Here is a 227,345-nt window from a genome sequence, read left to right on the forward strand (position 1 = left end):
TCAGCCCCGAGATGCGCACGGCGATCGAGGGCGGCATGGCCGACGCCTGGGCCGAGCTCGACGCGCTGAAGAAGAACGACATCGACACCGGCAAAGTGGGGTCGGCCCAGTTCTTCGGCACCCGCCAGGACCTCAAGGGCAACTACCTGTACCGGATGGCCGGAGCGGTGTTCGGCATCTACGGCAACACCGCCGCCGAAGCGCTCTACCCGAGCTTCACCAACGACTCCACCGGCGTCCCGCTGACCGGGGCCAACAACTACACGTTCCGGTTCCCGAAGGGGCAGCTGCCGCCGGTCAACGCTTTCTGGTCACTGACCGTCTACGAGCTGCCGCAGAGCATGCTGGTGGCCAACCCGATCAACCGCTACCTGATCAACTCGCCGATGCTGCCGAGCCTGGTCGCCGATCCCGACGGCGGATACACGTTCTACATCCAGAACAGTTCACCGGGGCTGGACCGGGAAGCGAACTGGCTGCCCGCGCCGAAGGGGCCGTTCTCGCTGGTGCTGCGCCTGTACTGGCCGAAGCCCGACGCACTGAACGGCACATGGAAGCCGCCGCAGCCGCAAAAGGTCTAACCTGGCGCCGGTGAAGCAGGCCGACCTGGTGCTCTCCGGTGGCGGCGTCAAGGGCATCGCCCTGGTCGGCGCCGTCTCGGCACTCGTCGACGCGGGCTATGTGCCGCAGCGCATCTCCGGCACGTCCGCAGGCGCCCTGGTCGGCGCGGTGCTCGCGGGTGCCGCGCAGCGCGGCGACCTGACGTCGCGACAGCTCGAGGACCTGGCGCTGCGCATCGACTACCGCGCCTTCCTCGACCCGGGGCCGATCGAACGGGTGCCGGTGCTGGGCCCGGCGTGGGGAGTGCTCAGCGGCGGCGGCATCTACCGGGGCGAGGCGTTGCGGCGCTGGGTGGCCGAGCAACTCGCCGGCTTCGGGGTGACGACGTTCGCCGACCTGGCCATCGACGATCCGCAGCTGCCGCCGGAGCAGCGCTACCGGCTGGTGGTGACGGTCGCCGACGTCACCCGCGGCGAGCTGGTCCGGCTGCCGTGGGACTACGAGCGCGTCTACGGCCTCGACCCCGACGAACAGAACGTCGCCGACGCGGTCCGCGCGTCGACCGCGATCCCGTTCTTCTTCCATCCCGAGACGCTGACCAGCGCCGACGGCACCACCTCCACGCTCGTCGACGGCGGGCTGCTGTCCAACTTCCCGATCGACTCGCTGGACCGCACCGACGGGGCGAAGCCTCGCTGGCCGACGTTCGGCGTGACGCTGCTGCCCACGCTGCCGGCCGAGTCCGACCAGGTGATCCCGGCGCTGCGGCCGCTGCATCTGCTCGGCTCCCCGACGCTGCTCGAGCAGGTGCTGACCACGATCCTGGTCGGGCGGGACCAGGCCTACCTGAACCAGCCGTGGGTCAGCGTCCGCACGATCCGGATCGACACCCGCGAGGTCGGGGTCCTCGACTTCGGCCTCACCGTCGCCGAGAAACGCACCCTCTACCTCAAGGGTCTGCGGGCGGGGGAGGACTTCCTGACCACGTGGGACTGGGCGGACTACGTCGACCGGTACCGGTGAAGGCGCGCAGCTACCGCCCGCGCCTGCGCAGGTAGCGCTCGAACTCGGCCGCCAGCGCGTCGCCGTCGATCTTGCCCAGCGCCTCGTTCATGTCGACCTCCGCGTCGCCGCGCTCCTCGAGCGACTGCACGTACTCGGCGATCTCGTCGTCCTCTGAGGTCATCTCGGTGACCGCCTGCTCCCACTCCTCGGCCTGGGCCGGCAGATCGGCCAGCGGCACCTCGATGTCGAGAACGTCCTCGACGCGGCGCAGCAGTGCGACGGTCGCCTTGGGGTTCGGCGGCTGCGACACGTAGTGCGGTACGGCGGCCCAGAACGTCACCGCGGGGATGCCCGCCTGCACACAGGCGTCCTGGAACACGCCCGCAATGCCGGTCGGCCCCTCGTACCGGGTCTCCTCGAGGCCGAACGTCTTGGCCGAATCCGGCGAGTAGGCCGCTCCCGACACCGGCACCGGGCGCGTGTGCGGCGTGTCGGCCAGCAGCGCGCCCAGGATCACCACGGTCTGCACGTTGAGCTTGTCGGCGATGGCCAGCAGTTCCGCGCAGAAGGTCCGCCACCGCATGTTGGGCTCCACGCCGTGCATCAGCACGATGTCACGGTCGGCGCCCGGCGGGCGGCAGTGCGAGATCCGCATCGACGGCCACACCAACTCCCGGGTCACCCCGTCCACCTGGCGGATCACCGGGCGGTTGACCTGATAGTCGTAGTAGGCCTCGTCGTCGATCTCGACGATCGTCTCCGCCTCCCAGATGGCATCCAGATGCTCCAGGGCATCGCTGGCCGCGTCTCCGGCGTCGTTCCAGCCCTCGAACGCGGCGACGACGATGGTGTCGCGCAGGTCAGGGAGGTCGGGTCGCTTCGGACCGCCGAAATCCGAGGGGGTCACCAATCCAGCGTAAGCCCTGCGTGGGTCAGATGACGGGCATCGACCCGCGCCCCGGCGCGCGGTCGGCGAAATAGCCCCAGCGGGCTCCTGGTTACCCTTGGAGACGGCGACTGGGCCGACACCGTCGAGTGGGCCGGCGCGCACGACGCCGTGAACGCCGAGCGGGGGTGTCGGTGCCGGTCGCAGCGACGAGGTGGGCGTCCAGACGTCGATCGGGAGACGACGTTAGACTTTTCTCCGTCGAGAGGCGTTGCAACGGGTTCCGGTGATGAGCCGGTATCCGCCACGCTCGGCAGAGTCAAGGACGCCTTCCGTAATGGAAGGAACGCTTGTGGACATCCCTGAGACGGACGCCTTCGCGCCGAACATCCGTCCCGACTGCACCGACGCGCTGACGGCCGCTCTGCGCCGGCGGATCATGGTGATCGACGGCGCGATGGGCACCGCGATCCAGCGGGACCGGCCCGACGAGGCCGGCTACCGCGGCGAGCGGTTCAAGGACTGGCCGAGCGATCTGGTCGGCAACAACGATCTGCTCACGCTGACGCAGCCGCACATCATCGCCGCGATCCACCGCGAATATCTCGAGGCGGGTGCCGACATCCTCGAGACCAACACGTTCAATGCGAACGCGGTCTCGCTGTCCGACTACGGCATGGAGGAGTTCGCCTACGAGCTGAACTACGCCGGCGCGGCCCTGGCCCGGGCCGCCTGCGACGAGTTCGGCACCGAGGACAAGCCCCGCTACGTCGCCGGCGCGCTCGGGCCCACGACGCGCACCGCGTCGATCTCGCCGGACGTCAACGATCCCGGCGCGCGCAACGTCTCCTACGACCAACTGGTCGCCGCCTACCTCGATGCCGCCCGAGGCCTGGTCGACGGCGGCGCGGACCTGCTGATCGTCGAGACGATCTTCGACACGCTCAACGCCAAGGCGGCGATCTTCGCGATCGAGACGTTGTTCGAGGACCGCGGGCGCCGCTGGCCGGTGATCGTCTCGGGCACCATCACCGACGCCTCAGGACGGACGCTGTCGGGCCAGGTCACCGAGGCGTTCTGGAACTCGGTCCGGCATGCCAAGCCGCTCGCGGTCGGCCTCAACTGCGCCCTGGGCGCGCCGGAGATGCGGCCCTACCTCGCCGAGATGTCGCGGATCGCGGACACCTTCGTGTCCTGCTACCCGAACGCCGGGCTGCCCAACGCCTTCGGCGAATACGACGAGTCGCCGAAGCGTCAGGCCGGTTACGTCGCCGATTTCGCCGAGGCGGGCCTGGTCAACATGGTCGGCGGCTGCTGCGGGACGACGCCGGCGCACATCGCCGAGATCGCCGAGGTCGTCGAGGGCCAGGCCCCCCGCGACGTGCCGGAGATCCCGGTGGCGACCCGGCTCTCGGGCCTGGAGCCGCTGAACATCACCGAGGACTCGCTGTTCGTCAACATCGGTGAGCGCACCAACATCACGGGCTCGGCGCGGTTCCGCAACCTCATCAAGGCCGAGGACTACGACACCGCGCTGTCGGTGGCGCTGCAGCAGGTCGAGGTCGGCGCGCAGGTCATCGACATCAACATGGACGAGGGGATGATCGACGGCGTCGCCGCGATGGACCGCTTCACCAAGCTGATCGCCGCCGAGCCCGACATCAGCCGTGTGCCGGTGATGATCGACTCCTCCAAGTGGGAGGTCATCGAGGCCGGCCTGAAGAACGTGCAGGGCAAGCCGATCGTCAACTCCATCTCCATGAAGGAGGGCGAGGAGAAGTTCGTCCGCGAGGCACGGCTGTGCCGCAAGTACGGCGCCGCCGTCGTCGTGATGGCCTTCGACGAGCAGGGGCAGGCCGACAACCTGGAGCGGCGCAAGGAGATCTGCGGACGCGCCTACCGCATCCTCACCGAGGAGGTCGGCTTCCCGGCCGAGGACATCGTCTTCGACCCGAACTGCTTCGCGCTGGCGACGGGCATCGAGGAGCACGCCAGTTACGGGATCGACTTCATCGACGCCTGCGCGTGGATCAAGGAGAACCTTCCGGCGGTACACATCTCCGGCGGTATCTCGAACGTGTCGTTCTCGTTCCGCGGCAACAACCCCGTCCGCGAGGCGATCCACGCGGTGTTCCTGTTCCACGCCATCAAGGCCGGCCTGGACATGGGCATCGTCAACGCCGGCGCGCTGATGCCCTACGACTCGATCGACCCCGAGTTGAAGGAGCGCATCGAGGACGTGGTGCTGAACCGTCGCGAGGACGCGGCCGAGAGGCTGCTGGAGATCGCCGAGCGGTTCAACAAGTCGGAGAAGGGCGAGGACCCCGCCGCGGCGGAGTGGCGCTCGCTCCCGGTCCGCGAGCGGATCACCCACGCCCTGGTCAAGGGCATCGACGCCCATGTCGACGACGACACCGAGGAACTGCGCGCCGAGATCGCCGCGGCCGGTGGCCGGCCGATCGAGGTGATCGAGGGCCCGCTGATGGACGGGATGAACGTCGTGGGCGACCTCTTCGGCTCGGGCAAGATGTTCCTGCCCCAGGTCGTGAAGTCGGCGCGGGTGATGAAGAAGGCCGTGGCGTACCTGCTGCCCTACATCGAGGCGGAGAAGGCGGAGAATGGCGCGACGGCCGCCAAGGACACCAACGGCACGATCATCATGGCGACCGTCAAGGGCGACGTCCACGACATCGGCAAGAACATCGTCGGAGTCGTGTTGCAGTGCAACAACTTCGAGGTGATCGACCTCGGTGTGATGGTGCCCGCCCGCAAGATCCTGGACGCGGCCAAGGAGCACGACGCCGATATCATCGGCCTGTCCGGACTTATCACGCCGTCCCTGGACGAAATGGTCAACTTCGCCGTCGAGATGGAACGCGAGGGGCTGGAGATCCCGCTGCTGATCGGCGGGGCGACGACGTCGCGCGCGCACACGGCGGTCAAGGTGGCGCCGCGCCGCAGCGGACCGGTGGTCTGGGTGAAGGACGCGTCGCGCTCGGTTCCGGTCGCGGCGGCGCTTCTGGACGACAGGCAGCGCCCCGCTCTGCTCGAGGCCACCGAGAAGGACTACGCGTCGCTGCGTGAACGGCACGCGCAGAAGACCGAGCGGCCGATGCTGACGCTGGAGAAGGCGCGGGCGAACCGCACGCCGATCGACTGGGACGGCTATACGCCGCCGGTACCGGCGCAGGGCCTCGGCGTGCGGGAGTTCCTGGACTACGACGTGGCCGAGCTCCGCGAGTACATCGACTGGCAGCCGTTCTTCAACGCCTGGGAGATGAAGGGCCGGTTCCCCGACATCCTCAACAACCCGGCGTCCGGCGAGACCGCCCGCAAGCTGTACGAGGACGCCCAGGAGATGCTCGACACCCTGATCAAGGAGAAGTGGCTGACCGCCAACGGGGTGATCGGCTTCTTTCCGGCGAACGCGGTCGGTGACGACATCGAGGTCTACACCGACGACAGCCGTACCGAGGTGCTGACGACGCTGCACAACCTGCGTCAGCAGGGCCAGCATCGCGACGGCATCCCGAACCGCAGCCTCGGCGACTTCATCGCCCCCAGGCAGACCGGTCTGGCCGACTACGTCGGCGCCTTCGCGGTCACCGCGGGTCTGGGCAGCGCGGACAAGATCGTCGAGTTCAAGGCGGCCCACGACGACTACAACGCGATCCTGCTGGAGTCGCTCGCCGACCGGCTGGCCGAGGCGTTCGCCGAACGGATGCATCAGCGGGTCCGTACGGAGTTCTGGGGATACCAGCCCGAGGAGCACCTCGACAACGAGGATCTCATCGGGGAGAAGTACCGCGGGATCCGTCCGGCCCCCGGCTACCCGGCCTGCCCCGAGCACACCGAGAAGGCCACGCTGTGGGAGTTGATGGACGTCAAGACGCGCACCGGCATAGAGCTGACCGAGTCGATGGCGATGTGGCCCGGCGCCGCGGTCAGCGGCTGGTACTTCTCGCACCCGCAGTCGCAGTACTTCGTCGTCGGCCGGCTGGCTCAGGACCAGGTCGCCGACTACGCGAAGCGCAAGGGCTGGACCCTGGTCGAGGCGGAGCGCTGGCTCGCCCCCAACCTCGGCTACAACCCGGAGGACTGAGCCGCGCGCGTCAGTCCCGGTAGACGACGACGTTGTCGGTGACGGCGTTGCGCGGGATGTCGAGGAAGTTCGCCGCGAAGGTGGGGTCGGCGTAGCCGATGCAGATGCCGCACAACACCGTCAGTTCGGCGGGGATGTCGAGCTGTTCGCGGACGACCTCCGGATAGAGCGCGGTGGAGACCTGCACACAGGTGTCCAGGCCGCGGTCGGTGAGCGCGAGCAGCAGCGTCTGCAGGAACATGCCGACGCCGATCGCGTCGGCGAACCCCAGGTCCTGGTGCATGCACACGATGCCGGCGACCGGCGCGTGGAAGAAGTCCCAGTTGCGCAGCTGGGCGTTCCACCGGCCCGCGGTGTCCTCGCGGGCGACGCCCATCGCGCCGTAGACCAGCGCCCCCAGCTGACGGCGCAGGTGGATGTGGGACTGCGGGATACCCATCGCGGGCGGCGGGGTGGCGCGCACCGCGGCGGCGAGCGCGCCGCCGAGGCGGTCGCGCCGGGCGCCGGTTGCCAGGAACAGCCGCCACGGTTGAATGTTGGAATTCGAGGGCGCCCGCATCGCCAGCGTCAACGCCTCGTCGAGAAGTTCCCGGGGTACCGGCTTGTCGGGCAGGAACATTCGCGTGGAGTGCCTGCGCCTGATCACACCGTCGAGATCGGGCATGGTGCCTCCTATCGGGCCGCGGGCACGCGGCGGTCCTTGCGCGCCTCGAGTTCGGCATCGTCGACCAGGACGAACATCTCGACGCCGGGGCGGCAGAGCATGGTGACCAGGAACCGCAGCGGTACGTCGTCGCGGTTGTTGCCGTCGGAGTAGTGGATGACGTCGCCGCCCGGCTCCCAGAACGCCTCGCCGGCGGTGATGACGCGGGGCGCCTCCCCTTCGAGTTCGAACAGCATCTCGCCCTCGAGGACGTAGCCGAAACACGGTCCGCCGGGGTGCCGGTGCGGGGGTGCGCCGGCGTCACCGGGACCCCACTCGATGACCGCGGTCATCGCCTCGGCGCCGGCGGGAATGTGGGGCGGCGTGACGGATTGCAGCACGGTCATCGCCTTCATCACTCGTTGCATCTGGTCGGACATGGCGGGCCTTCCGGTCGTCGGCGGATCTTCTCCTTCGACCGTGGCACCGCGGCGAGCCCGGGGGACCCTTGACAGTCCGTAGTCTGACCGCGGCCCCGGGTGCGCGGTTCGCGCCGCGGGGCCGATTCATGACACAATCGCCGAGTGCGAGCGGTGTTGTGGGACATGGACGGCACGCTCGTCGATTCCGAAAAGCTGTGGGACATATCACTGTCCGCGCTCTACCAGTCGCTGGGCGGCTCGATGAGCCGCGAGACGAGGACCGCACTGGTCGGCGCTTCCGCCGACGAGACGATGGCCACGGTGTACACCGAGCTGGGTCTCGAACTCGACCCGCACGCGATGGCCGAGTCGATTCGCTGGCTGCACGAGCACACCGCCGGGTTGTTCGACGGCGGACTGCCGTGGTGTGACGGTGCCCGCGAAATGCTGGAAGCGCTTGCGGCCGACGGCACCCCGATGGCGCTGGTGACCAACACCCAGCGCGCGCTGACCGAGCGGGCTCTCAACAGCATTGGCCGCCACTATTTTTCGGTGACCGTGTGCGCCGACGAAGTACCCAGCGGCAAACCCGCGCCCGATCCCTACCTGCGCGCGGCCGATCTGCTCGGGCTCTCCGCGTCGGAGTGCCTGGCCGTCGAGGACTCGGTCACCGGTACCGCGGCGGCGGAGAAGGCCGGTTGCGCCGTGCTGGTGGTGCCCAACGACGTGCCGGTGCCCCGGGGTATCCGGCGAAGGCACGCCGATTCGCTGGCCGGCCTGGACGCCGACGCGCTACGCCGCATCTACCGCGAGATCGACCGGGAACTGCGCAGCGCGTAAAGACGCGCACTTATGGGAATGCCCTCCCCTGTCGATCGCGAGTGATTGAATGTGACGCGTATCACGCAACGGCGCGGGAAGGGTGTGTGATGGCCGGTCAAGGTGGTCCTGCAGCAGATGGACCGGAGATCTTCTCCGGGGACGAGCAGTTCTCGTCGGGCAAGACGGCGATCCGGATCGCGTCGGTCGCGGCGCTCGGCGGCCTGCTGTTCGGTTACGACAGCGCGGTGATCAACGGCGCGGTCGACTCCATTCAGGAGGATTTCGGCATCGGCAACGCCGAACTCGGCTTCGCGGTCGCCTCGGCCCTGCTGGGCGCCGCCGCGGGTGCGATGACCGCGGGACGGATCGCCGACCGGATCGGCCGGATCGCGGTGATGAAGATCGCCGCGGTGCTGTTCCTCATCAGTGCCTTCGGCACCGGTTTCGCCCACGAGGTGTGGACCGTGGTGCTGTTCCGGATCGTCGGCGGTATCGGGGTCGGCGTCGCGTCGGTGATCGCGCCCGCCTACATCGCCGAGACGTCACCCCCGGGCATCCGTGGCCGACTCGGCTCGCTGCAGCAGCTGGCCATCGTGTCGGGCATCTTCGCGTCCTTTGCGATCAACTATCTGCTGCAGTGGCTCGCCGGCGGACCCAACGAGCCGCTGTGGTTCGGCCTCGACGCGTGGCGGTGGATGTTCCTGGCCATGGCGCTGCCTGCGGTCCTGTACGGCGTGCTGGCCTTCACCATCCCCGAGTCGCCGCGCTATCTCGTTGCCAGTCACAAGATCCCCGAGGCCCGCCGGGTGCTGACGATGTTGCTGGGGCAGAAGAACCTGGAGATCACGATCTCCCGCATCCAGGAGACGCTGGAACGCGAGGACAAGCCGTCCTGGCGCGACCTCAAGAAGCCGACCGGCGGCATCTACGGCATCGTCTGGGTGGGCCTGGGTCTGTCGATCTTCCAGCAGTTCGTCGGCATCAATGTGATCTTCTACTACAGCAACGTGCTGTGGCAGGCCGTCGGCTTCAGCGCCGATGACTCCGCGATCTTCACGGTGATCACCTCGGTCATCAACGTGCTCACGACGCTGATCGCGATCGCCCTGATCGACAAGATCGGGCGCAAGCCGCTGCTGCTGATCGGCTCGACGGGCATGGCGATCACGCTCATCACGATGGCCGTGATCTTCGGCAACGCGACGCTCAACCCGGACGGCACCCCCAGCCTGTCCGGCGCCTCGGGGACGATTGCGCTGATCGCGGCCAATCTGTTCGTCGTCGCGTTCGGCATGTCGTGGGGTCCGGTGGTGTGGGTGCTGCTCGGCGAGATGTTCCCGAACCGGATCCGTGCCGCGGCGCTGGGCCTGGCCGCCGCCGGCCAGTGGGCGGCCAACTGGCTCATCACCGTCACGTTCCCCGGCCTGCGCGAGCACCTCGGCCTGGCCTACGGCTTCTACGGGCTGTGCGCGGTGCTGTCCGGACTGTTCGTCTGGCGCTGGGTGATGGAGACCAAGGGCGTGTCGCTGGAGGACATGCACGGCGAAATCCTCCACGAGAACAAGACCGCGGCCTCCTGAGACCGCGGCCCGTCGCGGGCCACACCGCCGCGGCGTGACACAATCGGCCAACGTGAAGACCTTCGATGACCTGTTCGCAGAGTTGAGCGAGCGGGCCCGCACCCGGCCGGCAGGCAGCGGCACCGTCGCCGCTCTGGACGCGGGCGTGCACGGCATCGGCAAGAAGATCCTCGAGGAGGCCGGCGAGGTGTGGCTGGCCGCCGAGCACGAGAGCGACGAGGCGCTGGCCGAAGAGGTCAGTCAGCTTCTCTACTGGACCCAGGTGCTGCTGCTCGCGCGCGGTCTCACCCTCGACGACGTGTATCGGACGTTGTGACGTGGCCCAGAACCTGCGTGTCGCCGTCCCCAACAAGGGCACCCTCAGCGAACCGGCCGCCGCGATCCTCTCCGAGGCCGGCTACCGGCGCCGCACCGACGCCAAGGATCTGACCGTCGTCGATCCGGTCAACCAGGTCGAGTTCTTCTTCCTGCGGCCCAAGGACATTGCGATCTACGTCGGGTCGGGCCAGCTCGACCTGGGCATCACCGGCCGCGATCTGGCGCTGGAGTCCGACGCACCCGTGCGGGAGCGCCTCGCGCTGGGCTTCGGATCATCGACGTTCCGCTACGCCGCCCCGGCCGGGCGGACGTGGCGGGTGGAGGACCTCGCCGGTAGACGCATCGCCACCTCGTTCCCGAACCTGGTGCGAAAAGATCTGGCGGCCCGCGGAATCGAAGCCACCGTGATCCGCCTCGACGGCGCGGTGGAGATCTCGGTGCAACTCGGCGTGGCCGACGCGATCGCCGACGTGGTCGGCTCCGGCCGCACCCTGGGCCTGCACGACCTCGCCGCGTTCGGTGACTCGCTGTGCGACTCCGAGGCGGTGCTGATCGAGCGCGCCGACGACAGCGGTGACGCCGAGAAGGGCACCGCGCGCGATCAGCTGGTGGCCCGGGTGCAGGGAGTGGTGTTCGGTCAGCAGTACCTGATGCTCGATTACGACTGTCCCCGTTCGGTTCTCGAGCGCGCCGCCGAGGTCACACCGGGGCTCGAGTCGCCGACGATCGCGCCGCTGGCCGATCCCGACTGGGTCGCCGTGCGCGCGCTGGTGCCACGCCGGGACGTCAACGCGATCATGGACGAACTCGCCGCGATCGGCGCCAAAGCAATCCTCGCCTCGGACATCAGGTTCTGCCGCTTCTAGATCATCGACGCCGCTCACGCGCGGGGCGGCCGTGTTAGCGTCGCCGTGTCCAACCACGGGGAGGTCCGATGACGCAGGTCCTTGTTCTTGTGTTCGCACTCCTGATCGGCGTGATCGCCGGCCTGCGCGCCATGACCGCCCCTGCCGCCGTGGCGTGGGGAGCCTTCCTCGGCTGGATCGACGTCGACGGCAAGTGGTCGGAATGGATGGCGCACCCCATCACGGTGACGGTGCTGACCATTCTCCTCGTCGGTGAACTGATCACCGACCAGCTGCCCAAGACGCCGAGCCGCAAGGTGCCGCCGCAGTTCATCGCCCGGGTCGTCACGGGCGGCTTCGCCGGCGCCGTCATCGGAAGCGCCTCCTTCCACACCTTCATCGGGACCGGTGCGGGCATGATCGGCGCCGTGCTCGGCACCCTGGCCGGCGCCGAACTGCGCAGCAGGGTCGCCGCGGTCCGCGGCGGCAACGACCGTCCCGGCGCGTTCATCGAGGACGCGCTCGCCGTGGTCGGGGGCTTTCTCGTCGCCTTCCTCGTCAGCCTGGTGTAGCGGATGGCTCAGCGATTCGACGCGATCATCGTCGGCGCCGGGCAGGCCGGACCGCCGCTGGCCGGCCGGCTCACCGAAGCGGGCCAGACCGTGGCGGTGATCGAACGCAAACTCGTCGGCGGCACCTGCGTCAACTACGGCTGCATCCCGACAAAGACGCTCGTCGCCAGCGCGCACGCCGCGCACATCGCGCGACGGGGCGCCGACTTCGGGATCGGCACCGGGACCGTGACCGTCGACATGACCGCGGTCAAAGCACGCAAGGACCGCATCAGCACCGGCGACCGCGAGGGCGTCGAGTCGTGGCTCGAGGGCATGCCCGGCTGCACGCTGATCCGCGGCCACGCCCGCTTCGAGGATCCGCACACCCTGCGGGTCGGCGATCAGGTCCTCGAGGCCGACCGCATCTTCCTCAACGTCGGCGGCCGCGCCGTGGCGCCCGAGCTGCCCGGCCTGGCCGACATCGACTATCTGACGAACGTGGGAATCCTCGACCTCGACGTGGTGCCCGAGCACCTGGTGATCATCGGCGGCAGTTACATCGCGCTGGAGTTCGCCCAGATGTACCGCCGGTTCGGTGCCGAGGTCACGGTCATCGAGAAGGGGCCGAGGCTGACCTCACGGGAGGACGAGGACGTCTCGGCGGCGATCAGGGAGATCCTGGAAGCCGAGGGCATTCACGTCGTCGTCGGTGCCGACGCGATGTCGTTCGCCAAGCAGTCAGGAGGATTCACCGTCACGCCTCGGAACGGGGCGGCTCCGATCAGCGGTTCGCACCTGCTCGTCGCGGTGGGGCGCCGGCCCAACACCGACGATCTCGGGCTCGAGGCGGCGGGCGTCGAGACCGACGGGCGTGGCTACATCGTGGTCGACGACCAGTTGCGCACCAGCGTCGGGCACATCTGGGCGATGGGGGACTGCAACGGTCGCGGTGCGTTCACCCACACGTCCTACAACGACTTCGAGATCGTGGCGGCCAATCTGCTCGACGACGACCCGCGCCGGGTCAGCGACCGGGTCACCACGTACGCGCTCTACATCGATCCGCCGCTCGGTCGCGCCGGCATGAGTGCCGACGAGGTGCGCCGCTCCGGGCGAAAAGCGTTGGTGGGCAAGCGGCCGATGACCCGGGTCGGGCGCGCGGTGGAGAAGGGGGAGACGCAGGGCTTCATGAAGGTCGTCGTCGACGCCGATACCGAGCAGATCCTCGGCGCGGCGATCCTCGGGGTGGGCGGCGACGAGGTGATCCAGGACATCCTCGACGTCATGACCGCCAAGCTGCCGTACACGGCGATCTCACGCACGATGCACATCCACCCCACGGTCAGCGAGTTGGTGCCCACGATGCTGCAGGAGCTGAAACCGCTGAACTGATCCGCGGCCTTGACTGTGGCTTGAGTCACAGTAATATGACCACTGGTCATATTAAGCCTGGGAGGCGCGATGCCCACGGTCACCTGGTCTCGTCTCGGCGGAGAACGCCGCGCCGCGGTGGTGGCCGCCGCAGAGGCGGAGTTCGCCGAGCACGGCTTCTCGCGCGGCAGCCTCAACGTCATCGCGCGGCGCGCGGGCGTGGCCAAGGGCAGCCTCTTCCAATACTTCGCGGACAAACGCGACCTGTACGCCCACATCACCGACGTGGGCAGCCAGCGAGTGCGGTCCTACATGGAAGACCAGATCCGCGTGCTCGACCCAGGCCGGCCCTTCTTCGAGTTCCTCACGGACCTGCTCGACGTGTGGGTCGCCTACTTCGCCGAGCATCCCCGTGAGCGGGCACTGCATGCGGCGTCGAGCTTCGAGGTCGACACCGACGCCAGGGTCAGCGTGCGGGCCGTGGTGCACCGGCACTACCTCGAGGTGCTTCGGCCGCTGGTGCACGACGCGCGTGAGCGGGGCGATCTGCGGGCGGACGCCGACGTCGACGCCCTGCTGTCGCTGCTGCTGATGCTGCTGCCGCACCTCGCGCTGGCGCCCTATGTGCGCGGCATGGACCCGGTGCTCGGTCTCGACGAGATGTCCGCCGAGCAGCCCGCGCTGGTCGTGCGGCGGTATGTGGCCGTGCTCGCCGCGGCGTTCGGGCGTTCCGCGCTCAGCGCACCCCAGACCCTGCCAACCGGAAACCTCGGAGGAGAACACGCATATGACTAGGACACGTTCGGACTCGCTGGCCGCAGGCGGCCTCAACTGGGACAGCCTGCCGCTCAAGCTCTTCGCCGGCGGCAACGCGAAGTTCTGGAATCCCGCCGACATCGACTTCTCCCGGGACCGCGCCGACTGGGAGGCGCTGACGGACCTCGAACGCGAATGGGCCACCCGGCTGTGCGCCCAGTTCATCGCCGGGGAGGAGGCGGTCACCCAGGACATCCAGCCGTTCATGGCGGCGATGCGCGCCGAGGGCCGCCTCGGCGACGAGATGTATCTGACGCAGTTCGCCTTCGAGGAGGCCAAGCACACCCAGGTGTTCCGGCTGTGGCTGGACGCGGTCGGGGTCACCGAGGACCTGCAGGTCCTCCTCGACGACCTGCCGACCTACCGGACGATCTTCTACGAGGAGCTGCCCGCGTCGCTGGACGCGCTGGCCACCGATCCGTCCCCTGCGGCTCAGGTGCGTGCGTCGGCGACCTACAACCACGTGATCGAAGGCATGATGGCGTTGACGGGATACTATGCGTGGCACCGGATCTGCGTGGACAACAACATCCTTCCCGGCATGCAGGAACTGGTCCGCAGGATCGGCGACGACGAACGTCGTCACATGGCGTGGGGCACGTTCACCTGCCGGCGGCACGTCGCGGCCGACGACGGCAACTGGGCGGTGTTCGAGAACCGGATGAACGAGCTCATCCCGTTGGCGCTGCAGAACACCGACGACGCCTACGACCTCTACGACGAGGTGCCGTTCGGCCTCCAGAAGGAGGAGTTCCAGGAGTACGCCGCCGACAAGGGTATGCGCCGATTCGGCACCATCAGCAGCGCCCGCGGGCGTCCGCTGGCCGAGATCGACATCGACTACACGCCGCTGCAGCTCGAGGACACCTTCGCCGACGAGGACCGCAAGGCGCTGGCCGCCTCTGCGTGAGGCTCACGCCGCTGTGGTGACCGCCCGGCCGGCGATGAGCTGCGCGGTCACCTCAGCGACCCGCGCGCCGAGGTGGCGACACGTCGCCACATCGGCGGGATGGACGCCGTCGGCGTCGGCGTCCACGTCGGTGGACGCACCTGCTCCTAGCCAGAAACCGAGCCGGTTCGGATCGAGCTCGCTGCCCGCCGAACTGTTCCAGCCCGGGCCCAGCCCCAGATTCACCCAGTGCATGTGGTGCTGCGCGGCGAAGACGGCCAGTGAGATCAGCGTGTGCATCTTGTCGCCGCTCTTGGCGCCGGAGTTGGTGAATCCCGCGCCGATCTTGTCGCGCCAGGCCCCGGTGACGCACCGCCTACCGGTCTTCTCGGCGAAGGCCTGGAATCCCGACGACACATTGCCCATGTAGGTGGCGCTACCGAACACGATCGCATCGGCGGTGTCGAGGGTGTGCCAGTCGGCGTCGGTCATGTCGGTCACCACGACCGGGGTGACCGCCGCACCCGTCGAAACGGCGCCTGCGACAACGGAACCGGCCAGCACCGCGGTGTGTCCGAAGCCGGACTGGTAGGCGACGGCGACGAGCGGAGCGCGCATCACGACCGACCTTCGGAGTTCAGGACGTCGAGCCGGCGGGCCGTCCAGTCGGGCAGTGCCTCGCCTGCGAGGTGGGCTTCGAGACGGTCGAGGTAGGCGTGGGTGCCGCCGCGGAAGCCGCCGGCGCTGCGTACGCCCAGGCCTCGGTGGCTGAACCGCAGCAGCGTCCCGTCCTGACCGTCGGGGACGAGTTCGTAACGGACGGTACCGTCTTCGACGATCGGCTGCCGCCATTCGTGCTCCAACACGTGCGGCGGATCCCACACCAGGATGCGGCCGGTCATCCGCTTGCGTTCTGGCGGCAGGGGCGGCCCGTCGGCAACCATGTCGATCAGCCCGCCCTCGAAAGGTTCGATCGTGGTGTCTCCGAACCACTCTCGTCGCTGCACGGGATCGGTGATGGCGGCCCAGACGACCTCGACGGGAAAGGGGAGTCGCCGTTCGAACCGCAGGACCGCGCGGTCCCCGTCGATGGTGATGCGGCCCTCCCGCTCAGTCATCGGATGTCCCGTGGCTGCGGTGGAGGTGGCTTTCCAACGCGTCGAGGTGACCGGTCCAGTAGCGCCGGTACTGCTCGATCCAGGCGTCGATGGCCACCAGCCCGTCGGGCCGTAATGCATAGATGCGTCGCTGTGCCTCGGGCCGGACCTCGACCAACCCGACCTCGCGCAGCACGCGCAGATGGCGGGAGACAGTGGGTTGCGTCAGTCCGGGAAGGGCTGCGACGAGCTCGCCCGCCGTGCGTTCCCCGTCGGCCAGGCTATCCAGGAGTACCCGCCGACTCGGCTCGGCGACCGCCTCGAACACGTCCATGGCGATAGTATTGCATCTGATCTATATAGATGCAAGCGAATGCAGGTGATGGTCATTGATGGAAATTCCACTGGCCGCAGTCGCGCGCCATCACATCGTTGACGTCGACCCGCATCCCCCCGACCAGCGGGCCCGGATTCGATGCGGTGTCCACCACCCGCTGATAGAGCACGGCGGCGGGGTGAATCCGGTTGCCCGACCACGCCCGCGTCTGCCACGCCCACCGGTACCCAGGGATGCCCGACTGCCCGACGACACCGTCGGCGATCGCCCACTGACAGACATCGATACCACCGTAGACGCCGGTGCGCTGCACCCCGAGTACCGCGTTGATACCGCGAAACCACTGCAGCGCCAAGGTGTTCCAGGTGTTGCGGTCGATGTCCTCGTCGATGGTGAAGAAGACGGGTGCGCTGCGGCCGCCCCCGGCCGCGGTGTGCAACTGCCACGCGGTGCGCGCGTCGGCGACGCCGCCGGCGTAGCCGCGCGTGAAGTCCGACGGCGCCGTGCCGCCGGGTTTGCCGTACTGGTAGTTGCTGACGATCACCAGTCCCGCGGCGGTGAGCGCCCGGGCGTAGGGGAGTGTGATCGGCTTGGCGCCGAACGAGGATCCGGGGCGCGACAGCGACACGTAGTTGACCACGCCGGCGTGACCGGCTGCCCGGATGTCCTGGGCCGGGATCTGGCGTGCGGCGAAGTCGATCAGCGTGGGGGCCGCGGCCGCCGCGCGCGGCGCCCCGGGGCCGAGCGCAGCCGCACCCAGCCCGGCGAGCGCCGACGCCGCGGTGGCGTAACGCAGGGCGTCCCGCCGCGACAGCAGCCGGATGCCGGGGTCGGCCGGCTGGTCATGCACGGCGTGATGTTAACAATGTGACTGGTGTTACCCGTGTAACCACGCGGTCGCGTCGAGGTTCGGGTTTCACCCCGTTTACCGTCTAGAGGTCCCCGGAATAGTCGGCAGTGATCCAGCGGTCGGGGCGAACGGTGAACAGCACGCTCTCCTCGTCGCCCATTCCCTGTACGAATGCACGTCCGCCTTCATCGCCCAGATAGCGGATGGCGATGGCTTCGCGCACGTCCAGTGGCGCAGGCATCGCGGTGTCGACGACTGTGCCCTCGACGACGACGTATTGGTAGGGCGGCTCTTCCCGCTGCACGACCAGTGTCACCACACCCGCCTGCCGGATGAGGCGGGCTTTCCGTGACGACGCTCCGGTATTGATTCGGACGTGCCCGTCGGCGTAGTCGTACCAGATCGGGACGCTGGCCGGCGGCCTACCGTCGGATGCTGCGACCGCCAGAACTCCGATGTGCGTGTCCGCGAGAAAGCTCTGCCGTTCCTGTTCCGTGAAGGCCTTCATGGTCGAGCCAACAGAGTCGCTGGCCGCCGTTATTCCGCTACGGACCCGGGAAAGCCGACGGCCATGTTCACCCGCGCCGCTGCACCAGCAGCGTCTGCGCGCAGGTTCCGATGAATCCGCCGCGGTCGAAGATCTCCGCCGTCGTCACCCCGATGCCGTCGGGCCCGATCGACCCGCGGGCCCGCAACCCGAAGTCGTCGCCGTCGGGCAACCGGTGCAGATGCACCACGGTGTCGGTGTTCATGAACACGAACTGCTCCGGATCCAGGGCCGCCCCGATGCCGTTGGCGCAGTCCACCACCATCGCCAAGCGCTGCAGTGCGGTCGTCGGTTCCGAATCCACCAGCGGCACAAGCGGACTGATCCACGCCTCGGCGGCGGCGCCGGGTGCGGTCGGCTGCCTGCGCCAGCTGACGGTCTCCAGGTACCCCGGCGCCCCTTCCCAGGCGTGTGCGGCGCCGGCCGCGCTGCCCTCGGTCATCGGGGGATAGCGGTCCACCGCGGCGTCGTGCGTATCACTGGTCGCCAGCAGCCACGCGGTCACCCGGGCGACGGTCCGCCGGCTGCCGTCGGGACGGTCGATGGCCATCTCCGCGACCATCAGCGAGATCCGGGAACCGGGCCGATCCACCCGGGCGCTCACCCGCACCGGCGCGACGGGGATCGCGCCGAGGATGTCCAGCGTGAGCCGCCCGACCCGCAGCCCCCTGCCCGCAGCCAGCTCCTCGATCGCGCGGGTCAGCAGCGCCAGCGGCGGCGACCCGTGCTGGATCTGCGGATCCCAGTTGCTGCGGGTGCCGTCGGTGGACTCGAACAGCGAGAACTCGCCGTCGACGCCCCGTCGGCGGAACAGGCAGTCGATCACGCGGCGGCATCCGGTGCGCGCAGGACCGCATCAGGGTCGCCCTCGTCGGGAACCTGCGGCCAGCCCGGGTAGGGCGGAGGCGTGCCGCCGAAGACGGGGCAGTGCGCGCGGTGAGCGCACCAGTCGCACAGGCGGGACGGATTGGGGCGGAAATCACCGGTGGCACCGGCTGCCCGGATGGCGGACCAGATGGCCATCAGCGTCTTCTCGAACCGCAGAAGCTCGTCGAGGTCGGGGGTGTAGTCCAGCACCTGGCCGTCGGCGAGGTAGAGCAGGCGCAGCCGAGCCGGCAGAACGCCGCGCGACCGCAGCAGCGCGACGGCGTAGAACTTCATCTGGAACATCGCCTTGAACTCGGCAAGGGCGCGGGCTTCCGGAGGCGCCTTCCCGGTCTTGTAGTCGACGACCCGGACCTCCCCGGTGGGCGCGACATCGATGCGGTCGACGAAGCCACGCAGCAACGTGCCGTCGGTCAGTTCCACCTCGACCCGCTGCTCGCAGGCCTGCGGATCGAACCGCGTCGGATCCTCCAGTCGGTAGTACCCGGACAGCAGCGCCCTGGCCTCATCCAGGAGTGTGGCGCGCAGTTCAGGGGTGATGTCGTCGGCCAGCGACGGCTTCTCGGCGACCACGCGCTCCCATGCCGGAGCGGCCAGCGACAGCGCCGTCTCGGGTACCCGCTCGGGCGCCGGCAACAGGTAGAGCTGTTCGAGCGCGGCGTGCACCACCGATCCGCGGACCTGGGCGGTCGAGGACGGCTCCGGCAACCGGTCGATGGCCCGGAACCGGTAGAGCAGTGGGCACTGCTTGAAGTCGCTGGCCCGAGACGGGGACAGAGCCGGCCGACGCACCGGCCGGTCGTCCTGCTCGCTCATGGTTTTCACCCTAGGTCTGCGGACCGACAGATCCGGGCAACCCGGGCGCGAACCGCGCCGCGTCTGCTGGCAGGCTGGTCAGCTGTGCGCAGAACCGGTCCGTTCGACGTGGGTGACCGCGTGCAACTCACCGATGCCAAGGGCAGGCGCTACACGATGGTGCTCAAGCCGGGCGGTGAATTCCACACCCACCGCGGCATCATCTCGCTCGACGGGGTGATCGGGCTGCCCGAGGGCAGTGTGGTGCGATCGACCAACGGCGACCAGTTCCTCGTGCTGCGTCCCCTGCTGGTCGACTATGTGATGTCGATGCCGCGCGGCGCCCAGGTCGTCTATCCCAAGGACGCCGCGCAGATCGTCCACGAGGGGGACATCTTCCCCGGGGCGCGGGTGCTCGAAGCCGGCGCAGGCTCGGGCGCCCTGACGTGCTCGCTGCTGCGTGCGGTCGGACCCGAGGGCCGGGTGACGTCGTACGAGGTGCGCGAGGATCACGCCGAGCACGCGATCCGCAACGTGGCCACCTTCTTCGGCGAGCAGCCCACGAACTGGGAACTGGTGCTCGCCGACGTCGCCGACTACGCCGGACCCGAGGTCGACCGGGTGGTGCTCGACATGCTCGCGCCGTGGGAGGTGCTGGAGGCCGTCGGCAACGCGCTGGTCCCGGGCGGGGTCCTGATGATCTACGTCGCGACCGTGACCCAGTTGTCGAAGACGGTCGAGGCGCTGCGCGAACAGCAGTGCTGGACCGAGCCGCGGGCCTGGGAGAGCATGCAGCGCGGCTGGCACGTCGTCGGTCTGGCGGTGCGTCCGGAGCATTCCATGCGGGGCCACACTGCCTTTCTGATCAGCGCGCGCAAATTGGCTCCCGGTGCGATCGCGCCGATCCCGCTGCGCAAGAAGCGCCCGACGGTCTGACTGTCGGTGTAAATCTGTCGGGCTCCTCATCGCGGCTCGTTCCTCGCCGCTTGATCGTCGCCCGACGGCTGACTCAGTCGTCGTCGCTGCGCCGGAGCCCGCGCCGCACCGACAGCAGTTCGAACTCCGGCCGCGCCGCGACCAGCCGTTCGGCGGCGTCGAGCACCGTCACCGCATGCGCCCGGTCAGCGGACACCACGCCGACTCCGACGCCCGCGCGCCGGTGCAGGTCCTGGGATCCGGTCTCGGCCGCCGACACCGAGAAGCGGTGCGCCAGCTCGGCGACCAGGGGTCGCACGGCAGAACGTTTCTGCTTGAGCGATCGCACGTCGCCGAGCAGCAGGTCGAACTCCAGCCAGCCGATCCACATGGTCTACGGCGTCGGTGTCGGCGCCGGCGGCGGTGGGGCCGATGGAGGCGGCGGCGCGTCGAGGGCGAGAAGCTGGTCGGCGGTCTGGCGGGTCAGCTGCCACGATCCGTCGGACGGGGCGAACTCCATCGGAAACGTGAAGCGTCCGCTCTGCGGGTTGGCCGTCGTGACGATCACGGTCGCGACGACGTTGCCGGAGCCGTTCTGCGACCACGCCAGATCGCGCGCCTCGAAGCTCAGCGGCAGTGCTCCGTTGTCGCGCAGCGCACTGGCGAAGCGGTCCAGCCCCGCCGCCTCGCCGGCCGTGCCGTTCTCGATCAGCGCGACCTTCTCGGCTCCCGGCAGGGCCGGGTCGGCCAGCCGCGCCATCACGTCGGTCAACGCCGACGGCTGGGGCAGCGGAGGTCCGCCGGGCGCCGGAGGGGCCGGGGCGGGGATCCCCACCGACGGCGGTGGCGACGTCTCGACCGACGGAGAGGACGTGGGAGGAGTCGCCGGGCCACACCCGCCCAACGCGAACGCCGCCACGATCGTGGCGGCGCCGCGGAGGAGAACGGGGTGACGCACCGGCGTCATCGTTCGGTAAGGATCGGGCGGATCAGCCCAGCATCCCCGCCAACGTGAACAGCGACTGCTGCGAGAGCTGCCAGCCGGTGGGGCTCGGACCCTGCACGAAGCTGAGCGGCATCGTGCGGGTCACGCCGTTGGGCAGTGTCGCCGTGACTGTGGCCGTCGCGACATTGCCGTTCTGGTCGACATCGGCGACCGTCGCGGTCAGCGGCAGGTAGCCCTTCGCGACCGCGCTGTTGTACTTGGCCGACACGCCGATGCCGCCGATGCGGCCCAGGTCCTGCACATAGGCCTGCTTGCCGGAGAACGAACCGCCGGAGCCGAGCACGTTGACCGTCTGTGTCAGAGGGCCCGCGAGTTCGGGCGCCGGGGCCAGCGGCGCGTTCACGACGACCGGCTCGGCGGCCGCCACGCCTGCACCCAGTGCAATCGAGGTCACACCCACGGCCGCGGCACCCGCGACGGCGGCTGCTGCGGTCCCAGCGGTGAAGCTGGTAAAGAGGGATTTGAGGGTCACGACTGTCCTTCCGATCGGACGAACTGATGTACAGAGGCTAACAGTGTTGCTGGTGTGTCGAATTCCTAGAGCGCACACAAAGGCTGAATCGCCGGTAGCGTTGAAGTTGTTACCGCACCAATATCCGGTGTGGGAAAGGAGCTCAGCATGAGTGAGTCCGAACGTCCCGAAGCCTCTGATGCCTTCGGGGCATCCCCCCAGAGCCGGCTGTCCGGCGATGACGCTGCCGAGCTGGAGCAGTTGCGCCGCGAAGCGGCCGCCCTGCGCGAGCAGCTCGAAAGTGCGGTCGGGCCGCAGAGCGGACTGCGCAGCGCCCGCGACGTCCACCAGCTCGAGGCCCGCATCGATTCCCTGGCCGCGCGTAACGCCAAGCTGATGGACACCCTCAAGGAGGCGCGTCAGCAGTTGCTGGCGCTCCGCGAGGAGGTCGACCGCCTCGGTCAGCCCCCGAGCGGCTACGGCGTGCTGCTGTCGGTGCAGGAGGACGACACCGTCGACGTGTTCACCTCCGGTCGCAAGATGCGCCTGACGTGCTCCCCGAACATCGACACCAAAGAGCTCAAGAAGGGTCAGACGGTCCGCCTCAACGAGGCGCTCACGGTGGTCGAGGCCGGTCACTACGAGTCGGTCGGCGAGATCAGCACCCTGCGCGAGATCCTCTCCGACGGCCACCGGGCGCTGGTCGTCGGCCACGCCGACGAGGAGCGCATCGTGTGGCTGGCCGAGCCGCTGGTCGCGTCCGAGGATCTGCCCGACGGCTACGACGACGACGTGCTCGGCGACGACCGGCCGCGCAAGCTGCGCCCTGGCGACTCGCTGCTGGTCGACACCAAGGCCGGGTACGCCTTCGAGCGCATCCCCAAGGCCGAGGTCGAGGACCTGGTGCTCGAGGAGGTGCCCGACGTCAGCTACCACGACATCGGCGGTCTCACCCGCCAGATCGAGCAGATCCGCGACGCCGTCGAGCTGCCGTTCCTGCACAAGGAGCTCTACCGCGAGTACTCGCTGCGCCCGCCCAAGGGCGTGCTGCTCTACGGCCCGCCCGGCTGCGGCAAGACGCTGATCGCCAAGGCGGTGGCCAACTCGCTGGCCAAGAAGATGGCCGAGGTCCGTGGCGACGACGCCCGCGAGGCGAAGTCCTACTTCCTCAACATCAAGGGCCCGGAGCTGCTGAACAAGTTCGTCGGCGAGACCGAGCGGCACATCCGGCTGATCTTCCAGCGCGCGCGGGAGAAGGCGTCCGAGGGCACGCCCGTCATCGTGTTCTTCGACGAGATGGACTCGATCTTCCGCACCCGCGGCACCGGGGTCAGCTCCGACGTGGAGACCACGGTGGTGCCCCAGCTGCTCAGCGAGATCGACGGTGTGGAGGGACTGGAGAACGTCATCGTCATCGGCGCCTCCAACCGCGAGGACATGATCGACCCGGCGATCCTGCGGCCCGGCCGCCTGGACGTCAAGATCAAGATCGAGCGGCCGGACGCGGAGGCGGCGCAGGACATCTTCAGCAAGTACCTCACAGCGGAACTGCCGATTCACGCCGACGATCTCTCCGAGTTCAACGGGGACCGCCGCCTGACGATCAAGGCGATGATCGAGAAGGTCGTCGAGCGGATGTACGCCGAGATCGACGACAACCGGTTCCTGGAGGTCACCTACGCCAACGGTGACAAGGAAGTCATGTACTTCAAGGACTTCAACTCCGGGGCGATGATCCAGAACGTCGTGGACCGGGCGAAGAAGAACGCGATCAAGTCCGTGCTGGAGACCGGCCAGCCCGGTCTGCGCATCCAGCACCTGCTGGACTCGATCGTCGACGAGTTCGCAGAGAACGAGGATCTGCCCAACACCACCAATCCCGATGACTGGGCCCGCATCTCGGGCAAGAAGGGCGAGCGGATCGTGTACATCCGCACGTTGGTCACCGGGAAGAGTTCGTCGGCGAGCCGGGCGATCGACACCGAGTCGAACCTGGGTCAGTATCTGTAGCGCAATCCGCTCCGACGGGGACGGCGGCGGTGGCAGCATGGTCATGTGACCGCGCCGTCGCTGTCCTGGGATGTGGTGTCCGTCGACAAGCCGGACGACCTCAACGTGATCATCGGCCAGGCGCACTTCATCAAGACGGTTGAGGACCTGCACGAGGCCCTCGCCGGCGTCAGCTCGGCGCTTCGGTTCGGTCTGGCGTTCTGCGAGGCGTCGGGACCCCGGTTGGTGCGGCGGTCGGGGAATGACCCCGAGCTGGTCGAGCTGGCCGCCCGCAACGCACTGGCCGTCGCTGCCGGGCACTGTTTCGTGATCTTCTTGCGGGAGGGCTTTCCCGTCAACGTGCTCAACCCGATCAAGGCGGTTCCGGAGGTCTGCGGGATCTTCTGTGCGACGGCCAATCCGGTGGATGTCGTGATCGCGGTGACCCCACACGGTCGCGGCATCGTCGGGGTCGTCGACGGCGAGGTGCCGCTCGGCGTGGAAACCGGGGAGGATGCGGTCGACCGGCGCAACCTGTTGCGCGCCATCGGCTACAAGCTCTGAAGGATCCGTGTCCGAGCGCCTCGACCTGCTGAACATGGCCTGGGAGGCGTGGCGGTTCCGCCGCGGCGACGGCCCCGCCATCGCGGACCGTCAGCAAATCCGGCTGGACGAGCTGGTACACCACGCCCGTACGGCCTCTCCCTACTACCGGCATCTCTACCGCAACGTACCGTCAGGACCGGTCGACGTGCGATCACTCCCGGTGACCGCCAAGCGCGAACTCATGGGCCACTTCGACGATTGGGTGACCGACCCCGACATCACGATCGAGACGCTGCGGCGTGACTTCCTGGCCGATCCCGCGCTGGCGGGTGCGCCCTACCTCGGCCGGTACCACGTCGTGACGACGTCCGGCACGACCGGCGACCCGGCGGTCATCGTCCACGACGCACGGTCGTGGGCGTTGTTGTCGCTCGTGGGCAGGCGCGGGGAATGGCACACCGTGACGACGCGCCACGTGCTGGGCGGGATGGCGCGGCGCGGGCTCCGCGTCGCCGCGCTCTTCGTCGGCGGTGGTCACTTCGGCGCGGCCGCGGCTCTGGAAAGCGCCCGGCGACGCAATCCGTCGTTCGCCAAACGGTTCCGGGTGTTCTCGGTGCTGCGTCCGATCGCGGCTCTGGTGGCCGAGCTCAACGACTTCCAGCCGACCGTACTCGAAGGCTATCCGAGCGCGCTGACGCTCCTGGCTGCAGAACAACGGGCGGGCCGCCTGTGCATCCGGCCAGTCCTGGCGATCACCGCGGGCGAGGAACTGACCGCCCCGGCCGGTGCCGATATCGAGTCGACGTTCGACGACTGTGTGGTCCAAAACCGTTACGGGTCAGCTGAATTCGTGGCTCTGGGAGCTCAGTGTTCGGCGGGTCTGTTCCACATCAACAGCGATTGGTTTCTGTTCGAGCCGGTCGACGAGCACTATCGACCGGTTGCCCCCGGAGCCATCTCCCACACCGTGCTCGTCACCAACCTGGCCAACCGCGTACAGCCGCTGATCCGCTACGACCTCGGCGACCGTGTCGAACCGGCGACATCGCCGTGCCCGTGCGGCAACGGGCTGCCCGGGATCACCGTGCAGGGGCGGGCCGGCGACCTTCTGACCTTCGCGTCACCGGAGGGAGAGTCGGTGTGGGTACTACCGCTGGCTCTCGGAACCGTGGTCGAGGAGACGGCCGGAGTCCGCCGATTCCAGGTGATCCGCACGCAACCACAGACGGTCACGGTGCGACTGGAGTGCGAACCCGATGCCGATCCGGTCGGGGTGCGTCGGGCGGTCGATGCCCGGCTTCGTGAGTTCTTCCGAAGCCAGGGCGTCGCACCGGTCGACGTCCGGCACGCCGCGGAGCCACCGTCGGTCGACGCGAAGAGCGGCAAGTTCCGTCAAGTCTGGTCTGCCACGAGCGAATAGCTGTTGGTCAGGTCGTCCTGGAGAACCTGGGCGGCCTGACTGCTGGTGTCGACGCGCAGCGGATCCTCGAGTGTTCGGGTGCGGTACGACCATCCGTCGGGCAGCGTCAGGCGGGCGGCCAGATGCGGCAGGTCGTCGTAACCCAACGCGGGGTCGACGATCTGGCTCCACGTCTGCATCACCCAGTGCGCGCCGTCCGGGTCGACGAGTTCAAACACCGGCCGGCCCGCGTCGAACACGAACACCGCGTTGCGCGCCACCGTGTTCGGTACGTACGGAGGCGGATTCATCGACGAGAGCGTGACGACGGCCTGGCGGTACATCTGCAGACCACCGAAGGTGGCGATCTCGCGGTCGTCGCCCATGTCCTTCTCGATGGCGTCCATCAGCCAGTAGCGCGGTCCGTTGAGCAGAGCGGTGAGCGCGCCGTGCTCCTTGGCCAGGGCCTCGGCATCGAGCCGGCTCCACAGTTCGGGCCGACAGTCGTTGAGGGGATAGGTGTTGTAGACGGTCGCCTGCGGTCCGTCCGGTCCGGCACTGACCAGGAGCACCTCGCCGTAACGTCGGCCGCGAAGTTCGGGCACGGTCGAAGAATCTAGTCGCCGACGGGACGGAAAGTGCGTCTTTCAATGCGGCGCAGATGCCGCACACAGTATTTTCACAGCATGATGTCTCCACGACCAGTCCTTGCGGTGCTGGCCGTGACGGTTCCCATGCTCTCGGGGTGTCAGTTCTCGATGTCGGCGGGCGGTCCGGACTACGCGAAGCTGGAGTCGGCCATCGCAGACGAGCTCAACGGCGAATACAGGGCCGTGTCCCGACAGGTGTCTTCTGTCGAATGCCCACGGCCCGCCGAGCCCCAAAGCGGGTGACGAAATGACGTGCGTCGCTGATCTGGACGGCAACGACGTCCGGGTCAGGGCCAGCTTCACCGACGACGATTACAACGTCGATTTCGCCACCATCGACACCGTCTACGACCTCGACGACACCGCGGCCGGACTGGCCGAGCAGATCTCGGCCGAGTACGGGTTCGACGTCGATGTCGAGTGCGGGCGCGGCCTCAAGGTCGTCGAAGTGGGACAGGCATTCGAGTGTTCGGCCACCGATCCTCAGGGTGCCACACGATCGGTGAAGGTGACCGCCGGCGGCGCCGGTGACAAAGACAAGTGGGAGATCGTCGGCTGAATCGCCGACCCCCTCACCCGCGCTCCATGGCCAGGTAGGCGTCGCGGCCGGCCAGGCTGACCGCGACATCGGCGATCAGCGGCTCGAAGAACCGCTGCCGGTACAGCGGGTCGACGCTGGTGCTGACCGTGAAGTACAGCCCGGACAGCACCGCGACGAACAGCGAGGTGTGCACGACGGTCTGCGGTACGGGCACGTGCACCCCGAACCACGTTCCCGCACAAGGCGGTTCGCCGACCGTGCAGGTCTGTTCACCGGACCAGACCACCGTCACCTCGTCGGGCACCGCGATGATGCCCAATGCCAGGAAGAACGCGAACAGGCCGGTGGTGAACAACACCACCTGGATCGCCTGGGCGACCACCATCACGGCCACCACGTTGACCTGTTCGGGCAGCGAGAGCGGTGTCCTGGCTCCCGGGCGGGCATCGGCCAGCGGAGTGCCGGCCAGCAGCGCCGCCGGGTCGGACTGCCGAGACCTGTCCTGCCGCAGCGCGCGGACCTCGTCGCGGATCGTCGCCACCATGAACACCAGCGCCACCAGGGCGAGGAATCCGACGGTCTGCCACAGTCTTTGGCGGGTCATGCGGGCCGACAGCTGCCAGAGCTCGCCGGTGAAGTACACGACCACGGTCAGCATCAGCAGCGGCAGCGCCCGGCTCATCAACGTCCCCAGCGCCCCGAGCTGCACCCATGCGAAGCGGAACGCCCACAGCGCGATCGAGCCCAGTCCCAGGTAGGTCAGCCAGACCGTCAGCAGCGACACCAGGAGGAACGCCGGGACCTCGGCCAGCGCCGCCGCCGACCAGCCGGACACCACGACGGGCATCACCAGAACGAAGATCGCCATCACGGCCAGCGCCGTCGTGCGCCTGCCCACCCGGGATGCCGTCGTCGACCGCTGATGCAGCACCTCGAGCGCGAACGGCGCTGCGGCCAGCGCCACCGCGACCACGGCCAGCCGCAGGATGCTGCCGTAATCGGGGTCCTCGCCGGTCCATTCGGCCAGCAGCAGGGTGACCGCGGTCAGCGCGCCGACCCCGGCCACCGCCGGCGCCGAGCGCGCGATCAGCGCCCGGGAGCGCACCCGCCGGGTCAGCACCAGGGGCAGCCCGCGGTGCAGGAACCACTCGTGGATCGCCCGGGACCCGACGGCCGGCCCGCTCACCTGGCCGCCGTCGCGGCCCGGTAGCGGTCCCGCGCCACCAGGGTCAACAGCAGATCCTCGATCGACGGGTCGACGAACTGGGCGCGGTACTCCTTGTCGGTGACGGCACGCGCTGCCAGGTACATGAACGTCAGCGCGGTCAGGAACATCGTGATCTGGATCAGCGCCTGCGGAATCGGCAGCGTCATGCCCAGCAGCTGGCCGTCGCTCGAGCCGCCCCGCGTCAGCGCGGCCAGCAACTCCGGACTGATCAGGATCAGCCCGAACACGCCGAACAGCAAGCCGGTCACCACGGCCACCGTCATCACCTGGGTGATCTGCGAGAGTGCCACCACGACAATCACATTGACCCGTTCCGGACGGGACAGCCGCACCCGGCGGGGCCGGTCGGGCATCGACTCGAACGGGGTGCCGACGAGCATCTGCGCGTGTTCGGGCCGTTTGGCCTCCGGACGCAGGATGGGCCGTACCAGGCCGAGGGTGGTGGAGACCAGGAAGGCCGCCGCGATGGCGAACAGGAACAGCAGCGCCAGCCACAACCGGCCGCGGCTCACGGTCGACGCCATGGTCCAGACCGGTCCGTTGAAGAACACCAGCACAGTCAGCAGCATCACCGGTAGGGCGCGCGCCAGCAGGCTGCCCACCGAGGCCAGGTTCGCCAGCGTCATCCGCGCCGCCCACCCGAGCACCGAGCCGACTCCCGTTGCGGTGCAAAGCAGTATCGCGGCGATGACCACACCCTCGATCACCACGTCGACGAGGTTCCGAGCGCTGGGTCCGCCGAACACGGTGGCCACCGCGGCCACCGCCAGCGACGCCGCCGACACGGCCCGGCGCAGGCGAAGATTCGCGGAGCGCGACACGAGCCAACCCGTGGTCGACGCCGCCGGCGCGACGAGCACGACGATCGCGAGCACGAACCACTCGGTGCGGGTGGGGGTTCCGTCGATGTCGATGGTGTGCTTGCCGGTCACCGCGACGATCAGGACCGAGAACGCCATCACCACCGCGAAGGCGGCCAACGCCGGCGCCGACCGGGCCCCGATCCGGCGCACCAGCGTGCCCGGCCGCAGCACCGCCGGCAGGCCACGGCGCAGGAACCAGTGTTCGGCCGTCAGGCGTTGCTCGCGATCCGGATGCTGCGTGATCATGATCGCCCAATCTCACCACGCTGCCGCAGGTCATCGCCGGGATTCCGCACCGGCGTGGCACGGCCTCCTGTCACGCGGTCCGTGCGCACCTCTAGGCTGGTCGTCATGCAACGGATCATCGGAACGGAGGTCGAGTACGGGATCTCCTCGCCGTCCGATCCGACGGCGAATCCGATCTTGACCTCGACTCAGGCCGTGCTGGCCTACGCCGCCGCGGCGGGTCTGCAGCGGGCCAAGCGCACCCGGTGGGACTACGAGGTGGAATCCCCGCTGCGCGACGCCCGGGGGTTCGACCTGAGCCGCGCGTCCGGTCCGCCGCCGGTCGTCGACGCCGACGAGGTCGGCGCGGCCAACATGATCCTCACCAACGGCGCCCGGCTCTACGTCGACCACGCCCATCCCGAGTACTCCGCGCCCGAGTGCACCGACCCGATGGACGCGGTGATCTGGGACAAGGCCGGCGAGCGGGTGATGGAGGCGGCGGCCCGCCACGTCGCGAGCGTGCCCGGGGCGGCCAAGCTGCAGCTCTACAAGAACAACGTCGACGGCAAGGGCGCGTCGTACGGCTCGCACGAGAACTACCTGATGTCGCGGCAGACGCCGTTCTCGGCCGTCATCGCCGGCCTCACCCCGTTCCTGGTGTCCCGGCAGGTGGTCACCGGGTCGGGCCGGGTCGGCATCGGCCCCTCGGGGGACGAGCCGGGCTTCCAGCTCTCGCAGCGCTCCGACTACATCGAGGTCGAGGTCGGGCTGGAGACGACGCTCAAGCGCGGCATCATCAACACCCGCGACGAGCCGCACGCCGACGCGGACAAGTACCGCAGGCTGCACGTGATCATCGGCGACGCCAACCTCGCCGAGACGTCCACCTACCTCAAGCTGGGCGCCACGTCGCTGGTGCTCGACCTGATCGAGGAGGGGCCGCAGATCGGCGCCGATCTGAGCGACCTGGCGCTGGCCCGGCCGGTGCACGCCGTGCACGTGCTCTCCCGCGACCCGTCGCTGCGCGCCACCGTGGCTCTGGCCGACGGGCGGGAGCTGACGGGCCTGGCGCTGCAGCGGATCTACCTCGATCGTGTCGCGAAGCTGGTCGACAGCCGCGACCCGGATCCGCGCGCCTCCCACGTCCTCGAGACGTGGGCGCACGTGCTGGATCTGCTCGAGCGCGACCCGATGGAGTGTGCGGATCTGCTGGACTGGCCGGCCAAGCTGCGTCTGCTCGAGGGTTTCCGCAATCGGGAGAACCTCAGCTGGAACGCGCCGCGGCTGCACCTGGTGGATCTGCAGTACTCGGATGTGCGGCTCGACAAGGGCCTCTACAACCGGCTCGTGGCACGCGGCTCGATGAAGCGGTTGGTCACCGAGCAGCAGGTGCTCGACGCCGTGGAGAACCCGCCCACCGACACGCGGGCGTACTTCCGCGGGGAGTGCCTGCGGCGGTTCGGCGCCGACATCGCCGCGGCCAGCTGGGATTCGGTGATCTTCGATCTCGGCGGCGACTCGCTGGTGCGGATCCCGACACTCGAACCGCTGAGGGGCAGCAAGGCCCATGTCGGGGCCCTGCTGGATTCGGTGGACAGCGCCGCGGAGCTCGTCGAGCAACTGACGAACTGATCGAGCTATCCCCGGCAATCCCACGCCTGACCGGTAGGGTGGAGGGACCGGCGGGCAGCTCCAAGCCCGCCGATCACATACGCAGGAGGCAGCGATGGCTCAGGAGCAGACCAAGCGCGGCGGCGGAGGCGGCGACGACGACGACCCCACCGCCAGCACGGCCGCCGGCCAGGAGCGCCGCGAGAAGCTGACCGAAGAGACCGACGATCTGCTCGACGAGATCGATGACGTCCTCGAGGAGAACGCAGAAGACTTCGTGCGTGCGTACGTGCAGAAGGGTGGACAGTGACCTGGCCGCATCGCGATCAGTCCTTTCCCCACCCGTTCCCGGGAGCTTTTGACGCCTTGCCGCGGGGTCTGTCACACGGCGGAGTGAATCTGTCGTCGTTCTCGGACTTCCTGCGTCAGCAGGCGCCACATCTGCTGCCCGGACCCGGTGGACCTGGGCCGACCAGCCTGCCGACCGAAGCCGTTCCGCACGGCACCACGATCGTGGCGCTGAAGTTCCCCGGCGGCGTGCTGATGGCCGGTGACCGGCGGGCCACGCAAGGCAACATGATCGCCAGCCGCGACGTGCAGAAGGTGTACATCACCGACGACTACACGGTCACCGGCATCGCGGGCACGGCCGCGATCGCGGTGGAGTTCGCGCGCCTCTACGCCGTGGAACTCGAGCACTACGAGAAGATCGAGGGAGTGCCGCTGACGTTCCCGGGCAAGGTGAACCGGCTGGCCACCATGGTGCGCGGCAATCTCGGCGCGGCGCTGCAGGGCTTCATCGCGCTGCCGCTGCTGGCGGGTTACGACCTCGATGATCCGAACCCCGAGCGGGCCGGCCGGATCGTGTCGTTCGACGCAGCCGGCGGTCACAACCTCGAGGAGGAGGGCTACCAGTCCGTCGGCTCGGGGTCGATCTTCGCCAAATCATCGATGAAGAAGCTGTACGCGCAGGTGCGCGATGCCGAGTCGGCGCTGAGGGTGGCCATCGAGGCACTCTATGACGCCGCCGACGACGATTCCGCGACCGGCGGTCCCGACCTGGTGCGGGGGATCTTCCCGACCGCGGTGAGCATCGACGCCGAGGGCGCGGTCGAGGTCACCGAGCAGCAGATCGCCGCGCTGTGCCGCGAGATCATCGAGAATCGTTCGCGGACAGACACGTTCGGGCCCAATGCGGAACCCCTTCGAGGTGACGAGCTGTGAGCTTCCCGTATTTCATCTCGCCCGAGCAGGCGATGCGTGAGCGTTCCGAGCTCGCCCGCAAGGGCATCGCCCGCGGCCGCAGCGTGATCGCGCTGGCCTACGCGGACGGCGTGCTGTTCGTCGCGGAAAACCCGTCGCGGTCGCTGCAGAAGGTCAGCGAACTCTACGACCGGGTCGGTTTCGCCGCCGTCGGCCGCTTCAACGAGTTCAACAACCTGCGCAGCGGCGGTATCCGGTTCGCCGATACGCAGGGCTACGCCTACTCGCGTCGCGACGTGACCGGCAGGCAGCTGGCCAATGTGTACGCCCAGACTCTGGGCACCATCTTCACCGAGCAGGCCAAGCCCTACGAGGTGGAGCTGTGCGTGGCCGAGGTGGCTCACCACGGCGAGACCAAGGCACCCGAGCTGTATCGCATCACCTACGACGGGTCGATCGCGGACGAGCCGCATTTCGTGGTGATGGGCGGCACGACCGAGCCGATCATCACCGCGCTCACCGAGTCCTACGCCGAGAATCTGAGCCTGGCCGACGCCGTGTCGATCGCGGTGAAGGCGCTGGGCGCGGGCGGCAACGGTACCGAGCCGCGCACGCTGGCCCCGTCGACGCTCGAGGTCGCGGTGCTCGACGCCAACCGTCCGCGCCGCGCGTTCCGGCGGATCACCGGCGCGGCGCTCGAGGCGATGCTTCCCGCCGCGGAGACGCCGGCCGAGGCCCCCGAGTCCGAGTCGAAGGACTAGCGCCTCTTCTCCGCGAACGTGCATTCCCGGTAGCCGCCGCCGTTGTGTGGCGACGGAGGATGCACGTTCGCGTGTAGCACCCCAGGATTTCCCCAGCGTGTTCGTCTTGCGCGGCGTGCATCCAGGGTGGATGATTCTGTTGCATATCGCGCATCACGTTGCGTAATGCGCAACTACACAATCACCCCGGATGACCCGAGAGCGATGGAACCATGCCCAAAGTCGTCGTGATCGGCGCGGGCATCGTCGGTACGTCGCTGGCCGACGAACTGACCGCGCGCGGCTGGACCGACGTCACCGTCGTCGACCGGGGCCCGCTGTTCGCCACCGGCGGCTCCACCTCCCATGCGCCGGGGCTGGTCTTCCAGACCAATCCGTCGAAGACGATGACCGCCTTCGCCCGCTACACCGTGGAGAAGTTCAACAGCCTCGGGGGCCTCCAGCACCCCGGCGGCTGGGCCTTCAACCCGGTCGGCGGTCTCGAGGTCGCCACCACCGACGAACGCTGGGCAGATCTGCATCGCAAGGCCGGCTGGGCGCAGGCGTGGGGCATCGAGGGCCGGCTGCTCACCCCCGCCGAATGCGTGGCGCTGCACCCGCTGGTCGACCGGGAGCAGATCCTCGGCGGCTTCCACACCCCGAGCGACGGGCTGGCCAAGGCGCTGCGTGCCGCGGAAGCCCAGGCCCGCCGCGCCGAGGCGCGCGGCGCCACGCTGCTCCCGCACACCGAGGTGCTCGGCATCCTCGACAACGGCGAGCGGGTCACCGGCGTGCGCACCGCCGACGGCGTCCTCGACGCCGACGTCGTGGTGTGCTCCGCGGGCTTCTGGGGCGCGCAGTTCGCCCGGCAGGTCGGCCTGGTGCTACCGCTCGTGCCGATGGCCCACCAGTACGCCCGCACCGGCCAGATCGCCGAGCTGGTCGGGCGCAACTCCGAACTGGCCGAGGCCGGCCTGCCGATCCTGCGCCACCAGGACCAGGACCTCTACTTCCGCGAGCACGTCGACCGGCTGGGCATCGGGTCCTATGCCCACAAGCCGATGCCCGTCGACATGAGCACGCTGCTCGCCGACACCGCCGGTGAGGCGATGCCCTCCATGCTGCCCTTCACCGAGGAGGACTTCGCGCCCGCATGGGAAGCGGCGGCGAGATTGATTCCCGCTCTGGACGACTCGAAGATCGAAGAGGCGTTCAACGGCATCTTCTCGTTCACCCCGGACGGCTTCTCCATCATGGGTGAACACCGCGACCTGCGCGGCTTCTGGGTCGCCGAGGCGGTCTGGGTCACCCATTCCGCCGGGGTGGCCAGGGCGACGGCGGAGTGGATCATCGACGGGACCCCGTCCGTCGACACCCACGAGTGCGACCTGTACCGCTTCGAAGACGTCGCCCGCAGCCCGAAGTTCGTCCTGCAGACCAGTTCTCAGGCGTTCGTCGAGGTCTACGACGTCATCCATCCGCACCAGTACCGCACGGCGCTGCGCGGACTGCGCACCAGCCCGTTCCACGCCCGCCACACCGAGCTCGGCGCGTTCTTCTTCGAGGGCGGCGGCTGGGAGCGTCCCGCCTGGTTCGAGTCGAACGCCGCACTGGCGGGGCGGCTCTTCGATGACGGACTGACCGTGCCCGCCCGCGACGACTGGGCGTCGCGATTCTGGTCCCCGATCTCGGTCGCCGAAGCGCGCTGGACCCGCGAGCACGTCGCGATGTACGACATGACCCCGCTGACGCGCTACGACGTGTCCGGACCGGGCGCGGTGGCGTTCCTGCAGCAGATGACCACCAACAACGTCGACAAGCGCGTCGGATCGGTCACCTACACCCTGCTTCTCGACGACGCAGGCGGCATCCGCAGCGACCTGACCGTCGCACGGCTCGGACCCGACACCTTCCAGGTCGGCGCGAACTCGCCGATGGACTTCGACTGGCTGTCCCGGCACAAGCCCGCCGATGTCACGCTGCGCGACATCACCGGCGGCACCTGCTGCCTCGGGGTGTGGGGGCCCGCCGCCCGCGACGTCGTCGCACCCCTGTGCCCGGACGATCTGTCGCACAAAGGCTTCCCCTACTTCCGGGCGCTGCGCACCTACCTCGACGCGATACCCGTGACGATGATGCGGGTGTCCTACGTCGGTGAGCTCGGCTGGGAGATCTATACCAGCGCCGAGTACGGCTCGGCGCTGTGGGATCTGATCGCCGACGCCGGGGCGGCGCACGGGATCATCCCCGCCGGCCGGATCGCGTTCAACAGCCTGCGCATCGAAAAGGGATACCGCAGCTGGGGAACCGACATGACCGCCGAGCACCGGCCCGCCGCGGCGGGGCTGGACTTCGCGGTCCGCGCCGACAAGGACTTCGTCGGCAAGGCAGCGCTGGAGGCGGCGCCGGCACCGCAGAAGGTGTTGCGCAGCATCGTGTTCGACGAGCCCGACGCGGCGGTGCTGGGCAAGGAACCGGTGTTCCTCGACGGTGATCGTGCCGGCGTCTGCACCGGATACGTGACCAGTGCCGGCTACTCGGCGACCATCGGCGCGACGATCGCCTACGCGTGGCTGCCCGCTCAGGTCGGCGTCGGCGACGCAGTGCGCGTGGACTACCGGGGCACCACCCTCACCGCGGTCGTGCACGCCGAACCGGTGGTCGACCCCGAGATGGCCCGGATCAGGCGGTGAGGAAATGACCTCGCAGACCTTCGATGTCATCGTCATCGGGCTCGGCGGCATGGGCAGCGCCGCCGCCTACCACCTGGCCGCGCGGGGGCAGCGCGTGCTGGGCCTGGAGAAGTTCACCCCGGCCCACGACCGCGGGTCCAGCCACGGCGGGTCGCGCATCATCCGGCAGTCCTACTTCGAGGACCCGGCCTACGTGCCGCTGCTGCTGCGCGCCTACGACCTGTGGGACCGGTTGGCGGTCGACAGCGGCAGGGACGTGTACCGGATGACCGGCGGACTGTTCCTCGGCCCGCCCGACAGCCTCACCGTGGCAGGCAGTCTGCGGGCGAGCCGCGAATGGGACCTGCCGCACGAGCTCCTCGACGCGAACGAGATCCGCGCGCGGTACCCGAACTTCACGCCGTCGCCCGGCGACGTCGCGCTGTACGAGGCCAAAGCCGGTTTCGCCCGGCCCGAACTGACCGTGCAGGCACATCTCGAGCTGGCCGAGAAGGCCGGGGCCACTTTGCAATTCGGTGACGAGGTGCTCGAGTGGGGGGAGACCGCCGACGGCGTGACGGTGCGCACGGCCGCCACGACCTACACGGCGGGCCAGCTCGTCATCTGTCCGGGAGCGTGGGCGCCGCAGCTGCTCGCCGAGTTCGGCATCCCGATCACCGTCGAACGTCAGGTGCTGTACTGGCTCGACCCCGTCGGCGGCACCGCCCCGTTCGTCGACCACCCGATCTTCATTCACGAGGACTCCTCCGGGATGCAGTCCTACGGATTTCCCGCCATCGACGGACCGCGGGGAGGTGTCAAGGTCGCGTTCTTCCGTAAAGGGATCGAATGCACGCCAGACACCATCGACCGGACCGTGCACTCCCGCGAGATCCGCGAGATGCGGGAGACGGTCGCCCGCCTGCTGCCCGCACTGGACGGGCCGTGCCTGCACTCGGCGACATGCATGTACTCCAACACCCCCGACCAGCACTTCGTGATCGCGCGCCATCCCGACAGCGACCATGTGACGGTGGCGTGCGGATTCTCCGGGCACGGCTTCAAATTCGTTCCCGTGGTGGGGGAGATCCTCGCCGACCTGGCCATCTCCGGCGCGACGGCGCACCCGATCTCGCTGTTCGACCCCAAGAGGTTGGTGACGACATGACCGCCCTTCTCGCCACGCTCGGCGGCCGCTACTACACCGGTGCCGACGTCTTCGCCGCCGAGCAGGAACACATCTTCGAGAACATGTGGTTCTGTGCGGTGCGCTCGTCGGACCTGGCGCTGCCCGGAAAGTTCAAGAAGGTCCAGGTCGGCCGTGAGAGCGTGCTGCTGGTGCGCGGACGCGACGGGTTGCTGCGTGCCTTCCTCAACGTCTGCAGGCACCGCGGGGCGCAGCTGTGTACCGAGTCCGAGGGGGAGGTGAAGCGTACGCTGCGCTGCCCGTACCACTCCTGGACCTACGCCCTGGACGGCAAGCTGGTCGCCGCGCCGAACATCGGGACGCTGACCGACGGTGCCGGCGCGCCCATCGACCGGTACGCCTACGGCCTGGTGCCCGTCGCGCTGACGGAGTGGCTCGGCTACGCCTGGGTGTGCCTGTCCGACACCCCGCCGCCGTTCGACGACGTGATCGGCGAGGCGACCCGCACCCTCGGCGACGCCGATACGATCAACCGGTACGGCATCGGCGGGCTGGACGTGGGGCACCGGGTGGTCTACGACGTCGCGGCCAACTGGAAGCTCATCGTCGAGAACTTCATGGAGTGCTACCACTGCAGCTCCATCCATCCCGAACTGGTCGGCGTGCTGCCCGAGTTCGCGCGGGGAGTGGCCGCCCAGGCCAACGTCGGTCTCGGTGCGGAGTTCGGCACCGAGGTGGCGGGTTTCACCGTAGACGGCGCCGCGGGTTTCGACCGGCTGCCGGGCATCACCGACGACCAGGACCGCCGCTACTACGCGATCACCGTGAAACCGACGGTGTTCATCAACCTGGTGCCCGATCACGTGATCTTCCACCGGATGTTCCCGATGTCGGTGGACCGCACGATCGTCGAGTGCGACTGGCTCTACACCGGTGACGTCGTCGCCTCCGAGCGCGACGTGTCCGCGTCGGTCGAACTGTTCCACCGGGTCAACCTGCAGGACTTCGACGCCTGCGAACGCACCCAGCCCGCGATGTCGTCGCGGGCCTACCGTGACGGCGGTGTCCTCGTTCCCGCGGAACATCACCTCGCGGAGTTCCATCACTGGGTAGTGTCCCGGCTGGCGACGTCGGTGTAGACGACAACGAGGAGGCCGCGACAGACATGGACGGTGAACCCGACCTCTGTATCGGTGGCACCTGGCGGCACGCCTCCGACGGAGGCACCCGCGAGATCGTCGACCCCGCCGACGGCTCCGTCGCCGCCGTGGTCGACGAAGCCACCCCCGACGACGCGCGCGCAGCCGTGGCGGCTGCCCGGGCCGCCTTCGACGACGGCGCCTGGCGCGCCACCACCGCCGCTGAGCGCTCCGAGCTGCTGAACAGGATCGCCGACCTGCTGCAGCGCGACAAGGAGGATCTCGCGCATCTGGAGACGCGGGACACCGGAAAGACGCTCGCGGAGAGCCGGATCGACATCGACGACGTCACCTCGGTGTTCCGGTACTACTCCCGCCTGATCGGTGTCGAGACCGACACGCTGGTCGACGTCGGAGACCCCGCCGTCATCAGCCGGGTGGTGCGCGAACCGATCGGGGTGTGCGTGCTGATCGCGCCGTGGAACTACCCGCTGCTGCAGATGTCCTGGAAGGTGGCGCCCGCACTGGCGGCGGGCTGCACCATGGTGGCCAAACCCAGCGAGGTCACCCCGCTGAGCACCATCGCGTTCGTTCGTCTGCTCGACGAGGTGGGGTTGCCGCCCGGCGTGGTCAACCTTCTGCAGGGCAGCGGCGCCACCCTCGGCTCCGCGCTCACCGACAACCCGGACGTCGACTTCATCTCGTTCACCGGCGGCCTGGCCACCGGGCGCAGCATCGCGGCGACCGCCGCCGCGCACGTCACCAAGGTGGCCCTCGAACTCGGCGGCAAGAACCCGCACATCGTGTTCGCCGACGTCCGCGACAGCGGAGACTGGGACGCCGCCGTCGACCATGTGCTCACCGGCGTCTTCCTGCATTCCGGGCAGGTCTGCTCGGCGGGCACCCGGCTGATCGTCGAGGAGTCCATCGCCGACGACTTCGTCGCCGCGCTGGCCGACCGCGCGGGCACCATCCGCGTCGGAAACGGCATGGACCCGGCCAGCGAGACCGGGCCGCTGGTCTCCGAGCAGCACAGGGCGAAGGTGGAAGACTATGTCGCACTGGGTGTCTCAGAAGGCGCCAAGCTGGTCTGCGGCGGTTCGCGGCCCAGCGATCCGGCCTTGGCGCACGGCTACTTCTACCTTCCCACGATCTTCGACCGGTGCGACCGGTCGATGCGCATCGTCGCAGAGGAGACCTTCGGGCCGATCCTGACGGTCGAGCGATTCACCAGCGAGGACGAGGCCATCGCCCTCGGCAACGACACGGAATACGGTCTCGCGGCCGGGGTTCGGACATCGGACACCGCCCGGGGCGAACGTGTGGTGCGTGCACTGCGGCACGGCACGGTCTGGCTCAACGACTTCGGCTACTACACCGCGTCCGCCGAATGGGGCGGGTTCGGCAAATCGGGCAACGGGCGCGAACTGGGCCCCACCGGGCTGGCCGAATATCAAGAGCACAAACACATCTGGCACAACACCGCTCCCACCGCCGCGGGCTGGTTCAAGAATTGAGATCGGCCTGAAAGAAGGGCAACATCATGGTGATCAAACAGCCGCATGCCGACAGTGGCATGGAGGACTTCGGCTACAAGGAATCGCTGGACCGCAGCATCGGCAAGTTCGCCAGCTTCGCCGCGGGCGTCAGCTACATCTCGATCCTGACCGGCACGTTCCAGCTGTTCTACTTCGGCTTCGGGACGGGTGGGCCCGCGTATCTGTGGTCGTGGCCCATGGTGTTCATCGGCCAGATGGCCGTCGCGCTGTGTTTCATGGAGCTCGCGGCGAAGTACCCGGTGGCGGGCTCGGTCTACAACTGGAGCAAGAAACTCGGTAGCCGGCTGGTGGGCTGGACGTCGGGATGGCTGATGTTGACGGCGTCCATCGTGACGATCTCCGCGGTGGTGCTGGCCTACCAGCTCAACCTGCCGCGACTGTGGAGCGGGTTCCAGATCGTCGGCGACGGCACCGGCACCTACGACTTCGCCACCAACGCCGTCGTTCTCGGCACCGTGCTGATCGTCTTCACGACGATCATCAACGCCCTCGGCGTCAAACTGATGTCGATCATCAACAGCGCCGGCGTGTTCATCGAACTGATCGCCGCGGTGCTGATCGTGATCATCCTCGCGGTCAACGTCAAACGCGGGCCGGACGTCTTCTTCTCCACGGAGGGCTACGGCCAGGGGGAGAGCCTGGGCTACCTCGGTGTGTTCTTCATCGCGTCGCTGGCCTCGCTCTACGTGATGTACGGCTTCGACACGGCGAGCTCGCTCGGCGAGGAGACCGTGGAGCCGCGAAAGACCGCGCCCAAGGCCATTTTCCGCGCGATCCTGGCGTCTTTCGTGATCGGCGGCGGCATCCTCGTGTTCGCGGTGATGTCCGCGCCGGATCTGAAGGACCCGCAGATCGGGGAGAGCAGCGGCGGCCTGCAGTACATCGTCGAGCAGGTGATGTGGGGCCCGCTGGGCAAGGTGTTCCTCGCCTGCATCGTCGTGGCGGTGACCGTGTGCACCCTGGCTGTCCACACCGCGGCGATACGCCTGTCGTTCGCGATGGCACGTGACAACGCCCTGCCGTTCGGCGAGAAGCTGGCCACGGTGAACCCGAAGACCCAGACCCCGATCGTGCCGGCCGTGACGATCGGCGTCATCTCCGCGATCATCCTGGCGATCAACATCGGTCAGCCCAAGATCTTCACCGTGCTGACGTCGATCGCGATCATCATGATCTACCTCGCGTACCTGATGGTCACCGCACCGATGCTGAAGAAGCGGTTCCAGGGCCAGTGGCCGCCCGCCGATCTCAAAGAAGGCGGCTACTTCACCATGGGCAAGTGGGGCCTGCCGGTGAACATCTTCGCGGTGCTGTGGGGGGCGAGCATGGCGCTCAACCTGGCGTGGCCACGCGTCGCCGTGTACGGCGACCCCTGGTACAACACCTGGGGTGCGTTCGTCTACATCGGTGTCATCGTCGGCTCCGGCCTCCTGTGGTACGCGCTCAAGGGGCGCCACCACATCGGCACGCTGAAGTCCCATGCCGTCGAAACCGTGCGCGAGGCCGATCCTGATCAGCTCGCGGGGCAGGCCTGATGGCTGACGCCGGCACCTTCGACTACGTCATCGCCGGCGGCGGTACCGCCGGATGTGTGCTGGCCGCGCGGCTCTCCGAGGACCCGGACGTGACGGTCTGCCTGATCGAGGCCGGGCCGTCCGATGTCGGCGACGACAAGATCCTGGTGCTCGCCGACTGGATGCATCTGCTCGACTCCGGCTACGACTGGGACTACCCGGTGGAGCCGCAGGAGCGCGGCAACTCGTTCATGCGGCACGCCAGGGGGAAGGTCCTCGGCGGGTGCTCGTCGCACAACTCCTGCATCGCCTTCCACCCGCCCGCCGAGGCGCTCGACGAATGGTCGGCGATGGGCGCGACGGGGTGGAGCGCCGCCGAGGTTCTGCCGCTGGTCAAGCGCCTCACCGAGACAGTGACGCTGCGCGACATCCCGCCCGAGGATCCCTGCGGCGCAGCGGTTCTCGAGGCCGCTGCGTCGGTCGGCATGCCCACGGTGGCGTTCAACCGCGGCGAGACGGTGCGCAACGGCGCCGGTTGGTTCCAGATCAACGCCACGCAGGACGGGACCAGGAACTCGACGTCGCACGCGTTCCTGCACCCGATCCTCGGTACCCGCAAGAACCTCGAGGTACGCACCGACACCTGGGTTTCGGAGGTCCTGTTCGACGACGGACTGCGCGCGACCGGGGTGCGCTACCAGCGGCCGGACCTGACCGGCTACGACACGGTGGCCGCCCGCCGGGAGGTGATCTTGACCGCGGGGGCCATCGACACCCCGAAGCTGTTGATGCTCTCCGGGATCGGGCCGACTGCACACCTGCGAGAGATCGGCGTCGACGTGCGCGTCGACTCGCCAGGGGTCGGCGCCAACCTCGACGACCACGTCGAGGGTCTGGTGTTCTGGGAGGCGGCCCGACCGATGGTGACCACCTCGACCCAGTGGTGGGAGATCGGGCTTTTCACCACGATCGACGACGGCGTGAGCCAGCCGGACCTGATGATGCACTACGGCAGCGTCCCGTTCGACATGAACACGCTGCGCCGCGGCTACCCGACCACCGACAACGGATTCTGCCTGACGCCCAACGTGACCCAGGGCCACTCCCGCGGAACGGTCCGGCTACGCACCCGCGACTTCCGCGACCGCCCCCGCGTCGACCCCCGGTACTTCACCGACCCCGACGGGTACGACGATCGGATCATGCTGGCGGGGGTGAAACTCGCCCGCCGCATCGCTGAACAGTCCCCGCTGACGCCGTGGGTGGCGCGCGAGCTCGCGCCGGGGTCGGACGCCACCACCGACGACGAGCTGCTCGACTACATCCACCAGTGCCACAACACCGTCTACCACCCTGCCGCGACGGCGCGGATGGGTGCGGTGTCCGATCCGATGGCCGTGCTCGACCCGCACCTGCGGGTCAAGGGGGTCACGGGGTTGCGAGTGGTGGACGCCTCGGCGATGCCGAAGTTGCCGTCGGTGAACCCGAACATCACCGTGATGACGATGGCGGAGAAGTGTGCCGACCTCATCCGAACAGGCTGAGGCCGCCCGGCTGCCGGAGTTCCTGGCCGAGCACACCCCGTTTCAGGCCTCGACCGCCGACGAACTCGCGGCGCTGGCCGAGGGCGCCGCGATCGAACGATTCCCCGCCGGCGTCGTCGTCGCCGATTACGCCGCACGCGTTCCCGACGAGGTGTGGATGGTGCGCGACGGCATGGTGGCGTTGCGGGCCAGCGGCGACGGCGCGCTGATCGACGTCGTCGGCCCCGGGGGGATCTTCGGCTACATGCCGCTGTTGACCGGCGCCGGAATGGATTTCGAGGCGCGCACGGCCGCGCCGAGCACGCTGATCCGGCTGCCCGGCGCGCTGGTCCGGGCGCAGTTCGCCAAGCCGGCCGGATTGGCGTTCCTGGCGTCGTCGGGCTGGAACCGCGCCGCGGCCGAGCGGCCGACCATCGCCCCGGCCACCGACAGCAGGCCCGTCGCCGAACTCGTCCACGGCGACGTGCTGCTCGTCGAGCCGGGGGAGACGGTGCGCGAGGTCGTGACGAAGATGACCGAGCATCACGTGTCCTACGCGTTGATCCGGCTACCGGACGGCGGCCTCGGCATCTTCACCGACCGGGATCTGCGGACGCGGGTGGTGGCCGCGGGGCGCCCCGTCGACGTCTCCATCTCCTCGGTGATGAGCGCACCGGCGCGCACCGTGACCGCAGACCTGACCGCCGACAGCGTGCTGATGGAGATGCTGGAGTGCGGGTTGCGGCACATGCCGGTGCTCACCGTGCGCGGCGAGGTGGTGGGTGTGCTCGAGGACGCCGACCTGCTCGCCGCGTCGGCGCGCCAGAGCTTCCTGCTGCGCCGCTCGATCGCGCTCGCCACCGACGCGACGCAGCTGCGCGCGGTCGGCCACCAGGTCACCGGCACGGCCGTTGCCCTGTTCCGCAGCGGCACCAAGGCCGTCGCCACCAGCGCGATCCTGTCGGTGGTCATCGACAGCCTGGTGCGCCGCGCGCTCGAACTGGTCGTCGCGCAGGGTGACCGCGTGCCTGCCGGCGGATTCGCCTGGCTGACGCTGGGCAGCGTCGCACGCCGCGAGGCGATGCCGTCCTCCGACGTCGACAGTGCGTTGTCGTGGCGCGACGACCTGGCGGCCGAGGCCCCTCGGCTGCGGAGCCTCGCCGGTGCGGTGCACGATCTCCTCGACGACGCCGGGCTGCCGTCGGACCGCAACGGCGCGATCGCCGCCAAACCGAAGTTCTCCCGCTCACAATCGGATTGGCGCACCGCCGCGCACGGGTGGCTCGACGACCCGCTGCGCGACCGCGGGCTGATGTTCTCCTCGCTGCTGATCGACGGGCGCGTGGTGTGGGGCGACCCGGGGCTGCACACCGTGCCTGCGGCCTATCAGCGGATGCGCGAGGAACATCCGAACGCGTTGCGCCTGCAGCTGCTCGACGCGCTGTCGGGGCGGATGAAGACCCGTTCGCTGCGCGATGTGCTGTCGCGGCGCGGGGGCACCTTCGACCTGAAGAACCACGCCGTCACACCGATCGTGAACCTGGCCCGGTGGGGTGGGCTGGCCGCCGGTGTCACCTCGGCGTCCACGCCGACGCGGCTGGAGGCGGCCGCGCAGGCCGGAGCGCTCAGCGAGCGCGACGCCCGCACACTGGGCGACGTCTTCGCGATGCTGCAGCGGCTGCGGATGGCCCATCAGGTCGACCAGATCACCGCGGGCCGCACACCCGGCGACATCGTGGCGTCCTCGGAGCTGTCCCCGCTCAACCGCAGTCTGCTCGGTGACGGGCTGCGCGAGATCGCCGCCGTCCGGCGTCGGGTCGGCAACCTCGGGTTCTCGGGCGTATAGGGTCGGTCAGCGATGCCCACGCCCTCCGAGCGCGCACCCCGTGAGACCACCGCCGCCGTGCAGTCCGTCGACCGGGCGCTTCAGGTGCTGGAGATCATCGCCGCCCTCGGGCAGGCCGGGGTCACCGAGATCGCGACCGAACTCGGCGTGCACAAGTCCACCGCGTCGCGTCTGGTCGCCGCGCTGGAAGCCCGCGGCTACGTCGAACAGATCTCCGAGCGCGGCAAGTACCGCCTCGGGCTGGCGCTCTCACGGTTGTCCCGCGCGGCCGGGGGACACGCCGACCTGGTGAAGACGAGCCAGGACATCTGCGACGCGCTGAGCGTCGACGTGGGGGAGACCACCAATGTGGCGGTCCTCGACGGCGACCGCATCGTGAACATCGTCGAGTCGATCGGTCCGGCCGAGATCACGCTGCGCACCTGGGTCGGCCAGAGCTGCCCGGCGTACGCCACCTCGAGTGGCAAGGTGCTGCTCGCGGGCCTGGAGCCGGCCGACGTGCGGGCCCGGCTGCGCCCGCCCTGGGTGCCCTTCACCGACGCCACCGTCACCACGGTCGCCGAACTCGCCGAGCAGCTGGCCACGGTGCGGGAGCGCGGGTGGGCCAGTGTCACCGAGGAACTCGAGGTCGGTCTGAACGCGGTGGCCGCGCCGATCTTCGACGTGCACTCGCAAGTGGTTGCCGCACTGAGCGTTTCGGGACCGGCCTACCGGCTCTCGGTGGAGCGGTTCGACGAGGTGGCGAAACGGACGGTGAACGCCGCGGATGCCGTCAGCCGCCGTCTCGGTTGGAGCCCCCGGACCGGTCAGGACCAGTAGAGGGCCCGCGCGGCGGGCAGCGTCGCGGCGAGTTCGGTGTCGAACCACGACCGCAGTTCGGCCATCGTGTGTTTCGGATAAACGTATTTCGCCGCGCCGTACTTCCCGTACTTGCGTGTCCGGGCTGCCTCGTCCATCCCGAGCTTCGTCCGCGGGTACCACGACGTCAGCACGTCCCTGCTCGCCGCGGTGAAGCGGTGGGTGATGCGCTCGACGGTCAGATCGAGGTCCGGGATGTCCGCGGTGGCGTCGGCCACGGTGCGCAGCAGATCGCCATAAGCGTTGCGCCACTGCGGGATCGGCATGGCACACGCCGGGGGAGCCATCGCACGGGTCTGTCGGGGGATGTCGTCATCGCTTGGGGAGCAACGGAATCGATCTTGTCGTCATTCCGGTGGACGTCTGCGGTCGAGCAGCAGACGGGCGAACGCGTCCGGGCACTCCAGCGGGGTGAAGTGACCGGCTGCGGGTGCGGTGTGCACCGTCACATCGGTGAAGTAATGCTCGAGCCGGTCCGACCACGCCGGCGGGAACAGCGGATCCCGGCCCGGCCAGAGCACGTCGGTGGGAGCGTGGATCCGGATCGCCTGCTCGGGCGGGAGCTCGGTCAGCGACTGCGCGATCGTGCCCGCCCCGGCCCGGTACCAGGCGATCGACGCGGTGAAGGCACCGGCCAGCGCGTAGTCGGCCACCAGCGAGTCGAGGTCGTCCTCACTGAGGGCGAACCCCGGTCCGGACCAGTGACTCCAGAAGTGCCGCAGATACTCGCGCACGGCGTCGTCGTTGCCGTCGACCAGCCGCGCCGACAACGGAAGTTGGTGAAACGCCTGATACCAGAACTCGGCCTGGGCGGGTGCGGTGAGCACCCGCTCGCCCGCACCCGGCAGCGGCGGTGACAACACCAGCGCGTGGATCAGGTCGGGGTGCATGCGCGCCACACTCTGGGCGACGCGGCTGCCGACGTCGTAGCCGCCGATCACCACCGGCGCCAGACCTAGCTCCGCGATCAGTCCGACGACGCTGGCCGCCTGCGCCGACGCGCTGTAGAAGTGGCTGACGGCCACGTCGTGTTTGTCCGAGCCGCCGAAGCCGCGCAGGTCCGGCACCACCACGTCGATGTCCCGGCCGGAGTCCAGCAGCAGCGGCACCAGCCGCCGATAGTCGTGGCGGTTGCCCGGCCAGCCGTGCAGCAGCAGCACCGACGGCGCGCCGGGCGTGCCGAAGCGATCGAAGGCCAACCGGAAACCGTCGACGGGCGCGCTGCGCGATGCCCGTGACCCCATGCGCTCATTCTGGCGCGTCGGCGACGGCGCGATGCAGCGTTTCGGAATCCCCTGTGATGACCGCGAGCACCGTGCGCCAGGAATCCGAGGGCCGGTTCAGCATGCCGCTGTGTGCGTCCCACCCGGCCACCGGCCGACCGTCGTCGTAAAACCCTGCGCGCAAACGAATCACGCCGGGCATCTCGTCGGGATCGGCGCCGTGCGGGCCGCCAGGGATGCCCTGCACGGCCTCGATGAAGTCGCCGGGCGCGGTCATCGAGAAACGCAGCACGTCTGGGTTTCGGTTGTGCCAGTCCGACGGGTCGTCGACGCCGACGCCCGAGCCCGCGGCGGCCAGGAACAGCGTCCGGTCCGACGTCAGCCCGAGCGCCTCGGCGGTGCCGACGATCGAGCCGCCGTACGAGTGCCCGATCACCGTCACGGGAACGCCGGGCGCCACCGTGCGGTCGACGTCCTCGCTGAACGCCACCAGGCGCGGCGCCATGTCCAGCGCGCCGCGCGGGTCCGCCGCCTCGAGCAGCACGGCGGCCGGATCGTGCACCTGCGGGAACGGTCCGCCGAGGTAGGTGATGACCGCCGCGTCGCCGTGACTGCCGGACACGAACCGGCGCGCGGTGGCGGTGGTGGCCGCCGAGCCCTCGATCGTAGTGTTGACGCCGGGCACCAGCACCGCGACGCTGTGGGCGGTCGCGAGGTCGCCGTGCAGTTCCACCAGCGACGAGCGGGCGGGATCGAAGGCCAGGATCTGGCGTTGGATGCGACCACCGGCCCGGGTCGGGTCGTCGACCTCCGCGAGCAGCCCCCGATACAGCGCGATCCGCCGGCGTGAATCGGTGTCGCGTCCGGACTCAGCGAGGATGGCCGCCGCGATGTTGATCCGGTTCGCGGCAATGCGCATCGGCCAGGGTATTCCGTCGGTGTTGCCGACCTGCCGCGGATGCTGGGCGACCAGGCGATCACGCTGCTCGGGTGTCATCGCGGCGATCTGCCCGGCGATGTCGTGCTGGCTCGTCGTCGGCCAGCCGCCCACGACGTCGACCGGGGGACCGGGCGCGGCGCCGGCGGGCACGGTGGGCGCCGGAGTCCGGCGGGTGCCACCGCTCAGTGCCGCGGTGAGGTCGGACGCGGCGTCCCAGTCCGCGGCGTCGAGCTGGTCGAGGGCCGCCATGATCTGCGAACGGGCATGTGCGGCAGCGATATCGAGCATCTGTGCGGCCACTGCCGCGTCACCGCCGGCCAGCAGGACCAGCACCGGATCCGGTGCCGTCGCGCGGGTGACCGAGCCGTCCCCGGCGACTTCGAGTCCGTCGCGCTGCGCCCGCTCCACGGTGTCGAGCACGTCGGCGCGCGCGGCGGCCAGCTGCTCGGCACCGTCGGTCGCGGCCACCGACGCGGCGACCAGACGGCGTGCGACCGCCGCGGCATCGGCGGCCAGGGTGCCTGCCTGACTGCGGGCTGCGTCGGCCGCCGCGCCCGCCCAGTGCTCGTCGGTGCCCCCGCTCAGCGCGAGCACGGTGTCGGCCTCGCCGCAGATCCGGCGGGCCAGCTCGTCGCAGTCCAGCGCCAGGTCGCGCAGCGCGTCGGGTCGCCATGCCTGCGCCTGTGTCACCGTCGGACGGCTCACCGGCCCAGCCGGTTCCCGCCGTCGCGGTCGGCACGCTCGAACGCGTCGGCGGCGCGGCGCGCCGCAAGCGCCCAGCCCCGCAGCCCGGCGGCGACGTCCTCGAGCTCGTCGACGACCGTCGCTGCCGACACCGCGGCGACCCGCGATCCCGGCAGCGCGTCGCGGTCCAGCGCCGGACACGGCAGGGCGCCGATCTCGTCGGCGATCGCCCAGATCCGATCCGCGACGCCCCGCAGACGCTCGAGATCGACCCGCGTGAATTCCCCCATGGCTCATGCTGGCACCCAACGAGTGCCCTCCAGCCGGGTTATCCACAGCCTTTCTTTGGGCGTGGACAACCACGCCCGCGCCGAGCAGCAGCTAGTCTCGATGAGGTGCAGCGACGAATCATGGGCATCGAAACCGAATTCGGTGTCACCTGCACGTTCCACGGCCATCGCCGGCTCAGTCCCGACGAGGTCGCCCGCTATCTCTTCCGGCGGGTGGTGTCGTGGGGACGCAGCAGCAACGTCTTCCTCCGCAACGGTGCGCGCCTGTACCTCGACGTGGGCAGCCATCCCGAATACGCGACCGCCGAGTGCGACAACCTCACCCAGCTGGTCACCCACGATCGCGCGGGCGAGCGGGTGCTCGAGGACCTGCTGGTCGACGCCGAGCAACGGCTGGCCGACGAGGGTATCGGCGGGGACATCTACCTGTTCAAGAACAACACCGACTCCGCGGGCAACTCCTACGGCTGCCACGAGAACTACCTGATCGTGCGGGCCGGCGAGTTCTCCAGGATCTCCGACGTGCTGCTCCCGTTCCTGGTCACCCGGCAGCTGATCTGCGGCGCGGGCAAGGTGCTGCAGACGCCCAAGGCGGCGACGTTCTGCCTGTCGCAGCGCGCCGAGCACATCTGGGAGGGCGTCTCCAGTGCGACGACCCGATCCCGTCCCATCATCAACACCCGCGACGAGCCGCACGCCGACGCGGAGAAGTACCGCCGCCTGCACGTCATCGTCGGCGACTCCAACATGTGCGAGTCCACCACCATGCTCAAGGTCGGCTCGGCCTCGCTGGTCCTGGAGATGATCGAGGCCGGCGTCGCGTTCCGCGACTTCTCGCTGGACAACCCGATCCGCGCGATCCGCGAGGTCAGCCACGACCTCACCGGCCGGCGCCCGGTGCGCCTCGCCGGCGGACGGCAGGCCAGTGCGCTCGACATCCAGCGCGAGTACTACGCCCGCGCGGTCGAGTACCTGCAGACCCGGGAACCCAACACACAGATCGAGCAGGTGGTCGACCTGTGGGGCCGCCAACTCGACGCCGTGGAGAGCCAGGACTTCGCCAAGGTCGACACCGAGATCGACTGGGTGATCAAGCGCAAGCTGTTCCAGCGGTATCAGGACCGCTACAGCATGGACCTGTCCGACGCCAAGATCAGCCAGCTGGACCTGGCGTATCACGACATCAAGCGGGGCCGCGGTGTGTTCGACCTGCTGCAGCGCAAGGGCCTGGCGGCGCGCATCACCACCGACGAGGAGATCGAGGCCGCGGTCAACACACCGCCGCAGACCACCCGGGCCAAGCTGCGCGGAGAGTTCATCAGCGCCGCCCAGGAGGCCGGCCGCGACTTCACCGTCGACTGGGTGCACCTCAAGCTCAACGATCAGGCCCAGCGCACCGTGCTGTGCAAGGACCCGTTCCGCTCGGTCGACGAGAGGGTCAAGCGGCTCATCGCATCGATGTGAGCCCGTGCTGCGACGGCGCGCCGCGACGGGCGTCCGGGCCCACCGCCGATTCGTCTTAAGCTCTACGCCGTGGGGATCTCAAAAGTCGAACGGTTGATGAACCTCGTCATCGCGCTGCTGTCGACGCGGGCGTTCATCACCGCAGACCGGATCCGCGAGACCGTCTACGGCTACTCCGACGGTGCGAGCGACGAGGCGTTCTCCCGCATGTTCGAGCGCGACAAGAACGAACTGCGCGACCTCGGCATCCCGTTGGAGACGGGCCGGGTGTCCTCGACCGACCCGACGGAGGGCTACCGCATCAACCGGGAGGCCTACGCGCTGCCCGCGGTGGAGCTGACATCCGACGAGGCCGCCGCCGTCGCGGTCGCGACGCAGCTGTGGGAGTCACCCGAGCTGATCACCGCGACCCAGAGCGCGCTGCTGAAACTGCGGGCCGCCGGCGTGGAGATCGAAGCCGTCGACGACCTCGACGTCGCGATCACCTCGACGGCGGCGCTGCCGGGTCTGCGCGGCTCGGAGGACGTGCTCGGAATCCTGCTGTCGGCCATCGACTCCGGCCGCGCGGTGCGCTTCCCGCACCGTCCGTCGCGCAGCGAGCCCTACGTGATCCGCACCGTCGAGCCGTGGGGTGTGGTCACCGACCGCGGCCGCTGGTACCTGGTCGGCCACGACCGCGACCGCGACGCGGTCCGTACGTTCCGGCTCTCCCGCATCGGTGCCGAGGTGACGCCGATCGGCGAACCCGGCGCGGTGGTCCGCCCGCCCGGGGTGAACCTGCGCGAGATCGTCGCGCGGGTGGTGGGCGACTGGCCCGGCGCGGGACAGGCGCGGGTCTGGGTCGCCGACGGCAAGGCCACCGCGCTGCGCCGACGGGCCACCGTCGTCGGCGCGAAGACGCTCGGCGGCCGCGCCGGGCAGGAGATCACCCTCGACATCGGCATGTTCGACCGGCTGGCCCGCGAGGTCGCCAGCTACGGCGCCGATGCGGTCGCGCTGGAGCCCGCCTCGCTGCGCGAGGACGTCATCGCCCGGCTGCAGGCACAGGCCGGCGTCGAGCAGGTGCGGGCGTGACCGCCGTGAGCACCCGGCTGGTGCGGCTGCTGAACATGGTCCCGTACTTCCAGGCGAACCCGCGGATCACCTACGACGAGGCCGCCGCCGATCTCGGGGTGAGCGTCAAACAGCTGCGCGACGACCTCAACCAGCTGTGGATGTGCGGGCTGCCCGGCTACGGGCCCGGCGACCTGATCGACTTCGAGTTCTCCGGCGACACCATCGAGGTGACGTTCACCGCCGGCATGGACCATCCGCTGCGGCTGACCTCCCCGGAGGCCACCGGTGTGCTGGTGGCGCTGCGGGCGCTGGTCGACGTCCCCGGCATGGTCGATCCGGAGGCGGCGCGCAGCGCGATCGCCAAGATCGAGTCCGCGGCGGGCAGCGCGGGCCACGGCGTCGAGGGCGCGGCGGTCGACGAGCCGGCGCCGGTGGAGAGCGAGGCCGCCGCTGCGGTGCGCACGGCGGTCCGCGGCGACAAGGCGCTGGCGATCGAGTACTACTCGGCGTCGCACGACATGCTGTCGAGCCGGGTGGTGGACCCGATCAGGGTGGTGCTCGTCGCCGACCACAGTTACCTGGAGGCGTGGTGCCGCACCGCCGAGGCGGTCCGGTTGTTCCGCTTCGACCGGATCGTCGACGCGCGGGTGCTCGACGAGCCGTCGGCGCCGCCACCGCCCGCGGTGCAGGCCGGGCCCGACACGTCGCTGTTCGACCCGGACACCGCCGACCCCTCGCTGCCGACCGCGACGCTGCGCGTGGACCGCTCGGCGGCGTGGATGTTCGACTACTACCCGCTGCGGGTGCTGCAGGAGTACCCCGACGGGTCGTGTGACGCCGCGATGACGTACGCATCGGATGAGTGGATGGGTCGGTTCGTCCTCGGCTTCGGCTCGGCGGTGCGGGTTCTCGAGCCGCAGCCGCTGGCCGAGCGGGTGCGGCGGGCGGCAGTTGCCGCGCTGGACGCCTATCGGGTCGGTGACGAGCGCCCCGGCGGGTAGACTCGGCGCAGACGTCTGGAGGTAACCAAATTGGGTGGTCTACAACCCTGGCACTGGATCATCGTCATCGCCGTGTTCGTGCTGCTCTTCGGCGCCAAGAAGCTCCCCGACGCAGCCCGCTCACTCGGCAAGTCGATGCGCATCTTCAAGTCCGAGATCAAGGAGATGCAGGCTGAGTCGAAGTCCGAGACACCGACCCAGATCTCCTCGGAGCGGGTGACCGACGCCGACCGTCCCGTCGGCGGCGCCACGGCGCACACCGAACCGTCGTCGGACAAGCGCCCGGCCTGAATCGTCACCTCGACACGGCGCGGGCCCGGTCCGCGTCCTGATCCTGTGCCTGTGAACAGGTAGGCCTTCCTCGACGTGCAGATCCCTGGACTCTTCCGAAAGCTCGACCCCCGCCGCCGCCGCTCCCGGGTCAATCCCGACGGCACGATGTCGTTGGTCGAACACCTCACCGAACTGCGGACCCGGCTGCTGATCTCGGTGTTGGCCGTTCTGGTCACCACGACGGTCGGATTCCTCTGGTACAGCCACGGGGCTTTCGGGCTGCCCAGCCTGGGCGACTGGCTGCGCGGTCCGTACTGCTCACTGCCGGAGTCCGCGCGGGCGACCATCGCCCCCGACGGCGAGTGCCGCCTCCTCGCCACCGCACCGTTCGACCAGTTCATGCTGCGTCTCAAGGTGGGTTTGATGGCGGGGATCGTCCTCGCATGCCCGGTGTGGCTGCACCAGCTGTGGGCGTTCATCACGCCCGGCCTGTACAGCAAGGAGCGCAGATTCGCGGTTGCGTTCGTGACGTTGGGTGCGGCGCTGTTCATCTCCGGCGCCCTGCTGGCCTACATCGTGCTGGCCAAGGCGCTGGGTTTCCTGCTGACCGTGGGCAGCGATGTGCAGATAACGGCGCTGTCGGGCGATCAGTACTTCGGCTTCCTGATCAATCTGCTTCTGGTGTTCGGGATCAGCTTCGAGTTCCCGCTGCTGATCGTCATGCTCAACCTGGTCGGTGTGCTGACCTACGCACGGCTGAAGGCGTGGCGGCGCGGCCTGATCATGGGCCTGTTCGTCTTCGCGGCGTTCGCCACGCCCGGCTCCGATCCGTTCTCCATGCTGGCGCTGGCGATCGCGCTGAGCATCCTGCTGGAGGTGGCGATCCAGATCGCGCGGATCAACGACCGGCGCAAGGCCCGCCGGGCACTCGACGCGGTCCCCGACGACGAGGCCGCACCGATCGGCTCGGCAGAGCCGGTCGAGGCGCCGTCCGCCGTGTCCGCACCGTCGCGGCTCGTGATCGACGACGATGCCACCTGACACGCCACCTGACAGCGTCGCCGCTTTCACCGCGTTACTTCCCTTCGCGCTGGACGGTTTTCAGCGCCGCGCATGTGACGCACTCGCCCACGGTCACGGTGTGCTGGTGTGTGCGCCGACCGGCGCCGGCAAGACCGTCGTCGGCGAGTTCGCCGTGCACCTCGCGCTTGCGGCCGGGGGCAAGTGCTTCTACACCACGCCTATCAAGGCGCTGAGCAACCAGAAGCACAACGACCTGGTGCGCCGCTACGGATCCGACCGCATCGGCCTGCTGACCGGCGACCAGAACATCAACGGCGACGCCGACGTGGTGGTGATGACCACCGAGGTGCTGCGGAACATGCTGTACGCCGATTCGCCTGCCCTGCGGGGGCTTTCGTTTGTCGTCATGGATGAGGTGCACTTCCTGGCCGACCGGATGCGCGGCGCGGTGTGGGAGGAGGTGATCCTGCACCTGCCCGAGGCGGTGCGGCTGGTCAGCCTGTCGGCCACGGTGAGCAATGCCGAGGAGTTCGGCGGGTGGATCCAGACCGTGCGCGGGGACACCACCGTCGTCGTCGACGAACACCGGCCGGTGCCGCTGTGGCAGCACGTCCTGGTCGGCAAGCGGCTCCTCGACCTGTTCGACTACCGGGCTTCGGGTCCGGCGCGCGCGGGCCGCGATCTGCTGGTGGACCCGGAGCTGCTGCGCCACATCTCCCATCGGCGCGAGGCCGACCGGCTCGCCGACTGGCAGCCGCGGGGGCGCGGCCGGGCCGGGCGGCCGACGCTGTTCCGCACCCCGGGCCGCCCCGACGTCATCGGGGTGCTCGAGCAGCGCGACCTGCTGCCCGCGATCACGTTCATCTTCTCCCGGGCCGGCTGTGACGCCGCGGTCAAACAGTGCCTGCGCTCGTCGCTGCGGCTCACCACCGACGACGAACGCACGCGCATCGCCGAGATCGTGGACCGGCGCACCGCCGACCTCGACGACGCGGACCTGATCGTGCTCGATTTCCACGAGTGGCGCGAAGGGCTGCTGCGCGGGCTGGCCGCCCACCACGCCGGGATGCTGCCCACCTTCCGCCACACCGTGGAGGAGTTGTTCACCGCCGGGCTGGTCAAGGCGGTGTTCGCCACCGAGACGCTGGCACTGGGCATCAACATGCCCGCCCGCACAGTGGTGCTGGAACGGCTGGTCAAGTTCAACGGTGAGCAGCATCTGCCGCTGACACCCGGGGAGTACACCCAGTTGACCGGCCGCGCGGGGCGGCGCGGCATCGACGTCGAGGGCCACGCGGTGGTGCTGTGGAACCCCGACGTCGACCCCGCCGAGGTCGCCGGTCTGGCGTCGACACGTACCTTCCCGCTGCGCAGTTCGTTCGCCCCGACCTACAACATGACGATCAACCTCGTCCACCAGATGGGACCCGAACAGGCCCACCAGCTGCTCGAGCGCTCGTTCGCCCAGTACCAGGCCGACCGGTCGGTGGTCGGTCTGGTGCGCGCCGTGGAACGCGGCGAGAAGCTGCTCGGCGAGCTGGCCGCCGAAATCGGTGGCCGGGAGGCGCCGATCCTGGACTACGTGCGGCTGCGCGCCCAGATCGCCGAGCGGGAACGGGCGCAGTCGCGCTCCTCCCGGCTGCAACGTCGCCAGGCCGCCAACGACGCGCTGACGGCGCTGCGTCGCGGCGACATCATCACGATCACCCACGGACGGCGCGGCGGGCTGGCCGTGGTGCTCGAGCCGGCCCGCGACGACGACGATCCGCGCCCGCTGGTGCTGACCGAGAGTCGGTGGGCGGGCAGGATCTCCTCGGCCGACTACTCCGGGGCCATCGCGCCGATGGGCCGGATGACGCTGCCCAAACGGGTCGAGCACCGCAATCCGCGCGCCCGCCGCGATCTGGCCTCGGCGTTGACGTCGGCCGCGGCGGGTCTGGATGTGCCGTCCGCGCGGCGGCGGCGCAGCGGTCCGCAGGCCGAACCCGACGTGGATCCCGAGCTGGCGTCGCTGCGGGATCGCGTGCGGGCGCACCGGGTCCATCAGCTACCCGACCGGGAGGACAGGGCGCGGGTGGCCGAGCGGTACCTCAAGATCGAGCGCGAGAACGACCAGCTACGTCGCAAGATCGCAGCCGCGACGAACTCGCTGGCCCACACCTTCGACCGGATCGTCGTGCTGCTCACCGAGCGCGGCTTCATCGACCAGGCCGGCGACGCGCCGTCGGTGACCGACGACGGCCGGCTGCTCGCCCGGATCTACAGCGAGAGTGATCTGCTGGTCGCCGAGTGTCTTCGCGCCGGAGTGTGGGACGACCTCGACCATGCCGAACTGGCGGCCGCTCTGTCGGCGGTGGTCTACGAGTCCCGGCGTGACGGCCACGGCCTCGGGGACGGCGCGGAGATCCCGACCGGCGGCTCGCGCCGTGTCGCCGTCCAACCAGACCCCGCAGGACTCTGTGGCCGGGTCAGGTGAGTCTGCACGGCGCCGTCGTCGCACCGCGAGCGACGTCAGCAGCCGCAGCTCAGACAGCCGACCGCCGCAGAACCCGACGCAGCCGGGTTCGTCGGCACGTGAATCCGCACTGGCAGCTGGGGTCCGAGCGCAGGCGCCGGGGCACGGTGCAGCCGCAGCGCTACGTATACCCGTCAGGCACCCGCGCTCGCCGCCGGGGCATCATCGGCCTGCTGGCCGCGATCATCGTCGCCGTGGTGCTGGTGCTCGGCTTCTGGAAGCCGGGCTTCTTCGTCACGACCAAGCTCGACGTCAACGCCGCGCAGACCGGTGTGCAGCAGATCCTCACCGACGAGACAAACGGCTACGGCGCCAAGAACGTCAGCAACGTCAAGTGCAACAACGGTGTCAGCCCCACGGTGAAGAAGGGTGACACCTTCGACTGCGAGGTCAGCATCGACGGCACCAAGCGTCAGGTGACGGTCACGTTCCAGGACGACAAGGGCACCTACGAGGTCGGCAGGCCCAAGTAGCGGTCAGGGGAGCGCGTCGAGCGCCTTCTGCAGCCGCCCGATGGAGGACGACACGCCGTAGCGCTCGGCCAGTTCGACGACTTTGCGGGGGTGCGCGGCGGCCAGCGGCAACGAGTCGTCCGTCGTCGAGAAGGTGACCGCGGCGTCGGTGGCGACGCGCACCACGGGAGCGGCCCTGGTGATGTAGTCGGCCGCGGACCTCAGCTTGGTCCGATGGGCCCGCGTGAGCTTCGACGTGGAGTCCTCGGCCGCGGCGAGGATCGCGTCCAGTGAGCCGTACTTCGTGAGCAGGGTGGACGCGGTCTTCTCCCCGACCCCCGCGACGCCGGGCAGGCCGTCGGACGGATCACCGCGCAGCAGCGCCAGTTCCGCGTAGGCGGGCCCGGCGCGATCGATCGGCACGCCGTAGGTCTCCGACACCTCGATCGGCCCGTACTTCGTCGCCTTGGCCAGGCCGCGGCCCAGGTAGAGCACCCGCACCGGCGTCGGCTCGTCGCGGACGACCTGCAGCAGGTCGCGGTCGCCGCTGACCACGACGACCGGATCGCGGCGTTCCCGCCAGGCCAGGGTGCCCAGAACGTCGTCGGCTTCGTGGTCGGAGGCGCCGGCGGTCGCGATGCCGAACGCGTCCAGGATCTCCATGATCATGTCGACCTGCGGCGTGAGCTCGTCCGGCACCTCTTCGACGTCGGGCTCGCCGCCGGGGTTCTCCTGCACCACCCGGTGCGCCTTGTAGGACGGGACGAGGTCGACGCGCCACTGCGGCCGCCAGTCGTCGTCGCGGCACACCACGAGCCGGTGGGGCTGCTCGCGGGTGATCACGGTGGCGACCGCGTCGAGAAACCCCCGCACCGCGTTGACCGGGCGGCCGTCAGGGGCGGTGATCGACGACGGGACACCGAAGTAGGAGCGGAACCACATGCTCGCGCCGTCGAGGAGTACCAGGGGAGCAGTCACTTGCGCCATCCTGCCAGGCCGCAAACCCCGGCGAGCAGACACGAACTCGCACCTTCTGTCGGCGTGTCATCCGAGTTCGTGTCTGCTCGCGCAAGGGGGTGCCGCCCGGCACTAGCCTGAACGGATGAGCGAGTCCCGTTTTCCCACCGATGTGTATGCCCACCGCGTGAGCGCCGCGGCGGAGGCCGCCGCCGCGGCGGACCTCGCGGGCCTGGTCATCACCCCGGGGTACGACCTGCGTTACCTGGTGGGTTCGCGGGCGCAGACGTTCGAGCGGCTGACCGCGCTGGTGCTGCCCGCCGACGGTGCCCCGACGATCGTGGTGCCGCGGCTGGAACTGGCGGCCCTGAAGGAGTCGGCGGTCACCGAACTCGGTGTGGCGGTGCGGGATTGGGTCGACGGTGACGATCCCTACGCGCTGGTGGCCGAGGCCCTGGGCGGGGGCGGGCGGGCCGTCGCGGTGACCGACTCGATGCCGGCGCTGCACCTGCTGCCCCTCGCCGAGGTGCTCGGCGTGGTGCCGGTGCTGGCCACCGATGTGCTGCGCACGCTGCGCATGGTCAAGGATCCCGCCGAGATCGACGCGCTGCGCGAGGCCGGGGCGGCGATCGATCGGGTGCACGCCCGCGTGCCGGAGTTCCTGGTGCCCGGCCGCACCGAGGCCGACGTCGCGGCCGACATCGCCGAAGCCATTGTCGCCGAAGGACATTCGGAAGTGGCGTTCATCATCGTCGGGTCCGGTCCGCACGGCGCGGACCCGCACCACGAGTGCTCGGACCGTGAACTGGCCGCCGGCGACGTCGTGGTCGTCGACATCGGCGGCCCCTACGAGCCCGGGTACAACTCCGACTCCACCCGCACCTACAGCATCGGGGAACCCGACCCCGAGGTGGCGCGCAGGTACGCGGTGCTGCAGCAGGCGCAGCAGGCCGCGGTCGCGGCGGTGCGGCCGGGCGTCACCGCCGAACAGGTCGACGCCGCCGCGCGCGAAGTGCTCGCCGCCGAAGGCCTGGCTGAGGCATTCGTGCACCGGACCGGGCACGGCATCGGGTTGTCGGTGCACGAGGAGCCCTACATCGTGGCAGGCAACACGCTCCCGCTGGAGGAGGGGATGGCGTTCTCCGTGGAGCCCGGAATCTATTTCCCGGGGCAGTGGGGCGCGCGCATCGAGGACATCGTGATCGTCACCGCCGACGGCGCGCTGTCGGTGAACAACCGCCCGCACGACCTCGTCGTGGTGCCGGTGGGCTGACGGGTCAGCTCTCGCCGCGGTCGAGCAGTCCCGAGGAACCCAGCACCCGCTCCACGCGGACCTCGATCACGACGCGCTTGGGGTTGGGGCGCGGGGTGCGGTAGCGCTGCGCATAGCGCAGTTCGGCATCGCGCACCCTGTCGATGTCGGTGTACACGGTCGACTTGCCCTCCAGCGACAACCAGCGCGCGCCGTCGACCTGGCTGAGCACCGCTACACCGCGCTGATCGGCGTTGACCGCCTTCTGCGAACCGCCCGTGGTGATGACGCGGGCGATGTGGGTGGCGGGATCGAAGGTGAACCCGACGGCCACCACGTGCGGCGACTGGTCGGCCCGCAACGTCGTCAGCATCGCCAGGTGACGCTCGGTCAGGAATGCGATCGCGTCGGTGGTCAGCCGGGTGGTTGCCTTGCCCATCGCGCCCACGCTAGCGCAGGACATAATCGCAGCCATGAAGGACACGGCGGAGACGCGCCCGGTCGTGGTGTTCGGCGGCCGCAGCGAGATCGGCATGGAGGTGGCGCGCAGGCTGGCCACCGGTGCGACGGTCGTACTCGCGGCGCGGCGCCCCGACGACCTCGACGCGCAGACCGCCGCGTTGATGCAGGCCGGTGCGACCGCCGTGCACCGCGTGGCCTTCGACGCCGACGATCTCGCCTCGCACCGCCGGGTGGTCGACGACATCGTGGCCGAGCACGGCCCGATCGGGATCGCGGTGCTGGCCTTCGGCATCCTGGGGGACCAGGCGCTCGCGGAGAAGGACGCGGCGCACGCGGCGGCGATCGCACACACCGATTACGTCGCGCAGGTGAGTCTGCTCACGGTGCTCGCCGACACGATGCGGGCGGCTGGGCACGGCACGCTGGTCGCGTTCTCCTCGGTTGCCGGCGTGCGGGCGCGCCGGGCGAACTACGTCTATGGATCTGCCAAGGCGGGTCTCGACGCGTTCTGCAGCGGCCTCGCCGATGCGCTGCACGGAACCGGGGTGCGGCTGCTGCTGGTGCGGCCCGGTTTCGTGATCGGGCGGATGACCGAGGGGATGGCGCCGGCGCCGCTGTCGAGCACACCGGCCCAGGTCGCCGACGCCACCGTCGCGGCGCTGCGCGCGGGCCGGCAGGTGGTGTGGGTGCCCAAGCCGCTGGCCGCGTTGGCGGCGGCGTTCCGGGTGACGCCGCGGTGGGTGTGGCGAAGGCTGCCGAGGTGATCGTGGTGGTCGGCATCGGGGCCGACGGCATGGCCGGGCTGGCCCCGCCGGCACGAGCCGAATTGGCAAGGGCGACAGTCATCTATGGCTCTGCGCGGCAGCTCGACCTGCTCGACGACACGGTGAGTGCCGCTCGGCGGCCGTGGCCGAGCCCGATGCTGCCCGCGATCGACACCCTGCTCGACGGCGCCGACGGTGACGTGCACGTCGTCGCCAGCGGGGACCCGCTGCTGCACGGCGTGGGAAGCACCCTGATCCGCCGCCACGGCGCCGACCGCGTCGCGGTGCTGCCGCACGTGTCATCGGTGACGTTGGCGTGCTCGCGGGTCGGCTGGTCGGTGCAGGACACCGAGGTGATCAGCCTGGTCACCGCCGAACCGGTCAGCGCGATCCGGCGCGGCGGGCAGGCCGTCGTGCTGTCGCGGGACCGGACGAGCCCGGGCGAACTGGCCCGGCTGCTCACCGCGACGGGCCGCGGCGACTCCGAGGTGACGATCCTCGAGCAGCTCGGCGGCCCGCGCGAGTTGCGCCGCTCGTCGACCGCCCGGGAGTGGGCGGCCCGGCCGCCCGGCGACGTCGACGACCTCAACGTCGTCGCGGTGCGCTACCTGCCCGACGAGCGGCTGGCGGCTGTGCTGCCCGACAGCGTGTTCTCCCACGACGGGCAGCTCACCAAGCAGGCGATGCGGGCGGTGACCCTGGCGGCGCTGGCCCCGCGGCCGGGGGAGCTGCTGTGGGACGTCGGGGCCGGCTCGGGAAGCGTGGCGATCGAGTGGTGTCGTGCCGGGAATGGTTGTCGCGCAGTGGCCTTCGAGCGCGACGAACAGCGCCGTCGGCGCATCGCCGATAATGCGCGGGCGTTCGGGGTGGTGCTCGACGTCCGGGCAGGCGCACCGGAGTCGTTAGGGTCGGCCCCCGCCCCTGCGGCGATCTTCGTCGGGGGCGGCGTCACCGGGCCGGAGCTGCTCACGGCGTGCTGGGACCGCCTGCCCGCCGGTGGCCGCCTGGTCGCCAACGCGGTGACGGCGGAATCCGAAGCCGTTGTACTGCAGTGGTATTCGCGTGTTGGCGGGGAGCTGCGCCGGTACCAGCACTACCGCGGCGAGCCGGTGGGTTCGTTCACCGGCTGGCGACCGGCGATGCCGGTCACGCAGTGGCTGGTGACGAAGCCTCATACGACCTGACGAGGTCGATCGCGTCGAGGTCGCGGATGGCCTGGCACCCGCGGCTGAGCATCGTCGAGATCATCTCGTCGCCCCGCTCGGTGGACGCGGCGAAGGCGAAGCCGAGCGTGGTCAGAAACGGTGCCTGCAGAACACCGAGACGGTAGTCCTGCCAACAGGTTTCGACGTCGTAGCCGGTGACCCCGTGGCGAAGCAGCGCGGCGTGGTAGCGCTGCACGAGGTCACGCTCCACGGTGGGCCGGATCTCGGGGAGCAGGCTGGTCGCGGTGAAGTAGGCGAGGTCGCGCGTCGGCAGCCCGACCCCGATCGTCTGCCAGTCGACCACCGTGACCCGCGTGCGGTCCGGGTCGAACAGCAGGTTGTCCAGCCGGTAGTCGCCGTGCATCAGCGAGAATCGCTGGGGCTCGGCGAGCAACCAGGGAGTCACCAGTCCCATAGAGGTCAGCAGCGTGTCGCGGTCGGCGTCGCTGACCTTGCCGCCGAGTTTCTCCAGCGTGATGTTCGCCGCCATCACCGCTATCTCGCCCATGCCGCCGGCGGCGGCCTCGTCCCCCGGCTTGGGCATGATGATCGACGGCAGGTCGCACCAGTGCCGTTGGCACCAGCTGGGGCCGTGAAGGCCAGCCAGCGCATCGACGGCCAGCTCCGCCTCGGCCGGGGTGCAGCCGGCGATCTGGTCGCCCTGCTCCGCAGGTGCCATGTCGGCCAGGACGAGGACGAAATCCCCTCCGTCCGGCGAGATCTCGCTGTGGAAGCATTCCGGCACCGGGATCGCGACGTCCTTGGTCACCGTCGAGTAGAACTCGACCTCCGACAGGTATCCGAGCGCGACGCGCTCGCGCACGGTGTCGTCCTGTGCGGGCAGCTTGACCGCGAACGTCGCGGGCAGCCCCGCGGCGTCGGCATAGGTCGCGGCAACCCGATAGGTGGCGCCGGTCTGGCCGGTGCCGATGGCGGTCACCTCGGCGCCGGTGACCTCGGCTGCGAGCACCGAGCCGAGCCAGGCCGGGGTGAGGTCGGCGGGGGAGCGGGGAATGCTCACGAGGTCACCTCATCGGTCGGTCGGCGCGTGTGCGCAGAGCTCACGGTCTGCGGATAGTGGCGCGGCGTGAACACCCGATCGGAGCTCTCGTCGCCCGAGTACCACTGGGTCTGTGAAGATCCCACGATCAGCAGACACCGCATGTCGACGTCGGCGGGGTCGAGGTCGGCAAGGCGCACCACCTTCACCGACTCGTTGGGCCCCGCGACGTCACGGCCGATGACCACCGGCGTCCCGGCGTCGCGGTGCTCGAGCAGCAGGTCCCGCATCGCGCCCACCTGCCAGGTGCGCGTCTTCGACGCCGGGTTGTAGATGGCGAGCACCATGTCGGCCTGTGCCGCGGCGGTGAGGCGGGCCGCGATCACGTCCCACGGCTTGAGCCGGTCCGACAGCGAGATCACCGCGTAGTCGTGGCCCAGCGGAGCACCCACCCGGCTGGCCACCGCCTGCGCGGCCGTCATCGCCGGGATCACCCGCACGTCCACGCCGGGCCATTCCTTGGCCTCTTCGAGCACCGCGGTGGCCATCGCGAACACCCCCGGATCGCCGGAGGACACCACCGCGACGGTGTGGCCTTGCTGGGCCAGCGAGCACGCCAGCCGGGCGCGGGCCGGTTCGTCGGTGTTGTCGCTGGGGTGCCTGCGCTGGCCCTCGCGGACGCCGACGCGGTCGAGGTAGGGGCCGTAGCCGATCAGGTCGGTGGCCGCGGCCAGCTCGCGGCGGCTCTGCGGGGTCATCCAGTCGATGTCGCCGGGCCCCAGCCCGACCACGGTGACCGATCCGGTGCCTGCCGGCACGTGCGGGCGGCCGGTCAGCATCGCGAGCGAGAAGTAGGGGACCGAGGCGTCGTCGACGTCGGCGGCGGGCAGTACTCGCTGTCGCGCGGTGCTGGCGCGCTCCACGTAGAACGCGTCGTCGAGCCGGCCCGCGGTCGAAAGTGCTTCGCGCACCGCGGGATAGGAGCGTCCCAGCTTGATGATGACCGCGGCGTCGGTGTCGGCCAGCCGGCGTTTCAGCTCATCGGGAGGCAGCGTTCCCGGCAGGATCGTCAGCACCTCGTCGCCCTGCACGAGCGGGGTGGCGATCGCGGCCGAGGCGGCGCTGACCGAGGTCACCCCGGGCACGATCACCGCGTCGAAGCGCCGGGTGAGGCGGGTGTGCATGTGCATGTAGGAGCTGTAGAAGAGCGGGTCACCCTCGGCGAGCAGCGCGACGTCGCGGCCGGCGTCGAGGTGCGCGGCGATGCGCGCCGCGGAGTCGCGGTAGAAGTCCTCCATCGCGCCCGCGTAGCCGCCGGGATGCTCCGAGGTCTCGGTGGTGACCGGGTAGACGAGGTGCTCCTCGATCTGGCCGGCCCGCAGATACGGCTCGGCGATGCCGCGGGCGATGCTGCGGCCGTGCCGCGCACTGTGATACGCGACCACGTCGGCCGCCCCGATCACCCGGGCCGCCTTCACCGTGACCAACTCCGGATCACCGGGGCCCAGCCCGACGCCCCACAGCGTTCCCCGTCGCTCGCTCATTCGGCCACGGTCCCGATCGCGTTGACGGCGGCGGCGGCCATCGCGCTGCCGCCTCGGCGGCCGGTCACCACCAGATAGGACATGCCGCGCGGACGCTCGATCAGCTCCTCTTTGGACTGCGCCGAGCCGACGAAGCCGACCGGCCCGCCGAGCACCGCGGCGGGCGGCGCGACGCCGCCGTCGACGATCTCGAGCAACCGGAACAGCGCGGTGGGGGCGTTGCCGATGGCCAGCACCGCGCCGGGCAGCCGGTCGGCCCACAGGTCGACCGCCGCCGCGGACCGAGTGGTGGCCTGCCGCGCGGCCAGGGCCGGTGCCCGGTCGTCGGCGACCAGCGAGACCACCTCGTTGTCGGCGGGCAGACGCGACCGGGTGATGCCGGCGGCCACCATCGAGGAGTCGCACAGGATCGGGGCGCCGGCGGCCAGCGCGGCGTGGGCGCGTTCGACGACGTCGGGGGTGAACGCCACGTGCTCGGTGACGTCGGTCTGACCGCAGGTGTGGATCAACCGGACGACGACCCGGGCGACGTCGTCGGGGAAGCGGGACAGGTCGGCCTCGGCACGGATCGTCGCGAACGACTGCCGGTAGATCTCCCCGGCATCGCGGATGTAGTCGAGCACCCGATCACCCTACGGGTGGGCGCGCCGCGCCCGATAGCCGTCTCCCGTCGCGACCAGCACATCCCCGTCGGGCGGACTGCCGCACGCGCGGTCGCAGCCGACATAGTGCCGATGCCCCGCGGCGGTGGCGTCGTGGCGGGCCGCCGCGGCGTCGGCGCGCACGTCGGCCAGCGCGTGCGCACAGCCGGGCCGGCCCGTACAGGCCGACACCGACAGCCACGGCGACGCCTCGTCGAAGATCAGCCCGAGCGGGGCCAGCACCCGCAGCGCCGCGTCTGCGACACCCTCGTCGAGATCGCAGATCAGCACCGACCGCCACGGGGTGATCACCAACGGCGCCTCCACCGCGGCCAGGTAGCGGGCCACCCCGGCGTCGAGCACCCCGAGCGGGACGGCGGCGCCCAGCGCGATCCGTCTGTCGTCCTGCTCGAGCCAGCCCACCGGGGGCCGGGTGGGCACCGGCCACGTCCGTCCGGGAGGCGTCGTCGCCCCCAGCGGGGCCAACAGCGCCGCCGGATCGGCCAGTTCCCTCACCCGCCAGGCTTTCCCGCGGATCTCGACGAAGCGCCGGGCGATCGACAGCAGCGCCTCGACCGCGTCGGCGACGGGGAGTCGCACCCCGGTGTCGGTTCCGGCGAGCAGCAGCGCGGCCGTGTCGTCGTCGAGGGCGTGCACCCCGGCGTCGGCGCCCAACCCCGAGATGTCGCCGCTGCCGTCGTCGATGCCGAACAGGAACCGGCCCGGCAACGCAGCCAGATCCGAATCCCGCTGCAGCGCCGCGTCCAGGGCGAGCACCGTCTCCCGGACGTCACACAGACCGCCGCGGCGCCCAGACAGGGGAGGGGCGACGATGTTGCGGATCTTCTCGTGCGTCGTCGACGGCAGCAGACCTGCGTCGGTGAGCCGGTCGGCGAGGGCGGCCGCATCGCGCACACCACGGATCTGCACATTGCCCCGCGACGTCAGCTCCAGCCCCGGGGCGGCGACGTCGAGGGCGGCCGTTGCGATCGCGTCCATCGCCGCAGCGGTCAGCATGCCGCCGGGAAGGCGGACGCGCGCGAGGTCGCCGTCGGCGGCCCGGTGGGTCTGCACGGCACCGGGGCACGCGTCGGTGTCGCGGGCCCTGGTCACGCGTCCACGGTACGCGGTGGCAGGTAGCCCGGGCGCGGCACGCAGGTGGGAAACGGCCCGCTGCCCCGCGATTCGAGTACCTCGCTACCCGTGATCTTGATGGTTGCCGGTCCTACTTTTCGAGGACGACGGGCCGGCGCCGCGGGCCCGCAGGATTCCAGGAGTGAACGACATGACCGAACTGACCATCGCACTCGACGCGCCCGCACCTGTCGCATCGGCCGAGCCTGCAGTGTTCGTGACCGAACGGGAGGTCCTGCTGGCATCGGCGGCGGCCCTGGGCGGCCCCGCGGTGCGCATCGCACGACGGCGCACCCTCTGGCAGGCGCTGTTCGTCGCGCCGATCCGGCCGCGGGCACCGCGGCGCACCCGGCGGCCGGATTTCATCGAGGAGGCGATGATGGCCCGGATGATGCAGCGGCTCTGATCCGCTCAGCCGGCCAGCCGCACCGGAACGACGATGTCGGAGTAGGCGGAGGCGTCACCCGCGATCACGCGGCTGCGCTCGCCGTGGACGTCGACGGGCACGTCGCCGGCCAGCGTCACCCGGGTGAGCCGGCGGAACTGGTTGTCGTAATCGGCGACGGCGTAGTGCTGGGTGGCCCGGTTGTCCCACACCGCGACGTCGCCGAGCTCCCAATTCCACCGAATGGTGTGCTCCAGCTTGGTGATCCGTGCCTGGAACAGATCGAACAGCGCGGCCGACTCAGTACGCCCGAGACCCAGGAAACCCTTGACGAAGTTGCCGAGCAGCAGGACGCGGCGGCCGGTCTCGGGGTGGATGCGCACCACGGGGTGCTCGGTCTCGTAGTAGTCGGACACGAACTCCTCGCGATACTGGCGTTCGGTGTCGGCCAATGCCTCCCGCCGACCGTCGATGTCCCGGGCGTAGTCATAGGTGTTGGTGTGCACCGCCCAGAGATTCTCGGCCAGCGCGCGCAGCGGCTCCGGCAGCCGGTCGTAGGCGGCCTCGGTCGACGCCCATGTCGTCGTGCCGCCGTAGGGGGGCAGCGTGACGGCGCGCAACAGCGAGGCCTTCGGGATGCGGTCGACGAAGGTGACGTCGGTGTGCCAGCTGTTGGCCTTGTCGTAGCGGGAGTCGATGGGCAGCACCTTGATGCCGCGGGACGTCACCGTCGGGTGCGCTGTCGTCGGGGTGCCGAGGGTGCGCGCGAACGCCAACTGACCGTCGTCGTCGAGACCGTGCTGGCCGCGGAAGAAGATCACCTTGTGCTCGAGCAGCGCCGCGTTGATCACGGCTGCCGTCGCGGGGTCGACGCCACCGGCGAGATCGACCCCCTCGATGCGCGCACCGATGACGGCGCCGAGCTTGACGACACGAAGCGTTGACATCGCTGAACCTCTCCCACACGCGCCGACCCCTGCCTCCACAGTCGCCCCGCAGGCCCGTGGCGCCCACCCTTAGATTCACCGAGAACCGAACCGGCGCCGTTTCGCCGCAGTCAAGATCGGGTAACGGACGACACCAAGAAGGGTGATCGCCAGCAAAGGCGGAGAAAGTCGAGGGACCAGTGGGGCTGCGGCTGTGACCTCGACCAACTCGGTGTGGAGTTACGTCAGCGCCCACTACCCTCAGCTGCTTTTCGACTCGTATCAGCACGTCAGCGCCGTCGTCCAGAGTGTCCTGATCGCGACGGTCGTGGGTGTCGTGATCGGGGTGCTGACCTACCGAAACCCCGTTGCGGCGAATCTCGCGACCGCGACGTCGAGTGTGATCCTCACCGTTCCGGCGTTCGCTCTGCTGGGTCTGCTCATCCCGCTGTTCGGCCTCGGGGTGATCCCCAGCGTGGCCGCGCTGGTGCTCTACTCGCTGCTGCCGATCATTCGGAACACGATCGTTGGGCTGGGCGGTGTCGACCCCGCGCTGACCGACGCCGCCCGCGGCATCGGTATGAGCCGGCTGACCACGCTGACGCGGGTGGAGTTGCGGTTGGTGTGGCCGGCGATCCTGTCCGCGATGCGGCTGTCCACCCAGATGTCCATGGGTGTGCTCGCGATCGCGGCCTACGTCAAGGGTCCGGGACTGGGCAACCTGATCTTCGCAGGCCTGGCCCGGGTCGGCAGCCCCACCGCCCTTCCCATGGCGCTCACCGGCACGCTGCTCATCGTGATCCTGGCGCTGGCCCTCGACGCCGTGCTCGTGCTGATCGGACGGCTCACCACATCGAAAGGCATTCGGTGACAACGCATACCGACCCGACCGGGGTCCGCATCGAGCTCGACCACGTGTCGAAGGTCTATCCGGGCGCCGAACAGCCCGCTGTCGACGACGTCTCGCTCGACGTCCCCGCCGGCGAGATCGTGGTGTTCGTCGGCCCGTCCGGGTGTGGGAAGACCACGACGATGCGGATGATCAACCGGCTCAGCGAGCCCACGTCCGGCCGCATCCTGATCGGCGACGAGGACGCGTTGTCGATCAGACCCACGGAGCTGCGGCGCTCGATCGGCTACGCGATCCAGCAGGCGGGGCTGTTCCCGCACATGACGATCCGGCAGAACGTCGGCCTGGTGCCCGGACTGCTGAACTGGCAACGCTCGAGGATCGACGACCGGGTCGACGAACTACTCGACCTGGTCGGGCTCGAGCCGGCGCAATACGCCGACCGCTACCCCCGCCAGCTCTCCGGCGGGCAGCAGCAGCGCGTCGGGGTGGCGCGGGCCCTGGCCGCCGACCCGCCGGTGCTGCTGATGGACGAACCGTTCGGCGCGGTCGACCCGATCACCCGCAGCACGCTCCAGGACGAACTGCTCCGGCTGCAAGAGGAATTGCGCAAGACCATCGTGTTCGTCACCCACGACTTCGGCGAGGCCGTCAAGCTCGGCGACCGCATCGCCGTCCTCGGCCAGCAGTCGAAGGTGCTGCAGTACGACACCCCGCAGAACATCCTGGCCAGCCCCGCCGACGACACCGTTGCCGGCTTCGTCGGCTCCGGCGCGTCGCTGCGTCAACTCGGCTTGCTGCGCGTGAAAGACGTTGCGCTGGAATCACGTCCGTCGGTGCTCCGCAACGACAGCGTGGAGCGGGCGCGTGCCACCATCGCCGGCAGTGACTGCGACTGGGCGGTGGTGGTCGACGACCGCGAGCGGCCGGTCAGCTGGGTGCGGGAGAATCGGCTGCGCCACGCCGGCTCCCTCGCCGACGCCGTCGAGCGCCTCGAGGTGGTCAGTACGCAATCCACCCTCGAGGACGCCCTGGAGGCGATCCTGGCCGAACAGCACGCCTCGGCCGTGGTAACCGGCCCCGGCGGCCGCTACCAGGGGGTGGTCACCCTCGACACGCTCATCGACACCATCACCCGGTTGCGCGCGGAAGCTGAGACCGACGGGGCCGGGGACGACCCGTCGTGAGCACGGTCACCGACATCGACACCGGTGCCACCCCGACATCGAGCGCGCCGGCCACCACCGCGGCCGAGCGGTTGCGGTTGTTCATCCAGCCGGTACTGGTGGTGATCGTCGGTGCCGCCGTCGTGTTCTGGGCGTTCGACCGCGACCTGACCGCCACCCAGCGGGAGAACATCAATCCGGGCAACGTCGCGACACTGATCTGGCAGCACCTGCTGATCACCGCGGCGGTGACCGCGATCGTCGTGCTGATCGGAGTGCCGGTCGGGGTGTTGGTCACCCGCCCGGGCGCGAAAGCGTTGCGGCCGTTGTTCATCGGCATCGCCAACGTCGGGCAGGCGGCACCCGCCATCGGGCTGCTGGTGCTGCTGTTCCTGTTGACCGCGCGGACCGGATTCTGGATCGGCGTGCTGCCGATCGCGCTGTACTCGCTGCTGCCCGTGTTGTCGAGCACCATCCTCGGCATCGACCAGGTCGACCGTGCGTTGCTCGACGCCGGTCTCGGACAGGGCATGTCGCGTGCCGCGCTGCTGGCGCGGGTCGAACTCCCGCTGGCGGTGCCGTTCATCCTCGCCGGGCTGCGCACCTCGCTGGTCCTTGCCGTCGGCACCGCGACCCTGTCGTTTCTGGTCAACGCCGGCGGTCTGGGCATCCTGATCGACACCGGATACAAGTTGCAGGACAACGTGACCCTCGTGCTGGGCAGCGTGCTAGCGGTGTGCCTGGCGCTGCTGGTGGACTGGCTGGGCGGGCTCGCCGAGTTCTACGTCGGGCCCAAGGGGCTGCGCTGATGCGCTGGGTGACGGCGCTGCTCTCGGCGGTGGTGCTCGTCGTGGCAGGTTGCGGGCTGGGATCGGGCAGCGCGGTGCCGCTGCAGGTCGGGCCCGCATCGATCCGACCCACCCCCGGGTTGGACGGCGTGAAGATCACCGTCGGCTCCAAGGAGTACACCGAGCAGGTCATCCTGGGCTACATCCTGCAGTACACCCTCGCCGCCGCGGGCGCCGACGTGCGCGACCTCACCGGCATCGTCGGATCCCGCAGCACCCGCGGCGCTCAGCTGTCCGGGCAGGTCGACGTGGCCTACGAGTTCACCGGGAACGCGTGGATCAACTATCTCGGTCACGAGAAGCCGATTCCCGATACCCGCAAGCAGTTCGAGGCGGTGCGCGACGAGGACCTCGAGCGCAACGGCATGGTCTGGCTGGAGCCCGGACCGATGGACGACACGTATGCGCTGGCCGCCGGCAAGCGCACGGTCGAGCGGACCGGGGTGCGCAGCCTGTCGGACTACGCCGCGCTGGTCATGCGGGATCCGGCCGCCGCCCGCACGTGCGTCGACACCGAGTTCCGGGCCCGTCAGGACGGCTTCCCGGGGATGGCTGCGGCCTACGGGTTCGATCCCGCCCGGGCCGACACCCCCATCCTGCAGGTCGGCATCATCTATCAGGCCACTGCCGACGGCACCCAGTGCGACTTCGGTGAGGTCTTCACGACCGACGGCCGGATCGCCGCCCTCGACCTCACCGTGCTGACCGACGACAAGCAGTTCTTCGCGCACTACAACCCCTCGGTGACGATGAAGCGGGAGTTCTTCGACGCGCACCCCGAGATCGCCGAGGTGACCGCGCCCGTCACCGCGGCGCTGACCAACGACGTCATCATCGAGCTCAACAAGCAGGTCGACGTCGACGGCCGGGATCCCAGCGTCGTCGCCCGGGACTGGATGGTCGCCCGGGGTTTCGTGACCACCGGTTGAGTGTGACCGCTGTCACATCCTCGGGCGAAGGGTTCCGTGCCGCACCTTTCCCGCTGTGAACCCGGTACCGGCGGTACCGTCCGCGTAGTGCATCCCGTCGATCGGGGTCACACGGAAAGGAACAACGATGTTCGCACTCATCGGTTTCGCAGCAGTCGTCACCGGGCTCGTGGTCGTCGCGGGCCTGCCCTACCGGCAGACCTGGTACGGCCGCTGGCACGGCTGATCGCGTCAGCCCATCGACGGTCGGTAGGTGCCGAAACTCCAGATGTTGCCGTGCGGATCGCGCGCGGCGAACTCGTGGGAGCCGTAGTCTTGATCGGTGACCGGTTGCACGATCTCGGCGCCGGCGGCAGCCGCCCGGTCATGCAGGGCATCGACGTCGGCCGCGGTGTCGATGACGACGTACACGACGACGGGGCCCCGCAGCGCGAACACGCCGTCACGGTCCGCGTCGTCGACCATCACCACACCGGTGCCGATCCGCATCTCGGCGTGGCGTAGCGGTTGATCGGCGTCCGGCGGGACCACCAGCGTCCGGACGGCGCCGAACGCGGTCGACAGCCACTCGAGGGCTTTGCGCGGGTCGGTGAACGGCACGACCGGCACCGCGCCGGCCACACTTCGGGGTGTTGTCATGACCTCGACGGTAGGAACGTCAGCCGGCCGGGTCTTGGACGGAATTGACCGCGCGGAGTTCGGCGGGCGTGACACCGGCGAGGTCGCGGACCTCTCGGCACAGGTGGGCCTGGTCGTAATAGCCGTAGTCCACGGCGACGGCGGACAACTCCACGCCGCGCCGCAGCGGCTCGAGCGCCCGCTCGAAGCGCACGATCCGCGCCACCGTCTTCGGTGGCAGACCGACCGCGTCGCGGTAGCGGTTGATCAGCCTGCGATGGCTCCAGCCCAGTTCGGCGGCGAGTGGGCCGATGGCGGTGCGGCCACCGCTCGCCGTGATGCGCGCCAGTGACCAGGCGACGCCCCGGTCGATGTCGGGGGCGTCGCCGAGTCGGCGCAGCAGCACCTGGTCGACCAGCGCGAAGCGGTCCCGCCAGCGCGGCACCTCCCCGATGCGTTGCACCAGGGTCGCGCCGGTGCGGCCGAGCACCGCCTCGATCGGAACCGTCTGATTGGCCAGCTCCGAGAGCGGCAGGCCGAGGATGCGTCGAGCGCCCAGCGGGGTCAGGTCGATCTGCAGGCAGCGCGCGGAGCCGGAGTGTCCGACGAGCACCGGGCCGTCGGTGAGGCCCGCGACGAACGACCGCAGCCGCAGCGGGGAGTCGGCGCGATCGCGGTGGGCGACCGTCCACCCTGCGTCGAGATCGATGATCACCGGCACGAACGTGCACGCCACTTCGCGGAAGGTGACCGGCCCGCCGCCGCGTGAGGTGAACCCCTCGTAGCGCAGCACCACGCTGCGCAGCGACGGGTCCGGGGTGCCGACGGCGACGCCCGAGGTCATGGACATCACCGTAGTCCGGTACGAATGGGGGGTGACGACCGTTCTGCTGCTGTCCACCTCCGACACCGACCTGATCACGGCCCGTGCCAGCGGGGCGGGCTATCGGTGGGCCAACCCGTCGCGGCTTGTCGACGGTGAGCTCGACGAGCTGCTGGCCGGCGCCGACGTCGTCGTCGTGCGCATCCTCGGCGGCTACCGCGCCTGGGAGGACGGTATCGACGCGGTGGCCGCCAGCGGGGTGCCTGCCGTGGTGGTGAGCGGGGAACAGGCGCCCGACGCCGACCTGATGAACCGGTCGACGACGCCGGGCGGCGTCGCGTTGCAGACCCACGTCTACCTCGCCCAGGGCGGCGTCGAGAACCTCGCGAACCTGCACGCGTTCCTGTCGGACACGCTGCTGATGACCGGCTTCGGTTTCGCCGAACCGACGAGCACCCCGGCGTGGGGGGTACTCGAACGCCGCGCCGGCAGGACCGACGGGCCCGTCGTCGCGGTGCTGTACTACCGGGCCCAGCACCTGGCGGGCAACACGGCCTACGTCGAGGCGCTGTGCGACGCCATCGAAGACGCCGGGGGCGTGGCACTTCCGGTGTTCTGCGCGTCGCTGCGCACGCCCGAGGCGGCGCTGATCGAGCTGCTCGGTACCGCCGACGCGATGGTCACCACGGTGCTGGCCGCGGGCGGCGCGACACCGGCGGCGGTGTCCGCGGGCGGCGCTGACGACACCTGGAACGTGGCTCACCTTGCGGCCCTTGACGTTCCGATCCTGCAGGGGTTGTGCCTGACGAGTTCGTGGGACGACTGGAGCTCCAATGACGACGGGATGTCGCCGCTGGACGTCGCCACCCAGGTCGCGGTGCCGGAGTTCGACGGCAGGATCATCACGGTCCCCTTCTCGTTCAAGGAGATCGACGCCGAAGGCCTGATCACCTACGTCGCCGATCCCGAACGCTGCGCCCGGGTGGCCGGACTGGCCGTGCGGCACGCGCGGCTGCGCTCGGTCGCACCCTCCGACAAGCGGGTCGGCCTGGTCTTCTCCGCGTATCCGACCAAGCACGCCCGCATCGGTAACGCGGTGGGGCTCGACACCCCCGCCAGCGCGATCGCCCTGCTGGGCGCGATGCGCGACGCCGGCTACGACGTCGGCGACGTGCCGGGCCTGGACGCCCGCGACGGCGACGCGCTGATCCACGCGCTCATCGAACGCGGTGGCCAGGATCCGGAGTGGCTCACCGAGACCCAGCTGGCCGGCAACCCGATTCGGGTGTCCGCCAAGGACTATCGCGCGTGGTTCGCCACCCTGCCCGCCGACCTCGCCGACGCGGTGGTCGAGCACTGGGGGCCGCCGCCGGGTGAGCTGTTCGTCGACCGCAGCCGCGATCCCGAGGGCGAGATCGTCATCGCCGCCATGCAGTCCGGGAACGTGGTGGTGCTGGTGCAGCCGCCCCGCGGCTTCGGCGAGAACCCGGTCGCCATCTACCACGATCCCGACCTGCCGCCCAGCCACCACTACCTCGCGGCGTACCGCTGGCTCGACGGCGCCTTCGGCAACAGCTTTCGGGCCGACGTCATCGTGCACCTGGGCAAGCACGGCAATCTCGAATGGCTGCCGGGCAAGACGCTGGGCATGTCGCCGTCGTGCGGCACCGACGCCGCGCTGGGTGATCTCCCGCTCGTCTATCCGTTCCTGGTCAACGATCCGGGGGAGGGCACCCAGGCCAAGCGCCGCGCCCACGCGACACTGGTCGACCACCTGATCCCGCCGATGGCCCGCGCCGAGACCTACGGCGACATCGCGCGTCTGGAACAGCTTCTCGACGAGCACGCCACCATCTCCGCGCTCGACCCGGGCAAGCTGCCCGCGATCCGCCAGCAGATCTGGACGCTGATGCGGGCGGCCAAGATGGATCACGACCTCGGCCTGGAGGACCGGCCCGACGAGGACTCGTTCGACGACATGCTGCTGCATGTCGACGGCTGGCTGTGCGAGATCAAGGACGTGCAGATCCGCGACGGCCTGCACATCCTCGGCCAACGGCCCACGGGTGAGAGTGAACTGGACCTGGTGCTGGCGATCCTGCGGGCGCGCCAACTCTTCGGCGGTGAGCAGACCGTGCCGGGCCTGCGGCAGGCCCTCGGTCTCGCCGAGGACGGCAATGACGAACGGTCGGCCGTCGACGAGGCGGAGGCGCGGGCGCGCGGACTCGTTGCGGCACTGCAGGACAGCGGCTGGGACGCCGGAGTGGTCGACTCGTTGACCGATGACGACGACGTGGCGGCGATCCTGCGCTTCGCGGCGACCGAGGTGGTGCCGAGGCTGGTGCAGACCTCCAGAGAGATCGACCAGGTGCTGCGGGCGCTCGACGGCCACTTCATCCCGTCCGGACCGTCGGGGTCGCCGCTGCGCGGGCTGGTCAACGTGCTGCCGACCGGACGGAACTTCTACTCGGTCGATCCCAAGGCGGTCCCGTCCCGGCTGGCGTGGGAAACCGGTGTGGCGATGGCGGATTCGCTGCTGGAGCGATACCGCGCCGATCACGGGCGCTGGCCGGAATCGGTGGGGTTGTCGGTATGGGGCACGTCGGCGATGCGCACCTCCGGCGACGACATCGCCGAGGTGCTCGCGCTGCTCGGGGTGCGCCCAATCTGGGACGACGCGTCACGGCGCGTCGTCGATCTGGAACCGATCCCGCTCACCGAACTGGGCCGGCCCCGTATCGATGTCACCGTGCGGATCTCGGGCTTCTTCCGCGACGCCTTTCCGCACGTGGTCGCGATGCTCGACGATGCGGTGCAACTGGTCGCCGGTCTGGACGAGCCTGCCGAGGACAACCTGGTGCGCGCGCACGCCCAGGTCGACCTTGCCGAGCACGGCGATCAGAGACGTTCGACGACAAGGATTTTCGGCTCGAAGCCGGGGACCTACGGCGCTGGTCTGCTGCAGCTGATCGACAGCCGCAACTGGCGCGACGACGCCGACCTCGCCGCGGTGTACACCGCGTGGGGCGGATTCGCCTACGGCCGCGGCCTGGACGGAGCGCCCGCCACCGACGACATGAACCGGGCCTACCGGCGGATCGCGGTGGCCGCGAAGAACACCGACACCCGGGAACACGACATCGCCGACTCCGATGACTACTTCCAGTACCACGGCGGCATGGTGGCCACCGTGCGCGCGCTCACCGGGACGGCGCCGGCCGCCTACATCGGCGACAACACCCGCCCGGATGCGGTACGTACCCGCACATTGTCGGAGGAGACGACGAGGGTGTTCCGCGCCCGGGTGGTCAACCCGCGCTGGATGACCGCGATGCGCAGGCACGGCTACAAGGGCGCCTTCGAGATGGCCGCTACGGTCGATTACCTCTTCGGCTATGACGCCACTGCCGGGGTGATGGCCGACTGGATGTACGAGCAACTCTCGGCGAGCTACGTGCTCGACGACGAGAACCGCAAGTTCATGGCGGAGTCCAATCCGTGGGCCTTGCACGGCATGGCCGAACGACTGCTCGAGGCCGCCGGACGCGGCATGTGGGCGGCGCCGGAGCAGGCGACGCTCGACGGGCTGCGGCAGGTTCTGCTGGAGACCGAGGGCGACCTCGAAGGCTGACCCCGTTTGTGACTCTCGGCATAGCCGGGCCGTCAATGGGTATGAGATCTGCGTCAGTTTTCAGGCCGGCGCCCAAAGGACCACGCAGTGACGGGAAACGGGGAGGACCCACGAGAAACACCGACCGAGAACGGGTCGGCGTCCTCACCTGAGTCAGCCGTGCGCGATGCGCTGTTCGCCGGAGTGGAGACCCTGTGCGATGACGCCGTGGGCTCGACGAGCCTGGACGGGGCGGCGGTGGCAGTGCCGAAGTCTCCCCGTGCGCGGGAGTTGATTCATGCCACCGACATCATCGCGCAGCGGCTCGACGAGCTGCAATTCACCATCGGTGACGGGCCGTGCCTCGAGGCTTTCGTCAAGAATCGCCCTCAACGGTGGGCCGACGTGACCATCAGCAGCAGCGCGCGAGCCCGCTGGTCGGCATTCGCCGTCGACGCCATCGGTCTGGGCGTCCGTGCGGTCTTCGCGTTCCCGGTGAACGTCGGAACCCGGCCACTCGGCGTCCTGGAGGTGTACCGCCGCGACGCCGGCACGCTCACCGACCGGGAGGAGCAGAGCCTCACCGACTACGCCACCGCCGTCGGGCACACCTTGATGGGTAACTGGTACCTGCATGCTGCCCGCACGGGCAGTGCTCCCAATACTCTCGACACCGTCGCCATCGTCGGTGCCGACAACGCGGGTGGGCATCCCTTCAGCCGCGCTGGGATACACCTGGCCGCCGGCATGATCGCGGTTCAGCTCGATGTCCCCGCTGGGGAAGGACTTGACCGGCTTCGCGCGTACTCCTACGGCCAGCAACGACCCATCAGCGAAGTCGCCGCTGACGTCATCAGCCACCGACTCAGCTTCGAAGACCATCGCGACGACGCTCGGTAGCGCGCTCCGTGTGTCAGCACGGGTAGCGCATCAGCGCCGTCCTCGCCCCATCGCCACGGCGGCTGAGGCGGCGCCCAATCTCGGCGAGCTACGTGCTCGACGACGAGAACCGCAATTTCATGGCGAGCCCAACCCGTGGGCCTTGCACGGCATGGCCGAGCGACTGTTCGAGGCCGCCGGGCGCGGCATGTGGGCGGCGCCGGAGCAGGCGACGCTCGACGGGCTGCGGCATGTGCTGCTGGAGCCCGAGGGCGACCTCGAAGGCGGACCCCGTTTGTCGGTAGGGGGTCGTAGGGTCGGTTTTGTGTTCGCACATGTGTTCGATATCGATGCGGAGGCCTCGGAGGCCGCGTTGCGCGAGGAGGTCGAGCGGCTGGAACGGCTGAAGTCGGCGGCTGCGGCCGCTCAGGCGCGGGTGACGGCGTTGTGGGCGGCCAAGCGGCACGCCGCCGAGGACGCCGCCGGGGTACCGGCGCGTAAACGGGGCCGTGGGCTGGCGTCAGAGATCGCGCTGGCCCGCCACGACGCACCGGTGTGCGGCAACACCCACCTCGGGATGGCCAACGCGCTGGTCCACGAGATGCCGCACACGATGGCCGCCCTCGAGGCGGGGGTGCTCTCCGAGTACCGGGCCACCCTGATCGTCAAACAGTCCGCCTGCCTGACCGTGGAAGACCGACGGGCTCTTGATGCTGAACTCTGCGCCGACCCCGACGCTCTGGTGGGGTTGGGGAATGCGCGGATCGAGGCGGCCGCGGCGGCGATCGCGGCCCGCCTGGATGCCGCCGCGGTGGTGGAGCGCAAGAACCGGGCCGCCCAGAGCGCCGGGGCCTGGACCCGCTGCGCCCCCAACGGGATGGTGTACCTGACCTTCCTGATGCCGCTGTCTCAGGGCATCGGCGTCTACGCCGCGCTCAAGCGAGAAGCCGACACCACCGGCGACGGCCGCCCGCGGGGACAGGTGATGACCGACACCCTCTACGAACGCGTCACCGGACGTCCGGCCGAGAGGCCCGTCCCGATCGCGCTCAATCTCGTGCTGGCCGACACCACGCTGTTCGGGGAGGACGACAGCCCCGGCTGGGTCCAGGGCTACGGCCCCGTCCCGGCGGTGGTGGTGCGCGACCTGGTCTCCGACGCCGTCACCGACGAGACCGCGAAGGCCACGCTGCGGCGGCTCTACCGGCACCCCTCCAGCGGGCAACTGGTGGCGATGGAGAGCAAAGCGCGGATCTTCCCGAAAGGGTTGGCGGCGTTCATCGGACTGCGCGATCAGACCTGCCGCACCCCGTACTGCAACGCCCCGATCCGCCACCACGACCACGCCACCCCGGCTCGCAAGGGCGGGAAGACCAGCGGGGGCAACGGGTTGGGCGCCTGCCAGCAGTGCAATCTGGCCAAAGAAGCCCCCGGCTGGACCGTCCGAACCCACGACACCGACGGCCGGCACACCGCCGAATGGACAACCCCCACCGAGGCGACCTACCACTCCACCGCACCACCAGTACCCGGACCCGCGCGAAGACGCAGCGTGATCGAAGGCAGGCTGAGCATCATGCTCGCCCACCCCCACGCCGCCTGAGGCGGCGCCGAACCGGCGCGGCTACATTGTTGCCATGCCCGTGACGTTCGCCGAGGTCGCCAAGTCCGAGTACATCTCGCTCACCACGTTCACCAAGGACGGCCGGCCGAAGCCGACCGCGATCTGGGCGGCGCCGGCGGGGGACCGGTTGATCGCGATCACCCAGGAGAAGTCGTGGAAGGTCAAGCGGATCCGCAACACGTCGAGGGTGACGATCGCCCCGTGCGACCGCGCCGGCAAGCCGAAGGGCGAGGCGGTCGAGGCCACCGCGCGGATCCTGGACAAGTCGGCGAACGCGGCAACCTACGACGCGCTCGGCAGGCGTTACGGCCTGCTCGGTAAGGCGTTCAACTTCGTCTCCAAGCTGCGCGGCGGTATGGACAAGAACGTCACGATCGAGCTGACGGCGGCCGGCTGAGAATGGCCCCCACCTTCACCGACGTCTACCGGGAGAAGTACCTGCTGCTGACGACGTTCACCAAGGACGGCAAGCCCAAGCCCACGCCGGTGTGGGGCGTTCCCGACGGCGACAAGCTGCTGATCATCACCGACGACGGGTCGTGGAAGACCAAGCGGATCAACAACACCCCGAGGGTCACGATCCAGAAGTGCGGTGTGCTCGGCAAGGTCAAGGGTGAACCCGTCGAGGCAGTGGCCAGGATGCTGCCGAAGTCGGAGACCCGGCGGGTGTTCGACATGATCATCCGGCGCTACTGGAACCACGCCTGGTACTTCATCCCGCAGGCGATCCTGCGCGGCGGCATCGACAAGGTGCACGCCGCGATCGAGGTGACGGCCCCGCCCGCCGACGGCTAGGAACCCGGAGCCCGCCCCGATCGTTGGCACAGCATGGCGATGAGGCTGTTCGCACTGTATGCGGTGGTCGAGCTGGCGGTTCTGGTGGCGCTGGCCTCGACGATCGGCTTCGGCTGGACCCTGCTGCTGTTCGCGGCCACGTTCCTGGTCGGTCTCGCGCTGGCCGGCTCACAGGTGCGTCGCCACATCCGGCGCCTACGCTCCGGGCTGACCGTCACCGACGCTGCCGGCGCCGTGACCGACAGTGCGCTCGTGGCGCTCGGTACGGTGCTCGTCGTGATCCCCGGCCTGGCCACCTCCGTCCTCGGCGCGCTGCTCCTGTTGCCGCCGACCCGCGCCGTCGCACGTCCCGTCGTCGCCGCGATGGCCGCGCGGCGCGCCCCGCTGATCATCGGTGTCAGCACCGTGGGCGGCGCCGCGGGCCGCTACGCCACCCGCCCGGGGCGCCCCGACTACATCGACGGCGAGGTCATCGACGTGGTGGACGCCGCGGCAGAGCCGCCGAACGCCGAACCGCGCCGCCTGCCGGAGTGAGCGCCACCCGTCTTCTGCTGGGCGGCTGCATCCACAGCCCCGCCATGCCCGATGCCACCGCCATCGCGGTGCGCGACGGGGTGGTGGCGTGGCTGGGCAGCGACGACGTCGGCCGCGCGCAGTTCCCCGACGCCGAGGTCACCGACCTCGACGGGTGCTTCGTCGCCCCCGCCTTCGTCGACAGCCACGTCCACGTCACCGCCACCGGCCTGGCCCTGACCGGGCTGGATCTGCGGCACGCCACCTCGCGCCGGCACTGCCTCGAGATGCTCGGGCAGTACGCCCGCGCCCATCCCGACGGTGTGCTGTGGGCGCACGGGTGGGACGAGTCGGCCTGGCCGGAGGCCGAGCCGCCGAGCACCTCCGACGTCGACGCGGCGGTCGGGACGGGACGGATGGCATATATGGCCCGGATCGACGTGCACTCGGCGCTCGCGTCGACCGCGCTGCAGCGCAGCGCCGGTGTCCACGGCGAGGCGCCGCTGACCGCCGACGAGCACCACCGGGTCCGGCGGATCGCCCGCGAGCACCTCACGGCCGCGCAGCGCACCGATGCGCGCCGGGCCGCGCTGGACGACGCGGCGGCGCGCGGCATCGTCGCGGTCCACGAATGCGCGGGACCCGACATCGGGGGTCTGGACGACTGGCGTGAGCTGCGCGACCTGCGGCACGGCGTCGAGGTGATCGGCTACTGGGGACAGCAGGTCAGCACCGCGGCGCAGGCCCGCGAGCTGATCGCCGAGACCGGTGCGCACGGGCTGGCGGGCGACCTGTTCGTCGACGGGGCGCTGGGATCCCGCACGGCATGGCTGCACGAGCCCTACGCCGACATCCCGCCCGACTGCCCGGCGCCGACCGGCAACGCCTACCTCGACGTCGACGCGATCACCGCGCACCTGGCGGCCTGCACCGACGCCGGGATCACGGCCGGCTTCCACGTCATCGGCGACGCGGCGGTGTCGGCGGTCGTGACCGCGCTGGACACGGTCGTCGAGCGCGCCGGCAGTGTGGCCGTCGCGCGCTGCGTACACCGGCTCGAACACCTCGAGATGGTCACCTCCGAGCAGGCCGCCAAGCTCGGCGGCTGGGGGGTGATCGCGAGCGTGCAACCCGCCTTCGACGCCGTCTGGGGCGGCGCAGACGGGATGTACGCCCAGCGCCTTGGTGCGTCCCGCGCGGCCCGGATGAACGATTTCGCGCTGTTAGCATCCCAAGGCGTGCCACTCGCCTTCGGTTCCGATGCGCCGGTGACCGACATGAACCCCTGGGCCGCCGTGCGGGCGGCGACGACGCATCACACCCCCGGAAGCGCGGTGTCCGCGCGCGCGGCGTTCGCGGCCGCCACTCGCGGCGCGTGGCGCGCAGGCGGAGTCCGCGACGGGGTGACCGGCACGCTCGTGCCCGGTGCGCCGGCGTCGTACGCCGTCTGGGAGGCCGACGAGCTCGACGTCACCGCGCCGGCCGACGCGGTGCAACGCTGGTCCACCGATCCGCGGTCGCGGGTGCCGCTGCTGCCACGGCTGGACGGTCCGCTGCCGCGGTGCCGGCAGACCGTGCACCGGGGCGCGGTCCTCCATGGCTGAAGCTCGGTCGCGGCTGCGCCGGTTCGGCCAGGCCGTCGTGGACCGGTTACCTCAGCTCAGCGTCGCCATCGTGGCCGGTCTGGCGCTGTGCGCGAGCTTCCCGCCCTTCGGATGGTGGTTCACCGCGATCCTGGCGTTCGCGGCGCTGGGCTGGCTGCTCACCCGACCGTCGACGACGGCGGCCGGCGGGTTCGGGTACGGACTGGTGTTCGGCCTGACCTTCTACGTCCCCCTGCTGCCCTGGATAAGCGGCCTGGTGGGCGCGGTTCCGTGGCTCGCGCTCAGCCTCGTCGAGGCGCTCTTCCCGGCCCTGTTCGGGCTCACCGCGGTCCTGGTCCGCAGAACCCCGGGCTGGCCGTTGTGGTTCGCCGGACTGTGGTCGGGGCAGGAGTGGCTGAAGTCCACGGTGCCGTTCGGCGGCTTCCCCTGGGGCGTCGTCGGCTACTCCCAGACCCGCGGCCCGGCTCTGCCGCTGGCCTACTTCGGCGGTGCCCCGCTGCTGTCGTTCGCGACCGTTCTTCTCGGGTTCAGCGTGGCGGCGCTGACGTACGAGGTGATCCGCTGGTGGCGCAGCGACGCAGCGGCCCGCGCGGCCGCGCCTCCTGCCGTCGTGCTGCCCGGGCTGTGCATCAGCCTGGTCCTGCTGACGGCCGCGCTGGCCTGGCCGCACGTCCGCAAGTCCGGCGCAGGCGCCGGCGACGAACCACCCGTCACGGTCGCGGCCGTACAGGGCAACGTTCCGCGCCTGGGCCTGGAGTTCAACGCCCAGCGCCGCGCGGTCCTGGACAACCACGTCCGCGAGACGCTTCGGCTGGCAGACGACGTGCGGGCCGGCCGCGCACCCCAGCCCATGTTCGTGATCTGGCCGGAGAACTCGTCGGACATCGATCCGCTGGCCAATGCCGACGCGGGCCAGGAGATCTCCAGGGCCGCCGCGGCCATCCGCGCGCCGATCCTCGTCGGCGGTGTGCTGGCCGCCCCCGGTTACGGCCGCGACAACCCCGTGTCCACGAACTCGGTCATCGTCTGGAACCCAGAGACCGGCCCGGCCGATCGCCACGACAAGCAGATCATCCAGCCGTTCGGCGAATACCTGCCGTGGCGGAGTTTCTTCAGCAAGCTCTCGCCCTACGCCGAGCGCGCCGGGTATTTCGTGCCCGGTCAGGGCGACGGGGTCGTGCGGGCGGCCGGCGTGCCCGTCGGTGTGACGACGTGCTGGGAGGTGATCTTCGACCGGGCAGCCCGCGAAGCGGTGCGCAGCGGCGCGCAGGTGCTGGCGGTGCCGAGCAACAACGCGACCTTCGACGAGGCGATGAGCGAGCAGCAGTTGGACTTCGCCCGGTTGCGCGCCGTCGAACACGACCGCTACGTCGTCGTCGCGGGCACCGTCGGCATCAGCGCGGTGATCTCCCCGGACGGCCGGGAGCTGGCGCGGACCGCGTTCTTCGAGCCCGCCTACCTCGATCAACAGATCCGGCTGCGGACCGCGCTGACCCCGGCGACGCGGTTCGGTCCGTACGTCGAGGCGCTGCTGATCAGCATCGGTGTTGCGGGGATCCTGGCAGCCATGCTGCACAATGGTCTCTTCGTGCCAGCAAGAATCAGGGGTCGGCGATCGACGACCGACAACGGCAAAGGAGCCACATGAGCGTCCCCGGTGGCCCCGGTGGCCACGAAGCCGTGGAGAAGCCCAGCGCGCGGACTCTGGTCATCATCCCCACCTACAACGAGCGCGACAATCTGCTCAAGATCGTCGGCCGCGTGAACGACGCGGCGCCTGCGGTGCACGTGCTGATCGTCGACGACGGCAGCCCCGACGGCACCGGCCGACTGGCCGATGAGCTCGCGCTGGCCGACCCCGACCGGATCCACGTCATGCACCGCAGCTCCAAGGACGGGCTCGGGGCGGCCTACCTCGCCGGATTCGCGTGGGGTCTGAGCCGTCAGTACACGGTGCTGGTGGAGATGGACGCCGACGGTAGCCACGCGCCCGAGCAGCTGTATCGGCTGCTCGACGCGATCGACGCCGGCGCGGACCTGGTGATCGGCTCGCGCTACGTCGACGGCGGCGAGGTGCGCAACTGGCCGCGGCGCCGGCTGGTGCTGTCCAGAACCGCGAACGGATATTCGCGGATCCTGCTCGGCGTCGACATCCACGACATCACCGCGGGCTACCGCGCCTACCGCCGCGAGGTGCTCGAGAAGATCGACCTCGCGGCCGTGGACTCGAAGGGTTACGGCTTCCAGGTCGATCTGACGTGGCGATCGATCAACGCCGGCTTCACCGTCATGGAGGTTCCGATCACGTTCACCGAACGCGTGCACGGCGTCTCGAAGATGGACGGCTCGACCATCCGCGAGGCGATCGTCAAGGTCGCCCAGTGGGGGTTGCGCGCCCGGCTGGATCGGGCGCGCGGCACCGCGCGCTGACTATCCGCGGCGGCGGGTCTTGATGATCTCGAGGCGCTCCTTGAGCAGTTCCTCGAGCTCCTCCACCGAACGTCGCTCCAGCAGCATGTCCCAGTGGGTACGCGGGGGCTTGACCTTCTTGGGCTCGGGAACGTCACCCTCGATCAGGGTGCCCTCCATGCCGTTGCGGCACAGCCAGGTGCCGGGGATCTCGGCGTCGTCGGCGAACGGGACGTCGAATTCCTCGCCGTTGTCGGTGCGGTAGCGGGCGACCTGCCGCGGAGCCAAGTCGTGGTTGCGGTCGGTCTCGTAGCTCACGGCTCCGAGGCGGCTGCCCCTCAAGACACGATCAGCCATCGTCAACTCCTCTGTAAGCGCATGTGGTCCGGGTTAAACAACGCAGGTGTGCCACGAAGAGTTCCCGACTCGGCCCCTGATGATACCGGGATCGGAGTATCGGCCGGTTTAGAGTCGGGCCGTGACAGCGTCCCCCGGCCAGATGACCTCCCGCGGCGGCACCCGGAACCGCCCGCAGACCTGCCGCTGGTGCGGACGGGAAGTCGCCGATGCCGGGCTGGGCCGGCGCCGCCAGTATTGCCGCCAGTCGTGCCGCCAGCGCGCCTACGAGCAGCGGGCTCTGGTCAAGGGCACCGCGGTCGCCGAGGACGCCGTGGTGCTCAGCGCCGAGGAGGCCTCCGAGCTGTCCGATCGCGTGTACCAGGTCCGGTGTGCCGCCGAGGACATGGCCATCGCGATCGAGGAAGGCGCCGGACCCGGCGAACTGCGCGAGCTGTGCGACGCGGTGATGCGGGCCGCGCGCGCGGCCGACGGCTGGCGCTGAGCCGGCGCTCTTTTCCTCACGCAGAATCAAACGCTTCATCGCTGAACAGGCCGGGCGTAGCGTCGCCTCACCGTGACCAGTCCCGCCGATCTGGCCGTGCCGTTGGCCCCCGCCGCCCCGCGCCCCCGGGCTCAGCGCAGGTGGATGCTCATCCGGCTCGCCTCCCCGTTCGCGCTGCTGGCGCTGTGGCAGATCGGCAGCGCGCTGCGCCTCATCCCGCAGGACGTGCTGCCCGCCCCCTCACTGATCGCCGAAGCCGGGGTCGAGCTGATCAGGACCGGCCAGCTCGCTGATGCCCTTGCCGTATCGGGCGTCCGGGTCGTCGAAGGCCTGCTGCTCGGCGGCGTGGTCGGCATCGCGCTCGGCATCGCGGTGGGCCTGTCGAGGTGGTTCGAGGTCACCATCGATCCACCGATGCAGATGGTGCGCGCGCTGCCGCACCTCGGCCTGATCCCGCTGTTCATCGTGTGGTTCGGCATAGGCGAGTTGCCCAAGGTGCTGCTCGTCGCGCTCGGGGTCAGCTTCCCGCTGTACCTCAACACGTTCTCGGCCATCCGCCAGGTGGACCCCAAACTGTTCGAGACCGCGCAGGTGCTCGGTTTCTCGTTCTGGCAGAAGCTGCGCACGATCATCGTGCCCAGTGCGGCGCCGCAGGTGCTCGTCGGCCTGCGGCAGTCCCTGGCGATCGCGTGGCTGACGTTGATCGTGGCCGAACAGATCAACGCGGACAAAGGAATCGGATTCCTCATCATGAACGCCCGCGACTTCCTGCGGATCGACATCATCATCTTCGGTCTGATCATCTACGCGCTGCTGGGCATCGGCACCGACGCCGTGGTCCGCGGACTCGAGAAGCGGGCATCGAGGTATCGCGCATGACCCTCACCTCAGACGCGTCCACCTCCGTGACGGGTGCCCGTGCCGACAGTGCAGGCGAGCTGCGCGGGGTCGACAAGTGGTACGGCGCCCACCATGTGCTGACGGACCTCTCGGTGCGGATCGGGCGCGGCGAGATCGCCGCCCTGATCGGCCGCAGCGGCTCGGGCAAGTCGACCGTGCTGCGGGTGCTCGCCGGCCTGTCGAACGACCACACCGGCGAACGTGTGGTGGCCGGCGCGCCTGCAGTCGCCTTCCAGGAACCCCGGTTGTTCCCGTGGCGCGACGTGCGCACCAACGTCGCCTACGGACTGACCCGCACCGGGCTGGCGAAGGCAGAGGCGCTGGCCCGCGCCGAGCAGGCCCTGGCCGACGTGGGCCTGGCCGATCGTGCCGAGGCGTGGCCGTCGACGTTGTCAGGCGGTCTGGCGCAACGGGTTTCGTTGGCCCGAGCCCTGGTGGCCGAACCGCAGCTGCTGCTCCTCGACGAACCGTTCGGTGCGCTGGACGCGCTGACCCGGCTCTCGATGCGGGCCCTGCTGCTCGACCTGTGGCGCGAACACGGCTTCGGTGTGCTGCTGGTGACTCACGACGTCGACGAGGCGGTCGCGCTCGCCGATCGGGTCCTCGTGCTGGAGGACGGAGCGATCGCGCACACCCTCGAGATCCCGGACCCCCGGCGCGCTCCCGGCCAGGGCCACACCGACCGCTACCGCGCCGAGCTACTCGACACGCTCGGCGTGCAGTCCTGACCATCGTCGACGAGGGGACCAACATGTCCAGGGTTGTCGCCGTGATCGCCGTGGTGAGCCTGCTGCTCACCGGATGCGTGTCACGACAGGATGTCTCGGGTGCCCAGCAGGCGCCGGAGACGGTGCCGCTGTCCGACCTCGCCGGCCTGACGCTTCAGGTCGGCGATCAGAAGGGCGGCACCGAATCGCTGCTGCGCGCCGCGGGTGCGCTCGACGGCCTGCCGTATCAGATCGCGTTCTCGACATTCACCTCCGGCCCGCCGCAGATCGAGGCGGCGACGGCGGGAAAGATCGACTTCGCGATCACCGGCAACACCCCGCCGATCTTCGGGGCGGCCTCGGGCGCGAAGGTCAAGGTGGTCGCCGCCTACGACGGCGGCGAAAACGGCGATCAGGTTCTGGTGCACCAGGATTCGCCGATCACGTCGATCGCCGCCCTGCGCGGCAAGCGGATCGCGGTCGGTAAGGGGAGTTCCGCGCACGGCCATATCCTCGCCCAGCTCGAGAACGCTGGACTCACCCCCGACGACGTCACGTTGATCTTCCTGCAGCCCGCCGACGCGCTGTCCGCGTTCACCCAGCGCCAGGCCGACGCGTGGGCGATCTGGGATCCTTACACCGCCCAGACCGCTGCGCAGCTGCCGGTGCGCTCCATCGGGCAGGCTCGCGACGTCACCAACGGCTACTGGTTCGGTGTGGCCTCGGATCGGGCGCTGGCCGATCCGAAGCGCAACACCGCGCTGGCCGACCTGCTGGTCCGGTTCGAGAAGGCGGCGAGGTGGGCCGAGGAGCATCCCGACCGGTGGGCCGCGAGTTACGCCAAGGCCGTCGGGCTGAGCCCCGAGGTGGCCCGGGTCTCCCAGTCGCGCAGCCTGCGGTTGCCGACCGAGCTGGACGACTAGGTGGTGGCCTCAGAGCAGAAGATCGCCGAGTTGTTCGCCGAGTCAGGCCAGATCGCCTCTCCCGCACCTGATTTCAGCAAGTGGGTGGATCGCAGATTCAACGACACGCTGCGGCCGCTATTGATCTCGACCAATTAGGAATTCATGCCTTCCGCGAAATTCTTCTGGTTCCTGCCCACCAACGGTGACAGTCGTTCCATCGTCGGGGCCTCACACGCGTCGGCGCACCACACCGTGCCCGCCGGCTACCGGGCACCCAGCCGGCGCTACCTCGCCGAGGTGGCGCGGGCCGCCGACCGGCTCGGCTACGAAGGCGTGCTGACCCCGACCGGCACCTGGTGCGAAGACGCCTGGCTCACCGCGTCGGCACTGCTCGCCGAGACCGAACGCCTGAAGTTCCTCGTCGCGTTCCGCCCCGGCCTGGTGCCGCCCACGCTGGCCGCCCAGCAGACGGCCACGCTGCAGCGCTACTCCGAGGGCCGGGTGCTGCTCAACATCGTCAGCGGTGGAGACGATCTGGAGCAGCGCCGCTTCGGGGACTGGCTCGACCACGACCAGCGCTACGCGCGTACCGGGGAGTTCCTGCACATCGTGAACGCGATCTGGCGGCAGCAGTCGCTGGACTACAAGGGCTCCCATTACGAGGTGGCTGACGCGCGGGTATCGGCGCCACCGGATCCGTTGCCGCAGATCTACTTCGGCGGCTCATCGCCTGCGGCGCTGCCCATTGCCGCCGAATACGTCGACGTCTACCTCACCTGGGGTGAACCGCCGCAGGCCGCGGCGGCCAAGATCGCGCAGGTGCGCGAGCTGGCCGGGCAGCGGGGGCGCCGCGTGCGCTTCGGCATCAGGCTGCACACCATCAGCCGCGACACCTCCGAGGCGGCGTGGGCGGTCGCCGACGAACTGCTCGCGCAACTGAACCCCGATCAGATCGCGAAGGCCACGGCGCTGCACGCGAGGTCCGAATCCGAGGGGCAGCGCCGGATGACCGCACTGCACGGCGGCCGGATCGACCAGCTCGAGATCTACCCGAACCTGTGGGCGGGCGTCGGTCTGGTGCGCGGCGGCGCGGGCACGGCGCTGGTGGGATCCCACGAGGAGGTGGCCAACCTGATCCTCGAGTACCACTCTCTCGGTTTCGACGAGTTCATCCTGTCGGGCTACCCGCACCTGGAGGAGGCGTACTGGTTCGCCGAGGGCGTGCTGCCGATCCTCAGGCGCAAAGGGGTCGCCTGACCCCCGACGTCTGGTATCTCTTCTGGCGTGGACGAATGGTTCGAGCGCAGTCCGTTCGTCGGGTTCGTGCCCTGGATCGTCTATTGGGTGGTGGCCGACGGGCCGAGCACCTGGATGTTCGGGGCGATCTGCGCGGTCATCGCGACGCTGATCCTCGGTGTCTCGGCCGGCTTCGCCGGGGTGCGGCTGCTCGACATCGTGACCGTCGTGTTCTTCACCGGTGTGACGATCGCGGGCCTGATCCTCGGCGCCCAGGATCGCGACTGGATGGACAGCTACGCCACCACGCTGTCCAGCGGGGTGCTGGCCGCGATGGCACTGGGCTCACTCGCATTCGAACCGTTCACGGCGCAGTACGCGCCGGCGTCGGCGCCCCGCCAGGAGTGGGAGGAGTTCGCGTTCCCGCGCACCAACCTGGTGCTGACGCTGATGTGGGCGCTGGTGTTCGCGCTGATCGCGGTGCTGGGCTACGTGGCGGCCACCTCACCGTCGACGGTCCACTGGACCAAAGCTGTCATCCCCGTCGTGGTGATCGTCGGCGCGTTCGGCATGACGCAGGCCTATCCCAAACGGGCCCGCGAGAAGGCCCGACCGGAGGCCACGTAGCCGCCGTCAGCAGCGGAACGCGGCCCCCACACCCGCCGGCGGCTCGGCCGGCTGCAGGCAACCGAACGGCACCATCCCGTCCGCGCTGATCCGCACCGCAGCCCGGTGGGCGTAGTTCACGCAGTAGAGGCCCGCGTCGTCGCTGCGGCACCGGTCGTCGCCGAAAGCCAGGGACTGGCCGGCGGGCAGTTCGGGGCCTGATCCGTTGACGAACGGGCCGGGATCTCCGCGCAGCGCGCCTACCCGCACCTCGGTGCCGGGGAACTCGACCCAGCCCGGCTTCCACACCCCTTCGGCGTCGGGTGGGGGCGGTGGCGGGGAGGTGAGGTCCAGCAGGCAGGTCAGGCCGCCCGCGGCGGTGAGGCACTGCGTGGTTCCCACCGGCGCCCCCGACGGCGCGGTGAACGCGATGTCCTCACCCAAGCGGGTGGTGACCCCGTCACGGAACGTGACGTGAAAGGCGCCGGCATCGGCGGCAGCGCCGTCCTCGATGAACCGGATGACGTCGTCGATGGACGCGCCACTGCCCGGCGCCGCAGCGGCCGGCGGGCTCGACGGAGCGGCTGCGGTGCTGGTCGTGGCCTCGGGGCGCGGTGCGGCGGGAGACGACGACTCCGCCTGCCCGCCCACCGACTGCGAGCAGCCGGCCAGGAGGGTCGCCACTGCGATCAGGCCGGCAACACGCACCCGCCCAGGCTAGCCGCCCGACACGGGTCGGTCCGCGAGGCGGGGCGGGCGCGGGTTCGCTACCGTCGGGAGGATGCATGAGCACACCGTGCGGGTGAAGACCGCATCCGGCGTCGTCGAGGGCTTCACCCGCGACGGCGTCCACCGCTGGCGGTCCATCCCGTACGCCAAGCCGCCGGTGGGTGCGCTGCGCTACCGGGCGCCGCAACCGGTGCGGCCCTGGTCCGGGGTGCGGCACTGCCACGGATTCGGGTACTGCGCGCCGCAGCAGCGGATGTACACGATCCTGCGGCCCGGCAAGTATCAGCCCATGAGCGAGGACTGCCTGACGCTCAACGTCGTCGCGCCGGCCCGGCCGCAGGCCAAGCGGTTGCCGGTGATGGTGTTCATCCACGGCGGCGGCTACATGCTGGGCAGTTCGGCCACGCCGATCTACGACGGCGCATCGCTGGCCCGCAAGGGATGCGTCTACATCTCGGTGAACTATCGTCTCGGGCCGCTGGGGTGTCTCGAGCTGTCGTCGCTGTCCACGACCGACACCCCGATCGACGACAACCTCTTCCTGCGTGACCTCGTCATGGCGTTGCGCTGGGTGCGCGAGAACGCCGAAGCGTTCGGCGGCGATCCGGACAACGTGACGATCTTCGGCGAGAGCGCGGGCGCGCACGCCGTGGGCACCTTGCTGGCCACTCCGGACGCCGACGGCCTGTTCGCCCGGGCGATCGCGCAGAGCCCCAGCAGCGGGATGACGCGCGGCGCCGACATCGCGGAGCAGTACGCGCAGCGGTTCGCCCGCCAACTCGGGACCGGTGGCCGCGGCGCGGCCGAGGTGCTGATGCGGACCCGTCCCGCCGATCTGGTGAACGCGATGGAGCACCTGATCCTCGAAGGTCAACGAGACATGTTGGGCGCCTTCGCCATCGGTCCCACCTACGGCACCGAGTACCTGCCGCTGGATCCGGTCGAGGCCATGCGCACCGGCAGCGCGTACCGCATGCCGCTCATCGTCGGCACGAACGCCGACGAGGGCCGGTTGTTCACCCGCTTCCTCAAACTGCTGCCGACCACCGAGACCGCCATCGAGCGGTTGTTCTCGCAGGCCGAACCGGGTGAGCGGGAGCGTATCCTGGCGGCGTATCCGGGCTACCCGAACTCCGCGGCGTGCGTGCGGCTCGGCGGCGATTTCATCTTCGGCTCGGCGATGTGGCAGATCGCCGAGGCGCACAGCCGGCATGCGCCCACCCACGTGTACCGCTACGACTACGCGACCCGGGCGTTGCACCTGACCGGTCTGGGCGCGACGCACGCCATGGAGTTGCTCGCGGTCTTCGACGTCTATCGCTCGCGGTTCGGCAGGCTGCTCGCCGCCGGCGTCGACGCCCGCACCGCCGGAAAGGTCAGCGACGACGTCCAGTCGCGATGGCTGGCGTTCGCCTCGCAGGGCGTGCCCGGCGAGGACTGGCCGCGCTACGACCACGACGAGCGGCCGGTGATGGTGCTCGACCGGCGCCGCCGGGTGGAGTACGACCCGCACGCGGAGCGCCGACAGGCGTGGGAGACGTTCTCCCTCGCCTCGCGATGACGGTCACCGACTTGGGGTGACGGGTGGTCGTCAAATCCGTCCTGCTGTTCGTCCTGGCCGCATTCCTCGAGATCGGGGGAGCCTGGCTGGTGTGGCAGGGAATCCGGGAGCACCGCGGGTGGCTGTGGATGGGCGCCGGTGTGATCGCCTTGGGCGCATACGGTTTCGTCGCCGCATTCCAACCCCGACGCGCACTTCGGCAGGGTGCTGGCGGCCTACGGCGGCGTGTTCATCGCCGGTTCGCTGCTGTGGGGCATGGCCGCCGACGGGTTCCGGCCCGACCGCTGGGACGTCGCGGGCGCGCTGGTGGCTCTGGTGGGAGTGGCGCTGATCATGTACGGGCCGCGGTGAGCGCTCACCCCAGATGCGCGCTGTCGTCGTCGAGGTCGTCACGGCGCAGTCCCATCGGCGTCCCTGCGGGGAGGTCGCCCGCGGCGATCACCGCGCGGGTGATCGGGGTCAGCGCCCGGAACAGGGCCTCGACCTCGCCGTCGTCGAGGGCGTCGAGCGCCGGCAGGGCCAGTGCGTCGGTGGTGTCTTCGACGCGCTGTTTGACGGTGCGGCCCTCGTCGGTGAGTGCGCCGTCGGCTCCGAGCAGTCCCCGCCGGCGCAACGCGTCGACGTGCAGCGCCCACTGCGCGTCGTCGTAGTCGCGGCTTCGTTTGATCATCTCCTCGGGCACCCGGCCCGCTGCGGCGTGCAGCACGTTGCATTCGCGGCCCGAAAGTCCCTCGGCGGTCAGCACGGCGACGTGGCCGTCGCCACGGTGTTCGCGCAGCAGCGTCGCGGCGTGCCACAGCCGGGCCAACGGTTCCGACGGCCACGGCAGTGACCGGTTGGCGGCGTAGAGCGCCCGTCCGCTGACGTCGGCGACGCTCGCGGCGCGGGCGGCCAGGTCGGCGGCCGCGGCCGCGGCGGCGTCGGTGACACCGGCGCGGCGCAGCGCCGCCACGGCCGACTGTTCCCGGGCGCGCAGCGCCTCGGCCGGCGCGGCGACGTCCCAGGCCGCGGGCAGCGCTTTGGCCACCCGTTCGGGGGCGAAGTTGTAGAACAGCGCGGTCACCACCTCGGCGGGCACAGGGCCCAAAGGTGCGGAGCGGGCGGCGAAATAGCCCATCCAGAACCCGCGGAAACCGAGGCTGTCGAGGGCGGCCCTGGCCTCCGGGGCGAAGTAGGTGACGGCGTGCACGGGTTCGATCCGGTCGAAGAGCCGGCGGGCCAGCGTGACCGGCCGGTGGCGTTGTCTGTCCACACCGGCAGTCAACCACCCCGCCCTCGCGGGTCTGCTAACGTCCCCAGCACCTGGGGTCGGGGTGACGGGGAAGCGGATGGGGACACTGATCAGTTCGGTCGCCGGACTGGCAGTCGTCTGTGCGGCGCTGACGTCCTGCAGTTCGCCGGTGAGTTCCGATGCGGTTCCTGCCGTCGCCCCCGACGATCTGCAGGCCGACATCGCGCAGCGGTTGGCCGCCGCGGGGGAGAAGCCTCAGTCGGTCACCTGCAAGGATCCTCTGGTCGGCGAGGTCGGCCAGTCGGCGCGCTGCGACGTGGTGCTCAGCGCGACCAACAGCTTCGAACCGATCGTCACCGTCACCGACATCGACGGCGGGTCGATCGTCTACGAGATGATCCCGGCGCTGTCGCGGCAACAGCTGGAACAGGCGGTGACGCGTCTCGTGGCCGACGCCGGATCGGCCCCGGACACCGTGTCGTGTCCTTCGGGCCTGCTCGGCCGCCCGGGTGCGGCGGCCCAGTGCGACGTCACCGCGGAGGGCGCCACTCTGCGGCGCACCGCGGAGGTGACCGTCGTCGACGGACTGACCATGAACTTCGATCTCGTGCCGCTGCTGACCAAGGCCGAGCTCGAGAGCTCGCTGCTCGACGAACTCGCCACCCATCTGGGGAGACGGCCGGACTCCGCGGTGTGCGGGGGCAACCTCGAAGGCCGGGTCGGCAACAGCGTGGACTGCACGGTGAAAGCCGGCCCGGAAAGCGCCGAACTGACACTCACGGTGACCACCGTCGACGGAACGAAGATCGACTACACCTACGCGCCGCGTCGGTGAACCGGTCAATCGCCCTCTGCCACCGCCGAAGCCGCTTCGTCGATGATGGCCCGCATCGCGCGCTCGGCGGCATCCTCGTCGCCCAGCCGGATGGCGCGGGCGACCTCGTCGTGCAGCGCGATGGCCGCCGGGTTCGGCTTGTCGGGCATCATGCCGTGGTGCGTGCGGCCTGAGAGAACCTCGGCCACCACGTCGTTGAGGGCCCGGAACATCTCGTTACCGCTGGCCTCCAGTAGAGTTCGATGAAAGATCTTGTCCGCCAACAGATATGACTCAAGATCACCGGATCGTCCGTGCACCACCATGTCCGAGACGGCGGCCGCCAGAATCCGGCACTGGTGCGGGTCGGCGCGGCGCGCGGCGAGTGCGGCGGCGGCCGGCTCGAAACCGCGGCGCAGCTCGGACAGCGACGCGAGTTGCGCCGCGCGGTCGTCGGAATCCAGCCGCCAGCGAATCAGCCTGGGATCGAAGACATTCCATTTGTGCGACGGCTGGATGGTGATGCCGACGCGACGGCGGGAGGCCGCCATGCCCATCGATTCGAGAACGCGGATCGCCTCCCGCGCCACGCTGCGCGACACCCGGTGGCGCGCACTGACCCCGTCCAGCGTGATGACCTGCCCCTCGGGGTACTCCCCGGACACGATCGCGATGCCCAGCGAGGTCAGCACACTGTCGTGCAGTGCTCCGCTGGACGTCTCCGAGGTCACGCAAACATCTTGTCATACGGTATGCCCGTAATGATTGAGTAGAAGAATATCGACATCTACTTGCAATGATATGACTTTTTATGCAGTCGAGCGAAGAGCGCCAACGTGTCGACGCCGGCTTGTGCTGATCAAGGAGTTCTTCGGGATGAGCGTCGGCCAGACCATCAAGAGCTGGTCGGTGATGAAGACCATCCTGTCGGTGACGGGCTGGTGCTGGTGCTGCTGCTCGGGATCTTCATCTGATCCCGGGCGCGGTCAGGCCTTGACGACCTGTGTGCCGCCGGCGAGCTCGTCGTGCTTGCCCTGCTTGGTGGGGCTGCTGTTGATGGTCACAGCGATCACGACGATCGCGACGACGCCGAGCAGCCCGCCGATGAACGGGATGATCGGCAGCAGCGTCCACGAGTTGCGGATGGCGGACTGGGCGGCGGTGGGTTTGGCCGCCCCGCCCGGGCCGTGGACGCTCAACCCGAGGATCTTCTTCCCGGGGGTCCATCCTTGGGTCACCTCGAAGGCCACGTAGTAGGCGAAGCTCAGTGCACCGGTGAACAGTCCGGTGATCCAGACGTTCGACGCGGCCCCGATGACGTAGACGATGATGCCACCGACGATGCCGACGATCAGACCGTCGATGATCCGGGCGCCGAATCGCAGCCCCAGACTGCCCGGTTGCACCCCTCCGCCTGGCGGCGGATAGCCGCCCGAGTACCCGTACTGGCCCGACTGAGGTGGGTAATCGCTGGTCATGGGTGCACTCTTTCTCGCGGCGGCTGCGATGCGAGCTCACCGTACCCATGAGCGGGTCGGGTGAGCAGAGTTTCACCCGGGACGACGGGAAATCGGCGCGCTCAGCTCCAGCGCTTGCGCCGCTTCTTGGCCTCCGAGCCGGCGGTGTCGGCAAGATCGGCGGCCCGGGCGCGGGCCAGCTCGGCCGACCGCAGTGCGCGCTCGCGGGCGGCCTCGGCCAGTTCGGGTGCGCGGTCGCGAGCCACGTCGGCGAACTCCTCACCGCGCTGACGTGCGACGACGGCAAGCTCCCCGCCGCGCTCGCGGGCGATCTCGGCGAGCTCCTCGCCGCGCTGACGTGCGACGACGGCCAGCTTTCCGCCGCGCTCGCTCGCCACCTCGGCGAGTTCGCCGCCGCGCTCGCGTGCAATGTGGGCCAGTTCGCGGCCGCGCTCGGCGCCGACGTGCAGGCCGTGGCCGACCTTCTCGGCGAATTCGCTGTCGGCCAGTGAACCGCCCGCGGCCGCTCCTACCGGCAGGGCGGCGGTGACGGCCTCGGAAACCCTGTGGGCCGCGCGCCGGCCGCGCCAGCCCAGCGACGGCTTGCCCTCGGTGTCCACGGCGGCGATGATCAGGCCGCCGATCAGGCTGATGTCGGTCACGAACGCGCGCCGCTCGTCGGCCTTCCGCTGCGGGTCGGATTGGTTCCAGAAGTTGTGCCCGCCCAGCGAGCCCGGCACCACGGTCAGCGCGAGGGCCGCCGAGGCCACCCGCGGGAGCTTGCCGGTCGCGAGCAGCAGTCCGCCGCCGATCTGCACGGCCGCGTTGACACGCGCCACCGTCTCGGCGTTCGACGGCACGTTGGTGCCGACGGGGTCGGGCAGCTTGCTGAGGCCCTCGAGGGTGTTCCGGGTGGCATCGGCGGCGGGTTTCGGGCTGCGCAGAGCCTCGATCCCGCGGGAGATGAACACGGCGGACAGCATGGGGCGCGCGACACGACGGATCAACATGCCGGGTATGTTCCCACGCTCCAGAGGGGCCAAACCAGATGTCGGCGGTGTCGTCATCGCGCGGTCACCGGCCGGCGAGCAGCACCTCGGAAAGGTGCGTCGTGGTCGCCGCCCCGTCGTCGTAACCGCCGGCGGAACCGAGGTCGTTCATCACCGCGAGCGTGTAGCGCTGCTGCGGGCCGGCGAATCCCACGCTGTTGGTCACCCAGCCGCTGTCCTCGAGCGACCATCCGTCCTTGTTGCCCGGCGCCAGCCGCGGTCCCGCTCCCCACACGCCCCACTGCTGGTTGGGCGCGACGCGTTGCAACGCGCCGACGACGTCCGCGGTGTCGGCCGGGTCGAGAGCGGTGAGCGTGAAGGTCATCAACCGGTCCAGGTCCTCGGGGGTGGCTTTCTGGAATCCCCAGTAGGGATACACGGAGCTGTATCCGGGCTGTGGCCGGAAGCCGGTCAGGCCCAGCACGGTGAAATCGGCGTTGAAGGTCCGGTGGTCGGCGCCCCCGTAGCGGCTCCACAGCGTATCGGCGGCCGTGTCGTCGGAGGAGTGCAGCATCGCGGCCATCAACTGCCGGTCGGCCGCGGTGAGAGCGATCGCGCCGCTGCGGTTCCTCACGAGCAGGTCGTCCACCATCGCCAGCTTGATCGTCGACGCCGTCCACACCGGATCGGCGGCGTGGGCGTTGCGATGGACGTATCCGGTCTGCCGGTCCCGCAGCACGTAACCGACCGTGCCGGGGCGTTCGGCGAGGTAGGCGTCGGCGAGCGCGACACGTCGGTCCAGGTCGCAGTCGCTGTCGGCGGCGCACGCCGCGGAGGCCGGGGCGGCGCCGATCAGCGGCGTTGCCGCGATCAGCACCGAGGCCAGTGCGGTCCGCCATCTCGTCGGGGTCATCGAGGGTAGCTTCGCAGGCGTGCCACTCGTTGCGGGAATCGACTCCTCCACCCAGTCGTGCAAGCTCGTGATCTGCGATGCCGACACCGGTGAGCCGGTGCGGTCGGCGTCGAGTCCGCATCCGGGCGGCACCGAGGTCGCGCCGGCCCACTGGTGGGACGCGTTGACCGCGACGATCGAGAAGGCCGGCGGCATCTCCGACGTGGCGGCCGTCTCGGTGGGTGCCCAGCAGCACGGCATGGTGTGTCTGGACTCCTCGGGCCGGGTGGTCCGCGATGCGCTGCTGTGGAACGACACCCGGTCCGCCGGGGCGGCCGAGGATCTGGTCGGCGAGCTCGGCGGGCCGGCCGCATGGGCCGACCGGACCGGCGTCGTCCCGGTCGCCGCGATCACGGCGACGAAACTGCGGTGGCTGGCCGACCACGAGCCGGAGCACGCCGACGCCACCGCGGCCGTGTGCCTGCCCCACGACTGGCTGACGTGGCGGCTGTCCGGCTCCACCGACATCGCGGAGCTGACCACCGACCGCAGTGACGCCAGCGGCACCGGCTACTACTCGGCGGCGTCCGACCGCTACGACCACGAGCTGTTGGAGCTGGCGTTGCGCGGGCGCCGCCCGGTGCTGCCGACTGTCGTGGCGCCGGCCGGATCGCAGTCGCAGACGCCGCACGGTGCGCTGCTGGGCGCCGGCGCCGGGGACAACGCGGCGGCGGCGCTCGGCCTCGGCGCCGGTCCAGGTGACTGCGTCGTGTCGCTGGGCACCTCGGGCGTGGTCAGCGCCGTCGGGTCCGCGGCGCCGCGGGACCCCGACGGCATCGTCGCCGGATTCGCCGACGCGACAGGGCGACAACTCCCGCTGGTGTGCACGCTCAACGGGGCGCCGGTGCTCGCTGCCGTCGCGACGATGCTCGGTGTCGACTTCGACGAGTTCGACCGTCTCGCCCTGAAGGCGTCCGCCGGCGCGGAGGGGTTGGTGCTCGTCCCGTATTTCGACGGCGAGCGGTCACCCAACCTGCCCGACGCGGCCGGCGCCCTGCACGGCGTCACGACGCGAAACCTCAACTCCGCCAACATCGCCCGGGCTGCCGTGGAGGGTCTGTTGGCTTCCATGGCCTACTGCATCGACAAGATCCGCGCGCACGGGGTGGAGGTGGACCGGATCATCCTCGTCGGCGGCGGTGCGCGCTCGGATGCCGTGCGTCAGGTGGCCCCGGCCGTCCTCGGCGCGCCCGTGCACGTTCCGGCCCCCGCCGAGTACGTCGCACTCGGGGCGGCCCGGCAGGCGGCGTGGGCCCTTTCGGGCGCGGATGGTCCGCCGGACTGGTCGCTGGCCAGCACCACCGTCTACGAGGGCACGCCGACTCCCGAGGTGCTCGACCGGTACCGGGCCGCGCAGGACCTGACCTTGCGGTGAAGCTGCGCCCGGGTCAGGTCTGCGGGTGGGACGCGACGTCCGGTCGCGGCCACCGCGGCCGGGGCAGCGGCTCGCCGGGCGGTGGCCTCAGGCGCTCCAGCACGGCCCGCAGCGGCGGCCAGTCGGCCCGGCCGGCCCGGGTGACGGCGTACGCGGTCAGCACCACGTCGGGATCGGTCAGGGGGAGCACCGTCACCCCTGGCGCGGTCGGACGCGCGATCGGCAGCAGTCCCACGCCGAACCCGGCGACGATCAGATCCTCCACCAGATCGAGGCTGTCGATCTGGTGCGCGATCCGCGGGGAGAATCCCGACAGCGACGCCAGCGTCCGAACCGCGTCCTCGTCGGCGGTGTTGCGGGAGTTGACGATCCACGTCTGGTCGGCATAGTCCCCGATCCGGACGGTGTCCTGGGCCGTGATCGACGGGACACCCAGCCCCCAGCGGATCGACCACAGAGGCACGGTGTCGAGCATCGCCCCGGGTGAGGCGGGAGCGAGGTTGTAGTCGTAGGTCAGCGCAAGGTCCAGATCGTCGGCGGTCAGCAGCTCGAACGCCTCGATCGGTTCGTATTCACTGATCACGAAGTCGACGTTCGGGAACCGGGTGCGCAGATCGGCGACGATCGGCAGCAGTGACACCCGGATGCCGGTCGCGAAGCCGCCCACCCGGACGGTTCCCGCGGGGTCGGCGTCGGCGTCCAGGTCGACCCGGGCGCGTTCCACCGCGGCGAGGATCGTGACGGCGTGGTCGGCCAGGCGCCGGCCGGCCGGCGTGAGCCGCACGCGCCGGCCCTCGGGCTCGATCAGCTGCGCCCCGGTCTCGCGGGCCAGTGCCGCGATCTGTGCGGACACCGTCGAGGTGGTGAGGTGGTGTTCCTCGGCGACCGCGCGCATCGACCCCAGGCGGGACAGGGCCAGCAGCAGCTGCAGCCGACGGATGTCCATCTCTGCGATTCTGCCCGCCGTCGTAGGGTTGGGTGGTGGACATGCTGCTCGGTATCGACATGGGAACGGGGAGCACCAAGGGCGTCCTCGTCGATACGGCCGGCACGGTGGTCGCCTCGGAGACGATCAGCCACGCGATGAACCTGCCCCGGCCGGGATGGGCCGAGGTCGACGCCGACGCGGTGTGGTGGCGCGAGGTGTGCGCGATCAGCACGGCACTGACCGCCAAGCTGCCCGCCAACGCGAGGCTGGCCGGGATGTGCGTGAGCGGAGTGGGGCCGTGCCTGGTGCTCTGCGACGCAGATCTTCGGCCGCTGCGGCCGGCGATCCTGTACGGCATCGACACCCGAGCGCACGTCGAGATCGCCTCGCTGACCGAGGAATTCGGCCAGGATGCGATCCTCGACCGGGCCGGCACCCTGCTGTCGAGTCAGGCCGTCGGGCCCAAGATCGAATGGGTGCGCAACCACGAGCCGGAGACGTTCGCGGCCGCGGCGGGGTGGTACGGCTCCAACTCCTACATCGCCGCGAAGCTCACCGGCGAGTACGTGATGGACCACCACACGGCGAGCCAGTGCGATCCGCTGTACGCCACCCGGGAGTTCGCATGGAACCGGGAGTGGGCCGAGCGGATCTGCGGCCCGCTTCCGCTGCCCGACCTGGTGTGGCCCAGCGACATCGTCGGCCGGGTGACACCCGCAGCGGCCCGCGAGACCGGCCTGCCGGTGGGACTGCCGGTCGCCGCCGGCACCGTCGACGCGTATTCGGAGGCCTTCTCGGTGGGAGTGCGCCGCCCCGGCGACCAGATGCTGATGTACGGCTCGACCATGTTCCTGGTCCAGGTGATCGACGAGTACCACAGCGATCCGGCGCTGTGGACCACCGCGGGCGTGGATCCGCAGACGCTCGCGCTGGCCGCAGGCACGTCGACAGCCGGAACGATGATCAACTGGCTGCAATCGGTCACCGGGCGACCGTCTTTCGACGACCTGACGGCCGAGGCGCTCGATGTGCCCGCGGGCAGCGAAGGCCTGCTGATGCTGCCCTATCTGGCGGGGGAGCGCACCCCGGTGTTCGACCCGAAGGCGCGCGGGGTGCTCGCCGGGCTGACGTTGCGGCACGGCAGGGGGCACCTGTTCCGCGCGGCGTACGAGGGCATCGCGTTCGGGATCCGGCAGATCCTGGACAGATTCGACGACGCACACGCCGCCACCCGCACCGTCGCCGTGGGAGGCGGGCTGAAGAGCCCGGTGTGGGCGCAGGCGATCAGCGATGTGACGGGCCGTTCGCAACTGGTGCCCGAGCAGGCGATCGGCGCCAGTTACGGCGACGCGCTGCTCGCAGGCATCGGCGTCGGGCTGGTGCCGCCCGACACCGACTGGGCGACGATCGCCAGGGAGATCACCCCGGACCCGCGCAACCGGGCGCTCTACGACGACCTGTTCGCCACCTGGGCGCAGGTGTACCCCGCCACCCGTGACCAGGTGCACCGGCTGGCCGCCACCGACCCCGACTGACGGGGTCAGCCCATCGTGTAGCCGCCGTCGATCGCGATGTCGGCGCCGTTGACCATGCTCGCCGCGTCGGAACACAGCCACACCACCGCGTCGGACACTTCGTGCGGAACGGCGAAGCGGCCCAATGGGATTCGGGCCAGCATCGGTGCCGCCTTGGCCTCCTCGCCCCACACCCGCTGCCCCATCTCGGTCAGCACCACCGTCGGGCAGACCGAGTTGGCCCGGATGCCGTGCGGACCGAGCTCGCGCGCCAGCACCTTGGTCGCCATCACCAGGCCGGCCTTGGACGCGCAGTATGCGTAGTGGTCGGGCAGCGGGGCGAGCGCCGCCGCGGAGGCGACCGTGACGATGGACCCACCGGTGCCCTGCTCGACCATCAACGCTCCGATCTGCGCGGCGAGCAGTGCCGGCGCGCGCAGGTTGACCGCGATGGTGGCGTCGAAGTTCTGCGGGGTGGTGCCGACCACCGACTCGGGCAGCGAGATGCCGGCGTTGTTGACCAGGATGTCGAGTCCGCCGAATGCCTCCGACGCCATGCGGGTCAGGGCGGCGGGACCGTCGTGCTGGGCGAGGTCGACTGCGGCCGAACGGACCTCGACACCGTACTCGTCACTGAGGACGCGCCCGGAGCGGGTCAGCTCGGCGTCGTCGCGGCCGCTGAGCACCAGGTCGGCGCCCGCGGCGGCGAACGCACGGGCGATGTCGGCGCCGATGCCCTTGCCTGCGCCGGTGATCAGCGCCCGCTTGCCGTCGAGTCGCAGCACCCCGGCATATCGCTGCTCGGCCACTGTGGTCACGAAACCTCCTGTGTTGCATCTGCGTCGCTGGCCGCCAGCAGTGCCTCGGCGGTGCCGGGGTCGGTGACCAGCCGGTTGAAGTAGCCGCCGCGGGCGCCGGCGGTGATGGAGTCGATCTTGTCCCTGCCCACCGCGACGGCGATGGTGACCGGAATGTGTCGCAGATTCTCCAGCTCCAGTGCGATCAGCCGTTCTGCCCCGTCGAACTGCACCGGGTTGCCGTCGCGGTCATAGAAGCGTGAACACACGTCACCGACCGCGGCGCGCAGAGAGGTCGATCCGGTCGGCACGAACTGGGGGATGTCGGAGCGGGTCAGCGGCGGGGCGCCCACCCCCATCAGCGCGCACCGGGCGTGCGGCCACTGATGCACCACCCGCTGGATGCTCGGGTCATCGAGCAGCGACTGGTACAGAGCGGGGCCCGGAAGTGCCGGTGCGAAAAGGTAATTGGCGCGGCCGCCGACGCGATTGGCGACCAGTCGGGTGATCTCGTTGGTCTGATACCACTCGTAGGGCTGATCGTTACCGCCGACTGTGGGCGTCACCACCACTCCGGGCAGCGGGGTGAGGTCGTGCTGGGCCAGTTCGTAGACGGTGCGTCCCGACGACACCAGCAGCACGTCGCCCGGCAGCAGACCCGCCTCGCTGAGTGCACGCGCGGCGGCGGGCGCGAGCACCCGGCCCATGATGTCGACGACGCTGCGCCCCGGGCCGGGGTTCGGCAGCGGGGGAGACAGGTAGACGGTGTTCAGGTTCAGCGCGCGGGCCAGTCGGTCGGCCAGTTCGGTGGGCCCGGCATCGGCCGGGGGGACCACCTCGATACGCACGATGCCCTGGCGTTTGGCCTCGGCCAGCAGCCGGCTGACCGTTGCGCGGCTGGTGCCCAGCTGGTCGGCGATCTCGGCCTGCGTCGCGTCTTCTTCGTAGTAGAGCCGGGCGGCGGTGTAGAGCAGGGTGGGCGGGAAATGGCTGCTCTCGGGCTCGGACGCGGAGCCGTCCGGCTTCGCGGCGGAGGGGGTGGGCGCGGCCGGCCTTGGCATGGGCAAAGTATGACATCGAACGTCTGCTCTGGAAAGAAATTCACTGAACATCGGTTCTGGACAGATGTGCACAGGCTTCGCTAGTGTGACTGCGAACACAGAGGGAGGAACACGCGATGGCCGCTCAGATCCCCGAGAAGATGCAGGCAGTCGTCTGCCACGGGCCCCACGACTACCGACTGGAGGAGGTCGCGGTTCCCCAACGCGGTCCCGGTGAGGCGCTGATCAAGGTGGAGGCGGTCGGCATCTGCGCGAGCGACCTCAAGTGCTACCACGGTGCGGCCAAGTTCTGGGGCGACGAGAACCGCCCGGCGTGGGCCGAGACCATGGTGATCCCCGGCCACGAATTCGCGGGCCGGGTGGTCGATCTCGACGACGCCGCCGCGAAGCGCTGGGGCATCGCGGTCGGTGACCGGGTGGTCTCAGAGCAGATCGTGCCGTGCTGGGAATGCCGGTTCTGCAAGCGCGGCCAGTACCACATGTGTCAGCCGCACGATCTCTACGGCTTCAAGCGGCGTACGCCCGGCGCGATGGCCAGCTACATGGTGTATCCGGCAGAAGCGTTGGTGCACAAGGTGTCTGCCGACGTGGCCCCTCAGCATGCCGCGTTCGCCGAGCCGCTGTCGTGCTCGCTGCACGCCGTGGAACGCGCGCAGATCATGTTCGAAGACGTCGTGGTGGTGGCCGGTTGCGGACCCATCGGCCTCGGCATGGTGGCCGGTGCCCGCGCCAAGAACCCGATGCATGTGATCGCCCTCGACATGGCGCCCGAGAAACTCGAACTGGCCGAACACTGCGGCGCCGACATCACGATCAACATCGCCGAGCAGGACGCCGTCGCGATCGTCAAGGATCTGACCGGCGGCTACGGCGCCGACGTCTACCTCGAGGGAACCGGCCACCCGTCCGCGGTTCCGCAGGGGCTCAACCTGTTACGCAAGCTGGGCCGGTATGTGGAGTACGGCGTGTTCGGCAGCGACGTAACGGTCGACTGGAGCATCATCAGCGACGACAAAGAACTCGACGTCCTCGGCGCCCATCTGGGCCCGTACTGCTGGCCGGCGGCGATCAGGATGATCGAGTCCGGCGTGCTGCCCATGGATCAGATCTGCACCCACCAGCTTCCGCTGACCGAGTTTCAGAAGGGTCTCGACCTGGTCGCCAGCGGCAAGGAATCGGTCAAGGTCTCCCTGATCCCCGCCTGAACGAAGGACACCCGATGAGTTTCTCCCATGGCTTCTCCCATGGTCCTGGCGGGCCGCAGTTCTCGCGCAGGCAGATGCTGGCTGCGCTTGGCGTGGCCGGCGCGGCCGCGGCCAGTGTGCCGGTGCTGAGTTCGTGCGGCGTCGGCGGCAAGGCCAGCGCGCCCAACGGCGCCGACGCCGTCACGGGCGGCTTCGACTGGCGCAAGGCCGCGGGCTCGACGATCAACATCCTGCAGACCCCGCATCCGTACCAGCAGTCCTACCAGCCGCTGCTGAAGGAGTTCACCGAGTTGACGGGGATCAACGTCAACGTGGATCTGGTCCCCGAGGCCGACTACTTCACCAAGCTGAACACCGAGCTGGCCGGCGGTTCGGGCAAGCACGACGCGTTCATGCTCGGCGCCTACTTCATCTGGCAGTACGGACCGCCCGGTTGGATCGAGGATCTCGGGCCGTGGCTGCAGAACAGCTCGGCAACCAACGCGGAGTACGACTTCGAGGACATCTTCGACGGGCTGCGCACCTCCACGCGCTGGGACTTCACCCTGGGCAACCCGCTGGGCACCGGCGGGCAGTGGGCCATCCCGTGGGGGTTCGAGAACAATGTGGTGGCATACAACAAGCGGGTGTTCGACGAGAAGGGCATCAAGAAGCTGCCCGACAATCTGGACGACTTCATCCAGCTCGCCGTCGACCTCACGGACCGCTCGCAGAACCGCTACGGCATCTCCACCCGCGGCTCGAAGTCCTGGGCCACCATCCATCCCGGCTTCATGACCCAGTACACCCGCGAGGGTGCGGTCGACTACAAGTGGAACGGGTCCGAGCTGATCGCCGAGATGGACAGCGACGCCGCGATCGACTTCACCAAGAAGTGGATCCAGATGCAGCACGACGCCGGGCCGACGTCGTGGACCACCTACGACTATCCCAACGCCACCGGCGATCTCGGCGACGGCAAGGCGATGATGGTGTACGACGCCGACAGCGCCACCTACCCGAAGAACAAGCCGGGGGCGAGCAAGGAGGCCGGCAACATCGCCTGGTACGCCGGCCCCGCCGGCCCGGACGGCAACTACAAGACCAACCTGTGGACGTGGAGCTGGGCGATGAGCGCCAACTCCCGCAACAAGCTGCCCGCGTGGCTGTTCATCCAGTGGGCGACGGGCAAGGAGTCGATGAACAAGGCCGTCGAGGGCGGCAAGTACGCCGATCCGGTGCGCAAGTCGGTGTTCGACACCACGTTCAAGCGCGTTGCGGCCGACCAGTTCGGCTACCTGGAGGCGTTCGAGACCGTCATCGGCCAGTCGCGGATCCAGTTCACCCCGCAGAAGAAGTTCTTCGACACCACGCAGAACTGGGCGGTCGCGCTGCAGGACATCTACGGCGGTGAGGACGCCGCCTCACGCCTGCGCAGCCTCGCCAAGACCAACACGTCCAAGGTCAATCTCTAGGAGCTCTGGCATCGATGACCACTCAGACATCCAAGGCGACCGCAGCGTCGCCGCGGCCCGATGCCTCGGCCGGCGGGCGCAAGCTCCCCGAGGTGCCGGCGTGGCGACGCAAGCTGCGCCCCTATCTGCTGTCGATCCCCGCGCTGGTGATCGTCATCGGGATCCTGTACCCGTTCTTCGTCGGCGCGTACTACGCGTTCCTCAACTATGCGGCGGTCAACCCGGATCCGCAGTTCGTCTGGTTCCAGAACTTCGCCTCGGTGCTGGGCGACAAGGTGTTCTGGAAGAGTGTCCAGGTGACCGCGATCTTCGCGATCGCCGCCACCGCGATCGAGACGGTGCTCGGCGTCGGGCTGGCGCTGCTGCTCAACCGATCCAGCATCATCGGCAAGATCTTCGAGAAGGTGCTCATCCTGCCGCTGATGATCGCCCCGGTGATCGCCGGCGTGATCTGGAAGCTGATGTTCAACCCGCAGTTCGGCATCCTCAATCATGTTCTGGGCCTGGGTAACACGTTCGACTGGCTGTCGGCGGGCAACGCGCTGTTCTCGGTGATCCTGGTCGACATCTGGATTTTCACCCCGTTCGTCGCGATCCTGGTGCTTGCCGGGATCCGGTCGCTGCCCAAGGAGCCGTTCGAGGCGTCCGACGTCGACGGCGCGAGCTGGTTCTACATGTTCCGCAAGTTGATGCTGCCGATGCTGTGGCCCTACATCCTGGTCGCGGTGATCTTCCGGTTCATGGACAACCTGAAGGTGTTCGACCACATCTTCGTGCTGACCGCGGGAGGACCCGGCGTCGCCACCCGAACCCTGCAGATCGGCGCCTTCGAGGACTCGATCATCAACCTCGACTACTCCCGCGGCAGCACCTACATGCTGCTGCTGTGGATCATCGTGTTCATCACCGCGCGCTACCTGGTCAGCGTGCTCGGAAAAGCGCAGCGCCGCGCTGCCGGAGCGGAGTCGTAATCCCATGGCCCTCAACCTGTCCCGCGCAGAACTGCAGCCCGGCCAGCGGCGCTGGTCCATCGGCGCCGTCGCCGCCGATGTCGGGCTCGTGCTCTGGTTCGTGTTCTCCCTGTTCCCGATCTTCTGGATGCTGATGCTGGCGTTGAAGAACGCCGAACAGCAGACCACCACGTACTTCTCGTTCAGTCCGACGTGGTCGAACTTCGCCACCGTGGTGTCCGACAAGGGCACCCAGATGACCAGCGTCGACTTCAAGGCCTCGCTGCTGACCAGCCTGCTCAACTGCGGCGGGGCGGTGATCGTGTCGCTGGTGATCGGCATTCCCGCCGCCTACGCAGCCGGCCGCTGGCAGTACAGGGGCAGCAACGACCTGATGTTCCAGATGCTGTCGTTCCGGTTCGCCCCGGAGCTGATGGTCATCGTGCCGCTGTTCGTGATCTACAACCAGATCGGCCTGTTCGACACCAAGGTCGGGATGATCTGGGTGCTGCAGTTGGTGACGATGCCGCTGGTGGTGTGGATCCTGCGGTCCTACTTCCAGGATCTGCCCGAGGATCTCGAGCAGGCGGCGCTGCTGGACGGCTACACGCGCCGCCGCGCCTTCCTGATGGTGGCGCTGCCGATCGTGCGTCCGGGCATCGCCGCGGCGGCGTTGCTGGCGTTCATCTTCGCCTGGAACAACTACGTCTTCCCGCTCATCCTTGCCGACAGCAACGCCGGCACGGTGACGGTCGCCATCACGAAGTTCCTCGGCGGCGGCGGGCAGGCGTACTACAACCTCACGGCCGCCGCGGCGCTGATCGCCGCGCTGCCACCACTCGTCCTCGCGCTGACCATTCAGCGATACCTGGTGCGGGGCCTGTCATTCGGGGCGGTGAAAGCCTGATGGCCACGGTAACGGTCACCAACATTCGCAAGACCTACGGCAAGAACGTCACGGCGGTCGACGGTGTCACGCTCGACATCGCCGACGGCGAGTTCTTCGTCATCCTCGGGCCCAGCGGGGCAGGCAAGACCACGACGCTGAAGTCGATCGCCGGTCTGGTCGACGTCGACTCCGGCGCGGTGTCGATCGGCGGGGTGGACATGACCGCGGTCGAGCCGTATCACCGCAACGTCGCGATGGCCTTCGAGAGCTACGCGCTGTATCCGCAGAAGACGGTGGCCGAGAACCTCGCCTCGCCGCTGAAATCCGGCCGGACGGGCAGGTATTCCGATGCCGATCGGGCCGAGCGGATCGATCAGGTCACCAGCACGCTGGGTATCAACCAGCTGAAGAACCGGCTGCCCAGGGAGCTCTCGAACGGCCAGCGCCAGCGGGTGGCCCTCGGTCGCGTGCTGGTCCGCCCCGCGGACGTCTACCTGCTCGACGAGCCGCTGAGCCACCTCGACGCGAAGCTGCGTGCGGCGATGCGTGCCGAACTCAAGCAACTCGGCGCGATGTCGAACACCACGACGATCTATGTCACGCACGACTACCAGGAGGCCCTGGCGCTTGGCGACCGTATCGCGGTGATGCGGGAAGGGCGGCTGATGCAGATCGGTACGCCGGAGGAGATCTGGCGCCGGCCCGCCGACACGTTCGTCGCGCGTGCCCTCGGCCAGCCGGAGATCAACCTGCTCGACGGCGTGGTCGACGAGGGTCGCATCCGCCTCGGCGACGGCTCGCTCGACGTCCCGGTACCCGCGGGCGTGCCGTGCCGGCGCGGCGACCGTGTACGGGTCGGGCTGCGGCCGTCCGACATTCACGTCACGTCCCGCGAAGGTTCCCTGCGGGGCCGGGTGCTCCTCGCGGAGCGGCTCGGCCGCAACATCGAGCTCACCGTGGACGTCGGCGGCGCACAGCTGATCGCGCTGACCTCGGGCCGGCACGGCGTCGGCGAGGGTGACACGGTCACCATGCGCATCGCCGAATCCGACGTCCACGTGTTCACCCCGGGTGAGGGAGACACCAGCCGGCTCAGTGACCAGACTCTGGAGGCAGTGCAGTGAGCGTCGCGACCGAGAAGACGGCACAGCAGACCGCGCAGAGCCTGACGCTGCGCGATCTGGTCAAGACCTATGCGTCCCGCGGCCGGGATGCGGTGACCGCGGTCAAGGGCATCAACCTCGACATCGAACCGGGGGAGCTGGTGGCGCTGCTCGGCCCGTCGGGCTGCGGCAAGACGACCACGCTGCGGATGATCGCCGGACTGGAGACGGTGACCAGCGGCTCCATCAAGATCGGCGATCGGGAGATCTCGCAGTTGCCCGCGGCCAAGCGCGGGATCGGGGTCGGATTCGAGAGTTACGCGCTGTATCCGCCGCTGTCGGTGCGCGACAACCTGCTCTACGGGCTGAAGGCGCGCAAGGTCAAGGGCGCCGAGAAGATGGTCGCCTCGATCAGCGACCGGCTGGAGATGAACGATCTGCTCGACCTGCGTCCTGCGGGGCTGTCCAGCGGCCAGAAGCAGCGGGTGGCGCTGGCCCGCGCGCTGGTGCGCAACCCGCCGGTGCTGCTGCTCGACGAGCCGCTGAGCCACCTCGACGCCTCGGCGCGCAACCGGGTGCGCCGCGAATTGAAGGTGCTGCAGCGCGAATTCGGCTACACGACGATCGTCGTCACCCATGATCAGGTGGAGGCCCTTTCGCTGGCCGACCGGCTCGCGGTCATGGACGGCGGGGTGGTGCAGCAGTTCGGCACACCCGACGAGGTGTTCGACGACCCGGCCAACCTCTTCGTCGCCGGGTTCGTCGGCGAACCGCAGATCAACGTCCTGCCCGGGGTGGCCCGGGTCGACAACGGCCGGGCCCGGGTCGAGATCGGCTCCGGCGCCGGGTTCCTCGAGACCACGGTGACGGGCGTGGCCGACGGCACGCACGTCACGGTCGGGATCCGGCCGCAGGACTGTGCGCTGAGCGCCCGGGGCGGCGACGGGATCGAGGCGACCGTCGCGTACTTCGAGCATCTTCTCGAGTTCGGCCTTGCGACCAGTACGGTCGCCGGCATCGAGGAGGGCATCGTGGTGCAGACGCCTGCCGAGCAGACCTACGAGCCGGAGCAGCAGGTGACGGTGACCGCCGCGGCGGAGCGGGTATACCTGTTCGACAAAGACTCCGGGGAGCGCCTTCGATGACCAAGCTGTACAACGATCCGGCCCGTTTCACCGAGGACATGCTCACGGGCTTCCTCGACGCGAACGCGCGCTACGTCGCCGGGGTGCCCGGCGGCGTCGTCCGCGCGCACCGGACCCGGCCCGGCAAGGTGGCCGTCGTCATCGGCGGCGGTTCGGGTCACTATCCCGCGTTCTGCGGGACGGTGGGCCCCGGCTTCGCCGACGGCGCCGTCGTCGGCAACATCTTCACCTCGCCGTCGGCCGAGGAGGCGGCATCGGTGGCCCGCGCCGCGCACGGGGACTCCGGTGTGCTGCTCACCACCGGTAACTACGCCGGCGACGTGATGAATTTCGGCCTGGCAGTGACGCAACTGCGCGGCGAGGGAATCGACGCGCATTACTTCGCCGTCACCGACGACATCGCCAGCGCCCCGCGCGGGGAAGAGGACAAAAGGCGCGGTATCGCAGGCGATTTCGCGGTCTTCAAGTGCGCCGGCGCGGCCGCCGAGGAGGGCCTCGACCTCGCGGGAGTGGTCCGGGTGGCCGAAGCGGCCAACGCGGCGACCCGCACGCTGGGCGTCGCGTTCGACGGCTGCACGATGCCGGGCGCCGACCACCCGCTGTTCACCGTGCCGGAGGGCAAGATGGGCGTGGGGCTGGGCATCCACGGCGAGCCCGGCGTCGCCGACGAGCCCATGCCCACCGCCGAGTCGCTCGCGCACACGCTCGTCGACGGCGTACTCGCCGATCGGCCCGATGCGGAGTCCACCCGTCTTGCGGTCATCCTGAACGGACTGGGCCGCACCAAGTACGAGGAACTGTTCGTGGTCTGGGGCACCGTGGCGCGGCTGCTGCGCGAGCGGGGTTACGAGATCATCGAGCCCGAGGTCGGGGAACTCGTCACCAGCCTCGACATGGCCGGCTGCTCGCTGACGGCGATGTGGCTCGACGAGGAACTGGAGCGCTACTGGACGGCGCCGGCGGACACGCCCGCCTACCGCAAGGGCGCCGCCGCGGACCCGGGTACCGCCGGCGAACGCCGCACCGCCGAGGAGCTGGAGGCGGGGTCGTCGTCCCCGGCGCTGGACGAACTCTCCGACGAGGAGGGACGCCGGGGCGCCCGGCTGGTCGCCCGTGCGCTGGACGCGATGGCCGACATGCTCGCCGATGCCGAGGACGAGCTGGGTCGGATCGACGCGGTCGCCGGCGACGGTGATCACGGTCGCGGCATGGTGAAGGGCTCGGTGGCGGCACGCGCGGCCGCCGAGCGTGCGCGCTCCGCCGGCGGCGGTCAGGGCTCGGTGCTCGCCGAGGCCGGCAAGGACTGGGCGGCCAAGGCCGGCGGTACCTCCGGTGTGCTGTGGGGTGCCCTGCTGGCGGCTCTCGGTGCCCGCGTCGGTGACATCGGCCGCCCGGACGGCCAGACCGTCGCGGCCGGAATGCGGGACGGCTACGACGCGTTGGTGTCTCTCGGCGGTGCAGCGCCGGGAGACAAGACGATGCTCGACGCGCTGCTTCCGTTCGTCGAGGACCTGCAACGCCGGGTAGCCGACGGCGCGTCGTGGCAAGACGCGTGGCGGGCAGCGGCCGAGGTCGCTGCTGAGGCCGCGGCGGCCACCGCCGAGATGCGACCGAAGGTGGGCCGGGCGCGCCCACTCGCCGAGCGCAGCGTCGGGACACCTGACGCAGGCGCCACGTCCCTGGCGATGTGCCTGCGCACGGTCGCCGCAACGTTCACGTCCGCCCCGACAACCGCGAAAGGGGAGTGACCCGCCATGGCAGGTCTGCGCATCGTCGTCGGCTCCGACGACGCCGGGTTCGAATACAAGGAGGCGCTCAAGAGCGACCTCCTCGGTGACGACCGGGTCGCCGACGTCACCGACGTCGGTGTCACCACCGACGAGAACACCGCCTATCCGCACGTCGCCGTCGCGGCGGCGCGCATGATCGCCGAGGGCAAGGCCGACCGCGCACTGCTGGTCTGCGGCACCGGACTGGGGGTGGCCATCAGCGCCAACAAGGTCCCGGGCATCCGCGCGGTCACCGCTCACGACAGCTTCTCCGTGGAACGCTCGGTGCTGTCCAACAACGCACAGGTGCTGTGCTTCGGGCAGCGGGTCGTCGGGCTCGAGTTGGCCCGCAGGCTCGCCCGCGAGTGGCTCGGCTACGAGTTCGACCCGCAGAGCGCGTCGGCAGGCAAGGTCGACGCCATCGGCTCCTACGAGTCGGCACCGGCGAACAGCTGAGGGTGGCGCCGGGCCGGCGGTAAGTTCGCCGGCATGACCGACGTCGTCGTCTCCGTCACCGACGGAGTCGCCCTGGTGACGCTGAACCGTCCGGACCGGCGCAACGCCTACACCGCACGGATGGGCGCGCTGCTCAACGAGGCCTATCGGCGCCGCGACGACGACGACGCGGTCCGCGCGATCGTGCTCACCGGCGCCGGTGACGCGTTCTGTGCCGGTGCCGACTTCTCCGACGGCGAGCCGTTCGGCGCGCCCGGCGACACCTTCACCGCGTCGCCGACGGATCCGGCGGCCTTCGAGCTGCGCACCCCGGTGATCGCCGCCGTCAACGGCCACGCGATCGGAATCGGGTTGACGATCGCGTTGCAGGCCGACATTCGGGTGGTCGCTACCGACGCGAAATACGCGGTGGCACAGGTGCGCCGCGGCGTGCTGCCGGACTGCATGGCGCACTGGACCCCCCCGCCTGGTGGGTGGCGCGGTGGCTGCCGACCTGCTGCTGACCGGCCGGACGTTCGACGGCCGGGAGGCGGTGGCGATGGGTGTCGCGGTGAAGGCGCTTCCCGCCGGCGACGTGCTCGCGGCCGCGATGGCGGTGGCGCGCGACATCGCCGTCAACGTCGCACCGATGTCGGCGGCGCTGAGCAAGCGGCTGCTCTGGGACACCATGACCGAGGGTTACAGTGCGCGCCAGGTGGCGTGGCTGGAGACCGAACTGCACAAGCGGGTGATGGGCGGCGCCGATGCCCGCGAAGGCGTGGCCGCGTTCCTCGAGCGGCGTGCGCCCCGCTGGAGCGCCTCGGTGTCACCGGAATGGAAACCGTTGCCGGACAAGGGTTTCCGATGAAGGCGAATATGGCTTGGCCGAGAGTGCTCTCGCTCGCTATCGTGGGCGGTGTGAACATCCGAGTCGAGGAGGTCGTCGGCGCTTGCGCCGACATCAGATGACCGCGCCCCGTCGCCGACCCTCTGGGCCGGCGGCGCCGTCATGTCCTCGCTCGCCCGGAGCGCACCGTGGTGCGTTCCCTGTTCAGGATGGCTTCACTCCGATGCACCCCTACACCCGTACCGAGATTCTCGGCGCCTTCCGCGGCGCCACCCGCAGCGAGGTCAAGAAGGTCACGTTCGCAGCGGACTTCGATGATGTCGAGTTCAGCAGATTGGAGTACTACGGCTGGGTCGACCCCAAGATCCCGCGCCGGGGCTACCTTGTGGTCGACCGGCCCGACGGACCGGTGGCGCTGTTGCTCAACCGCGCTGCCCTCACACCGCGGGGACGAACCATGTGCACGTGGTGCAACGACGTGAACCTCGCCGACGAGGCGGTGCTGTACACGGTCCGCCGTGGTGGTGCGGCAGGCCGCAAGGGGGACACGATCGGCACGCTGATCTGTGCGAGTTTCAGATGCTCCCGCAACGTCCGGCAGCTGCCGCCTGCGTATCACCGGGACACCGATCTGGAACAAATACGCCTACAGCAGATCGACGAGTTGCGGCGCAAGGTGCACGCTTTGGTCGACAAGGTGCTCAGTACCGAGAGCTGAGGGGGGCGGGCGCTATTTGAGCATGCTGCCCGCGTCCACGGTGACCGGCAGCCCGGTGATGTAGCGGGCTTCGTCGGAGGCGAGGAACAGCACCGCGTTGCTGATGTCGACGGGCTCTACCCACCCGACGGGCAGCACGTGCATGAACTGCGCGGCGACCTTCAGGTCCTCGGGACCGGGGTTCTCCAGGTCGGGCCGGAACAGCTTCATCGTCCCGTCGTTCATGAACATCGGTGTGTTGACATTGGTGGGGCACACCGCGTTGACGCGGATGAAGTGCTGGCCGAGTTCGACGGCGAAGGTGCGCATCAGGCCGATGACACCGTGCTTGGCGGCGATGTAGTGACCGGTGTGCGGGTAGGCCTTGAGGCCGCCGACCGAGCTGGTGAGAATGATGGAGCCGCCCTGACCGCCGGAGATCATATGAGGCACAGCGGCTTTCACCGACTTCCAGACCCCGGCCAGGTTGACGTCGATCATGTCGGTCCAGTCCGCCTCGCTGGTCTTGTCCAGCGTCTGGCCGCCGTTGCCGATGCCGGCGTTGGCCACCACGATGTCGAGCCGGCCCAGCTGTTCGACGCCGCTGTCTACGGCCGCGGCCAGCGCATCGTAATCGCGGACGTCGACCTCGGCGGTGACGATCCGCCGGTTGCGTCCCTTGACCAGATCGGCGGTCTGGGCCAGGTCGTCGGGGGTGGCCGGCGCGATCTGACTGTCCTCGCTGACCGGGCCGCACACGTCGACGGCGATGATGTCGGCGCCCTCCTCGGCCAGCCGGACCGCATGGCTGCGCCCCTGCCCCCGCGCCGCCCCGGTGATGAAGGCGACCTTGCCCTCGACCCGACCAGCCATGTGACACCCCGATTTCCCGATGCGACGGGCACCGATGCAGAAGTTTGTCGATCGATCAGGAACAGTGGCAGGAGGTGGTGTGTCTGTCAAGAGGCCGGTGTCGACGACGCCCCGGCCAGCCGGTCGAGGTAGCGCTCGACCAGGGCCCGCATCTGCTCGTGGCCGGCGCTGACCCCGACCGCCTCCTCGTTGCAGATGCTGCGGGCGATCTGGGCGATCAGCATCGAAATCGCCACGGGCGGATACTCGTTGAGATCGATCCCGCGGGTGCGCAGCGCCACGGTCACCGCGGCGGTCTCGATGTCCCGCACCCGTTCGGCGTAGGCCTTGAGTTCGGCGCGAATTGCCTTGCGGTGGTTGGCCAGCGCCATGAACTCGGTGTTCAGCGCGCTGAGCCGGGTGTCGCTGTTGATGATCCACAGCGAGCGAAGGGGATCGTCTTCGGTGAGTGCGGCGCGCATGCGCTCCAGCGAGACCTCGGCGCCCGTCCGCAGCACCTCGACGAAAAGGTCGTCCATGGTGGGGAAGTAGTAGTAGACCAGTGCCTGCTTGACGCCGGCTTCGGTGGCGATCCGTCGCGATGTCGCGGCCGCATAGCCGTCGTCGCGCATGATCTTCGCGGTCGCTTCGATCAACCGGAGGCGCGCGCTGCCGTCGGCAGAGGCCTGTGGCTGCGTGCTTGACCGGCGCGCTGGCCGCGTGGTAGGCATGGCGCATCCTAACAGTTTGATCGATCGATCAGAACGATGGGAAAGGCCGGCCCACCCAATGAGCGATCTCGCGGAGCGCGACTACTTCTCCGACGCCGCCGTGGCGCAGGACCCCTATGACTACTGGGATCAGCTGCGCAGCCGGGGGCCGGTGGTCCGCGAGCCGCACTACGGCGTCGTCGCGGTGACCGGTTATGCCGAAGTGCAGGCGGCCTTCAAGGATGTCGCGAGCTTCTCGGCCGTCAACGCGATCGGCGGCCCGTTCCCTCCGCTGCCGTTCACTCCGGCCGGGGACGACATCAGCGAGCAGATCGAGGCGCACCGCCATGAGTTCCCGATCTTCGAGCACATGGTGGTGATGGATCCACCCGAGCACGGCAAGGCGCGCTCTCTGCTCGGCCGGCTCCTGACCCCGCGGCGACTGAAGGAGAACGAGGACTACATCTGGCAGTTGGCCGACAGGCAACTCGACGAGTTCATGGTCAACGGCCGCTGCGAGTTCCTCGCCGAGTACGCCAAACCGTTCGCCACGCTGGCCATCGCCGATCTGCTCGGGGTGCCCGAACACGACCGCCCCGAAATCAGGCGCAACCTCGGGGCGGGCAACGCGCCGGGGTCCCGTGTTGGCGCGCTGGATCACGAGCCGGTCGGCAGCAATCCACTGCAGTACCTCGACGATCTGTTCAGCGGCTACATCGCCGAACGCCGCAGCCGGCCCCGCGAGGATGTCCTGAGCGGTCTGGCCGAGGCCACCTATCCCGACGGGTCGACGCCCGCCCTGCTCGAAGTGGTGCGGCCCGCCACCTTCCTGTTCGCCGCGGGCCAGGAGACGGTGACCAAGCTGCTCAGTGCCGCGGTGCAGGTGCTGGGCGACCGGCCGGATCTGCAGGCCCTGCTGCGCTCGGACCGCGACCTCATCGCGCCGTTCCTGGAAGAGACGCTGCGAATGGAAAGCCCCACCAAGGTCGATTTCCGGCTCGCCCGGCGGACCACCTCGCTGGGCGGGGTGCACATTCCGGCCGGCACCGTCGTGATGCTGTGTCTCGGCGCGGCAAACCGTGACCCCCGCAAGTTCGAGCAGCCCCACGAATTCCACCTCGACCGGAAGAACGTCCGCGAGCACATCGCGTTCGGCCGGGGGATCCACACATGTGCCGGTGCACCGTTGGCGCGCGTCGAGGGGCGCGTCACCGTGCAGCGGCTGCTCGACCGCACCACCGAGCTCGGCATCGACGCGACCGAGCACGGCGAGCCGGGGCGTCGCCACTACGCCTACGAATCCACGTTCCTGCTGCGCGGCCTGACGAAGCTCCACGTCGAATTCACGCCGGTGCCCGCGGCCACCTGAGGGTCGGGGCGATCGTTCGTGATCGCCGAACGGTATGTCCGCCGAAATCACGTGGACCGCAACAGTCGATGTCCCGTTGAATGCAGGGGTGACATCGGATCAGGCACGCACCGGCGCACTCATGGCGGTCGGGTCGATGGTGTGCGTGCAGCTCGGGCTGGCCATCGCGGTCACGCTGATCGACGACATCGGCGTCGAGGGAGTGGCGTGGCTGCGGCTGGCGTGGGCCGGCGTCCTGTTGCTCCTGCTGGTCCGGCCGCGACGATCCGCCTTCACCCGCCGGTCCTTTCTGATGTGCGTGCTGCTCGGCGTCGTCACCGCAGCCATCACATTGCTGTTCATGGCCGCGCTGAGCCGCATCCCGCTCGGCACGGCCAGCGCCCTGGAGTTCCTCGGGCCGCTGGCGGTCGCCGTCGCCCGGGGCCACGGCCGCGGCCGTTGGCTCTGGCCCGGCCTGGCGGGCGTCGGTGTGCTCCTGCTGACCCAGCCGTGGAGCGGCACGGTCGATCTCGTCGGCGTGGGCTACGCGCTCAGCGCGGCGGCGTGCTGGGGCGGCTACATCCTGCTGACCCAGAAGGTGGGGGACCAGGTCGCCGGCATCGCCGGACTCGCCGTCTCCATGCCGGTCGCCGGACTCGTCGCCACCGCGGTCGTCGGCCCGGCCGTCGTCGACCGGATCACCCCGCAGATCCTGCTCATCGGCATCGGCCTGGCGATCCTGCTTCCGGTGGTGCCGTTCGCGCTGGAACTGCTGGCGCTCCGCCGTCTGACCGCCGCCGCCTTCGGCACCCTGATGAGTCTCGAGCCGGCGCTGGCGATGCTTCTGGGGCTGCTGATCCTGCACCAGGTGCCCGGACCGCTCGGGGTGTTCGGCATCGCGTTCGTGGTGGCCGCCGGGGTCGGAGCGGCGCGCACCGGCGCCCGTGCCGAACCCATCCCGCTGGAGGTGGGCTGAGCCGATCGGCGGCACTAACCTGACACCCATGGGCAGAGGAATCTTCGGCTCACCGGTGGTGGACTTCGTCAACGCCGGTGCGGCGCGTCTCATCCACGCCCCGGTGGTCGGTCCGGTGGTGCGGCGCAGCATGGTGGTGATCCGCTACACGGGCAGGCGCTCGCACCAGACGTTCCAGACGCCGGTGAACTACCAGCGTTCCGGTAACGACGTGGTGATCCGTGTGATGGCGCCGGATCAGAAGACGTGGTGGCGCAACTTCACCGGCGCCGGTGGACCGCTGACCCTGATCGACTTCGGCGGTTCGGACCGCACCGGCCACGCGGTGGCCGAGCGCGACGACCGTGGCCGCGTGACGGTGCGGGTCGGCCTCGACGCCGAGTGAGTCTCAGACCTCGATCCGCTTGCGCCGGTAGAGGGTTCCGACCGCAAGCAGAGCCAGGCTGATCAGCAGGATCGCGGTCGCCAGCACATTGATCTGCGGTGGCACCGCGGCCTTGACCGCCGCGTTCACGTACAGCGGATAGGTGACGGTCGATCCGCTGACGAAGTAGGTGATGATGAAGTCGTCCAGCGACAACGCGAATGACAGCATCGCCGCGGCGATGATCCCCGGCACGATCAGCGGCAACGTCACCTTGAAGAAGGTGCGGGCCGGGCCCGCGCCCAGGTCCAGCGAGGCGTCCTCGAGCGTCCAGTCGAACCCGCGCACCCGGGCGCGGACGGTCATCGCGATGAAGCTGACCTCGAAAGCGATGTGCGACAGCAGGATCGTCGTGTAGCCGGCCGCCCAGCCGATGTCGAGGAACAGCGTCAGCAGCGCGGCGCCCATCACCACCTCGGGTGCGGTCAGGGGCAGCACCAGGAACGTGTCTACCGCGCTCTGACCGCGCCAGCGCTGACGCACGAGTGCGATCGCGACCAGCGTGCCGAGCACCAGCGCCACGGCCGTCGACACCGCCGCCACGTTGAGGCTGAGCTTGAGAGCCTCGGTCAGCGGCGGGTACTTGAACGGATGCGCCCAGTTGTTCAGCGTGAAGCCCTGCCAGCTGTAGTTGAACTTGCCGGCCGGCTTGTTGAACGAGAACAGGATGATCACGAAGATCGGCAGGAACAGGTACAGCAGCACCAGTCCGGCGACGACGCGCAGCAGCACGTCGCCCCAATTGCGGCGCGCCTTCACCTTTTTCGGCCCCGGTGGCCGCTGCGCGGCGGTCGCGATCGCGGCACCGGCCTGGGTGGTCATACCAGGTCCTCCGTCCCCAGCGCCCTGGTGTAGAGCAGCACCCCGACCAGGATCAGCAGCATCAGGCCCAGACTCAGCGCCGCAGCAGCCGGATAGTCCTTCACGACGAGGAACTGCTTCTGGATGACGTTGCCGATCATGGTGGTCTGCGTGCTGCCGAGGTAGTCGGCGTTGATGAAGTCGCCGACCGCCGGGATGAACACCAGCATGCTGCCCGCCAGCACGCCGGGCATGGACAGCGGCAGGATCACCTTGCGGAAGCTGCGCCCCGCCGTGGAGTACAGGTCCTTGGAGGCTTCCAGCAGCCGCGGGTCGATCTTCTCGAGGCTCACGTACAACGGCAGGATCATGAAGATGATCCAGTTGTAGGTCAGGCCGCCGATCACCGCCCAACTGGTCGACAGCAGCCGACCCTCACTGGGAAGCAGGCCGACCGCGTTCAGCGCACTGACCACCCAGCCCTCGTCGGCGAGGATCGTCTTCCACGCGATCGTGCGGATCAGGAACGTCACGAAGAACGGCAGGATCACCAGCCCGAGGATCAGGTTCTTGTACCTGCCTGCCTTGAACGCGATCACGTAGGCCAGTGGGAACGCCAACAGCAGGCACAGGATCGTGGCGGCGAAGGCGTAGCCGAACGACCGGAAGATCTGGTCCTGGTAGAGCACGAAGGCGTCGGTGAAATTACCGAAGTCCCAGTTGAACTCCAGCGTGGGCATGAACACCGACCCGCCGGTCGACGACAGCGATGTCCGTGCCAGGGAGAAGAAGGGCACCACGAAGAACACCGCGAGGTACGCGAGCGCGGGCAGCACCATGAGGTACGGAGCGATCTTGCTCCGCTGCCGGCTGCTACTGGCTACACCTGCCATCGGTCAGCCACCGGTGACGGCGGCGTACGCGGTGTTGTACTCCTGCGTCTGCTCGTCGGTCAGCGCTGCCCAGCCCTTGGAGTTGGCCAGCGTTTCCTTGGACGGATTGATCAACGGGTTCTTCGCCGCCGCGGGATCGACCTTCTCCAACTCCTCGGTCATGTCCGAGAGCACCGGCACGTACTGCACGAACGCCACCAGCTTCGCGTAGTTCGCGCGGTCGTAGACGTAGTTGATCCACGCCTCGGCGGCCTTCTGGTTCTGTGTGGTGTAGGGGATCACCATGGTGTCGACGAAGGTCGTCGCACCCGAATCCGGAACGACGAACTGGAGATCGGGGTTGTCGGCCTGCAACTGCACCACATCACCCGAATACGCCTGCGCCACAGCGATGTTGCCGGCTGCCAGGTCGTCGGCGTAGTCGTTGCCGGTGAAGCGGCGGATCTGGCCCTTGTCGTTCTGCTCGCGAACCAGGTCGATGGCCTTCTGCACGCTCTCGGTGGTGGGGTTCTCCGGCGAGTTGCCCTGCGAGAGCATGATCATGCCCAGGCCGTCCTGCGCATCGGAGAACAGGCTGACCCGGCCCTTGAACGCCGGATCCCACAGATCATTGATGCTCTTGATGTCGCGGCCGGTGGCCGCCCGGTTGTAGGCCAGGCCGACGAGACCGGACATGTAGGGCGCGGTGAACTTGCGGCCGGGATCGACGCTGGCCTCGAGCAGGTCGGGGCGGATGTTCTTCTTGTTCGGCACACCCTCGTCGCTGATGTCGTTGAGCCAGCCCAGCTGATGCAGCCGCACCGCCATGAACGACGTGGGCACCGCCAGATCGGCGCCGATGTCCTGCTTACGCGACAGCGGCTCCTTGACCTTGGCGAACCACTGCTCGTTGTCGTTGAGGTCTTCCTTGTAGTCGACGGTGATGCCCGAGGCCGTCTGGAACGCGGCGACGAACCCGTCGGCCATGTACAGCGGCCAGTTCGAGATACGCAGCGTGCCGCTCGCGGGACCGCTGTCCTGGCTGCTCGAGCTCGCGGTGTTGCTGTCGGATCCGCCGCAGGCGGCCAGGACGGACGAACCGAGGCCGAGGGCCGCGGCCGCGGCGGCGCTTCCGCCGAGGAAGCGGCGGCGCGAGGTGCGGCTGGCGGTCAGGCGGGCCAGCAGGTGGGGATCGATCTCACGGGACATGGCGAGGCGTGCCTTTCGTCGGCTCCAAAGAGGGGGATGGGGTCGCGCGGGCGTCGGCCCGAGGGGACGATCTAGGAGTCGTCGAGCATCTCCTCGAGATCCTCGGTGGTCGGGATGTCGGCGCCGGGCAGGACCAGCGAGGCGTCGGGTGCCCAGCCGACATAGACCTCATCGCCGGGCCGCAGCATCGGAAGATCCTGCTCCGGTCCGACGTGTGCGATCACCGTGGACTCGTCGGGAGCGGCCAGCGAGACCCGGAGCACCGGGCCCTGGAAGGTCAGGTCCTTCACGGTGGCCCGCACCGCGGCGACATCGCCAGTGGGGGCGTCCATCGACACCCGCACCCGCTCGGGCCGCACCATCAGGGTGGCGTGTCCGCCGGATTCGATCGTGGTCTCCCCGGGGCGCGCCTTGAGGGTGGAACCCAGCACGTCGACCTCGACGTAGTCGCGGTTGACGCGACCGGTCTGCCGGCCTGCCCACAGGTTGGCCTGCCCGATGAAGCTGGCGACGAACACGGTCGCCGGACGGTCGTAGATCTCGGTCGGGCTGCCGATCTGGTCGACGTTGCCGGCGTTCATGACCGCGATGCGGTCACTCATCGTCAGCGCTTCCTCCTGATCGTGGGTCACGTAGATGAACGTGATCCCGACCTCGCGCTGGATGCGCTTGAGCTCGAACTGCATGGCGTGGCGCAGTTTGAGGTCCAGCGCGCCGAGCGGTTCGTCGAGCAGCAGCGCGCTCGGGTAGTTCACCAGCGCACGGGCCAGCGCGACGCGCTGCTGCTGTCCACCGGACAGCTGCGACGGCTTGCGCTCGGCGAAGTCGGTGAGCCGCACGATCTCGAGCAGCTCGTCGACGCGCTTGCGCACCTCACCCTTGTCTTTTTTGGCGCTGCGCGGGCCGTACGCCACGTTGTCCCACACGGTCATGTGCGGGAACAGCGCGTAGTGCTGGAACACCGTGTTGACGTTGCGCTTGTTGGGCGGGGTCTTCGACACGTCGCGGCCTTCGAGGCGGATCGCGCCCTCGGTCGGGGTTTCGAAACCCGCGATCATCCGCAGCGTGGTCGTCTTGCCGCACCCCGACGGGCCCAGCATCGAGAAGAACTCGCCCTGGGCGATGGTGAAGTCGGCGTCGGCGACGGCGACATAGTCCCCGAAGCTTTTCGTGACGTGGTCGATCTCGATGACGGGGCCGCCCTTTGCTTTGGCGGTCTCGTGTCCCTGCGACCCGGAAGCCTGGTCTGCAGCGGTGGTGTGTGTGCCGGTCAGCGCGGATCCTCCTCGAACATCAGCCGTCGTGGCCGTGGGTAAACCTTCGCGGATCGCGCGGTCCTGCGCAAGCGATTCCGCAACGAATTTACATTTTGACAATGGAATCCTTCGCCGGAAGGGCGATTGAGGGCGAGAATCCGCGAGATTTCGCTCCCTCGGACGCGGCTCACCCTCGCCTGGCCGGAGCCCGGTCGGCTGGTGTGTTTCGCATTCTGTACAAGTCTGCAGCCGATCTGTGGGCTTCGTCGTCGTTTACCGATGCGAGTCGGCGGGGTAGTGAAAGGCCATGGCGGCAGTCGACGTGTCAGTGACCTCCAAACTGAGCCCCGAGCGCGCATGGTCGCTGGCTTCGGACCTGGGCCGGTTCGGCGAATGGTTGACGATCTTCGGCGGCTGGAAGAGCCCGGTGCCCGACGAGATCGAAGTCGACACGCACGTGTCGTCGTTGATCAAGGTCAAGGGATTCCGCAACGTGATCCACTGGCGGGTGACCCGCTACGACGAACCCAAGGAGATCGAACTGCTGGGCAACGGGCGCGGCGGGGTGTGCATCGCGCTGACGCTGCAGGTCGAGCCCGACGGTCGCGCGCACGCGCAGGGCTCCTCGTTCCGGGTTGTCGCCGAACTGTCGGGTGGACTGCTGAGCACGCCGGTGGGCAACGTGGTGGCCCGGGTCATCAGGGGCGATGTCCGCCGCTCGGTGTGCAACCTCGCCGAACTCCACTGATCTGCGTTAACCCCACTCGTGGTTCATCGCGCGCGATTCGTAGCGCGCCTCGGCGGATTCCGCGGCCACGTCGCGGCGCGGCCGGGACAGCGCGATCAGCACCATCGCGAGGAGCGCCGTCACCGCACCGGCGAGGAAGATCGTGACGAAGCTGCTCTCCATCGGCACGCCGGCCGCGGTCGTGCGGCCCAGCAGCACGGCCACCACGGCCGCCGCGGTGGAGCTGCCGACGGTCCTGGCGATGGCGTTCATGCCGGTGGCCACCCCGGTCTCGCCGGCGTCACTGTCACCGACGACCAGCGCGGGCAGCGCGCCGTACCCCAGGCTGATGTAGGCGTTGGCCAGCACGCTGGCGGTGATCACCTGCCACGGCGCGGAATGGACGAAGGCCGCCAGCGTGAACCCGATTATCCCGGCGAGCGCGGCGACCACCAGGACGGGCCGGGCGCCGAACCGATCGATGAAGCGGCCACTGACGAGCGCGATGACGAAGCCGGTGAGGGCGCCGGGCAGCAGGTACACCACCGATGCCTGCAGCACCGTCGCGCCGAAGCCGTACCCGTCGGGGTCGGCGGGATCGCGCGGCATCTGCACGAATTGGGTCAGGCCGAGGAACGCGAAGTACAGGCCCATGCCGACGAACACCGTCGCGATGTTGGTGAGCAGCATCGAGCGGCGCGCCAGCATGGCGGTGGATACCAGCGGCTGGGCGGCGCGCCGCTCCCACACCCACCAGCCGACCAGGATCAGTACGCCGCCGCCGAGGCAGGCCAGCGTCCTGGGGGAGGCCCAGCCCCACGAGTGCCCCTGGGTGATGGACAGGAGTAGGGCGGACAAGCCCGCGGCCAGGCCCAGCGCGCCGAGCCAGTCGATCGATCCGTCGGCAGAGCGGGGCCGGTTCGGGACGACGGCCATCACGATCGCGATGACCAGCACGGTGAATCCGGTGGTCAGCCAGAACACCCGGTGGTACCCGGCGTCGCCGCTCATCAGCAGGCCGACCACCACCAGACCGGTGCCGCCCCCGAAGCCCAACGTCCCGGAGAGCACCGCCATCGCCGAGCTCATCCGGTCCTCGGGCAACTCCTCGCGCAGGATCGCGATGCTGATCGGGTAGAGCGCGAACGACGCCGCCTGCAGCACCCGCGCGACGATCAGCAGGGGCAGCGACGCCGTCGTCGCCGCCAACAGCGACCCGGCCAGCACCACGGCGAGCACCGTCAGAAGGACACGCTTCTTGCGGTGCAGGTCGGCCAGCCGGCCGATCAACGGGGTGGCCGCCGCGGCCGCCAGGAGGTTGGCGGTGACCGCCCAGCTGACCGCCACCGTCGATGCGCCGAGCTGGTCGGCGATCACGCCGAGCACCGGCACCACCGCGGTCTGCAGGACCGCGACGGTCAGCACCACCACACTGAGACCGACGACGAGCAGGCGGGGCTGCTTCACTGCCACGCCCGCTCCGATCGTTAGCCCGTCTTGATGATTCCGTTCGATTATGGCGTCTCGACGAGCAGCGCCGACAGCCGGCCGAGGGGCAGCCGCGGGGAGCGGTGGCCGTCACGGCCGGTCATGTCCTCGTTGACGACCAGCGCGTTGAGAACGGCCTCCTCGACGCTCTGCACGACCGCGGCGTACAGCGGGTCCATCCGGCCCCACGGCAGGAAAGTGATGGAGCCGATCTCGTCCTCGCCGACCGGTCCGAGCGGGAACGCGCTCGCCAGCGCCGGGACGTCGGCGGTGGAGAAGGCCAGGAAGATGTCGCCGGAGAAGTGACTGCCGGTGGTGCCGGTGCGGGCGAGGCCCAGCGGGACGCGGCGCGCCAGCGCCTTGCACTGCCCGGGAAGCAGCGGTGCGTCGGTGGCCACGACAGCGATCACCGAGCCCGCCCCCGGCGGCGCACCGGCGAGGTCCCGGGCGAACCAGTCACCGTCGAGAGGGTTGTCGTCGAGCAGGCGAGTGCCCACCCGCCGCCCCGCGACGGTCAATTCGGCACGCGACCCGAAGTTCGCCTGCACGAACGCGGCGACCGTGAAGGTCCGTGACCCGTAGGGGACTCGACGCGACGCGGTGCCGTTGCCGCCCTTGAAGTCATAACAGTTCATCCCGGTGCCGCCACCGACGGAACCCTCGGCGACGGGCCCGCCGGTCGCCGCGTCGAGCGCGGCCTCGACGTGGTCGGGGCGGACGTGATCGCCGTTGATGTCGTTGAGGTAGCCGTCCCAGGTCTCGGCGCACACCGGCAGCAGCCATTGCCGGGCCAGCCGGGGGGCGACGGTGTTCACCCAGCGGACGACGCCGGTGTGGCACGCGCCGACGGCGTGGGTGTTGGACAGCACCACGGGCAGGTTGAAGGAGCCGACCTCGTCGATCCAAGTGGTTCCGGTCATCTCGCCGTTGCCGTTGAGCGAGTACCAGCCCGCGGCGCACGGCGCCCCGACACCCGCGCGGCCGCGGGGCAGGATCGCGGTCACCCCGGTGCGGACCGGACCCTGCCCGACGACGAGGGGACCGTCGCCGTCGATCAGCGTCGTCACCCCGACCTCGACCCCGGCGACGTCGGTCAGCGCATTGAGCGGTCCGGGGGTGCCCTCGAGTTCGATGCCGAGTCCGCGCGCTCGGGGCCGGCCGTCGGGGGTGTGCGTCGAATGCTCGATGTCGGTCACACCAGGATCATCGCGAACCGGGGTGGTCCGGTCGAGTCGGCGGCCGCCCAACCGGTACCCGCCCGGGGCGCGGCGTAGCAGACTGAACGGGTCCGGCGGCCCTGATCCGTCGGCAGAAGGGATCACTGATGCGCCTGCTGACTCTCGCCAAGACTGCCGGGGCGGCGTTCACCGCTGCCGCACTCGGCGGCTTGGCGACCGCGCCCGCTGTTCAGTCGGCCTGGTATCGACGGCTCGACAAGCCGGGCTTCCAACCTCCCAAGCAGGCCTTCCCGATAGCGTGGAACATCCTCTACACCGACATCGCCGTCGTGTCCGCGTCGACGATCGACACCCTCAACGACCGCGGCGAGACCGCTGCGGCACAGGCCTACACCCGGGCGCTGGCCGTCAACCTGGCGCTCAACGCCGGCTGGAGCTGGATCTTCTTCAACCGTCGCCGGTTGGGCCCCGCGGCAGTGGTGGCCGGGGCTCTGTCGGTCAGTAGCGCCGACCTCGCGCGGCGCGCCGCGGCGGTGAATCCCGCTGCGGGAGCGGCACTGTCCGCCTACCCGCTGTGGTGCACCTTCGCGACCGTGCTGTCGACCCGCATCTGGCAGCTCAACCGTTGAGCGGCGGTGCAGACGCCGCGCACTTCACCGTCGTCGACGGCGGCTTCAAGCCAACACGATTCGCGCAGAGCCACTGGGGCGAGGACCACCTCAACGGCCCGGCGATCGTCGGGCTGGTCGCACGGCAGCTGCAGATCAGCTGCGGTGCAACGGAGTTCCACCCGGCCAGGTTGACCGTCGACCTGTTCCGGGCGGCGCGCAGCCTGCACACCACGCTCGAGGTCACGGTGATCCGTGACGGCAGGCGAGTGCACAGCGCGGAATGTGCTGTGGTGCAGGAGGGCCGGGCGGTGGCACGGGCGACGCTGGTGCAGTACCGCCGCTCCGCGCCACCACCGGGCCGGTTGTGGCGGTCGGACAGCAGTTTTCCCGAGCCGCCCGCGCCGGACGGCTCGGTGCTGCCGTTCGTCGGCAGCGATGCCGTCGGCTGGACCCGATCGCCCGCCGGGCACCAGAACGAGTCCCGCAAGCGGTTCTTCAACGACGGGATCCGCGTCGTGGCCGACGAACCCAACTCGCCGTTCGTCCGGGCGGCGATGGTGGCCGAGGCGACGAGTCTGGTCACCAACCTCGGCACCGCGGGCGTCGGCTACATCAACGGAGATCTCACAGTCGCGCTGTCCCGCCTTCCGGTCGACGAGTGGGTCGGCATCCAGGCCGACTCCCATCACGCCGCCGGCGGCATCGCGGTCGGCACCGCGACGCTGTTCGACCGCCTGGGCCCCTTCGGATCCGGTATCACCACCGCGATCGCCAATCCCGCGGTTCAGATCGACTTCTCGACCCGGGAGTTTCTGACCGACGACATCAATTACGAGTAGGACCTCAACCGACAGATCGACCGGCCGGTCAGTCTGCCCGCATCGATGGATTCGAGAATCTCGCCGCTGCGTACGGCGATGTTGGACAGCAGCGACGAGGTCAACCCGTGGGTGTGTTCGGTGTTGCCCTGGATGTAGAGCGAGCCCGAGGTCGGCGGGTTGGGTGACGAGGCGCGGCAACCGGAGTGAGGGTTGCCGGTGCGTGGGCGGTCACCGTCTACAGGCCGATCCGTTCGCACGCGTCGTCGAACTCCTCGAAGGCCGATTTGTCGCCCTTGCCGTCAGCCAGCGCCCGCTCGTAGACGGCGAGCGCGTCATCGCCCACCTCGGCGAACTTGGCGTCCCAGTACTTGGAGTCGCGTCGCCAGTAGCCGGTGACGTCGTACTGGTCGATGGTCCAGCCCATGCCGCGCAGATGTTTGCGGACCGCGCGTGACTCGGCCGCCTCGCCGGCGAACCAGCAGTAACCGCGGCCTGCGGGCAGTCGGTGCTCCCGCACCGCCTCGGCCAGTGCGCTCGGTGTCGGACCGTTCCCGCTGCCGACGCGGGGGATGACGGTGACGCCGGGGTGTCGGGGCAGATAGTCGAGTTCCTCGGTGGTGGGGATCTCGACGATCAGGGTGGCAGGCGGACGGGCGGGGAGTTCCTCGACGATTCGGGCCGCGGCCGGAAGCCCGGACAAGTCGCTGACGAGTAGCTGCCACTGCGTGTCGGGCGGGGGGCGGTACCAGGAGCGCGCGTGGTCGAGGATCACGCGCTGTCCCGGTGTCGCCGACGACGCCCAGGTGGCGCCGGGGCCTTGCGAGTGGAGCACGACGTCGAGGGCGATCAGTGCGCCGTCGTGGCGGCGCACCGAGTAGTTGCGGCCCTCACCCTCGGGATGGTCCTCGGGCGCGAAGTACACGCCTACGGCGGAGTCACCGGCCGCCCGGATGCCGAGCTCTGCGGGTTCGTCGACCTCCAGCACGATCCGGCGCAGTCGCGCGCTGAGCTGACGGGTCTTCACGACGGAGGCATGCGAGTACGGCACCTAAGTGAGGCTAACCTATGTTGGTTGGTCCGTGACACCGTCTCCGGCCAACCCCGCGGGCGGGGGCCGGCCAGTAGACTGCCGTCGGGCGCGCAGGAACGCCCGACGTCCGCTCGAAGAGGCTCAGCCTCCCTGCTCGAACACTGACGGCTGCCGACCTCTTCTCGGCCCGACATCGCGGACGCCGGGCGTGTGAGAGGAGGCCGTCATGGCCAGTTCGTTGCCCGACAATCCCTCGTTGCCCCGTCTGCGCGACGACGCCCGATCACTGCAGCGCCTGGTGCGCGCCGGTGACGCAGACGCGGTCGGGTCCGTCCGACGGCACCACCCTCGTCCCGAGCGCGCGTTGGACGGATTCGCCCTCCACGACGCCCAGCTGACCGTCGCACGCCGCTACGGATTCACCGGCTGGCCCGCCCTCGTGCGCTTTCTCGGCACCGCGGCGACGCTCAGCATCGACCCCAGCCGGGTCGACGAGGGCGCGCTGGGCGTCGCCGACCGGTTCTGCGCGTTGGCGGTGCTGCACTACACCGACGTCGACGCGCCGCCCCGGTGGGCCGCGGCTGACGAGATGTGCGAAGCTGCTCCAGATCTCACGAGTGCGCACGTCTGGGCGGCGGCCGCGGCGGCCGATGCCAGGGCGCTGCGCCGCATCGTGCGCGACGATCACGCTGCGGCCTCGTCGGCCGGTGGACCGTTGCGGTGGACGCCGCTGATGTACCTCTGTTACTCGCGGGCCACCGCGTCGTGTGCAGACACCCTCGATGCCGCGGCGCTTCTGCTCGACGCCGGCGCCGATCCGAACGCCGGTTACCTCTGGCGTGGCATGGCGCCGCCGTTCACCGCCCTCACCGGAGTGTTCGGGGAGGGGGAGCAGGGGCCTCGTCGCCAGCCCCGCCACCCGTTCTGCACCGAACTCGCCACGCTGCTGCTCGACCGCGGCGCTCACCCGGCCGATCACCAGACGCTCTACAACCGGATGTTCCGGCCCGACGATTCCCACCTGGAGCTGTTGTTCGCCCACGGCCTGGCGGACGCGGGACCGGGCCCCTGGGAGCGCCGCCTGGCCGATGCGATCGAGACACGTGAGCAGATGTGGCGGCGACAGGTGCAATGGGCTGCAGAGCATGGCTTTTCCGATCGGCTCGAGCTGCTGGCCCGGCACGGAATCGACGTCGGCGGCGTGACGGTCGCCGCGCCGGTCTTCCCGGCCGACCCGAACGATCGTGACGAGAACGGCGCCACCGCACTGCACCACGCCGCCTGGGACGGGGACCTCGAGATGATCGGCAGGCTTCTCGCCGCGGGAGCCGATCCGGGGGCGGTCGATCACCGATTCGGAACGACGCCGCAGCAGTGGGCCGAGCACGCCTACCAGAGCGAGGCCGCGGCCCTGCTCAGGGCGCACTCGCGTCGGTGAGCCGCTGCCACTGCCGCGCGGCGATCAACTCTGGCACCAGCACCTCGGTCAGCAGCGCGATGTCGTCGTCGGTGTCGCCCGGGTAGCGCAGCACGCGGTCCGCCCCCGGCACGTTCCCGCCCACGCCGACGACGGTGCTGCCCCGCGCGGTCGTCCACTCGGCCAGCTGGGGCTCCCACACCGAACCGGAGAAGACCAGCAGGCGGTAATCCGTCGTCTTGGTCAGGTACACGTCGACATGGCTCCAGTCACCGGTCTCGCAGGCTGCTGCGGGACGCCGCGGCCCCTCCCGCAGCATCAGCGCGCCCTGCTGCGCCGAGCACAGCCGATGCGCCGGGGCCGCCAGGTAGGTGCCGGAAGGGCCGAGAAGCAGCGCCGAAAGCTCAGGAAGCCAATCGGATTCCTGCTCGAGGAGATGAGCGCTCGCGGCGGCGGCGCCATCGACGGACGCCGCGACCGCCGACGTGTCGACGCCGACGAGGTGGCTTTCCAGTGCCAGCAGCAGCGCCAGCGTGTGCTGGTAGCTCCGACACGCCACGCCGCCGGCCTCGACCCCCGCCTCCAGGGTGACCACCGCGTCGCACCGCTCGGTCAGCGCAGAGCCCGCGGTGTTCGTCAGCGCGACGGTGGTGGCACCCGCGGGTAGCCGCGTCAGCGCGTCGAGGGTCTCGGCAGACCCGCCGCTGGCTGAGGTGGCCACCACCAGCGTCCCAGGCCCCCACGCAGGCAGCAGTGACGACGAGGCGAGTTCGGCGGTCGCCACCACACCGCGGGACCGCAATCGCGCGGCGGCCACCGCGCTCGCGTACGCCGAGGATCCCATGCCGAGAAGGACCACGCGGGCGGTGTCGGCGGGGACCACGTCGGCCCACGGATTGCGTTCCGAGAGCACGAGTGCCAGCCGCGCGAGCGTATCGGGTTTCTGCGTCAGGTCGGCGGCGAACGCGTCGGGCTTCACGGTGTTCTCTCCTCGTCGAGCAGGACGGGCAGGGCGGCATCGGGCACATACATCCATCGGGGGAGATGCTCTGCGGCATAGATCATCTCGCGCAGCACCTGGACGAGGCGCAGCGCGCGCAGCGGACGCGGATCGACGAGGGCGGCGTGGCCCAGCATGCGCAGACGGGTGGCATAGGTGTCGAGGAACGCCCGGCGGGCAGTGCTCTCGGCGGCGTTCAGCTCGGACGGGTCGAGATCGGTGTAGCGGCGGGCGACGATCGCGACGTGTGACAGCGACTGCGCCATGCCCGCGACGTCGACGACCGGGGGGATCGGCTTGACCCGCTCGGCGGCCGTCAGCACGGGGTTGCCGTCGAAATCGGTCACCGAGAACCGGTCGCCGCTGCGCAGCACCTGACCGACGTGCAGGTCGCCGTGTCCGTCGAGCACCGTCGCGCCGGCCAGTGCGAGCAGGATCCCGAACTCGGAGGCGACCTCCGCGCGGCGGGCGCGCAGGACCGCGCCGCCCGCAGAGTCCCCAGTCGCACAGGCTGTTTCGAGGGTGTCGAGCGCCGCGCGGTGCCATCGGCGGGCGTCGGTTTCGGTCGCGATCGACGCCGTGGCGGCCAGCGCGGCATGCAGGTCGGCGATGAGGGTCCCGAGCGCCTGCGCCGTCGGGGTGATCGCGTCGGGGTCGCCGTCGAGGGCGGCCGAGGTCATCGCCTCGACCGCCCATGTCCAGCCGTCGACGGCACCCGGCAGGTACTCGTCCACGTACGCCACCACCGTCTCGTTCCCCCCGGCCGGCTGCCAGGTGACCAGGCCCCAAGGGGCGGGCATCCCGGTGAAACCGGCCTCCCGCAGGACGGTGATACGTCGCGGCGCCGGGTGGGGACCGTTCTGGAGGTGGGTGGCCCACTTGACGACGGCGGTGTCGCCGACGATCACCGATTCGTTGGTCTGGTCGACGCCCATGGGCCTCTCGGTTCTCGCGGGCCGCGACGTCCAGGACCGCACGGTGAATCGTCCGATCGTGCGCGAACCCGGCTGTGCGGCAAGCATGTCGAGCAGCGCCTCGGCGGTGCCGTCGCCGGGCAGAGCGCGCCGCCATTCGTCGCGATACACCATGGGCGTCGCGGCCAGGCCCGCGGCGACCGCCACGACGGCCAGCCGGTGCCCGCCCGGCAGGTCGAGCCAGTCCAGCGGGTCAGCCACCCGACGACCGCTGAGCACGGCCGGCCCGTTCGATGACGTCGGCGCCGACCCGCAGTCCGTCGCGGCGGCGGATTGCCGCACCCAGGTCCGCCATGCGCTCGCGCAGCGCGGTGTCGGCGAGCAGACGATCCACCGTGCCGGTCAGCTCGTCGTCGGTGAACCGGTAGGGGTCCAGCCGGATTCCGTACCCGAGTTCGTCGACGCGCTGGGCGTTCTCGTACTGATCCCAGAACAGCGGCAACACGATCAGCGGCTTGCCGAAGTGCAGCGTCTCGGTGACGGTGTTGTTGCCGCCATGCGAGATCACCAGGTCCACCTGCGGGATGACCTTGGTCTGCGGGAGCATCTGCTCGCCGACCATGTTGTCGGCCAAAGCGATTCGGTCGGCCTGCGGCCCCTTGCTGACGATGTAGCGGTGTCCGGTGGCGCCCAGCACGTCGACCAGCCGCTGCATCAGTTCGACGTCGGCGCCGCCCAGGGAACCCAGCGACAGGTAGATCAGCGCACTGCCGGCAGGCCGGTCGGCCACGGCTGCGGGCAGCGGGTAGGCGTCGTCGGTCTCACGGACGCTGGAATCCATTCGAGTCCACGTGGAATCGAGCGGACGCCGATCCACATAGTCGGCCTCGGCCGGATACACGTAGAGGCCGGCGGCATTGTCGCGCGGCATGAATTCCAGGTCGGGAAGCGGTGCGGCGCCCTGGGCCTGCACCCAGGAGTCGAAGTCGGCCCACATCGCGCGGTGGGTGCGGTCGAACTCCGCCCGGTAGGCATCCCATTCGGCGCGGTCGGCGCTGGGCAACCCCGAGAACGGCGGCGGCACATCGGGTCCCGGGATCTCCAGCGGACTGCACGACACGATGCGCACGAAGGGCACGCCGGCGGTCACCAGCGCGGGGAACAGCACGACGTTGTCCTCGACGATGACGTCGGGCCGGTGCTCGGCGATGATCTCGCGCAGCCGCGGCTCGCAGTAGCGGGCGCCGTCGATGAGCGCCTGATAGGTCGGCTGGATGAACGTCGAGAGCTGCTCGATCGTCGGCCTGCGGAACTCCGGCGCGGTTTCGGCGATGAACTGCGTCCAGAAGGCGCCGGCGTCCTCGTCGGCGGCGCCGCCGGCCGGCGCGGCCAGATCGACGAGTTCCTCGACGAAGCCGAACGGCGCGATCCGGCCCGCCCAGGAACTCTCGGCGGCGAAGACGATCCGGTGGCCGCGGTCGCGCAGAATCGACGCCAGTCCGATGCACTGATTCGTCGGCCCGTAGGCCGACTCCGGCCAGAACATGATCGTCAACGGTGTCTGCGCGGTCACGGGAGAAACCTACCTCGCGGCCAGGTGGTCGGCCCCGCGGATGCGGAGTAGTTTGTCCTCTCATGCCGACAATCACCACCAGCGATGGCGTCCAGATCTACTACAAGGATTGGGGTTCAGGACAGCCGATCGTGTTCAGCCACGGCTGGCCGCTGTCGGCGGACGACTGGGACGCCCAGCTGATGTTCTTCCTCGGTCAGGGTTACCGGGTGGTCGCGCACGACCGGCGGGGGCACGGCCGCTCGGAGCAGGTGGCCGACGGCCACGACATGGACCACTACGCCGACGACCTCGCCGCTGTCGTCGCACACCTCGACCTGCGCGACGCCGTGCATGTGGGGCACTCCACCGGTGGCGGCGAGGTCGTGCGCTATCTGGCGCGCCACGGCGAGGAGCGCGCCGCCAAGGCCGCGCTGATCGCGGCGGTACCGCCGCTGATGGTGCAGACCGAGACCAACCCGGGCGGGCTGCCCAAGGCGGTGTTCGACGACTTCCAGACGCAGGTGGCGACCAACCGGTCCGCGTTCTACCGCGCAGTCCCCGAGGGGCCGTTCTACGGCTTCAACCGCGACGGCGTCGAACCCGTGGAAGGGGTCATCGCGAACTGGTGGCGGCAGGGCATGATGGGCGGCGCCAAGGCGCACTACGACGGTGTGGTGGCATTCTCCCAGACCGATTTCACCGAAGACCTCGAGAAGATCCGGCTCCCCGTCCTGGTGATGCACGGCGACGACGATCAGATCGTGCCCTATGCCGATGCCGGTCCTCTGTCCGCCGAGCTGCTGCCGAACGGAATCCTCAAGACCTACAAGGGCTTTCCGCACGGCATGCCGACCACACACGCGGACGTCATCAACGCCGACCTGCTGGAGTTCCTCAGGTCCTGACCGGCCGGGCCGCCTGGGGGAGCACCCTTCAGGCCGGCGCCGGGCCCGCCTGCAGGGCCTCCTGCTGGATGCGGTCGAACTGCGCGCCCATGGCGTCGGCCAGTGCGGTGGCGCCCGACAGCGGTCGCACCATCACCATGAAGTCGTCGATCAGGCCGTCGTCGTCGACATGCAGGAAGTCGCAGCCGGTGACTTTCTTGCCGGCGACCGTCGCCTCGAAGACGAGCGCGTGGTCACGGCCGTCGGCGTCGGCGATCTCACGGATGTAGCGGAAGTCCTCGAACACCCGCATCACCGCGCGCAGGATGGCCGCGGTGATCGGCTTGCCCGGGTAGGGCTTGAAGGCGACGGGGCTGGTGAACACGACGTCGTCGGCGAGCAGCGCCTCCATGGCGGCTGCGTCGCGGGCTTCGACGGCTTGACGGAACGGGTGCATGCCCTGACCGTAGCGAAGCCGCCGATCATCCGGGTAGGCCGTGCGGATTCTGGCAGCGGTCGACCCTGTGGGCGGCGGCGGCGGCGAACGTGGTCAGCAGCCGTCCATGGCCGTGCCGGTAGGAATCGGCGCGGGTCGAGTAGACGAACACCCAACCGAGCCGGCGGCGCGGCGTGCACAGCGGCGCGGCGAGCACGGACCGCACGCCCATCCCTTGCGCGCTCGCCATCCACGGAGCCCAGCCCAACCGGGTCACCGACGAGTGCGCCCGGCGCACGGTGTCGTGCATCCACGCACTGGCACAGGGGTTCTGCGGGTTCACGTCGTGCAAGGCGTTGAGCCGTTCGGCGACGCGGTCGGTGGCCACCGACGTGATCCGGCGACCATCGGCAGTCAGGAGCGTCATCCCGCAACCGGCGGTGCCCGGGATCAACGACGCGCATCGGTGCGCCAGCGCCTGCAGCGTCGAGGTCATGGGCGGCACGGTGTGGCCGGCCGCCGGGATCAGCAGAGGACGCGGGAGGGTGGACTTCATCGGGCGGCCTCGCATCGAAGTAGTCGGTGCGCAGCCGATACCCGAGCCCTGCCGCCACAAACCTCCGCCCGGATTCGAGATCGCGCCGTACTTTCCGGTTTAGGGCGCCCTGTGCGGGTATCTCGCCCGTACCGCCGGTTGAGCCGCCATTCACCCACCGGCCGGTTGCCCCGTGTTCACGCTTTCGATCTGGAGTCGATTCATGTTCCGACACACCGATTATCTGCAGTTCGACGTCAAGCCCGAGAAGCCCGATCCGGTCTACGCCCGCAAGCTTCAGGAGCTCCTCGGGGGGGCGTTCGGCGAGATGACCGTGACGATGCAGTACCTCATGCAGGGCTGGAACTGTCGGATGAAGGGCAAGTACAAGGACCTGATCATGGACGTGGCGACCGAGGAGATCGGCCACGTCGAGATGATCGCGACGATGTGCGCCCGACTGCTCGAGGGTGCACCCGCCACCGACGCCACCGAGAACGCCCTGGGCGACCCGGTGGTCGCCGCGGTGATGGGCGGCATGGATCCGCAGCAGGCCATCATGTCCGGCGGCGCGCCCACACTGTCCGACAGCCAGGGCTCGCCGTGGAACGGCAAATTCATCGTCGCCTCGGGAAACCTGTTGGCGGACTTCTACGCCAACGTCGCCGCCGAGGCGCAGGGCCGCGTGCAGACCGCCCGGCTGTGGCACATGACCGACGACCCCGGCGTCAAGGCCATGCTCAAGTTCAACCTGGCTCGCGACACCTATCACCAGAACATGTGGCTGGCGGCGATCGAGGAGTTGCAAGCCGACGGCTTGGAGGGCGTGGTGGCACCCAACGATCTGTTCGACGAAGAGTTCGAGGAGCATGCCAGCACGCTGTGGCACCTGTCCGACGGCGCCGACGCCGACAAGGGTCGCTGGGCGCACGGCCCGTTGCCCGACGGTCGGCACACGGGCAAGTTCCTCGCCGATCCGCAACCGCTGGGCGACCTGCAGTCCGGGCCGCCACCGGACCCGAAGCTCTACTGCACCTATGACGGCGGAATGGGCGAGCCGCGCACTCCCGCCTTCGGCACGGAGAAGGGCGTGATGGGCAAGCTCAAGGACGCCATCGATCCGGACAAGACCTAGTTCACCCCGAGCTCACCCCGACGGGCCGGGGCGCCGCTGCGGGCGGCGCGGCACCCCGGCCCACCCGAACGTCGACCGAACGGAGACGCACGTGTTGGCCATGACCTACCGCGGTCCTTACAAGATCCGCATAGAAGACAAGGACATTCCGAGGATCGAGCATCCCGGCGATGCCATCGTGCGCGTCCAGCGCGCCGCGATCTGCGGGTCCGATCTGCACCTCTACCACGGGCTGATGCCCGACACCCGCGTCGGCCACACGTTCGGCCACGAGTTCATCGGAGTGGTGCACGAGGTCGGCTCGTCGGTGCAGAACCTCAGCGTGGGGGACCGGGTGATGGTGCCGTTCAACATCTTCTGCGGGTCGTGTTACTTCTGCGCTCGCGGGTTGTACTCCAACTGCCACAACGTCAACCCCAACGCGACCGCCGTCGGCGGCATCTACGGGTACTCCCACACCTGCGGCGGCTACGACGGCGGCCAGGCCGAATTCGTGCGCGTGCCGTTCGCCGACGTGGGCCCCGTCCCGATTCCCGACTGGCTCGACGACGACGACGCGGTGCTGCTCACCGACGCGCTGCCCACCGGATACTTCGGCGCCCAGCTCGGCGACATCGTCGAGGGCGACACCGTGATCGTCTTCGGAGCCGGCGCGGTCGGGCTCTTCGCCGCGAGGTCGGCATGGCTGATGGGTGCGGGGCGGGTCATCGTGGTCGACCACCTCCAGTACCGGCTGGAGAAAGCGCGCACCTTCGCGCACGCCGAAACCTACAACTTCGTCGAGTACGACGACATCGTCGTCGAAATGAAGAAGGCGACAGGCTATCTCGGTGCCGACGTGGTGATCGACGCGGTGGGCGCAGAGGCCGACGGCAACCTGCTCATGCACGTCACCGCGACCAAGATGAAAATGCAGGGCGGGTCCCCGATCGCGTTGAACTGGGCCATCGACTCCGTCCGCAAAGGCGGAACAGTCTCGGTGGTCGGCGCCTACGGTCCGATGTTCAGCGCGGTCAAGTTCGGCGACGCGATGAACAAGGGTCTGACCATCAACGCCAACCAGTGCCCGGTCAAGCGGCAGTGGCCGCGACTGCTCGAGCATCTGCAGCAGGGTTACTTCAAGCCCAGCGACATTGTCACGCACCGCATTCCACTCGCAGACATCGCCGAGGGCTACCACATGTTCTCGTCGAAACTCGACGAGTGCATCAAACCGATCGTCGTCGTCGACCCGCACTGAGAGAGAGCCGTCGTGAGCACACCTGCCGACAATCTGCCCGTCTACACCGCCGCGCACCCGCCGACGACAGACAGCGCGTGGCTGCGCAAGACCATTCCGGGATGGGGAGCCGATCTCGACCCCGCCGACCGCCCGTCGGTGCCCAAGCTGCGCCACGACCTCGACTCGGGCGCGCACTGGGATTTCCCGGAGCGCCAACCCGAGCCGACGGTGCGCGAGCGCAGCATCGAGCACCGGGTGCTGACGCCGGTCTTCGGCACCGCGCAGCCGCTCCGGGGGCTCTCCGGCGCGATCCGGCGCGCGGCGTACCGCTTCAGCGAAGGCCGTGCCGCGCACTGGCTGCTGCTGCTCGGAGCCGATCGCGTCGACGTCGCCGAACACCGCGTCACCGCGCTGGTGAGGTTGCAGCCGGACAACCCGCTCAGCGAAACGGGGATTCGGGCCGAGGTGACGCACGGTGGAGTGCGGTCACGGCTGCGCCGGCGACGCTCCGACGTCAAACACGCCTGGATGGATCCGGTCGTGGTCACGGCGCCGTGGATCGGGGCCGCAGCGCTCGGCGTGCGGGCATGGCGTAAGCGGAGGTGACCGGTCGCGCGGGCGTTTAGCCGTAGCCGCGATGGCTATGGCTCTCGGTGACCGTTCGACCGAGAGGAGACACTGGTGAGCACCGATGACGCCACCGGAACCACCGCCAACGATCTGGGTGGGGCCGACGACATGCTCAGCCCGATGGAGGGCACCGACTCCGACGACGTGCTCAACGACGACGGCGACGAGGTGGTCGACCCGCCGGAGCACTGGACCGGTGCGGACAAATTCGGCATGTCGGCAGACGAGCAGCGCCAGGGTGAGAGCCTCGACGACCGGCTCGCCGAGGAAGTGCCCGATGTCGGGGAGAGTGACATCGACCTTCGCGACGCGGTCGAGGTCGCCGATGCGGACGTACCGCTTCCCGGCACCGACCCCGCGCCGCAGGAATCGGGTGTGCACGAGGGACAGATCGACGGGGCTCCGGAGGACGGCGAGTCCCTGTTCCCGGTCGTCGAGTAGGACGAGAGGACCCCACCATGACTGATCTACCGTTGCCCGACTTCGACCAGATGGCCTTGGGCGATGTCCTCCATCGCGTGCGCTCTCTCGACAAGAGCGAAGTGGAGGCTCTGCTCGTGCACGAGGCCGGCCACGCCGCGCGGGTGCCGATCATCGAGATTTTGGATGCCCGGATGCGTGAGCTGGAAGCCGGTGCGGAGCCGTCGGGCGGTGACCCGCGCAATGCGCCCGGCGTCGAGTCGACCCCGGGCGGGTCACCGGTGCAGCAGTCCACCGCCGCCGAGGCCAGCACCCCGCTGCGCCACGGGGTGGCGAATCAGACGCCGAAGCGCGGCCGGTCGTGACGGCCCCCGCGGAACAGCATTCCTGGTCGCGCCCGGTCGAAAATCGCAGCCGCAAATGCTATTCCGCGGCGAAGCGCGTGACCGTCAGCCGACGAGCAGCCGCGACGCGGCGCGGTTGAAACGGCGGCGAGGCCAACCCAGTAGACCGTCGGCAGCCAGTGCTGCTCGCGCGGCGTTCCGGCCGCAGACGCCGTGCACACCACCGCCGGGCGGCGCCCCGGCGCTGCCGAGGAACACGTTGTCGAGCGGCGTCCGCGCGCCACCCTGGCCGGGCATCGGCCGGAACACCAACTGCTGGAACAACTGTGACGTCCCGCCGTTGACGGCGCCGGCATGCAGGTTCGCATCGCTGTGCTCGAGGTCGGACGGCCGCTGGATCACCTTGCCGACGAGATGGCCGGAGAAGCCGGGCGCGTGCCGTTCCAGGACCGCGTCGACCGCTTCGGCCAACTGATCGGCGGAGTGGTCGTCACTGCGTCCCCGCGGCAGATGCGTGTAGGCCCAGGCGCTCTCGGTGCCGCCGGGGGAGCGGCTGGGATCCGCGGTGGTCATCTGGCCGAACAGCAGGAACGGGTTCGACGGTACGGTGCCGGTGTTGAGATCGGCCATCCAGCGGATGAGCCCGTCGTGGTCGGCGCCGAGGTGCACGGTGCCTGCGCCGGCGAGGCTGCGTGACCGCCAGGGGATCGGGGCGTCCAGCGCGTAGTTGATCTTGAGCACCGGGGTGTCCCACACGAAGCGGTCCAGGTCCCGGCGCGGACCTGCTGGCAGCACGTCGGGTGGCAGCAGACGCCGATAGAGTTGCGGCGCAGAGGTGTTCGCGATGACGGCCCGTCGGCACCGCACGACGGTGCCGTCGGTGAGGTTCACCGCGGTGGCTCGGTGCCCGCGCACGGCGATGCTGTCGACCTCGCGGCCGCAGTCCACTCGGGCGCCGGCCGCCTCGGCCCGGCGCACCAGGGCGGCGGTCAACTCGCCCGCCCCGCCGACGGGAACGGGGAAGCCCCCGTCCTGGCCCAGCATCACCAGCAGGTAGCCCATGACGCCGCTGCCGGGAGCGTCGACGGGTACGTCGGCGTGCATGGCGTTGCCGAGCAGCAGCAGTCGCGCCGCCTCGCCCTCGAACAGGTGTCGTGCCAGTTCACCGGCAGGCAGCAGCAGCAGTTGCGCCAGCCGCAGCGCATCGGCCGTGCCGAGCCTGCGCAGCAGCCCCGCCGGACCGCGCACGGGAGGGAACGGGGCGAACAACGTCTCCAGCAGTGGCTTCTTGATGCGCTGGTACTGCTCGAACGCGGCGATCCAGCGGTCCCCGTCGCCCGGGTGGTACCGGTCGAGTTCGGCCGCGGAGCGGGCTAGGTCGCGGTAGAGGACCGGGGCGTCGTCGTCGTCCGCGCTGCGCGCGTGCCCGACGACGGCGGGCGCATGGCTCCACCGCAGCCCGTGGTCCTCGAGCTGCAGGCCGTGCAGCGCAGGGGACGCTACCGAGAGGGGGTAGAACGCGCTGTAGAGATCGCTGACGTAACCCGGGACCAGTTCGGCGCTCTTGACGGCGCCCCCGGGGCGGTCCTGCGCCTCGAGCACCACCACGTCCCACCCCGCGTCGGCGAGCAGTGCGGCGGCGACCAGTCCGTTGTGGCCGGCGCCGATGACCACCGCGTCGGCAGTTTCGGACTGAGACGGCTCAGCTGTCATCGTGGGTGCGGCGCTCGGCCATCGCGGCCAACCGCCACGTCGTCTCACGGTTGCGGGGGAACGCTACCGCCAGCGCCACCTGCTTGGGCAGCAAGCTCAAAGGGGGGGACACCGGCACCTCGGCCATCTCGATCCGGCATCCGCCCCCGTCGAGTTCCTGCAGGCGCAGGGTGATCCTGGCCTTGCCGAACGGGCGACCGTTGGCGATCAGGACCAGTTCACGCTCCGGCGTGGACGATTCGACCACGGTGCTGTCATTGAGCACCAGCGGCCAGATCCCGATCGAGTGGTGAATCGTGCTGCCGGGCTCCGGCCAGTTGGCGTCGACAGCCCGCATCCGGCTGTTGCCCACCACCCACTGCGAGTAGGTCCAACCGTCGGCGATCACAGCCCAGACGTCGTGCCGCGACGCGGGTGTGTCGCGCGCGACGACCGGCGTGCTGTTGATTTCCTCGGGTTCTGACGTCACCGAACCGCCTTACCCGCAGCGGCGGCGGATAAACGTCGGCCCGTCGTGATTCCATGGGGACCGACCACAAGGTGGATCGGAGGTGGCGCCTCGTGCCGGGTGTGTGGCGCGGTTACCCGGTGTGGCTCGCCGACGTGCTGCGGGCCGAAGGGCTCAAAGTCGCCGAACTGGTGGGGTGGCGCAGGCGCGGCCACGGCGTGTTCTCCGACATCCGGGGGGTGATGGTGCATCACACCGGGTCGGATTCGGCGACCGCGGAATCGATCGCGCTGGGCCGGCCCGGCCTGCCCGGGCCGCTGTCGCAGTTACACATCGCCCGCGACGGCATCGTGACCGTGGTGGCCGCGGGCGTGGCGTGGCACGCGGGCGCCGGGAGCTACCCGTGGCTGCCCGCCAACACGGGCAACTGGCACACCATCGGCGTCGAGTGCGCGAACACCGGGACCAGCCCGTGGGCACCGCACCGCCGGAACTGGCCGGACGCGCAGTACGGCGCGCTGCTCGGCAGTTGCGCCGCGATCTGCCGGCGCCTCGGCCAGCCCGCCGGCCGCACGATCGGGCACAAGGAGTACGCCGGACGTGCGCAGGGCAAGTGGGATCCTGGCGCGATCGACATGGGGATTTTGCGACGGGACATCGCGGCCCGGATCGAGACGCCACCGTCGGGGCCTACGGCGCCCACCGATCGCTACGCCGGCGTGCTGCTGGAGCGGGGCTCGACGGGCCCGCAGGTGGCCGAACTGCAGCGCCGCCTCAAATACGCCTACGCGGCCTACGCCGGTGCCCTCGACATCAACGGAGAATTCGGGCCGGATACCGAGGCCGCGGTCCGCGAATTCCAGCGGCGCACAACGGGTCTGGGGGTCGACGGTATCGTCGGACCGGCCACGGCGGCAGCGCTGCGGCTGCGTCTGGTCAGCTCGCAGGCCTGACCTCGACCGGGATTCCGTTGAGGGCGCCGTTGCCCGAGGGTTCGTCGAGGAAGTCCGGTGGGGAGAGCACGTTGGTGTTGACGCCGGGGGAGCGGTTGGCGACGCCCAGCCGAGTGCCGGGCTTGCCGTGGCCCCAGCCGTGCGGCATCGACACCACGCCCGGTTTGATCGCATCGGTCACCTCCACCGCAACCTCGATGCAGCCGCCGGAGGACGTGACCGTCACCCGGTCGCCGTCGGCGATGCCGCGCCGGCCCGCGTCCTCGCGGTGCATCAGCAGGGTGCAGCGGTCGCGGCCCTTCATCAACGGCCCGACGTTGTGCAGCCAGGAGTTGTTGGAGCGCAGGTGACGACGGCTGACCAGCACGAGGTCGTCTGCTACGCGATCGAGGCGGCGGGCCAGCCGCGGCAGATCCTCGAGCAGATACGGAGGCGCCAGCCGGATCTTCCTGTCGCTGGTGCCGAGCACCTCGGGAACGCGCGGCACCATCGGGCCGAAGTTGATGCCGTCGGGATACTGCCTGAGCTTGTCGAGCGTCAGGCCGTCGGGATTGTCGCCGTACCGGTCGCCGAACGGACCGGTGCGCAGCGTGAGGTCGAGCGTGCGTTCCGGTCCGCCGTGGTCGTAGCGGGCACGCACGGCGGCGCCGTCGAGCCCCTGCGTGAAGCACAGGTAGTCGAAGAAGCCGTCGTCGATCGCGGCGACGTCGACGTCCTCTGCCGGTGTCCCGGTGCACAACCCGGTCAACCGGATCAGGATCTCCCACTCGTCGGGCGCGTCCTGCTCGGCTTTGGTGAACACCGGCGGCGAATAGTTGGCGACGCTGTTGATCGCGAAATGGAGGATGAGGTCGTCATGGTGGGGCTGTTCGAGCGGGGAGGGGCCGGGCAGGATCACATCGGCGTGACGCGTTGTCTCGTTGAGCCACAGGTCGATCGAGATCATCGCCTCCAGCTCGTCGAGCGCCTCGTCGAGCCGGTGGCCTCCCGGGGTGGACAGCACCGGGTTGCCGGCCACCGTGATGAGCGCCTTGATCTGGCCCTCGCCCGGAGTCGCGATCTCCTCGGCCAGGCAGGACACCGGAACCTGGCCGAGCACCTCCTTGGCGCCGCGCACCCGGGTGCGGTACCGGCCGAAGTCGGCGACGCCGTCTTCGAGGCCGGGGATGGGTTGCACCGTCACCGACCACGCCGCGGCAGTGGGGAACATCGCGCCGCCGGGCACGTCGAAGTGGCCGGTGAGGATGTTCACCACGTCGACGAGCCAACTCGCCAGGCTGCCGAATTCCTGGTTGCACGTGCCGATGCGGCCGTAGACGACGGCACGGGGCGTCGCGGCGAGTTCGCGCGCGAGTTCCCGGATGCGGTCGGCGCCGATGCCCGTCACCTCGGCCACCCGCTCGGGCGGCCAGTCGGCGACGACCTCGGCGATGGTGTCGACACCGTCGAGATGCGGCGCCACCGTCCCGAGGTCGACCAGCCTCTCGGCGAACAGTGTGTGGGCGACGCCGAGCAGCAGCGCGGCATCGGTGCCCGGGGTGATGGGCAGCCACTCGTCGGCCCGCTCGGCGGTGGCCGTGCGCACCGGGTCGACGACGATCACCCGGCCGCGCTGCCGAACAGCGCCGATCAGACCCATCACATCCGGGGCGGCCAGCAGCGAGCCCTGGGATGCGGCGGGGTTGGCGCCCATGACGACCAGCAGATCGGTGCGTTCGATGTCAGGGACCGGGAAGCTCCACCAGCCGCCGTACATCAGGTGCGAGGACAGGTTCTTCGGCCACTGGTCGACGGTGCCCGGCGAGTAGGTCATGGGCATGCCCGAGAGTCCGAGAAGGATGCCGGCATAGCGCGCCAGCGAGAACGAGTGGGCGAGTGGGTTGCCGGTGTAGGCGGTGACGGCGCCGATCCCGTACTTCTCGATGACCGGCGCCAGCAGTTCGGTGCATCGCCGGAAGGCGGTGTCCCAGTCGACTTCCTGCCACTGGCCGTCGACCTTGATCATCGGCCGCCTGATGCGATCGAGGTCCTCGTGCACCGCGCCCAGCGACGCCCCTTTGGGGCAGATGTGGCCGCGACTCCACACGTCCTGCCGGTTAGGCCGGATCCCGGCGACGTGCCCCTGTTCGACCCGAATCTCCAGCCCGCACATGGCCTCACAGAGCGGGCACGTGTACAGGTGCAGCCCGTCCTCGCCGATCCCGGCCAGCTCCCTATGCGTCCTCGTCATCGACTCCGGCCCCGCTCCACTGGTGTTGTGACAGACTGTATCGACAAACCGCCCGGAAGGGGCCGCATTCGTGGACAGGGCATCGCCGCCCCGGCGCCGGCACCACGGCTCGCGTCGCGATCCGGCGATCAACGACGCCGTCCTCGACGCTGCGCGCACCCTGCTGGTCACCCGCGGCTACGCGGGCACGTCGATCGACCTGATCGCCGCGACGGCCAAGGTCAGCCGTCCGGCCGTCTATCGGCGGTGGCGCACCAAGGCCCACCTCATCCACGAGGCGGCTTTCCCCGACCTGGGCCCCGACCCCTGTGAAGCGGACCTGAGCGCCGAGATCGCCCGGCTGTGCCGCGGTGCCCTGGCGATGTATGCCGATCCGGTTGTGCGCGAGGCGGTTCCGGGGCTACTCCATGACCTGCGGATGGAGCCGGCGATGCGCAGGCTGCTCAACGACCGGTTGGAAGCCGCAGCGCGCAGGCAGCTGGCGGCGCAGCTCGCCGATGCCGCCGACGCTCGTTCGGGGGTGGACGCCGACACCGTGATGGACGCGATCGCGGGCGCGGCCTGGTACGCCGTGTGCGTCCGCAGGGTGACCGATCTCGATGCCGCGGCCGCGCAGCTGGCCGATCTCGTGTGCCACGGCGTACTGCGCCGCGATTAGAGGCGGCCGACCTCGCGCAGCCCCTCGACGGTGTCGGCGATCGTCTCGGCGGCGTCGCGCCAGTGCAGACCGAAGTCTCGGGCGCTCGGCGCGTCGTCGGAGGTCGGCATCTGTGTGTAGTACTGCATCGCGGCGGAGTTGATCGGCGTCTCGAACGGCAGGAACGGCCCCACGACGTCGAAGACGCGGCCGACGCTGCGCAGCGCCACGTCGGGTACCGGGACCACCGCGAGTGTGCGGTTCGCCGCGGTGCCGATCATCTGGGCCAGCTGATCCACCGAAACACGTTGTCCCCCGGCCATATACCGGCGCGGCCCGTGACCGGGCTCGAGGAGTGCGACGTGCAGTGCGGCCAGGTCGCGGACGTCGATGACGATCCAGCCGGCCCCGCGGCCGGGCACGCTGCGCATCTTCACCGACGCCTCAACGCCTTCTGCGGCCTCGCCGAACTGGTCACCGGCGGGCGGACCGAGCACCATGCCGGGATAGGTGATGTTCACCGGCGCGCCGGCGTCCTGCAGGCCGCGCGCGTACGCCTCGACCGCCGCCTTGGACCGGCCGTAGCCGTCGCTGCCGCCGACCACCGGCAGGTCTGCGTGCAGCACCTCGAGGTCCGGCCGGAACAGTGCGGTGAAGCTGGAGACGTGCACGATGGGGTCGATCCCGGCGGCGACGGCAGCGCCGAGCACGTTGCGGGCGCCTTCGAGATTGGTGTGCAGCATCTCGTCGGCGCGGCTGGGATCGGTGGACACCATTGCCGCGCAGTGGATCACGGCATCGCAGCCGTCCAGCGCAGCCGTGGTGCTCTCGGCGTCGGCGATGTCACCGAGCACATGATCGCCGATGCCGACGCCGATCTTCTCGGCACTGGTACTCAGACGGCCGGCGTTGCGGACCAGGAAGCGCACGTCGTGTCCGGCGTCCTGCACGGCCTTGGCGGTCCACGCGCCGACGAAGCCGGTGCCGCCGGTGATCAGTACCTTCATCTACCCTCCGGTCTCACGACGCGCTCTATACCCGTTCGGTCCGCGCGTCTCACCCGCTGACGTGCTGGATCTGGATCAGATTGCCACACGTGTCATCGAGCACCGCCGTGGTGACCGGCCCCATGTCGGTGGGCTGCTGGGTGAAGCGCACGCCGAGCGCGCGAAGCCGGTCGTATTCGGCCGCCACGTCGTCGACGTCGAAGGCGGTGAACGGGATGCCGTCCGCCACCAACGCCTCCTTGAACGGTCGGGCGGCGGGATGCTCGTCGGGTTCGAGCACGAGCTCGACGCCGTCGGGACTGTCCGCAGAGACGACGGTGATCCACCGGTGCGGCCCCATCGGCACATCGTGCTTTGGTCGGAAGCCGAGCACGTCGGTGTAGAAGCGCAGCGCCTTGTCCTGGTCGTCGACGAGCACGCTCGTCACGGTGATTCTCATGCCGATTCTCCCCGGTTGGTGAGCCACCGCGCCGTGATCTGTTGCAGCGGTGCGGTGTTGAGGTAGTGGAACTTGTACTTGCCGTCGCGGCGTGTCTCGACCAATCCCGCAGCCTCGAGCACGTCCAGGTGCTGCGAGATCGCCTGACGGGACGACCCGAGCCCGTGCCGTGTCGTCAGGCGTGCGCGGATCTCGAAAAGTGTCTGACCGTCGCGCTCGGTCAGCTCGTCGAGGATGGTGCGCCGCGTGGGGTCGGCCAAGGCCTTGAAGACGTCGCCCACACCTCGACCATAGGCAAGTCGTTACTTGCCTGTCAACGGTATGGGGCGCTCAGGCCGGATCGGGGATCGGATAGGGCCACTCGGCGAGCGTGCGGGCGGCTTCTGCCGTCGAGCGCAAGAAGTTCAGGAGCGTGGCGTCGGGATCGCTCGCCGTCCGCACGGCGCGGTAGGGCAGCACGTACTCGCCCAGATCGGTGTCGAAGTACGCCGCATCGGGAGCGACGTCCCACTGCTCGAAGCCGGCGGGCTGCGGATAGGCGTAGGAGTAGAAGACGCCCTCGTCGGCGCCGCCCGGCCAGTAACCGGCGCTGGACACCTCGTCGCTGTAGGCGTCGACCATCACCGAGTCCGGACAGTTCGGTACACCGCCGGGATGCGGGGGTGCGCCCCGGCCGGAGAACCGTGTGACAGCCAGATCGAAGGCGCCCCAGAAGAAGTGCACCGGACTCACCTTCCCGCGGAAGTCGGCGCGGAAAGCGGTGAAGGCCCGATTCGCGCTGACCAGGGAGCGCCAGAAGGCGTTCATCGCCTGCGCGTCGTAGCTCGCATGGGCGGTGTCCTCGGCGAACGGGATGACCTCGGGCAACTCGACCGGAGTGCCGACTATCGGGATGTCGAGATCGAGTTCGGTGAGCAGATAGCGGAATTCGGCGTAGAAGTCCGCCACGGAACGCGGTTCGAGCGCCATCGACCTGTGCTCGCCGTCGGTGACGCGGATGTGGAGACGGTGCTCGATGAAGTCGAATGTCACCTCGAACGCTCGCGGCGGAAAGGGGATGAGTGAAGTGGTGAGTCCGCTGGCGTTCACGTAGAGCGGCACTTCCCACCAGTGGTTGAGGTGGACGCTCGCCGCCATGCGCACTTTGCCGACGATCTGGGTCCACAGGTGGACGGTGTCGCGGGTGTCCTGCCAGTCGGCCAGCGGGAGCTGCGGCCAGGCGAGAGAGGTCTGAGCGTCGGTCATCAATCCATCTTGGTCGTCGACGGCGCGATGTGCGGCGGGAGCGACGAATCGGGGGTGGGGGGAGGTGCCGCGGGGAGTTGACGGCTGTCAATTTTCTTGGCGGATGTGCCCGTCCGGCCGCGTCGGCTGCTCTACATTGACCGCATGTCTGCGCTGCGTCCACCGCTCATCGAAAGCCCCACCGATCTGACCGCCGAGTGGCTCACCGCCGCGCTGGGCCACGGCACGGTCGCGGACTTCAGCGTGACCCGCATCGGGACCGGACAGATGAGCGAGTGCTATCGCGTCACCCTGACCTACGCCCACGGTGAGCAGGGGCCGGCGTCGGTGGTGCTGAAGGTGGCGGCGGCCGATCCGAGCAGCCGCCAGACCGGCCTGGCGATGGGGCTCTACGAACGCGAGGTCCGCTTCTACACCGATATCGCGCGGGGGCTCGCGGGTCCCGTCGCGCCCTGTCACCACGCGGCCTACGATCCCGCGACCGGCGTCTTCGATCTGCTGCTCGACGATGCCGCGCCGGCGACCGTCGGTGACGAGATCCGCGGTGCCACCGCCGAACAGGCGGAACTGGCGCTGCGCCAGCTCGGGCTGGTGCACGGCCCCCTGCTGGGCGACGAGGCGCTGGCGGGGGCGGCGTGGATCAACCGGGGGTCTCCGGTGAACCAGGCGTTGATGAGTGCCCTCTACGCCGGTTTCATCGACCGCTACCGCGACCAGGTGGCGCCGGAACACCGCGAGGTGTGCGAGCGGTTCGTCGCCGCGTTCGATTCCTACACCGCCGCCGAGGACGCGGCCGGCGGCCGGGGCGGACTCGTGCATGGTGACTACCGGCTCGACAACATGCTGTTCGGGCAGGCCGGCGCTGATCGGCCGCTCACCGTGGTGGACTGGCAGACGGTCACCTGGGGGCCGGCATTCACCGACGTCGCCTACTTCCTGGGGTGCGCGCTGCCGACCGAACAACGTCGCGCCCGCCACGAGGAGTTGCTCGCCGCCTACCACGGCGCGCTGGGACCCGGCTCCGGCGTCACCCTCGACGAGGTCCGTGAGGGCGTGCGGCGGCAGACCTTCTTCGGCGTGCTGATGGCGATCATGTCACCGATGCTCGTCGAACGGACCGAGCGCGGTGACGAGATGTTCATGGCGATGATCGCCCGGCACTGCCAGCACGTGCTCGACACCGACGCGCTGTCCCTTCTGCCGCCGCCGTCGACGCCCGAGCCGTTGCAGCCCGCAGCGTCCGACGAAGGCCGCCACCCGCCGACCGACGAACCGCTGTGGAGCGAGAGCTGGTACTTCGATTTCGCCGACGCGCGGCAGCGTGTCGGTGGCTGGATCCGGCTCGGACTCATCCCGAATCAGGGGCACGCCTGGATCAACGGCCTGCTGTGCGGGCCGGACATGCCGACGATCGCGGTGCTCGATTTCGAGGCTCCGCTGCCGGAGGACCACACGCTCGTGCGGTCCGACGTCGGCGAGCTCGCCATGGACGTCGTCGAACCACTTGCCGCGTACCGGGTTTCGCTGCGCGGACATGGGCAGGCCCATGACGATCCGGGGGGACTGCTGCGCGGCGAGGCCGGACGGCCCGTGGAACTGACCATGGACCTGACGTGGACGACTGTCGGCGCCCCGTACCAGTACCGGGTGTCTCCGCGCTACGAGATCCCATGCCGGGTCTCGGGCACGGTGACCGTGGACGGACAGTCGTATGCCTTCGCCGAGGTGGCCGGGCAGCGCGACCATTCGTGGGCCTCGCGCGACTGGTGGAGCATGGACTGGGTGTGGAGCGCTCTGCACCTGGACGACGGGACGCATCTGCACGGGGTCGACATCCGCATCCCCGGAGCTCCGCCGTTGTCGGTCGGCTACGAGCAGCGCGCGGACGAGCCGCTGGTCGAGCTAGCGAGGGTCGACGCGCGGCATACCGCATGGGACAACGAGTTACCCATCTCCGCGGAGGTGTTCTACGGCGACCTCGGGGCGACGGTCACGGTGGTCGGGCACGCGCCCGTCCTGCTGACGTCGCCCGACGGGCGGCTGAGCCGTTTCCCGCGCGCCTGGGGGACCGTGGCGACCGCCGACGGACGCACGGGTATCGGCTGGATCGAATGGAATCGCAGCCACGGCTGATCCGTCAAACCCGGTCCGCGACCTTCAGCTGTGCGTAGGCCTTGCGGGTGTGCTCGGCGAGTGCGTGCACGTCGCTGATCGCTGCGCTGTTCGCGACGAAGCCGAAGTCCATGTGACCGCAGTAGGAGCTCAGCGTCACGTTCAAGCCGATGGCGGCGGCCAGCGCCGACACGGGGAAGATGCCGGTGAGTTCGGCGCCGTGGAGGTAACGGATGTCGTTGCTGCCCGGCACATTCGAGACAACGAGATTGCATGCCGGACGGCCCACGCGGTCGAGGTGGGTCGATGCGCCGGCACCGGCGAGGGCGACCAGCGCGACGGCATATGTCATCGCCGCGTCGGTCGACAGGGCGCCGAGTTCCTTCTTGGCTGTGGCGACCGAGTGGGCCACCTGGCGCAGCCTGTCCGCCATCGTCGCCTCCGGGTGTCCGAGGCGTACGAACATCGCCGACACCTTGGTTCCCACGGTGGTGTCGTCGTCGCCGCGTAGCGACACCGGACACATGGCGATCAATTCGTGGGCGTAGGCCTGGCCCGTCTCACGTAGGTAGGCGTGCAGCCCGTGGTCGATCACGGCGGCCGCGACATCGTTGAGCGTGGCTCCGTGATGGTGGGCGATGCGGTGCATCTCCTCGAGGGGCAGCGACAGAGTGGCGAACCCGCGCGCCTGTCGCAGCGGTGCGTTGGTCGGGGCGCGGCCGGCCACGAACGGCAGACTGCCTTCCACGTGCGTGCCGAGCGCCGCACTGAGCGCTTTGCGCACTGCGCCCCAGGAGATCTGGTTCACCGCGCCGACCTGAGTGAGCACTCCGTGCACGGCATCGGTGAGCCGGCGCAACGCGGGAGGCGGTGCCGAGGAGGCGAGCGGTGGGCCGGGCAGCGCGAACGCGGGCGCCGGGATGGCGTCGTCGGGGGACAGGCTCAGCCCGTCATACAGTCTCCTGAGGCCGGACACGCCGTCGATGATGCTGTGATGGGTCTTGGTGTAGATCGCGAAACGACCGCCGGGGACCCCGTCGATCACCCAGCACCGCCACAGTGGCCGGTTGCGGTCCAGCATCGGCTCGTGCAGGTCGGCGACGAGGCGGAGTAGATCGTCATAGGAGCTGCCGGCCGGCAGGGAGAGGTGCTGGACGTGGTAATGCGGATCCCAGGTCTGCACCTCGCGGAAATGCGGCACGCCCGTGCCGAGGATCTCGGGCACGTAGGTGAACGGCGGGAGCGGTTGGCGACCGCGGTAGTTCGCGACCACCTGGGAGACCAGATCCCGGCGGCCGGGCGGCTTCTTGAACAGCAGCATCGCTCCGACGTGAGTCGTGCCGCCGGGTGTCTCCATCAGCAGCCAGGCGAGGTCGAGCGGGGGGATGGCGGTGCTCATCGCGGTGTACCTCCACGTCGGGTCACACCCCGCAGCCGAGAGTGTGCCCGAACCTCGCGGTGCGCGCAGGCGATCGGCACGAGAACCGACCGAGTCCGGCCGGCCGGGGTGACAAAGGTCCTTCCAGATTAAGTATTTGGTTACTGATGACGCATCGCCGCGGCTGGCTAACGTTTGCTGTGGTGAGTTCGTCGACGGGTGCCGCATCGATCGGGGGAATGCGGCTCTCGTGTCGGCGCACCGGATGACGCCTGGACAGTGGGGATGAGCAGATGAAGACACTCGACGAAGCCCGCCTGCAGTGGGTGTCGCAGGCGCGCTGCAGGGACACCGACCCGGACGAGCTCTTCGTCCGCGGCGCCGCGCAGAGGCAGGCTGTCCTGATCTGCCGCCGCTGTCCCGTCATCACGCAGTGTGCCGCGGAGGCCCTCGACAACCAGTTGGAGTTCGGTGTGTGGGGCGGGCTGACCGAGCGGCAGCGCCGTGCACTGTTGAAGGACAATCCGAGCGTGACGTCCTGGGCTGAATACTTCGCCGACCGCCGGAATGCGCGGGCCGCGAGCCGCCCGGCGTAGGCGGGGTTCAGCGCTCGAATAGGCGGTCGAGAGCGTCCCGCTCCAGGTCGCACCACCGGCGGACCTCTGCGCCCGCTTTGTCGATGTCGTCGGGGGACAGGTGATCGGCGCCGTCGGGGGTGATGCGGCAGATGTCCATCGGGCCCCCGACCGACGGAGAGGTCTCGTCGAGCGCGTGCAGCACTCGTAGCGCCGCGAGCACGCCGTATTCCACTGGGCGCTCGTTCATGCGGAAGTTCGACAGCAGGGCGCGCGCCTGCTGGGCCATGGGCGCCCCGCTGCCGATGGCCTGGAAGCCGATGTCCTCGTAATGGCCGATGAGCCCGTGCGGGTCCACGTCGACGATGAACGGCTTGGTGTCCGAGTAGCCGGCGGCGAGCACGTAGGTGGCCGGCGTGGAGCCGCTGGTCTTCTGTCCGGGCACCTCTTCGATGAAGTTCTCGTAGTGGTGCTGCAACACCGGTACCACCCGGGCCTGCAGCGCCCGTCCGACATCGCTTGCCTCGACGATCGTCTCCGGTTGGGCGTCGAACATCTGCTCCAGGTCGTACAGCACTGCGCGCGACCCGCTTCCGGCCCACGCGGCGTGCTTGCCCAGGCCGTGCAGCTTCTGGGCCGGATAGGTCAGCCCTCGATCGGGTTCGGTGATCTGCGAATCGGCGGCGAGCACGAGGCCGTCTGCGCATCGCAGGGCCAGGACAACGGTCACCTACGCGATCGTGTCATGCCGGAGTCCGATCATGTTCACCGGTGGGCGCTATCGACACCCAGTTCGGCGAGGAGTCGGCGCACCCGTTCTTCGATCTGGTCGCGGATGGGCCGAACCGCTTCGACGGACTGCCCGGCCGGATCGGGCAGATCCCAGTTCTCGTAACGCTTTCCGGGGTAGACGGGGCAGGTGTCTCCGCACCCCATCGTCACCACGACGTCCGCGGCCCGCACGACGTCGTCGGTCCAGGGCTTGGGATGTTCACCGGTGATGTCGATGCCCACTTCCGACATCGCCTGGATGGCCGACGGGTTGATGGAGTCGGCCGGCTCGGAACCGCCCGACCACGCCACGGCGTCGCCGTCGGCCAGGTGTGTGAAGTAGCCCAGTGCCATCTGGGAACGTCCGGCGTTGTGGGTGCACAAAAACAGCACGGTGGGGCGGTCGGTCATCGCCTACTCCTGGGTCGAGCGCAGTGGATGAGTGAATCGGTGCCGCAAGGCCAGTGAGACGTAGACGAGGCCGACGAGGACCGGGACTTCGATGAGCGGTCCCACGACCCCGGCGAGCGCCTGTCCGGAGGTGGCTCCATACGTCGCGATGGCCACCGCGATCGCGAGCTCGAAGTTGTTTCCCGCAGCGGTGAACGCGAGTGTGGTGGTGCGTTCGTAGCCCAGCTTCAGCGCCGCTCCGAGGAGGTAGCCGCCGCCCCACATGAGGGCGAAGTAGACGAGCAAGGGGAGCGCGATCCGTGCCACGTCCCACGGTCGGCTGGTGATCTGGTCTCCCTGCAGCGCAAAGAGAATCACGATGGTGAACAGCAGACCGTAGAGCGCCCACGGGCCGACCCTCGGCAGAAACGTCGTCTCGTACCAGTCCCGTCCCCTGGTCCGCTCGCCGAACCGGCGCGAGAGGTAGCCCGCGAGGAGCGGGATGCCCAGGAAGATGAGGACCGACTTGGCGATCTGCCACGGGGAGGCGGAGATCGTCGTCTGTTCCAGGCCGAGCCACCCCGGCAGCACCGACAGGTAGAACCAGCCCAGCACGGCGAACATCAGCACCTGGAAGATCGAGTTCAGGGCGACCAGCACCGCGGCCGCCTCGCGATCCCCGCAAGCCAGGTCGTTCCAGATGATCACCATCGCGATGCAGCGCGCCAGACCCACGATGATCAGGCCGGTGCGGTACTCGGGCAGGTCAGGCAGCAGAAGCCACGCCAGTGTGAACATCAGCGCCGGACCGAGGACCCAGTTCAGGAGCAGCGAACTGACGAGAAGTCTGCGGTCGCCCGTGACGGAGTCGAGGCGGTCGTAGCGCACCTTGGCCAGCACCGGGTACATCATGATCAGAAGGCCGACAGCGATGGGCAGCGAGATTCCGTCGATCTCGATCGCGTCGAGTGCGGTGTTCAGTCCCGGAATGAGGCGGCCCAGCAGCAGACCGGCGGCCATCGCCAGCCCGATCCACACCGGCAGGAACCGATCGAGGCGCGAAACCTTGTCCACCACAGCGAAATCCGTGGAAGCACTGGTCATGTCAGTGCCCTCTCGTCGGTGACGTCGAGAACGGCCGCCAGCGACCGGAGCGTCTGGGGGACCACCGAGTAGTACACCCACGAGGCGCGCCGTTCGGCTGCCAACAGGCCTGCCTCCTTGAGGACCTTCAGGTGATGGGAGATCGTCGGCTGGGTGACGTCGAGGCCCGCTGAGATGTCGCAGACGCAGGCCTCGCCGCCGGCATGGCTGGCGACGAGACTGAACAGGCGCAGCCGCACGGGGTCGGACAGCGCCTTGAGCTTTCCTGCGACGTCCGCAGCGGCCTCGGCAGAGAGCGGTTCACGCACCATCGGCGCGTACGCGCACCCATTCTCCGGAGATGATTTCGACATTCGTCGATATTGATGGATATCGAATCAGACGTCAAGCCAACATGAGATGAACGCCGGTCAGCAGCATGTGGCGGCGGTCTGCTGGTCCTGTTCGGCAGACTCGGAATGTTGGGGGCTGCGGCCGAAAGTATCCGAATCGGCGAGGACGGTGTACACCTCCCATTTCTCGCCGCCCGGTCCGGTCACCCAGACCTTGTCTTGCGTGGCGAAGCAGCACGTGGTGCCGATTTCCTCCTCGGTGAACATGCCTTCACCGGCAAGCCGGGCGATCTCCGCGTGCACCGTCTCACTGGACTCGACCTCGACGCCGAGATGGTTGAGCGTGCCGCCCTTGCCGGGATTCTCGAGCAGGACGAGTTTCAGGGGCGGTTCGGCGACCGCGAAGTTCGCGTAACCGTCTCTCACCTTCGCCGGAGGCGTGTTGAACAGCTTCGAATAGAACGCGATGGCCTGGTCAAGATCGTCGACGTTGAGGGCGAGCTGGATGCGGGACATGGTTTCTCCTTCCGGGGACCTCTGTGACTTATGTCGAATTCTGGTCCTGTCGTCAGAGTGCCAACCTTTTTGACTTAAGTCAAGATCCTCGGCCATACTGGTCGGGTGCCGAAGACCCTTCCGATGATCGACATGTCCGCGCCGGTGTGCTGTGCGCCTGTGGCTTCCGGGCCGATGAGCGATGCCGACGCGCTGCAGATCGCTCTGCGTCTCAAGGCGCTGGCCGATCCGGTCCGGGTCAAGCTGATGTCGCTGCTGTTCAGTTCGACCGAGGGTGAGCAGAACAGCGGGGAACTCGCTCGAGCGCTGGACGTCACCGAATCGACGGTGAGTCACCATCTGACGCAGCTCCGGCGGGCCGGGCTGGTCGAATCCGAACGGCGCGGCATGAGCGTGTATCACCGCCCGCACGTCGACGCGGTCGCGGCGCTGTGCGTCGTGCTGGATCCGAACTGCTGTCGCTAGCGCTGCCATGCCGCACGGGGCGATCTCGTCCGGAGTCGCGCTACGTTTGATGGGCCCCGGCCTGGGTTGCGGTTGACCAGCTGTCCACACCGAGCTAGTTTGTATTTATGCGAAATAGCGAATCGGATGAGTATCCGACCGCGGTGCTCAAGACGGTCAAGGCGGTTGCCAGTCCCGTGCGTCTCGAGATCTTGTCTTTGTTGAAGGATCCGGTCGGCAACTTCCCGCCGCAGACCGACGGCGATCTCATTCGTGACGGCGTGTGCGCAGATTTCATCCGGGACAAGCTCGGTATCGCCGCGGCAACGGCATCACGTCATCTGACGTTGCTGACCGAGGCCCACCTGTTGGTGGCGACCCGCAGGAAGAACTGGACCTTCTACCGGCGGGACGAGTCGGCGATCCGTCGGTTCACGCAGGCTCTCATGGCGCAGCTGTGAAGGGCCAATCGGTCGATCTCGCTTACTGTCACGTCGACGTTTTCAGCCGGGTTCCGTTCGGTGGAAACAGCTTGCCCGTCTTCCTCGACGCCCCGGATCTGACCGAAGAACAGATGCAGCGGATCACCCAGGAACTGAGACACTTCGAAGCCGTCTTCACTCAACCGACCGGGCGGCCCGACACCGTTCGTGCCAGGATCTTCGACCTCTTCCAGGAACTGCCCTTTGCCGGACATCCGATCATCGGAGCGGCGGTGGCGCTGCACATTCGCAGCGAATCTGCAGGCTCGCACCACTGGCGATTCGAATTACGCAGCAAGACGGTCACAGTCAGTACCGAGATGCGAGACGGCCACTATTCCGGTTGGCTGGATCAAGGTCGGCCGGAATTTCTGGGCACAGTCGACGACGTTGGTCCGATCGCGCACGCGTTCAACCTGGCGCCAAGCGATCTCGACGCGGACCTGCCGCTGGAAGCGGTGAGTACGGGCCTTCGCTATCTGATCGTGCCGGTCCGTGCGGGTGTGCTGGTGCGGGCACGGATATCGCACGACATCACCGAATTGCTCCGTGGTGTCAACGCCCAGTTCGCGGTCTTATTCGACGAGTCGGGCCTCGAAGTACGGCACTGGAACAACGACGGAGTCGTCGAGGACGTGGCCACCGGTAGCGCCGCAGGCACCATCGGCGCCTATCGCCTGCGCCACGGACTGGTCGGCGGAGGTGAGCAGTTCACGTTGAACCAAGGTCAATACGCCGGGCGCTCGAGCCATTTGCACGTGCGGCCGGAGGGCAGCCGCAACGACGTCGAAACGGTCAATGTCGGCGGCGATGTCGCGATCGTAGGGCACGGCGTCATCGGAAGACCACCGTCGTGAGTACCCGCGTGGTCAACGCCGAAAGTATCCGCGGGAAGGTCACTTTCGAGGACCTGGTCGAGCCGGTGTCGCGGGCCTTTGCGGAGACCAGCGCGGGCCTCGCCGACAACGGACTGATCGTGATGTTCCCAGCTGAGCGCCGCGAACTCGGTGACGTCTACGTCAAGACCGGCAGCCTGCGCGGCCACGACGTCTACATCGTCAAGGTCTCACCCTGGTTCAGTGCAAATCTCGAAAGAGGGCAGGCCCAAGGCGGATTCGTCGCCGTCTTCGACAGCGCCACCGGGCACACACTTGCTCTGCTGCACGACGAGCACTACTTGTCCGACATCCGGACCGCGGCCGCCGGAGCGGTTGCCGCTCGCATGCTGGCGCCCCCTACTGTAGAGACCGTCGCCGTGCTCGGCGCCGGGGTGCAAGCCTACTGGCAGCCGTTGGCGCTCTACGGGGAGCGCCCCTTCAAGACGCTGTCGATCTGGGCACGCAGCATGCCGAAAGCCGAGGTGCTCAAGTCGCGGCTACGTGAGAAACTGCCCGACGTCGAGATCTGGTGTTCGCCGGATATCGAGAGCACCGTTCGCCGCGCGGATGTTTTGATCACCGCGACTCAGGCACGCGAACCACTTGTGCGGGGGGAGTGGCTGCGCCGGGGCGCGCACGTGACCGCCGTCGGCGCCGACGACGCCACCAAGAGCGAACTCGACGCGACGGCGCTACGACGTGCGAAGGTTTTCGTTGACGCGCGCGAAATCGCCGAGGCCAACGGTGACGTTCATCGCGCGATCCGCACCGGCCGCTATTCCATCGACGACGTTTCGGGGGAACTGGGAGAGGTGATCTCCGGCCGCAAGGCCGGACGTACCGCCGTTGACGACATCACCGTTGCCAAACTCGTCGGACTCGGCGCACAAGACCTCGTCGCGGCCGAGGTGACCCTGGCCAAGCTGTCGTGATGTCACCTCCATGGTGAATCGGCCTGCACCAGCGCACGGTCGAGACTGTCGGTGCGAAGCTAGGAGCGTCCCCACGTCTCGGGCAGGTTGTGGCCACCGTCGGCGACGAGCACGGCGCCGGTGACAAAGGACGCCGACTCGTGGGCGAGAAAGGCGACGCACGAGGCGATCTCGTCCGGCGTCGCGCTGCGTCCGATCGGTCCGGCCTGCGCCGCTGCGGCTTCGAAAGGCAGTTGCGAACCCGTCGCGACGTAACCGGGCGCGACGACGTTCACCGTTACCCCGCGACCGACGACCTCGAGGGCGAGGGCTCGGCTCAATCCGACGAGTCCTGCCTTCGCAGTCGTGTACGTCGATTGCCCGGGCATGGCGTTCACCGTGCCGGTGGTCGAACCGACGGACACGATGCGCCCGTACCCGCGTCGCGTCATCTCGGGGACGGCGGCTCGGCACATGAGGAACGCGGTGGTGAGGTTGCGGCCGATGGCCTCATTCCATTCGGTAAGTGTCAGTTCAGCGACCTCAGCGTCGGCATCCCAGCCAGACGAGACTGACGTCATCCCGGCGTTGTTCACCAGAATGTCCAGACGGCCCCACCGGCTTGTCGCGACCCGCACGAGCTCTTCTGCCGTGCCGTCCCGCGTGAGGTCGCCGATGACGCCGATCGCCGAGTCGCCCAACTCCGACGCACGGTCGTGGACCCGCGCGGACGTCGCGCCGAGGACCACTCGTGCGCCTTCGTCAACCAGTTGTCTGGCAACCGCCGCGCCGATGCCATCCTTCGCGCCGGCGCCGGTGACGATGGCGACCCGATCGGCGAAGCGCGACGAACTGGAATCTGTTGAGTGCTTAGACACGAACCAACGCTAGACGCGGGGAGCGCCGTGAGTGCTCGACGGGTAGGCGTGGACGAGGGCGGTGGCGAGTTTGGGCACCGCGTGGGTGAGCGTGTGCTCGGCCTCGTGGGCGATCCGATGAGCGTCGGCAAGGCTGGTGGCCGGGTCGATGTCGAGTTCGGCGTCGGCATGGATGCGATGGCCGATCCAGCGCATCTTCACGCTGCGCACGGCGATCACGCCCGGTTCGGCGGCCAGTGCCGTTTCGGCGGCGTCTACCAACTCGGGGTCGACGGCGTCCAGCAGCCGCCGAAATACGTCGCGCACCGCGGTGCGCAGGACTGCCAGGATCGCTGCGGTGATGAGCAGGCCTACGATGGGGTCGGCCAGCGGGTAGCCCAGGGCGACGCCGCCGGCGCCGAGCACCACGGCCAGCGACGTGAATCCGTCGGTCCGGGCGTGCAATCCGTCGGCGACCAGGGCGGCCGAGCCGATCCGGCGTCCGACGCGGATGCGGTAGACCGCGACGAGCTCGTTGCCGATGAAGCCGACCAGCCCGGCCGCTGCGACCCACCCGATGTTGTTGATCGGCACCGGATTGATCAGGCGGCGAACGGATTCGACGCCGGCGATGATCGCCGACAGAGCGATCATCGCGATGACGAACAGCCCGGCCAGGTCCTCCGCGCGACCGTACCCGTAGGTGTAGCGGCGAGTGGCCGCCTTGGTGCCGAGTGCGAACGCGATCCACAGCGGGATCGACGTCAGCGCGTCGGAGAAGTTGTGGATGGTGTCGGCCATCAGTGCGACCGAACCCGAGATGGCCACGATGCCCACCTGCACGACGGCCGTCGCGGCGAGCGCGACAAGGCTGATCTTGACCGCCCGGATGCCGGCGGCGCTCGACTCGAGGGCCCCGTCGATGCTGTCGGAGTGGTCGTGGCTGTGCGGGGCGAAGATCTCCTTCACCGCTGCGCGCACGCCGGTGGGGTGATCGTGGCTGTGGGGGTGTTCGTGATGGTGATCGTGTTCGTGCGTCATGTGCGGCGTCCCTGAGATCGCTTGATGTCCATGGTGATCGGGTGCAGGCTGGCCAACTCATCGGCGTCGCGGTGGTGGCCGGGCACATCCGGTCCTGCATGCTCGGCGTTGAAGACAGCGTCGGTGACCAATTGACCCACGTGGTCGTTGTCCAGGGTGTAGAAGATGGTGGTGCCGTCCCGGCGGGTTCGAACGAGTCGCGCCATCCGCAGCTTGGCCAGGTGCTGGGACACCGACGACGCCGGTTTGCCGATGTGGGTGGCGAGGTCGTTGACCGACATCTCGCGGCCCACCAGCGCCCACACCACCTGCACTCGGGTGGCGTCGGCCAGCATCCGGAAGACCTCGACGACCAGGTCCACCTGATCGTCGGGCAGTCGACGGCCGCATGCACCGTTATCTGCATTCATACGCAGATAGTAGGCCTTGCGAGGACGATCGGCCAACTCCGACTGCGATGGGGCGGGGGACCTTCGGCCGTCGGAAGTGGTGGCCTGATGCCCTTCCGCCCGCATCGGGTGCGCGCACGATGGAATCCGAGGGAAAGGGCTACTCATGAAGGCGAAGGTTGGCGACTGGCTGGTGATCAAGGGCACGACCATCGATCGACCGGATCAGCAGGGGCTGATCACCGAGGTTCACTCGTCTGATGGTGCGCCACCGTACGTCGTACGGTGGCTGGAAACCGACCATGAGACAACGGTGTTTCCGGGGCCGGACGCGACCGTTGTCACTGCAGCGGAGCAGGTGGCGAAGGACGAGCGTGCGCGACACCGGTTCGGATCGGCGCAGTCGGCGATCAACCGTCACCCCCGAAGCGAGTAGACGTTTGCCGATCACACGATGAACTCGGCGGCGATGGCGGGGTGGCCTGCGAAGGTTCGATGCCGCGACGGGACTTTGGTGCCCTTCGACGTCGAGCGGATCGAGGGTGCCGTGGCACGGGCGGCCCGCGAGGTGGCCTACGACGACCCGGACATGCCGGTCACCGTGGCCACGGTCGTGGCCGACGCGCTGGGCTCCAGAGTTGCGACTGTCGAGGAGATCCAGGACCTCGTCGAGGCGCGGTTGGGTGAAGCGGGGCTCGACGACGTGGCCCGGGCCTACATCATCTATCGGCAGCGTCGTTCCGAGCTGCGTACGGCGAAAGCCCTGCTGGGGGTTCGTGACGAGCTGAAATTGAGCCTGGCGGCGGTGACCGTGCTGCGGGAACGTTATCTGCTGCGCGACGACCGGGGCCGCCCCGCCGAGTCGACCGGCGAGATGATGGACAGGTCGGCGCGGTTTGTCGCGGCGGCCGAGGACGACTACCAGCCAGGGACGTCGGGTCAATGGGCTGAGCGGTTCTCCACGCTGCTGCGGAGTCTCGAGTTTCTGCCGAACTCGCCCACGCTGATGAATGCCGACACCGAGCTCGGCCTGCTGTCCGGGTGTTGCGTTCTGCCGATCGAGGATTCTCTGCACTCGGTCTTCGCCGCACTCGGACAGGCCGCCGAGATCCAGCGGATGGGCGGAGGAACCGGCTTCGCGTTCAGCCACCTACGGCCGGCCGGTGACCGTGTGGCGGGCGCCGGCGGGACCGCCAGCGGGCCGGTGTCGTTTCTCCGGCTGTTCGACACGGCCGCGGGCATCGTCTCGATGGGTGGTCGGCGTCGCGGCGCCGGCATGGCCGTGCTGGATGTGTCGCATCCGGACATCTGTGACTTCATCACGGCGAAGGCTGAATCACGCGACGCACTCTCGCATTTCAATCTGTCGGTCGGTGTCAATGGCGCGTTCCTGCGTGCGGTCGAACGCGACGCCACATACCGCCTCGTCAGCCCCCGAACGGGACACACCGTCCGTCGAGTGTCCGCCGCCGACGTGTTCGACAGGATCTGTGAAGCCGCGCACGCGTGCGGGGATCCGGGGTTGGTGTTCCTCGACACGATCAATCGGGCGAATCCGTTGCCGCAGCTGGGCAGAATCGAGGCAACCAACCCGTGCGGGGAGGTTCCGTTGCTGCCCTACGAGTCGTGCAACCTCGGCTCGATCAACCTGGCCCGGATGGTCCGCGGTGGGCGAGTCGACTGGGACCGGCTGGCCGAGGTGGCAGGGCTGGCGCTGCGGTTCCTCGACGACGTCATCGATGTGAGCCGCTACCCCTTCCCCGAACTGGGGAAGGCGGCGCGAGCAACCCGCAAAGTAGGGCTGGGCGTGATGGGTTTGGCGGAGATGTTGGCCAGCCTGGGTGTTCCCTACGACAGTCATGAGGGTGTTCGCATGGCGGGCCGGGTGATGCGATGCATTCACCGTGCGGCGCAGGCGACGTCGGTCCAGCTGGGCCAGGTGCGTGGCTCGTTCCCCGCGTTGTGCGACAGCCGTTTCGCGCAAGCGGGGCCGCGCCGCAATGCACAGATCACATCCGTCGCCCCGACCGGCACCATCTCGCTGATCGCGGGAACCACCGCGGGAATCGAGCCGATGTTCGCGATCGCCTTCACCCGCGCGATCGTCGGAAGGCACCTGCTGGAGGTCAACCCGTGCTTTGATCGGCTGGCCCGCGACCGGGGCAACGATCAGTCGTCCGCGCCGCGTTTTCTACGGCGACGCGTTGATCGCCGAGATCGCGCAGCACGGGGGAGTACGTGGCTTTTCGCAGCTGCCGGCCGAGGTGCGTGCGTCGTTCCCGACGGCGGCCGAGATCGCGCCGGAATGGAACCTGCGTATGCAGGCCGCCGTGCAGCGCCACGTCGACGCGGCCGTGTCCAAAACGGTCAACCTGCCTGCCACCGCAACCGTCGACGACGTCCGCTCGATCTACCTGGCCGCGTGGAAGGCGCGCGTCAAGGGCATCACGGTCTACCGTTACGGCAGCCGCGAGGGACAGGTCTTGTCCTACGCCGCTCCCGAACCTGTCCTGGCTCAGGCGGACAGCACATTCAGCGGTGGTTGTGTCGGCCGCGCCTGCGAGTTCTGACTTCGCAGATGCTGCATCCGCGGCGCTTCACTGTGATGCGACAACATGGCTCAGGTGGTCGATGAACCAGTGGCATGCCAGCTCCGCGGCCTGTTCGAGCGTGCCGGGCTCTTCGAACAGGTGCGTGGCACCGGGAACCACGGCGAGTTCGCATGTCCCGGGTATTGCGTTTCGTGCTTGTCGATTCAGCTCCAGGACCACCTCGTCGCGTCCGCCGACGATCAGCAGGGTCGGCGCGACGACGTTCGCCAGCGACCGACCGGCAAGATCGGGCCGACCGCCGCGGGAAACGACGGCGCCGACGTTCACGTGCGGATCGGTGGCCGCGGCCAGCGCGGCGCCCGCCCCGGTGCTCGCGCCGAAGTAACCCACCGGAAGTGACGCGGTGTCGGGCTGGGCGGCCAGCCAACGCGTGACGTCGACCAACCGTCGAGCCAGCAACTCGATGTCGAAGACGTTGGCGCGGTTGCGTTCTTCGGCCGGCGTGAGCAGGTCGAACAGCAGCGTGGCAAGGCCGGCCCTGTTCAAGACCTCGGCGACATAGCGGTTGCGGGGGCTGTGCCGGCTGCTCCCGCTGCCGTGCGCGAACACGACGATGCCGCTCGGGCGTTCGGGGATCGTCAGGTGCCCGGCCACCGTGACCGATCCGGCTGCCACCGTGACCTCCTCGTCGCGCAGCGGCGGGTCGACGGCGCCGGCGGCAGAGGTCTCCGCGGCATGGTCTCGGGCGCGGTCGAGCAGCGCGACGACCTCGTTCTCGGAGGTCTGGGTGAAGTGGCGGTATCCCTGCCCGACTGCGAAGAAGAACGCGGGTGTGCTCAGGCAGACCACCTCGTCGGCGTAGCCGGCGAACCTCGCGACGATGTCGTCCGGACCGATCGGAACCGCCAGCACCACCTTGCCGGCACCGTGGGCGCGGGCAACCTGGCAGGCCGCCTTCGCGGTCGCCCCCGTGGCGATGCCGTCGTCGACGATCACGGCGGTTCGCCCCGCGAGCGAGATTCGGTCACGTCCGCGGCGAAAACGTTCCGCGCGGCGTCGCAGTTCGATCCTCTGCTCCTCTTCGACGACGTCCATGGCGTCGTTGTCGAGGTGTGCCTCATGCACGATGCTGTCATTGAGGACACGCACACCGTCCTCGCCGATGGCGCCGAAGGCCAGTTCGGGTTGAAACGGCACGCCCAACTTGCGGACCACGAGCACGTCGAGGGGAGCCTGCAGAGCCTGGGCGACCTCGAAGGCCACTGGCACGCCGCCTCGCGGCAGGCCGAGCACGACGACGTCCTGGCCCCGGAGAGGTTCCAGACGCCGTGCCAATTGGCGTCCAGCGTCGACACGATCGTCAAATGGTTTCATCCCTCGAGTGTCGAGCGGCATCATCGAGTACCGATAGGGATTTAAGTCCTGCATCCGGGTCGCGGGGATCGAGGAGACCTTCAGCCACCGTCGAGGGGACCATTTCCTCCAGCCCTGACTGCCACCGGACCCCTAACGTGATCGATGCTCGTCGATGGCTGAGGGGGACGCGATATGTCCAGAGTGGCTTCACACCATGGAGTCGTCGTAGGCACCGACGGTTCTCCGTCGTCACGAGTGGCGATGCAGTGGGCGGCTGGGGAGGCGGCGATGCGCCACGCCCCGCTCACCATCGTTCACGTCGCCGCGTTGTTGGGGGGTGCGTCGTCGGTCTTCGCGTGGCCTGTCGGCGGAGTCCCTGAGGAGGTGTTGGAAATTCAGGAGAATGACGCCCGTAGGGTCGTCGCGGACGCGATCACAGCAGTCGAGGGCTGCACTGCGGGCGGTGATCGCCCGGAGATCCACAGTGAAGTGTTCTTCGGTGGTCCCGTGCCGACCCTTGTCGATGTGTCCGCACAGGCCCAATTGCTGGTGGTGGGCTGCCGCGGGCGAACCGGTCAACATCGCCGCCTGCTCGGGTCGGTCAGCACCGCATTGATCTATCACTCGCACTGTCCTGTCGCGGTGGTCCACGACGAGGTGCCGCCCTCGCCGCAATCCGGGCGACTGCCGGTGCTGGTGGGGATCGATGGATCGCGCGCATCGGAATCGGCCACGGCTTTGGCGTTCGACGAAGCCTCTTGGCGCGGTGTCGATCTGGCGGCGTTGCACGTGTGGAGCGATGCGGACATGGCCACCGTCCCCGGCATGGAGGTCGGGGCTCTGCAACACGCGGCGGACAAGACGCTGGCCGAGCGCCTTGCCGGTTGGCAGGAACGCTACCCGGAGGTCAACGTCCACCGTCTGGTCGAATTCGAGGACCCCGCCCGCCAGCTTCTGGACCATGCACAGAGGGCTCAGCTCGTCATCGTCGGGAGCCACGGTCGCGGCGGATTCGCCCGGATGTTGCTCGGTTCGGTCAGCGCCACCGTGACGCAGGCAGCTCGCGTGCCGGTCATCGTCGCGCGTCGGCACTAGCCCGGAAACTCTGTCGGGCAACGCAATCGGAGGGATCTCGTGAACGAGGGCATTCCGCTCGGCAGGGTGATGGACTTTCCCCTGAGCATCGACTGGAGCGTCCTGGTGATCATGTGGCTGTTCACGTGGAGCTTGGCCGCAACGTTGCCTGACGCCGCGCCGGGGCGCCCGTCGATCGCGTACTGGCTGGCCGGGGCCTGCGGCGCGGCGGTGCTTCTCGCGTCGCTCCTGGCCCACGAGCTGACTCATGCCGTGGTCGCTCGTCGCCGGGGCGTCGAGGTCCTCGAGGTGAAGCTGTGGCTGTTCGGGGGCATCGCCCGCCTCGGCGGCGAGGCGAAGACGCCGGGAGCAGAGTTTCGGATTGCGGTGTCGGGTCCCGTGACGAGCCTGTTGCTGGCGGCGGTGTTCGCCGGCCTGGCCGCGGGCCTGCGGACCGTCGGAGCGGACGAGATCGTGGTCGCCGTCGCGTGGTGGCTGGCCGGCATCAACCTGATACTCGGGCTGTTCAACCTGCTGCCCGGTGCGCCGCTGGACGGTGGCCGGATCCTGCGGGCGTACCTGTGGCGCCGACACGGTGACGGAATGCGTGCAGCTGTCGGCGCGGCGCGCGCCGGACGCCGGGTCGCCTACGCGCTGATGGGGTTGGGGCTGCTCGAGTTCCTGGCAGGCTCCATGGTCGGCGGCGTGTGGATGGCGTTCGTCGGCTGGTTCCTGTTCACCGCTGCCCGCGACGAAGAAGCGTGGATACAGACCCGGCGGTCCCTGACGGGCGTGTCGGTCCTCGACGTCATGACTGCCGATCCGCATACCGCTTCCGGCGGGATCTCGGTCGAAGAATTCATCCAGCAGTACCTGCTCGGCGATCGCCACTCGGCATATCCGGTCACCGGGGGCCACGGGGCGGTCACGGGACTGATCTCGCTGACCGAACTGCGTCGCGTCGCACCGGATCAGCGCGCGACCACCCTGGTCCGCGACGCGGCCATACCGAGAGACGAGGTCCCCGTGGCTGATCCGCACGAGCCGTTCGTCGCGTTACTCGAGCGGCTGGCGCGGACGGGAGGTAAGCGTGCCCTCGTCCTCGACGCGGGTCGGGTCGCCGGCATCGTCACCACCAGCGATATCACCAGGTGGATTGACGTGCGCAGGCTCGCGATGCCTGAACTGGCGGGCGCGCTGAGGTTCGCCAGCGAGAGGGCGGTCTGATCCCCGCGGCCGGGCACAAGTGCCCAGCCGCCAGGGACCAAGCCCTCCAGAGCCGCTGCGAGCGTTTGACTCGCGTCTTTCAGCATGCGGTGACCAAGCGTCCGTCATGGGTGTCAAAGTCCTGTCACTCAGGGCCGCCGCTTGGCCGAGGCCCGCTGATCGACCACATCGACCGCGACAGATTCGCGCGGTCGGGCCGGGCCAACCCGGTGAAGGCCCACGGACGGGAAGCGCTGAGTTACGTCGCTTGCGGACAACCCCTGCCGCGCCACGAGATCCGCGTCGTCGACGCCACCGGAGCCGAGCTGGGTGACCGTCGCGAGGGGCGCATCGAGTTTCGCGGCCCGTCGGCGACCGTTGGCTACTTTCACAACCCCTCCGCCACACGGTCGCTCTCCCACGGGGACTGGCTCGATACCGGCGATCTCGGCTACATCGCCGATGCCGACCTGTACGTCACCGGTCGGGTCAAGGACATCATCATCCGCGCTGGACGCAATCTGCACCCTGCCGAGCTCGAAGAAGCCGTCGGCAACATCGCCGGCGTCCGCAGGGGATGCGTCGCCGTGTTCGCCTCTGCTGCCCCTGCCGGGGGCGCCGAGCGGCTCGTTGTGGTGGCCGAGACGCGAGCAACCGATGAGCAGACGACCGACGCATTGCGCACCGAGATCGTCTCGACAACAGTGGATCTGCTCCCTTTGCCGCCCGACGACGTGGTCCTCGCACCACCGCGCAGCGTTCCGCAGACATCGAGTGGCAAGATCCGTCGGGCCGCCAGCCGGGAAAAGTACGAAGGCGGCCGGATCGGCGCCCGACCACGAGCGCTGTGGTGGGAACTGTTGCGCATCCGCGTCCGTGGCTTCGCACCGTCGTGGCCTTCGACTCTGGTGTGCAGAACACTGGCCGCTGCGTGCTTGACCGTGGATGCGCAGGAGGTGGTCATGGTTGCCAAGTCGAAAGTGTCAGCGCTTGATCACGCGATGCACATCGCGCATGTATGGGTGAACGATGTCGCCAAGGAGTTCGACACCGATGACCGGGAGTTCGCGCACGGGGTGCTCCGGGCATGGCTCCACACCCTTCGCGATCGCCTCCCCGTTGAGGCAGCCGCGCAGTTTGCAGCTCAGCTGCCGGCGACTACCGCCGCGCTGCTGCACCACCTGCCGTCTGCGCAGATGGATAAGACCCTATATCAGCTTCCGCGTGAGATCCGCGTTCTCCTGCACCCCGAACCGTCGTTGGGGGCGTGACTCATGATGCCGAGCCGCCGGCTGTCGACCGGCCCGAGCACGTTCCTGCGGGTCGCCCGTCCGTGAGCCGCACGACGTAGGTGCGCTCACCGGAGTGGTATTCGACCGTGCCCCCCTCGACGATCATCCCGACCAGTTGGTTGCCGTCCTCGAAGAAGTACGCGTTCTCTCTGTCTCGCATGGAATCGATATGGCAACCGGGCACGATGGTGACGCTGCGGTGAGGATCATCGGTGACTACCAGAATCCGCGCGCCGCCTTCCTTCTCGCGGTCCGCCACGGCGTTCTTCGCGGTTTTCCTGGCTGTGGCCCTCGTTCGACTTTTCGGCGTTGCAGCCCTTTTGTGCGGCTTGTGCCGCTGTCCGGAATCCTCGGCCATCGGTGTCGTCCTCTCCGCGAATCACCGGGTGCTTCGGTGACGCCCGCTCGCGCGGCGGCGTGCTCGGTACAGCACGTTCTCCTGGCACCGTTACCGTCTCACTCCATCGACGGCGGGGCGAGGGTCGAACGTCCTCAAGTCCGCACTCCGGTCGCAACGGCATTCGACAGCACTCGGGGTAGCGGTCAGCGGCGTCCTTATGAGAAAGCTTTTGAGCCGGTCCACCGGTCAGGTGTTGATCACCTCGTCGGGGGACATCCAGAGGTACTGGGCGATTGCAACGCCGTAGCGGATGTAGCCCCAGATGCGGGCGAAAGACCTCGTTCTCGCGACATCGGCAACTGACTGGCGGGACTTTCGACTCCGGACAACAGCACCATCGCGTCGGTAACGTCGAAGATTCCGATCCGAAGACGCGGAGGATATCATGAACCGCCACATCGACCTGAGCCCTACTGAACGCCAAGACGTCGCCCGGCAAGCGCTGGACGACCTGGGCAAGGAACGAGATGACCGCGCCCTCGTACGGGTGCGCTGCGGTCGAAGTCACCACGTCGCAGCGGTTTTCGATACCGCCGCCGGCCCGGTGTTCGAGTCGCTTCTCGGCCCGCATGCACACGGGGACCGTGATTTCGTCGATACAGGACACCATGGGAGCCTGCACGCCACGCGCTATGTCGACCTGCTCGATGGCGGCCATCTCGCCGAGGATTTGGTGCCGGCACGCTGCGAATGCGGCATCCATGAGTTGTCTCGGGCCGAGTTGCAGCGCGCGATCGACGCCCACCAGCACACCATCCAGCTGAGCTGATACCCATGGCGGATTCCGCGCCGGGTCGGGCCCGGTCGCTCCGACAGGGCGTGCCGTCGCCGGAGATGGTCGGCAGCGAATCAGTGGCGGCGGCATCGAGGGCTGGGCCGCATGAAGGGGGTCCCGTTATGCAGATGTGAATACAGATCCAAGACCAGGACGAGGATGACGAGTTCTCGGATGGCGCCTGCTATGAAGTACTGCCCAGCGGTGTCCTGAGGGTCACCAGCGGCAGCGATATTTACCTGTACAGCCCGGGGTACTGGCAAGAGGTCACGATAGACACCCGCACCGCGGATCAGCGTGCGCAACAAGCCCAGGAGGGAAACGAAGACCTCCGGTGGCAATGACGCCCGCCGCGCTCAGAGCCGACGTGACGTGAGCGCCTCGCCGAGCGGACTGGCTCCATCGTGGCGGATGCAACCTGTGAACTTCGGCGACTGACAAAGATACTCGACGATCTACAGACCGACGACGCGCTGACGTTGCTGTTGACCTTCGTGCGCGCGAATGCGCGTGATGCCGATGCGGCGCGCGCCGCGCAGGCGGCGAGCGACACCGACGGGGGACTACACGCCGCCGCGGCGCAGCATCCGGCCTTGCGGGGTCTTGAAGTCGATCTTCTTGCCGCGCAACCAGGTGCCCGTCACAACGCCGGCGAGTGCACGCCCGTCGTACGGGCTGATCGGGTTCTTGTGATGCAGTTTGTGCACGTCGACGACCTGCGCAGACTCGGGCTCGAACAGAGCGAAATCGGCGTCGTACCCCAGGGCGATCTTGCCCTTGTTGTTCAACCCGGCGAGCTCGGCCGGCTTGGCCGCCATCCACTCGAGCACCTGAGCAAGTGACACCCCGCGACGCTTTGCCTCGGTCCAGATCAACGACAGGCCGAGCTGAAGCGACGCGACGCCACCCCATGCCACGCCGAAGTCGCCGTTCTCGACATCCTTCAGGTCGATCGTCGACGGTGAATGGTCGGAGACGATGCAATCGATCGTGCCGTCGAGTAGGCCCTGCCACAGCAGTTCCCGATTCGACGCTTCACGGATCGGCGGACAGCACTTGAAGGCGGTCGCGCCGTTGGGGATCTCCTCGGCGAGCAGCGTCAAGTAGTGCGGGCACGTCTCGACGGTGATCTTGACGCCGTCGCGCTTGGCAGTCGCGATCATCGGCAGAGCGTCCGACGACGACAGATGCAGAATGTGCGCACGGGCACCCGTCCACCGAGCGCGCTCGATGACCGCGGCGATCGCCACGTTCTCGGCGCCGCGCGGACGCGACGCCAGGAAGCGGCTGTAGCGGTCACCCTCCGCAGTGGGGGCATGGTCGATGGCGCGGGAGTCTTCGGCGTGCACGATCATCATGGAGTCGAAGCCGGCCAACACGGCCATGTCCTTCTCCATCTCGTCCGCGTCGAGATGCGGGAATTCGTCGACACCGGAGTGCAGCAGAAAGCACTTGAAGCCGAACACGCCGTCGTCGTGCAGACCGCGTAGATCGCCGGTATTGCCGGGGATCGCGCCGCCCCAGAAGCCGACATCGATGTGCAGCTTGCCGGACGCCGCCGCCCGCTTGGCTTCGAGTGCTTCGACATTCACCGTCGGCGGAATCGAGTTGAGCGGCATGTCGATCAACGTGGTCACACCGCCCGCCGCCGCAGCGCGGGTGGCGGAGTCGAACCCCTCCCATTCGGTGCGGCCCGGCTCGTTGACGTGCACGTGCGTATCGACCAAGCCAGGGATCATGACCTGCTCGTCGGTGAGTTCGACGATCTCCGTGCCGGTGAGGCCGCTGCCCAGCGGCTCGATCGCGACGATGCGACCGTCGCGAACGCCGATTTCGCGGGCAACGACTCCCGCCGTCGTCAGTATGCGTTCGCCGCGGACGACCAGGTCGAGATCGGGTTGGTCCGACTGCTGGCGGATGTCGGCGGTCATGGGGGTCTCCGTCGCTGCGAGATTAATTCCTCATCGTGGAAATGAAACTCCACTCTGGGGTGACTCTAATTGTGGGTGGAAACACAGTCAATCGCCCCAGAGGGTTGACAGGTGGCGTGCAGATGCGAGTTACTTACCTCACTGGTGGAATATTACTTCCACAAGATGGAATTCCAGCGGCGACGCGGGCGTCGGCGCTCCGACCGTGACAGGCGTGTCCATGAGCACAGAGTCCACCGGGCTGATCGGCGACTCCAGTCGCGACGACGCAACCTCGCTCGCCGGCGTGAGTCCGCATCTGTACAACCCCGATCTCGCGCCCACCAAGCGCGAAGGTCGACGGTGGAGCGCCTACAACATCTTCACCTTGTGGGCGAACGACGTACACAGCCTCGGCAACTATTCGTTCGCCATCGGGCTGTTCGCCCTGGGGCTGGGTGGGTGGCAGATCCTGCTCGCCCTCGGGCTCGGCGGGGCCTTTCTTTTCCTGCTGCTCAGCCTGTCCGGGTTCATGGGGGAGAAGACCGGGGTCCCGTTCCCGGTGATGAGCCGCATCGCGTTCGGCATTCGCGGCGCGCAGATCCCGGCCCTCATCCGCGGCGCGGTCGCCATCGCATGGTTCGGTATCCAGACGTACCTCGCGTCGGTCGTGCTGCGCATCATGATCATCGCGCTCGCACCATCCGCAGAGACCCTCGACTCGAACAGCTTCCTGGGGTTGTCGACGCTGGGCTGGATCTCCTTCGTCGCGCTCTGGGTGATCCAGGTGATCATCGTCAGCTACGGCATGGAGATGATCCGAAGGTACGAGGCATTCGCCGGTCCGGTCATCCTGTTCACGATGGTCGCCCTCGCGATCTGGATGCTCAACAACGCCGACTGGGCCATCGCGTGGAGCACGCCCGACTCGCTGACCGGCGTCGACATGTGGCTGCAGATCATCGGCGGCGCCAGCCTGTGGGTCGCGATCTACGGAACGTTCGTGCTGAACTTCTGCGATTTCACCCGTAACGCGACGTCGAAGCGCGCCATCGTGCTCGGCAACTTCTGGGGCATCCCGCTCAACATGTTGGTGTTCGGTGGCATCGTCATCACCTTGGCCGGCGCGCAGTTCCGCATCGACGGACGCATCATCGAAGCGCCTGCCGACATCGTCCGGGAAGTGCCGAACACACTTCTGCTGGTGCTTGCTGCACTCGCATTGCTGATCCTGACGGTCGCGGTCAATCTGATGGCGAACTTCGTCGCCCCGATCTACGCGCTCAACAATCTGTTCCCCAAGCACCTGAACTTCCGCCGCGCAGCACTCATCTCGGCTGTCATCGGTCTGGTGATCCTGCCGTGGAACCTGTACAACACCCCTGCCGTCATCAACTACTTCCTCGGTGGGCTCGGCGCCATTCTCGGGCCGTTGTTCGGCATCATCATGGTCGACTACTGGCTGGTGCGCCGTTCCCAGGTCAACGTCTTGGCCCTGTTCACGACCGATGCGAACGGCGAGTACCACTACACGAAGGGCGTCAACGTGCGCGCCGTGGCCGCCCTTGCCATCACGGCGGTCGCAGCACTGCTGCTGGCGTTCGTGCCGCTGTTCAAGGTTGTCTCGGAGTTCTCCTGGTTCATCGGCGCAGGATTGGGCGCGATCGTGTACTGGGTGCTTGCAGACCGCCAGGGACCGTTCAACGATGTCTCCGGCGAGCCCATCGCCGTGACGAGCACGCACCATTAGGGGCCGGCATGAGAATCCTCGTCGCGAACGTCAACACGACGGCCTCGATGACCGATGCGATCGCCGAGTCGGCGCGCGGCGTCGCGTCGCCGGGTACCGAGATCGTCGGTATCACACCGCGTTTCGGTGCGGACTCGTGTGAAGGAAACTTCGAGAGCTATCTCGCGGCCATCGCCGTCATGGATGCGGTCACCTCGTACCCCGAGCCGTTCGACGCGGTGATCCAGGCCGGCTACGGCGAGCACGGTCGGGAGGGCCTACAGGAGTTGCTCGACGTCCCGGTCGTCGACATCACCGAGGCGGCCGCGTCGACGGCGATGTACCTCGGGCACAAGTACTCGGTCGTCACCACACTCGACCGCACCGTCCCGCTGATCGAGGACCGTCTCAAGCTCGCTGGACTCGACGCACGGTGTGCGTCGGTGCGGGCGTCCGGTCTCGGTGTGCTGGAACTCGAGTCGGATCCGCTGCGAGCGGTCGACGCGATCGTCCGCCAAGCGCGAGAGGCTGTCGAGAACGATCACGCCGAGGTGATCTGTCTCGGCTGCGGCGGGATGGCCGAACTCGAGGAGAAGGTGACGGCCGCGACGGGTGTCCCGATCGTCGACGGAGTCCGCTCGGCGGTCACCATCGCCGAAGGTCTGGTCCGGATGGGGCTGTCCACCTCGAAGGTGCGTACCTACGCGCCTCCGCGCGAGAAGAAGGTCATCGGCTGGCCATTCCGGTTGTAGGCCAAGCAATTCGATGAAGCCGGGCGTCTCATCCGAGGCGCCCGGTTCGACGTGTCAGAGCATGATCTGGCGGTTGACATCCTTGTACAGCAGGTACCGGAAGTTCGAGGGGCCGCCCGCGTAGCACGCCTGCGGGCAGAAGGCGCGCAGTGCGAGGAAGTCGCCTTCCTGAACTTCCACCCAATCCCCGTTGAGGTGATACACCGCCTTGCCTTCGAGCATCAGCAGGCCGTGCTCCATCACGTGGGTCTCGGCGAACGGAATCGTCGCGCCGGGCTCGAACGTGACGATGTTGACGTGCATGTCGTAGGCGAGGTCCTGGGGGTCGAGCATGCGCGTCGTTCGCCATTTGCCGTCGGTCCCGGGCATGGCCGACGGTGCGATGTCCTGCTCGTTGCCGAACTTGACCGACACCGTGTGGCCCGCGATGGCCTCATAACGCTTGCGGATCCACACGAACGTCGCGTCGGCGTCGCCGTTGTTGCAGGCCGACCAGTCGGTGCCTGCCGGCAGGTAGGCGAAGCCGCCCTCGGCGAGTGTCTGCGACTGGCCTGCCCCGTCGACGGTGAGCGCACCGGACGTGACGAACAGGAAGCTCTGTACCTCGGGTTGGGGCTCGGGTCGCTGCGCCCCGCCGCCCGGCTTGACCTCGACGATCGCCTGGAAATACGTCGTCGCGCCACCGGCGACCGGACGGTTGAGAATCCATGCGCGCGTATCGGTCCACTCCGGGAACACCGAGGTGACGATGTCGGACAGGACGCCGCGCGGGATGACCGTGTAGGCCTCCGTGACGATGGCGCGGTCGGTCAGCAGATCGGTCTGCGGCGGCAGGCCGCCGCGGGGCGTGTAGTACGACGCAGTGGTCACTGAGTGCTCCTTGTTGGGCGGCCGAGCGCGATATCGCGCGCGGTGGACACGGGGAGATCGATGGCCGTCTCGATCTCGTCGACGGTGAGGGCGCCGCACACGCTGCCGCGATGGATCACGTTGGCGAGTGCCCGGGCGGTGGCCGGCTCATCCATGACGGTCGAGTCGAGCTGGTGGACGTAGTTGCGCAGGCGCGCCGCGGCGGGCGCGAAGGCGCCACGGTAGAACGCGTACGTCGCCAGGTATCGGGTGACGAGTTGGGCGGGGTGCATGTCCCAGCCCTGGTATATGCCGCGCTCCAGGTGGCGGCGGACCAGACGGGCGTGCAGCTTCCACGCCATGGCGACGTTCTCGGGATCGCCGACCGGGAGGATGTTGGTCGACCCGTCGGACATGTGCACACCGGTGCCGGCAACGGCGAGTTGCATGACGTTCTTGGCGTGGTCTGCCGCCGGATGCTCCATCGATTGATGGGCCGCGGCGATTCCGAGGGACGCCGAGTAGTCATAGGTCCCGTAGTGCAATGAGCTGACGCGGCCCTGGCCGGCGTGGATGAACTGGGCAACGGGTGCGCGGCCATCGGCGTCGAGAATCGCCTGCGGCGTTTCGACCTGCACTTCGAACCGGATGCGGCCCAAGGGAAGTCCGTTGGCAGCCTCGAGCGCACCCGCCACCACGACCATCGCCTCGACCTGGTCGACGGAGGTCACCTTGGGCAGGGTGAGGGTGAGGCCGTCTGGGAGGCCCCCGGTGTCGACGAGTCCGCTGATGAACATGTCGAGCGTGCGGAGTCCGCGTGCGCGGGTGCCGGCTTCGAGGCACTTGAAGCGCGTGCCGACGAACGGCGTCGAGGTGCCGGCGTCGAGCGCGTTGCGAAGCGAAGCTAGTGCCTGCGCGACATCGGCGTCCTCGGTCGCATCGTCGAAGGTGCCGTATCCGTCCTCGAAGTCGATGCGAAGGTCTTCGATCGGCTCGGTGGTCAGCTTGTTCTCGACTAGAGCTGCGAGAGTGTCGGGCTCGCAGTCGGTTCCGCTGCTCGCGTCGACGAGCGCGGCCACTGCGTCGAGTCCGCCCGCGTCATGTGCGGCTGCGAGTGCGGTGGATCCCCACTCGGCGGGCATCGTCGCCGAGTAGCGATTGCCCGGGATGTAGACGGTGTGGACGGGCTGCCGGCGACCGTCGTCGCCGGGGTAGCGGCTCACCAGCTGTGCGTCTGAGACCGAGAGGCGGCGGTCGACCTCGGCGAGTACCGCATCGTCGAGGCGTCGGGTCACGGGTGGTCCGCTGGCCGGACGCCCAGGATGAATTCCACATCGTGGAGTTTAGTGCGAGGGCTGTGAAATGTACATGCAGTGTCATCGGTCGCCAAGGAAGTTCCATATTGTGGAATCGATTTTGGCGATGTTGAATGGAACGCACATCGGCGGCCAGGAGCAGACGCATGGCGGAAAAATCAGGCGGGGTGCAGTCGGTCGAGCGCGCATTCGAGTTGATGGAATTGATCGGACGCGCGGGAGGGGAGTGCTCGCTGACGGAGTTGTCGGCGGAGTCTCCGTTGCCTCCGCCGACGATTCACCGGCTTCTGCGCACGCTGGTCGGGCTCGGCTATGTACGCCAACTACCCAATCGCCGCTACGCGTTGGGGCCGAGATTGATTCGGCTCGGCGAAGTTGCGAACCGTCAGTTGGGCGCGGTCGCCGGTCCGGTATTGCAGTCGTTGGTCGACCAACTCTCGGAGACGGCGAGTCTCGCGGTGCTCGACGGCGACATGGTGATCTACACCGGTCAGGTGCTGCCGTCGAAGCTGATGCGGACGAACACTGAGGTCGGCAAGCGCGTCGGTCTGCACACGTCCGGTGTGGGCAAAGCCGTCCTGGCTGAATTGGACGATGCACGCATTCTGAAACTGGTGACGCAGTCCGGACTTCCGGCACCGACCGGAAACAGTGCGTCGACCCTGTCCGCGGTGTTCGCGAATGTCGAGCGCGTGCGCGCCGATGGCTATGCCATCGACGATGAGGAGTGCGAGGTCGGCGTTGGCTCCGTCGCGATGGCGGTGCCCGGCGCTCCGACTCCGATGGCGATCGGCATCTCCGGACCCAAGGGACGGATGGGCAAGGATCTGATCGCTCGCGCCATTCCAGCCCTGAGGAGTGCGACCGACGTGATCTCCGAAGCCTTGATCGGTGCGAAGGAGGGTTAGCCGCTGATCACAGTTGCACCTTTCCCGGACGGCAGCGCTTGTGAGTGCCGGCAGGCGGGCGCAGGAGGTGGAGTCGATGACGCCCGCTCGCCGAACACGCACTTACCGGTCGGGGACGGCTGCATTTGCGTCCTCAATTCGGCGAGCCGGTGGTGCGGTTGGTGAACCACACGTTCTCTTCGCGCAGCGCTCGGCTACGCCAACCGTCGGGAGTACGCACCAACTCGTGGTGGTAGTAGCCGCCACAGGCACTCACCTCGGCCGAACCCGGCAGCTGCATCGGGTTGTAGAACATGGCGCGCACCATTGCGGTGTCTCGGCCGCTGTCGAGGATCTCGATATTGGTGATGTAATGCATGCTCCACGGCAGCAGAGCGAAGTTCGCGGCGAACCACTCGACGATCTCGTCGCGGCTACCGATGGCGGCGCCCGCCGACGAATAGTCGATGTAGGCGTCCTCGGTGAACACGGACCGGTACAGCTGCCAGTCCTTGGTGTCGACGGCGCGCGCGTACCTGTTGAGCAATGCGGCGATCTGAGATTCGTCGCTCACGGGCATCTGCTTCACCCGTTGTCCGGCATGCCGATGGTCTTGGCATCGAGGTATTCCTTGTAGCCTTCTTCGCCGTTGCGGTAGCCGAGGCCGCTCTGTTTGGTGCCGCCGAACGGGCTGTCGATGCCGAAGTGGCTCTTGCCGTTGATCGTGACGTTGCCGGTGCGCATCCTGGTGGCGACCGCGAACGCCCGGTCCACGTCGGCGCTGCTGACCTCTCCGGACAGACCGTAGATGCTGTTGTTGGCGATCGCGATCGCCTCGTCGTCGGTGTCGTAGGGGGTGACGGTGAGGACGGGCCCGAAGATCTCCTCCTGGGCGATCTGGGAATCCGGGTCGACGTCGGCCAGCAGTGTGGGCTGGGTGTAGTAGCCGACGGGCAGGTTCTCGGGGATGCCGCCGCCGGTGACCAGCCGCGCCCCTGAATCGATACCGGACTTGATCAATCCGAGCACCTTCTGCCGTTGGCCCTCGCTGATCTGGGGACCCTGCATGATTCCCGGCGTCCAGGGATCCCCGACGGGGAAATTCTCCATCACCTTCTTCAGGATCTCGATGCCCTGGTCATAATGGCTGCGGGGCAACAGGATCCGGCTCGGCAGGATGCAGCTCTGCCCCGACATGACACACGCCATCATCGCCGCCATCGACAGCGTGGTGTTGAAGTCTGCGTCGTCGAGCACGATGTGGGCGGACTTGCCGCCCAACTCCAGCAGCGTCTTCTTCACCGTGGGGGCGCCGGCGGCCAGGATCGCGCGGCCGGTCGCGGTCGACCCGGTGAACGTGATCATGTCCACCCGCGGGTCGGCCGACAGTGCGGCACCCACCTCGTTGGCATTGGACACCACCACGTTGAAAACGCCCGCCGGGATGTCGGTCTCCTCGGCGACGATGCGGCCGTACTCGCTGCCCGACCAGGGGGTCAGCTGAGCGGGCTTGAGCACCACGGTGTTGCCTGCCATCAGGGCGGGCACGGTCTCGGCGATGTTGAGGTAGAACGGCACGTTCCACGGTGTGATCGCACCGACCACGCCGACGGCCTCGTAGTGGATCTTGCGCCGGGCAGGCCCCAACGGGGTCTCGTGCACCCCGTTGTCGACCAGGTACTCGAAGGCCTTTCCGTGCTCGGCCCAGTGCTTGACCTCTTCGATCGGGCTCTCGATCTGGGAGCCCGACACTGTCGCCGGGCAACCGACCTCGGTGATCAGGACGCGGCGCAGCCGCTCCTTGTTGCGTTCGAGTGCCTCGTGCAGCTGAGTCAGGCAGTGGTAACGGAAGTCGAGGTCGCGGGACCAGTCGGTCTCGTCGAATGCGCGCCGCGCCGCGCCCACCGCACGGGCCATATCGTCGGCCGTGCCGTCGGTCGCCTGTCCGGCCACCTCCTCGCTGGCCGGGTGGATCACATCGAATGTGGCTCCACTGTCTGTGAATTGCAATTCGCCGTCGATGAGCATCCGCTCTTCACCGGCCAGCACACCGGTTTCGTCTTGCACGCTCGTCATTCCGTCTCTCTCCTGTTCGTCGCGTCGTGGTCGGGTAGGGATGCGCTGCCGGCGGGCGGTGCGAGGCCCCAGGTGTCGAAGGCCATCGCCAACATCGTGTAGGTGCCGACGACGAAGATCAGTTCCATCGCTTGATGCGTGCCGAGTTCGTCGGTGATGCGCTGCCATGTCGAGGCTTCGGCGCGACCGAAAGTCAGTAGTTCGTCGGTGGCCTCGAGTACCAAGCGGTCTGCTCCGACGAAACTGTCATTGCCTTCGGCAAGTCGGGCGATGTCTTCCTCGGGCACGCCACCGTCGGCGGCGACCTTGGTGTGCTCACCCCAGAAGAACGCGGAGCGGCGGGTATGCGCGATACGCAGGATCGCCAACTCGCGTAGACGCACAGACAATTCGCCGCGCTGCAGCAGCCAGCCGTTGAAGCTGAGGAAGTGGCGGGCCATCTTCGGGTGGTGGGCGAGCAGGCCGATGATGTCGAACTTGAGCGGATCGGCCGCATGTCCCGACCCGGCGCGTGGCACCTGGTCAACTGGCAACCCCAGCAACGTGCCGAACGCGGAGTACTCGTCGTCTCCCCACTCGTCGGCCGTCAGCGGCGCCAGGAGCGGGCCCTCGGGGTGGCTGTGGGTCACGTTCGTCGTCCTCCGTTCACACCTATGACTTGCCCTGTTACGTAGGATGATTCGTCTTGACACAGGAAGATCGCGGCGTTGGCGATGTCCTCCGGTCGCCCGGCGCGCCGCACCGGCCGCCGGTCACTATGGCGATGGTGTCTTCGAAAGGCATTACAGCAGAACTCCTACGAGAACTCGATATACAGGCGAGTGAGCCCGCGCAAGATGAATGTCGGCAGATATTTGTAGCGCCTGGCGTCGGCCGGCCCGTGCTTGTCCTCGTCGATCCAAATGTCCGTGGTCCGGTCCAGGAGCCGATTGAGACTGACCTTGGCCTCGGCGCGGGCCAACGGCGCACCCGGACAGCTGTGCGCTCCCCGGCCGAACGCGATGTGCTGACGCGCATTCGCCCGGTTCAGGTCGAAAGTGTCTGGATCGGTGAACCGGCGCGGATCACGGTTGGCCGCGGCGTTGTTCAGCATCACCGTGGTACCCGCGGGCAGGTCTACGCCGCCGACGGTTACGGGCACTTTGGACAGCCGGAAGTCCCCGCGGATCGGACTCTCGACCCGCAGTGCCTCCTCGATGAAGCCGGGGATCAGACTCCGGTCGGCCCGTAGCTTCGCGTGCAGCGCAGGGTCTTCGGCGATCATCATCACCGCGGTGCTGACCAGACGGACCGTCGTCTCCTGTCCGGCCGCGAACAGGTTAGCCGCCACGCACACCACATCGTTCACCGGTGGGGTACGTCCGTCCGGGAACAGCGCCGAGGCCAGGCCGGTCAGCACGTCGTCGCGTGGGTTCTCGCGACGATCGGTGATGTACTCGGTGAACTTTCCGTAGAGGTACTCCAGGGGAGAGTGGTGCATCTCGTCCCCGTCACTGCTGCCGATGGTGCCGGTGGCGGTGAGCAATTGGTCCTTGAAGTCGTCGTGATCGGACTCGGGCACCCCGAGCAGGTCGGCGATCACCAGCATTGCGAACGGATTGCCGAAATCGCTGACGAACTCGCACTTTCCACCGGCCAGCGCCTCGTCGAACTGACGGTCGGCCAGGCGCCACATGAACTCCTCATTCTCTTTGAGGCGCTTGGGTGTGATCATCTTCGACAGTAGGGCCCGGTGATCGGAGTGCAGCGGCGGATCCAGGGTCGGCAGCTGATCGTTGAACGGCAGCTGATCGCGATGCTGGGCGATCAATTCGGAGACGTCGTCGCCTTCCAGCGGCACCGGGAAACCGGGGAACGGCCCGGTGACCGAGGTACACGACGAGAACCGGACGTTGTCGTTGTACGCCGCGACGGCTTCTTCGTACCCGGTGATCATCACCACGTCGTGGTGCGGTTCGCGGCGTACCGGGCACTGATCACGCACGGCGGCGAGATACTCGTAGGGGTCGTGCAGCAGCTTGTTGTCGGTGAAGAAGTCGACCGCATCGATGTCCGTGCCTACCGACTTATCGGTCACGCACCGTCTCCGTCGAAGCTGGGCATCGCGGCCGGGTCGGGCAGCTCCATCTGCAGGTAAACCGCGATAGAGCGAATCTTGTTGTCCGCGTCGAACTCGAAGACCGACGCAGTGTTGACCACGCTACTGAAGTCTCCGACCTTGCTGCGCTCTTCGAGTTCAAGGAACGCCAGGTCCCCGGTCTCGGTAACGCGCTTGAACGAGCAGTCCCAATCCGAGGACCTCGCCCATTTGGTGAGGAACTCGGTGTACTGCGTCCAATTCATCACCTCTTTGAATGGCCCGATGCGGACAAGATTTTCGGTGCTGACGAACTCGGCCAGTGGCGCCCAGCTCTCGGTCGAAAAACCGTGTTCCTTGGCACTTTTCACCAGGTCTCGCATCACCTGACTGTATTGCAGCACCATCAGCGACCGTCCGGTGGTTTCGCCGATCACGTCGTCGATGGTCGTCATACCGTCACCCCGGCCGCGGCAAGGGTTCGCTCGAGGGCTTCGAGGTATTCACCGGTGCCGTGGAACGGGCCGTGCACACCGAGAGCGACGTCGAGAAAGGCGTTGTACTCGTCGTTGACGTGGGTCTCCCAGCGGGTGATCTGACCGTCGTCGTTCGTCTCGATGAAGCTGTAGGAGTAAAACCCCATCTTCACACCGTGTTTGGTGTGGCCTTCCCAGCGAGTCTTCATCACCACGCCGTTGTTGGCCGGCCAGTAGCCGAAGCTGGCCGGCTTCCAATCCGGAAAGCTCAACGAGTAGGCCTTGGCCTCCATCGTCGAGGCTCTGGCAGTGTCCTCGGGGAATTCGCTGAGCTTGAACACCTGATCGCCGGTGAAGTAGGGAGACACGTAGACGCCGTCTTCGGCGAACTTCCATGCGTCGGCGAAAGCTTCACCGTCTTGCACCCCCTGGCGTAGGTAGGCGTCGCGGTAGGCCTCGGCCATCCGGACGTGGTGGGCGATGCGTTGCTCCAGATGCACTGGCTTCCTCTTTCCGGGATGGGCGGTGGGGTTCAGCGTTTTGCGGCGTTGGACATGTGGCGGTCGACCACGGAGTGGAAGTGGGCGATCACGACTTCCTCCTTGACCAGCGTCATGTGGTCGAGGCGGTCATTGCGCAGCCCTTTCTGTTGGCGTGGCATCTGTTCGTAATCCTGTTGCAGTGCTTCGAAGTACTTGTGGCTGCCCGGCGTATCCACCACAATCGCCTCGGCGCGCACGGCATCGCGAAACTCCTGCGGCACAAACATGTAGCTGGCCACATGCCAGATGCAGCGGTTCGGGTCACCGTCAGGATGCGGCCTGGCCATGATGACGTGGCATTCACCGGCCCGCACGGTCATGAAGTAGTTGGGAAACAGCACCCAGCCCTGGTTATCGACCATTTGACTGTCGGTCAGGTCGCTGACGTCGAGTCCCATCCCGGTCAGCACCTCGCGGGTTGCCTGTTGCAGCAGGGCGCGGGGGGTGACGCCATCGGGGAAGGTGCCTTTTCCGTTGTCGTCCTGATAGGGCGCAAGAAGTTCCTGGAACCGCGGGATCACCGCGACGGTCCCAGGGAACGTTTCCGGCAGCGCCAGCATTCCTTCGACCTGTTCTTGCTCACTGGCACCGGCGACCTCGAACGGTGCCATTGCGACGCTGTGGTTATCGAAGAACCGGTACCGCGCCGTCTTCGGATTGATATGCAGCACTTGCAGCAACTGGGGGTGGATGCCGTTGATGTGGTAGCCCTCTTCGAAGGCGTCCATGACAACTTTCCAGTTGCACTCAATGGCCTCGGTGACATCCATGACGGTGGTGAACTGTTCGATGTGGTAGGGCTCCAATAAGTCCACCACATCGTCGCCCAAGAACTCATGCAGCGACTCGGCGTCGGGATCGGGGTTGAGGAAGATGAAACCGGCGAAGGTGTCCACCGACACCGACAGCAGTGAGTTCTCGGTCTTGTCGATCGGACCGGCGAGGTTCTCGCGCAGGATGCCCTTCAACCTGCCGTCCAGGTCGTAGGACCACAGGTGGTACTGGCAGAGGAAGCCCCGCTTGGCGTTTCCGGTTTCTGCGATGCAGAGCGCGTTACCGCGGTGCCTGCAGGCGTTGACGAAGCCGCGGAGCTTCTCGTCCTTCCCACGCACGATGAGGAAGGACTGGTCGAGGATCTCGTACTTCTTCCAGTCACCGGGCTTGGGCAGATCATCGACCCGCCCGGCGATTTGCCATGTCCTTTTCCAGATCGCCTCCCGCTCACGCGCAGCGTATTCCGGACACGTGTAGCGGTCGGTCGCAATGTTCGTGTTGAACGTTCCGAGTTGGACATCGTCCAAACCCAGGCCGACACCTGACGCAGGGTCTAGCCAATCTCCGGGACGGGTTACTGGCATCAACGAAGTCCTCCTCTGTCGACGTCCTCAGCTAGGGCGGCTAGCTCCGGACAAAGGGCTGATCCGGCGAACGCAACCGGCTGCGTGACGGCAATGGCTGTCCGCATGAATGTGATCGGGCTCACGATATACGGATATGTATCGCTGATACAAGGGTGTATAAAAGTGGTGGACATCACAACGAGCGAGTTAGCGCAGAGGAGTCGACCGTGGGCTATCGCCTTGAGGTGATTACCGACAACGTCCCTGAGGCGGTTCGCCATGCCGGCGGTCTGATGTTCGACCGCAGCCGCGCCGGCTGGCAGGTCGTCGTCATCACCAATGACGTCTCCCACACACGAGCGTTGACCATCCTGGGTGTTCGTGCGCAGCCTCCAGGCCAGGTCGAGGATCGGCGATACGGGCCAGAAAGGCAGACCACGATCTCGTCGGCCGACGACTTCGCAGCGGACGAGGAACCGCCGGGCGGCTCGGATATCCATCCGCACAATCAACTCCTGCTGTGGAGTCTTGGCGATAACGATGAATCGAGCGACCTATACCCGTTGAAGTACAGACTCAGCCCGGCAGCGCGAACCTTCAAAACCCATGCGCTCCGCTCCACCGGACAAAGCACCGGAGTGGAGAACTGCGAGTACTTCTGGGCCGTCAGCACCATCGAATATGGCATTTCGACTGATCTCTCGCCGGTTGACGACCCGGCGCACTTTCCGGGCAGCGCCGATCGGGTCGGGGCACGACCACCGACTGTGGTGGGAGAATTCGCCCGTGGCTGAACGCTGGACCAAGGAACGCCGTACCGAGCACACACGCGAGATTTTGTTGGACGCCGCGGAAGAAGTTTTCGCCCGCAAGGGCTTGACCGGCGCAGCGCTCGAAGAGATAGCTGACGCCGCGGGTTTCACCCGCGGTGCCATCTACTCCCAGTTCGGCGCCAAGGAGAAACTGTTCCTTGCGGTCGTCGACCGCCAGCGTCAGCGGTTCCTCGACGGGTTCGCCGAAGTTATGATGTCCTTCCACAAACCTCAGGACATCGACCTCGACGAGTTGGCCGCGCGGTGGCGGCAATTGAGCAGCGGAACCGACCGGGCCGCGTTGGGGTATGAGTTGACGCTGTTCCTGTTGCGCAACCCCGAAGCCCGTGACCGTGTGGCCGCTCAACGCCTCGAAACAGTCCGCGCTCTCGGCGAATTCATCAGCAAGAACGTCGCCCGACTCGGGGGCATCCTCACCATCGAGGCCGAGACATTGGCCCGAGTCGTGCTGGCGGCCAATGACGGAATCACCCTCGACAGCCACATCGACGGCGACGACCTCTACCGCCCCTACCTCCAGCTCGTCATATCGAGCATCCGCACTCCGCAGTAGCACACCCTGCGGCTGGCCCGCGCCTTACGAAGGAGAGACCCGCAAGTGAATGTCGACGACCTGATTCTGGTGAGCATCGACGACCATGTGGTGGAGCCGCCCGACATGTTCCTGCGCCACGTCCCGGCGAAGTACAAGGAGGAGGCGCCGATCGTCGTCACCGACGACAAGGGCGTCGACCGGTGGATGTATCAGGGACGTCCGCAGGGGGTCAGTGGCCTGAACGCGGTGGTGTCCTGGCCTGCCGAGGAGTGGGGCCGCGATCCGGCCGGGTTCGCCGAGATGCGACCCGGGGTGTACGACGTGCACGAGCGCGTGCGGGACATGAACCGGAACGGCATCCTCGCCTCGATGTGCTTCCCGACGTTCACCGGCTTCTCTGCCCGCCACCTCAACATGACGCGCGAAGACGTCACCTTGGTCATGGTGTCGGCCTACAACGACTGGCACATCGACGAGTGGGCAGGCTCGTACCCGGACCGGTTCATTCCCATCGCAATCCTGCCGACGTGGAATCCCGAGGCGATGTGCGCCGAGATCCGCCGGGTGGCGGCCAAGGGCTGTCGTGCGGTGACGATGCCGGAACTGCCCCACCTGGAAGGGCTTCCGAGCTACCACGACGACGAGTACTGGGGCCCGGTGTTCCGCACCCTGTCCGAGGAGAACGTGGTGATGTGCCTGCACATCGGCACCGGGTTCGGGGCGATCAGCATGGCTCCCAACGCCCCCATCGACAATCTGATCATCCTGGCGACCCAGGTGTCGGCGATGTGCGCGCAGGATCTGTTGTGGGGGCCGGCGATGCGCAACTATCCCGATCTGAAGTTCGCGTTCTCCGAAGGCGGGATCGGGTGGATCCCGTTCTATCTCGATCGCAGTGACCGGCACTACACCAACCAGAAGTGGCTGCGTCGCGACTTCGGCGACAAGCTGCCCAGCGACGTCTTCCGCGAGCACTCGCTGGCCTGTTACGTCACCGATAAGACGTCGCTGAAGCTGCGCTACGAGATCGGTATCGACATCATCGCCTGGGAGTGCGACTACCCGCATTCGGACTGTTTCTGGCCCGATGCACCGGAGAAGGTGCTTGCCGAACTGAACGCCGCAGGCGCGTCGGACTCGGACATCAACAAGATCACCTGGGAGAACTCCTGCAGGTTCTTCAGCTGGGACCCCTTCGCCCGCACACCGAGAACTGAGGCGAGCGTGCGGGCTCTGCGGGCCAAGGGCGCCGACGTCGACGTGTCGATCCGGTCACGGGCCGAATGGGCGCGACGCTACGCGCAAAAGCATCTGGCGGAATCGGTCAGCCGATGACCACGGGGGACACCCTTGGGGGGATGTGGTGAAAGCATCTGTCGATTCGAGTCGCCGCCAGGGCCACACGCTCTGCGCCATGATCGCCCCAGCGTTGTTCCGACTCGACGACATTAACGGCACGGCATCGTCTGTCGACGATGCCGTGCCTGCCGACCAGGAGGACGCGGCGCGCGAGGCCGCACGGTCCTGCCCGGAACAATCATCTGCATCACCCACGAGCCCAAGTAGCCATGAACAGGATGATCTTCCGATGAGTATTGACGGGCTGCCCGGCCGGATCCAATGACCACGACATCCACGGACAGCGCAAGGGCCACAGAGGGAACCTCCCCATGTTGATACGTCAGGGTGACGAAATGGTGGGTGGGCCACGGGTGCCCGGCGTGTTGCCGGCGAGGGCTGCGTAGGCGGACTTCGGGACGGATGCCCGGTAACACCACCAGTGCGGAAGCGTCACGCCATGACTATCCCCAGTAGTCGATCGACTGGAGAACTTGGTGGGCTGGCGGGCGAACTAGTGAAAAAGTCCGGGATCAACTGCAAAACGACATCTGGATCGGACAGATGGCGAGTGTCCGATCCGGAACATGTTGATGGTGACGTGACGGTGTGACCTGCAACCTCTCAACTGTTTCCGGATGGCCAAACTCGAAGTTGTCCGGAAAAGAGATGAGAGTGCCCAGCGGCCAATTGATGGACTCTCAGCCGGATGCATCCGTTGCCTCCTGAAGGCGTTTCAAAGCATCCGGCCAGGACGGGGGTAATTCGGCTGCGGGCGCCGCCCAGAAGACGAACCGGGATGTGCGGCCACGCGTTGACGGAAGTGCGCCATTCCTATCGGCGTGGGGCTGTTGTGTTGCGTGACGGCGGCATCACGAGCTTCGCGGCTTTGCCACGCCGAGAGTGTGTAAAAGGTCTTGCGCAGTGGCATGGCGATCAGCGAGACGCCTAACACACCTGGGGGATGCGAGCATCTGTCGGCGAATCCGTATGGCCCGAGCAGGAATCGAGGGACCTGGCCAACGTGGGCAAGTCGAAGCTGGAGGCCATCACCAGACCATCTGGACAGCCGTAGGGATCTACTGAGCCTGATGCGGTCCAGGGAGGGTCGCATCTTCATATAGGTCGGTACTGACGGGTACCGCCATCGTCACATTCCACTGGTGACATGGCAATACTGGATCGTGAGCAGGGGTGAATCGCAAACTCAGGGCGGACGACTGGCGTCCTGTGCGTGGTTCAGCCGACGTCCGGATTATCGGCGTCGGTGGAGTTAGGTTGATCTTTCCGTCGATGAGCGCATCCCTCCCTATTCGAAACCGCCGAAGTCAAGTTGTCAGGCAGGGGAGCGGGCTGCCCTACGAGGGGCGGTTGTCTCGGTCGTGTGAAAATCTGCGGCCGCGGGCATCGGAACACTGCGACTGCGGATCGCCCTCGACTCATTAATGCGCCGACATCGGCGGCGACTCGCTGCGGCGGTGGCAAGCCGGTACGCGCGCATGCGTCAACGATGGCCTGTGGCGATGCCGCGGTGAAAAGGCAGTAGAGGACTTCGCCGCGTGGCCTTGTTGGTGCGGGCGGTTCTAGGCCGGCACACACGGTTGCCGGCGGCTCCGCGTTTCGTGGCAACATGTCGAGCATGGACACAGAGTCGGATTGAGCGCTCGGGGATTCTGGCAATTCACACTTCCGCGGGCCGTGCGTAGGTCCGGCTGAAGTCCGTCAAACTGGCGCTCCATCACGTGCCGCTGTTTCGCATTGCAAATTATGTCGTCTATCGAATGGCGACGAGAGGTTGGGTCTCGGTCTACGGGTTGACGAGGGCGATGCCAGCGGGGCGGTTCACAACGGTGCCAATTCGACGTCCGTTGAGGCGTCGCAGGGTTCTAATGATCATCGTTATGGGGCCGAGAACCATTGCCGCATAGGGGTTTTGAGGTGCCACGGCTCTTGTCGTTATGACGTTTAGCGCAAACGAGCGGCCGCGCAGCAATCAACAACCACCGAACTGCCAGCAGCGAGTACTAATGACAGTGATTGTTTTCAACCGCGGAGCAGCATACGAGCGGAGATCGAGTAGTCGGCTACTCGTCAGTTCGTCGTAACAACTCGATAATTTGGCACTATAATTCGCTGCGGCTGGGCGATGGAACGAGCAGAGCCGGGGTGGGCGTGAGAGTTTTGGTAGCCACAGAGATTCGGCTGTACCGCGACGGGGTGGCGGAAGCGTTACGGCGATTCGACGACGTCGAGTTGGTCGTGACGGCAGCAACCGGTGCCGCGGCGGTGCTTGCCGGAAAGCGCGCTGAATGTGATGTCGTCCTGCTGGACATGGTGCTCGGCGACAGTACGGATACGGTCGTCTCGCTGCTGACGGCGCGACCGAATCTGAAGGTGGTGGCGCTCGGTGTTCCCGAAGACGGACCCGAGCTCGTTGCCTGCGCCGAAGCGGGTATCGCAGGTTACATTTCGCGCGACGCAAGCCTGGCCGAGGTCGGCGATGCGCTTCGCGCCGCAGTTCGCGGCGAAGCGCCGCTGTCCGGCCTCGTGGCCGCAGGCCTACTGAGACACATCGCGCTGGGCGCATCCATGGGAAGGATCGACACCGCCGCCCAGCAACTGACACCCCGCGAGCGGGAGGTCAGCCAGCTGTTGCGCACCGGGATGACGAACCGCCAGATCGCGAGGGCGCTCGACCTGCAGCTCAGCACGGTCAAGAATCACGTACACAACGTGTTGGCCAAAAGTGGCGTGACGGGTCGCACCCAGATCCAGATCTAGATCCACGAACCCGAACAGATCCGGTACCGGTGCGGGTTCAGCACGCCTCGACCTGCGGGACGGGGATCCGGATCTTCAGTTCCTGACGCAAACCCTGGACCACACGCGCAGGGTCAGGGCCCAGGACCCCGGCCAGATCCGGATCCCGCGGCTGATTGCCTGCGCATGCCCGCGCGCATTGACTTCTCGTCAAGCCATCGGAATCGGCAAGGCGGTGTACGTGGACGAAGACAGTTCGCCGGTACGCGTAGCCCTGATCGGATGCACCGGGCTACTGGGCGACGTGATCGCCAGCAGCCTGCGCGCCGAGCCGGGCCTGATGGTGGTCGCGTCCGTGCCACTGCTCGCCTCCGACAGCGACATCGCGGCGCTCGACGCCGACATCGTGGTCTGGAACGCGGCCGACGAACAGCGAATCGCTGAGTGGCTCAACGGTTATGTGCCCACGTCGCGCGTGTTGGCCATCACCACCGACGGCCAGGGGGCGGCGTTGTGGGAACTCATCCCGCACCGCATCGAGCTCGGTGCGTTGTCGCCCCAGTCGCTGGTGGAGACAATCCGCGGAGCCCGGGTCGGGCCGTCGTGACTAACGCACGGCGAACACTCACATCCCCACCGAAGCCTGAGCACAGGCCTGACGAGAGGCGGCGACCATGCCGGTTCAACTGAGTTACCCCGGGGTCTACGTGGAGGAGATTGCTAGCGGGGTGCGCACCATCACCGGGGTGGCGACGTCCATCACCGCGTTCGTGGGCCGCGCCCAGCGGGGCAGCACCTCCGAGCCGGTCACCGTCAACAGTTTCGGTGACTTCGAGCGCGAGTTCGGCGGTCTGTGGAAAGGCAGCAACCTCGGCTTCTCGGTGCGTGACTTCTTTCTGAACGGCGGCGGCACGGCCGTGGTCGTACGGCTGTTCCGGCACCACGCTGGCGACAAGGACAACACGGCACTGGCTGCCGACACGCTCGACCTCGTCGCCGCGAACGAAGGCGAGTGGGGCAATCAACTGCGCGCCAGGGTCGATCACGACACCCGCGAAGCCGATCCCGAACTGGATGAGACAGCGACTTCGCTGTTCAACCTGTACGTCCGGGACGGCATCACCGGCGCCGTCGAGGAGCACCGCAATGTCGTGGTGACGCCCGTCGATCATCCGCGATTCGTCACGAAGGTGCTGGAGAACGAATCACGGCTGGTTCGGGTGAGCGCGCCGGGTGCGGCGCGGCCCGCGAAGAGCGTCGGTACGGTCGATCCCGGTAAGACGATCTGGGACGACAACACTGCGCCTACCAACTACGTCGTCACGACGGGCAAGGCGACCGACGGCGATCCGCTGTCCGCCGCTCAGTTCACCGGCGCCGGTATGGAGGTGAACAAGCAGGGCCTGTACCGGCTGGAGATGATGGATCTGTTCAACCTGCTCGTCATCCCGCCGTACAAGACCGACGCCACCGTGGACAACTCGGTCGTGACCGCCGCCGACACCTATTGCCAGAAGCGGCGCGCGGTCCAGATCGTCGATCCGCTGCCGACCTGGGACCAGACGGCGAAGGTGGTGACCGCCGCGAGCACCGGCTTCGACTCGGTCCTTGGCACGAACGGGCGTAACGCCGCGGTGTACTTCCCGCGTCTGAAGCAACCGAACCCTTTGAAGGACAACCAGATCGAGACCTTCGCTCCGTCCGGGGTGGTGGCAGGCGTGATCGCCAAGACCGACGCGGCGCGTGGGGTCTGGAAGGCCCCTGCCGGGTTGGACGCCACCCTGTCCGGCGTACCGCAACTGAGCGTTCCGCTCACCGACCCCGAGATCGGCCAGCTGAACCCGTTGGGCGTGAACTGCCTTCGTGCCATGCCGGGCGTGGGACGCGTCTGTTGGGGTGCCCGTACGCTACGGGGCTCGGACCGGTTGGCCGACCCATGGAAGTACCTCCCGGTAAGACGAACCGCGCTGTTCATCGAGGAGTCGCTGTACCGCGGTACGCAGTGGGTGGTCTTCGAACCCAACGACGAACCGCTGTGGGCGCAGATCCGGCTCAACGTCGGCACGTTCATGAACAATCTCTTCCGGCAGGGCGCCTTCCAGGGCAGCACTCCTAGGGAGGCATACCTGGTCAAATGCGATCGGGAGACCACCACGCAGGCCGACATCGACCTCGGCATCGTCAACATCCACGTCGGGTTCGCGCCACTGAAGCCGGCCGAGTTCGTTGTGATCCGCCTGCAGCAGCTGGCCGGACAGACCGCGGTGTAACGGAAGGATCGGCGATGGCACAGTTTTCGGTCAACGCGTCGCGCTTCGACCCCTATAAGAATTTCAAGTTCCGGGTGAAGTGGGACGGCAAGTATGTCGCAGGAGTCAGCAAGGTCAGCGGTCTCAAACGCACCACCGAGGTGGTCGAACACCGCGAAGGTGGCGACCCGTCGACGTCGCGAAAGTCGCCGGGCCGCATCAAGTACGAGGCGATCACCCTCGAACGCGGCGTCACCCACGACCAGGGATTCGAACAATGGGCGAACAAGGTATGGAACTTCGGCTCCGGCCTTGGTGCGGAGGTGTCGTTGAAGAACTTCCGCAAAGACCTGATCGTCGAGCTCTACAACGAAGCCGGACAGGTCGTGTTGGCGTACAAGGTGTTCCGGGCTTGGGTGTCGGAGTACCAGGCGCTTCCCGATCTCGATGCCAACGCCAACGCCGTCGCGATCCAGCACCTCAAGCTCGAGAACGAGGGCTGGGAACGCGACTATGACGTGGTCGAGCCTTCCGAGCCGTCATTCTCCGAGCCGTAAGGCGAACAGCCATGGGGCCGCAGGTATCCGATGCGGCCGGACTGCTGGACCTCTGGGAACGGGCGAGCAGTCTCGGCCCGATCAAACGCGCCCTCGCACTGGCCGAAGCCGGCGGCGGGGATGCGCGGACATTGCTGGACCAGCCCTATGGGCGCACCGGTCTGCACATCCTCGACCTGCGCACGAGCCTGTTCGGGTCTGCGCTGGAGGCGACCGCGACGTGCCCGCGCTGCGATGGCCGCGTCGAGTTCGCCGTCGACGCCGGGTGGTTGCGCTCGCACGACGCCCGGTCGATACCCGATACCGAGCACCGTCCGCCGACGGCTGCCGACCTGCTGGCCGCCTCCAGATCAGTCGATCCGTGCGGCGAACTGCGGCGACGCTGCCTGGGAACCGACGACCTGCCCGCGGCGCACGTGGCGCTGCTCGACGACGCGCTGGCGGCCGCCGATCCATTGGCCGAGGTCCTGGTCGACCTGAACTGCCCGGACTGCGGAACAAGCTTCGTGTCGGACCTCGACCTGGCGGCATTCGCGTGGGCCGAGGTCGATGCACGCGCCCGGCACCTGCTGCATGAGGTGGACGTGCTCGCCCGGGTCTACGGGTGGACCGAGCCGGAGGTCCTGGACCTCACCGAGTCACGCCGGGCCGCTTACCTGCGAATGGCGACGGGAGAGCCGGCATGAGCGGATTCCTGTCGCGGCTGGCGGCCCGCACCGGTGGTGCACCGGTGGGAATCACCCCCCGGGTGCCCTCGCTGTTCGGGCATACCGAGGCCCTCAGCGGCGAAACCCCTTTCGCGTTGGAGACGACGCTCACCGTGCCTGACCGCCACACCGACAGCTCCGTCGTGCGCGGCGTATCACCGGAGCCACCCACGCCCTCGATGCCGGTACGGACGACGCGACTCCCGCAGACCGTTGTCGATTCGGTGCCGCGCGACCCGATGTCGCCGCGGCCCGAAAGCCACCATAAACCGGTTCAGGCCCGGGCCGTCGGCACAACACCGGTTCCCTCCGTGTCGCCGCCGCCGCTCGCCGACACCGACCATGCGCAGCTGCCGTTGCGTCCCCGGCCGATCCTGCCGCAGGTGCCCGCAGCCCCCGCATTTCCTGCTTCGGCGCCGCCGCGGCCCGACCTCACGGCGGGGGAGCCGACGAGAGAGACGGGCCGGGGCCCGGACGTCGTGCATATCTCGATCGGCCGCGTCGAGGTCCGGGCCGCCGCTCCAGCGCCGGTTGCCGTGGCGCCGGCGCCGACCCGGCCGGACGCGTCCGCACCGACTTTGTCACTGGCGGACTACCTGCGTGGCGGGCGGGTGCAGCGATGAGTAGCCAGCTCGCGCTGGCCGCCGTCAGCGCGGTCCTACGCAACCTGCTCGACGACGGCATGGTGCAGGCGGTGCCCGCGATGGGCGCGATCAAGGTGACCGCCATCGCCCCCGACGCGATCAAACTCGACGATCCCGACCTCGGGCCGAGCCTGAACCTGTTCCTCTACCGGGTCAGTCCCAATCAGGGCTGGCAGAACGGGATGCTGCCCGCCTATGGCCCGAACGGTGGCCGGACCAGCAACCCGCCGTTGGCGCTGAACCTGCACCTGCTGCTGACGGCATACGGTGCCAGTGACTTCCAGGCCGAGATTCTGCTGGGCTACGCGATGAGCATCTTGCACGAACACCCCGTGCTGGATCGCGCGATGATGCACCGCGCGCTGACCCCGACCGCGCTGGGGCCGTCGATCCTGCCGCCGGCCTTCCAGGCGCTGGCCGCATCCGACCTCGCCGATCAGGTCGAGGCGGTGACGTTGACTCTGGAACCGCTTGACACCGAAGGGATGTCGAGGCTTTGGTCGGCGATCCAGTCACACTACCGACCGACAGCAGCCTATATCGCCTCCGTGGTCCTGATCGAGGTGAAGAAACCAGTGAGTACGGGACTGCCTGTGCTCAGCCGCGGTCCCGTCGACCCGGTCACCGGCGACGATGCCGGGGTATTCGTGCACCCGGATACGCAACCGCCGCTTCCGACGTTGTTCACCGTCTCGCCGCCCGACAAGCAGCTGGGGGCGCGGCTCGGCGACAAGATCCGGCTCGACGGAGTCCATCTCGACGGTTCGTCCGTCGACGTGCTGTTCGCCCATCCGCTGCTTACTGAGCCTCGGCTGGTCACCGTCGGGACCAACGATGTGTCCGCCCTCATCGACGTCGACCTGCCGACGGGTGGCGCTGCCGAGCAGCAGTGGCCGGCCGGGATCTGGACGGTGACGGTACGGCTGCTGGTTCCGGGGGAGACGGTGCCCCGCATCACCAACGGCGCGGCCATGATGCTGGCGCCCGAACCCGTTCTGAGCCCCGCCCCGACGGTGGCCCGCGACGCGGGCACCGGACGTGTGACGGTGACCCTTGGCGTGCGTCCCGAAGTGCGGCCATCGCAGACCGCGACACTGGGGCTGGGCACTGCCGTGGCACCCGCTGATGCGCGCGCCACGGCCGCGTCGACGCTGACGTTCCAGTTCGGTGTGGTGCCGGACGGGCAACAATGGGCCCGGCTGACGGTCGACGGTGTCGAGAGCCAGCTCGTCGACCGGACCAAGACCCCGCCGACGTTCGATCCCACCCAACGGATCGCGGTGCCGGCATGAGCGTGGTGAACGACGTCCAGCCCTCCGCTCCGAGCGACGCCGAGCGGGGCAGGCCAGCACTACTCGCCGAGATCGATCGACTCAAGACGGTGCTCGGTGGCCACCTCGCAGAGTTGCCGGTACACCCGCCGCCACACCCGTGCGCTGCGGACGGAATCGCCGATACCCTCGGCTTGTCGCCGTTCGAACGCGACGTATTGCTACTGGCGGCCGCCATCGAACTCGACAGCGAGGCAGCCCAACTGGTGGCGGCGTGCGGCGGAAGCAGCGATGGCCGTCCGACCCTCGGGCTGGCCCTTGCGGCATTACCCGATGCGCACTGGGACGCGGTGTCGCCCGAACGCCCACTACGCCGCTGGCGGTTGGTCGATCTGGCCGGTGCAGGACCGCTGGTGACGCGGACGCTGGTGATCGACGAGCACGTGCTGCACTGCCTTACGGGCATCGCAGACACTGCAGGAAGCCTGGACGGGCTTGCGCTGCCGCCAATCTCACCCGTCGTGCTGATGCCCAGCCAGCGGACGGCGGTCGAGGAGCTCGCGCGGGCGGCGGCTGCGCTGCCCGGCCCGGTGCTGCTGCGCGTCGATGGCGAAGACCGCGATGCGGCGATCGCCGCCGCCGCGGCCATCGCGCAGCGGCTCGGCCTGACGCTGCTTCGGGTTCGGGATGTGAAGCTCGCCGATGTCGATCTCTCCACGGCCGCAACACTGCTCGACCGTGAGGCCGTGATGGGTGCTCGGCTGGTCCTCACCGGAGATCAGCGGCTGCTGTCGCAGCTCGGGGCGCCCATGGTCGCCACCACCAACCCGGACGTCACAGATTGCGGCTCTCGGACCGTGCTGGCCCACACCGTCAACCTTGCAGGGGCCACGGAGCAGACCGAGCGATGGGGTGCAGCGTTGTCGGGGGCGTGGCAGGCAGACGCATCGCTGCGCCGCACCGCCGTCGACCTGGCCCACCACTACCGGCTGCCTGCACGTTCCATCGACGCCATCGCCGCGGAGTGGGCCGCCGCCACCGACCACAGCGCAGGCGAACTGCAACGTCTGACGCGAGAGCGGGCTCGGGTCGGTCTCGGCGGGCTCGCCGACCGTGTCGAGCCCCGTGCCGGTTGGGACGACCTGGTCGTGCCCGAGGGGCTCGCCTCGCTGCTGCGCGACCTGACCAATCAGGTCCGGGGCCGCAGCGTCGTCTACGAGGACTGGGGTTTCGGGTCTCGGTCGAACCGCGGCTTCGGCATCAGCGCGCTGTTCGCGGGGGAGAGCGGCACCGGAAAGACCATGGCGGCCGAGGTGATCGCAGCAGAATTGGGCCTCGATCTGTACCGCATCGAACTGTCGGCGGTGGTGAGCAAGTACATCGGCGAGACCGAGAAGAATCTGCGCCGGGTGTTCGACGCCGCCGAAATCGGCGGCGCGGTACTGCTTTTCGACGAGGCCGACGCACTGTTCGGCCGCCGGGGCGAGGTCAAGGACAGCCACGACCGTTATGCCAATTTGGAAGTGGCATACCTGCTGCAACGGATGGAGAACTACCGCGGGCTGGCGATCCTTACCACCAATCTGCGGTCGAACGTGGACCGGGCGTTCCTGCGCCGGCTGCGCTTCGCCGTCCAGTTCCCCTTCCCGGATCAAGCGCTGCGCACCGAGATCTGGCGCAAGGCATTCCCGCCACAGACGCCGACCGAGGGCCTGGATCCGGCGGCGCTGGCCCACCTGCAGATCCCAGGCGGTTCCATTCACGCGATCGCGCTGTCCGCCGCATTCGCCGCGGCCGAACAGGGCACTCCGGTACGGCCCGAGCACGTTCTGTACGCGGCCAGAGTCGACTACGCCAAGGCCGAGCGCACGCTGACCGACACCGAGATGCGGGCCGTCACGGGGACGGTGCGATGACCGAGATGCGGATCGACATCGAGTGTCTCGAGCTTCGGGGACTACCGACGTCTTATCGCGAGACGCTGCCGCCATTGCTCGAACAACACCTCGATGCGCTGGCCCGCGGCGGCACACCCGAATCCGCCGCGGGAGGCGGTGTGGCCATTGTCGCCGACCGGGTGGCACGGGAAGTCTGGCACTCCGTGCAGCACTCGATGCGGCCGCCGATGGCGGGGACGGGAGGTGCGACATGACGTCGCCACGCATGATCAAGGGCGGCATCGTGCAGGTCGATCCGGCCAGCGGAACGCGATTGAAAGTAATTGCGCTGCAATACAATCCCGATTCACTGAGTCGGACTCTGCAGATCCAGGCCAGCGGGACAGAGGGTGGCGATCGATCGCAGGCGCTGCGCCTGCGGGGAGCCGCGGTGGAGACCATCAAGCTCGAGGCCGAGGTGGACGCCACCGACCAACTCGCCGCCGCCGAACCGGCCGCATGCAGTCTCGGCATCCACCCTCAGCTCGCCACCCTGGAACTACTCGTCCAGCCGACTTCGGCAGCGTTGCAGGCGAACGATGCGATGAGCCGTTCGGGTGTGCTGGAGGTGCTGCCCCTCGAGGCCCCGCTGACGCTGTTCGTATGGGGGCGCAATCGAGTCGTTCCAGTGCGCATCACCGACCTGTCGGTGACAGAGGAGGCCTTTGACGTCAACCTCAACCCGATACGGGCGAAGGTCTCGCTCGGCCTGCGTGTGCTCTCCGTCGACGACCTCGGGTTCGACAGCCGCGGCGGGGCACTGTATCTCACCTATCTGCGTTCCCGCGAATCACTGGCTGGACGATCCGCATCGGCCAACCTGTCCGCCCTAGGCCTGGAGGTGATCTGAGATGCCGACCGACCCGATCCAGGCACTGCTGGGCGCCGGCGTGGTGCCCTCGGTGGCGTTCCCGCCAACATCGCGCTACGCGCAGGTTGGTGTCGCGACCTACGCGCGCGTCGCAGCTCCGGGTGAGGAGCCGGTGCCGGTCGCGTTCCTGCGCCGCCGGCTCGCCCCGTCCCCCGAACGTTTCGCCCTGCTCTACGAGTACAGCTGCGTCGAGCGCGACCGCCGTGACCTCGTCGCCGCGGTCCAGCTGAGCGACCCCGAACTGTGGTGGCGGCTCGCCGACGCCAACGGCGTCATCGACCCGGCCACCATGACGATCCCGGTCGGGCGGATCCTGCGAATCACCAATGCCGAGAACATCATCGGACCGGCATTATGACACTTGCACCGCCGCCTGTCCGGCTCCAGATCTACACCGGACCCGCTGTGCCGCTGCCCGCCCCGAAGGTGGTGATGGACGCACTGCGCGAGGTGACCGTCGAATCAGGTTCGGGTGACACCCAGAGCGGCTTCGAGCTGGTCTTCGACGTGCCGAAGAAGTCGCCGCTGAACATCCTGTTCCTGCTCGCCGGCGGGGCGGCCATTCCGGTTATGCGGGTGGTGGTGGCCGTCACCGTCGGAGGCACGACCGAGGTCCTGGTGGACGGCGTGGTCACCCATCATGAGATAAAGACCGACGGACCCACTTCGACGCTACGGGTGAAGGGCAAGGACCTCACCGCGCTGATGGATTACATCCAACTCGACGGGCTGCCGTACCCGGCTATGCCGCCGGCCGCACGAGTACTGCTGGTGCTCGCCAAATATGCGTTCCTGGGTTGCATTCCGCTAGTGATCCCGACAATCGTCCAGGACATCCCGATCCCCATCGGACGCATACCCCGCCACCAGGGCACCGACTACAAGTACGTGGCCGCCCTGGCGGCCGAGGCCGGTTATGCCTTCTACATCGACCCTGGGCCGGTGCCCGGCGTGAGCAAGGCCTACTGGGGTCCAGAGATCCGGATCGGCGTGCCGCAGCCTGCGCTCAACGCCGGGCTGGACGGCCCGCATGACAACGTCACGGCGCTGAACTTCACGTTCGACAAGGAGAAGAAGGAGTTCCCGGTGGTGTTCATCCAGGAATCCACCACCAAGGCGCCGATTCCTATCCCGCTCCCGGACATCAGTCCGTTGAATCCACCCCTTGGCGTCGTGCCGCCGCTGCCGCCGAAGATCAAGTTCCTCAAGGACACGGCAAAACTCAATCCGCTCGGCGCGGTGCTCAAGGGCCTGTCGTATGCCGCGGGGCACTCCGACGTCGTGTTCGCCACGGGTTCGCTGGATGTCGCGCGATACGGGCGCGTGCTCAAGTCCCGCCGGCTCGTCGGTGTGCGCGGTGCCGGCGATGCGTTCAACGGCCTGTATTACGTGACTCAGGTGACGCATCAGATCAAGCGGGGCGCGTTCACGCAGAGCTTCGGTCTGGCCCGAAACGGGCTGCTGTCCACGGTGCCGGCGGTACCGGCATGACCACGCTCGATTCGCAGACCAACAGGGTCGCGTACTACGGCAAGTATCGCGCCACCTGTGTCAACAACATCGACCCGATGCTGCAGGGCCGCATCCAGCTGATCGTGCCCGACGTCAGTGCCGTTGCGCCGACGTCGTGGGCCATGCCGTGTTTCCCGGTCACCGGCATCCAGAACGGGGTCTTCACCGTACCGCCGATCGGGGCGGGTGTGTGGGTGGAGTTCGAACAGGGCGACCCCGATTACCCGATCTGGGTGGGCGGCTACTACGCCCCGGCCGACGTGCCTGCCGCCGCCCGGTTGGTGCCGCCGGGCCTGTCCGGCTTCACCTTTCAGACAACGCTGCAGAACAGCATCACCGTCAGCGACACCCCGGGACCCACGGGCGGCATCCTGATCAAGACCACCACGGGGGCCATGATCGCGGTCAACGATCTCGGCATCACCATCAGCAACGGCAAGGGCGCGACGATCACCATGGTCGGCCCTGCCGTTGACATCAATGTCGGCGCCCTGACGGTGATTTGAGGTCCCTGCCGATGCCCACTCCGATCCTCCATCTCGGCGCCACGGTGATGTGCACACACGCCGGCAGCGCACAGGCGGCCAGCCCCTTCCCGCGCGTCACGGTCAGCGGCCAGCCCGTCGTGACCCTGTCCACGGTGTACGTCATTGTGGGCTGCGCGCTGACGTCGACGCCCACTCCGCCGTGTGTCGCCGGGCAGTGGGTGGTGGGCGCCGTCCGCGTGCTGGCCGGCGGCGTACCGGTGGCCGTGCAGTCGGGTACCGCGATCGCCACGCCGACCGGCACGCCGATGCTGCCGTTGGTCGTACAACCGAGGGCGATGGCGACATGACCGTCGACTTCCCCTGGCAGCTCGACGGCCGTGGCCGCACCGCCGTCACCGACCAGGACGATCACATCCGCGACCTCATCGAGCAGGTGCTGTTCACCACGCCGGGAGAGCGGGTGATGCGGCCCGACTTCGGCAGTGGGCTGCTGGCCATGGTGTTCGAGCCCGGCGGTCCCGAAGCGGCCGCCGCCGCGCAGTACCTCGTGCAGTCGGCGCTCGAGCGGGAACTCGCCGATCTGATCGCGGTCCAGGCCGTCGAGGTCGAAGCGATCGATGCGGCCATCGTCGTCACCGTCTCCTACGTCGTTCGCCGCACCCAGACCCAATCGGTCGCGACGTTCTCGGCGCCGGGCGGTGCACCATGACGATGTTCGCGTGCGGCAACGCCCGCCGACTACTCGCCGTGAAGCTGGCCGGAGTGCTCGACGGCATCGAGTACGTCGAGGTCCGCGACACTGCGGAGACCGATCCAGCGAAAAAGGCACTGCGACAGCGCACTTTGTACGTGCGGATGCTCAAGCCGGTGACCGCGGTCCCGACCGTTGTGATCGACGGCGGCGAACGCATCGCGAGCGTCGACGTGCAGTGGGCGTTTGCGGCGACCGCACTGCCTGCGGCTGAGGCCTATCTGGCAGTCGACCTCGACGAGCCCGACCATGTGCTCGTCGTGCGCACCGCCGAGCGCGGTGACTTTTCGCGCTACCGCCTGGCCTTGGTTGCCACTCCTGGCAGCGACGACCCGCCGGCGGGGTTCGACCCGCTGCTCGCCGAGGTGACGTTCTCGTTCAAGGCCGAATGCCCAAGCGATTTCGACTGCAAAGAGGACTGCGCGTGTCCGCCGCAGACGCACACCGCGCCGACGATCGACTACCTGGCCAAGGACTTCCAGGGCTTCCGCCGCATCATGCTGGAGCGGATGGCCCAACTGGCGCCCGGCTGGACGGAGCGCAACGCCGCCGACGTCGGTGTCACCCTGGTGGAACTCATGGCCTACGTCGGAGACGAGCTCTCCTACCGCCAGGATGCCGTCGCCACCGAGGCCTACCTCGGCACCGCCCGCTCGCGCATTTCGCTGCGCCGGCTCGCCCGCCTCGTCGACTACCGGATGCACGACGGCTGCAACGCCCGCACCTGGGTGCAGGTACACGTCCAGGCGCCGGCCGTCATCCTGCCGCAGGGCACGACGCTGCTGTCGACGGTGCCTGGCCTCCCGTCCCGCATCGCACCGGATTCGCCGGACCATCACGCCGCGCGGGACGCCCATCCCGTGGTATTCGAAACGGTCGAGGAGGCCGTTCTGGATGACGATCTCAACGAGATGCGGCTGTGGATGTGGGGAGACCTTGACTGCTGCCTACCCGCGGGTGCCACCACGGCCACGCTGCGCGGGCATCACCCGGCGCTACGGGCAGGCGACGTCGTCGTCATCGCCGAAACCATCTCTCCCACAACGGGTAAGGCTGCGGACGCGGATCCGGGTAGACGCTTCGCGGTGCGTCTGGTCGACGTGAGTGATGGCGCGGACCCGTCAGGCGCACTCTTCCCAGGCGGAACCACCGAGATCACCCACCTGCGCTGGCGCGACGAGGACGCGCTGCCCGGGCCGGTGTGCCTGAGCGCCGGGGAGCAGGAAACCGCGTGCGTATGGGGCAACATCGTGCTGGCCGACCACGGCGAGACGGTGCCCGACGAAGAGCTCAGCCCGCTCGAGGCACGGAACCCCGTGTTGATCCCGCGGGGTGACGACGGGTGCGGGGACACCGCGGCCGAGGCCTTGCCACCGCGCTACCGTCCCACGTTGCAGCAACGGCCCCTGACCCGCTGCGTGGCCGCGCCTGCGGAGGTGCTGACGGAGTTGCCGTTCACCGCGGTGCTGGCCGCCGAGCTGGCCACCGGTCAATCGGGTGACCAGTTGGAGGCCGCGTTCGCCGTACTCGACCTGCCGATGCCGGACGGCAGCGCGATCCGGGGCGTCGCGCCGCTGTGGTCGGTCAGTTCGTCCGGCCGGGCGTGGCTGCTACGTGAACGTGACGGCATGCTGCAAGTGCTCGCCGAGGCAGCGCCCGCGGCATGCGCGCTGGGCACCGACACAGGCGGCGCACGGCCCGCGCTGTCCCTGCGCGGGGTGTACGCGGCCAGGACCGATACCTGGGAACCGGTCGTCGATCTGTTGGGCAGCAACAGGTTCGATCGGGACTTCGTCGCCGAGACTGAGTTCGACGGCGTCGTCACGCTGCGGTTCGGCGACGGCGAACACGGCCTGCGCCCACCGGTGGGCACGGAGTTCTCGGCCACCTACCGGGTAGGCAACGGCGTGGCGGGCAACGTGGGCCGGGCCGGCCTCGCCCACGCCGTCACCGCGGTGACCGCCATCGACAAGGTGATGAATCCGTTGCCGGCCGGGGGCGGGGCGGAACCCGAAACCGCCGACGAGGTGCGCCGCGACGCTCCCTACGCGTTCGCCGTGCAGCAGCGTGCCGTCACCGAGGCCGACTACGCCGAGGTCAGCCAGCGCAACCGCGAGGTGCAGCGGGCGGCTGCCACCTTCCGCTGGACCGGTTCGTGGCACACGGTTTTCGTGACGGCCGACCGGTTCGGCGGCGGTCCCGTCGACGCCGCGTTCGAGGGCAGGCTGCGCGACTGGCTGGAACGGTTCCGGATGGTGGGCTATGACCTGGAAGTCGACTCGCCGGTATTCGTTCCGCTCGACATCAGCCTGCACGTGTGCGTCGTGCCCGGGTACTTCCGGTCCGACGTGGCCAGCGAGTTGCGGGCGGTGCTCTCCGACGGTGTGCTGTCCGACGGGAGCCTCGGGCTGTTCCATCCCGACAACCTCACGTTCGGGCAACCGGTCTACCTCTCGTCGGTGCTCGCCGCCACCCACGCCGTACGCGGAGTGCAGTCGGTGAAGACGACTCGGTTTGAACGCCAACGCCTTCCACAGACCAGCGGGCTGGCCGACGGGCTGCTGCCCATGGGTCGGTTGGAGATCGCCAGGCTCGATGACGACCCCAACTTCCCCGAACGCGGCGTCCTCGAGCTGACTTTCGGAGGTGGCTCGTGAACGGGATCTCGGGGCCGGGAACCTGCAGTTGCTGCACCGGCCTGACGGTGCGGACGCCCGGTGTCGTCGAGAACCGGCCCGGCCTTGCCGAGGTCCGGTATCGATCGGGTGTGCACGGCGACTTCCTGGCGAGCATGCTGGCCAGGCTGTCCAGCGACGGCCAGCCGGCGCTTGCCGGGCTGCGCACCCGCGACGGCGACGACCTGACGATCGCGCTGCTCGACGCCTGGGCGGTGGCATGCGACGTACTGACCTTCTACACCGAGCGGCTGGCCAACGAGTCCTACCTGCGGACCGCCACAGAGCGCACGTCGCTGCAGGAGCTCGGGAAGCTCGTCGCCTACCCGTTGAGTCCGGGCGTGGCGGCAGCGACCTGGCTCGCCTTCGCCCTCGAACGGCCACCCGCCCTGCCTGCCCTGGATCCTCCGGATCCCGGTCAGGTGCCGCCGGAAGTACCGGACGCGGTGATCCTTCCCGTCGGGCTGCGGGTGCAAAGCGTGCCAGGACCTGGCGAGCAGGCGCAGACCTTCGAGACGGTCGAACAGATCGAGGCGCGGCCCGAATGGAACGCCCTTCCCGTGGTACGAACCCACCAGTACCTGCCCGCGTTGGGCCGGACCGACGCCTGGTTGGACGGCGTCGGGCTGAACGTCGCCAAGGGCGACGCCATCCTGTTCGCCGAGGACGACCCGATCAACGATCCCTGGGACGTGCAGTTGCTCACCGAAGTGGCCATCGACGCGGCGCGTATGCGCACCCATGTGGTCTGGGAGTCCGCCCTTGGCTCCTACCCGCCGCCGAACGAACCCGCCGCATTCGTGCTGCGCAAGCGGCTGGCGGTATTCGGCCACAACGCGCCGGTGTTCCGGGCGATGAACGCTACGTTCCGCGCAGGCTATCAGGTCGCCGCAGGGATACCGGTGGACCTGAACGCGCCGCAGTGGCCCAATTTCGTTGCGGTCACCACCGATATCGCCGGCAACACCGTCGTCGACCTCGACGGGCCGCACCCCGACGTGGTGCGGGGCTCGTGGTTGGTGCTCAGCCAGGACGGTACCGGCTTCTATCGCGGGCTGTACGAGGTAGTGCAGCGCGCCGAACTGTCACGCGCCGAATTCGGGATCTCCGGTAAGGTCACTCGGCTGACACTGGCGGGGACGGCACACGCGTTCGGCACGCCGCGTGAGGTCACGGTGATGGCGGTCGCCGACCCGCTGACCGTAGTGGAGGCTCCCGACGACACCGCCGTCGGCGGACCCGTCGTGGTGGTCGACGGCGACGCCGCCGAGATGTCCGCGGACCGGACCGTGGTACTTGCCGGCACCGCGGCCGACGGGACCGCGCAATCCGAGGTGATCACCATCAAGACCGCGACGCGCAATCCCGACGGCCGGACCACCCTGACCCTGCGCTCTGCGCTGACGAAGTCCTATGTTCGTGCCACCGCAGTCGTTTTCGGCAACGTTGCGCACGCCGGCCACGGCCAGACCATCACCCAGATCCTGGGGTCGGGGGACGCTCGGCGCCCGTTCCAGACGTTTGCGGTGCAGCAGGGACCGCTGACCTTCGTCCCCGATGACAGCCCCTCCGGTGCCACCTCCACGCTGCGCGTCGAGGTCGACGGCGTGTGCTGGTCCGAGCTGGCCACCACGTTCGGCTCCGCGCCGCCGGATCGGGTGTTCGTCACCCGAGAGGAACCCGGTGGGAGCCGCAGCGTGGTATTCGGCGACGGTCAGCGCGGCGCACGACCGGCGACCGGCTCCAACAACGTGCGCGCGACGTACCGCATCGGCATCGGGACGGGCGGCAACCTACGCGTCGGGCAGCTCAGTCAGGCGCTGGACCGGCCGCTGGGTCTGAAGGGCGTGTCCAACCCGGTCGAGGCCACCGGCGGTGTGGATCCACAGCAGGAATCCGATGCGCGGCTGTCGATCCCGGTCGGCGTGCGCACCTTGGGCCGCGCGGTGTCCCTGCAGGACTTCGCGGACTTCGCCCTGGCCTTCACCGGAATCGGAAAGGCGGCCGCGACCGTGTTGTCGCTGCGGGGTGTGCGCACCGTCGTCGTCACGATCGCCGACAAGGATGGCTTCGCTCCTCCGGACACGACCGTGGCGCGGCTTCGGGATTCGCTTCGGGGACAGTCAGATCCGCACGTACGAGCAGTAGTGCTACCCGTGGTGAAAGTCGACCTGAGGCTGGCACTGACGGTCCGGACCGACCCACTGCGCGAGAGCGCCGCGGTGTTGAGCGCCGTGGCGGCGGCGTTGCGCACCGTGTATGGACACAGCGCAGTCAACGTAGGGGCGCCGGTACACCAGTCGGCGGTGATCGCGACGGCCGCTGCGGTGCCGGGCGTGGTCGGCGTCGACCTCGATCGGCTCTACCGCGCGGGCGACGCACCGTCGTTGCAACAGCGGGTGCTGGCCATGGCCGCACACGATCAGGGTGATGAGCCGGTGGCCGCGGAGCTGTTGGGACTGCCGGCGGACGGGTTTGACTGGCTCTGGGAGATGACATGAGTACGCCCATCGAAACACCAACCGGCCAAGAGCTTTTCGATCTTCTACCCGTAGTGCACCGGCTACGTGACGGCGAGCACGGCCAGGTGCTACGCGCGCTGATGGAAGTGCTCGGCGAACAGGTCGACGTGCTGTCGGAGGAGATCGCCCAGCTCTACGACGACCAATTCATCGAAACCGGCTCGACGTGGGCGGTGCCGTACCTGGGCGACCTCGTCGGCTATCGCGTCCGGCACGGGCAGGCGCCGGTGGTACCGTCCCAGCGCGCCGAAGTCGCCAATACGATCGCGTACCGGCGTCGTAAGGGCACCGTGACTGTCGTCGAGCAGCTCGCACGCGACGTCACGGGCTGGCCGGCACGCGCCGTGGAGTTCTTCGAGCGGCTCGTCGCGACGCAGTACATGAACCACGTCAGGCCGCACGCCGTGGCCACGCCGGATTTCCGCGACCACGAGAGCCTCGGGTGGGTGACCCGCCTCAACGGTGCCTTCGACGACCTCGCGCACACCGCGGACGTGCGCCGGATCGCGGCGGCCAAGCCGGCCACATCCGGCCGATACAACATCCCGAACGTGGGCGTCTTCCTGTGGCGCGTAGAGGCCGTGCCGATTGCGGGCTCGCCGCTGGTGCCCTTGGCGGCCGACCCGTTGAGGTTGCGCTTCGACCCGTTGGGCGCCGATACCCAACTGTTCGCACAACCGCGGGTGGAGGACGAGATCATCCACGTGGCAACCCCGGTGGACATGCCGCTGCCGCTGGGGGTGCGGTATCTGGGCGACCACGTCGCGACGTACTACGGCCCCGGCCGCAGCATCGTGCTCGAACGGCAGACGGGCGCCGCCGCGACACCGGTACCGCTGATCGAGATGTGCGTGTGCGACCTGTCCGACGATCCCTCCACCGGCGGTTGGGCGCACCAGCCGCCAGTCGGCGAGATCGCCATCGACCCCGGGCTCGGCCGCGTGTACCTGGGCGCCCCGCTGGATGCCGGTACCCGCTTGGTCGCGAGCTTCTCTGTCGGACATGCGATTCCCGTTGGCGCCGGAGCGGCGCGGGCGGATACCGCGGCCGGGGTAAACCCGATCATCGCCGTCGACCACGGGCAGAACCTGCAGCCCCGACTGAACGCGGTCGCGTCCGGCGGGACGGTGCGCATCACCGACAGCGACCGCTACGAGCAGGCCGTCACGGTGACCACGGTCTCGGGTCCGGTCGGCAAGCCCGACACCGTTGTGCAGCTCGTCGCAGGTGAGGGGCAGCAGCCGCTGATCGTCGCGCCGATCGCGCTGCGACTGCAGATGCAACCGCGCACCACGGTGGTGCTCGATGGGTTCACGATCGCGGGCGGGCCGGTGGTGCTCGAGGAAACTGGCGACCGCGAGCCGCGCACCGTGGTGGTGCGCAACTGCACTCTGGTTCCAGGCGTCGAGCGCACCGCCGACGGGGAGCCGAAACGCCCCGAACGCGCCAGCCTGGTGTTGCTCGATCCATGGGCCACCGTTCAGATCGAACAGAGCATCGTGGGACCCATTGTGGCAGTCGCGGGTTCACGAGTGGTGGTGCGGGATTCGGCGATCGATTCATCCGACCAGGCCGCGGTGGCGGTATGTGGGCGTGCACCGGTGGCCGGTGGACTACGCACCGTGACCGGCGTTGCCGACCTGGCCGTCGGCGACGGCACCGAGCCGGCCGGCGAGGTCGATCTGCACGAGTGCACCGTGATCGGCGGGATCCACTGCACCCAGCTCGACGCATCCAACACGCTGCTGATCGCCGAACTGGCCACCGGCGACCCGCGCCCGGTGGCGGTGCATGCCCGCCGGCGTCAGGTGGGGTGTGTGCGGTATTCGTACCTGCCCGAGGAATCTCGGGTCGGCAAGAGGTACCGGTGCGCCCCGCACCCGGATGATCCGCTTGCGGTCAGGGCCGCGACCAGGCCGCGGCTCACCAGCCGGCGTTTCGGCGACCCGGCCTACTTGCAGCTGAGCACCGCCACGCCGGATTCGATCCGCACCGGCGCGGACGACGAAAGTGAAATGGGTGTCAGCCATCTGCTGTTCACCCCGCAGCGCGAGGCCAATCTTGCGCTGCGCCTCGACGAATACCTGCGGTTCGGCCTGGAGGCCGGGTTCTGCTATGCGACCTGAGATGGCCACGTGAGAGGGGAGCGGCGACATGGGTGCTGATCTGAGCCGGGTGCGCTTCGACGCCCGGCGGGACCACGCGGGGGTCGTCCTTCAGCAGGGTCGCCTGCTGCTCGACGCCGACTGGAACGAACTGGTCGCGATCGTCGAACGGCGCATCCGGGCGGAGGCGGCCGACCTCGACTCCCCGGGTCCGACGGCAGGCATCGCTGGCGTAGCGGTAGTGCCACGGACGACGCCCGACGCATTCAAGGTGACGCTGGCGGGCGGAGTGCTGTCGATCGGCCGGGGTCGGATGTACGTCGATGGCCTATTGGCCGAGAATCACGGCGTCGGGCCCGACGAGTTCGACCCGTTGCTGCGCGAGCTGCGTGGCACGCAGGACACCCAATACGACAAGCAGCCGTATCCTCCGGGTCCGCCTCCGCTGCCGACGTCAGGCAGCCACCTCGCCTATCTGGACGTGTGGCAGCGGGAAGTCACGCAGATCGAGGCCCCCGACGTGGTCGACGTTGCGATCGGGGTCGACACCACCGCACGGATGCAGACGGTCTGGCAGGTGCGCCTGCACGCCCTTGGCGATGCGAGCGTGTCCTGCGGCACGCTCGACGCCGACATCCCGGGCTGGGAGGCGCTGACCGCTCCATCCGGCGCCCGACTCAGCGTCGACACCATCCCGGTCGCGGCGAGCGACGACCCATGCGAGCTCCCTCCGAGCGGAGGGTATCGGGGGGTGGAGAACCAGACCTACCGGGTGGAGGTCCACACCGGTGGCACGCTGGGCACCGCGACGTTCAAGTGGTCGCGCGACAACGGATCGGTGGTGTCGCCGGTCGTCGAGGTTACGGGCGCGGGGACGGCGGTGCGGGTCGCCTCGATCGGCAAGGACGCCGTGCTGCGGTTCCACGACGGCGACTGGGTAGAGATCACCGATGATCGGCGCGAGCTGGCCGGTATTGCAGGCGAACTACGTAAAGTCACTGTCAACGAGCTGAATTCCCAACTCGAGTTCACCACTGCGCTGCCCGTGGATTTGCGCCCGAACGCGGCGGACGCGGCGGCGCAGCACCTGCGCGCGCGGCGCTGGGATCAACGCGGGCAGATCAAGTCGGCGACCGGGGCCAATCTCGACAACCTGGACTCCGCAATGGCGACCGGAGCCATCACGGTTCCCTCGGCCGCCGGGACCGGTGTGGTCATGGAGGCCGGCATCGTCGTGCGATTCGCCTCCACCGGAGGCGATTTCCGGCCCGGCGACCACTGGGTCTTTGCGGCACGCACCGCTGACACGTCGGTGGAGGAGCTGACCGAGGCGCCGCCGTTGGGCATTCAGCATCACTACGCCCGGCTCGGAGTGCTCACCTTCCCGGATGGCGAGACCGATTGCAGGACAATGTGGCCCGCCGACTGCGAATGTGACGAGGGTTGCGGCGACTGCACGGTCTGCGTGACCCCCGAGTCACATACCTCGGGGACGATGACCATCCAGGGCGCGGTCGACGAGGTCGTCGCGCGCGGTGGGGGCACGGTGTGCCTCCAGACCGGGATGTACCGGCTCGATGGCCCGGTGGTGATCAATCAGGCGTCGTCGGTGACCGTGCGCGGTCAGGGCTTGCGCACGCTTCTGGTCTGCACCGAGGGTGCGTTCCGTGTCACTGGCAGCGCTTACGTCACCCTGGAGGACTTCTCCGTGTTGGCGCCGGGCCTTCCGTCCGCCATTCTGCTGAAAACCACGGCCGCGGTCACTGTTCAGCGGCTGACCATCGTGACGGTGGGCAACGCCGATCAGGGCGGCACCGCAGTGACGCTCGGCGGCGTCGCGCTGCGTACCGCCATCCGGGACAACGCGTTCCTGGTGGGCACCGCCGTCACCGGTGGCTTCGATGACACTCCGCTGCTGACAGCGGAACTCACGGTCAGTGACAATCTGATGGTCTGCCGCGAACGGGGGGTGGACATCCAGGGTCCCGTGGCTCACCTGTTGGGCAACCGCACGACCGGCAACGCGGTGCTGCGCTGCCGCGGGGTCGGCATCCGGCTTGCCGGGGCGATCTCGCCAGGCCACGGCTGCGACGTGCGGGAGAACATCGTCGTCGTCGCAGGAGTGGGTATCGCGGTTGGGTCGTCGGGCTTCACGGTGGCTGACAACGACGTCACTGGTACCCCCGATAGCATCGAATTCCGTTCCGCCGGTATTGAAGTGTTGCCGTCGACGTTCGCATCGGCGGTTCCGGGACCGACCCGGATCACCGCGAACCGGGTCCGCGACGTCGGTGGCGGCGCCGTTCGTGTGCTGGCTTCGGTCAGCTCACTCGAGATCAGCCACAACCTGGTCGAGCGCGCGATGCACGGCATCGTGATGGAGGAACGCGGCGGGACATCCTCGGTGGCCGCCGTCGACAACACCGTTCTGGACGTCGGATCCCGGGAGTCGGACGACAAGGACGGCGCCTTCGGTATCAAGCTGGTCGGTTCGATGCGGGCCGTCGTAGAGTCCAACTGCGTCAACGGCGTCGGCGCCGCGCGGGAGGTGTCCGGAGCCGCTACGGGAATCCTGGTGCTCGGGTGCCCGGACTCGCGCGTTGCGAGCAACTCGGTCGACAGGATCGGCATGCTCGAAGATCCGGGGGAGGACGTCGGTATCGCGGTGATGGGCCTGATCGCGCGAACTCAAGTCTCGAGCAACCAGGCCCGCCGCCAGCCATCGGACATCGACAGATCGACAGCGTTCCGGGGACTGCTCATCGGCAGCCAGGCCGACGGCCGAGAGCCAGGGGCCGATCTGGTGGCCGGCTACGTCGTCGGCAACGCCGCAGTACCCACCGTGGTCGGACCGTACTCGGTGCACACCTTCGAACTGCGAGAAGCTGCGGCGGTCATCGTCGACACCAACATCGTCTCCGGCGGCGGCCGCGCACCGACGGGGATCGTCGGTGTCGGCCGCAGCGACGCGATCCTCACCGGAAACCAGATCCGAAGCTGGGGGGAGGCGCCGGCGCTGTTGGTGGCAGCCGGCTCGATCGCCGTCAACGCCAACCGGTTGAGCGGCGGTGGCCGCGAGTCGTGCGCGCTCATTGTCAACTCGGAACGGATTACCGTGCTCGGCAACATCACGAGTGCGGGCACATCCGTCAACGGCTTGCCTCTCGGTGCCCCATGGCAAGGCCTCAACGTCGACGGCGTCGTCTAACGGAAAGGACGCGAATATGCCCAATGTCTTTGTGGCCCAGGATCGGATCAACCTGGAGGGGCTTGGTGATGCCCTCCTGCTGTCCCGGGTGTCGGCGAAGAACCGCCAGCATGCGCTCCTGGAAATCCAGCGCGCCAACCCGGGACTGCACTTCGACCGCATCGACCCCGGTACCGTCGTCGTCGTCCCGTCTGTGGAGGGACTGAGGGCCAGGTCGACCGAGGATCCGATTGGTGTCGCGGCCGACGATCAGATCCAACGGCTTACCGACGGCCTGGACGGCCTCACCGCGGCGGCCGAGCAGGGGGAGGGGGACCGGAAGGCCGAAACAACGCGTCAGCTCGCTGCGCTCGACGAATTCCTGGCCACGGGGGTGCCAAATCAGGTGCCCGAGCTGGCCCAGATCGCCGACTCCGCGCGCTCTACGCTCAAACGGGACGCGACGGCGGGCAGAGTGCAGCTCAATTCGCTGCGCGCGGCCCGCGACACCTGGCTGGAGCAACTGGCTCAGTTGCGCTGGCTTCTGTGACTTCTCACGAGCTCACGTGAATGCGCTCATCGGCGGGCCGGCCCTTATCGCAGGTTGAAAACGCAGAGCCAGTTTGGGAGCTGACACCGTCTTCGCATGAGACGGAGATCGGCCAGTAATTGCGGAGGAAGGTATGCGGGCGTTACAGCAGAAGGCGAAGGTCGCCAAGAACGGGGGCGGCCGTTCCGCAACTCCTGGCACAGATCCAGATGCGGAGATCGGGTTGGGTGAACCGCAGATTCTTCAGAGGTCCGGAATCGCGCCGCTCATCGGACATGATCTTAGCCGCGTTCCCCTGCATCCGCGGATACGGCCGGCAATCCAAGCCAAGCTCGTGGTCAATCGGCCGGGTGACCGATACGAGCAGGAGGCAGATCATGTTGCCGAGCAGGTGATGCGCCAGCCGGAAAACGAGCAGCACGCATGCGCGTGCGGCGGCAGCGCGGAGGCAGACAGATCGTGCGAGGAGTGCAAGAAGCAGTCCAGCGGAACGGCCTCGGGAACGGCGCTCCAGCGTCAACCGTCCTCCCATGCGGCGGCAGCAGGCGGCGAGGCGCCGGCTAGCGTGCGTTACACGCTCTCCGCGCCCGGTCGGCCGCTGGAGCATTCCACGCGCAGGTCCATGGAAGATCGCTTTGGCGTGGATTTTTCCGCGGTCCGCATTCACACTGACCGCGCCGCGGAGACGAGCGCACGAGCCGTGGGCGCGCGGGCTTACACGGTTGGTCGCGATATCGTGTTCGGCCCCGGGGAATTTGCGCCGGACGGCGCGACAGGGCGGCTGCTGCTGGCGCACGAACTCACCCATACGATTCAACAGACCGGCACCGCCGCGCCGCCGATCGCCGTGCTGCAGCGCCAGATTGGCGATCCGTTGGAGGGCTTGGATCTCCCTGACCCCAGCGCCGTCCAATCGATCGTGATCGACACGGAGTCGTACCGCACGCGCTTTCGCACCGTGGGCGGGACGACTTACGACGGCACGGTGACCAGCCGCAGGACGACCTTCGAACCCGGTGACTACATACTCAAACAGGCCAGCGGCAAGGATCCCAGGGCCACTTGGAAGATTTTCAATACCGACCACACCATCTATCGCGGAGGGCTTGAATTCGAGGTACTTCTCAACGGCGTAGCTTTCGAGAACTTGTCCTATACGCCTGAGATCTCGTTGAAGGTCGTGAGCGGCTTGCTGCCGAAGCTCATCGACGTGGAAGCCCGTATCAAGCAGATCCAGGATGGCATCACCAAGGGCCTCAAGGATCCCGTGATCGTCGGGATGTTCGAGGACATTCCGACGGAACAGGCGGAGGCCTTCGTAAAGCGGCTGCGCGAAGAAAAGGTGGGCGATATGCAGCTGCTCGACAAGCTGGATCACTATGTCGACGGCGAGGACAACGTTACGCTGCACCAACTTCTCTCGCGGCTGAAACTACAAGCCGGCGGCACGAAATCGGCTGCGGCCCTAGCCGATGCCCCGCAACTGGCCTGGCACGACGTGATGGGATTCTTCGAACAGCAAGCGGTGTTCAGCGTGACTGCCGTCGGCAACGGCAAGTATCGCATTCGCTACATGGGGGGCGTCGCCAGCGGATTGTACGGTTCGCCCGAATATTCCGAGGTTCAGTCGATGGGACGCAGGGACCGACTGAACATCATGACCAGCGGTATTGAGGTGGATGCGGATCAGCCCATCATCGTGCACGATTACGACAACGACCGCCAAGTGGTTTTGACGGCGGAAGACCTGATCGCGTATCAGCACGCCGGTGTTCGCAAGTTTCTGCAGGACATCGGCACGATCGCCGCGCTGGCGACGCCCGCTGGCGCCGAATCGGTGGGGGCCAAGGTGCTGCAATACGGCGTTCAGATCGCGAGTATGGCCACGCTGATCGTGGATGAAAACAAGCTCAACATCAAGAAGTGGTTCCCGAAATGGGGGCCGGCCATCATCGACGCCAGCGAGAAGATCAAGCTGGCCATCGCTGTTGTCGGGGTCGCGCAGTTGGTGCAGGGAGGGTGGAAGTTGTTCGCGAATCTGCGGCGGCTACGGTCGGCGCGGTCGGCGATGGACGAGAAGGCGGTGGTTTCGAGCGCCGAGGAATTGACGAAGGCCGAACGGCAGGCTGCCAACCTGGAGGCGAATGCTGACAAGTTGCTCAATCAGGCGGACATGGCCCGCAAGGAGTTGGGCTTGGCCGAAGAAGCGGCGGAAGCCGGGCAGAAGGTCGAAGGCGGCGCCAAGGCAGGCGTTGTTGAAGCGCCCAGTCCTGCGACTCCCTCTGTTTCGCCATCCGTGAAGACGCAGGTTATCGACGCGGCGATCGGCAGGGCGCAGTTCAGCGGCGATTTCGCAAGCCTCGCGAACCGCGAGCTGGCCGACGCGGCGCAGAACCGCGGGCGGCTGCGCCTTTCGAAGATGCCTGGGTACAGCGTCGAGGTCCCGATCGAAGGAACGGATCACTTTCTGGCGCGCAACGCGAGCGGCGGCTGGTGCCTGTTCTCGGGAACGCCGAAGGGTTGCGGCGCGATCACGGTGGCCAAGACGGTGGATGAGCTGTTCGAGGAGATCGGCCGCGAGGTGGGAACCAGCAAGATCACCACGCGCATGGGCTCGTCGGCCAAAGTCGACATCGCCAAGGCGGTGCAGGACGCGAAAGACGCCGGATTTGTGGGCGCGGCCGGCGAACCCCTGGGAGTGGACTTGGCGGTGCAGCCGCATAGCGCCGCGCCAGCCACGCGGAAGGCGCTCGGCGTCAGCGGCAAAGACGTCCAATCGTCACACCACGGGCCGACGGCGGCGCTCAAGGACGTCGAGGGATACAGTCGCGGGGGCGCGTTGACCGTGCTCTTACCGCGCGCCACGCACAAGGCTTTCGACGATACGTGGAAGGAATGGTCCATCGCCCAGCGCCAGGCCGGCAGGACCCAGGCCACCGTCAAAGAGTTCCTCGGAATCGTGGACCAGGCGATCGAAAAAACGCCCGGCATCGAAACTCGGACCAAGGGGGCAATGTCGACGGTGCTGTTCAATGAGCTCTACCGGGATCTCGGTCTGCAGCCCGATGACCTGATTACACTGCCCTATCGGAATATCAAGTGAGTCAGTGATATTCCTCATCCAATAGTATCGGCATTCCATCGAGGTGACGGGCCGACCGGTGAGAGCGCCACAGTCAGGGGTGTGGCCTGGCGCTGTCAGATTGTTCTGGAACGTAGGGCGAGAAGTCGGACAGCTCTCAGGTATTCCCGGATTACTCCCAACTAGTTCCGGATCGGACACGAGGTGAGGATCATCGGCACTCGACGAGTTCGCCCGCAGGTCCCTAATGCCGATAAGCCGGGTGTGGCCTGGCGCTGTCAGATTGTTCTGGAACGTAGGGCGAGAAGTCGGACAGCTCTCAGGTATTCCCGGATTACTCCCAACTAGTTCCGGATCGGACACGAGGTGAGGATCATCGGCACTCGACGAGTTCGCCCGCAGGTCCCTAATGCCGATAAGCCACATTATGTCAGGCAAAGTACGTCGTGTTGCCTGGCGGCCCAACGACCGGCGGGACGTTGACGCTCGCCTCCCGAGCGCGGAATTCGATGCTCGTAACGGCTTTACTCGGATGCTTCTTGCGATGACGCCTCGGCCCGGACGGGCTGGTGCCGATCCGCGGGTTGCCCGGCGCTATTGGTCAGCCGTGGCGGGCCGCCTCTTGGACCAGTTGCACTCGGGATTTGAGCCCCAGCTTCGTGTAGATGTGCGTGAGGTGCGTCTCCACCGTGCGGGGCGAGACGAACAACCTCGACGCGATGTCCTTATTGGCCAACCCTTCGCTGAGCAGACGAACGACGTCGCGCTCGGTGGGAGTCAGTGCCGCCCAGCCCGTTGGGGGGCGTTTGCGCTCCCCGCGACCACGCCGCACGTAGGCGATTGCCTCGATGGTGGGCAACTCGGCGCCGTCGGCCCATGCCCGGTCGAAATCATCGTCGCCCAGTGCGGCGCGAATGCTCGCGACGGTCGCCTCGTAGTCGGCCTGGTGGACGGCGAACCGCCTCACATTCATGCGAAGCCTCATGGCGTGGGCCGCGCCGAGCAGCCTGGCCGCTTCCTCGAGGCTGCCAGCCCCGGCCGCCGGCGCGGCAAGACATTCCAGAATGTCGGGGATCGCCAGATACGCGCCGAGTTCAGCGGCGAGCGCCAGCGCGTCGTGGCCGTCGCGTTCGGCCCGAGCCCACTCGCCCGCCCTGAGTGCGACCCGGGCCCGCGTCGTCAACGACTCGACGAGGTACCACCCCTTCGCCACGGCGACCGCATCATCGGCGCACCGGTGGGCCGTGTCGGTATCGCCGGCCGCCAATGCGGCCTCGGCCGACAGGTAGACGTACATCTGCTGGATCGTCGGGGCACTGGCCAACTGCTCCAGGGCGATCCGGCACGCGCTGTCGGCCGTCTCGACGTCGCCGGCGGCCAGCGCTCCGACAGCCCGCACGCCCCAGGAGTTGCCGGACCACAGCCCACCGAGTTCCGTCATGGCCGCCATCACCTCGTCGAGCACGACATGGGCCGACGCCACGTCCCCTTGCCGATACAGTGCCTGCGCCTCGTAGTTGACGCTCACCATGCCCCAGACCCGATCGGAATCCGCATCGGCACGCGTCTTCGCTTCACGCAGCATGGCGACCGCCCCGGCGAGATCGCCGGTGATCATGTGAGCCCAGCCGATCCACGTACGGCACTGGTGTGACGTGGTGCGGTCGCCAATGGCATCGGCGACGTCACGGCCTTCCTCCGCAATCGCGAGCAGCGCCTTCGGGTTACCCGCCAGGAACGTCAGCGTCGTCTGTCTGCCCAGAATCTGCGCGAGCATCCAGCGCTCTCCCGACTCGCGTGCGAGCCCGATCGCCTCGCCCAGATAGGCTTCGGCCGGCTCACCGCAGCTGGCGGCGACGAAACCGCGGGCCACGAGGGCTCGCATCAGCAGGGCCGGATCGCCGATGTCGCGGGCGATCGCGAGCGCTTGTTCGACGTCGTCGGTGCCGCCGACGCCAAGGGCGTCCATTTTGAGCACGCCCCTATCGGCCAGCGCCCGCGTCCGCACCTCGGCCGACACCTGGTCGGGCCAACCTTGCTTGGTCGAGAACACCGAGTTGAACCACGCCAAGCCCTCGTGCATCCGCCCGAGCGGAAGCCATACCAGGTGCAACGACGAGGCCAGCCTCAGCGCGGCTTCGTTGTCGGAATTCTCTTGGCACCACGCAAACGCAGCACGGATGTTGTCGAACTCGGCTTCGACGAGTTCCAGTGCGTGTTCGCCACTCGTCTGCGACGCGGACTCGAGCAACTCGGTGAGCCCCGCGTAATGGTCGCGGTGCCGGCTGCGCACCGCATTCGCTTCCCCGGACTCGCTCAACTTCTCCTGCGCATACTGCCGTACGGTCTCCAGCAGTCGGTATCGTGTTCGGTCCGAGGCATTCTCGGTCCCCACGAGTGACTTGTCGACGAGTAGCCCGAGCTGGTCGAGAATTTGAAAGCCCTCCAAGTCGGCACCGCAGCACACTGCTTGCGCGGACTGCAGAACGAACCCGCCGACGAACACCGCCAGCCGTCGAAAGAGCACGCGTTCAGGCTCCGTGAGCAGCGCATGGGACCACTCGACCGACGCGCGCAGCGTCTGCTGTCGCCGCACCGCGCTGCGCGCGCCACCGGTCAGGAGCCGGAAGCGGTCATGCAATCCGTCCATGATCTCGGCCAACGACAGCGCTCGCACCCGCGCCGCGGCCAGTTCGATGGCCAACGGCATGCCGTCCAGGCGGCGGCATATCTCCTCGACAGTGGCCACGTGCCGGTCGGTGAGGATGAAGTCGGATCGCGCTAAACGCGCTCGGTCAGTGAACAATTCGATCGCCTCGTCGGTCAACGACAGCGACGGTACGCGCCAGGTCACTTCCCCGGCGACTCCGACGGGCTCTCGACTGGTCGCCAGAATGGTCAACCGCGGGCACGTGCTGACGAGGCCGACGACGAGTGCGACGATCGAGTAGATCAGGTGCTCGCAGTTGTCCAGCAACACGAGTATTCGGCGCTCCCCGACGAACTTCTGGAGCGCATCCATGGTAGACAGGCCCGGCCGGTCGGCGAGGCCGAGCGCGCGGGCCACCGTCACGGCGACCAGCTCGGGATCCGTGATCGGCGCCAAGTCGACGTACCACACCTCGTCGCCAAACAGGGCCGCCGAGCGCGAGGCGACCTCAATGGCGAGCCGGGTCTTGCCTACTCCCCCCGCACCGGTCAGCGTCACCACGCGGTTGACCTCAAGCAACTGACGCAATTCGGTCAGCTCGGCCTGGCGGCCGATGAAGTTGGTCAACTGGATTGGAAGGTGCTGGTAATGGCCCACTTTGGCGGTCCGCAGCGGCGGGAACTCGGCCCGGATGTCCGGATGACACAGTTGCAGGACGCGTTCAGGGTTCGGGAGGTCACGCAGTTGGTGGGTGCCCAGATCGGTCAGCCAAGCGCCTGCCGGGAGCAGGTCGGCGACCAGCGCCTGGGCGGCCCCCGAGAGCACCACCTGCCCCCCGTGCGCCAGCTCACGCAGCCGCGCAGTTCTGTTGATCGTCGGTCCGATGTAATTCCCTTCGTCGCGCAGGTGGACTTCTCCGGTGTGAATGCCGATTCGCAGCCGAATCGGCCCCAACGGGGCACGCTGCAGGTCCAGTGCGAACGCCACTGCGTCGCTGGCCCGTGTGAACGCGACGACGAAGCTGTCCCCCTCACCTTGCTCGACCGGTCGTACACCGAGATGGGTGCCGACGAGCTCGGTGAGCGTGCGATCCAGCTGAGCGACCGCGGCCGTCATTCCGCCCGGGTCGGCCTCCCACAGTCCCGTAGACCCCTCGACGTCGGCGAGCAGCAGCGTGACCGTTCCCGTGGGCATTTCGCTCATACCAGGTCGCTCCAGTTTAAACATTCGGCCCGCAGACCAGATTCGCTCATGCTAGCCAGCATGCGGCAATCCCCAGGTTCAAAACGTCGGGGAAATCCCGTATCCCGCTGGTCGTGACCTTGGAGTTCCGGCCCGGCCAGCCATCCGGCCCGCTGCGCAACCCATGTCGGAGGACGGGACCGGTCGCCCGAATCTCTGAGTGCTCACCGATGGTCGTGGCCGAACAACCCCCCATCCTCGAATGACGATCCATCCGAGGAGGCAATCATGGCGCAGGCACTCGTCCTTGGCGGCAGCATGGCCGGGCTGCTCGCAGCGCGGACGCTATCCGACTTCTACGATACGGTCACCGTCGTCGAACGCGACGACCTGCCAGAGACTGCTGTCGACAGACGCGGCGTACCCCAGGGGCGCCACATCCACGGCCTGCTGCTGCGCGGTGCGCACGCACTTGAAGATCTACTCCCTGGAATCCTCGACGAACTCGTCGACGGTGGCGCCCGCGTCTTCGACGGGCAGGACTTGTCGCAGCTTTACTTCTGCATGAACGGGCACCTCGCCGTGAGGGCCGGTGCTAGCCAACGGATTCGGACCTACAGCGCGACCCGACCGTTTCTCGAGAGCCATGTACGGCACCGCGTGCGGGCCATCCCGAACGTCACCTTCGCCACGAACCACGATGTGGTGGAGCTGACCGCGAGCCCTAGCGGCGCACGCATTACCGGGGCGCGAGTCGTCGACCGCGGAAGTCGGAAACAGGTGGATGTCTCGGCCGCGCTGGTGGTCGACGCGACAGGGCGTGGGTCACGCACGCCAACGACGCTCGAGCGACTGGGCTACCAGCAGCCCATCGAGGAGCGCGTCACCTCCGACCTCGTCTATCGCACTCAACGACTAAGGATGTCCCCGGAGTCGCTCAATGCGCAGGGCCTGATCGTGTCGCCAGTCCCCGGACGGCCGACGGGGATTGCGCTTGCGGCGGCGGAGCAGGACATCTGGATGCTCTCGGCATTCGGAATGGCCGGCGCCCAGCCGCCCACCGACTTCTCCGAGCTGTGCGGGTTCGCCGAAGAGCTTCTGCCCGCTCAGGTCGCGGCCGCTCTGCGCAATTCCGAGCGCGTCGGAGACATCGTGTTCTACCGCGTTCCGTGCAGCAGGTGGCGCCGCTATGACAAGGCACGCTTGCCCGAAGGACTCCTCGTCGTCGGCGATGCCTTCTGCAGCTTCAATCCGATTTACGGACAAGGCATGACGGTCGCCGCGCTGCACGCGTTGGCTATGCGCGACTGTCTATCCAGCGGTACGCACGACCTTGCGCGACGCTTCTTCCGGGCGGCCGCGAAGCCAACGCGCAACGCGTGGCGGATGGCAACCGGCGCCGATCTGTCGCTGCCTGAGATCCGTGGCGCGCCAACGCTGTCGACCCGGCTCTTCAACCGCTATGTGGACCGCGTGCTGGCGGCCGCCGAACACGACGTCACCGCCTTCGAACAGTTCGTTCTGGTGGCCTGGCTGGTCGACTCGCCGCTCTCACTTCTGCGCCCGTCGATCGTCGGGAGTGCCATCATGGCACATCGAAGGCGAACCGGTCCTTCGGCAGGGGACCCTGCCACGACCCGAAAGCAGCGAACGCTGGTCGATGGGCACTAAGCCGAGGTGGACGACACCGTGACGGTGGCGGACCCAACCGCTTGGCCGCCGACGGCCATCGCATCCAAAGAGGAGGTCTTGAGGTTGCGAACCATCGGCATCAGTCATATGGAAATGTCATCTTGATCTGGACAGCTTGGATCTAATTGATCCGAAAGATGTTGGCTTACATCAAGTTCACGCATGCCAACTTAGCTCGGAAGGGAAATTCTCGCCTATCGCGCAAGGCCGAGGAATGCCATCATCGCCCGTTCGACCTCGACGACTTGCTCCGCTGTCAGCCGGCCAACCCGGACGTGGACATTCGACCTTTTGACGGTTGTGAGCTTGTCGATCATCACGTCACTGTCGTGATCAAGTCCGGACAACCGGCCGTCTCCGCCGGCAATCCGGATGCGCATCAACGGTGCATCCAACAGCGTGCTGGACATGGGAGCAACAGTTACTGAACTCGTGGCAGCAAAGAGGTCATCCTGAACAATCACCGCGGGACGCGGCTTGGTCGCGTAGACGCCCCCCGCTACGGTCCAGATCTCCCCTCTGTTCACTCCTCGTCCCATGGCGCCGAGATGGCCTCAATGAAGTCCTGGTCATCGGAGCTTTCGCCTGCTCGTGCGACCAACGAAGCCTGACGATGCGCCTCGGCGGCAAAACTCTCAGTCCGCACGTCGGGCACCCAGACCTGCAGCGGCCGCAGGCCGCGCTCCCGCATCCGCCGTCGGTACTCGCCGACCCTTTCTCTCACCGCCATGCCGCCATGTTACATGTAACGTCGAGTCCGGCCAGCTCGATCGTCAGATCGGCCGGTGCGGCGAACAAACCTCCGCCACTTCCCCGCGGCATCTCTACTGTTTCACTATCCCAAGCAGGGAGGAATACGGCGGAATCGAATATGGCGGATCACCAGTGAGAGTGCACCGTATCACGTTGTTTACCAACGTCTTTCGTCCCATGTGGTGACCGCGCAGCGCTCAGAGATCGAGGACGACGCGTAGGGCTGCATCGACGCGCCGCATTTCGTCGAAGCTGAGGAACCCGACGCTCTTGCCGAGCCGGCCAGGATCTATCGCTGCAGTCTGTTCAGCAAGCACCCGGGTGTTGAGGCCGCCGATTTCAACTTCGGGTCGGAAGCTGGCGGCACGAGCCGACGTGGACGTCGGTGCAACCAGCCAGGTCGACAGTGGCAATTGATCTGACTGAATAACGACGGCGTAGCGGAAACCGGCCTGTTCGTGACTGCGGCTACCCCGCGGGGCATGCAACTGAAAAACCTCACCACGCACGCAGGGTCTCCATATCGCGCAGCACCTGCATGGCCTCCGCACGATCGGACTCGTCTTCGGCAAGGCGCTCTGCCTCGGCGCGAATCGCCGCGCGGGCCTTCCGGCGTGCGGCATCGATCAGAGCAGATCGAACGGCCGCGGACACAGCGGTGCCGTCTTTGGTCAAGACCTCCAGCGCCTTCGAGGTGTCTTCGTCGGGCCGGAAGGTAATCGTGTCAGCCATAGCGACAGTGTACGACGATTTGTAAGACAGTCGCTGGGTTCGTCCTCTTGATTGTTCTCGGTACAGGTCGAGCTTCGATCTCCACTCGCCCGAATCACGCTATAACAGCTAGCGCGAAGAGCGGGTTTTGAGAATACTCTGGTGGCTATGAATGTGGAAAAGGTATCCAGCACCGACGCCAAGAATCGGCTCAACGCGCTCCTTGCCGATGTGGAACGAACCGGCAAGACGGTCATCATCACCAACCACGGTCGCGATGTCGCGCGCCTGGTGCCCGCCACCCCGACCCCACGGACGTTCGGTCAACTACCGAACCTGTCCGTCCCTGCAGATTTTGACGAGCCGTTGCCCGATTCCGAGCTTGCGCGCTGGGAGGGTGAGGAGTCGTCGTGAATATCCTGCTGGACACACATGTTCTGCTCTGGCTGGTCAGTCAGCCAACCACGTTGGAGGCCGAGGTACTCGGCCAGCTCGCCGACCCCTCAGCCTCCGTGTGGGTGAGCGCGGCATCGGCTTGGGAGATCGCCACCAAGACGCGGCTTGGCCGGTTGGAGGGCTCCACACTGCTGGCGACCTGGGCCAGTCAGTTGGAGGCGATGCGGGTCGATGACCTGCCCATCGGTTCCGACGACGCGATCCTCGCCGGCCGACTGACCTGGGACCACCGCGACCCTTTCGATCGCGTCATCGTCGCCCAGGCGATACGTCGCAATTTCACGGTCGCGACCCGCGACGCGAAGATCCTCGCCGGGGCACTAACCCCGACTCTGAAAGTCTGAAACTTGACTTCGGCGACGCCGTGGCGGCCGCCCGCCGCTTTGCGTCGAGTTGACTGAACCGCCTCGTCGATCAAGGGTTGGCCATTAGTCCGTTTTGTCGTCGTCGCGGTGCGCAGCTTCGATCACCTCGGGCGGCGCCGGCTTCTGCAGCCAGGCCCTGATTCGCAGCAACCCACCGGCAACAGCACCGACCGCGAACACCGCGACGCCGATCCACACTGCAGAGGACATAGAGCAATTGTCCGTCTAAGTCGAGTCGTTTGCCGCCGGTTACGCACGACTCCCGGCCTACCGGTGCCCGGCGATTGTCCTCGAAGGCCTGCTGGTGTCTCGTTCCTGATACCCGCGTGCCCGCCGACCGCACAGATGGCGCGGCGTACGAGCGCACGGACGATCAATCCGACGGCGGCTCGTACAGTTGGAGATCGTTGCCTTCGGAGTCCTTGAAGGAGGCGATTCGGCCCCAGGGATGGTCGCTGATGTCGCCGACGAACGACACACCTTCGCCCTTCAGCCGAGATACCTCATCCTCGAGACCGCCGTCTGGCCGGAAAGTCAGCAGCGCGCCGCCACCCCCGTCCGCCCCGGACGATTCGCGAGCGTTGAGGCCGACCATCAATCCGTTGGCATCCAACTCGGACCAATCGTCCGTCTCTCGTTTCACCTCGAGACCAAGTGTCTCGCCATAAAAGCCCAACGCCCGCTTCATGTCCTTGACCGGTAACCACACCGTTGCCACACCTGACGCCATTTCCTGCCACCTCCATCTCCGATGTTGCCGAACGCCAAGTGCGATACCCCTTGACGTCATCGTGAGTCCGGGCGAATTGTGACGTCTCGATGACTCGTCGCTCGGGCGGTGCGGCGATGAGTTTCCTGTAATAAAAGGGTCAACTCCGGCATGACCACCACAGACGGCCTCATCTCCCGCTCGCTCGACGTTCCCGGCGCTCGCCTGCATTACGAGGTCCGCGGCTCCGGTCCCCTGTTGCTCGTCGTCGGTTCGCCGATGACGGCCGCAGAGTTCGCTCCCCTGGCTCACGCCCTGGCCGGTGACCGCACCGTCGTCACCTACGACCCGCGCGGCTTCGGGAGCAGCCCGGTCGACGATCCCGACGGCCCGTCGACCCCCGAACTCCGAGCCGATGACGTGGCGGCGATCCTCGACGATCTCGGCGCGGCCTCGGCCGACGTGTTCGGGTCCAGCGGAGGAGCCGTCACCGGTCTTGCGTTGGTGGCCCGGTTCCCGGGCCGGGTGCGCACGTTGATCGCGCACGAGCCGCCACTGCTGGAACTGCTGCCCGACGCCCAGGAACAGCGAGCGGCAACCAAAGACATCACCGACACGTTCCTGTCCGACGGACTGCGCGCAGCGTGGATGAAGTTCATGGTGAACGCGGGATTCGACGTGGCCGCCCTCGGCTCCGATCCTGCTGGGCAACCCGAGTCGCAGGGCGAACCGATGGACCCCGAACGCGAACTCGCCGAGGGCGCCCGCTTCTTCGTGCACGACCTGGCGCAGACGACGCAGTACGTTCCCGACTTCGAGGCATTGCGGGCATCGACGTCGCGCATTGTCATCGGGCTCGGAGCCGAGTCCGGCCACCTGCTGACCCACCGGACGTCCGTTGCCCTCGCGGAGCGACTCGGCCTGCACACCACCGAGTTCCCCGGCGATCACGGTGGATTCATGAGCGCCCCAGGTGAGTTCGCACATCGCCTGCGCGAGATCCTCGCGGCCTGACGGGTCACGTCGCTCGTCGGGCCCGCCGGGGGTCAGACCGCGACGTCGCGGCTCCAGACCCGGTGCTCGCCGAGGCTTTCGATCAGCGAGGTGGCCAGCGCTGAAGCCTCCGACCCGCTGAGAACACCCTCGGCGCCCTCGCTCACACCCGCCCGGACCAGCAGATCGGTGCCCTGCGGCAGCACCGCGATCCCCTTGAAGTGGCGGAACACCTCATCGACGAGGATCTTGGCCTGCACGGTGCCGGGCGAGCCGGCGATCACCAGGGCGTCGAATTCGATCGAACGCGCGGTCGCATACGTCCGAGAGATCGGTACGCTTCCACCCTCGTGGGCGAGCGTGCCGCCGTGCGCCGCGATCACCAGGGGCACCAGCTTCGCCGCTCCGAGCGCGTCGACAACGGTCGAAACGTCGCTGAGGTCGGAGTCCGGGCCGACGAGGACGCCGATGTTGCGCCCCTCCACCGGCCAGCGCTGACCCACCTGAGACACCGCCGGGCTCACCACAATCGGCTCGGTCGGCGGCGCGGTAGGCACGGGCGGTTCGAGACCCAACCCTGCGGCGACCGTCGCGCACAGCTCGGCGTCGATGTTCGCCAGCGCCACCAGCTGCCGCTCCTTGATCGCCTGCTCGTAGCACTTGCCTAGTTCGAAGGTATACGCGTCGGCGACGTGGGCTTGCTCGACAGGGCTGAGGCTACGGTAGAACATCGTCACCTGGCTGAAGTGGTCGTCGTAGGAGGCCGGGGCCGCACGAACTTTCGTCGACTCTGCCACCGCCGCCGGCGCCTCGATGAATGCGCCGGTATCCGCGCCGGCGAAGAACGGGCACCCGCCGTCGAGGGAGTTCGGTTGGTAAGGCGCGACCCCCGGATGCACGCCGTGTTGGTGGAAGCCGTCGCGGAGCATGTCGTTGACGGGTGCGTGCGGGCGGTTGATCGGGATCTGCCCGAAGTTCGGCCCACCCAGCCGCGTGAGCTGGGTGTCCAGGTAGGAGAACAGCCGCGCCTGCAGCAGCGGATCGTCGGTGACGTCGATACCGGGCACCAGATGTCCCGGATGAAATGCCACCTGTTCGGTCTCGGCGAAGAAGTTGGTGGGATTGCGATTGAGCTGCATGGTGCCGATCACCTGAACCGGCACCAGTTCCTCGGGCACGATTTTGGTGGGGTCGAGTAGATCGATGCCCTCGAACATCTGATCCGGCGAATCCGGCATCACCTGCACGCCGAGGTCCCACTCGGGGTAGGCGCCCTTCTCGATCGCGTCGGCGAGGTCACGGCGATGCAGGTCCGGATCCATTCCGGCGGCGATCTGCGCCTCCTCCCACACCAGCGAGTGCACGCCAAGGCGCGGCTTCCAGTGGAACTTCACCAGCGACGTCGAACCGTCCGGGCCGGTCAGCCGGAAGGTGTGCACGCCGAAGCCTTCCATCATCCGGTAGGACCGCGGGATGCCCCGGTCGGACATGTTCCACATGGTGTGCGCCTGGGCCTCGGTGTGCAGCGACACGAAGTCCCAGAAGGTGTCATGCGCACTCTGGGCCTGAGGGATCTCACGATCGGGATGCGGTTTAGCGGCGTGGACGACGTCGGGAAACTTGATGCCGTCCTGAATGAAGAACACCGGGATGTTGTTGCCGACCAGGTCGAACGTGCCCTCATCGGTGTAGAACTTGGTCGCGAAGCCTCGGGTGTCGCGGACCGTGTCGGCCGATCCGCGGGAGCCCAGCACCGTCGAAAAGCGAACGAACACCTCCGTTTCCGCGCCCGACTTCAGGAATCCCGCCATGCTGATCTTCTCCGCCGCCCCGTTGGCGTGGAACACACCGTGTGCGGCCGCGCCGCGGGCGTGCACCGCGCGCTCGGGGATGCGCTCGTGGTCGAAGTGGGTGATCTTCTCCCGGAGGTGGTGGTCCTGCAACAGCGTCGGCCCGCGGCGTCCGGCTTTGAGGGAGTGGTCGGTGTCGTAGAGCCGGGCACCCTGCGCGGTGGTGAGGTACTCCCCCTGTTGCCCCCGCGCCGTCTGACCGCCGCCGACGGAAAGGCCGGTGGCCGTGCGCAGATCTGGCCCACCCTGATCGGGTTTCGGCGGCAGCGGCTCGCGCGGGCTCGTCGGCTCGTCGAACGGCGCCGGCTCCGGACCGGGTGCGCCCGGGATGTACTTCGGGCTGTGCTGCTGCAGCCGCTCAGCGGCTTCCTTCACCTTGTCCTTGGCGTCTTTGACGACGCTCTTGATGGTCTCTTTGGCTCCGCGGTCGGTTGCCATCGCATCCCCTTCATCACGAAGCGGGCCCGCCGAATGGGCCTGCTCGGGTCGATCGCCCGGCTTCCCGCTACGGCGCTACGTAAACGCGGTCGCGCCGTTGGAGCCGGAGAACACCGTCGACGTGGTCCGCCCGGTGACCGAGTTCCTCGTCCGAATCCCCGCGGGCGCCCCGGCCGCCCCGCCTGACCCCCGGCGCGGGTCAGGTCGCAGGCAGAGCCCACCGCCATTCGTGGTGGACGTCCCAGCCGTCCACCACCTCCACCAATGCCATGACTCCAGTGGGATAAACGAGGGACACCAGCCATCGGCGCGAGCCGCCCTCGCTAACGGAAAAGCCCGCCTTCAAGAATCGCTTGAGCCACTTGATCTCCAGCTGGTCGCGCCGGAAATCAAACGCCGGAACCGTCTGACCCGCTTGAAGCCGAGACCTGAGATCTGAGATCTCCAAGGCCTTCTCGACCCACTTCGAGTACTCCTTGACTGTGCAGCGCAAAGTGTCATCGGTGAGTTCGAGCGCGGCTCGCGTTGAGAGCGGGTTGAGGCGGCTCTTCACCAAGTAGACCTCGGCGCGGGGTGGTGGCGACAGGGTCATTTCAGGGCTTCGAACGCACGAGAAGACTTGCTGGCACGTCACCTACTCTCCCAGTCGGCAGTCAGCCATGGAAGGTGGCCCGCCACGACCGCGTCTGGCGGGCCGCGCTCATCGGCGGCGTCCCGCCTATGCCGTTCCGGAATAAACCCCACGCCGGTGAACTTGGCTCTGGAGTCGCCCTCTCCCGACCCAGGAGCATCCATGACCCGTCCCATCCGCGTCGCCGTCCAGATCCAACCCGGCGGTACGCCCGACTACGCCACGTGGCGCGATGCCGTCCTGGCCGCCGACGACCTCGGCGTCGACGTCATCTTCGGCTACGACCACTTCCACCGCCCGGCGATGAAGGGCATCGTCGACGGCAAGCCGGTCATGTTCGACGAGCAGCCCGACGTCGCCAACTTCGAGGGCTGGACCGCGCTCGCGTCCTGGGGCGAGATCACCACCCACGCGGAGATCGGGCTTCTCGTCACCGGTGTCGGCTACCGCAACCCCGACCTGCTCGCCGACATGGCACGCACCGTCGACCACATCAGCGGCGGCCGCCTCATCCTCGGCCTCGGCGCGGGATGGTACGAAAAGGACTACACCACCTACGGTTACGACTTCGGTACCTTCGGCTCCCGCTTCGATCTGTTCGACGAGAGCCTGATCCGCATCGAGAACCGGCTCGCCGCACTGATTCCGCCGCCCGTGCGCAAAATTCCGATCCTCATCGGCGGTACGGGCCCTAAGCGTTCGCTGCCCGCCGTTGCCCGGCACGCCGACATCTGGCACGCCTTCCAGGACCTGGATGCGTTCCGCAGGTCCAGCGACCGCGTCGACGAGCTGGCAGCGACGTTCGGCCGCAACGGCGCCGATATCGAACGCTCGACGCTGTGGCAGGACGAACGCAGCGCCGATGCGTTCCGCGAGGCAGGGGTCACGTTGTTCCAGACCGAACTCACCGCCGACGACGGCTACGACCTCACGTCTCTCAAGGAGGTTGTCGCCTGGCGGGACAACGGGTGACCCATGGTCACAGCTGATCAAGTAATGGTGTCGCGAACCTGGCAATAAGCTCCTGCGTATTGCTCTGCTGCCCAGGGGTTCTCGACTACCGACCCGCAGCCAGTAAGGGCGTCCTCGCCTGCTTGACTTCGGCTCGCTCTCCGCTGTGCAACGATGCAGGAATGGATCCCGTCGCCGAGTTCGACTTCGTCATCGTCGGAGCAGGCAGTGCGGGCTGCCTGCTTGCCAATCGGCTCAGCGCAAACCCCGATCACCGCGTGCTCTTGGTCGAGGCCGGCGGCAGAGACGACTGGTTCTGGATCAAGGTGCCGGTGGGCTATCTGTACACCATTGCCAACCCCCGCACCGACTGGTGCTTCATGACTGAGGCCGATCCCGGTCTGGCCGGTCGCAGCATCCTCTACGCGCGCGGCCGCGTGATCGGCGGCTGCTCATCGATCAACGCCATGATCCATATGCGTGGGCAGGCCAGCGATTACGAACTGTGGGCGCAAGCCACCGGTGACGAGCGATGGCTTTGGGGTGGCCCAGACCGTCCGGGCGAGACACTGGCGATCTACAAGGAGTTGGAAGACTACTTCGGCGGGGCCGACGACTGGCACGGCTCCGGTGGCGAGATCCGGGTCGAGCGGCCGCGGGTGCGCTGGAAGATTCTGGACGCCTGGCAGGCCGCTGCAGCCCAACGCGGCATCGAGCCGATCGATGAGTTCAACCGGGGCGACAACTCCGGCAGTGCGTATTTTCATGTCAACCAGCGGCGCGGTCGGCGCTGGTCGATGGCCGATGCTTTCCTACACCCCATCATCCACCGCCCCAATCTCACCGTGTATCCACAGACCCAGGCCATGCAGCTGCTGATGGACGATCAGGTCCACGAAGATCAGCGTCGCGGTGCCTGGACCACGGCGCAGCACCGCGTCACTGGTCTACGGCTGCTCAAAGACGGCCAGATGGTCGACGTTCGCGCCCGCCGGGAGGTGATCCTGAGTGCTGGAGCCATTGGTTCGCCGCATCTGATGCAGGTCTCGGGTCTAGGCCCGGCCGGGCTGCTCGCCCAGCATCATGTGCCGGTGGCCGTCGATCTGCCGGGAGTCGGCGCAAACCTCCAGGACCATTTGCAGCTGCGAACGGTCTACCGCGTCCGAGGCGCGCGAACCGTCAACACGCTGTACCGGAACTGGATCACCCGTGCGGGCATGGGAATTCAGTACCTGCTGCTGCGATCAGGACCCATGACGATGCCGCCGTCCACACTGGGGGCTTTCGCCAAGAGCGACCCCGCGCTGGCCAGCCCCGACTTGGAGTGGCATGTGCAGCCTTTGTCTCTGGCGAAGTTCGGCGAACCTCTGCACCCGTTCGGCGCCATCACCCCCTCGGTCTGCAACCTGCGACCGACCTCGCGTGGTCATGTACGAATGGCCAGTTCGGATCCGCTGACCAACCCGAAGATCCTCTGCAACTACCTGTCCACAGATGCCGATCGTGACGTCGCGGTGCGCGGCCTCCAGATGGCCCGGCAGATCATGGCGGCGCCGGCACTCGCCCGCTACTCGCCGGAAGAGATGCTTCCCGGCTCCCGAGTGGTGACAGACGACGAGCTGCAGATCGCAGCCCGTGAGTTGGGCACCACCATCTTCCACCCGGTTGGCACCTGTGCGATGGGTGCGTTCGACACACGCGGTCTGCCACGGTCGGCCGCCACGGTTCTTGACACCGATTGCCGTGTGTTCGGCGTCGCCGGGCTCCGCGTGGCTGATGCTTCGGCGATGCCCACGATCACTTCTGGGAACACCAACGCGCCGGTCATGCTGATCGCAGAGCGCGCAGCGCGGGCGATCCTGGGGTCCCTGAAGAGGACGGAGCGGACGCACTGAAGGTTGGGTTATCCGCTGGGGACTCGAAGCTCGGTCGCCAACGTCTCTTGGCAGGGCCACGACGCCAACAGAGCCAGATTGTCGGCGGTCGGTCCGCCCGCCGCTGCTGTGTAGACGTTCACATGCAGGCCAGGGTCGGTGGGCAGATCCATGAACTCGAGCGCGCGATCATCATCCCGATGCCTCTGGTGCCGCCGGTGACCAGGCCGCGCTTGCCACTCAGGTCGAAACGATTTGCATGAGTTGTGAATTGGTTGGCTGGCACATATCGCCTTTCGTTATGGCCGGACAGGACCGCCAGTTGATGCCTTCTCACCTTCGGTCCCAAGCTAGGCGGTATCTCCGACGCCAAGGAGATCCCCGTGGTGCGGGTAATGTCAGAGTCCCCCTTTGCCGGCGCCCCGCGATGAGTCTGACGAACCCCGCCGGTCAGTAGGTGTGTTCGTCTGGTCCATCCGATCACCGAAGGAATCGCACATGTCCCGCACCCGCGTCCACAATCTGAACATCTCCATCGACGGCTACGCCGCCGGCGAGTACGTGACGCTCGACGCGCCGATCGGCGGTGCCGAGCGGCTGTTCAGTGGATTCGATGGGCGCGCTATCCACGGGATCGACCGGGTGGACGCCCCGATCACGGTGGACCGCGCCCTCACCACCCTGTGGGGTCAGGGCGTCGGCGCCGAGATCATGGGACGTCGTAAGTTCGGCCCCCACGAGGGCGATTGGCCCGACGACGGGTGGCGCGGCTGGTGGGGTGACGAGCCACCGTTCCAGACACCGGTCTTCGTCATGACCCACCACCCGCGCCCCGCGATCGACTTTGCCAACGGCACCAGCTTCCATTTCGTCGACGCGCCACCGCGCGAGGTATTGTGCCTGGCCCAGCGGGCTGCGAACGGTCGCGACGTCCGTCTCGGCGGAGGCCCGTCGACGGTGCGGCAATTCCTCGAGGCCGACCTCGTCGACTTCATGCACTTGGTCGTCGTGCCCGTGATCCTCGGGCGCGGCGTCTCCCTTTGGGAAGGCTTGAGCGGCGTCGAAGACCGCTTCACAATCGAGACCGTCACTTCGGCCGGCGGACTCACCCATCAGCTGTGGAACAGGAAGACCGTCGGCGGTTGAGCACCAGTCAGACCGGGCACCCTCCGCCCGTTACACGCTGACCGAGCTCGCGGACGAAAGAGGCCTCGAGCTATCCGCTCCCTGTTTCGAAGCGGCCGGTCTTCTCCGCCAGGTGGATCCGGTAGACGGTTCCCGTGAATTCCGCACCAGAGTGGGCCGCGGCATGTGCGGCAGCGAACTCGGGCCCGAGAACAGGCGCCAGCCG

General features: G+C 68.3%; 220 protein-coding genes and 10 pseudogenes (2 of these 230 cut by a window edge). 136 read left to right on the top strand and 94 right to left on the bottom strand.

What is annotated here, in order from left to right; translation table 11 throughout:
• Together G6N45_RS16025 and G6N45_RS16030 are read left to right on the top strand one after the other, a co-directional pair.
• Positions 1–581, top strand: partial view of a DUF1254 domain-containing protein gene (locus G6N45_RS16025; protein WP_163728539.1) — the end only. The gene continues 844 nt to the left of window position 1, outside the view; only the last 581 of its 1,425 coding nucleotides appear in the window; its start codon lies off the left edge, out of view; its stop codon occupies positions 579–581.
• A 10-nt stretch (positions 582–591) separates the two neighbouring features.
• On the top strand, positions 592–1,584 hold the full coding sequence (locus G6N45_RS16030; RefSeq protein WP_163723167.1) for a patatin-like phospholipase family protein: 993 nt from the start codon (positions 592–594) through the stop codon (positions 1,582–1,584).
• A gap of 10 nt (positions 1,585–1,594) precedes the next feature.
• Here the strand turns inward: G6N45_RS16030 and G6N45_RS16035 are convergent, their stop codons facing one another.
• Positions 1,595–2,473 (bottom strand): PAC2 family protein, encoded by an 879-nt coding sequence (locus G6N45_RS16035; RefSeq protein WP_048417698.1) that lies wholly within the window; start codon positions 2,471–2,473, stop codon positions 1,595–1,597.
• Positions 2,474–2,789: 316 nt separating this feature from the next.
• Here G6N45_RS16035 and metH point away from each other — a divergent pair, with 316 nt between their 5' ends.
• Positions 2,790–6,554: a methionine synthase gene (gene metH / locus G6N45_RS16040; protein WP_163723168.1), complete on the top strand. Its 3,765-nt coding sequence runs from the start codon at positions 2,790–2,792 to the stop codon at positions 6,552–6,554.
• 10 nt (positions 6,555–6,564) lie between these two features.
• On the opposite strand, the gene G6N45_RS16045 is transcribed toward metH, so the two are convergent.
• Positions 6,565–7,218 carry a nitroreductase gene (locus G6N45_RS16045; protein WP_163723169.1) on the bottom strand — a complete coding sequence of 218 codons (654 nt, stop codon included), beginning with the start codon at positions 7,216–7,218 and terminating at the stop codon, positions 6,565–6,567.
• 8 nt (positions 7,219–7,226) lie between these two features.
• Positions 7,227–7,637: a cupin domain-containing protein gene (locus G6N45_RS16050; RefSeq protein ID WP_246228699.1), complete on the bottom strand. Its 411-nt coding sequence runs from the start codon at positions 7,635–7,637 to the stop codon at positions 7,227–7,229.
• A gap of 144 nt (positions 7,638–7,781) precedes the next feature.
• On the opposite strand from G6N45_RS16050, the gene G6N45_RS16055 reads away from it, so the two are divergent.
• From G6N45_RS16055 to G6N45_RS16090, 8 genes are all read left to right on the top strand, one after another.
• Entirely contained in the window at positions 7,782–8,459 is a 678-nt protein-coding gene (locus G6N45_RS16055; protein WP_163723170.1) for an HAD family hydrolase, read from the top strand.
• A gap of 89 nt (positions 8,460–8,548) precedes the next feature.
• Complete coding sequence (locus G6N45_RS16060; RefSeq protein ID WP_163723171.1) at positions 8,549–10,021, top strand: sugar porter family MFS transporter; 1,473 nt, start codon at positions 8,549–8,551, stop codon at positions 10,019–10,021.
• Positions 10,022–10,055: 34 nt separating this feature from the next.
• Complete coding sequence (locus G6N45_RS16065; protein WP_163723172.1) at positions 10,056–10,337, top strand: phosphoribosyl-ATP diphosphatase; 282 nt, start codon at positions 10,056–10,058, stop codon at positions 10,335–10,337.
• A 13-nt stretch (positions 10,338–10,350) separates the two neighbouring features.
• Positions 10,351–11,205, top strand: a complete 855-nt coding sequence (gene hisG / locus G6N45_RS16070) for an ATP phosphoribosyltransferase (protein ID WP_163728545.1) — start codon at positions 10,351–10,353, stop codon at positions 11,203–11,205.
• A 68-nt stretch (positions 11,206–11,273) separates the two neighbouring features.
• Complete coding sequence (locus G6N45_RS16075) at positions 11,274–11,756, top strand: DUF4126 family protein (protein WP_163723173.1); 483 nt, start codon at positions 11,274–11,276, stop codon at positions 11,754–11,756.
• 3 nt (positions 11,757–11,759) lie between these two features.
• A complete protein-coding gene (locus G6N45_RS16080) occupies positions 11,760–13,130 on the top strand; it encodes an FAD-containing oxidoreductase (RefSeq protein WP_163723174.1) in 1,371 nt (456 codons plus the stop codon).
• 69 nt (positions 13,131–13,199) lie between these two features.
• The gene (locus tag G6N45_RS16085) at positions 13,200–13,904 is read left to right on the top strand and encodes a TetR/AcrR family transcriptional regulator (RefSeq protein ID WP_163723175.1); all 705 of its coding nucleotides are present in this window, start codon (positions 13,200–13,202) and stop codon (positions 13,902–13,904) included.
• Positions 13,897–14,835, top strand: a complete 939-nt coding sequence (locus G6N45_RS16090) for a R2-like ligand-binding oxidase (protein ID WP_057148680.1) — start codon at positions 13,897–13,899, stop codon at positions 14,833–14,835. The genes G6N45_RS16085 and G6N45_RS16090 overlap by 8 nt, the downstream gene beginning before the upstream one ends.
• A 3-nt stretch (positions 14,836–14,838) precedes the next feature.
• Here the strand turns inward: G6N45_RS16090 and G6N45_RS16095 are convergent, their stop codons facing one another.
• The 7 genes from G6N45_RS16095 to G6N45_RS16125 all read right to left on the bottom strand — a co-directional run bounded on the left by G6N45_RS16095 (position 14,839) and on the right by G6N45_RS16125 (position 19,346).
• On the bottom strand, positions 14,839–15,432 hold the full coding sequence (locus G6N45_RS16095) for a flavodoxin family protein (protein ID WP_163723176.1): 594 nt from the start codon (positions 15,430–15,432) through the stop codon (positions 14,839–14,841).
• Positions 15,432–15,932: an SRPBCC family protein gene (locus G6N45_RS16100; protein ID WP_163723177.1), complete on the bottom strand. Its 501-nt coding sequence runs from the start codon at positions 15,930–15,932 to the stop codon at positions 15,432–15,434. The genes G6N45_RS16095 and G6N45_RS16100 overlap by 1 nt, the downstream gene beginning before the upstream one ends.
• Complete coding sequence (locus G6N45_RS16105; RefSeq protein WP_163723178.1) at positions 15,925–16,245, bottom strand: ArsR/SmtB family transcription factor; 321 nt, start codon at positions 16,243–16,245, stop codon at positions 15,925–15,927. The genes G6N45_RS16100 and G6N45_RS16105 overlap by 8 nt, the downstream gene beginning before the upstream one ends.
• 52 nt (positions 16,246–16,297) lie before the next feature.
• Positions 16,298–17,062, bottom strand: coding sequence for a DUF1906 domain-containing protein (locus tag G6N45_RS16110; protein WP_163728547.1), 765 nt, complete (start codon positions 17,060–17,062; stop codon positions 16,298–16,300).
• A 118-nt stretch (positions 17,063–17,180) separates the two neighbouring features.
• Positions 17,181–17,606 carry a pyridoxamine 5'-phosphate oxidase family protein gene (locus G6N45_RS16115; RefSeq protein WP_163723179.1) on the bottom strand — a complete coding sequence of 142 codons (426 nt, stop codon included), beginning with the start codon at positions 17,604–17,606 and terminating at the stop codon, positions 17,181–17,183.
• 67 nt (positions 17,607–17,673) lie between these two features.
• On the bottom strand, positions 17,674–18,471 hold the full coding sequence (locus G6N45_RS16120) for a thioesterase family protein (RefSeq protein WP_163723180.1): 798 nt from the start codon (positions 18,469–18,471) through the stop codon (positions 17,674–17,676).
• Entirely contained in the window at positions 18,468–19,346 is an 879-nt protein-coding gene (locus G6N45_RS16125; protein WP_163723181.1) for a RecB family exonuclease, read from the bottom strand. Before G6N45_RS16125 ends, G6N45_RS16120 begins: the two co-directional genes overlap by 4 nt.
• A gap of 84 nt (positions 19,347–19,430) precedes the next feature.
• Between G6N45_RS16125 and G6N45_RS16130 the strand changes: the two genes are divergently transcribed.
• Entirely contained in the window at positions 19,431–20,261 is an 831-nt protein-coding gene (locus G6N45_RS16130; protein ID WP_163723182.1) for a tRNA (adenine-N1)-methyltransferase, read from the top strand.
• A 73-nt stretch (positions 20,262–20,334) separates the two neighbouring features.
• On the opposite strand, the gene G6N45_RS16135 is transcribed toward G6N45_RS16130, so the two are convergent.
• The 3 genes from G6N45_RS16135 to G6N45_RS16145 are packed head-to-tail and all read right to left on the bottom strand — an operon-like array spanning position 20,335 to position 21,718.
• Positions 20,335–20,631 carry a DUF503 domain-containing protein gene (locus tag G6N45_RS16135; protein WP_163723183.1) on the bottom strand — a complete coding sequence of 99 codons (297 nt, stop codon included), beginning with the start codon at positions 20,629–20,631 and terminating at the stop codon, positions 20,335–20,337.
• A 3-nt stretch (positions 20,632–20,634) separates the two neighbouring features.
• Complete coding sequence (locus tag G6N45_RS16140) at positions 20,635–21,198, bottom strand: lipoprotein LppK (RefSeq protein ID WP_246228700.1); 564 nt, start codon at positions 21,196–21,198, stop codon at positions 20,635–20,637.
• A 31-nt stretch (positions 21,199–21,229) separates the two neighbouring features.
• Positions 21,230–21,718 (bottom strand): MTB12 family secreted protein, encoded by a 489-nt coding sequence (locus tag G6N45_RS16145; protein WP_163723185.1) that lies wholly within the window; start codon positions 21,716–21,718, stop codon positions 21,230–21,232.
• A 147-nt stretch (positions 21,719–21,865) separates the two neighbouring features.
• Between G6N45_RS16145 and arc the strand changes: the two genes are divergently transcribed.
• Genes arc through G6N45_RS16160 form a run of 3 tightly spaced genes read left to right on the top strand, consistent with a single transcriptional unit; the run spans position 21,866 to position 25,652 of the window.
• A complete protein-coding gene (arc, locus tag G6N45_RS16150) occupies positions 21,866–23,707 on the top strand; it encodes a proteasome ATPase (RefSeq protein WP_163723186.1) in 1,842 nt (613 codons plus the stop codon).
• Positions 23,708–23,752: 45 nt separating this feature from the next.
• On the top strand, positions 23,753–24,250 hold the full coding sequence (locus G6N45_RS16155) for an adenosine-specific kinase (protein WP_163723187.1): 498 nt from the start codon (positions 23,753–23,755) through the stop codon (positions 24,248–24,250).
• Between the two features lie 7 nt (positions 24,251–24,257).
• Positions 24,258–25,652, top strand: a complete 1,395-nt coding sequence (locus G6N45_RS16160; RefSeq protein WP_246228701.1) for a phenylacetate--CoA ligase family protein — start codon at positions 24,258–24,260, stop codon at positions 25,650–25,652.
• Here the strand turns inward: G6N45_RS16160 and G6N45_RS16165 are convergent.
• Positions 25,625–26,236 carry a hypothetical protein gene (locus G6N45_RS16165; RefSeq protein WP_163723188.1) on the bottom strand — a complete coding sequence of 204 codons (612 nt, stop codon included), beginning with the start codon at positions 26,234–26,236 and terminating at the stop codon, positions 25,625–25,627. The two genes, G6N45_RS16160 and G6N45_RS16165, sit on opposite strands and share 28 nt — an antisense overlap.
• Before the next feature lie 292 nt (positions 26,237–26,528).
• Here G6N45_RS16165 and G6N45_RS28070 point away from each other — a divergent pair, with 292 nt between their 5' ends.
• On the top strand, positions 26,529–26,840 hold the full coding sequence (locus G6N45_RS28070) for a DUF4333 domain-containing protein (protein WP_246228702.1): 312 nt from the start codon (positions 26,529–26,531) through the stop codon (positions 26,838–26,840).
• A gap of 13 nt (positions 26,841–26,853) precedes the next feature.
• Here G6N45_RS28070 and G6N45_RS16175 read toward each other — a convergent pair whose 3' ends face one another.
• Together G6N45_RS16175 and G6N45_RS16180 are read right to left on the bottom strand one after the other, a co-directional pair.
• Complete coding sequence (locus tag G6N45_RS16175) at positions 26,854–28,008, bottom strand: hypothetical protein (RefSeq protein WP_163723189.1); 1,155 nt, start codon at positions 28,006–28,008, stop codon at positions 26,854–26,856.
• On the bottom strand, positions 28,005–29,159 hold the full coding sequence (locus G6N45_RS16180) for a hypothetical protein (protein WP_163723190.1): 1,155 nt from the start codon (positions 29,157–29,159) through the stop codon (positions 28,005–28,007). Before G6N45_RS16180 ends, G6N45_RS16175 begins: the two co-directional genes overlap by 4 nt.
• Before the next feature lie 105 nt (positions 29,160–29,264).
• Between G6N45_RS16180 and dop the strand changes: the two genes are divergently transcribed.
• From dop to G6N45_RS16240, 12 genes are all read left to right on the top strand, one after another.
• Positions 29,265–30,773, top strand: a complete 1,509-nt coding sequence (gene dop, locus G6N45_RS16185) for a pup deamidase/depupylase (RefSeq protein ID WP_163723191.1) — start codon at positions 29,265–29,267, stop codon at positions 30,771–30,773.
• Between the two features lie 94 nt (positions 30,774–30,867).
• A complete protein-coding gene (locus G6N45_RS16190) occupies positions 30,868–31,062 on the top strand; it encodes a ubiquitin-like protein Pup (RefSeq protein ID WP_043409984.1) in 195 nt (64 codons plus the stop codon).
• On the top strand, positions 31,059–31,976 hold the full coding sequence (gene prcB, locus G6N45_RS16195) for a proteasome subunit beta (RefSeq protein ID WP_057148695.1): 918 nt from the start codon (positions 31,059–31,061) through the stop codon (positions 31,974–31,976). Before G6N45_RS16190 ends, prcB begins: the two co-directional genes overlap by 4 nt.
• Positions 31,973–32,716: a proteasome subunit alpha gene (prcA, locus tag G6N45_RS16200; RefSeq protein WP_163723192.1), complete on the top strand. Its 744-nt coding sequence runs from the start codon at positions 31,973–31,975 to the stop codon at positions 32,714–32,716. Before prcB ends, prcA begins: the two co-directional genes overlap by 4 nt.
• Before the next feature lie 212 nt (positions 32,717–32,928).
• Positions 32,929–35,388: a GcvT family protein gene (locus G6N45_RS16205; protein ID WP_163723193.1), complete on the top strand. Its 2,460-nt coding sequence runs from the start codon at positions 32,929–32,931 to the stop codon at positions 35,386–35,388.
• 4 nt (positions 35,389–35,392) lie between these two features.
• A complete protein-coding gene (gene solA / locus G6N45_RS16210; protein ID WP_163723194.1) occupies positions 35,393–36,535 on the top strand; it encodes an N-methyl-L-tryptophan oxidase in 1,143 nt (380 codons plus the stop codon).
• On the top strand, positions 36,532–37,653 hold the full coding sequence (locus G6N45_RS16215; RefSeq protein ID WP_163723195.1) for an aromatic ring-hydroxylating oxygenase subunit alpha: 1,122 nt from the start codon (positions 36,532–36,534) through the stop codon (positions 37,651–37,653). Before solA ends, G6N45_RS16215 begins: the two co-directional genes overlap by 4 nt.
• A 26-nt stretch (positions 37,654–37,679) precedes the next feature.
• Positions 37,680–39,170, top strand: a complete 1,491-nt coding sequence (locus tag G6N45_RS16220) for an aldehyde dehydrogenase family protein (RefSeq protein WP_163723196.1) — start codon at positions 37,680–37,682, stop codon at positions 39,168–39,170.
• 26 nt (positions 39,171–39,196) lie between these two features.
• On the top strand, positions 39,197–40,747 hold the full coding sequence (locus tag G6N45_RS16225; protein WP_163723197.1) for an APC family permease: 1,551 nt from the start codon (positions 39,197–39,199) through the stop codon (positions 40,745–40,747).
• Positions 40,747–42,270 carry a GMC family oxidoreductase gene (locus G6N45_RS16230; protein WP_163723198.1) on the top strand — a complete coding sequence of 508 codons (1,524 nt, stop codon included), beginning with the start codon at positions 40,747–40,749 and terminating at the stop codon, positions 42,268–42,270. The genes G6N45_RS16225 and G6N45_RS16230 overlap by 1 nt, the downstream gene beginning before the upstream one ends.
• A complete protein-coding gene (locus G6N45_RS16235) occupies positions 42,245–44,095 on the top strand; it encodes a putative nucleotidyltransferase substrate binding domain-containing protein (protein ID WP_163723199.1) in 1,851 nt (616 codons plus the stop codon). Before G6N45_RS16230 ends, G6N45_RS16235 begins: the two co-directional genes overlap by 26 nt.
• A 12-nt stretch (positions 44,096–44,107) precedes the next feature.
• Positions 44,108–44,914, top strand: coding sequence for an IclR family transcriptional regulator (locus G6N45_RS16240; protein ID WP_163723200.1), 807 nt, complete (start codon positions 44,108–44,110; stop codon positions 44,912–44,914).
• On the opposite strand, the gene G6N45_RS16245 is transcribed toward G6N45_RS16240, so the two are convergent.
• From G6N45_RS16245 to G6N45_RS16260, 4 genes are read right to left on the bottom strand one after another with little or no spacing between them, the layout of a single operon-like run.
• Positions 44,902–45,240: a spore photoproduct lyase family protein gene (locus G6N45_RS16245; RefSeq protein WP_163723201.1), complete on the bottom strand. Its 339-nt coding sequence runs from the start codon at positions 45,238–45,240 to the stop codon at positions 44,902–44,904. The two genes, G6N45_RS16240 and G6N45_RS16245, sit on opposite strands and share 13 nt — an antisense overlap.
• Positions 45,241–45,300: 60 nt before the next feature.
• Complete coding sequence (locus G6N45_RS16250; protein ID WP_163723202.1) at positions 45,301–46,197, bottom strand: alpha/beta fold hydrolase; 897 nt, start codon at positions 46,195–46,197, stop codon at positions 45,301–45,303.
• Between the two features lie 4 nt (positions 46,198–46,201).
• A complete protein-coding gene (locus G6N45_RS16255) occupies positions 46,202–47,821 on the bottom strand; it encodes an alpha/beta hydrolase (RefSeq protein ID WP_163723203.1) in 1,620 nt (539 codons plus the stop codon).
• Entirely contained in the window at positions 47,818–48,090 is a 273-nt protein-coding gene (locus G6N45_RS16260; protein ID WP_057148707.1) for a DUF7162 family protein, read from the bottom strand. Before G6N45_RS16260 ends, G6N45_RS16255 begins: the two co-directional genes overlap by 4 nt.
• Positions 48,091–48,195: 105 nt before the next feature.
• On the opposite strand from G6N45_RS16260, the gene pafA reads away from it, so the two are divergent.
• The 7 genes and pseudogenes from pafA to G6N45_RS16295 all read left to right on the top strand — a co-directional run.
• Entirely contained in the window at positions 48,196–49,554 is a 1,359-nt protein-coding gene (gene pafA / locus G6N45_RS16265) for a Pup--protein ligase (RefSeq protein ID WP_156394876.1), read from the top strand.
• Positions 49,555–49,623: 69 nt separating this feature from the next.
• Positions 49,624–50,628, top strand: coding sequence for a helix-turn-helix transcriptional regulator (locus G6N45_RS16270; RefSeq protein WP_179965188.1), 1,005 nt, complete (start codon positions 49,624–49,626; stop codon positions 50,626–50,628).
• Positions 50,625–51,611 (top strand): helix-turn-helix transcriptional regulator, encoded by a 987-nt coding sequence (locus G6N45_RS16275; protein WP_163723204.1) that lies wholly within the window; start codon positions 50,625–50,627, stop codon positions 51,609–51,611. The genes G6N45_RS16270 and G6N45_RS16275 overlap by 4 nt, the downstream gene beginning before the upstream one ends.
• Positions 51,612–51,641: 30 nt before the next feature.
• Positions 51,642–51,902: a Sec-independent protein translocase subunit TatA gene (gene tatA / locus G6N45_RS16280; RefSeq protein WP_057148711.1), complete on the top strand. Its 261-nt coding sequence runs from the start codon at positions 51,642–51,644 to the stop codon at positions 51,900–51,902.
• 75 nt (positions 51,903–51,977) lie between these two features.
• Positions 51,978–52,925, top strand: coding sequence for a twin-arginine translocase subunit TatC (gene tatC, locus G6N45_RS16285; RefSeq protein ID WP_163723205.1), 948 nt, complete (start codon positions 51,978–51,980; stop codon positions 52,923–52,925).
• Positions 52,915–55,383: a DEAD/DEAH box helicase gene (locus G6N45_RS16290; protein WP_246228703.1), complete on the top strand. Its 2,469-nt coding sequence runs from the start codon at positions 52,915–52,917 to the stop codon at positions 55,381–55,383. The genes tatC and G6N45_RS16290 overlap by 11 nt, the downstream gene beginning before the upstream one ends.
• A 197-nt stretch (positions 55,384–55,580) precedes the next feature.
• A pseudogene (locus G6N45_RS16295) lies at positions 55,581–55,895 on the top strand (DUF4333 domain-containing protein); the annotation flags it as partial.
• Between the two features lie 3 nt (positions 55,896–55,898).
• Here G6N45_RS16295 and G6N45_RS16300 read toward each other — a convergent pair.
• Positions 55,899–56,861, bottom strand: a complete 963-nt coding sequence (locus G6N45_RS16300) for a 5'-3' exonuclease (protein ID WP_163723206.1) — start codon at positions 56,859–56,861, stop codon at positions 55,899–55,901.
• A 115-nt stretch (positions 56,862–56,976) separates the two neighbouring features.
• Between G6N45_RS16300 and G6N45_RS16305 the strand changes: the two genes are divergently transcribed.
• Positions 56,977–58,104, top strand: a complete 1,128-nt coding sequence (locus G6N45_RS16305) for a M24 family metallopeptidase (protein WP_163723207.1) — start codon at positions 56,977–56,979, stop codon at positions 58,102–58,104.
• 4 nt (positions 58,105–58,108) lie between these two features.
• Here G6N45_RS16305 and G6N45_RS16310 read toward each other — a convergent pair whose 3' ends face one another.
• A complete protein-coding gene (locus tag G6N45_RS16310; RefSeq protein WP_407664216.1) occupies positions 58,109–58,546 on the bottom strand; it encodes a F420-dependent biliverdin reductase in 438 nt (145 codons plus the stop codon).
• Positions 58,547–58,556: 10 nt separating this feature from the next.
• Between G6N45_RS16310 and G6N45_RS16315 the strand changes: the two genes are divergently transcribed.
• Both G6N45_RS16315 and cbiE read left to right on the top strand, forming a co-directional pair.
• Positions 58,557–59,309, top strand: a complete 753-nt coding sequence (locus tag G6N45_RS16315) for a decaprenylphospho-beta-D-erythro-pentofuranosid-2-ulose 2-reductase (protein ID WP_163723208.1) — start codon at positions 58,557–58,559, stop codon at positions 59,307–59,309.
• A complete protein-coding gene (gene cbiE / locus G6N45_RS16320) occupies positions 59,306–60,493 on the top strand; it encodes a precorrin-6y C5,15-methyltransferase (decarboxylating) subunit CbiE (protein ID WP_179965375.1) in 1,188 nt (395 codons plus the stop codon). The genes G6N45_RS16315 and cbiE overlap by 4 nt, the downstream gene beginning before the upstream one ends.
• On the opposite strand, the gene G6N45_RS16325 is transcribed toward cbiE, so the two are convergent.
• The 4 genes from G6N45_RS16325 to cobG are packed head-to-tail and all read right to left on the bottom strand — an operon-like array spanning position 60,456 to position 64,812.
• The gene (locus tag G6N45_RS16325; protein ID WP_163723209.1) at positions 60,456–61,535 is read right to left on the bottom strand and encodes a phosphotransferase family protein; all 1,080 of its coding nucleotides are present in this window, start codon (positions 61,533–61,535) and stop codon (positions 60,456–60,458) included. The two genes, cbiE and G6N45_RS16325, sit on opposite strands and share 38 nt — an antisense overlap.
• Positions 61,532–63,058 (bottom strand): precorrin-2 C(20)-methyltransferase, encoded by a 1,527-nt coding sequence (locus G6N45_RS16330; RefSeq protein WP_163723210.1) that lies wholly within the window; start codon positions 63,056–63,058, stop codon positions 61,532–61,534. Before G6N45_RS16330 ends, G6N45_RS16325 begins: the two co-directional genes overlap by 4 nt.
• The gene (locus G6N45_RS16335) at positions 63,055–63,681 is read right to left on the bottom strand and encodes a precorrin-8X methylmutase (RefSeq protein WP_163723211.1); all 627 of its coding nucleotides are present in this window, start codon (positions 63,679–63,681) and stop codon (positions 63,055–63,057) included. Before G6N45_RS16335 ends, G6N45_RS16330 begins: the two co-directional genes overlap by 4 nt.
• A 9-nt stretch (positions 63,682–63,690) precedes the next feature.
• Positions 63,691–64,812 (bottom strand): precorrin-3B synthase, encoded by a 1,122-nt coding sequence (gene cobG, locus G6N45_RS16340; protein ID WP_163723212.1) that lies wholly within the window; start codon positions 64,810–64,812, stop codon positions 63,691–63,693.
• 172 nt (positions 64,813–64,984) lie between these two features.
• On the opposite strand from cobG, the gene G6N45_RS16345 reads away from it, so the two are divergent.
• Entirely contained in the window at positions 64,985–65,239 is a 255-nt protein-coding gene (locus G6N45_RS16345; RefSeq protein WP_163723213.1) for a hypothetical protein, read from the top strand.
• A 5-nt stretch (positions 65,240–65,244) separates the two neighbouring features.
• Here the strand turns inward: G6N45_RS16345 and G6N45_RS16350 are convergent, their stop codons facing one another.
• The gene (locus G6N45_RS16350) at positions 65,245–66,165 is read right to left on the bottom strand and encodes a TauD/TfdA dioxygenase family protein (RefSeq protein WP_163723214.1); all 921 of its coding nucleotides are present in this window, start codon (positions 66,163–66,165) and stop codon (positions 65,245–65,247) included.
• A 193-nt stretch (positions 66,166–66,358) separates the two neighbouring features.
• Between G6N45_RS16350 and G6N45_RS16355 the strand changes: the two genes are divergently transcribed.
• From G6N45_RS16355 to G6N45_RS16370, 4 genes are read left to right on the top strand one after another with little or no spacing between them, the layout of a single operon-like run.
• Positions 66,359–67,015 carry an ABC transporter permease gene (locus G6N45_RS16355; protein WP_163723215.1) on the top strand — a complete coding sequence of 219 codons (657 nt, stop codon included), beginning with the start codon at positions 66,359–66,361 and terminating at the stop codon, positions 67,013–67,015.
• On the top strand, positions 67,012–68,181 hold the full coding sequence (locus G6N45_RS16360; RefSeq protein ID WP_163723216.1) for an ABC transporter ATP-binding protein: 1,170 nt from the start codon (positions 67,012–67,014) through the stop codon (positions 68,179–68,181). Before G6N45_RS16355 ends, G6N45_RS16360 begins: the two co-directional genes overlap by 4 nt.
• Positions 68,182–68,195: 14 nt before the next feature.
• Entirely contained in the window at positions 68,196–68,969 is a 774-nt protein-coding gene (locus G6N45_RS16365; RefSeq protein WP_163728561.1) for an ABC transporter permease, read from the top strand.
• Positions 68,969–69,937, top strand: coding sequence for a glycine betaine ABC transporter substrate-binding protein (locus G6N45_RS16370; protein ID WP_163723217.1), 969 nt, complete (start codon positions 68,969–68,971; stop codon positions 69,935–69,937). Before G6N45_RS16365 ends, G6N45_RS16370 begins: the two co-directional genes overlap by 1 nt.
• A 231-nt stretch (positions 69,938–70,168) precedes the next feature.
• On the opposite strand, the gene G6N45_RS16375 is transcribed toward G6N45_RS16370, so the two are convergent.
• Positions 70,169–70,576 carry a VOC family protein gene (locus G6N45_RS16375; protein ID WP_163723218.1) on the bottom strand — a complete coding sequence of 136 codons (408 nt, stop codon included), beginning with the start codon at positions 70,574–70,576 and terminating at the stop codon, positions 70,169–70,171.
• A gap of 19 nt (positions 70,577–70,595) precedes the next feature.
• Positions 70,596–71,399, bottom strand: a complete 804-nt coding sequence (locus tag G6N45_RS16380; RefSeq protein ID WP_163723219.1) for an AraC family transcriptional regulator — start codon at positions 71,397–71,399, stop codon at positions 70,596–70,598.
• Here G6N45_RS16380 and cobN point away from each other — a divergent pair.
• From cobN to G6N45_RS16425, 9 genes are all read left to right on the top strand, one after another.
• Complete coding sequence (cobN, locus tag G6N45_RS16385) at positions 71,398–75,009, top strand: cobaltochelatase subunit CobN (RefSeq protein ID WP_163723220.1); 3,612 nt, start codon at positions 71,398–71,400, stop codon at positions 75,007–75,009. The two genes, G6N45_RS16380 and cobN, sit on opposite strands and share 2 nt — an antisense overlap.
• Before the next feature lie 159 nt (positions 75,010–75,168).
• The gene (locus G6N45_RS27855) at positions 75,169–75,888 is read left to right on the top strand and encodes a GAF and ANTAR domain-containing protein (protein WP_220100580.1); all 720 of its coding nucleotides are present in this window, start codon (positions 75,169–75,171) and stop codon (positions 75,886–75,888) included.
• A gap of 304 nt (positions 75,889–76,192) precedes the next feature.
• Complete coding sequence (locus G6N45_RS27860) at positions 76,193–77,470, top strand: HNH endonuclease (RefSeq protein ID WP_407664340.1); 1,278 nt, start codon at positions 76,193–76,195, stop codon at positions 77,468–77,470.
• A gap of 34 nt (positions 77,471–77,504) precedes the next feature.
• Complete coding sequence (locus tag G6N45_RS16400) at positions 77,505–77,888, top strand: PPOX class F420-dependent oxidoreductase (protein WP_057148730.1); 384 nt, start codon at positions 77,505–77,507, stop codon at positions 77,886–77,888.
• Between the two features lie 2 nt (positions 77,889–77,890).
• Positions 77,891–78,286, top strand: coding sequence for a PPOX class F420-dependent oxidoreductase (locus G6N45_RS16405; RefSeq protein ID WP_163723223.1), 396 nt, complete (start codon positions 77,891–77,893; stop codon positions 78,284–78,286).
• A gap of 33 nt (positions 78,287–78,319) precedes the next feature.
• Positions 78,320–78,820 (top strand): FxsA family protein, encoded by a 501-nt coding sequence (locus tag G6N45_RS16410; RefSeq protein ID WP_163723224.1) that lies wholly within the window; start codon positions 78,320–78,322, stop codon positions 78,818–78,820.
• 44 nt (positions 78,821–78,864) lie between these two features.
• Positions 78,865–80,403: an amidohydrolase gene (locus tag G6N45_RS16415; RefSeq protein ID WP_163728563.1), complete on the top strand. Its 1,539-nt coding sequence runs from the start codon at positions 78,865–78,867 to the stop codon at positions 80,401–80,403.
• Positions 80,396–82,051, top strand: a complete 1,656-nt coding sequence (lnt, locus tag G6N45_RS16420) for an apolipoprotein N-acyltransferase (protein WP_163723225.1) — start codon at positions 80,396–80,398, stop codon at positions 82,049–82,051. Before G6N45_RS16415 ends, lnt begins: the two co-directional genes overlap by 8 nt.
• Positions 82,048–82,833 (top strand): polyprenol monophosphomannose synthase, encoded by a 786-nt coding sequence (locus G6N45_RS16425; protein WP_163723226.1) that lies wholly within the window; start codon positions 82,048–82,050, stop codon positions 82,831–82,833. Before lnt ends, G6N45_RS16425 begins: the two co-directional genes overlap by 4 nt.
• Here G6N45_RS16425 and rbpA read toward each other — a convergent pair whose 3' ends face one another.
• Entirely contained in the window at positions 82,834–83,169 is a 336-nt protein-coding gene (rbpA, locus tag G6N45_RS16430; RefSeq protein WP_043409883.1) for an RNA polymerase-binding protein RbpA, read from the bottom strand. It abuts the gene before it with no gap.
• Between the two features lie 142 nt (positions 83,170–83,311).
• Between rbpA and G6N45_RS16435 the strand changes: the two genes are divergently transcribed.
• From G6N45_RS16435 to G6N45_RS16460, 6 genes and pseudogenes are all read left to right on the top strand, one after another.
• On the top strand, positions 83,312–83,653 hold the full coding sequence (locus tag G6N45_RS16435) for a hypothetical protein (protein ID WP_048416373.1): 342 nt from the start codon (positions 83,312–83,314) through the stop codon (positions 83,651–83,653).
• Positions 83,654–83,797: 144 nt separating this feature from the next.
• A complete protein-coding gene (locus G6N45_RS16440) occupies positions 83,798–84,532 on the top strand; it encodes an ABC transporter permease (protein ID WP_163728565.1) in 735 nt (244 codons plus the stop codon).
• Positions 84,529–85,281, top strand: a complete 753-nt coding sequence (locus G6N45_RS16445; RefSeq protein ID WP_163723227.1) for an ABC transporter ATP-binding protein — start codon at positions 84,529–84,531, stop codon at positions 85,279–85,281. The genes G6N45_RS16440 and G6N45_RS16445 overlap by 4 nt, the downstream gene beginning before the upstream one ends.
• Before the next feature lie 23 nt (positions 85,282–85,304).
• Positions 85,305–86,321, top strand: a pseudogene (locus G6N45_RS16450) (ABC transporter substrate-binding protein).
• A gap of 6 nt (positions 86,322–86,327) precedes the next feature.
• The gene (locus tag G6N45_RS16455) at positions 86,328–87,422 is read left to right on the top strand and encodes an LLM class flavin-dependent oxidoreductase (RefSeq protein ID WP_163723228.1); all 1,095 of its coding nucleotides are present in this window, start codon (positions 86,328–86,330) and stop codon (positions 87,420–87,422) included.
• Positions 87,423–87,449: 27 nt separating this feature from the next.
• On the top strand, positions 87,450–88,028 hold the full coding sequence (locus G6N45_RS16460) for a hypothetical protein (protein ID WP_179965189.1): 579 nt from the start codon (positions 87,450–87,452) through the stop codon (positions 88,026–88,028).
• A gap of 6 nt (positions 88,029–88,034) precedes the next feature.
• On the opposite strand, the gene G6N45_RS16465 is transcribed toward G6N45_RS16460, so the two are convergent.
• Positions 88,035–88,715 (bottom strand): hypothetical protein, encoded by a 681-nt coding sequence (locus tag G6N45_RS16465; RefSeq protein ID WP_163723229.1) that lies wholly within the window; start codon positions 88,713–88,715, stop codon positions 88,035–88,037.
• 73 nt (positions 88,716–88,788) lie between these two features.
• Between G6N45_RS16465 and G6N45_RS16470 the strand changes: the two genes are divergently transcribed.
• Both G6N45_RS16470 and G6N45_RS16475 read left to right on the top strand, forming a co-directional pair.
• Complete coding sequence (locus G6N45_RS16470) at positions 88,789–90,297, top strand: carboxylesterase/lipase family protein (RefSeq protein WP_163723230.1); 1,509 nt, start codon at positions 88,789–88,791, stop codon at positions 90,295–90,297.
• 23 nt (positions 90,298–90,320) lie between these two features.
• A pseudogene (locus tag G6N45_RS16475) lies at positions 90,321–90,648 on the top strand (YnfA family protein).
• 4 nt (positions 90,649–90,652) lie between these two features.
• Here the strand turns inward: G6N45_RS16475 and G6N45_RS16480 are convergent.
• Positions 90,653–91,549 (bottom strand): SCO6745 family protein, encoded by an 897-nt coding sequence (locus G6N45_RS16480; RefSeq protein WP_163723231.1) that lies wholly within the window; start codon positions 91,547–91,549, stop codon positions 90,653–90,655.
• A gap of 76 nt (positions 91,550–91,625) precedes the next feature.
• Here G6N45_RS16480 and G6N45_RS16485 point away from each other — a divergent pair, with 76 nt between their 5' ends.
• On the top strand, positions 91,626–92,363 hold the full coding sequence (locus tag G6N45_RS16485) for a DUF4333 domain-containing protein (protein WP_163723232.1): 738 nt from the start codon (positions 91,626–91,628) through the stop codon (positions 92,361–92,363).
• A 5-nt stretch (positions 92,364–92,368) separates the two neighbouring features.
• Here G6N45_RS16485 and G6N45_RS16490 read toward each other — a convergent pair whose 3' ends face one another.
• Positions 92,369–93,073 (bottom strand): FadR/GntR family transcriptional regulator, encoded by a 705-nt coding sequence (locus tag G6N45_RS16490; RefSeq protein WP_163723233.1) that lies wholly within the window; start codon positions 93,071–93,073, stop codon positions 92,369–92,371.
• 124 nt (positions 93,074–93,197) lie between these two features.
• On the opposite strand from G6N45_RS16490, the pseudogene G6N45_RS16495 reads away from it, so the two are divergent.
• Positions 93,198–93,316: pseudogene (locus G6N45_RS16495) on the top strand (GntT/GntP/DsdX family permease); the annotation flags it as partial.
• Positions 93,317–93,328: 12 nt separating this feature from the next.
• Here the strand turns inward: G6N45_RS16495 and G6N45_RS16500 are convergent.
• The 3 genes from G6N45_RS16500 to G6N45_RS16510 form a co-directional block, all read right to left on the bottom strand.
• Positions 93,329–93,820, bottom strand: coding sequence for an RDD family protein (locus tag G6N45_RS16500; RefSeq protein WP_163723234.1), 492 nt, complete (start codon positions 93,818–93,820; stop codon positions 93,329–93,331).
• Between the two features lie 101 nt (positions 93,821–93,921).
• Positions 93,922–94,809: a DoxX family protein gene (locus G6N45_RS16505; protein WP_163723235.1), complete on the bottom strand. Its 888-nt coding sequence runs from the start codon at positions 94,807–94,809 to the stop codon at positions 93,922–93,924.
• A 64-nt stretch (positions 94,810–94,873) separates the two neighbouring features.
• On the bottom strand, positions 94,874–95,701 hold the full coding sequence (locus tag G6N45_RS16510; RefSeq protein WP_246228704.1) for a serine hydrolase: 828 nt from the start codon (positions 95,699–95,701) through the stop codon (positions 94,874–94,876).
• Positions 95,702–95,720: 19 nt separating this feature from the next.
• Here G6N45_RS16510 and xylB point away from each other — a divergent pair, with 19 nt between their 5' ends.
• Positions 95,721–97,115: a xylulokinase gene (gene xylB / locus G6N45_RS16515; protein ID WP_163723236.1), complete on the top strand. Its 1,395-nt coding sequence runs from the start codon at positions 95,721–95,723 to the stop codon at positions 97,113–97,115.
• 13 nt (positions 97,116–97,128) lie between these two features.
• Here xylB and G6N45_RS16520 read toward each other — a convergent pair whose 3' ends face one another.
• Complete coding sequence (locus G6N45_RS16520) at positions 97,129–98,061, bottom strand: LysR family transcriptional regulator (RefSeq protein ID WP_163723237.1); 933 nt, start codon at positions 98,059–98,061, stop codon at positions 97,129–97,131.
• A gap of 35 nt (positions 98,062–98,096) precedes the next feature.
• Between G6N45_RS16520 and G6N45_RS16525 the strand changes: the two genes are divergently transcribed.
• A complete protein-coding gene (locus tag G6N45_RS16525; protein WP_163723238.1) occupies positions 98,097–99,578 on the top strand; it encodes an FGGY-family carbohydrate kinase in 1,482 nt (493 codons plus the stop codon).
• 5 nt (positions 99,579–99,583) lie between these two features.
• Here G6N45_RS16525 and G6N45_RS16530 read toward each other — a convergent pair whose 3' ends face one another.
• Together G6N45_RS16530 and G6N45_RS16535 are read right to left on the bottom strand one after the other, a co-directional pair.
• Positions 99,584–100,375 (bottom strand): SDR family NAD(P)-dependent oxidoreductase, encoded by a 792-nt coding sequence (locus G6N45_RS16530; protein WP_163723239.1) that lies wholly within the window; start codon positions 100,373–100,375, stop codon positions 99,584–99,586.
• A complete protein-coding gene (locus tag G6N45_RS16535) occupies positions 100,372–101,415 on the bottom strand; it encodes a sugar-binding transcriptional regulator (protein WP_163723240.1) in 1,044 nt (347 codons plus the stop codon). The genes G6N45_RS16530 and G6N45_RS16535 overlap by 4 nt, the downstream gene beginning before the upstream one ends.
• Before the next feature lie 116 nt (positions 101,416–101,531).
• Here G6N45_RS16535 and eltD point away from each other — a divergent pair, with 116 nt between their 5' ends.
• From eltD to G6N45_RS16585, 10 genes and pseudogenes are all read left to right on the top strand, one after another.
• Positions 101,532–102,620: an erythritol/L-threitol dehyrogenase gene (eltD, locus tag G6N45_RS16540; protein ID WP_163723241.1), complete on the top strand. Its 1,089-nt coding sequence runs from the start codon at positions 101,532–101,534 to the stop codon at positions 102,618–102,620.
• A gap of 74 nt (positions 102,621–102,694) precedes the next feature.
• On the top strand, positions 102,695–104,074 hold the full coding sequence (locus G6N45_RS16545; protein WP_163728571.1) for an extracellular solute-binding protein: 1,380 nt from the start codon (positions 102,695–102,697) through the stop codon (positions 104,072–104,074).
• 14 nt (positions 104,075–104,088) lie between these two features.
• Positions 104,089–105,045: a carbohydrate ABC transporter permease gene (locus G6N45_RS16550; protein WP_163723242.1), complete on the top strand. Its 957-nt coding sequence runs from the start codon at positions 104,089–104,091 to the stop codon at positions 105,043–105,045.
• 4 nt (positions 105,046–105,049) lie between these two features.
• A complete protein-coding gene (locus tag G6N45_RS16555; RefSeq protein WP_048470936.1) occupies positions 105,050–105,931 on the top strand; it encodes a carbohydrate ABC transporter permease in 882 nt (293 codons plus the stop codon).
• A complete protein-coding gene (locus G6N45_RS16560) occupies positions 105,931–107,037 on the top strand; it encodes an ABC transporter ATP-binding protein (RefSeq protein ID WP_163723243.1) in 1,107 nt (368 codons plus the stop codon). Before G6N45_RS16555 ends, G6N45_RS16560 begins: the two co-directional genes overlap by 1 nt.
• Complete coding sequence (locus tag G6N45_RS16565; RefSeq protein ID WP_163723244.1) at positions 107,034–108,161, top strand: ABC transporter ATP-binding protein; 1,128 nt, start codon at positions 107,034–107,036, stop codon at positions 108,159–108,161. The genes G6N45_RS16560 and G6N45_RS16565 overlap by 4 nt, the downstream gene beginning before the upstream one ends.
• A complete protein-coding gene (gene derK, locus G6N45_RS16570) occupies positions 108,158–109,909 on the top strand; it encodes a D-erythrulose 4-kinase (RefSeq protein WP_163723245.1) in 1,752 nt (583 codons plus the stop codon). The genes G6N45_RS16565 and derK overlap by 4 nt, the downstream gene beginning before the upstream one ends.
• A 6-nt stretch (positions 109,910–109,915) precedes the next feature.
• Positions 109,916–110,386, top strand: coding sequence for a ribose-5-phosphate isomerase (locus G6N45_RS16575; RefSeq protein ID WP_163723246.1), 471 nt, complete (start codon positions 109,916–109,918; stop codon positions 110,384–110,386).
• Between the two features lie 33 nt (positions 110,387–110,419).
• Positions 110,420–111,233, top strand: a pseudogene (locus tag G6N45_RS16580) (enoyl-CoA hydratase/isomerase family protein).
• Positions 111,234–111,435: 202 nt separating this feature from the next.
• Positions 111,436–111,930: an FBP domain-containing protein gene (locus G6N45_RS16585; RefSeq protein WP_163723247.1), complete on the top strand. Its 495-nt coding sequence runs from the start codon at positions 111,436–111,438 to the stop codon at positions 111,928–111,930.
• 12 nt (positions 111,931–111,942) lie between these two features.
• Here G6N45_RS16585 and G6N45_RS16590 read toward each other — a convergent pair whose 3' ends face one another.
• Positions 111,943–112,782: a mycofactocin-coupled SDR family oxidoreductase gene (locus tag G6N45_RS16590; RefSeq protein WP_163723248.1), complete on the bottom strand. Its 840-nt coding sequence runs from the start codon at positions 112,780–112,782 to the stop codon at positions 111,943–111,945.
• Between the two features lie 86 nt (positions 112,783–112,868).
• Positions 112,869–113,492, bottom strand: coding sequence for a TetR/AcrR family transcriptional regulator (locus tag G6N45_RS16595; RefSeq protein WP_163723249.1), 624 nt, complete (start codon positions 113,490–113,492; stop codon positions 112,869–112,871).
• 58 nt (positions 113,493–113,550) lie between these two features.
• On the opposite strand from G6N45_RS16595, the gene G6N45_RS16600 reads away from it, so the two are divergent.
• The 3 genes from G6N45_RS16600 to G6N45_RS16610 all read left to right on the top strand — a co-directional run bounded on the left by G6N45_RS16600 (position 113,551) and on the right by G6N45_RS16610 (position 116,180).
• Positions 113,551–114,840 (top strand): cytochrome P450, encoded by a 1,290-nt coding sequence (locus G6N45_RS16600; protein WP_163723250.1) that lies wholly within the window; start codon positions 113,551–113,553, stop codon positions 114,838–114,840.
• Between the two features lie 88 nt (positions 114,841–114,928).
• Positions 114,929–115,795: an EamA family transporter gene (locus G6N45_RS16605; RefSeq protein ID WP_082597732.1), complete on the top strand. Its 867-nt coding sequence runs from the start codon at positions 114,929–114,931 to the stop codon at positions 115,793–115,795.
• Positions 115,796–115,823: 28 nt separating this feature from the next.
• A complete protein-coding gene (locus G6N45_RS16610; protein ID WP_163723251.1) occupies positions 115,824–116,180 on the top strand; it encodes a hypothetical protein in 357 nt (118 codons plus the stop codon).
• 3 nt (positions 116,181–116,183) lie between these two features.
• Here the strand turns inward: G6N45_RS16610 and G6N45_RS16615 are convergent, their stop codons facing one another.
• The 4 genes from G6N45_RS16615 to G6N45_RS16630 form a co-directional block, all read right to left on the bottom strand.
• A complete protein-coding gene (locus G6N45_RS16615) occupies positions 116,184–117,041 on the bottom strand; it encodes an ABC transporter permease (protein ID WP_163723252.1) in 858 nt (285 codons plus the stop codon).
• On the bottom strand, positions 117,038–117,913 hold the full coding sequence (locus G6N45_RS16620) for an ABC transporter permease (protein WP_163723253.1): 876 nt from the start codon (positions 117,911–117,913) through the stop codon (positions 117,038–117,040). Before G6N45_RS16620 ends, G6N45_RS16615 begins: the two co-directional genes overlap by 4 nt.
• A 3-nt stretch (positions 117,914–117,916) precedes the next feature.
• The gene (locus G6N45_RS16625; RefSeq protein WP_163723254.1) at positions 117,917–119,101 is read right to left on the bottom strand and encodes a polyamine ABC transporter substrate-binding protein; all 1,185 of its coding nucleotides are present in this window, start codon (positions 119,099–119,101) and stop codon (positions 117,917–117,919) included.
• Between the two features lie 71 nt (positions 119,102–119,172).
• On the bottom strand, positions 119,173–120,291 hold the full coding sequence (locus tag G6N45_RS16630; protein ID WP_163728573.1) for an ABC transporter ATP-binding protein: 1,119 nt from the start codon (positions 120,289–120,291) through the stop codon (positions 119,173–119,175).
• A gap of 373 nt (positions 120,292–120,664) precedes the next feature.
• On the opposite strand from G6N45_RS16630, the gene G6N45_RS16635 reads away from it, so the two are divergent.
• Positions 120,665–121,105 carry a type II toxin-antitoxin system Rv0910 family toxin gene (locus G6N45_RS16635; protein ID WP_163723255.1) on the top strand — a complete coding sequence of 147 codons (441 nt, stop codon included), beginning with the start codon at positions 120,665–120,667 and terminating at the stop codon, positions 121,103–121,105.
• A 6-nt stretch (positions 121,106–121,111) separates the two neighbouring features.
• Here G6N45_RS16635 and G6N45_RS16640 read toward each other — a convergent pair whose 3' ends face one another.
• Positions 121,112–122,557, bottom strand: coding sequence for an MFS transporter (locus G6N45_RS16640; RefSeq protein WP_163723256.1), 1,446 nt, complete (start codon positions 122,555–122,557; stop codon positions 121,112–121,114).
• 41 nt (positions 122,558–122,598) lie between these two features.
• The gene (locus G6N45_RS16645; RefSeq protein WP_163723257.1) at positions 122,599–123,768 is read right to left on the bottom strand and encodes a DmpA family aminopeptidase; all 1,170 of its coding nucleotides are present in this window, start codon (positions 123,766–123,768) and stop codon (positions 122,599–122,601) included.
• A gap of 128 nt (positions 123,769–123,896) precedes the next feature.
• On the opposite strand from G6N45_RS16645, the gene G6N45_RS16650 reads away from it, so the two are divergent.
• Positions 123,897–124,379 carry a TspO/MBR family protein gene (locus G6N45_RS16650; protein WP_163723258.1) on the top strand — a complete coding sequence of 161 codons (483 nt, stop codon included), beginning with the start codon at positions 123,897–123,899 and terminating at the stop codon, positions 124,377–124,379.
• Complete coding sequence (locus G6N45_RS16655) at positions 124,376–125,200, top strand: acyl-CoA thioesterase domain-containing protein (protein WP_163723259.1); 825 nt, start codon at positions 124,376–124,378, stop codon at positions 125,198–125,200. The genes G6N45_RS16650 and G6N45_RS16655 overlap by 4 nt, the downstream gene beginning before the upstream one ends.
• Here G6N45_RS16655 and G6N45_RS16660 read toward each other — a convergent pair.
• A complete protein-coding gene (locus G6N45_RS16660) occupies positions 125,191–125,439 on the bottom strand; it encodes a hypothetical protein (RefSeq protein ID WP_163719587.1) in 249 nt (82 codons plus the stop codon). The two genes, G6N45_RS16655 and G6N45_RS16660, sit on opposite strands and share 10 nt — an antisense overlap.
• On the bottom strand, positions 125,418–126,230 hold the full coding sequence (locus G6N45_RS16665) for a siderophore-interacting protein (protein WP_163723260.1): 813 nt from the start codon (positions 126,228–126,230) through the stop codon (positions 125,418–125,420). Before G6N45_RS16665 ends, G6N45_RS16660 begins: the two co-directional genes overlap by 22 nt.
• A 208-nt stretch (positions 126,231–126,438) precedes the next feature.
• Here G6N45_RS16665 and G6N45_RS16670 point away from each other — a divergent pair, with 208 nt between their 5' ends.
• Positions 126,439–127,650: an ankyrin repeat domain-containing protein gene (locus G6N45_RS16670; RefSeq protein WP_163723261.1), complete on the top strand. Its 1,212-nt coding sequence runs from the start codon at positions 126,439–126,441 to the stop codon at positions 127,648–127,650.
• Here the strand turns inward: G6N45_RS16670 and G6N45_RS16675 are convergent.
• Genes G6N45_RS16675 through G6N45_RS16685 form a run of 3 tightly spaced genes read right to left on the bottom strand, consistent with a single transcriptional unit; the run spans position 127,628 to position 131,116 of the window.
• Positions 127,628–128,608: an SIS domain-containing protein gene (locus G6N45_RS16675; RefSeq protein WP_163723262.1), complete on the bottom strand. Its 981-nt coding sequence runs from the start codon at positions 128,606–128,608 to the stop codon at positions 127,628–127,630. The two genes, G6N45_RS16670 and G6N45_RS16675, sit on opposite strands and share 23 nt — an antisense overlap.
• Complete coding sequence (locus G6N45_RS16680) at positions 128,605–129,804, bottom strand: glucosamine kinase (protein WP_179965190.1); 1,200 nt, start codon at positions 129,802–129,804, stop codon at positions 128,605–128,607. Before G6N45_RS16680 ends, G6N45_RS16675 begins: the two co-directional genes overlap by 4 nt.
• Complete coding sequence (locus G6N45_RS16685; protein WP_246228705.1) at positions 129,797–131,116, bottom strand: glycosyltransferase; 1,320 nt, start codon at positions 131,114–131,116, stop codon at positions 129,797–129,799. Before G6N45_RS16685 ends, G6N45_RS16680 begins: the two co-directional genes overlap by 8 nt.
• 62 nt (positions 131,117–131,178) lie before the next feature.
• Here G6N45_RS16685 and G6N45_RS16690 point away from each other — a divergent pair, with 62 nt between their 5' ends.
• Positions 131,179–132,003 carry an alpha/beta fold hydrolase gene (locus tag G6N45_RS16690; protein WP_163723263.1) on the top strand — a complete coding sequence of 275 codons (825 nt, stop codon included), beginning with the start codon at positions 131,179–131,181 and terminating at the stop codon, positions 132,001–132,003.
• Positions 132,004–132,031: 28 nt separating this feature from the next.
• Here the strand turns inward: G6N45_RS16690 and G6N45_RS16695 are convergent, their stop codons facing one another.
• A complete protein-coding gene (locus G6N45_RS16695; RefSeq protein WP_163723264.1) occupies positions 132,032–132,439 on the bottom strand; it encodes a nuclear transport factor 2 family protein in 408 nt (135 codons plus the stop codon).
• Between the two features lie 25 nt (positions 132,440–132,464).
• Positions 132,465–132,974, bottom strand: a complete 510-nt coding sequence (locus tag G6N45_RS16700) for a GAF domain-containing protein (protein WP_163723265.1) — start codon at positions 132,972–132,974, stop codon at positions 132,465–132,467.
• Between the two features lie 202 nt (positions 132,975–133,176).
• Between G6N45_RS16700 and G6N45_RS16705 the strand changes: the two genes are divergently transcribed.
• From G6N45_RS16705 to G6N45_RS16725, 5 genes are all read left to right on the top strand, one after another.
• Positions 133,177–134,088, top strand: a complete 912-nt coding sequence (locus G6N45_RS16705) for a manganese catalase (protein WP_163723266.1) — start codon at positions 133,177–133,179, stop codon at positions 134,086–134,088.
• 100 nt (positions 134,089–134,188) lie between these two features.
• A complete protein-coding gene (locus G6N45_RS16710; protein ID WP_275997022.1) occupies positions 134,189–135,328 on the top strand; it encodes a zinc-dependent alcohol dehydrogenase in 1,140 nt (379 codons plus the stop codon).
• Between the two features lie 12 nt (positions 135,329–135,340).
• Positions 135,341–135,916: a hypothetical protein gene (locus G6N45_RS16715; RefSeq protein ID WP_163723268.1), complete on the top strand. Its 576-nt coding sequence runs from the start codon at positions 135,341–135,343 to the stop codon at positions 135,914–135,916.
• Between the two features lie 132 nt (positions 135,917–136,048).
• Entirely contained in the window at positions 136,049–136,381 is a 333-nt protein-coding gene (locus G6N45_RS16720; protein WP_179965378.1) for a hypothetical protein, read from the top strand.
• A 17-nt stretch (positions 136,382–136,398) separates the two neighbouring features.
• Positions 136,399–136,725: a DUF8129 domain-containing protein gene (locus G6N45_RS16725; protein ID WP_163723270.1), complete on the top strand. Its 327-nt coding sequence runs from the start codon at positions 136,399–136,401 to the stop codon at positions 136,723–136,725.
• An 84-nt stretch (positions 136,726–136,809) separates the two neighbouring features.
• Here the strand turns inward: G6N45_RS16725 and G6N45_RS16730 are convergent, their stop codons facing one another.
• Complete coding sequence (locus G6N45_RS16730) at positions 136,810–138,417, bottom strand: phytoene desaturase family protein (RefSeq protein ID WP_163723271.1); 1,608 nt, start codon at positions 138,415–138,417, stop codon at positions 136,810–136,812.
• A complete protein-coding gene (locus G6N45_RS16735; RefSeq protein WP_163723272.1) occupies positions 138,407–138,886 on the bottom strand; it encodes an SRPBCC family protein in 480 nt (159 codons plus the stop codon). The genes G6N45_RS16730 and G6N45_RS16735 overlap by 11 nt, the downstream gene beginning before the upstream one ends.
• Before the next feature lie 92 nt (positions 138,887–138,978).
• Between G6N45_RS16735 and G6N45_RS16740 the strand changes: the two genes are divergently transcribed.
• A complete protein-coding gene (locus G6N45_RS16740; RefSeq protein ID WP_179965191.1) occupies positions 138,979–139,818 on the top strand; it encodes a peptidoglycan recognition protein family protein in 840 nt (279 codons plus the stop codon).
• Here the strand turns inward: G6N45_RS16740 and G6N45_RS16745 are convergent.
• Complete coding sequence (locus G6N45_RS16745; RefSeq protein WP_163723274.1) at positions 139,802–142,048, bottom strand: molybdopterin-dependent oxidoreductase; 2,247 nt, start codon at positions 142,046–142,048, stop codon at positions 139,802–139,804. The genes G6N45_RS16740 and G6N45_RS16745 overlap by 17 nt on opposite strands.
• Positions 142,049–142,118: 70 nt before the next feature.
• Here G6N45_RS16745 and G6N45_RS16750 point away from each other — a divergent pair, with 70 nt between their 5' ends.
• Positions 142,119–142,706 (top strand): TetR/AcrR family transcriptional regulator, encoded by a 588-nt coding sequence (locus G6N45_RS16750; RefSeq protein WP_163723275.1) that lies wholly within the window; start codon positions 142,119–142,121, stop codon positions 142,704–142,706.
• Here G6N45_RS16750 and G6N45_RS16755 read toward each other — a convergent pair.
• From G6N45_RS16755 to G6N45_RS16770, 4 genes are read right to left on the bottom strand one after another with little or no spacing between them, the layout of a single operon-like run.
• Entirely contained in the window at positions 142,703–143,692 is a 990-nt protein-coding gene (locus tag G6N45_RS16755) for an SDR family NAD(P)-dependent oxidoreductase (protein ID WP_163723276.1), read from the bottom strand. The two genes, G6N45_RS16750 and G6N45_RS16755, sit on opposite strands and share 4 nt — an antisense overlap.
• Positions 143,693–143,741: 49 nt before the next feature.
• Positions 143,742–144,131 carry a VOC family protein gene (locus G6N45_RS16760; protein WP_163723277.1) on the bottom strand — a complete coding sequence of 130 codons (390 nt, stop codon included), beginning with the start codon at positions 144,129–144,131 and terminating at the stop codon, positions 143,742–143,744.
• A complete protein-coding gene (locus G6N45_RS16765) occupies positions 144,128–144,412 on the bottom strand; it encodes an ArsR/SmtB family transcription factor (RefSeq protein WP_057148030.1) in 285 nt (94 codons plus the stop codon). The genes G6N45_RS16760 and G6N45_RS16765 overlap by 4 nt, the downstream gene beginning before the upstream one ends.
• A gap of 49 nt (positions 144,413–144,461) precedes the next feature.
• Positions 144,462–145,376, bottom strand: a complete 915-nt coding sequence (locus tag G6N45_RS16770) for a DUF5996 family protein (RefSeq protein WP_163723278.1) — start codon at positions 145,374–145,376, stop codon at positions 144,462–144,464.
• A 144-nt stretch (positions 145,377–145,520) separates the two neighbouring features.
• On the opposite strand from G6N45_RS16770, the gene G6N45_RS16775 reads away from it, so the two are divergent.
• Complete coding sequence (locus G6N45_RS16775) at positions 145,521–147,509, top strand: DUF7064 domain-containing protein (RefSeq protein WP_163723279.1); 1,989 nt, start codon at positions 145,521–145,523, stop codon at positions 147,507–147,509.
• Positions 147,510–147,513: 4 nt separating this feature from the next.
• Here the strand turns inward: G6N45_RS16775 and G6N45_RS16780 are convergent, their stop codons facing one another.
• The gene (locus G6N45_RS16780) at positions 147,514–148,887 is read right to left on the bottom strand and encodes a wax ester/triacylglycerol synthase family O-acyltransferase (protein WP_163723280.1); all 1,374 of its coding nucleotides are present in this window, start codon (positions 148,885–148,887) and stop codon (positions 147,514–147,516) included.
• Positions 148,888–149,159: 272 nt separating this feature from the next.
• Here G6N45_RS16780 and G6N45_RS16785 point away from each other — a divergent pair, with 272 nt between their 5' ends.
• Positions 149,160–149,462, top strand: coding sequence for a WhiB family transcriptional regulator (locus tag G6N45_RS16785; protein WP_163723281.1), 303 nt, complete (start codon positions 149,160–149,162; stop codon positions 149,460–149,462).
• Between the two features lie 7 nt (positions 149,463–149,469).
• Here the strand turns inward: G6N45_RS16785 and G6N45_RS16790 are convergent, their stop codons facing one another.
• The 5 genes and pseudogenes from G6N45_RS16790 to G6N45_RS16810 form a co-directional block, all read right to left on the bottom strand.
• On the bottom strand, positions 149,470–150,171 hold the full coding sequence (locus G6N45_RS16790) for an Ntn hydrolase family protein (RefSeq protein WP_163723282.1): 702 nt from the start codon (positions 150,169–150,171) through the stop codon (positions 149,470–149,472).
• A gap of 35 nt (positions 150,172–150,206) precedes the next feature.
• Positions 150,207–150,614 (bottom strand): annotated as a pseudogene (locus G6N45_RS16795) (arsenate reductase ArsC); the annotation flags it as partial.
• A 12-nt stretch (positions 150,615–150,626) separates the two neighbouring features.
• Positions 150,627–151,706, bottom strand: a complete 1,080-nt coding sequence (arsB, locus tag G6N45_RS16800; protein ID WP_163723284.1) for an ACR3 family arsenite efflux transporter — start codon at positions 151,704–151,706, stop codon at positions 150,627–150,629.
• Positions 151,703–152,059 carry an ArsR/SmtB family transcription factor gene (locus G6N45_RS16805; protein WP_163723285.1) on the bottom strand — a complete coding sequence of 119 codons (357 nt, stop codon included), beginning with the start codon at positions 152,057–152,059 and terminating at the stop codon, positions 151,703–151,705. Before G6N45_RS16805 ends, arsB begins: the two co-directional genes overlap by 4 nt.
• 57 nt (positions 152,060–152,116) lie before the next feature.
• Entirely contained in the window at positions 152,117–152,554 is a 438-nt protein-coding gene (locus tag G6N45_RS16810) for an ArsI/CadI family heavy metal resistance metalloenzyme (protein ID WP_163723286.1), read from the bottom strand.
• A 105-nt stretch (positions 152,555–152,659) separates the two neighbouring features.
• Here G6N45_RS16810 and G6N45_RS16815 point away from each other — a divergent pair, with 105 nt between their 5' ends.
• From G6N45_RS16815 to G6N45_RS16830, 4 genes are all read left to right on the top strand, one after another.
• Positions 152,660–153,019 (top strand): Rv2640c family ArsR-like transcriptional regulator, encoded by a 360-nt coding sequence (locus tag G6N45_RS16815; protein WP_163723287.1) that lies wholly within the window; start codon positions 152,660–152,662, stop codon positions 153,017–153,019.
• A gap of 143 nt (positions 153,020–153,162) precedes the next feature.
• Positions 153,163–153,459: an ArsR/SmtB family transcription factor gene (locus G6N45_RS16820; protein WP_197746843.1), complete on the top strand. Its 297-nt coding sequence runs from the start codon at positions 153,163–153,165 to the stop codon at positions 153,457–153,459.
• Positions 153,456–154,337, top strand: coding sequence for a PhzF family protein (locus tag G6N45_RS16825; RefSeq protein WP_163723289.1), 882 nt, complete (start codon positions 153,456–153,458; stop codon positions 154,335–154,337). Before G6N45_RS16820 ends, G6N45_RS16825 begins: the two co-directional genes overlap by 4 nt.
• Positions 154,334–155,290, top strand: coding sequence for an ornithine cyclodeaminase family protein (locus G6N45_RS16830; protein WP_163723290.1), 957 nt, complete (start codon positions 154,334–154,336; stop codon positions 155,288–155,290). Before G6N45_RS16825 ends, G6N45_RS16830 begins: the two co-directional genes overlap by 4 nt.
• Before the next feature lie 59 nt (positions 155,291–155,349).
• Here the strand turns inward: G6N45_RS16830 and G6N45_RS16835 are convergent, their stop codons facing one another.
• Genes G6N45_RS16835 through G6N45_RS16845 form a run of 3 tightly spaced genes read right to left on the bottom strand, consistent with a single transcriptional unit; the run spans position 155,350 to position 157,577 of the window.
• Positions 155,350–156,147 carry an SDR family NAD(P)-dependent oxidoreductase gene (locus G6N45_RS16835; protein WP_163723291.1) on the bottom strand — a complete coding sequence of 266 codons (798 nt, stop codon included), beginning with the start codon at positions 156,145–156,147 and terminating at the stop codon, positions 155,350–155,352.
• A gap of 9 nt (positions 156,148–156,156) precedes the next feature.
• The gene (locus tag G6N45_RS16840) at positions 156,157–157,167 is read right to left on the bottom strand and encodes a cation diffusion facilitator family transporter (RefSeq protein WP_163723292.1); all 1,011 of its coding nucleotides are present in this window, start codon (positions 157,165–157,167) and stop codon (positions 156,157–156,159) included.
• Positions 157,164–157,577, bottom strand: coding sequence for an ArsR/SmtB family transcription factor (locus tag G6N45_RS16845; protein WP_163723293.1), 414 nt, complete (start codon positions 157,575–157,577; stop codon positions 157,164–157,166). The genes G6N45_RS16840 and G6N45_RS16845 overlap by 4 nt, the downstream gene beginning before the upstream one ends.
• A 145-nt stretch (positions 157,578–157,722) precedes the next feature.
• Here G6N45_RS16845 and G6N45_RS16850 point away from each other — a divergent pair, with 145 nt between their 5' ends.
• Both G6N45_RS16850 and G6N45_RS16855 read left to right on the top strand, forming a co-directional pair.
• On the top strand, positions 157,723–157,992 hold the full coding sequence (locus tag G6N45_RS16850; RefSeq protein ID WP_163723294.1) for a DUF1918 domain-containing protein: 270 nt from the start codon (positions 157,723–157,725) through the stop codon (positions 157,990–157,992).
• A gap of 33 nt (positions 157,993–158,025) precedes the next feature.
• Positions 158,026–160,126, top strand: a pseudogene (locus tag G6N45_RS16855) (adenosylcobalamin-dependent ribonucleoside-diphosphate reductase).
• A gap of 27 nt (positions 160,127–160,153) precedes the next feature.
• Here G6N45_RS16855 and G6N45_RS16860 read toward each other — a convergent pair.
• Positions 160,154–161,482 carry an alpha/beta family hydrolase gene (locus G6N45_RS16860; protein WP_163723295.1) on the bottom strand — a complete coding sequence of 443 codons (1,329 nt, stop codon included), beginning with the start codon at positions 161,480–161,482 and terminating at the stop codon, positions 160,154–160,156.
• Positions 161,483–161,656: 174 nt separating this feature from the next.
• On the opposite strand from G6N45_RS16860, the gene G6N45_RS16865 reads away from it, so the two are divergent.
• From G6N45_RS16865 to G6N45_RS28075, 3 genes are all read left to right on the top strand, one after another.
• On the top strand, positions 161,657–162,559 hold the full coding sequence (locus G6N45_RS16865; RefSeq protein ID WP_163723296.1) for a universal stress protein: 903 nt from the start codon (positions 161,657–161,659) through the stop codon (positions 162,557–162,559).
• A 39-nt stretch (positions 162,560–162,598) separates the two neighbouring features.
• Positions 162,599–163,765 (top strand): site-2 protease family protein, encoded by a 1,167-nt coding sequence (locus tag G6N45_RS16870; RefSeq protein WP_163723297.1) that lies wholly within the window; start codon positions 162,599–162,601, stop codon positions 163,763–163,765.
• A gap of 89 nt (positions 163,766–163,854) precedes the next feature.
• Positions 163,855–165,015, top strand: a complete 1,161-nt coding sequence (locus G6N45_RS28075; RefSeq protein WP_246228706.1) for a DUF2267 domain-containing protein — start codon at positions 163,855–163,857, stop codon at positions 165,013–165,015.
• 1 nt (position 165,016) lies between these two features.
• On the opposite strand, the gene G6N45_RS28305 is transcribed toward G6N45_RS28075, so the two are convergent.
• Positions 165,017–165,394, bottom strand: coding sequence for a hypothetical protein (locus G6N45_RS28305; RefSeq protein WP_170312452.1), 378 nt, complete (start codon positions 165,392–165,394; stop codon positions 165,017–165,019).
• Between the two features lie 427 nt (positions 165,395–165,821).
• Here G6N45_RS28305 and G6N45_RS16885 point away from each other — a divergent pair, with 427 nt between their 5' ends.
• Entirely contained in the window at positions 165,822–166,205 is a 384-nt protein-coding gene (locus G6N45_RS16885) for a hypothetical protein (protein ID WP_163723298.1), read from the top strand.
• 569 nt (positions 166,206–166,774) lie between these two features.
• On the opposite strand, the gene allB is transcribed toward G6N45_RS16885, so the two are convergent.
• A complete protein-coding gene (allB, locus tag G6N45_RS16890) occupies positions 166,775–168,142 on the bottom strand; it encodes an allantoinase AllB (protein ID WP_163723299.1) in 1,368 nt (455 codons plus the stop codon).
• Positions 168,143–168,362: 220 nt separating this feature from the next.
• Between allB and G6N45_RS16895 the strand changes: the two genes are divergently transcribed.
• Positions 168,363–169,871: an NCS1 family nucleobase:cation symporter-1 gene (locus G6N45_RS16895; RefSeq protein WP_163723300.1), complete on the top strand. Its 1,509-nt coding sequence runs from the start codon at positions 168,363–168,365 to the stop codon at positions 169,869–169,871.
• A gap of 8 nt (positions 169,872–169,879) precedes the next feature.
• Positions 169,880–170,602, top strand: coding sequence for an aspartate/glutamate racemase family protein (locus G6N45_RS16900; protein ID WP_057148056.1), 723 nt, complete (start codon positions 169,880–169,882; stop codon positions 170,600–170,602).
• 54 nt (positions 170,603–170,656) lie between these two features.
• Here G6N45_RS16900 and G6N45_RS16905 read toward each other — a convergent pair whose 3' ends face one another.
• Together G6N45_RS16905 and G6N45_RS16910 are read right to left on the bottom strand one after the other, a co-directional pair.
• A complete protein-coding gene (locus tag G6N45_RS16905) occupies positions 170,657–171,472 on the bottom strand; it encodes a bifunctional allantoicase/(S)-ureidoglycine aminohydrolase (RefSeq protein WP_163723301.1) in 816 nt (271 codons plus the stop codon).
• Positions 171,469–172,746 carry a DUF6986 family protein gene (locus G6N45_RS16910; protein WP_163723302.1) on the bottom strand — a complete coding sequence of 426 codons (1,278 nt, stop codon included), beginning with the start codon at positions 172,744–172,746 and terminating at the stop codon, positions 171,469–171,471. Before G6N45_RS16910 ends, G6N45_RS16905 begins: the two co-directional genes overlap by 4 nt.
• 167 nt (positions 172,747–172,913) lie before the next feature.
• Here G6N45_RS16910 and G6N45_RS16915 point away from each other — a divergent pair, with 167 nt between their 5' ends.
• Entirely contained in the window at positions 172,914–173,675 is a 762-nt protein-coding gene (locus G6N45_RS16915; RefSeq protein ID WP_163728581.1) for an IclR family transcriptional regulator, read from the top strand.
• Between the two features lie 133 nt (positions 173,676–173,808).
• Here G6N45_RS16915 and G6N45_RS16920 read toward each other — a convergent pair whose 3' ends face one another.
• The 8 genes and pseudogenes from G6N45_RS16920 to G6N45_RS16955 all read right to left on the bottom strand — a co-directional run bounded on the left by G6N45_RS16920 (position 173,809) and on the right by G6N45_RS16955 (position 180,183).
• The gene (locus G6N45_RS16920; protein WP_163723303.1) at positions 173,809–174,234 is read right to left on the bottom strand and encodes a nuclear transport factor 2 family protein; all 426 of its coding nucleotides are present in this window, start codon (positions 174,232–174,234) and stop codon (positions 173,809–173,811) included.
• 5 nt (positions 174,235–174,239) lie between these two features.
• Positions 174,240–175,730 carry an aldehyde dehydrogenase family protein gene (locus G6N45_RS16925; RefSeq protein ID WP_163723304.1) on the bottom strand — a complete coding sequence of 497 codons (1,491 nt, stop codon included), beginning with the start codon at positions 175,728–175,730 and terminating at the stop codon, positions 174,240–174,242.
• Positions 175,727–176,359, bottom strand: a complete 633-nt coding sequence (locus tag G6N45_RS16930) for a carboxymuconolactone decarboxylase family protein (protein WP_163723305.1) — start codon at positions 176,357–176,359, stop codon at positions 175,727–175,729. The genes G6N45_RS16925 and G6N45_RS16930 overlap by 4 nt, the downstream gene beginning before the upstream one ends.
• Positions 176,356–176,475, bottom strand: a pseudogene (locus tag G6N45_RS16935) (SDR family oxidoreductase); the annotation flags it as partial. The gene G6N45_RS16930 and the pseudogene G6N45_RS16935, both read right to left, overlap by 4 nt.
• Before the next feature lie 51 nt (positions 176,476–176,526).
• A complete protein-coding gene (locus G6N45_RS16940; RefSeq protein ID WP_163723306.1) occupies positions 176,527–177,807 on the bottom strand; it encodes a cytochrome P450 in 1,281 nt (426 codons plus the stop codon).
• Positions 177,804–178,262 carry a hypothetical protein gene (locus G6N45_RS16945; protein ID WP_163723307.1) on the bottom strand — a complete coding sequence of 153 codons (459 nt, stop codon included), beginning with the start codon at positions 178,260–178,262 and terminating at the stop codon, positions 177,804–177,806. Before G6N45_RS16945 ends, G6N45_RS16940 begins: the two co-directional genes overlap by 4 nt.
• Positions 178,259–178,783 (bottom strand): hypothetical protein, encoded by a 525-nt coding sequence (locus G6N45_RS16950; protein ID WP_163723308.1) that lies wholly within the window; start codon positions 178,781–178,783, stop codon positions 178,259–178,261. The genes G6N45_RS16945 and G6N45_RS16950 overlap by 4 nt, the downstream gene beginning before the upstream one ends.
• Positions 178,784–178,815: 32 nt before the next feature.
• Complete coding sequence (locus G6N45_RS16955; protein ID WP_163723309.1) at positions 178,816–180,183, bottom strand: aromatic ring-hydroxylating oxygenase subunit alpha; 1,368 nt, start codon at positions 180,181–180,183, stop codon at positions 178,816–178,818.
• A gap of 209 nt (positions 180,184–180,392) precedes the next feature.
• Here G6N45_RS16955 and G6N45_RS16960 point away from each other — a divergent pair, with 209 nt between their 5' ends.
• The 25 genes and pseudogenes from G6N45_RS16960 (at position 180,393) to G6N45_RS17080 (ending at position 210,760) form a co-directional block, all read left to right on the top strand.
• Positions 180,393–180,959 carry a hypothetical protein gene (locus tag G6N45_RS16960; protein ID WP_163723310.1) on the top strand — a complete coding sequence of 189 codons (567 nt, stop codon included), beginning with the start codon at positions 180,393–180,395 and terminating at the stop codon, positions 180,957–180,959.
• Positions 180,952–181,551: a TetR/AcrR family transcriptional regulator gene (locus tag G6N45_RS16965; RefSeq protein ID WP_163723311.1), complete on the top strand. Its 600-nt coding sequence runs from the start codon at positions 180,952–180,954 to the stop codon at positions 181,549–181,551. Before G6N45_RS16960 ends, G6N45_RS16965 begins: the two co-directional genes overlap by 8 nt.
• A 45-nt stretch (positions 181,552–181,596) precedes the next feature.
• Entirely contained in the window at positions 181,597–182,868 is a 1,272-nt protein-coding gene (locus G6N45_RS16970; RefSeq protein ID WP_163723312.1) for an amidohydrolase family protein, read from the top strand.
• 28 nt (positions 182,869–182,896) lie between these two features.
• Positions 182,897–183,073, top strand: a pseudogene (locus G6N45_RS16975) (ferredoxin); the annotation flags it as partial.
• 1,964 nt (positions 183,074–185,037) lie between these two features.
• On the top strand, positions 185,038–185,652 hold the full coding sequence (locus G6N45_RS16980; RefSeq protein ID WP_163723314.1) for a LuxR C-terminal-related transcriptional regulator: 615 nt from the start codon (positions 185,038–185,040) through the stop codon (positions 185,650–185,652).
• Positions 185,653–185,872: 220 nt separating this feature from the next.
• Positions 185,873–186,238 (top strand): hypothetical protein, encoded by a 366-nt coding sequence (locus G6N45_RS16985; protein WP_163723315.1) that lies wholly within the window; start codon positions 185,873–185,875, stop codon positions 186,236–186,238.
• A gap of 67 nt (positions 186,239–186,305) precedes the next feature.
• Positions 186,306–187,901, top strand: coding sequence for a phage tail sheath family protein (locus G6N45_RS16990; protein WP_163723316.1), 1,596 nt, complete (start codon positions 186,306–186,308; stop codon positions 187,899–187,901).
• 14 nt (positions 187,902–187,915) lie between these two features.
• A complete protein-coding gene (locus tag G6N45_RS16995; RefSeq protein WP_163723317.1) occupies positions 187,916–188,437 on the top strand; it encodes a phage tail protein in 522 nt (173 codons plus the stop codon).
• Positions 188,438–188,448: 11 nt separating this feature from the next.
• Positions 188,449–189,123, top strand: coding sequence for a hypothetical protein (locus tag G6N45_RS17000; protein ID WP_163723318.1), 675 nt, complete (start codon positions 188,449–188,451; stop codon positions 189,121–189,123).
• Positions 189,120–189,767: a hypothetical protein gene (locus G6N45_RS17005; protein WP_163723319.1), complete on the top strand. Its 648-nt coding sequence runs from the start codon at positions 189,120–189,122 to the stop codon at positions 189,765–189,767. Before G6N45_RS17000 ends, G6N45_RS17005 begins: the two co-directional genes overlap by 4 nt.
• Positions 189,764–191,080, top strand: a complete 1,317-nt coding sequence (locus G6N45_RS17010) for a Pvc16 family protein (protein ID WP_163723320.1) — start codon at positions 189,764–189,766, stop codon at positions 191,078–191,080. The genes G6N45_RS17005 and G6N45_RS17010 overlap by 4 nt, the downstream gene beginning before the upstream one ends.
• On the top strand, positions 191,077–192,975 hold the full coding sequence (locus G6N45_RS17015) for an ATP-binding protein (RefSeq protein ID WP_163723321.1): 1,899 nt from the start codon (positions 191,077–191,079) through the stop codon (positions 192,973–192,975). Before G6N45_RS17010 ends, G6N45_RS17015 begins: the two co-directional genes overlap by 4 nt.
• The gene (locus G6N45_RS17020) at positions 192,972–193,211 is read left to right on the top strand and encodes a hypothetical protein (RefSeq protein ID WP_163723322.1); all 240 of its coding nucleotides are present in this window, start codon (positions 192,972–192,974) and stop codon (positions 193,209–193,211) included. Before G6N45_RS17015 ends, G6N45_RS17020 begins: the two co-directional genes overlap by 4 nt.
• The gene (locus G6N45_RS17025) at positions 193,208–193,846 is read left to right on the top strand and encodes a hypothetical protein (RefSeq protein WP_163723323.1); all 639 of its coding nucleotides are present in this window, start codon (positions 193,208–193,210) and stop codon (positions 193,844–193,846) included. Before G6N45_RS17020 ends, G6N45_RS17025 begins: the two co-directional genes overlap by 4 nt.
• Position 193,847: 1 nt before the next feature.
• Positions 193,848–194,225: a LysM domain-containing protein gene (locus tag G6N45_RS17030; protein WP_163723324.1), complete on the top strand. Its 378-nt coding sequence runs from the start codon at positions 193,848–193,850 to the stop codon at positions 194,223–194,225.
• The gene (locus G6N45_RS17035) at positions 194,222–195,358 is read left to right on the top strand and encodes a hypothetical protein (RefSeq protein ID WP_163723325.1); all 1,137 of its coding nucleotides are present in this window, start codon (positions 194,222–194,224) and stop codon (positions 195,356–195,358) included. Before G6N45_RS17030 ends, G6N45_RS17035 begins: the two co-directional genes overlap by 4 nt.
• Positions 195,355–195,885, top strand: a complete 531-nt coding sequence (locus tag G6N45_RS17040) for a phage baseplate assembly protein V (RefSeq protein WP_163723326.1) — start codon at positions 195,355–195,357, stop codon at positions 195,883–195,885. Before G6N45_RS17035 ends, G6N45_RS17040 begins: the two co-directional genes overlap by 4 nt.
• A gap of 11 nt (positions 195,886–195,896) precedes the next feature.
• Entirely contained in the window at positions 195,897–196,214 is a 318-nt protein-coding gene (locus G6N45_RS17045) for a hypothetical protein (RefSeq protein ID WP_163723327.1), read from the top strand.
• Positions 196,211–196,576 carry a GPW/gp25 family protein gene (locus G6N45_RS17050; protein ID WP_163723328.1) on the top strand — a complete coding sequence of 122 codons (366 nt, stop codon included), beginning with the start codon at positions 196,211–196,213 and terminating at the stop codon, positions 196,574–196,576. The genes G6N45_RS17045 and G6N45_RS17050 overlap by 4 nt, the downstream gene beginning before the upstream one ends.
• The gene (locus G6N45_RS17055) at positions 196,573–199,275 is read left to right on the top strand and encodes a putative baseplate assembly protein (RefSeq protein WP_163723329.1); all 2,703 of its coding nucleotides are present in this window, start codon (positions 196,573–196,575) and stop codon (positions 199,273–199,275) included. The genes G6N45_RS17050 and G6N45_RS17055 overlap by 4 nt, the downstream gene beginning before the upstream one ends.
• Entirely contained in the window at positions 199,272–201,794 is a 2,523-nt protein-coding gene (locus G6N45_RS17060) for a baseplate J/gp47 family protein (protein WP_163723330.1), read from the top strand. Before G6N45_RS17055 ends, G6N45_RS17060 begins: the two co-directional genes overlap by 4 nt.
• Positions 201,791–203,941, top strand: a complete 2,151-nt coding sequence (locus G6N45_RS17065; protein WP_163723331.1) for a hypothetical protein — start codon at positions 201,791–201,793, stop codon at positions 203,939–203,941. The genes G6N45_RS17060 and G6N45_RS17065 overlap by 4 nt, the downstream gene beginning before the upstream one ends.
• A 28-nt stretch (positions 203,942–203,969) precedes the next feature.
• Positions 203,970–207,128: a DUF6519 domain-containing protein gene (locus tag G6N45_RS17070; protein WP_163723332.1), complete on the top strand. Its 3,159-nt coding sequence runs from the start codon at positions 203,970–203,972 to the stop codon at positions 207,126–207,128.
• Positions 207,129–207,144: 16 nt separating this feature from the next.
• Positions 207,145–207,657: a hypothetical protein gene (locus G6N45_RS17075; RefSeq protein ID WP_163723333.1), complete on the top strand. Its 513-nt coding sequence runs from the start codon at positions 207,145–207,147 to the stop codon at positions 207,655–207,657.
• A 133-nt stretch (positions 207,658–207,790) separates the two neighbouring features.
• Positions 207,791–210,760 (top strand): eCIS core domain-containing protein, encoded by a 2,970-nt coding sequence (locus G6N45_RS17080; protein ID WP_197746844.1) that lies wholly within the window; start codon positions 207,791–207,793, stop codon positions 210,758–210,760.
• 580 nt (positions 210,761–211,340) lie between these two features.
• Here G6N45_RS17080 and G6N45_RS17085 read toward each other — a convergent pair.
• Positions 211,341–214,592: a LuxR C-terminal-related transcriptional regulator gene (locus G6N45_RS17085; RefSeq protein ID WP_163723334.1), complete on the bottom strand. Its 3,252-nt coding sequence runs from the start codon at positions 214,590–214,592 to the stop codon at positions 211,341–211,343.
• 267 nt (positions 214,593–214,859) lie between these two features.
• Here G6N45_RS17085 and G6N45_RS17090 point away from each other — a divergent pair, with 267 nt between their 5' ends.
• Positions 214,860–216,242 (top strand): FAD-dependent oxidoreductase, encoded by a 1,383-nt coding sequence (locus G6N45_RS17090; RefSeq protein WP_179965192.1) that lies wholly within the window; start codon positions 214,860–214,862, stop codon positions 216,240–216,242.
• A gap of 215 nt (positions 216,243–216,457) precedes the next feature.
• Here the strand turns inward: G6N45_RS17090 and G6N45_RS17095 are convergent, their stop codons facing one another.
• The 4 genes from G6N45_RS17095 to G6N45_RS17110 all read right to left on the bottom strand — a co-directional run bounded on the left by G6N45_RS17095 (position 216,458) and on the right by G6N45_RS17110 (position 217,748).
• Positions 216,458–216,790, bottom strand: coding sequence for a type II toxin-antitoxin system PemK/MazF family toxin (locus G6N45_RS17095; protein WP_163723335.1), 333 nt, complete (start codon positions 216,788–216,790; stop codon positions 216,458–216,460).
• Entirely contained in the window at positions 216,787–216,993 is a 207-nt protein-coding gene (locus G6N45_RS17100; RefSeq protein WP_163723336.1) for an antitoxin MazE-like protein, read from the bottom strand. Before G6N45_RS17100 ends, G6N45_RS17095 begins: the two co-directional genes overlap by 4 nt.
• A 220-nt stretch (positions 216,994–217,213) precedes the next feature.
• Entirely contained in the window at positions 217,214–217,525 is a 312-nt protein-coding gene (locus G6N45_RS17105) for a type II toxin-antitoxin system PemK/MazF family toxin (protein ID WP_163723337.1), read from the bottom strand.
• Positions 217,515–217,748 (bottom strand): hypothetical protein, encoded by a 234-nt coding sequence (locus G6N45_RS17110; protein ID WP_163723338.1) that lies wholly within the window; start codon positions 217,746–217,748, stop codon positions 217,515–217,517. Before G6N45_RS17110 ends, G6N45_RS17105 begins: the two co-directional genes overlap by 11 nt.
• A 147-nt stretch (positions 217,749–217,895) precedes the next feature.
• On the opposite strand from G6N45_RS17110, the gene G6N45_RS17115 reads away from it, so the two are divergent.
• Together G6N45_RS17115 and G6N45_RS17120 are read left to right on the top strand one after the other, a co-directional pair.
• Positions 217,896–218,141, top strand: coding sequence for a type II toxin-antitoxin system Phd/YefM family antitoxin (locus G6N45_RS17115; protein ID WP_163723339.1), 246 nt, complete (start codon positions 217,896–217,898; stop codon positions 218,139–218,141).
• Entirely contained in the window at positions 218,138–218,527 is a 390-nt protein-coding gene (locus tag G6N45_RS17120; protein WP_163723340.1) for a type II toxin-antitoxin system VapC family toxin, read from the top strand. The genes G6N45_RS17115 and G6N45_RS17120 overlap by 4 nt, the downstream gene beginning before the upstream one ends.
• 84 nt (positions 218,528–218,611) lie before the next feature.
• On the opposite strand, the gene G6N45_RS27730 is transcribed toward G6N45_RS17120, so the two are convergent.
• On the bottom strand, positions 218,612–218,758 hold the full coding sequence (locus tag G6N45_RS27730) for a hypothetical protein (RefSeq protein ID WP_170312453.1): 147 nt from the start codon (positions 218,756–218,758) through the stop codon (positions 218,612–218,614).
• Between the two features lie 163 nt (positions 218,759–218,921).
• Positions 218,922–219,278 (bottom strand): VOC family protein, encoded by a 357-nt coding sequence (locus tag G6N45_RS17125; RefSeq protein WP_163723341.1) that lies wholly within the window; start codon positions 219,276–219,278, stop codon positions 218,922–218,924.
• 150 nt (positions 219,279–219,428) lie between these two features.
• Here G6N45_RS17125 and G6N45_RS17130 point away from each other — a divergent pair, with 150 nt between their 5' ends.
• A complete protein-coding gene (locus G6N45_RS17130) occupies positions 219,429–220,271 on the top strand; it encodes an alpha/beta fold hydrolase (protein WP_163723342.1) in 843 nt (280 codons plus the stop codon).
• A 32-nt stretch (positions 220,272–220,303) separates the two neighbouring features.
• On the opposite strand, the gene G6N45_RS17135 is transcribed toward G6N45_RS17130, so the two are convergent.
• A complete protein-coding gene (locus G6N45_RS17135; RefSeq protein WP_163723343.1) occupies positions 220,304–222,538 on the bottom strand; it encodes a catalase in 2,235 nt (744 codons plus the stop codon).
• A 199-nt stretch (positions 222,539–222,737) separates the two neighbouring features.
• Positions 222,738–223,091, bottom strand: coding sequence for a hypothetical protein (locus G6N45_RS17140; protein WP_235570320.1), 354 nt, complete (start codon positions 223,089–223,091; stop codon positions 222,738–222,740).
• Between the two features lie 240 nt (positions 223,092–223,331).
• Here G6N45_RS17140 and G6N45_RS17145 point away from each other — a divergent pair, with 240 nt between their 5' ends.
• Both G6N45_RS17145 and G6N45_RS17150 read left to right on the top strand, forming a co-directional pair.
• Positions 223,332–224,141 (top strand): LLM class F420-dependent oxidoreductase, encoded by an 810-nt coding sequence (locus G6N45_RS17145; protein ID WP_057148068.1) that lies wholly within the window; start codon positions 223,332–223,334, stop codon positions 224,139–224,141.
• Positions 224,142–224,302: 161 nt separating this feature from the next.
• Complete coding sequence (locus G6N45_RS17150; protein ID WP_163723344.1) at positions 224,303–226,015, top strand: GMC family oxidoreductase; 1,713 nt, start codon at positions 224,303–224,305, stop codon at positions 226,013–226,015.
• Between the two features lie 160 nt (positions 226,016–226,175).
• On the opposite strand, the pseudogene G6N45_RS28090 reads toward G6N45_RS17150, so the two are convergent.
• Positions 226,176–226,280, bottom strand: a pseudogene (locus G6N45_RS28090) (3-oxoacyl-ACP reductase); the annotation flags it as partial.
• Positions 226,281–226,492: 212 nt separating this feature from the next.
• Between G6N45_RS28090 and G6N45_RS17165 the strand changes: the two are divergent.
• Complete coding sequence (locus G6N45_RS17165; protein ID WP_163723345.1) at positions 226,493–227,140, top strand: dihydrofolate reductase family protein; 648 nt, start codon at positions 226,493–226,495, stop codon at positions 227,138–227,140.
• A gap of 70 nt (positions 227,141–227,210) precedes the next feature.
• On the opposite strand, the gene G6N45_RS17170 is transcribed toward G6N45_RS17165, so the two are convergent.
• On the bottom strand, positions 227,211–227,345 hold the 3' end of the coding sequence (locus tag G6N45_RS17170) for a pyridoxamine 5'-phosphate oxidase family protein (RefSeq protein ID WP_163723346.1). The gene runs 306 nt beyond the window's last position; 135 of the gene's 441 nt are visible here — the last part of the coding sequence; the start codon falls outside the window, past its right edge; its stop codon occupies positions 227,211–227,213.

The organism is Mycolicibacterium psychrotolerans (assembly GCF_010729305.1).
Classification (GTDB): domain Bacteria; phylum Actinomycetota; class Actinomycetes; order Mycobacteriales; family Mycobacteriaceae; genus Mycobacterium; species Mycobacterium psychrotolerans.

Bases quoted from the DNA above. Each gene is read 5' to 3' on its own strand.
- G6N45_RS16290 (WP_246228703.1), top strand. From the start codon at position 52,915: ATGCCACCTGACACGCCACCTGACAGCGTCGCCGCTTTCACCGCGTTA.
- G6N45_RS16730 (WP_163723271.1), bottom strand. From the start codon at position 138,417: ATGACAGCTGAGCCGTCTCAGTCCGAAACTGCCGACGCGGTGGTCATC.
- G6N45_RS16245 (WP_163723201.1), bottom strand. From the start codon at position 45,240: ATGGCTCCCCCGGCGTGTGCCATGCCGATCCCGCAGTGGCGCAACGCT.
- G6N45_RS16085 (WP_163723175.1), top strand. From the start codon at position 13,200: ATGCCCACGGTCACCTGGTCTCGTCTCGGCGGAGAACGCCGCGCCGCG.
- G6N45_RS16615 (WP_163723252.1), bottom strand. From the start codon at position 117,041: ATGACCACCCAGGCCGGTGCCGCGATCGCGACCGCCGCGCAGCGGCCA.
- G6N45_RS17165 (WP_163723345.1), top strand. From the start codon at position 226,493: ATGTCCCGCACCCGCGTCCACAATCTGAACATCTCCATCGACGGCTAC.
- G6N45_RS16650 (WP_163723258.1), top strand. From the start codon at position 123,897: ATGCGCCTGCTGACTCTCGCCAAGACTGCCGGGGCGGCGTTCACCGCT.
- derK (WP_163723245.1), top strand. From the start codon at position 108,158: ATGACCAAGCTGTACAACGATCCGGCCCGTTTCACCGAGGACATGCTC.
- G6N45_RS16045 (WP_163723169.1), bottom strand. From the start codon at position 7,218: ATGCCCGATCTCGACGGTGTGATCAGGCGCAGGCACTCCACGCGAATG.
- G6N45_RS16435 (WP_048416373.1), top strand. From the start codon at position 83,312: ATGACCTCCCGCGGCGGCACCCGGAACCGCCCGCAGACCTGCCGCTGG.
- G6N45_RS16135 (WP_163723183.1), bottom strand. From the start codon at position 20,631: ATGTGGATCGGCTGGCTGGAGTTCGACCTGCTGCTCGGCGACGTGCGA.
- G6N45_RS16205 (WP_163723193.1), top strand. From the start codon at position 32,929: ATGCCCAAAGTCGTCGTGATCGGCGCGGGCATCGTCGGTACGTCGCTG.
- G6N45_RS16230 (WP_163723198.1), top strand. From the start codon at position 40,747: ATGGCTGACGCCGGCACCTTCGACTACGTCATCGCCGGCGGCGGTACC.
- G6N45_RS17145 (WP_057148068.1), top strand. From the start codon at position 223,332: ATGACCCGTCCCATCCGCGTCGCCGTCCAGATCCAACCCGGCGGTACG.
- G6N45_RS16695 (WP_163723264.1), bottom strand. From the start codon at position 132,439: ATGCACCCGTTCCGTCAAGCCGTCGAAGCCCGCGACGCAGCCGCCATG.
- G6N45_RS16885 (WP_163723298.1), top strand. From the start codon at position 165,822: ATGAACCGCCACATCGACCTGAGCCCTACTGAACGCCAAGACGTCGCC.
- G6N45_RS16060 (WP_163723171.1), top strand. From the start codon at position 8,549: ATGGCCGGTCAAGGTGGTCCTGCAGCAGATGGACCGGAGATCTTCTCC.
- G6N45_RS16850 (WP_163723294.1), top strand. From the start codon at position 157,723: ATGAAGGCGAAGGTTGGCGACTGGCTGGTGATCAAGGGCACGACCATC.
- G6N45_RS28305 (WP_170312452.1), bottom strand. From the start codon at position 165,394: ATGGCCGAGGATTCCGGACAGCGGCACAAGCCGCACAAAAGGGCTGCA.
- G6N45_RS16445 (WP_163723227.1), top strand. From the start codon at position 84,529: ATGACCCTCACCTCAGACGCGTCCACCTCCGTGACGGGTGCCCGTGCC.
- G6N45_RS28070 (WP_246228702.1), top strand. From the start codon at position 26,529: ATGACGTGCGTCGCTGATCTGGACGGCAACGACGTCCGGGTCAGGGCC.
- G6N45_RS17035 (WP_163723325.1), top strand. From the start codon at position 194,222: ATGACACTTGCACCGCCGCCTGTCCGGCTCCAGATCTACACCGGACCC.
- G6N45_RS16745 (WP_163723274.1), bottom strand. From the start codon at position 142,048: ATGACGAGGACGCATAGGGAGCTGGCCGGGATCGGCGAGGACGGGCTG.
- G6N45_RS16415 (WP_163728563.1), top strand. From the start codon at position 78,865: ATGCCCGATGCCACCGCCATCGCGGTGCGCGACGGGGTGGTGGCGTGG.
- G6N45_RS17135 (WP_163723343.1), bottom strand. From the start codon at position 222,538: ATGGCAACCGACCGCGGAGCCAAAGAGACCATCAAGAGCGTCGTCAAA.
- G6N45_RS16370 (WP_163723217.1), top strand. From the start codon at position 68,969: ATGCGCTGGGTGACGGCGCTGCTCTCGGCGGTGGTGCTCGTCGTGGCA.
- G6N45_RS16225 (WP_163723197.1), top strand. From the start codon at position 39,197: ATGGTGATCAAACAGCCGCATGCCGACAGTGGCATGGAGGACTTCGGC.
- G6N45_RS17110 (WP_163723338.1), bottom strand. From the start codon at position 217,748: ATGGCTGACACGATTACCTTCCGGCCCGACGAAGACACCTCGAAGGCG.
- G6N45_RS17080 (WP_197746844.1), top strand. From the start codon at position 207,791: ATGCGGGCGTTACAGCAGAAGGCGAAGGTCGCCAAGAACGGGGGCGGC.
- G6N45_RS16215 (WP_163723195.1), top strand. From the start codon at position 36,532: ATGACCGCCCTTCTCGCCACGCTCGGCGGCCGCTACTACACCGGTGCC.
- G6N45_RS16115 (WP_163723179.1), bottom strand. From the start codon at position 17,606: ATGAAGGCCTTCACGGAACAGGAACGGCAGAGCTTTCTCGCGGACACG.
- eltD (WP_163723241.1), top strand. From the start codon at position 101,532: ATGGCCGCTCAGATCCCCGAGAAGATGCAGGCAGTCGTCTGCCACGGG.
- G6N45_RS17150 (WP_163723344.1), top strand. From the start codon at position 224,303: ATGGATCCCGTCGCCGAGTTCGACTTCGTCATCGTCGGAGCAGGCAGT.
- G6N45_RS16510 (WP_246228704.1), bottom strand. From the start codon at position 95,701: ATGACCCCGACGAGATGGCGGACCGCACTGGCCTCGGTGCTGATCGCG.
- G6N45_RS16080 (WP_163723174.1), top strand. From the start codon at position 11,760: ATGGCTCAGCGATTCGACGCGATCATCGTCGGCGCCGGGCAGGCCGGA.
- G6N45_RS16425 (WP_163723226.1), top strand. From the start codon at position 82,048: ATGAGCGTCCCCGGTGGCCCCGGTGGCCACGAAGCCGTGGAGAAGCCC.
- G6N45_RS16555 (WP_048470936.1), top strand. From the start codon at position 105,050: ATGGCCCTCAACCTGTCCCGCGCAGAACTGCAGCCCGGCCAGCGGCGC.
- G6N45_RS16180 (WP_163723190.1), bottom strand. From the start codon at position 29,159: ATGATCACGCAGCATCCGGATCGCGAGCAACGCCTGACGGCCGAACAC.
- G6N45_RS16895 (WP_163723300.1), top strand. From the start codon at position 168,363: ATGAGCACAGAGTCCACCGGGCTGATCGGCGACTCCAGTCGCGACGAC.
- G6N45_RS16090 (WP_057148680.1), top strand. From the start codon at position 13,897: ATGACTAGGACACGTTCGGACTCGCTGGCCGCAGGCGGCCTCAACTGG.
- lnt (WP_163723225.1), top strand. From the start codon at position 80,396: ATGGCTGAAGCTCGGTCGCGGCTGCGCCGGTTCGGCCAGGCCGTCGTG.
- G6N45_RS17115 (WP_163723339.1), top strand. From the start codon at position 217,896: ATGAATGTGGAAAAGGTATCCAGCACCGACGCCAAGAATCGGCTCAAC.
- G6N45_RS16720 (WP_179965378.1), top strand. From the start codon at position 136,049: ATGCTCAGCCCGATGGAGGGCACCGACTCCGACGACGTGCTCAACGAC.
- G6N45_RS17130 (WP_163723342.1), top strand. From the start codon at position 219,429: ATGACCACCACAGACGGCCTCATCTCCCGCTCGCTCGACGTTCCCGGC.
- G6N45_RS16470 (WP_163723230.1), top strand. From the start codon at position 88,789: ATGCATGAGCACACCGTGCGGGTGAAGACCGCATCCGGCGTCGTCGAG.
- G6N45_RS16220 (WP_163723196.1), top strand. From the start codon at position 37,680: ATGGACGGTGAACCCGACCTCTGTATCGGTGGCACCTGGCGGCACGCC.
- G6N45_RS16505 (WP_163723235.1), bottom strand. From the start codon at position 94,809: ATGTTGATCCGTCGTGTCGCGCGCCCCATGCTGTCCGCCGTGTTCATC.
- G6N45_RS17100 (WP_163723336.1), bottom strand. From the start codon at position 216,993: ATGGCGGTGAGAGAAAGGGTCGGCGAGTACCGACGGCGGATGCGGGAG.
- G6N45_RS17030 (WP_163723324.1), top strand. From the start codon at position 193,848: ATGCCGACCGACCCGATCCAGGCACTGCTGGGCGCCGGCGTGGTGCCC.
- G6N45_RS16915 (WP_163728581.1), top strand. From the start codon at position 172,914: ATGGCGGAAAAATCAGGCGGGGTGCAGTCGGTCGAGCGCGCATTCGAG.
- G6N45_RS16485 (WP_163723232.1), top strand. From the start codon at position 91,626: ATGGGGACACTGATCAGTTCGGTCGCCGGACTGGCAGTCGTCTGTGCG.
- G6N45_RS16725 (WP_163723270.1), top strand. From the start codon at position 136,399: ATGACTGATCTACCGTTGCCCGACTTCGACCAGATGGCCTTGGGCGAT.
- G6N45_RS16590 (WP_163723248.1), bottom strand. From the start codon at position 112,782: ATGGCTGGTCGGGTCGAGGGCAAGGTCGCCTTCATCACCGGGGCGGCG.
- G6N45_RS16700 (WP_163723265.1), bottom strand. From the start codon at position 132,974: ATGAAGTCCACCCTCCCGCGTCCTCTGCTGATCCCGGCGGCCGGCCAC.
- G6N45_RS17055 (WP_163723329.1), top strand. From the start codon at position 196,573: ATGACGATGTTCGCGTGCGGCAACGCCCGCCGACTACTCGCCGTGAAG.
- G6N45_RS16330 (WP_163723210.1), bottom strand. From the start codon at position 63,058: ATGAGCGAGCGACGGGGAACGCTGTGGGGCGTCGGGCTGGGCCCCGGT.
- G6N45_RS17070 (WP_163723332.1), top strand. From the start codon at position 203,970: ATGGGTGCTGATCTGAGCCGGGTGCGCTTCGACGCCCGGCGGGACCAC.
- G6N45_RS16575 (WP_163723246.1), top strand. From the start codon at position 109,916: ATGGCAGGTCTGCGCATCGTCGTCGGCTCCGACGACGCCGGGTTCGAA.
- G6N45_RS27730 (WP_170312453.1), bottom strand. From the start codon at position 218,758: ATGTCCTCTGCAGTGTGGATCGGCGTCGCGGTGTTCGCGGTCGGTGCT.
- G6N45_RS16410 (WP_163723224.1), top strand. From the start codon at position 78,320: ATGGCGATGAGGCTGTTCGCACTGTATGCGGTGGTCGAGCTGGCGGTT.
- G6N45_RS16585 (WP_163723247.1), top strand. From the start codon at position 111,436: ATGCACCCCTACACCCGTACCGAGATTCTCGGCGCCTTCCGCGGCGCC.
- G6N45_RS16945 (WP_163723307.1), bottom strand. From the start codon at position 178,262: ATGACGACCATCGACGACGTGATCGGCGAAACCACCGGACGGTCGCTG.
- G6N45_RS16840 (WP_163723292.1), bottom strand. From the start codon at position 157,167: ATGACGCACGAACACGATCACCATCACGAACACCCCCACAGCCACGAT.
- cobN (WP_163723220.1), top strand. From the start codon at position 71,398: ATGGACATCACCGTAGTCCGGTACGAATGGGGGGTGACGACCGTTCTG.
- G6N45_RS16610 (WP_163723251.1), top strand. From the start codon at position 115,824: ATGGGCAGAGGAATCTTCGGCTCACCGGTGGTGGACTTCGTCAACGCC.
- G6N45_RS17125 (WP_163723341.1), bottom strand. From the start codon at position 219,278: ATGGCGTCAGGTGTGGCAACGGTGTGGTTACCGGTCAAGGACATGAAG.
- G6N45_RS16500 (WP_163723234.1), bottom strand. From the start codon at position 93,820: ATGACCAGCGATTACCCACCTCAGTCGGGCCAGTACGGGTACTCGGGC.
- G6N45_RS16535 (WP_163723240.1), bottom strand. From the start codon at position 101,415: ATGCCAAGGCCGGCCGCGCCCACCCCCTCCGCCGCGAAGCCGGACGGC.
- G6N45_RS16690 (WP_163723263.1), top strand. From the start codon at position 131,179: ATGCCGACAATCACCACCAGCGATGGCGTCCAGATCTACTACAAGGAT.
- G6N45_RS16405 (WP_163723223.1), top strand. From the start codon at position 77,891: ATGGCCCCCACCTTCACCGACGTCTACCGGGAGAAGTACCTGCTGCTG.
- G6N45_RS16240 (WP_163723200.1), top strand. From the start codon at position 44,108: ATGCCCACGCCCTCCGAGCGCGCACCCCGTGAGACCACCGCCGCCGTG.
- G6N45_RS16315 (WP_163723208.1), top strand. From the start codon at position 58,557: ATGAAGGACACGGCGGAGACGCGCCCGGTCGTGGTGTTCGGCGGCCGC.
- G6N45_RS16305 (WP_163723207.1), top strand. From the start codon at position 56,977: ATGAGCGAGTCCCGTTTTCCCACCGATGTGTATGCCCACCGCGTGAGC.
- G6N45_RS17020 (WP_163723322.1), top strand. From the start codon at position 192,972: ATGACCGAGATGCGGATCGACATCGAGTGTCTCGAGCTTCGGGGACTA.
- G6N45_RS16920 (WP_163723303.1), bottom strand. From the start codon at position 174,234: ATGCCCGTGAGCGACGAATCTCAGATCGCCGCATTGCTCAACAGGTAC.
- G6N45_RS16550 (WP_163723242.1), top strand. From the start codon at position 104,089: ATGACCACTCAGACATCCAAGGCGACCGCAGCGTCGCCGCGGCCCGAT.
- G6N45_RS16075 (WP_163723173.1), top strand. From the start codon at position 11,274: ATGACGCAGGTCCTTGTTCTTGTGTTCGCACTCCTGATCGGCGTGATC.
- G6N45_RS16635 (WP_163723255.1), top strand. From the start codon at position 120,665: ATGGCGGCAGTCGACGTGTCAGTGACCTCCAAACTGAGCCCCGAGCGC.
- G6N45_RS16050 (WP_246228699.1), bottom strand. From the start codon at position 7,637: ATGTCCGACCAGATGCAACGAGTGATGAAGGCGATGACCGTGCTGCAA.
- G6N45_RS16780 (WP_163723280.1), bottom strand. From the start codon at position 148,887: ATGAGCACCGCCATCCCCCCGCTCGACCTCGCCTGGCTGCTGATGGAG.
- G6N45_RS17090 (WP_179965192.1), top strand. From the start codon at position 214,860: ATGGCGCAGGCACTCGTCCTTGGCGGCAGCATGGCCGGGCTGCTCGCA.
- G6N45_RS16770 (WP_163723278.1), bottom strand. From the start codon at position 145,376: ATGACCGACGCTCAGACCTCTCTCGCCTGGCCGCAGCTCCCGCTGGCC.
- G6N45_RS17015 (WP_163723321.1), top strand. From the start codon at position 191,077: ATGAGCGTGGTGAACGACGTCCAGCCCTCCGCTCCGAGCGACGCCGAG.
- metH (WP_163723168.1), top strand. From the start codon at position 2,790: ATGGAAGGAACGCTTGTGGACATCCCTGAGACGGACGCCTTCGCGCCG.
- G6N45_RS17075 (WP_163723333.1), top strand. From the start codon at position 207,145: ATGCCCAATGTCTTTGTGGCCCAGGATCGGATCAACCTGGAGGGGCTT.
- G6N45_RS16925 (WP_163723304.1), bottom strand. From the start codon at position 175,730: ATGACGAGCGTGCAAGACGAAACCGGTGTGCTGGCCGGTGAAGAGCGG.
- G6N45_RS16625 (WP_163723254.1), bottom strand. From the start codon at position 119,101: ATGTCCCGTGAGATCGATCCCCACCTGCTGGCCCGCCTGACCGCCAGC.
- G6N45_RS16260 (WP_057148707.1), bottom strand. From the start codon at position 48,090: ATGGGGGAATTCACGCGGGTCGATCTCGAGCGTCTGCGGGGCGTCGCG.
- G6N45_RS17085 (WP_163723334.1), bottom strand. From the start codon at position 214,592: ATGAGCGAAATGCCCACGGGAACGGTCACGCTGCTGCTCGCCGACGTC.
- rbpA (WP_043409883.1), bottom strand. From the start codon at position 83,169: ATGGCTGATCGTGTCTTGAGGGGCAGCCGCCTCGGAGCCGTGAGCTAC.
- G6N45_RS16520 (WP_163723237.1), bottom strand. From the start codon at position 98,061: ATGGACATCCGTCGGCTGCAGCTGCTGCTGGCCCTGTCCCGCCTGGGG.
- G6N45_RS16775 (WP_163723279.1), top strand. From the start codon at position 145,521: ATGTCTGCGCTGCGTCCACCGCTCATCGAAAGCCCCACCGATCTGACC.
- G6N45_RS16250 (WP_163723202.1), bottom strand. From the start codon at position 46,197: ATGGGGTCACGGGCATCGCGCAGCGCGCCCGTCGACGGTTTCCGGTTG.
- G6N45_RS16560 (WP_163723243.1), top strand. From the start codon at position 105,931: ATGGCCACGGTAACGGTCACCAACATTCGCAAGACCTACGGCAAGAAC.
- G6N45_RS17050 (WP_163723328.1), top strand. From the start codon at position 196,211: ATGACCGTCGACTTCCCCTGGCAGCTCGACGGCCGTGGCCGCACCGCC.
- G6N45_RS16190 (WP_043409984.1), top strand. From the start codon at position 30,868: ATGGCTCAGGAGCAGACCAAGCGCGGCGGCGGAGGCGGCGACGACGAC.
- G6N45_RS16105 (WP_163723178.1), bottom strand. From the start codon at position 16,245: ATGGACGTGTTCGAGGCGGTCGCCGAGCCGAGTCGGCGGGTACTCCTG.
- G6N45_RS16125 (WP_163723181.1), bottom strand. From the start codon at position 19,346: ATGAGCGAGCAGGACGACCGGCCGGTGCGTCGGCCGGCTCTGTCCCCG.
- G6N45_RS16455 (WP_163723228.1), top strand. From the start codon at position 86,328: ATGCCTTCCGCGAAATTCTTCTGGTTCCTGCCCACCAACGGTGACAGT.
- G6N45_RS17005 (WP_163723319.1), top strand. From the start codon at position 189,120: ATGAGCGGATTCCTGTCGCGGCTGGCGGCCCGCACCGGTGGTGCACCG.
- G6N45_RS16670 (WP_163723261.1), top strand. From the start codon at position 126,439: ATGGCCAGTTCGTTGCCCGACAATCCCTCGTTGCCCCGTCTGCGCGAC.
- G6N45_RS16350 (WP_163723214.1), bottom strand. From the start codon at position 66,165: ATGTCAACGCTTCGTGTCGTCAAGCTCGGCGCCGTCATCGGTGCGCGC.
- G6N45_RS17065 (WP_163723331.1), top strand. From the start codon at position 201,791: ATGAGTACGCCCATCGAAACACCAACCGGCCAAGAGCTTTTCGATCTT.
- G6N45_RS16995 (WP_163723317.1), top strand. From the start codon at position 187,916: ATGGCACAGTTTTCGGTCAACGCGTCGCGCTTCGACCCCTATAAGAAT.
- G6N45_RS16100 (WP_163723177.1), bottom strand. From the start codon at position 15,932: ATGACTGAGCGGGAGGGCCGCATCACCATCGACGGGGACCGCGCGGTC.
- G6N45_RS16760 (WP_163723277.1), bottom strand. From the start codon at position 144,131: ATGAGAATCACCGTGACGAGCGTGCTCGTCGACGACCAGGACAAGGCG.
- allB (WP_163723299.1), bottom strand. From the start codon at position 168,142: ATGACCGCCGACATCCGCCAGCAGTCGGACCAACCCGATCTCGACCTG.
- G6N45_RS16400 (WP_057148730.1), top strand. From the start codon at position 77,505: ATGCCCGTGACGTTCGCCGAGGTCGCCAAGTCCGAGTACATCTCGCTC.
- G6N45_RS16705 (WP_163723266.1), top strand. From the start codon at position 133,177: ATGTTCCGACACACCGATTATCTGCAGTTCGACGTCAAGCCCGAGAAG.
- G6N45_RS17010 (WP_163723320.1), top strand. From the start codon at position 189,764: ATGAGTAGCCAGCTCGCGCTGGCCGCCGTCAGCGCGGTCCTACGCAAC.
- G6N45_RS16620 (WP_163723253.1), bottom strand. From the start codon at position 117,913: ATGGCAGGTGTAGCCAGTAGCAGCCGGCAGCGGAGCAAGATCGCTCCG.
- G6N45_RS16755 (WP_163723276.1), bottom strand. From the start codon at position 143,692: ATGAAGGTACTGATCACCGGCGGCACCGGCTTCGTCGGCGCGTGGACC.
- G6N45_RS17025 (WP_163723323.1), top strand. From the start codon at position 193,208: ATGACGTCGCCACGCATGATCAAGGGCGGCATCGTGCAGGTCGATCCG.
- G6N45_RS16710 (WP_275997022.1), top strand. From the start codon at position 134,189: ATGACCTACCGCGGTCCTTACAAGATCCGCATAGAAGACAAGGACATT.
- G6N45_RS16095 (WP_163723176.1), bottom strand. From the start codon at position 15,432: ATGCGCGCTCCGCTCGTCGCCGTCGCCTACCAGTCCGGCTTCGGACAC.
- G6N45_RS16310 (WP_407664216.1), bottom strand. From the start codon at position 58,546: ATGTCCTGCGCTAGCGTGGGCGCGATGGGCAAGGCAACCACCCGGCTG.
- arc (WP_163723186.1), top strand. From the start codon at position 21,866: ATGAGTGAGTCCGAACGTCCCGAAGCCTCTGATGCCTTCGGGGCATCC.
- G6N45_RS16375 (WP_163723218.1), bottom strand. From the start codon at position 70,576: ATGACAACACCCCGAAGTGTGGCCGGCGCGGTGCCGGTCGTGCCGTTC.
- solA (WP_163723194.1), top strand. From the start codon at position 35,393: ATGACCTCGCAGACCTTCGATGTCATCGTCATCGGGCTCGGCGGCATG.
- G6N45_RS16440 (WP_163728565.1), top strand. From the start codon at position 83,798: ATGCTCATCCGGCTCGCCTCCCCGTTCGCGCTGCTGGCGCTGTGGCAG.
- G6N45_RS16810 (WP_163723286.1), bottom strand. From the start codon at position 152,554: ATGTCCCGCATCCAGCTCGCCCTCAACGTCGACGATCTTGACCAGGCC.
- G6N45_RS16595 (WP_163723249.1), bottom strand. From the start codon at position 113,492: ATGCCTACCACGCGGCCAGCGCGCCGGTCAAGCACGCAGCCACAGGCC.
- G6N45_RS16900 (WP_057148056.1), top strand. From the start codon at position 169,880: ATGAGAATCCTCGTCGCGAACGTCAACACGACGGCCTCGATGACCGAT.
- G6N45_RS17040 (WP_163723326.1), top strand. From the start codon at position 195,355: ATGACCACGCTCGATTCGCAGACCAACAGGGTCGCGTACTACGGCAAG.
- G6N45_RS16345 (WP_163723213.1), top strand. From the start codon at position 64,985: ATGACCGAACTGACCATCGCACTCGACGCGCCCGCACCTGTCGCATCG.
- G6N45_RS17045 (WP_163723327.1), top strand. From the start codon at position 195,897: ATGCCCACTCCGATCCTCCATCTCGGCGCCACGGTGATGTGCACACAC.
- dop (WP_163723191.1), top strand. From the start codon at position 29,265: ATGCAACGGATCATCGGAACGGAGGTCGAGTACGGGATCTCCTCGCCG.
- G6N45_RS16845 (WP_163723293.1), bottom strand. From the start codon at position 157,577: ATGAATGCAGATAACGGTGCATGCGGCCGTCGACTGCCCGACGATCAG.
- G6N45_RS16300 (WP_163723206.1), bottom strand. From the start codon at position 56,861: ATGGCGCAAGTGACTGCTCCCCTGGTACTCCTCGACGGCGCGAGCATG.
- arsB (WP_163723284.1), bottom strand. From the start codon at position 151,706: ATGACCAGTGCTTCCACGGATTTCGCTGTGGTGGACAAGGTTTCGCGC.
- G6N45_RS16990 (WP_163723316.1), top strand. From the start codon at position 186,306: ATGCCGGTTCAACTGAGTTACCCCGGGGTCTACGTGGAGGAGATTGCT.
- G6N45_RS17000 (WP_163723318.1), top strand. From the start codon at position 188,449: ATGGGGCCGCAGGTATCCGATGCGGCCGGACTGCTGGACCTCTGGGAA.
- G6N45_RS16545 (WP_163728571.1), top strand. From the start codon at position 102,695: ATGCTGGCTGCGCTTGGCGTGGCCGGCGCGGCCGCGGCCAGTGTGCCG.
- G6N45_RS16805 (WP_163723285.1), bottom strand. From the start codon at position 152,059: ATGTCGAAATCATCTCCGGAGAATGGGTGCGCGTACGCGCCGATGGTG.
- G6N45_RS16860 (WP_163723295.1), bottom strand. From the start codon at position 161,482: ATGAAACCATTTGACGATCGTGTCGACGCTGGACGCCAATTGGCACGG.
- G6N45_RS16600 (WP_163723250.1), top strand. From the start codon at position 113,551: ATGAGCGATCTCGCGGAGCGCGACTACTTCTCCGACGCCGCCGTGGCG.
- G6N45_RS16380 (WP_163723219.1), bottom strand. From the start codon at position 71,399: ATGACCTCGGGCGTCGCCGTCGGCACCCCGGACCCGTCGCTGCGCAGC.
- G6N45_RS16955 (WP_163723309.1), bottom strand. From the start codon at position 180,183: ATGCCAGTAACCCGTCCCGGAGATTGGCTAGACCCTGCGTCAGGTGTC.
- G6N45_RS16865 (WP_163723296.1), top strand. From the start codon at position 161,657: ATGTCCAGAGTGGCTTCACACCATGGAGTCGTCGTAGGCACCGACGGT.
- G6N45_RS16785 (WP_163723281.1), top strand. From the start codon at position 149,160: ATGAAGACACTCGACGAAGCCCGCCTGCAGTGGGTGTCGCAGGCGCGC.